Raw genomic sequence first — 168,676 nt, 5'->3', positions numbered from 1 at the left:
ATTGTTTATTAAGCTGTTAATAACATACTTATGCACATTGTTATCCACAGATTGTGGATATGTTAGTTATCCACAATTATACAACCGGATCAATAATAACAAATTTCACAGGGGTTATCAACAACAATGTTAGTATGTGTAGCGCTTGCTTTTTTATTTCTTCTTAAGACATCAATTGACTTGACTGATTGTAATCTTTTACTATATACTTAATTCATATGCTTACAATGATTGATCAAGCTTTTTCATAAATAAACAGGTTCGTAAAAGGAGGTGCTTAAATGAAAAGAACTTATCAGCCTAATAAAAGTAAACGCAGTAAGGTACACGGTTTCCTTAGCCGTATGTCTACTAAATCAGGTAGAAACGTGTTAAAAAATAGACGACTTAAGGGAAGGAAAAGATTGTCTGCTTAAGGCCGCTTTTTAGTGGCCTTTCCTAATTTTATTATTTTGAATATCATAAAATGGTATTGGATATGCTATTTTTTGGGATTGGTGAAGTATAATTATAAATGGCCAATTTTATTACTTTAAGAAAAAATTCTGAATATAAAAAAGTCTATGTGACGGGTAGATCTGTTGCCAATAGATTTTTTGTAATATTCGCAATAACAAATTCATTAAACAACAGCAGGTTTGGTTTCTCAGTTGGAAAAAAGATTGGTAAGGCTGTTCTGAGAAACAGAATTCGCAGATTATTAAAGGAGATTTGTCGATTAAATAATGATATTTTTCCTGTTGGTTATGATTTTGTTATATTAGCCAGGAAAGATGTGGTTACTCTAAATTTTGACCAAATGAAAAACCATCTTGCTAAATTAGTATTAAAATTAAGCAAATAAGGGTCTAGTTCTTAATTGTAGGAGATGAAATAGTTTTGGGAAAGCTATTAGTATCTTTAATAATAATCTACCAGCGCTTCATATCTCCTTTAAAAATGCCTACTTGTAGATTTTATCCGACTTGTTCTCAATATTCTATTGAGGCTATTCAAAAGTTCGGTGTTGTTAAAGGGGTTGGGTTGGCTGTAATACGTATTTTAAAATGCCACCCGTTCCACCCTGGCGGTTATGATCCTGTATAATATGTTTGGTATCAAGGAGGCGGGTGGTTATGGGAATATTTAATTCACTGGTGGCAGGAATGTCAGATTTTATTAATATGTTATATAAACTAACTGATAGTATTGGCATTCCTAATTATGGACTGGCTATCATATTACTCACAGTAATTATAAAGATGCTTTTATACCCCCTGACAAAAAAACAAATGCTATCTATGCGTTCTATGCAGCAACTTCAACCAAAGATTAAAGAATTGCAAAACAAATATAAAGGCAAGGACCAGCAGCAAATTATGCAGCAAAAAACTATGGAATTATATAAGGAACATAATATTAATCCTATGGCGGGTTGTTTGCCACTTTTAATCCAGATGCCAATTCTTATCGCATTATATAGAGCTTTATATAATTTTAAATATCTTAATACCGCACATGCTAATTTTTTATGGGTTCCAAATTTGAGTAATGTTGATCCATGGGTTATTTTACCTATATTGGCTGGTGCTTCAACATATTTACAATCAAAACTAACAACTACAACTTCTGATCCTACACAGCAAATTATGTTATATACTATGCCATTATTTATTGGCTATATTAGTTATAAAATGCCTGCAGGCCTTGCACTATATTGGGTTGTCTTTAATTTAGTTGGGGCTATTCAGCAATACTATATTAATAAGCACGATGTGGGTCTTGAGGGGGGAGTAGTTGGAAAGTGAAGGTTATCGAAAAGACAGGGAAAACTGTTGAAGAGGCTGTAAGCAGTGCGCTGGTTGAACTTGGTGTAAGTAGAGATAAGGTAGAAATAGAAATATTAGAAAATCCTTCTAAGATATTGTTCGGTATATTCGGCTCAAAACCAGCCAGGGTTAAGGTCATTATGCAGCTATCACCCACTGATAGTGCAGTTGAGCTGTTAAATAATATAGTAGCGGCTATGGATTTGACTGTTGATTATACGATTACTGAAAGAGATAATATAAGTATTATTAATTTACAGGGTAAAGATTTGGGTATACTCATCGGGCGACGTGGGGAAACGTTGGATGCGCTGCAATATATAATTAATCTGTCTGTAAATAAAAGTGTTGAGCAAAGAAAAAAAATTGTTTTAGATGTGGAAGGCTACCGGGATCGTAGAGAAGAAACACTTCAACGTCTAGCGTTAAAACTGGCTAATAAAGCTAGACAAAGAGGTAGAAATATTGTTTTGGAACCTATGAATTCTCAGGAAAGGCGAATAATACACACGGCTTTGCAGGGTTATGATGATATTTATACTTTTAGTGAAGGTGAAGAACCTTACCGTAAAATTGTCATATCTATAAAGAAATAAATTTTTTTACCCAGCGGTTAGATTCGCTGGGTTTTTATAAAATACATATAAAAGTTATATGGGGGTTTTAAGACTTGCTGGAAGATACTATTGCTGCCATTGCCACTCCTTTAGGTGAAGGTGGCATAGGTATAGTGCGTATAAGCGGCACTGAATCTATAATAATTGCGGAAAAAATTTTTAGGAGTTTAAAAGAAAAAGATTGGGTTAAAAATTTAAATTATGGTTTAATTTACGGTTACATCGTCGATCCTTTTAATAATAGTATTGTAGATGAAGTATTGCTTAGTGTTATGAGGGCTCCTAACAGCTATACAAGGGAAAATATCGTGGAAATTAATTGCCACGGTGGTTTGGTGCCGCTTAGAAAAACTTTTGAACTTGTATTGAACAGTGGTGCGAGGACGGCTGAGCCTGGTGAATTTACTAAGAGAGCTTTTTTAAATGGGAGATTGGATCTAGCTCAGGCCGAATCTGTAATTGATGTTATTAGAGCCAAGACCAGTGATAGCCTGAGTCTGGCTGTTAAGCAGCTAGAGGGTAAGTTGTCCGAGAAAATTTCTAATATGCAGGACAAGTTATTATATTTATTAGCACATGTTGAGGCAGTGATTGATTTTCCTGAGGAGGATATTGAGGCATCAACAATAGAAAAAATAAAAGCAGAGATTAAAGATATAATTAAGGAAATAAACAAATGGATTGAATTGGCCAGAGCAGGAAAGATTTACCGTGAAGGTTTGGCAGTTGTGATTGCCGGTAAGCCTAATGTCGGTAAATCTTCTTTACTTAATGCATTATTAAAGGAAAAAAGAGCTATTGTAACTGAGATACCCGGAACTACGCGCGATGCCATAGAAGAATACATAAATATTAAAGGTATCCCTGTTAAAATAACTGATACGGCGGGATTAAGGGAGACAGGAGATACAGTTGAGAAGATTGGCGTGCAAATTTCAAAGGAAAAAATTATGGGTGCTGATATAATATTATATATGCTAGACGTTAAAAATGGCTTTACAGATGTTGATTGTTACGTTTTAGATGAAGTTATTAATCGGAACTTAATTGTTATTATTAATAAAATTGATGTAGGATCTGGAATAGAAATAATAAATAATATTTCAAATAAATATGAAAATTTAGAGATTGTCCAGATTTCTGCACTAAAAGATATTGGTTTAGATTTGCTTGAAGATGCTATTGCAAGTTTTGTTTTCTCGGGTAATGCAGCGGCGTCAAATGAAATTATAATATCAAACACAAGACATAAAAGTGTTTTAAAAAGAGTTGTTTATAATTTGCAGGATGTAATTGAAGGAATAGAAAATGCAATGCCTTTAGATATAGTATCAATTGATTTAAGAAATGCCTGGGAAACATTGGGTGAGATTACCGGATCTTCTGTTACTGAAGATATTATTGATAAAATATTTAAGGAATTTTGTATTGGCAAGTAATAAATAATGTATTTGTCAGTGAGAGGTGAAGAAATGGATTATTATGCTGGTGATTATGATGTTGTAGTCGTTGGTGCCGGGCATGCCGGTTGTGAGGCTGCACTGGCTTCAGCAAGAATGGGTTGTAAAACTTTAGTAGTCACTGTAAATTTGGATAATGTTGGTTTAATGCCTTGCAATCCGGCAGTCGGTGGACCGGCTAAGAGTCAGTTAGTTCGGGAAATTGATGCTTTAGGCGGTGAAATAGGCAATAATACTGATCAGGTAGCTATACAAATGAGAATGTTGAATACTGCTAAAGGTCCTGCTGTGCATGCCTTAAGAGCACAAGCTGATAAAAATTTATATCATGTTAATATGAAAAGAGTTTTAGAAAATCAGCCTAATCTTTTTTTAAAGCAGCTTACCATTGAAAAGATTCTGGTAGAAAACGATAAGGTTGTTGGTGTAATAGCTGCTGCCGGTGCCAGGTTTGCTTGTAAAGCTGTTATTTTAACAACAGGTACATATTTAAAGGGAAGGATTATTATAGGGGATCTAGCCTACTCAGGTGGTCCACAGGGTAATTTCCCTTCAATTGGTTTATCTGATAGTTTAAAAGAAATAGGATTAGAATTAGGTAGGTTTAAGACCGGAACACCGCCAAGGATTGATAGAAATTCTGTGGATTTTAGTAAAATGTCAATACAGCCAGGTGATGATCGTCTTTTGAATTTTTCATTTGAGTCAAAAGTAGAAGACCGTAAGCAAGTACCCTGCTGGTTAACTTATACTAATGAAAACACACATAAAATAATAAGAGATAATCTTCATAGATCTCCGCTTTTTGCAGGTGTGATTAAAGGAACCGGTCCGCGATATTGTCCCTCTATTGAAGATAAGGTTGTTCGTTTTTCAGAAAAGCCAAAGCATCAGGTTTTCATTGAACCGGAAGGATTAACTACCACAGAAATGTATGTGCAGGGAATGAATACCAGCTTACCGGAAGATGTGCAGTTGGCAATGCTAAGAACAATACCAGGTCTGGAAAAAGTGGAAATTATGCGGACAGGTTACGCAATTGAATATGATTATCTTCCACCTTCTCAGTTAAAATTGTCTCTAGAATCGAAAAAAATTAGTGGATTATTTAGCGCGGGCCAGATAAATGGCACCTCTGGGTATGAGGAAGCTGCGGCACAGGGTATTATGGCAGGAATTAATTCCGTTTTGTATATAAAGGAGAAAGAACCATTTATATTGTCCAGGGCTGATGCATATATTGGCGTTTTAATTGATGATCTTGTCACAAAAGGTATTACTGAGCCATATAGATTATTAACCTCTCGAGCGGAATACCGCTTACTTTTAAGACAGGATAATGCGGACTTAAGACTATCTGATATGGGTTATAATTTAGGTTTGATTCAACAGGACAGGTATGATAGATTTTGTAATAAGAGAGAAAAGATAAAGTTTGAAATTGAAAGACTAAGTTCATTATCAGTTACAGTTAATGAAAATGTTAAACAAATTTTAAAAAATATCGGGACATCGGAAATACCCCAGCAAGGTATTAAAATGGCTTCTCTTTTAAGAAGACCGGAAGTAAGTTATAAAGATTTAATAAAAATTAATAAAGAAAAAGTAGAATTATCTGATGATATTATAGAGGAAGTGGAAATCCAGATAAAATATGAAGGCTATATAAAGAAACAGACTGCTCAAATAGAGAAGTTTAAGAAAATTGAAGGCAGGTTGCTGCCAGCCGCTTTGGACTATTCTAAAGTAAGGGGTTTAGCTGCTGAAGCTGCTCTTAAGTTAAACCAAATCAAGCCATTATCTATTGGACAGGCATCACGTATTGGCGGTGTTAATCCTGCTGATATATCAGTGTTAATGATATATTTGGAGCAACAAAGAAGAAACAGGAGTATTGAGGATATACAATTGCAATAGAATGTGTTAGGAGTGCTTTTAATGGAACAATATCTTTTTAAAGGTGCTGAGCAATTAGATATATCTTTATCTTTAGATCAGGTTAGACAATTTATAAAATTTTATAATTTGATTGTCTTAGGAAATCAAGCATGTAATTTGACAGCAATTACTGCTCAGCAAGATGTTGTAGTTAGGCATTTTTTAGATTCACTTAGTTGTGTTAAAGCAGTTTCTTTTGATGGAGACTTAAGATTTATTGACGTTGGTACCGGTGCCGGGTTTCCTGGCATACCTTTAAAAATAATGTATCCCAGATTATCGGTAGTTTTAATTGAATCGATAAACAAGAAAGTAAATTTTCTAAAAAATACTGTTAAAGAGTTAGGTCTAAATAATATTGATGTTGCGCAGCTTAGAGCTGAAGAGGCAGGTACACTTATAGATTTTAGAGAAAGGTTTGATAGAGTGACAGCCAGAGCTGTAGCTCAACTGAACATATTAGCTGAGTACTGCCTTCCGCTGGTTAAAATAGGTGGCTATTTTATTGCTTTAAAGGGACCGTCAATGGAAGATGAATTATATAGAGCAATTCCTGCTATAGAAAAACTGGGGGGTCTTATAGAGAATAATGTTAAAATAAGATTGCCCTATACGGAAGAAGGAAGAACTTTAATTGCTATTAGAAAAATAAGAAATACTCCAAAAATGTACCCGAGGCGTATTGGTTTGCCTGCAAAAAAACCTCTGTAATGTAAAAAATAAAACCATCTTAGTAGATGGTTTTATTTTTTTAAAATATATATAGAAGGAACTGCTAGTATATTCGTTGAATAGTAAAATATGAGATATAAATTTAATTATGATAATTATGAGGGGTGCGGATAAATGGGGAGAACCATTGCAATAGCAAATCAAAAAGGTGGCGTTGGTAAAACGACTACAGCTGTAAATCTTAGTTCATGGCTTTCCCTTATAGGAAAAAAAGTTTTATTAATTGATATTGATCCACAGGGAAATGCGTCCAGTGGAGTAGGCATTGTAAAGGATAATTTAGATTATTGCATCTATGATGTTTTAATTAATAATAAAACCGTAGATGATGTAAAACAAAAAACCATTATCGATGGTTTATATATTTTACCTTCAACAGTTGATTTAGCCGGTGCTGAAATAGAGATGGTTAACAAAAACAGTAGAGAGAATATTTTAAAAAAGGCTATCAACCAGATTAAAGAAAAATATGATTATATAATTATTGATTGTCCGCCATCACTGGGATTACTGACTATAAATTCATTGACAGCAGCTGATTCTCTTTTAATAACTATTCAGTGTGAATATTATGCACTAGAAGGATTAGGGCAGTTAATGAATACAGTTAAATTAGTACAGCAGAGTCTTAATCCAAAACTTACTTTAGAAGGGGTACTATTAACGATGTTTGATGGTAGAACAAATTTATCAATACAGGTGGTAGATGAGGTTAAAAAATTTTTTAAAAATAAAGTATATAAAAATATTATTCCAAGAAATGTTAGACTTAGTGAGGCGCCAAGTCACGGAAAACCGGTTATGCTGTATGATCCTAGATCTAGAGGAGCGGAAGTATATCAGGAATTGGCAAAGGAAGTGTTAGGTATTGAGTAAAAAAAGGGGTTTAGGTAAGGGTTTAGGTGCACTGATAGGTATAACTAATGATGATTCAGAGTCTGTTCTAGAGCAAGATGAGAGAATAGAAATAGATGATGAGATTAAGAAAAATAAGCAAGCAGTTTATCAAGACATAGCTATTGAGAAACTAATACCAAATTCGTCTCAGCCAAGAATAGATTTTAATATTGAGCGACTTGAGGAACTTGTGCAATCTATTAAGGAGCATGGTATAGTTCAACCAATCGTTGTGAGATTAACTGATCAGGGTGTTTATGAAATAATTGCCGGAGAGCGCAGGTGGCGAGCATGTAAGATATTGGGTTTAAATAAGATTCCGGCAATAATAAAAAATTATAATGAAATAGACATGACAGTTGTTTCTTTAATAGAGAATATACAGCGTGAGGATTTAAACAGTATAGAGGAAGCAAATGCCTATAAAAAATTAATGGAAACTTTTAGTTTAACTCAAGAAGATATATCATTATTAATTAGCAAGAGCAGATCGCACATAGCAAATATTTTACGTTTATTATCATTACCGGAAGAAATAAAATTGTTGGTGACTAATCGATCTATAACTACCGGCCATGCTAAAGCATTATTAGCATTACCTGATGAAGAAACCCAAAAGCTAGTTGTTGAAAAAATTATTGCTAATAATCTAAGTGTTCGCGAAGTGGAGAAGTTGATTAAAGATATTATATCTGACAATATAAAAAAGCAAAAAGAAAAGCCGGAAAAGGAAAAGGCATATATTTTAATGGAAAATAATTTAAACAGTTATTTAAAAACCATGGTTAATATCAGGGTTAACAATCAAGGAAGTGGGAAAATTGAAATTTTATATAAAAATAAAAATGAACTGGATAGAATAATAAATTTAATAGGCAACATAAAATAAAAATGTTCCACGTGGAACATTTTTATAGATACTTAGTATTAAAAATCCAGGGCTAAGAACCCTGGATTTTAGCTTTTTGATAATTAAGGGCTGCAAACTTTAAACCGTCTACAACCAGATTGGCCATCCTCATAACAATGTTTAATCTGGTATTCTGCAGCACCAGATATTCCATAAAACCTGCAACGTTTACAATACCGGTTATATGTATATGTCCTACCGCAGGCAACTTTTTATTAACGCCGGCACCCGGCTGAAGTGATCCGTCTCCGATATTAACACATCCTACATTCTCCAATCTGCCCAGGCAGGCGTCGACCGCGATAATAAAAGCACCAGGATAATTATCGCAAATGTATTCAATTATCTCATCAAGGTTGCTGGCATGCACAGGGTTTTCCAAAGTACCATAAATATTAAAAAATTTTTGATCAATAGATGATAGTTTTGTGCCAATAAGAGGTCCCAGACAGTCGCCAGTAGATCTATCTGTGCCAATACACAGTAAAATCACATGTGTATTATTTGTAACACCGTAACTGTGAAGCCTCTCAATTAAATTCCAACTGAACTTTTCTATAGCGGCAGGGTCCTCTACATGAAGTTTTATATTCTCAATAGATGATTTATTTGCAGGCTTTTTAACAAGCATAATAATCCTCCCAAAAACCAATAATTAACTTATTTATTCCCCAATTCTAATATAATTATTCTTAATGTATATGTTTATAAAGAATATATTATAAACAAATCTTCATAAATTAAAGATATATAACTTCTTAATAATAAAAATAGTCTCTTTCTCACTAAACAATAAGTTAATTATGTATTTATGTCTGCATATGCTAAAGATAAAATTTAAAAGGAGGGGACTATGCTTAAAAACAACAATATTTTTCTATACATTAAATGCACATTGCTATATGTTGGTTCGGTTATAGGAGCAGGTTTTGCTTCAGGACAAGAAATATTACAGTTCTACATAGTTTATGGTTACCAAAGTATGCTTGGTATTCTTTTAGCCACTATTCTATTTGCTTATTTTGGTGCAATGGTATTATTATTATCAGTAAAATATAAAACATCAGGTTACCATGATTTATTGCCTCATATATTAGGGAATTATGGTTCACATGTCGTGGATATATTAAGCTCACTAATGTTGATAAGCAGTATCGCGGTAATGTTTGCGGGTAGTGGTGCAGTACTGACGGAGTGTTTTGGTTCTTGGTCAAAAATTGGTATAATAATTACAGCTATAATTACGGTTCTAGTTATAATAGGAGGCTTGAACAGGGTTTTGACTGTAAATTTATATTTGGTTCCTCTAAAGATAATCGCCCTCATTTTTATAGTAATATTGGGATTGCTTAACCATGGTATACTGATTAATAATACTTCCATAGCAGTATTAAAAAATGAAAGCCAGATGAACTGGTTCTGGTCAAGCATATTATATGTTTCATATAATATGATAGTAGCTCTGTCAGTATTATCTTCATTGGGTAAAAAAATAAATAAAGAGATAGGTTTGGCAGCCGGAATTACAGGTGGTTTGATATTAGGAATAATGGCCGGTTTGATTACAATAGTTGGTCTTAGTTATTCTCCGGAAATAATAGATCATGAAATACCTCTTCTCTATGTAGCTAATCAATTAGGTACTTATTATCATTTTACATTTGCCCTTTTGATCTGGCTGGCTATTACAACCACTGCCATATCCAGTACTCATGGATTTGCCAGTCGCTTGGCCAAGCAAAACAGTATAAAATACAAAATAGCAGGAGTAAGCATATGCTTGATAGTATTACCATTGGCCCAAATAAAATTTGCCAATTTAGTGCAAGTTATATATCCTATATTTGGTTATGCGGGGTTAAGTATTTTGCTTGGGTTACTGTTTTATCTTCCGGTTCATACAATAAAAAGATATAAAAAATATAAGTGAAAAGGTGATATAGGATGAACTGGTTGGACATTATATTTATTATCATAATTATTTATTCAGCTATGATTGGTTTTTTTACCGGGTTAATTAAAAGCCTGACAAAATTGATAAGCATAATAGGCGGATTATTTGCAGCTTATAAATATTACGGGGAATTAGTGGCTTACATAAATTCTGTTTGGCATTGTGAAAAAATAATAACATCATGGATTACAAATTGGCTTAAATCAAAATATGTTCCTTTTTATAAAGGGGATATTCCGGCAATATCTGAATTAAGCGGTATGCTGGCAGTTCATATATTGGAATTAACATGCTTTTTGTTTGTATTTCTAGCTGCTTATATGATAATAAAAATATTAGGTTCTTTTTTATCCGGTATTACATCCCTGGTTTTTTTAAAGCCAGTGGACCGCCTTATGGGTAGTTTAGTTGGTATTATAAAAGGTACGGCCGTAGTTCTTATATTTATACTGGTAATGACACACTTGCAATTATATGCTGATGTTTTTTTAGGTAATGAAAAACTTAGCTATTATCTAGATCAAAGCATAAATAATTCAATTATGATACCTTATGGAGAAAAATTGTTAGGCATGCTAAAGAACTTTTTTGGTTTCACATTTAACTATTATAAGAATGATCAATACATGGATATGATAAAAATTATCCAACTAATAAAAAATCAATGAGGGAGATATTTTGAAAATGGCAAATATTAATGGACTATTCTATGAACGCAAAAATGTATGGGAAAGAATAGATGATGATGAAAAAGAAGCGGTATTGTCCTTCTGTGAAGACTATAAAATATTTTTAAACAAGGTGAAAACAGAAAGGGAAGCGGTACAATTTTGTTCAGAATTTGTGCAAGCAAAAGGTTTTAAAGATATTTCAACTATAGAGAAATTAAAGCCCGGAGATAGTGTCTTTGTGGAAAAAAATCAGAAAGCCTTAGTAATGGCGGTCATAGGCAGTAGACCAATAGTGGAGGGACTTAATTTGATTGGCGCGCATATTGATAGTCCACGTTTAGATTTGAAACCACAAACTCTCTTTGAAAAGGAGAATCTCGGTTTATTAAAAACCCATTACTACGGAGGCATAAAAAAATACCAGTGGACATCAATTCCGTTATCCTTGCATGGAGTAATTATAAAAAGTGATGGCAGTAAGTTTGATTTTATTATCGGCGAAAAAGAGGATGAATCTGTTTTCACTATTACAGATCTATTGCCCCACTTGGCTAAAGAACAAATGGAAAAGAAAATGTCCGAAGCGATTCCCGGAGAATCATTGAATATTCTTTGCGGCAGCAACCCAGTAACAGACAAAAATATAAAAGAAAAAGTAAAGGCATATATATTGGAATACTTGTATTCTAATTATGGTATAATTGAGGAGGATTTTATAAGCGCTGAAATTGAGGCAGTACCGGCTTGGGGGGCCAGGGATATAGGCTTTGACCGGAGTTTAATAGGTTCTTATGGGCAAGATGACAGGGTTTGTGCTTTTACCTCAATGAAAGCTTTAGTTGATGCAGGAATTCCTGAGACAACTTCTTTGGTAATATTGGCTGATAAAGAGGAGATAGGGAGTAATGGTAATACAGGTATGATGAGCACATTGCTCGAAAATTCTGTAGCTGAAATAGCGGCAAAATTAAACCCGGGTGATTGCAGCGAATTACTATTAAGGCGAGTCCTTGCTAAATCAAAAGCTCTCTCGGCAGACGTGAATGCGGGATTGGATCCTAATTATGAAGATGTCATGGAAAAAATGAATGCCGCTAAACTGGGCTACGGTTTAGTGATAACAAAATACACGGGCTCAAGAGGAAAAAGTTCTTCAAATGATGCAAATGCAGAATTTATAGCCTACATAAGAAATCTCTTAAATAAAGAAAATATTATCTGGCAAACAGGAGAATTGGGCAAGATTGATCAGGGAGGCGGTGGGACTATAGCCTATCTTATGGCTGCATCGGGTATGGACGTGGTTGATTGTGGAGTAGCGCTTCTGGGTATGCACTCCACTTTTGAGGTGGCTGCAAAGACAGATATTTATATGGCTTATAAAGGATATAAGGCATTTTTTAATGCATAAGAGTGGTGGAGTATAATGATTAAATATCAAGTGGGGGATATAGTTAAATTTAAAAAAACACACCCTTGTGGAGGAGAATATTGGGAAGTATTGCGTACGGGTATAGATTTCAGAGTAAAATGCATTCAGTGTGGACGAATCGTAATGCTTCCCAGACCTAAATTTGAAAAAAGTGTAAAAAGTATTATATCTAAAAAGTCGCCTTAAGAGACTTCTTAGGTAGCCATTGGCATTTATTGTACCTGTTGCAAATTATGCAGCATGAACTTACATTGCATAAAGATTTATCTACATAATTTATCATAAGTAAAATTTATTGGAGTAAAAAAACTTTAACTTGCTATTAAATGGTTTTTATGCTATAATTCATTGGTCCAGTATGATATATGTTTTTCCTACCTGCTCTATCTGAGTGATAGGGCCAAAGACCGAGGGGAGGAGGTGAATAGGCATGCGTAATTATGAAACTCTATTTATAATTAAAGCAGATCTTGAAGAAGAACAGACTACTGCCGTAATAGAAAAATTTAAAGGCATTATAGAGGCCAACGGCGGCGAAATAACCAAGCTAGACAAATGGGGTAAGCGCAGATTAGCCTATGAAATCAATCACATGCGTGATGGTTATTATGTTTGTGTAAAATTTAAGGCCGGGTCGGAAACTTCGCAAGAATTAGACCGGGTATTTAAAATTACAGACGAAGTCATCCGCCATGTAATTATTCGCGAGGATGAGTAGATATATAATGGGATAAAACCAAGGCGGTGATTATTATGTTAAATAAAGTTATATTAATTGGTCGTCTTACGAGAGATCCCGAACTCAGATATACACCCAGTGGTGTTGCTGTAACAAAATTTACATTAGCAGTTGATCGCTCTATTCCGGTGAATAAGGGCGAAAAAGAAGCAGATTTTATTGATATTGTAACATTTCAGAAGTTGGCCGAAATTTGTTCCAATCTTCTTGGAAAAGGCAGATTGGTTGCCGTTGACGGGAGATTGCAAATTCGTCCATATGAGGATAACCAGGGTGTTAGAAGAAAATCTATCGAAATAATTGCTAATGAAGTAAAATTTTTAGATAAAGCTAAAGATAACCAAAGAGCGCCGGGTGCACCATCTGCTTCATTTAGTTCAACCGGGACAAGCAGTTCGGAAAAGACCGGATCAAATTTTGGCAGTGAAATAGATTTTTCTGAAGATGATATACCCTTCTAAGCAAAGGAGGCTTAATGTATGAGACGTGACCGTGGACGCAGAGGAAAAAAACGTATCTGCAGTTTCTGTGTTGATAAGGTACAAAGTATTGATTATAAAGAGATTCCGCGTCTTAAAAAATATATTACCGAGCGTGGTAAAATTTTGCCGCGTCGTATTTCAGGTAATTGCGCTAAGCACCAGCGTATGCTGACAGTTTCAATAAAAAGAGCGCGCAATATGGCTTTATTGCCTTTTACAGCAGAATAAAAGGGGAAGGGGAAATGGTCCCCTTCCTTTTTACATATTGGCTAACAACTACATTTTAAATTAAGCAGGAAAAATTGCTACTTATAAAGAATCACTATGATCAAAAGAATGTCTTTGATTCATGTGATCAATGAGGTGATGGCTTTTGTTTCCGCGTGAGCAAACGCAAGCCCTAGTGGAAGGGGCATTATTTGCAAGTCTCACCGCAATACTATCTTTGGTATTCATATATATACCGGTAATTTCAATATTTGCTCTGGTAAGTCCAATGCCAACAGCAGTTCTGGTTAAAAAATACAATGTAAAAATTGCGTTATTCTCGTTGATAACAGCCTTTTTAATCACATTGCTGTTTTTTGGAAACCCGCTTGCGGCTTTAATAATTACATTGGAAGCAGGCATTCTTGGTCTTGTTACCGGACTTTTGTTGAAAAAAAGTATTTCTATGGGATTAAGTATTATTATAGTATCCACCGGATCCTTATTTTTAACAATTATAAGTTTTCTAATTACCTTTTTCATTACAGGAAGTAATCCTTTTAATATAAACAGCGAGATTAATCAGGCAACTGCAGAGTTACTGCAGTTTTATCAAAATAGAGGCTTATTGTCTGGTTTTAGTCAAAATGAAATTGTTGAACTAAGAAAAAGCTTAATTAACACTGTGTATCTATTTTTACCGGGATTTTTTATTATCAGCTCATTTGTATCAGGAAGTATTAATTATTTACTGACCAGAGAATTATTTAAGCGCCTAAAATATGAGGTTGTTAATTTAAAGCCTTTTTCTCACCTACAGTTTCCTTGGTACTCTATTTGGAGTATAATACTGGGTATCGCTTGCCTATTAATAGGGGATAATCTACATATCAGCTTTTTAAGCAAAGTATCTAAAAATATTTTATTTATTGCCATTTTTCCATTTAGTGTGCTGGGGCTGGCAGTGGTTGTATTTTATATTAAAAAATTTAATTTATCGAGAATTGTAAAATTTTTTATAGCTTTTATATTTATAATTAATGGTTATCTAACAATTGTATTTCTATTGATGCTGGGTATTTTGGATCCTTATTTTAACTTTCGCAAGTTAACTGTGAAGAAGTAGAGTATAGGGGGATACAGCATGAAAATTATTTTAAATCAGGATGTGGCTAAGCTTGGTAGAAAAGGTGATGTTTTGGATGTAGCTGAGGGTTATGCCCGAAATTACTTATTGCCCAGAGGATTGGCTGCTGAGGCTTCCAAGAGCAAGATGAATGATCTGGAGAGGCAAAAGAGTATTGAGGAAGACAGGAAGCTTAAGATAAAACAGAAATCTGAGCAACTGGCTGAAAAAATAAATAACTTGACAGTTAAGATTTTTGCCCGCGTAGGTGAGAACGGTAAATTATTCGGTGCCGTTGGTAATAATGATATAGCTAAAGCACTTTCTGATCAATTTAAAGTTGATATTGATAAGAAAAAAATAGTTTTAAAAGATACTATTAAAACTATAGGTGAATATAAGGCGATATTAAAATTACACACGTCAGTGCAGGCAGAGATAAATGTGGAAGTGCTGCCACAGTAAAAATATATTAACTACTTGAATATTCATATGTATGTTGCAAAAATTACGATAAACCCACTTTAAATAGTGGGTTTATCGGGTTATTTTATACTCTAGTAAATTATGCTTATGGCGGATCTCTGGATAACCCATTATTTCATGAAGTACAAATTTATGTTGGATAAGCAATGTTAGTACTGTATAATTTCCATTGACTATAAGTGTTTGTGATTGCTCGAAAGTTTCATAAGACGACTTTCTTGCACTCTAGAAAATTATGCTTTATTGAATTCGTGGATAAGGTCTGCGGCCCAACCCTGATGAAGAAAAATATTTGTTGAATATTTTATGGTTCCGGAACAGGCATAATCAGAAGGGAGAAAATTATTTAATGAAAGCTTTTCTGGAAAAATTTATGGGTGCCGCAAAGGCTGACAAATTTGAAGACAAGCCTGGCATTAATGAACAATTAAAATACAGGGTTAACGCTTTATATGATTTGATAGCTAATATTTACGGTTCTGATAAACTGGTATTGAGAGCCGGAAAACTGGACGCTCTTAAACTGATGCGTTCTGAGATACTTTCAAAAAGAGTTTTAGCTTTGCAAAAAATTATATTTGAGGATGCTGTGACAGATATTGAACCAGATCATGAAGAAATACCAATAATTTTAGATAAAATAGAAGATAAGATATCCGATTATTTAGCCAGAAGATCATTGGAAGATGAACTGGAAAGAAAAATCAAGGAAAAGATGAATGAAAGACAGGAGGATTATTTGCAAGAAATTAAAATGCAGGTAATTAAGGAAAATACGGGTCCGGAAAACGCTCAGACCCTTAAGAAGCTTGCTGTTTTGGAAAAGCTGGAGCATAAAAAATTATCAAGCACGGCCATGGAGTTTTTGCGGCCAACCTGCTTTGGCGAAATTATCGGGCAGGAAAGGGCTGTCAAAGCCCTGCTGTCTAAACTTGCTTCACCCTTTCCCCAGCATATACTATTATACGGGCCTCCCGGTGTAGGTAAAACAACTGCTGCCCGCTTGGCCTTGGAGGCAGCTAAAAATATCAGTGGCACTCCTTTTGTTAAAGATGCTCCTTTTATTGAGGTTAACGGTACAACGCTGCGCTGGGATTCCAGGGAAATTACCAACCCTCTGCTGGGTTCTGTTCATGACCCGATTTATCAGGGAGCACGCCGTGATTTGGCTGATTCAGGAATACCTGAGCCGAAATTGGGTTTGGTCACGGACGCTCACGGGGGCATACTTTTTATTGATGAGATAGGTGAGATGGACCCGATATTGCAGAATAAATTATTAAAAGTGCTTGAGGATAAGAGAGTATTTTTTGAATCCACTTATTATGATCCGGGTGACCAGAGTATACCCCGGTATATTAAAAAATTATTTGATCAAGGAGCACCGGCAGATTTTTTACTGATCGGAGCTACAACAAGAAGTCCGGAGGATATTAACCCGGCTATCAGATCGCGCTGTGCAGAGGTTTATTTTGATCCTTTAACTCCAGGAGCTATTAAACAGATAGTAAATCAGGCGGCAGATAAACTTAATATTGGACTGGAAGATAAGGTTGCGGAAATAATTAGCGAATATACTATTGAAGGGCGTAAAGCAGTTAATATTCTGGCTGATGCCTATGGGATGTCATCTTATAGAAATGAAGAGACTGCTTATGAGCAAAAAAAATTATATATTTGTGAGCTTGATATTTACGATGTTGTGCAGACCAGCCGTCTTACTCCCTATGTGTTGTATAAAGCTTCTTCACGAAAAGAAACAGGTAAAATCTTTGGCCTGGGTGTTACAGGTTTTATTGGGTCCGTGTTGGAAATTGAGGCCATTACGTTTTCTGCCAGACAACCGCAGAGAGGTAATATACGCTTTAATGATACTGCCGGCAGTATGGCCAAAGATTCGGTATTTAATGCTGCTTCAGTAATTCGCAAGTTAACCGGGGAAGATTTGAACAATTACGATGTGCATATTAATATTATTGGCGGAGGGCGTATTGATGGTCCTTCTGCCGGAGTAGCCATGCTGCTGGCAGTCTTAAGCACTATAAAGGATTATCCTATTCCTCAGGATATTGCTGTTACCGGTGAGGTGTCCATTCAAGGAAAGATAAGAGCTGTGGGGGGTATAGCGGAAAAAATATATGGTGCCAGGCAAGCCGGTATAAAAACAGTTTTTATCCCGGCTGAGAATTTTTCTGATATACCGAGAGATATAAAAAATATTAAAATAATTCCTGTAAGCTCTGTAGAAGAAATAATAGATTATATTTTCCCTAATACAAAATTTAATCAATCAGTAAGTTAATATTACTATATTATTCTGTAATTTAATAAGGTGATCATTTTTATGTTAGATAAAATACCGCCTCAGAACATGGAAGCTGAGCAATCCGTAATTGGTTCTGTTTTTTTAGACAAAGAAGCGATATATAAGGTAATGCGCATTATAAGTCCAGATGATTTTTACAGTGAGAGCCATAAGTTAATTTATGAAGTTATTTTAGATTTGAACGATAATTCAGCTGCAATTGACTTATTAACTGTAACAGAAAGCTTGCGCCAGAGAGGCCATTTGGATAAAATTGGCGGAGTGACCTATATTGCCTCTTTGCCCGGTATGGTGCCTACTTCTGCAAATGTAGAGTACTATGCCAAAATTGTAGAAGAGAAATCACTTCTCAGAACTTTAATCAGCCTGGCCTCCAGAATAGCCAATATGAGCTATGAAGGCAGTGAGAATGCACAGCGGTTGATGGATGAAGCCGAGCGAATGATTTTGGAATTGAGCAGCAGGAGATCTGCTTCCGCATTTACACCGATTAAAGAGATTTTATTAAAGATTCTTGAGTATATCGACTATTTAAGTGAAAATAAAGGTGCTGTAACAGGTGTTTCCACAGGTTTTGTCGATCTTGACTCTATTTGCAGCGGTTTTCAAAAAGGCGATTTAATGATTCTGGCGGCTCGCCCAAGTATGGGTAAAACCAGCCTTGGTCTAAATGTAGCTCAACACGCTGCCCTGCACCGCAAAATTCCGGTGGCCTTTTTCAGTCTGGAAATGTCTAAAGAACAGCTGGTTCAGAGAATGCTGTGTGCCGAAGCCATGGTGGATCAACATAAATTGCGCATAGGTAATTTAAAAGAAGAAGATTGGGAAAAAATAAACAATACTGCGGCCAAGCTGTCTGGAATACCCGTTTTTATTGATGACACTCCTGCTATATCCATAAGAGAATTGAGAGCTAAAGCCAGACGTTTACAAGCTGAACACGGCTTAGGGCTGGTGGTAATAGATTATCTGCAGTTGATGCAGGCGGGAAAGAAAACAGATAACCGGCAGCAGGAAATTGCGGAAATTTCCCGTTCACTAAAGAGTTTAGCAAAAGAGATGAAGGTTCCGGTTTTGGCTCTGGCTCAACTTAGCCGTTCTGTGGAGCAGCGGCAGGATAAGAAGCCTTTACTTTCTGATCTCAGAGAAAGCGGCAGTTTAGAACAAGATGCCGATATGGTTATGTTTATCTACCGGGATGAGTACTATAATGCCGAAAGTGAAAAGAAGGGAATTGCTGAGATAATAGTGGCCAAACAGAGAAACGGGCCGACCGGTATTGTTGAACTGGGTTTTTTAAAGGAATATACTAGATTTGTTAATTTGGCCAAGCGAGCTGACTAAGACCGGACTTTAATCTTTAACCGGTCTTTTTCTTATTGTTTTTAACGTTGAAATATTGTAAAATTACATAGTTAAATATCAAGTGTTTGATTGGAGGAAAGAAGTATGACTGAAACAGGCACCTGGACACTTAAAAAGGGTTTAGCAGAAATGCTTAAAGGTGGCGTAATAATGGATGTTACTACGCCAGAACAAGCTAAAATAGCTGAAGAAGCCGGAGCTTGTGCGGTTATGGCGTTGGAAAGAGTACCTGCAGATATAAGAGCGGCAGGTGGAGTGGCCAGAATGGCTGATCCCACTATCGTTATCAGAATTATGGAAGTTGTTAGCATTCCGGTAATGGCTAAAGCCAGAATAGGTCATTTTGTTGAAGCGCAGATCCTTGAGTCTTTGGGCGTTGATTACATAGATGAGAGCGAAGTATTGACTCCGGCTGATGAGCAGTTTCATATTGATAAAAATGCTTTCAAGGTTCCTTTTGTCTGCGGAGCCAGAAATTTAGGCGAGGCTTTGCGAAGAATCGGTGAAGGCGCGGCTATGATTCGGACCAAAGGTGAACCAGGTACCGGTAATGTTGTGGAAGCGGTAAGACACATGCGCAAGGTTATGGGAGAAATTCGTAAACTTCAGAATATGCCTAAAGAAGAATTGATGACAATAGCTAAAGAAATCGGCGCGCCCTATGAGCTGTTGCTGCAGGTAGCTGAACAGGGGAAACTCCCGGTAGTCAATTTTGCTGCGGGTGGTATTGCCACGCCGGCAGACGCTGCTTTGATGATGCAATTAGGGTGTGACGGGATTTTTGTTGGTTCGGGTATTTTTAAATCCGATAACCCGGCTGTCAGGGCCAAAGCCATTGTAGCGGCTACTACACATTACAATGATCCGAAAATACTGGCCGATATATCCAGAGATCTGGGTGAAGCAATGCCTGGTTTGGAGATATCTTCAATTACTCCTGAGCAGAGGATGCAGGATCGGGGCTGGTAAACATGTTAATAGGTGTATTAGCCCTGCAGGGTGCATTTATAGAGCATCAAAAAATGCTTGGCAAATGCGGCATTGAATCGGTTCAAGTGCGCAAACCGGAGCAGCTTACGGATATAGCTGGATTAATTATTCCCGGCGGAGAAAGTACTACTATCGGTAAACTGCTTAACCAGTTCTCTTTGTTTGAACCTTTAATAGACAAGGCCAAAAACGGTATGCCTATTTTCGGTACCTGTGCCGGATTGATTATGTTAGCTAAAGAAATAAAAAACTCTAATCAACCGCGGTTGGGTTTAATGGACATAGTTGCTGAAAGAAATGCCTATGGAAGACAGGTTGACAGTTTTGAAGCTGATTTAGAAATTGAGTGCTTGGGCAGTCAGCCTTTACGTGCTGTTTTTATTCGTGCTCCTTATATAGAGGAAGTGAATAATGGCGCAGAAGTGTTGGCTGTGCACAATAAAAAAATAGTACTGGCGCGCCAGGGAAGATTTCTGGCTGCCGCGTTTCATCCCGAGCTGACTGAGGATACCAGATTGCATGATTATTTTTTAAATATAGTTAAAAGTTGCTGTTAAAGAAAAAGATTATTAACCTCTGAGAAATATCATAATTTCAGAAGCTTAATTTGAAGAGGAATTGTCCCATACCAGGTTAATTCCTCTTTTATTTTTGGTTTAGTTAGATATATAAATTTAATATTACGATGAATAATTAGGAAACTTCTTCTGCAACAATTAATGGAGGCCTTTGTAGCCATGTTGTATCAAATTTTTTTTAAACAAAGCAAAGAAATAATGCTCATTATTCGTTATGATGACTATTATATTGTCGAGGCTAACGATTCTGCAATTGAGGCCTACGGTTACAGCCGGGAAGAGCTGCTTAAAATGCGTATTGATGAGCTATATGATTCAGAGGCATGGCAAGCGAGTATGTTTCAAATTGATAGATCAGCAGGTTGTTTAGTTGCATTTGAAACAGTTCACAGGCGTAAAGATGGCAGCAAATTTTTTGTTGAAGTAAACCTTCATTGTGGTAGTTTTCAAGGGGTAAATTATTTACAAATAATTATTCGTGATATTGGAGAAGGTAGGCAGCACATAGCGCAAGAAGTAAAGCAGCAAGAAGATGTTGTGCATAAACCCGATTTGTCTGATAAAAGGAATGTAACTTTTGAAGCCTTAAATGAATTTAAAAAAACGGATAGGAATCAGCTAATCACGGATAAAGGAAGGAAAGCTGACATTGGTATTCTAATTGTTGATGATGACAGACTGATTACTGATTATATTTCTATGGGACTGATTTATGAGGGGTACCAGGTGTATACTGCTTATTATGGCAAGGATGCTTTAGAACTCGTCAAAAAGGTTAGGATTGATGCTGTTATATTGGATTGGATGCTTCCGGATATTCAAGGTCTGGATTTATGCCGTCGGCTGAGGGAACTGATTAATCCAGTGATTATTATGGTTACAGGCAAAGATGAGTTTATTGACAGAGTAAACGGTTTGCGTGCCGGTGCTGATGATTACATGGTTAAGCCCTTTAATTTTGCCGAGCTGTTAGCTCGCTTAGAAGCTCAATTGAGAAGACAGACAAGCAGTCCTGAAAAGGAAGTATTAACTTATGCAGATATTACAATTTGGCCAACTCGACGCGAAGCAAGACGTGGACAGCTTCTTTTGCTACTGACACCGACAGAGTTTGATTTACTTCTCCTATTTATGCGGCACCCGAGGCAGGTGCTTCCGAAAGAAATTATCCTGCAGCAAATTTGGGGTCATAACTTTACGGGTGACTTAAATATCGTTGAGGTTTACATAGGGTATCTCCGCCGTAAGTTGCAGAAGCCTTCGTTAATTCACACAGTTCGAGGCGTGGGTTACCTTTTTGAGCAACAAAATTAAGATAAATCCGGTTTAACCGCGGTCGCAATTTGGCCACGGTTTATTTTTTTAGAATACCAGATCTAAGACCTTTGCCCTTAGCCGATTATTGTAGTTTCTCACGTAACCTGATAATATAGAAAAGGTGATTTTAATGGGGATAAACCTGGACGGGGCGCGGCTTTGAGAGATTTTGTGTTGTCGCAAATAGCTATAAGAAAAATAGACAATGGTAGGTCAAAATTCTGCTGCTACATTGCCAATGTGGGCGATATGGTAAAGATCAGCTGGTAGTAATAAAATTGATTCAGGGTTGTTTATGGGCTGCTGTTTTTTGTTGATTTTATATCTGGGGATGTTACATAGTCAGGGGGGTTTTGTTACAAGCTAGGCACGGCGCATGTTAGCAGGGTTATAGGTGTTGTTGCTAATTGTTAATGGCTGTTACTAAGTCAATGGGACTAGGCTAAATGAGGAGTAAAAACGGGAGGTGAGGGAGAAATTAATAATTGATTAAGGCAATTATTACGGCAATAGTATTAAAGCCTCTGCCGCCTAAGGATAGATATTTTTAAAGAAATAATTTTAAAGAGTTATTGCGGCAATAGAGATTAATATATATTTATCCATATAATATAAAATTATGCATTAATCATACATAAAGACCGGTCGTATTTTGATGGCTGGCCACAAGTTAAGATTTAATAAAATCTGTTTCATTTTCAACCTTCCTTTATGTTAATGAATAGACAAAATAAAACCCGGTGAGACCGGGCGGATAAGCGAGGTGTATTTTGGTGGAAAAAAAACTGTATGTAGAAGTTGAAAATGTTGCTATTTGCCTTGTGTAAACATATTTTGAATGAACTTAAATCAGGATTCAGTACCGAAACATTAAAGGTCCCTTTCCTGAGCTTATTAAGGCGCTGGCTAACTGGTTAAGTCGATTCGTTGAGCGCTTCTCTGACAAGGTTGCACATAGCATCGAACTGGGAAGAGTATCATTCCTTAAATGAAAAAATCTGGAGTAGTATATTCAGAGTAATCTGGATGTCATTGGCGTTATCAAAGTCTGGGCAATTAGTTAGCAAGTAAATTGACATTGGTAGTAAATGTAAGGTTAGCCGACAGAGGCTTGGCCCTGGTTTTCTGCGTGTTTTTTTTGTGCCTTCTCGACAACATCATTAGGGAAGGCACGGTCGAACTGAATTGATGCCCAGCCTTTGAGCCGGTTGTCGCCGGCTGCCCAGAGGTCGTACAGAATATTAATAAGGCGGTCCAGTTCAGGATCGCCAGTGTCGGCACGGTGGGTTTGGTAGCTGGCAGCCACGGCAAGGCCGTTTATTTTCATGACTTGTTGGAAAGCTTCTATTATGGCAGTTGCGCCGTATTGATTTATGGCAATATTAATAATGTCCCGGGGGTTACCCTGGCAGCTGTGGTTGGCACCGGTGCTCGGATCTGGAGCAACGGCGTCCTCCTCATCTTTCATTATATTAATAATAGCTTGATTGAAGGTCTGCTTATCGAAGTGGACCTTTATTTTTTTTAGTGATTCTTCAGGAGAAATAAACATCTCTCCTCCTCCTGTCTTTAACCATATGTCATTGACATAAAAAGTTAGGCAAATAACCTTTTGTAATGATTTAGAAGGATTTTTTGAGCCTTTTTCAATGCCTGCAATATGCCCTTGATCAATATCTAGAGCATCTGCAAACTGCTGTTGTGTCAGCTTTAGAAATTTTCTTAAAGATTTTATTCTCTCACCAATTGCCATAAATAGACCACCTTAATTATGAAAGTCGCATTAAGTCGTATTGATAATATGTCTTAGCCATGTTATCATTATATCCAAGAACTAATATTTTTTAGACATATCCCAGCCTAAACACGAAAGGAGGACTGACAATGGGTAAAGGCAGAGGCTTAACGCCGCGAGAGATCAGGGCGCTAATGGTTCTAAAAGGAATAAAGATAGTAGATATCGCAAAAGAAGCCGGCGTCACCCCCGCTTATGTCCACCACGCCATAAACAGCACGGGCAGAAATAGGGGATACCGAATTAGACCATATATAGCCGAGGCCATTGGAAAAACAGTTAAAGAGATATGGCCAGACGGCGCAGCTTAATACAATTGGACATGTCTATAATCATTTAGACAAGTATATCAAAGCGGTAAGGGGGTGGCAATGGAAAAGGGATTGAAACTTTTGGATATATGCCGGGATATTTTATGTTGATAAACAGACAAAATAAAGCTCGGCGAGACAGGAGAATTGCTATATTGGCTAAGTTTATTCCGCGAGAAGAGTTTATTGATGTATTGCGGAGTTTAGTGCAAAAGATGGATAAAGAGAAAAAGGCTATACCAGAAAAAGTAGCCGTTGAGAACTTGTATCCAAATATATCTAAAAACTTAACAAAAATATTTGGTGAGATACTGGAGTAATTGGAGCGCATAGGCCAGCCAGACACGGTAAGACTGGGCAGAAAATATAGTTGCGGTACCATGCAAACATAATCTATTAAATAGCCGAAAAATGTGGGGGCATTTAATTATGCCCTCACGTAATTTTATGCAACTACTTGAAGAAACCTGCCAGGAATTTTTCTCACACATTTTGAGAAAAATTCCTGGCAGGTTGTGTGCGAAGCTACAATTATTTTGATAAGCACAAGGATATCATTTGTTTAGACATGAATTATGTTACAAAATATAAAAAAATAGTTAGTCAGTGTATGACATAAAATATCATTTTGTATGGGTTACTAGCTGCATTTAACCGGCTTTAGCCACAACTAATGGCTTTCAGCCATCAATAAACCTATTGGTTTTGGCCGGTAGCCGTTTAGTATTTGACTATTATAACTCTCAGCAGTTTCTCAGACCCTTCTCAGAGTTTTTTCAATCGTAGTTGCTATAATAGACTTAATCGACAAAGTATATTGCTTATTATTTCGTCACCCAGCGAAAATGGGTTTTATAAGTCAATAAAAGTAAATTAGATTGTAATAAATCAATTACAATTTAGTTGCTAAATAATTAACGAGGAGGCAATTTATGAAATTAATTAATTTAAAATTAACTTCCAAAATAATAACTTCCTTTGTCTTAGTTTTATTAATTGCTTCAATTGCATCATTAATTGCAGTTATACAATTTACTGATATTAACAGTGAAATAGTTGAGTTAGACAAAAATATGCTGCCCCAATATTATGATACAGTTGAACTATCCAAGTCTATAGATGAGCAGGTAATGTCGCTGCGTGCCTATATGATTTATGGTGACGATAAATTTGCACAACAATTTGTTGATGTTTCTAAAAAATCGTCAGATTTAGAAGTGCAAATTATTAATGCGACCCAGCAGCAAAAAGATAAAGATATTATGACAAAAATAAAAAATAGCAATGATGAGTATACAAGGATATGTATTGAAAATGTGATACCGTCAGTTAAGGCAGGAGATATTGAAGCGGCAAAAGACGGAGGAATGACCGTATTAAGTAACTACCAGGAAACACAAAAGCTGCTAAATGATTATTATGCTCAGAAAAATGAAGAAATTGCTAATGTAGTTGGCTCAATTAATAATCATGCAAATTCAGCAAAAAATTTAATTATTATATTTGCTATTGCAGCGATTGTACTGGCAATGGTAATTGCAGTTTTGCTAACTAGGATGATTACAAAACCTATTATAGAAACCACAGAAGAGATGTACAAAATGTCCGAGCAGAATGATTTAACTGAGAGACAACTGGTTGTTAATTCAAATGATGAAATAGGTATTTTAAGAACAGCCTTTAATAAAATGCTTATTTCAGTAAGAAAAATGGTTCTGGAAATTAAAGAATCTTCGACTAATCTGGCCGCACACAGCGAAGAGTTGTCTGCCACCTCGGAGCAGGTTACTTCTGCTGTTCAAGAAGTAGTTGCTACCATTAATCAGTTGGCTGTAACTGTAGATGAGCAAAATTCCAGTACAAGTCAGGTTAATCTTACAGCTGTCGAGATGTCTGATAATGCAAGACAGGGCAGTCAGGCTGTAGAAAGCACTATGCAGAAGATGAATTTGATTAACAGTAGTGTAGTTGACAGTACAACGGTGATCACCGATCTGGCCAAAAAATCTCATGAGATAGGTTTGATTTTAGATGTTATCACTAATATTGCCAGTCAGACTAACTTATTGGCCTTAAATGCAGCCATTGAAGCGGCCAGAGCAGGAGATGCCGGCAGAGGATTTGCCGTGGTGGCTGAAGAGGTTCGTAAACTGGCCGAACAATCAGCCAGTGCCACTAAAGATATTGCCGATATAGTGAGGGAGATACGGGATCAAACCGGGTTAGCGGTAAATTCCATGGAGGAGGTTACCACTGTTGTAAAAGATGGGGTTAGCGTATCGGAGCAAACCGGAAATGTATTATCTAAATTAATTGAAGAAATTGAACAAGTGTCATCAATGGTAGATGAAATATCCAAAGGAACGGAAAACACTTCGAATATGGCACAAAGTTTAGCTGCAGCCAGTCAGCAAACAAATGCCAATGTTGAACAGGTCTCAAGCTCGGCTCAGGAGTTAACCAGCATGGCCGAAAGATTGCAGGGAATGACAGAGATGTATAAGCTGTAGGTAATACTCTTGCTGTTAAATACTTGGTTATTGCCCGCTAAATAGCCTGTTAATATATTTCTCTAAAAAAATATGTTTCATGTCTTGCAAAAGCTAATATTATATAGTAAAATCTGATTGTGAAATTAATATCAAAAACTTGATGCAGGGGAAAAGTACTTAAAACGGTTTTGACAGAGAGTCGGTGGTTGGTGTGAACCGGTATAGCCGTTTAATGAATTCCGCCCCTAAGAGGACTGCGAAAGAATACTAAGCAGCTACGGTTGACTGCCGTTATACAGTCATTTAAGCTGGATTAAGGTTTAGCGGTAGAATAAATCTGTTGTTAAACTCTTGATCAATTAGGGTGGCAACGCGGGAAAAACCTCTCGTCCCTGGTATCTGGGATAAGAGGTTTATTTTATTTTTAGCAGTTACCAATATTTGACTTATACATAGGGTAACTGTTTTATTTAGTAAAAACAATGGTAGATTTGGAAGGAGAGGTAACTTTCATGAAAGACAAGCAGTATTTATTGATTCCGGGCCCGACACCTGTACCGCCTACGGTTTTTGCAGCTATGTCCCGGCCTATGTTCGGTCACCGCAGTGATGACTTTGCCAAAATGCACAAAGGCATTGTAGAAAAAATGCAGAAAGTTTTTCAAACTAAAAACGAGGTATTCGTATTAACCAGCTCCGGAACCGGTGCCATGGAAGCAGCTGTTTCCAATGTAATTAAACCTGGGGATAAAGTGTTAACCTTAAACGGCGGTAAGTTTGGTGAGCGTTGGACAAAGATGGCTGCCAAGTACGGTGCTGTAGTTGATGAATATAAATACAGATGGGGCAGCGCTGCTGACTTGAAAGTAATTGAGGAAAAGTTAAACAGCGAGCCTGATTATGTTGCTGTTTTTGCCACTCACAATGAGACCTCCACTGCTGTAACCAACGATATAGCCGGTATGGGCGCTCTGGTGGCCAAACATAAGGCATTGCTGATTGTGGATACAGTCAGCAGTCTCGGTGCCATTGAATTTAAAACTGATGAGTGGAACGTGGATATAGCTGCTACAGGTTCACAAAAAGCTCTCATGCTGCCTCCTGGCTTGGGCGCTATTACTGTCAGTGAAAAAGCCTGGAAAGTAGTTGAAGAGAATAAAACACCGAAATTTTACTTTGATTTGAATGCTTGCAAGAAAAATATTGCCAAGTGGAATACTCCTTATACACCTAACGTAACCCTCTTTGTTGGTTTAGACGCTGCTTTGGATATGATAATGGAAGAGGGACTGGAAAACGTTTATGCCCGTCACACTTTGTTGGCTAACGGTGTTCGCGCTGCTGCCAAGGCTCTGGGCCTGGAGCTTCTGGCTGATGAAGGCTGCAGATCAGATGCTGTAACTGCTGTTTTGAGCCCGGAAGGAATTTCTGCCGAGGATATCAGAAAGGTGCTCAAGAATGATTATCAAATTACCTTTGCCGGCGGGCAGGATGATCTTAAAGGTAAAATTTTCCGCATAGCTCATATGGGTTTCGCGGACAAAATGGATATGATTATTGCTATCGGTGCTTTGGAAATGGCTCTGGCCAAGGTTGGCTATCCAGTTCAGTTAGGCCAAGGTGTTAAGGCACTACAGGAAGTATTCTTGGGGAGGAATTAGTGAAATGAAAGTATTAGTTTTAGATGGAGTGGCAGAGGAGGGCCTGGTGCCCTTTAGAGAAGAACCGGGTTTAGAAATAGATATCAAAAAAAAGCTGACTGAAGATGAATTAGTCGAGATAATTCCCCAGTACCACGCTATGATTGTGCGCAGCGCCACCAAGGTTACACCAAGGGTGCTGGATCATGCCAACAATATGATAGTTGTGGGCCGTGCAGGTGTAGGAGTTGACAATATTGATTTGGCGGCTGCTACCAATAAGGGTGTTTTGGTAGTAAATGCTCCGGACGGTAATACCATTGCCGCAGCTGAGCTGACCATGGCTATGATTCTCGGTTTATCCAGAAGCGTGCCTCAGGCAAATGCTACTTTGAGGAGCGGCAAGTGGGATAAAAAAGCATTTATGGGCGTAGAATTAAGAGGAAGAACACTGGGTGTTTTAGGTATGGGCCGAATTGGTTCTAACGTTGCCAAAAGAGCCCTGGCTATGGAAATGAATATTGTAGCCTATGACCCGTATATTAACGAAGAAGCAGCCGCTAAAATGGGCGTTAAGGTGCTTCCGCTGGAGGATGTTCTCAAGCAGGCTGATTTTCTGACTATTCATATGCCTAAAACTAAGGAATCCTACCACCTGATCAATGAGAAAACAATTGCTGTGATGAAGGATGGTGTGCGCATAATTAACTGCGCGCGCGGTGGAATTATTGACGAGGAAGCATTATATAATGCTATAAAGTCGGGTAAAGTTGCGGGTGCCGCACTGGATGTTTTTGAAAAAGAACCCAATACCGAAAGTCCTTTGTATGAATTTAATAATGTGATTATGACTCCGCACTTGGGCGCCTCTACTGAAGAAGCGCAGCTTAATGTGGCTGTGGATGTGGCTAAAGAAATCGTGGCTGCCCTAAAAGGTGAAGTTGTAAAAAATACCGTAAATATCCCGTCCTTAGATGCTAAGACTATGGCTGCAGTTAAGCCCTACCTTGATTTGGCGGGCCGTCTCGGCAACTTCCATGCCCAGATGATTACTGGACGTGTGAATAAAATTGAGCTTATCTACAGCGGGGAATTGTCCGCTTTGGAGGTTACACCTATTACCACAGCTTTCTTGAAGGGCATGCTGGATCCAATACTTCAGGAAAACGTTAACTTTGTCAATGCCTCGGTAATAGCCAAGAACAGGGGTATTGAAGTTATCCAGACAACTGCTGAAATGGCAAAAGATTATAATAATTTAATGACAGCCAAGGTTTACTGTGAAAGTGGGGAAAGAGTTCTGGCTGCAACATTGCTGCAGGGTAATGTTGCCCATCTCGTAAACATTGACGGTTACCGTGTGGATGTTGTTCCCAGCGGCCATATGCTGGTTGTACCTCACTATGATAGGCCGAAGATTATCGGTAAGGTAGGCACCTTAATAGGCGAACATGATATTAATATTGCCGCAATGCAGGTAGGACGCAAAGAAATTGGTGGCAAGGCCGTTATGGTGCTGACTATTGACGATGTAGTTCCTGATGATACTTTAAGAGCTATTGCTCAAGTTGACGGTATTTTGGATGTTAAATTTGTCAGTTTGTAAAATGTAATTATTGAAGCTTTAGCGGGGGTACTATCCCCCGCTAAAGCTTCAAGTTAAATAAAAGTTAATATAATGATACTTAGAGACACTCCGTTTAAATATACATATAGAACTACTGTAGCCTTTAATTTGGGGGTTAACCGATGTTGGACTTAAAATTTGTGCGCAATAACCCGGAAACAGTTAAAGAGGCCCTGGCCAAGAGGGGAAATAGAGGCAGTCTGGATGAATTTTTAAAGCTGGATGAACAGAGACGAGAAAAACTGGTAGTTGTTGAACAGTTAAAAAATCGCCGCAATACTGTATCCCAGGAAGTCGGCAGGCTAAAAAAAGAAGGCCAACCGGCTGAGCAAATAGTACTGGAAATGAGACAGGTTTCTCAGGAAATTAAAGATTTAGATGATCAGCTAAGAGTAATAGAAGAAGAGTTGCAAGCAATTCTATTAGGTATTCCCAATATCCCGGATGTTTCTGTGCCGGTTGGTAAAAGCGAAACTGACAATATTGAAATAAGGCTCTGGGGTGAGCCTACCAAATTTGATTTTGAACCTAAGGCTCATTGGGATATAGGAGAAGGTCTGGATATTATTGATTTTGAAAGAGGAGCCAAGGTTACCGGAGCCAGATTTTCTTTTTATAAGGGTTTGGGGGCTCGTTTGGAGAGAGCATTAATTAATTTCATGCTGGATTTGCACACCTCCCAGCATAACTATGTCGAAATATTTCCCCCGTTTATTGCCAATCAGGATAGTATGCAGGGTACAGGCCAATTGCCGAAGTTTGCAGAAGATATGTTTAAGTTAGAGAATACAAACTATTATTTAATACCGACAGCGGAAGTGCCGGTAACAAATTTATATAGGGAAGAAATACTGGATGGTGAAAAACTGCCCATTTGCCATGTTGCTTACAGCGCTTGTTTTAGGGCGGAGGCTGGAGCCGCCGGGCGTGATACCAGAGGCTTAATTCGCCAGCATCAATTTAATAAAGTGGAAATGGTAAAGTTTTGCCACCCTGATACTTCCTTTGAGGAGTTAGATAAACTTGTGCTTAATGCGGAAAAGGTACTTCAGTTGTTGGAATTACCTTATCGCCTGATTATCCTGTGTACGGGTGATTTAGGTTTTAGTTCGGCAAAAACCTTTGACTTGGAGGTTTGGCTTCCTGGCTATCAAACTTATCGTGAGATTTCATCTTGTAGTAACTTCACTGATTTTCAGGCCCGAAGAGCCGGAATTAAATTTAAAACAGGCAAAGCAAAACCCCAGTATGTACATACCCTGAACGGTTCAGGTCTGGCTATTGGCAGGACACTGGCTGCGGTGCTGGAAAACTACCAGCAAAGAGACGGTTCGGTAAAGGTACCTAGGGTTTTACAGCCATATATGGGTGGTTTGAAGGAGATAGCCAGGTAATTATAATAAAATGGGATAATGGTAACAGATAATTTAAAATACTCCGGATAGAAATATAATGTTAATGTTTTTACAATTAGTTGTTTTGGCCAGTTGACATTATATTTTGATTATGATATACTTCCTATTGTCGTTATGCGAATGCGATAACCACTGGTTGGAGGGGTGTCCGAGCGGTTGAAGGAGGCGGTCTTGAAAACCGTTGAACCTTTACGGGTTCCGTGGGTTCGAATCCCACCCCCTCCGCCATTAAGATTTTGGAGAGATGGCCGAGTCGGCTGAAGGCGGTCGCCTGCTAAGCGATTATACGGTCTTAAAACCCGTATCCAGGGTTCGAATCCCTGTCTCTCCGCCAGTTTTCAAAGAACTACGGTTAACCGTAGTTCTTTGAATCTCTATAAAATTATGTGCCCGTAGCTCAATTGGATAGAGCGTTAGACTACGGATCTAAAGGTTGGGGGTTCGACTCCCTTCGGGCACGCCATTGTTTATGCGCCCGTAGCTCAGGTGGATAGAGCAACGGTTTCCTAAACCGTGTGCCGGTGGTTCGAGTCCTCCCGGGCGCGCCAAATAAAATCAAGACCTCCAGGTTAAACCCTGGAGGCTTTTTTGTGTTTTTGGTGCCCATTTAGTGCCCAACGTCGCCAAAAAAATTAGTTCCTCTAATTTTTCAACTGCATTTTTCTGCATCCTGGGCATCAGGTGTGTATATGTGTCCGAAGTAATTCCAATTCCACTATGACCTAAGCGATCACAAATCAACTTCAGTGATTCTACACTTTTCAATAAAAGACTGGTATGAGTGTGTCGGAGTCCATGAAAAGTAATTCTCGGCAAACCGTTCCTCTTCATGAATTGGGGAAACCAACTGGAGATTATGTCCGGATGTTGAGGTATGCCATCTTCCTGAGTAAAGACCAAATCGCTATCTTGATACTGTTCACCGTAAGCCAGTCTAGTTTTGTTTTGCTCAATTTTAGCTTTTTTAAACACGTCCACTCCTTATATTTTTAGGTTCTTTGAAATAAAGGCCATTTTCCTTTGAGTATTGAACTGATTGGTTTATTGCTATGTTGCCAGCCTCTAGGTTTACATCTCTCCATCTCAAAACGTATATTTCACAACGCCTCATACCGGTACTAACTGCCAATATTAATGCGGTATAACAAGGTGTTCCTTTAGCGGCTGCTATCATTTCACGAACACTATTCTCATCCAGTACATGTATTTCTGGTTTTATTATCTTCGGCGGGATAACGGCATCGGTTACATTGTGGGGTAGCAATTGCCACTTAACAGCCATCTCCAGGGCCATGTGTATTACTCTGTGATGGTGTAATACTGTTCTTGATAACAACACACCTTCTCTGGTATCTTCTCTTTCTCCGGATAAAAGATCGGTGTAAAATTGCTGCAGGTGTATAGGTTTTAACTTTTCTAGTGGTATAGCACCCATTCTTGGCAATACTCTAGGTTTTACTATTTGCTTATATCTTTCATATGTCTTTACTGTTACCTGAGTTTTGGAATCTGTGATATTATAGAAAATGGGAGTTGGTGTTAGTGATAGGACCAGACCCCTTAAAGATAAGTCCAATTAACCCGCACGATTATAGGTGCGTGAACGGTGTGTGGGTTTATGAGTCCGGTTGGTGGAAGAAGATTATTGCTAAAATAAAGAGCGAGGAGTTAGCTGAACTGCAACAACGGAAACAGCAGCAAAGAAAGAAGAAATGAGGAGCCGCCTGGCGAGGGCGGTTATTATTTGATATACTGGATAAAAGATGTATCAATATCTAGCAGTTGTTCTTTAATAAATCGTTACTTTGTTCAGCTTTAAAACAATTTGTTTAGATTGTATTCCTTTTGGATATTTTAAATATTGGTACGAATTTTGCAATATTTAAAATTTATAAATATACCAAAAGGAGACCAGTACTATGCCTAAGTACGTTATTGAGAGGGAAATTCCTGGTGCAGGAAATTTAACAACGGAAGAATTAAAGGCAATTTCCCAAAAATCATGCGGGGTATTAAACAAATTAGGTCCTGAAATTCAATGGGTTGAAAGTTACGTAACAGATGACAAAATATATTGTGTATATGTTGCGCCTAATAAAGAAATGGTTATGGAGCATGCTAAACAAGGTGGTTTCCCGGCCAATAATATTTCCGAGGTAAAAAGAATCATTGACCCAACAACAGCCGAATAACCATAAGGAACTTCTTGAAATAATAGAGGAGTTGCGCCAAAAGCTACATGAATTAGATATTGCTAAAGGCTTTGCTGACCTGGAAGCTCTTGCTGCAAGCCAGATGCTTGATGCTGTACTAAACGAGTATTATCGAATTATAAAGAAAAATACAAAACCGCCTGAGTAGGGCGGTTTTGTATTTTACCTGGTTTGGCTAATAGTGTATACTAAAAGTAAAAACGGGGTGGATTTTTATGGATAAACTTGTTACGTTGCGTACTTTTTTTGATGCTACGGAGGCACATATTATAAAAAGTTTGTTAGAAAGCGAGGGCATTAAGGCTCATTTATTAGATGAACATTCAGCAACGTACGTCTATTCCCCTATTACAATTGGTGGAATTAGATTAGTTGTACATCAATCTGATATTGAAGCGGCAAAAGAAATATTATCTTCAATGGATTAGAGCCTACCAGGCTCTTTTATTTTGCGATAAAATTATTTTAATGGTAGATATGACTTAATATAAAGTTGTTGTAATTTGTCAAAAATTCAATAAAGGAAACACAAACCTCTTGCCGAAGTATATGGAAAATGGCAAGGAGGGATAACATGGCTACTGCCCCTTTAAAAGTTTTTGTATGGAAACTAATAGTATGGATTCTATTGCCGTAAATCATTGTGGTTTTATAAAAAAAGAGCCCGGAGGTTCTTTTTTTATAAAATTAGTTAATGGCAACATTGCTTAATATATACTTTTTGCAATTTATCGGAAATTTAATGAAGGATATGCGACTCTCTTGCCGAGGATTTTGGTAGGGAGACGCTATAATTTTTCTGACCTACTAAAGGATACCAAGCACGGGGTAAATATTCTACCCTGTTAGAAATGGTAATCCTTGCTTTCATATAAAATATAATGATTCAGATTAATTTTCTTGCCCTGTTAATGGAGACTGGTTTTTGCCATACTTCTGATGAATTTTTTAGTAGAACATATTATATTTTTTTACTAATTAATTATATTAATAATCTGTTCTGCATAGAATAAATTATACTCTCAGTGGGAGTATAATTAAGTGCATTATTCTTATATAAACAATTAAAAACCCGGCAAGCGCCGGGAAAATGTTAATAAAAAGCTAATTTAATGCGTAAATTAATGACAAAATGAAGTGTTCTTAGTCTTAACAATAAAAAGTACAACATAATAATAACCTCCTTATTTTTAAATATATAACCCACATTAATATATTTATGTACAGGAGGTTGTTATTATGTTTAGTATAAAAATGTTAATTGTTACCTAAAAATTAATTATGTATAAGCATTATATTTTAGATCGCTCAGTCTCGGGGGCGGTTTTTTATTTTCCCACTTATTATTTATTACAGGGAATTATATACCATGTCGATTTGTGGTTCAATGATAATTAAGAATTGTTCTACTAGTATAGGGGAGGTGAGTGAGATGATATGTTGCGCTCCGCGAGGAGGAGCAAGGGAGGGAGCCGGTAGAAAGACCGAAATACCAGATGAAAAAAAGAAACAAAATCCATCCGTTTTTGAAATCAGAGTTAGAAATAATCCAAAGAAGAGCAGAAAAAGAGAAAATGACTATTGGCGAGTACATACGCAAAAAAAGCCTTGGAGCCTTGAGACTTCGAGGCTTTTTTGTTTATCCTACCTTATAGGGGGATTTTGTTTCATTGAAACTAATCACAGCCCCCACCTCCGCAATCTCCTCCTCCGCCTCCACAATCTGAACTATCCCCGCCAAAGTAACCATGATCATTATTGCAGCAATCATGATGATGAGTACTGAAGAAAGGTGTCTCTGAAGAGCGTTTGTTGTTTGGTGATTTTCTATTTTTATTCCCAAAAATAGAAAATAATATAACTCCTAATAATCCCAAAAATACAACAGTTATGAATGGTATCAAACTATCTCCTCCTAACATACTCTACTTTGGATAAATAATCTATTTCTATTTAAAACGGGCAATACCTTTATTTTTATGCCTTATTATTTAACTTATTAATCAATTCTTTAGTCAATATTAGCATCTCCTCCCAAACAGTGATTTGACCATATTACCATTATAAAACAGATTGTCAATAAATTGCTTATCTTATTCTGACCAAAAGAAAACCTCCGCAAGCAGAGGCTATTGGGAACTAGTATTTAGGGGTGTATGTTAACTTGCCCTGGCCAGTTTTTAGTGTTTTGTATTTGTTTGTGGTTATGATTATGATTTTATACTATCATTATGAACTCCGTGTGAATGCTTGATTGATGAACTAAGAGTAAAGTTTTATAGGTCAGTTATTTACAAAATAAAAACCCCCGCAAGGCGGAGGTAAGAAGGAGGATTGTGAATTGAGATTATATATTAACGGCTTGGCCGGAGTTTTAAAATTATCGCACTCTAATAATATCTTCCGAAGCTTAAAGGAATATTAAAATTGCTTAACTATTAACCACATTAATAAAAATTAGTGGGTATCCATATGTTTTTTGCTCTAAAAATATTCCACGTAAAATAATTTTAAGGGATAATTTTGCATGCGTCGAAGTAATAACCGGGTGGTATTATGGAAAATAGTCTAAGGGCGAGAACGGTTAAACTTTGATAAAGTTCTTAACTCCATAAAATAAGCATAATTTGCAGTTTGTCCTTGCATCTTTTTTGACCAAACTTTCCGAGTAAAGTTAGGAACTGCAAGCGATTGTAGTTCTTTTTGGGTGGTAGTCGGTAGAGGCTACAAGAACATGATATAGGCTTTTGCAAGGAACATGAGAAACTATGGTTTCTCAAATGTCCTATGAATGCCACCGTAAAATAGGTGGTTTTTTGCTGCCGAATTCAGGTCTTATCGTCAACCTAAAAAAATATTATGGTTGACGACATTGGCTAATTACTACTATAATACAAAATAGGTAGGGAGATAGCATCCCGAATCAATTTCAATAGGGAGATAAAAATGACTATTAAAAACAAACAATGGAATACCAGAAATTTAATATTGTGTGCGGTGTTTGCGGACTTAATAGCCATTGGAGCCTATATCAAAATACCTGTTCCGATAGTGCCGTTTACTTTGCAATTTTTGTTTGCAAACCTGGCCGGATTGCTTCTTGGAAAAAAATTGGGGGCAATTTCGGTTGCGATATACATTGCTATGGGTCTGATTGGAATTCCGGTTTTCACAGGAGGAGGCGGCATCGGGTATATCTTTCGGCCAACTTTTGGATACATCATAGGATTCATGGCAGGAGCCTGGTTGACAGGGTTTATAGCGGAAAAAACTAAAACACCAAGCTCTAAAAGACTTTTGGCAGCAGGGTTTGCAGGTCTTGGAATTGTTTACCTGTTTGGAATGTCCTATTATTACATAATAGCAAATTATTATATGAATTCACCGATAGGGGTTTGGGCGCTGATATTATATGGTTTTATTCTTGCTGTGCCAGGGGATATTGCGATTTGCTTTACAAGCGCTGTCCTGGCAAAAAGATTAATTCCAATTGTGAAAGGAAGTCAGCTATGAGCGCTGCTGTAACACTCAAAAATAAAATTTTTTACGGATACCAAATCACCAGAGAGGATGCACTTTCTTTAATTAATGAAAATTTACAAGAACTGTGCGATTGTGCCAATGAACTTCGGTATCGCTTTTGCGGAAATTCCTTTGATATTTGCAGCATTATTAATGGAAAAGGCGGTAAGTGCTCGGAAGATTGCAAATACTGCGCTCAATCTGTATATTACCATACCGAAGTAGAGGAATATCCTTTGCACGATTCTGATAGGCTTAAAAAAGACGCAAAATATAATCAGCAAATGGGAATTTTGCGTTATTCTGTCGTCACTTCAGGAAAAAGGTTATCTAACAGAGAAATAGAAGAACTCTGCGAAAGCTATAGGAACATCAAAACCACCTGCGGTATTTCCTTGTGTGCATCTCACGGACTGCTTTCTTTTGAGCAGTTCAAAAAATTGAAAAACGCGGGTGTTGCACGGTACCACAATAATCTTGAAACTTCCCGCAGAAACTTTCCTAACATTTGTACGACTCACACCTATGACGACAAAATAAATGCCATAAAAGCTGCTCAGCAAGCTGGGTTAGAAGTGTGCAGCGGTGGTATTATGGGACTTGGCGAAACCATGGAGGACAGGATAGACATGGTGATGGACATTCGCAATCTAGGAATTAGTTCTGTTCCGGTTAATATTCTAAATCCGATCAAAGGCACACCTTTTGAACATTTACCTGTATTGAAAATTAATGAGGTAAGACAGATAGCTGCTCTTTTTCGTTTTATTATTCCCAATGCCGCTATTCGTCTGGCCGGGGGGCGGGGACTTTTGAATGATAAGGGAAGGGCGGTCTTTTTGTCGGGAGCAAATGCTGCAATTTCAGGTGATATGCTGACAACATCGGGAATTACTGTTAATGAAGATATGATAATGTTAAAAGAACTAGGATTTGAGGTAGAGAAGATTTGAGTAAAGGGATTTTTGTTACGGGAACAGGAACAGATGTTGGAAAAACCTTTGTGACCGCGTTGATTACCAGGAAACTATGGAAACATGGACTTAACGCAGGATATTATAAGCCAGTTCTTAGCGGAGCCCAGCGCAAAAACGGAAAACTTATCCCGGGTGATGCCGATTATGTTTGCAAGATTTCAGGGCTTGAAAAAGACCCCAACAGCTTAGTGTCTTATATTTATGAAACTGCTGTTTCCCCTCATTTGGCGTCAAAAATTGAACAGAAACCGATTGAAATGCAAAAAATCATTTCTGACTTTGAAAAAATAAAAGAAGGTTTTGACTATATAACCGTTGAGGGCAGCGGCGGAATAGTATGTCCTTTAAGGATAGATGATCAAACCATTATGCTGTCTGACGTAATAAAAGCCTTGTCACTTGATGTTATTCTTGTGGCGCCGGCTGCTCTTGGAACCATTAACAGTACAGTTTTGACCGTGGAATATGCAAAACAGAATGAAATCAGCATCAAAGGGATTATCTTTAACTGCTATGAAAGAGATAACTTTCTGCATAAAGACAACAAAAGGCAAATTGCATACATTACAGGAATACCGATTATTGCCTGTGTAGACTCAAATGCCAATGATATGGAAATAGATGCAGAAATATTAGAAAAGTTGTACAGGGAGATCTAAGTATGGATTACGTAAAAAAGGATTTGGAATATATCTGGCATCCATGTTCCCAGATGAAAGATTATGAAAAATTGCCGCCTATTATCATTGACCATGCAAAAGGTGTATACCTGTATGATATTATGGGGAATCGTTACATGGATGTGATTAGTTCGTGGTGGTGTAATCTGCTGGGGCATTGTAATGAAAGAATTAATGAAGCAGTCAAAGAACAAGTTGACCGTCTTGAACATGTTATTTTTGCGAATTTTTCTCATGTTCCTGCCATTGAGCTTTGTGACAGGCTCTCCCAAATAGTGCCTAAAGGACTGACAAAATTCTTCTTCACTGATAACGGTTCTTCCGCCATTGAAGCGGCAATGAAAATGAGCTTTCAATATCATTATCAAACCGGAAATCCTCAGAAAAAACGCTTTATGGCTTTAAATGCTGCCTATCACGGTGAAACGCTGGGCGCATTGTCTGTGGGCGGAGTGGATTTGTATACCGAAATTTATAAACCCATGCTGCTGGATATTATCAGAATTGATGGGCCTGACTGCTATAGATGTTGTTACGGCAAAAGCTGTAAGGAATGTAATGCAGAATGCTCTAAGGATGCGGAAAAAGCTTTCGCCGGATATGGCAATGAAAGCTGTGCTCTTTTGGTAGAACCGCTCGTACAGGCTGCCGCTGGGATGAAAATATATCCGCCTGTGTATCTGAAAAAGTTGAGAAAACTATGTGATGAATACAATGTGCATCTTATTGCTGATGAAATTGCAACTGGGTATGGAAGAACAGGAAAAATGTTTGCCTGTGAACATGCGGAGATTTCTCCAGATATAATGTGCCTCTCGAAGGGTCTTACAGGGGGATATATGCCTATGGCGCTTACGGTTGCTACCGATAAAATTTATGATGCTTTTTATGCGGACTACAATGAGGGCAAAGCGTTCATGCACAGTCACACATACTGCGGAAATCCTCTTGCCTGTTCTGCCGCTGTTGAAGTATTAAGAATACTTGAAGATGAAGAAATAATACAGAAAGCCAGCGGTCAGGCCGAATACTTTAATAATCTCGTAAGAGAAAAGATTTGGGGTTGTCCGTATGTAGGGGATATACGTAATATCGGACTTATAAATGCGATTGAATTGGTGAAAAATAAAGAAACCAAAGAACCGTTTGACAGCAAATGCAGATATGGTTATCAGATTTATAAAAGGGCTTTAAAAAATGGTCTTTTGTTACGTCCTTTGGGAGATGTTCTCTACTTTAATCCGCCGTTGATTATTAACAGGGAGGAAATGGATTGCGCTGTGAATGTATGTGCGGAGGCTATAAAGAGTATTTTGAGATAAGCCGTTGGAAAGGGGCATTTTCTTTATGTTATCCGCCTGAATGCGGTATTTAAATATGTCAAAACCTCTTTAAGAGAGGATATTAAGATTTCTACCAGGCAGGTGCAACTGGCCTGTGGGGTAAATTCATCCTGTGTTTCTCAAATAGAAAGGTGTTTAAAAAAGCTTTCGCCTTAAGTTATTAAAAATTGATTAAAAAGTAAGTCATGACCTACCCTCTCAAGAGGGTAGGCAAATGTATCTGTATTAGTTTACTTAAATGCAAAGTATATAAGTTAATTATAAGAATGATAAATTTGTGTTATATTAGACATAAAAAAATGGGAAGGCTTAAAATGTTTTAATTTTAAACTTAACAAAAAAAGTGGTTCCCGTGTCTTTGGACTGAAAGCTTATTGTGGCATTATGGCGGGTGGCAATGCTGTAACAGGTGGCTAACCCCAAACCTGTTCCGTGGTCTTTTGTGGTAAAAAATGGTATACCTACTTTATCCAGTATATTAGAAGGAATGCCGTGACCCTCATCCTGGACAGCTAAAACCACTTCATTTTCCTCTTGGAATAATCTTATAAAGAGATTTTGCCCGGGGGACATTGATTGCAGGCCGTTTAGAACCAGATTAAGCATCATCTGCCGTATTTCTTCCTCATCTATTAATAAATCCGGAACATCCTGCAATTCCATGTGTATATATTTTTCGGTTCTCGCGGCATCTCCCTGAATTAGCGGATATATTCCCTTAATTAAAGTTGAGAGGTTAATCATTTTTAAATTTAATACCTTGTTTTTAGCCAGTGAAAGAAATTCAGTAATAATTGCATTTGCCCGATCCAGTTCTTTAATCATGAGTTTAAAGTGTTCTTTATTATTAGCGTATTCTTCTTTTCCGCTAAATATCTGCAGAAAACCACGAACTGTAGTCATGGGGTTTCTAATTTCATGAGCGATGCCGGCAGCTATTTCACCTACTAAATTTAGTTGGTCAAGCCGGGTGATCTCTCTTTCATACCGCTTTATCTCTGTAATATCATTGAACACCGTCATTATGCATTGTTTGCCGTTTATATTAATTTTCTCGGCTGAGAATAAGCCTTTTCTCAATTCACCTGATTTTAGCTGCCATTCAACTTCCTGGTTATAAATTACACCCTTTTCACTTAATAAATTAGATATTTTAGTAAAATCACAGGGTCTAGCCCACAGATTTAGTTCAACAGAAGTATGATTTATAATCTCTTCATAAGAATAACCGGTTATGTTAGGAAAAGCTTTGTTAACTGTAATGTATCTTCCATCAGACTGTGTAATAATGGCCATTAAGCAGGGACTGTTATTGAATGCTTTGGAAAACAATTCTGCTGATAATCTTAATGCCTCTTCTGCTTCTTTACGTTCTGATATGTCACGAAAAGCTACTACAGCTCCCACCACTTGATCATTTTCTTTGATCGGAGTTGTTACTATATTTGACGGAAAGATTGTTTTATCTTTTCTCATCAAAAGATAATCTTCTGTACTATAAGGTTTTCCTGAAAAAATTGTTTTATAAATGGGACACTCCTTGTGCGACAGAACGGATCCGTTATTCGTAATTAGTTGGATTACCTGATGCACTTCTTTTTCCAACACATCCTCGTGCAACCAGCCTAAAAGATTTTCGGCTTCTGGATTGAAGAAAATGATAAATCCGTTATTATCAACGACGAAAACACCTTCACCCAGTGCAGATGTAATATCTCGCAGTTGTTTTTCTCTGGCTATCAAGTTGTCTTCTATTTGTTTTGTATGCAGCAGGTATTTTACGCGGTTTCGCAGTACAGCGCTATGTATAGGCTTAACAATATACTCGCTGGCACCCGCCAGGAAGGCTTTTTCAATTGAAAAATTATCATTTAAATCTGTAATTATCAGCACCGGCACACGGTTGGCTTCCGGCAGCAGCTTTAATTTAGTACAAGTTTCAAAGCCATCCATCACGGGCATCAGTATATCCAGCAAAATAAGATCCGGTTTAAAATTTATAAAAGCATTAATAGCTTCCAGCCCGTTTTGTGTTTCTATCACAGTATACCCGTCTTGCTCCAAAATTCTACGCAGCAGTATACGAGTGCTTTTATTATCATCTGCAATCAACACTAGCTGGTTTTTTAATAACTTATTTGGATTCATGCTTCTCCTTTCAAGCATATTGCCTTTAGGTGCTAAGATTAGACGGTAAAATCCAATTTTAATTTAGATTAGAACTTCTAATACACCAAGGCATAATTTGATTTTCGTATTTTTGACTATACTCTATAAATACGATGCAGTTGGATAATACTCCGATGAAACAGAAAATTTAAGAGACAATGATTAATAATTCTGAATATGACAAATAAATAAAATTTTAATCTATTTATGCATAATTATTGAAAAAGGTGCTGTTTTTAGTAATATTCAATAATTATTCTAAAAAACCTGCCGGGCAGGGGTGTTTTTTTTAAATTTATACTCTAATAATTATCTAAATATTTTTTCTAAATATTTAGATAATTATCCTTGACTATCTCGCTTAATGTAAGTATAATCAAGATGTAATTAACATATATATGTATTGTACATAATGAGGATGATAAATGATGAAGTCTAAGAGAGTTCAGGTTTACCGGCATGCTCCGGCCTTTATTTTGCTTTTTCTTGCACGGGAGAATCTTTACGGGGCAGCCTTGTATAATAAAATGCAAAAGGAAATACCTTTTTGTTTTGCGGACAGCGCTATTATCTACAGGACTTTGCAGGTGTTAGAGGAGGAGGGGGCGGTGAAATCTTATTGGGATACCGATAGTCCGGGCCCGGCTAAAAAATGGTATCAGATAAGCAGTAAAGGGTTGGAGAAATTGGCCGAATATAAACAGGATATAGAAAGAAGGAAAAATAACCTTGAGTTTTTTCTGTATTCCTACGAACAAATTTGCCAGTTGAAAAATTAATAAACGTATAGGCTGTTCTGACTAATATCCTTTTCATTTGTGGGCTGAGATTTTCAATTCCAGAGGGTTAGTTATGAGGTAGTATGAAATGGGGGAATGCTTATGGACATTCGGGAGGTAAAAAGAGGAAGAGTTTTTTCCTTTTCCCTGGCGCACCTGGTTAATGACTGGTATATGAATTATATACAAACCATACTGCCTTTTATGGTGGCAGCAGGACTGAGTATAAGCAAGGGTGCTTTTCTGGTTTCAGCCTTTACCATAACTTCTTCTTTACTGCAGCCCGTTTTCGGATATTTGGTAGATCAAAAGAATCAACGCTGGATGGTATATGTAGGAACCATGTGGATGGCAGTTTTATTAAGCCTTTTGGGAGTGTTCCAAAATTACCCCTTGCTATTTATTATCGTAACGCTGGCCGGTCTCGGTACTGCTGCTTTTCACCCTCAGGCATCGTCTATGGTTACCTCTGCCAGCGGTCAAAGGAAGGGTTTTTTTCAGGCCGTTTTTACGGCTGCCGGAAACGTTGGCTGGGCGCTGACTCCACTGGTAGTTGTACCCTTTATTCAAGCCTATAGTATGCAATATACCCCAATATTAATGCTGCCCGGAGTTTTTGCAGCTATCCTGCTCTGGTTTACTGCTCCCAGGGACCAGGTAAAGGCAAAGTCGTCTCCGCCGCCTCTGTTGCCTGCACTGCGCTCGGCCCGGGCTGAATTGGCCAAAGTAGTCCTGGTAGTAGCCTGCCGTTCATTGGCCTATTTCGGTTTAATATCTTTCTTGCCCTTGTACCTGCAGCATAAAAATATTTCACTGATAGCCGGTAGTCGTCTGATTTTTTTAATGCTGTTTGCCGGGGCAATGGGCGGACTTGTGGGCGGCTATATTTCTGATTTAATGGGCAGAAAAGTAGTCATCGTAGGTTCGCTGATAGCGGCCACACCGTTGTTTTATCTGTTTTTGGTTACCAGAGGCGCCTTGAGTTACCTGCTTTTGGCTTTAGCCGGGGCCACACTTTTAGCATCTTTTTCAGTGACAATTGTAGTAGCTCAAGAAGCTCTTCCTAAAAATGCTGCTATGGCCTCTGGCTTGATGTTGGGTTTTGGCATCGGAATCGGTGGTTTGGGTGTTGGCCTGGTAGGCCTGCTGGCGCAACACGCGGGTATTGTTTACGCCATTAACCTGTTAATCTGGTTGCCTTTGCTGGCCGGGTTGTTCGGCCTTGCTCTGAAAGGCAAGCAGGTACCTGCGGTGCTTCCAGTGTCCGAAGTCAATAAAAACTAAATTAAAGGAGGTATTTGTTTATGCAGTGTGATGTTTGCCAGGAGAAAATTGAGGATAATGATAAGTTTGATTATCTCGGTAAAACTATGTGCGAGGACTGCTATATAGCTGCCTTGCACCGTCCCAGATCATGCGACCCGGCAGCTGTTTCTTCGGCCGTGCATTCCCGCAAGCAAATGGGTCATACCGGAACACAGGGTATGACTGAGCTGCAAAAGAATATTTATGAATATATAAAAGAAAAAGGCAAAGTAGAAAAAGATAAGTTGGCCGAAATATTTAACCTTTCTCCCTTGGATGCGGAAAAGCAGTTTGCTATTATGAGACATTGTGAACTGCTTAAAGGGATGAAAGAGGGCAACACCATATATATAACAACTTTTTAAGTCTGTATTTGTCCTACTATTAATTTGATAATTCCGGAACCTCTCGAAAATCGAGGGGTTTTATTTATTTTCCGGAGCGGACATATATTTAAATATTGCCGGTAATAATAACTTTCAGTCTATAGTATAACAAACTGGAGGTTGTTATTATGGAGTTTGGTAGTGGGGAAATTTCCATCAAGGCATATTTTTCAACTAATTCACGTGCAGAGGAATGTGCCGATGTACTTAAAGAAGCCGGTATAAAAAATGTATCCCTGGGGTTTATGTCCGGGCAGTCTGCGAAGGAAGATAACCAAACTAATAACCCTATGGCCGCTCTGTTTGCTTCAATGACAGGTTTCAATACCTCACCTCTGGATACAAACTTTTTAACTGATGATGATTCGCGTGAGTTAATGACGGGGGATCCGTTGATTTATAGTTTGGGCGGCCAGGCAGCAGTAAGTCAAGCCTATGGGCTGTCTGCCGTAATTGAGTTTTCTAAGTCCGGTGAAGTTGAAAGGATAATAAGGGAGTATGGCGGCCAAATTGAATAATCTACAAGAAAGTCGCCTTAGGCGACTTTCTTGTTATATAGAACCGAAATAATAAATATCGTTATAAATTAAACGCAAAGTCTCTTTTTCACATCTTCCGAACAGCATTTGATTTCCTCTAAAAACGAGTCAACAGATTTTTGAATTTCTGAAGCATTTTTATGAAAGCGATTATAAATAGCTGTATTTTTTAACCATTTCCATAACTCTTCTATGCAATTCAGATTGGGTGAGTAGGGTGGAAGAAATTTCAAAAACAGATGATCCTTATGCTCGTCTAAAAAGTCTTTAAGTAATTTTGCATGATGAACTCTTGCATTATCAAGAACAATGTAAATTTTAGAAATGTCATCTTTTAAAAAATGTGATACCAATTTTTTAAGAAAATCTTTGAATTTTTCTGCATTGATTTTGTCATAATTTACACAAAAAACTTTACCCGTATAGTAGTTTAAAGCACCGTATAATGTAACTTTTGCATGGTGTCCATAGGTCTTAATCTTTTTTTGCTCACCTTTTGGGAACCATGCTCGTTGTAAACCTTGATAATCCCTAATGTGAGATGCATCCACATATAGGAGTATTTCACATTCAGTGAGATTTTTTTAACTCTTCCAGCTCATCTTGAAAAGCTTTTTGTTTTTCCGGATCAGCTTTGGCTAATACATAAGTGGGACGATTATAACGAAAATCCATCTTAAGAAGCATGCGCCAAACACCATCTGATGTATATTTAACGCCGTATGTATCATAAATGTAAGCAGCGAGGGTTTTACAATTCCAAGTAGTATGGGTACTAAAACCAACCTCTGATGGTGATTGTTTCAGTACCTCTTTGACCTCTTCTTTTTGTTCATTGGTTAGCCTTGGCGGTCTTCCCGGCTTTTTTGATACATGAAGCAGTTTTTTAACTCCACCTTCATTAAAGTAAGCAACGTATTTTCTTATGGTTTGTTCACTTATATCAAGATATTCGGCAATCTGCTTTGCTTGTCTCCCTTTCATGACAAGAATAACAGCTTGAACTCTGCATCTTAGTTTATATGGTGTTTCTCTTTTTATCTTATTCAAATCCTCAATGGTTAAATTTTGTGGATTGTTTAAATGCAATTTCCTCATGGTAATAATACCCCTCCCCACACTTGATTCTATTTTACAGGATAGGAGTAAAAATTACCATTACTTTATTAATCACTTCTATATAGAAACTGTAAAGATTAATCACTGCTTTGTGAAAAATACTGCTTGACCAGCTGTTCTGTTTGATTGACTGCTTCTTTTAAGGTGTTGATTTGCCGGTTCTTTTCTTCACGATCGCTTGACTGCTCAACTTCAGTGATTAAAACATTGTAGGTATTAATTACCTCTTCTTTGATTTTTTGCAGATCAACTGCGGCACGGCTGTTGTTCATCAGATATTTCCTCCTGACTCTAGCTATCTATTTTTATTATTCTTTGTCAGGCATTTATATATACAAAAACTTGACTTTAGTTTTGATTACAATTACCGATACGGAAAGTTGAAAAAGGAACTAAAAAAAGATTTTAATTTCGTATTGATAGATAAAAAAGGAAATCAGTATGCACCAATATTTTTACGTAATGATAAGTTAGTAATGTGTACGTAACTACTACTTGGATTAGTAGTTTACTAACTGGTTATTATTTGCTAAAGTTATGGTAATGATTTTTAGTAGTGCTACATAAATACAAATTTAATTAAGGTCAGGTGGTGTCTTATGCCGGTTAATCCTAAAAATTTAGCCATGATAGCTCATGGAACCGATGGCAGCGACGGCCTGGAAGCCGGTATTCATCTAAGGTGGGCCTTTGACCCGGATATGGGTTTCCCTTTGGACGGTTTTAAGCTGTACAGGAGGCTGGCTGATTGGAGGAATTCCGGGGGAGCTAAATTGGGCTTTGACAGGGTTAGAGATGATTTCATAAATATCCCGTATATTATGCATTTCGCAGCCGGGAAAAAAACTTATTCAGCTCTTATTACAGCCCAGGAGAAACAGTTAAGTGTTGTGGAGATGAGTTTTGGCGGTGCAGTTGTGCGGTGTCTTTATGTGGAAGCCCCGGTTAAAATCGAATTTTCTGATCCAATGCATAAAGTAGAAATTGATGTTTTTTTTAATGACGGCGGTCATATAGAGCTAACAGCTTTCGAAGAGGATAAAGTCATAGAAAGACGTAATTACCAGAACATCAACGGCAGGCAAACCATAACCCTTTCCTCACAGGGTATCAACAGCCTTAAAATGCGGGGAATTCGCCTTTATCTTTGTGAAATACGATTATATGTTGTTGAGGATATTGACAGTGGCTGGCAGGGGCCGGTTAATGCCAGGTGCTCTTTTGGTTTGCCGGTAAATGTTGCTCCTGAGTGCATCCTGGATTTATTAAAAATAAACAGCGGTATTTTGCCCGCCGGCAGATGGACGGTTGATATGATTGCCCGCAACAACCCGGATTGGCTGTTGGCTGCCTGTCGCATGCCAGTCAAGCCGCGGTCTTTCTACAAGCCCTATTTCAGTGAATTCCAAAATTTACTGAAAATTATGGTAAGTGATGCCGGTAGTGTGCCCATGAGAAGCAACAGGCTTAATTGCCGGGATGAGCTGGCATCCGGTGCCTCTGAACAACCTAATGTAGAAATAAATATGCCTGCTCTTGACATGGTTCTTCTTTCGGCTGTAAATCCTTATATTGCCCGCATGCTGGCACTTTATTGGGCAGACACGGATGCTCGCAAAGGTGTTTATTATGATTATAGAATTACAGCCACCTGGCCCAGGGGGACCCTGTGGAATTTAGAAAAGTGCATTGACTTTGAAAGCTGGAATGTCGGTAAGAGATTCTATAATATTTTTCATGTGGAAGGTCTTGTTTTTGACAGTCCCGGCCAGGGCGTAATAATTGAAAGTAAACCTTTAACCCTGACAAATGCCGGCAGAGGCTTGCGTTATTTGCTGACGGATGGGCCGGTAACTATCGATTTTACCTCCACTGTCAGGGAATTTTGCATGTATGCCAGTCATTCCGCCGGTTCCGTTAAGATAGAGGCCTACAGCCAGGATACTCTGGTTGACAGTATGATTCTTTCGCGCCCGGAAGGTATTTTGGCTGTTCACAGCAAGAGCAGTATTACCTCTGTGGTAATAAGACAGGTGGTTAAAATCACCAAACCCCCCTTTATTATTAATGACAGGCTCGGTGATATTAAAAAACCTCCTCTTGGACAGATTGAGAAGCCGGTACTTGTAAGGGCCAATATCATTTTCTATAAGATTTATACGGGGGAAAAATTCTTTGATTATGGCACTTATAACTATGATCTGTATGGAGTCTGTCAGGAGAAGCCCGAACCGCTTACTGTACCCCGGGGGCTTAAAGCAACTCCGCAATCGGGAATGAGCAAAACCTTGCCTGACGGAACTGTATTGGATCAGCGCTACGCAGCCGGTTTAACCTGGGATATACCTTTAAACGAAAACGGCTGTCTCCTGTCAGATATGCCGGTTATGTATCATATACAACGCCAGACAGCCAGATCGGCACCGGTTTTATTAACCTCCGGACAACCACTGGTGGTCCCGTCTCAAAAGAATGCGGGTGCAGACATTATTTTTTATACTGATGCCGTGTCATCTCGTGATACTTATGAGTATAGCGTTGCTGCCGTGGATATCTGGGGGAGAGTGAGCCAGTACTGCAGCTGGATCGGTGTTAATCTGACAGCCAGTGTTCCGCCGCCCCCCTCAGGGGCGGAGGCTAAATACCTGGATCCACAGGACCCTTATCTCTCACAGCTGGAGAAGTCAGAGGCAGCAAAAAACAACAATAAGCCTGTACTTCGAGTGCGTTGGAAATGGAATGAATCCCTGCAGAGACAGGCGCCTGATGTCAGCTCGTTCAATATTTATTTTCAACCGGGATGGTTGAATGTAGTGCAGGGAAGTCTGGTTACACAACCGGCAGAGAACGGCATGCTGCTGGATTTGCAGACGGATTACTTCAATAACAGAATTCCGGCAGGAGCTTTTGGCGGACTTGCCCTGCAGATGAATCAGGCAGCACACGAAATTCTGTACAGCAAACGGGCAGCGGATGGCAGGTTTATTTTCAGTATAAGAAAGACTATACCCCAAAAGGATGATTTTTTAACCTGTGAGTCAGGTACTTATAAAATAAGCAGCGTTGTTGAAACCGGCAGCAGTTTGCAGCTGGAGTTGGTGACTGACCCTGCGAATGTCAATTTTGGGCGGCCAAATACCGTAACTATAAAACAAAAGTCTTACCCGGTGCAGTCTATCGGTTTCGCAACAGGCACTGCTGCTGGCCTTATTTTAACAGTGCCTAAAGTATATCCCCAAAAAGGCGATTTCTTTGCTCTGCCTCTGCTGCCCGGTACACCGGCTTTCGTGGATTACACCCGGGCCGGCAGCTGGCAGACGCTGTTGCGCAGTGAGGCTGCTTTGCCGGGCAAGGAGCAGTATGAAGCATTTATATATAACCCTCCTTTGTACCCGGGGGAAGACAATAAAACAGTATATGCCCAGATAGGCTTCAGTTCGGTCAACCCGGAGGGAGAGGGCAGCGTGTCCGGGCCCGCAGCCATTGTAGCGGTATACCGTGAAAAGCCCCCGGCCCAGGTCTTACCGGACATGCCCGGTGATTATACAACCCCGGCTGACTACTATGGAAAGTCCCGCTATGCATTAAGATGGACTAAAAATCCCGCTGTGAGATATTTTGTCCACAGGGCCCTGGATGAGACTGTCTTTATGGTAGACCGGGAAGAAAGAATGGCTGCCACAGCCGGAGGGGTTCTGCGTATCAGCGATGCCGATGCCTATATTGACAGCCTTGGCCTGGGTCTTTACAGAAACGAAATAAAGCAGCGGGTAATCAACCCGGGCCTGGTAGACTACAAGTCCCTGCTCATGGACCAGCACAGAAACGTCCTGCTAAAAGCACTGGTCAATATGCCGGGAAATGAGAAGGCCTTTGTTAAGTTGAATCTGGAAGCCATTGATCCGGAGGATGCAAATTTTCAGAATAAGCGAAATTATTGGGAACCCGAGAGTCTGCCAATAGACCGGTCCTTACTGTTGTTTGTGGACGATACACTGGACGGCAATTCTGAAAATGTGATCTTTTACCGTCTGCAAACCGTGAATGAACTGGGAACAGCGGGAGATTACGGACCTGCTTCTTACCCGGTTTACCTGTCTAAGACAGCTCTTGTCTCAGTACCCAGAATAACCGGAGTAGAAGGAGGAGAGTGCCGGATCACTATAAAATGGTCACCATGTTTGGAGACGGGAATTGCCGGTTACCTGGTTTACAGGGCTGAAAATGAAAGAGACTCGGAAGATATCAGGCGCATGAAGCTTTTAAAAGCCGATGTTTCGGATGCCTATTCAGCTGTCGCCGGTACTGACCGGTTTACCGATATGGGGGTCGATGGCGGTAAGAAATATTATTACAGAGTAATTGCTGCTGCTGTGATAGAACAAAAGGGCGGCGATATGAAGATTAAGTCGCCGGCCTCGGAAGTTTTTACAGGTCAAGCTTTCGATACGGCACCCCCCGAGCCGCCGATGATTATCTCCCTGGAATGGGTGTACCTTGATGAAAACGGTGTAATATATTCCTTTGCCTCTCCTACTGCTGCCGGGCAGAAGCTTTACACAGCCGTGCGGCTGAAATGGGCGCCGCCCGAACCGGGCTTATCAATATTGGTTCAGTATCGGGCCGGTACCGCGGCTGATTTTTCCAATGCCTCAGGCTGGTTGGCTGAAGGGACCGCTGAGTTTACACATAAAAATGAATTATGGTATAAGTCTTTTGAATACAGGCTAAAGGCAGTCAACCGTTCCGGTAATACCAATAAGGTATATCACACGGCACAGCTGCCGGCAGTCAATCCGTAGGGAGGAGTTGTCCATGCCGACACTGGATGAATTGAAAAATAAATGGTTTCTTGATTTTAATGCTTCGGGAACTTCTTTCCCTCCGGTAAAACGTTTCAGCGGCAGTACCTTAAGCAGCTATACGGACGGTAATAAAGTAACGCCGCTAATTGACGGGGCAAATTATATGAAGACCTGGCATGACCTGGTGAGGGATATCACTTACGCGCAGTCTAACCGGCGGGAGATTTATCACGCGGCTTTTATTATGTCAGCTGTAGCTACCCTGGGGCACACTCATCCTGACACCGACGCCGAAGATCTGCTGCTAAAAGCCCATAATGCCGGGGTGGCTGTTTACCCTTTGATGTGTGCCAATATACAGGGCGGAAACCGTACCAATCTGGTAAAGTTAAGTGCCGGAGGCTTGTCTAATGCCTGTATTGATGAACGCTACCCGCCGGCCGGCAGCAACCACCAGAAATTTACCTGCTTTAAGACTGATACAGTTGCCAAAGCCATGCTGGGATCTATTGATCTGAACTACAGCCGCTGGGATACCGAGCAGCATTTAACGCATAACCCTGACCGGCATCCTATTTATGCTCCTAGTCCCTCCCATGACCTGGGGGTTTTGCTGGAGGGGCCCGCGGTGGCTGATGTGGAAAAGACTTTTATTGAAAGGTGGAATGATTCCTCCCGCAGCATAGGTCTTTATACTGCTTCTATTTTAGGTATCACAGCTTATGTATCGTTACCGTTAATCAATACCCCGGTTTCTTCTCCGGCAGCAGCCGGCACCCATTCGGTACAGGTGCTGAGAACTTACGGGCGGACAGCTTTTCCCGGACATTATTCTTGGGCCGGTGAGGGCGAGTTTACTATCTGGGCCTCATATTTAAATGCCATTAAAAAAGCTCAGAAATATATATACATTGAGGACCAGTATCTTCTGCCCTTTGACTGGCCTCCCTGTTACGAGCGGATTCCCGCTCCGGGACAAACCGGTGCTGCCAGGGAAAGCGATATCATCTATCAACTGGCCAAAGCACTGCAGAGGGGGGTTGATGTCATAGCCGTCATTCCTAATGGGTCTGAGGATTTTGTCAGTGATAATTCTCTGTTCCAGCGCAATACCGGGCTTCATTACCTGGCTACTCAGGCCATAACAGCTCCCGGGAGATTTATAGCGGCTTATCCCAATAACGGCGAAGTAGATATCTATATTCATTCGAAAGTGATGATTTGCGATGACGAATTTGCCCTTATAGGTTCAGCTAATATCAACCAGCGCAGTATGACAAATGACAGTGAACTTCATATCGGGGTGGTTGATTCCAATAATCAATTTGCCAGGGATTTAAGAATGCAGCTCTGGGCCGAGCATATGTGGGTGGAACCGGCCGGTTTGGAAAACTATGATACAGCCTATAATTTATTTGTCCAATACCTGGATTACAAGGACGGAAGATTAAAGTACAGTTCCACAAAATACCCTGGGCCGGATCCTCTAACCCAGCAAAAAATGATGCGCAATATAGTCGATCCCTATTCCGGTCCGGAAAGAGAATAGGAGGTGATTAATGTGGCGGACCCCAATGTATACCTGCCTTTGACAAAGGCATTCAGGCTTGATTTTATTCCGCTCGACAAGCTGAGCCTGGCCGGGGAATTATATGAGGAATTAAAAGACGTTATAGTTACCCGCTACCAGGATGAAGTTTTAAAGCCAGGGCCCGGAAGCAGGTTTGAAATGGATTTAAGCTTCCGGAAAGAAGTTGTTTTCGAATTACCCGGTCTCGGCGGCATATCTCTGGTAATCGGTGGAGCAGCAGGTGCCTTGCTGACCGTCGGCTATGAGACAGATTATGCGTCCTGGAAGATTATTCTCGGCGGTGCCGTCAGGATCAGGTTTTCCCGCGATTGGATTCATCCCGTAGTGCAAAAAGACGGCAAATGGGTGAATAACCCGATCCAGCAGTACACGGAAATATCCATTGGCATAAAAATGATTGTAGATAACAACTGGAATGTAAGTTTTGACGGTAATAACGAGTTTTCCCTAACCCAATCCATGATTGGCGACTCAGGTTTTATTATTGAAGGCACTGTTGCCATAGATTTTTCCGAAAACCAGTCATTGCCTGAAACCATCAGCATGGGTCTGGGCAACGAGTGGAAGGGAGTGGTCTTTAAAACCCTGAAACTGGTCCTGCCGGATAGCCTGGATGTTCCCCTGCTGCCCGGTGAACTGGTGTTAACCAATTTCCATATCGGCAGCGGTGGGATATCAGGAAAGATTAGCGGCAACTGGACGGTTAAGCTCGATCCCGGCGGGAAAAGTTTTACCGGCCAGGGCGCGGGGAGCCTGTTCGACATTCCCTTTGCCTTAAAGCAGATCAGCCTTGAGTTTATGCACAATACTATTACCTCCTCGTCCATCCAGGGTGCCGTGATGTTTCCCTTTTTTGATTCACCTGCTGTAGTGGAACTGGGCATTTCCACTGACGGGGACTTTGCAATTGGGCTTTCTTCGGACCAGAGTGCGTTAAATGCCTTGCTTCCTGCAGGACAAAAACCTGTAAATAGCAACGGTCTTTTCACTTTTAAGAAGGAAGGTTTACTGGATCTTACTATTAAAGGTCTGAAGCTGGGCCTGGAGGACGGGGTTTTCATGGCCGGTATTGACGGCAGCGTGAGGCCTCTGGTCGGCGGTATGGACTGGCCGGAATTTGAAGTAACCGGGCTTTCTATAGATTCAAAGGGCCATGTCAAAATCGGCGGTGGCTGGATTAACATGTCCAAGCAAAAAAGCCTGGATTTCAAGGGTTTCTCTGCCAGCCTGTCCAAAATCGGCTTTGGCAGTGATGCCGACGGAAAACGCTGGGTGGGTATCTCCGGCAGCATAAAAATTATCGACGGAGTGCCTGTTACCGGTAGTGTGGAAGGCCTGAAAATTAAGTGGAATCCGGATCACCTTTCGGATATTAGCTTTGAAATAGCCGGTATCGGCATAGGTTTTGAGATCAAAAACGTCTTGAAATTTGACGGTGCGGTGGCATTTATCAATGAACCCGGCAAGACCGGTTTCCTGGGCGGTATTAAGCTGGTTATTTATCCTATTAACGTATCAATTGACGCCCAGTTTATGGCGGGGAAAAATAATTTAAACCCTCCCTACAAGTTCTTCTATGCGGCTTTGGAGGTTCAACTGCCCGTGGGTATCCCTCTGCTTAACACGGGGCTTGGCATATTTGGCATGGCCGGGCTCTTTGGCTATAATGTAGAGCCAACCAAGGGCTACCCGCCCAATGACAATGAGACCTGGTACGACTGGTATTCCAGCAATCCGGAGGGTGTCAGCAAAATCGGAGGAGTGGGCGGACAAAGAAAGAAGTGGTCGGATCACCTGGATAGCCTGGCTTTCGGTGCGGGACTTATTCTGGGAACCCAGTCGGATAACGGTTATACCTTTGCCGCTAAGACCATGCTGGTGCTGTTGATACCCGGCCCTGTGATTATTATTGAGGGCAAGGCCAACTTCTTAAAGGATCGCAGCCAGCTAAACGATGATGCCATATTCAAAACTCTGGCTATCTTTGATAACCGGGTCGGCACTTTCCTCATGAATATGGAAGCTAATTTTTTATACCCGCAGCCGGACGGCAAAGTCATTAAGGTTCACGGGCTGTCGGAGGCCTTCTTTGATTTCAGCAATCCGCAGAACTGGCATCTATATATTGGCCAAAAGGAAAAGGAGAAGAGGATCAGAGCTACCATTCTCAGCCTGTTTGAGGCCAACGCGTATTTTATGATCGATAACAGGAGCATGCAGATGGGTTCATGGATCGGCTACGATAACAAGTGGAAATTCGGTCCCTTGAGCGTGGTTCTGGAAGCGTGGATGGAACAGTATGCCTCCCTGACGTTTAAGCCTCTTCAGGCTGAAGGCGGTATGAGTATGCATGGAAAGGTCAGCCTGAAGGTATTTACTTTTTCCCTTGGGCTGAGTGTGGATGCCGGTGTCGTGGTGAAAGCACCCCATCCTTTCCTGGTGCATGCCGAATTGGATGTGTCCATAGACCTGCCCTGGCCTTTGCCGGATAAAAAAGCTCATATTGAGCTGGATTGGAAAAAGGAGGAGAAACCGCCTGTTCCCATGCCTCTCGCCGGTTTCGGGGTGGAGCACTTAAAAGCAACTGATAAGTGGGTTCTGGACAAATACCCCGTCTATGACCGCAACAGTGACGGTTTTATGGATGCAGGAGTGGCGGCAGAGCCGGCAGATGCTCTGGATAAGGCCCCGCCGGTGCCATTGGACGCCAAACCTGTGATTATTTTTGCCAAACCGGTGGAGGATGCCTCGGCTGTAGCCGATAACCCCCAGCCCTCACCCGGGCCTCAGGCAGCCGGCAAGTATATGTATAAATACAGGCTTACCGGCATAAGGCTGGAGAAGAGGCCCCGTTCAGGCGGAAACTGGGTGACCTGTGACCCGCAGAAAATCCGTGCCAAGTGGCAGGTCGTCACGGAAGGAGGCAGGCTGGTAAATACAAAGCTGATGTTGTGGTCCCGGACAGCCTTTGATATTTCCAGGGAGATGACTAATAATGAGCTGTGGGAAGGCTCACTGGGACAGGAGGGCATTTGCCTGCACGACTTAGAGCCCAAAGCCGTCAGAATAGATTTCGAGGACATGGACCCGGATATCTATCTCCCACGCATATTTATTGAGGAGGACGGCAGTATCTTCCGGGGAAGGTATCCGGTTAAGGTAGTGGAGTATATCTCCCCCTGGAAGACACAGAGAGCCTTGTATTTAAACAGTTACAGCAGTTACCGTCCGGCACGCTTGATTAATATAGATTTTGCCGGTTATCTGGGCAAAGTATTTGACAATCCGTTTAAGATTGACAGGGTTGAATTCCGGGTGGGAAATAGTCATGCAGCTAAGGTCGAGATAGTACCTGTAAATGGCGGGGGCGGCTTTGCTTTATACAATTTTACCGAGATTATATTGCCGCCCAGTGATAAAATCTACATTAAGCTTTATAATAGCTATCCTGTCACGATAACCGCTTACAGCCGCGATATTGTTGTCGGGGGAAGGATGGCAGACCCTGCGGTATCAGACAGCTGTGTTAACACCGTTAGTTTTCAGGGAAAGGCTATAGACAGGTTATTGTTTATGGTAGCGGAAGCCCATACAGCTTACCTGACCGGTTTTGGCTGTGAGGAGCCGGAGTGGCATGCGGAAACCACACCCAATTTAAATATTGTGTTTCCGGAAAAGCTGCATGATTTAAGTTTGTTTATCGGCAATAGCAGTTCCCTGGTGTTAACTGCCTATGATGAGCAGCATAAGCAGCTAGTGAGGCAAAACATCAACACCACCCAGGATGCTGCCGGTTGTGAACCGGTCAAACTTACCGGTGACATACGCCAAATTAATCTGGAAGGAGACGTCTTAATCTCATCTGTTGCCTATATTACGGCAGTGGAGAATGAGAGATTTGAGGCAGAAGAGAAAGCCAGGCAGCACCTTAAAGAAAAAACCGAGCAGAGCTGGAGTTGCCATGAAGCTGACCTGCTGGAGGCCGGTATGTGTTACAGGATAAGCGTGGATACCGAAGCTTTCAGGGATAATGAATGTTTTAAGTTTACCGAATATGCCTATTTTAAGACGGAGAACCCGCCGGGTGTGTACCCGGCTAACAGCACGGGAGAGAGCTATCCCTATGCGGGCCCCTTAAAGGATCTCAGCTTGTATGTGCATAAGACAATCCCTTCAGACGGGCAAAAGCCGGTATACTGCACTTATGATATCGGTGTGTTGTACAACGAGTCTTACGTGGATCAAATGTACCGGCAGGCCAACCTGCCGCTGCAGGTTAAGTTATACGATAACAACGACAGGCCGGTAACAGACGATGAGGGTAATGAAGTTCAGGTTGACAATCAATGGGGTGACAACCCGCAGACCTACCTGACCAGGGAGGAAGAACAGTGGGTGAAGATGGTCAATGACCATGGCTGTGCCACGATTACCCATACTCAAAAGCCAAAATCGCGAAACCTGTTTATCCAGGGTGTGACTATGAAACCTGAGACACTGTACAGGGCCAGGCTGGTCGCCTGCGGTACTTCCGGTGAAGTTTACACTGTTTACCGGTTCAGCTTTATCACCTCAAAATTCGCCGGCTTTACTCACCAGGTGCAATCCTTCCGGGATGCGGCCTGGAGTTACGGCAGGCTAACAGGTCAAAGCGTGCTGCCGGGCAGCGGTGCTAAAGCAAAATTGGAAGCAATTTTAGCCGGCTTAAATCCATACGATAGTTATAATTCCGGGCTTGAGTCGGAAAGGTTTGAAAGAATAGCACAAGTTTTTGGCCTGGGAGTACGTCAGTTGCCCCAAACGGTTGAGATTCTTGCCCTGGACGATGAATCCGGGTGCTGCGGCTATTTGCTGGAAAGTCCCGAACCCTTTGATTGGGAAAGAACTTCACTGGAAATCAGCTTTGCCGAGCAAAATCTTATAATCAGGGACAGTGTTGCCCTGGAAGAAGCAGTTGGCCAGGTTAAGATTGTCGAGTCGGCTGTTCCTGGAGAGGCCGGTGCGGGTGTTGATAGAAATGCTGAGTGGGTTGAGATAATACTGCTCAAAACCTGTGATTTGAGCGGTTTTTCTATAGAGTATAAGGGGTTTGATTTGCTAATGCCGGGAAGCAGCCAACCAGCCAGTGATTTCGTTAATTATTATACTTTTGGCCCGGAAAAATCTTTGCCTGCGGGCACTGTAATCAGGATACACACAGGTGAGGCAGTTGAGCAGACAAATCTTTCAGAGGAAATAGAACATCGCTTTTTATCCCTGGGGAAATGCCGGTTCCATTCTACCGGCAATATTTTCAGGATTAGGGATGCCAGCGGTGCAGTTATTCACAGGCTGGCACGGGAACCCGGCGCTGCTTATGTCAGGAAAGAATCCATACTCCTTCGGAATAGTGATAGCACGAGAGCATTTGTATTTTTCCCTGCAGGAATTGAAAAAGCGGGACAGGTTTCCCCGGGCAATTACAGGTTATCCTTTAATTTTAGACGCAACATAGGCAACGATAGACCAATAATGAAAAAGATGGGCAGTGATTCTGCCGAATCTACCGGTATAAGATTCACCTTGCCGGCTGTTCTGCCTGCTTTATAAAGCTTTGTATAAAATCAAATTTGTACAAAAATAGTATGCAGATAAAAATATTTTTTAGTTGACAAATTAACCGTCTCTAATTTATACTTCATTAATAAAAGAGTCTTTTGTAGAGGTTAATAAAAGTGCCTTGGTGCACAAACTTTTTTTCTAATAACATATATTCAGCAAAGCGGCTGAAGAGAACTGACAGGCGATGAAGCCTCCTGGTGCAAGCATACAGGGGGCTTTTTTGTGTCTTCTTGAGCCTAAAACCGGAAAAAAAGTAAATTTATCAACCTTGCTTAAATGAAAGGAGAGAAAAATGCAAATGTCTGAAAAAGTTAAACAAGTTCTAAGCATGGCCAAAGATAAAGAAGTTCAGATGGTTGATATCAAATTTATTGATATGCCCGGTACCTGGCAGCATTTCTCGGTACCTATGACCGAGTTTGATGAGGGTACTTTTACCGAGGGGCTTGGTTTTGACGGTTCCAGCATTCGTGGTTTTAAAGCCATTAATGAAAGCGATATGATTTTAATTCCGGATCCGGATACCGCTATAATCGATCCTTTCTGTGAAGTGCCGACTATGAGCATTATCTGCAATATTTATGATCCTTTGACAGGTGAAAAATACAACCGCGATCCCCGTATTATAGCTCAAAAGGCGGAGGAATATCTTAGAGAAACCGGTATAGCTGATACCTCCTATTGGGGGCCTGAGGCAGAATTCTTTATTTTTGACAGCGTAAGTTTTGACCAGAACCAGCATTCCGGTTATTACTTCATTGATTCAGAAGAAGGCGCTTGGAACTCTGGCCGTATGGAAGGCGGCCCTAACCTGGGTTACCGCCCACGCTATAAAGAAGGTTATTTCCCTGTTGCTCCGGTTGACAGCATGCAGAACCTGCGCACCGAGATGGTATTGACCATGCAAAAGTGCGGCATTGTTGTGGAAGCCCAGCATCATGAAGTTGCCACTGCAGGTCAGGCTGAGATTGATATGAAGTTTGCGCCTCTGGTAAAAATGGCCGACCAGCTTATGCTCTTTAAATATATAATTAAAAATACTGCGGTTAAATACGGTAAAACCGCTACATTTATGCCTAAGCCACTCTTTTTGGACAACGGTTCCGGTATGCACGTGCACCAGAGTCTCTGGAAAGACGGGCAGCCTTTATTCTTCGATGCTGACGGTTATGCCGGATTGAGCGAAACCGCCCTGTATTACATCGGTGGCATTTTGAAGCACGCACCGGCTTTGTCCGCTCTTTGCAATACCACCACTAACTCTTTCAAACGGTTGGTGCCGGGCTTTGAAGCACCTGTTAGCCTGGTATATTCCAAGCGCAACCGGAGTGCCTCTATTCGCATACCTATGTATTCCAATAATCCTAAAGCCAAACGCATTGAGCTGCGTTTCCCGGATCCCACCTGCAACCCGTACCTGGCCTTCTCCGCTATGCTTATGGCAGGTATTGACGGGATTCAGAATAAAATACATCCGGGCAATGCGCTGGAAAAAGACATGTATGAACTCACTCCGGAAGAAGCTGCAGAAATTAAATCATTGCCGGTTTCCCTGGAAGGTGCTCTCAAGGCCCTGGAAGCTGATCATGGGTTCTTGCTGAAGGGCGGTGTCTTTGATAAGGATCTGCTGGAGACCTGGATCGAGTATAAGATGACCCGTGAGGTAGATGCCGTAAGGAAGCGCCCGCACCCCTACGAGTTTATGTTGTATTTCGATTGCTAAATAATCTTTCCTAAAGTGAAAAACCCCTGCCGATTTATCTGCGGCAGGGGTTTCTTACACTCCGGCGAGCACGAGTACTTATGGTTGCGCGAAAGTTGCTTAGAGCAACTTTCTTGCACTCTAGGAAATTATGCTTATGGTGAACTTGTGGTTAAGTTAAGGTATACCGCATAATTTCCGACGAGCACGAGTACCTGTGGTTGCGCGAAAGTTGCTTAGAGCAACTTTCTTGCACTCTAGGAAATTATGCTTATGATGAACTTGTGGCTAAGTTAAGGTATACCGCATAATTTCCGACGAGCACGAGTACCTGTGGTTGCGCGAAAGTTGCTTAGAGCAACTTTCTTGATAATCCCGGCAAATTATGATTATATTAAGGCAGAACAAGTATCTATTGCTGCCTGGAAAGTTTCTTGGGGCTAACTTCTTGTACGCAGCGGTCAGTAGTCAATATTCCTATATTTGTGATAAAATAAGCAAGGTAAAGTATTTATTCCGGGGTGTTAAATCCATGTTGAATATAAAAATCGCAGATAACCTATTGGAGAGGTTATCCGGGGAAATAGCAGATAATCTAAATTATGATACTTTGAAACTGGGACTGAAATATTTTCATAAAGGACGTATCAAACAGATAAATCTGAAAAATTCCGCGGTGGAGGCTAAAGTAAAGGGAACTGGTTTGTATAACGGTCTTTATACGGTTAATATTGATTTAGAGAATTTTTCTCAGAGCCGTTGTTCTTGTCCCGAAGGCAGGTACTGCAAACATCTGGCTGCCGCCTTTTTTAACCTGTATGCACAATATAATGATCCAAATGATTTTTGGGAGTATTTTGAGATTAGTAGAAAGGGGCCGGGCGGCAGTATAGAAAAAGCTTTACCGGCTAATAAGAATCCTGTGGATAAGAATACGAGAGATAATCCAAAGAAATCTCCCAAAGAAGTTGACTTATGGTACGATCATTTTAAGATAACGCTGGATTTAATTTATCGGGAAAATGAACAATTTATTAACCCCTGGGGTTATTATTTCAATCATACCTACTTGTTTGATAAGGTGTATATAAAATTTCGTGATACTCCTTATCCCTACAGCCAGAATTGGCCCGGGGAAAAACGAGACATATATCGGCTCAACGCCATTTTGTTTTTTTTAAGCCAACTGGAAAAAATAAATAAAGAGAAGGGTAATATTTACATAACACAGGGTATTTATGAGCTTTATACCAGTGAACTGTTAGAAAGTATTCCTCAAAATCTGACACTGGAGAAAAAAGACGAATATGTACAATTTCTCATCAAACCCATTAATATAATCAACCGGCATTTGTTGCTGAACAATAACCTGATTTTTGATTGGCTGTATTATTTTCGTTTGCTGTGGTCTAATGTTTTTAACCACCCGCTATGGGTTAAAAGGGTATACGGGTTGTTGGAAGATGTGCAAAAAAAAGCTGAAGCTGCAACACCTAAATACTTTTTTGTCACACTGGGTTTGGTTCATTTTAAAATAATGGCCGGTAAGGACAAAGAGGCCAGGCTTCTTTTGCGGGAACAGAAATTTTTCTCTCCGAATGTTTTTTTTGATTATTTAGACTTATTTAGCCGGGCTAAAGACTGGGACAGGCTCCTGCCTTGGCTGCGCTGGTTGTCACCCTTAATGGAGAGTGCGGGCAACCAGGATTTTGATTCGGTTTGCCGGTATTGGTTGACAACCGCCCAATATGACGGTGCTTGCGAAGAAGCGGAACAGCGTCTGAAATCCTGGCTGCCCCGCAGTCGTAATATTTTAGCGGATTTTTTGTTTGCCAATGAACGATACGAGGATTGGGCTGACCTGCATATTTGTCATGCCAGAAAATTTACTTACGATGGCCGCAACAGCCACCTGCCCGGAGTAAATTCCCATGAACTGTCCACGGTGCAGGAAGAACACTTGCAGGCGCTAATCCCCCTCTATCACCACAGAATAGTACAGTTTATTGATGAGAAAAATCGCAAGGCCTATCAGGAGGCGGTGAAATTGCTGAAGAAACTGCGGACTGTCTACAATAAACTTAAACTAAAGGATGAGTGGAGCAATTTTATTCTGAGTTTGGTTGACTTCTACCCGCGCAACAGGGCCTTACATGAAGAATTGCGGAAAGGAAAATTGATTATATGACGCCGCGTAATATCATTCGAGTTTCTTCGCAATGGCTGGGGGAAGGGGTATTTTTTATCCGGGCCGAGCAGCAGGATTTAATTAATCATTATATGTCCAATGTTACAGAATTGAAATTCCGCCTTTTCACTCGCCACCGTCCAACCTTTTACGGCACGTTCGTTGAAACTATGGAGCACAACCGTCAGGTGGGATTGAAGCTCTCACCTCGTCTGGCTCTGGATTTTTTTGCTGAGTCCACTTACAGTAAGTTTCTTGACTGGCAATGGAGTGAGGAAATTCTTAAACTAAGGCAAATTGCCCCCCGGATTAAAGAGGCTCTGAGCCAGGGTCATTGGCGGCCTGATTTTCAGAGATGGCCGGCCGGGAAACCTGCCTGGAAGCTGGATTGGCCTGCCGACCAGGATTTGTCTGCTCTGCCCCACTATACAGCAGAATGGATAGACGGTATAATTAATGATTTGATTGCGCAAAATCAGGAAATAAGTCTGGCCTGGGTTAACCTGCGGCAAATATACCCCTTGCTTGGTAATCATAGCGGCGTAAATATAAGTAACGAAGAAAGCTGGTTAGAGGCCATTGGCTGGAAGCAGGACGATACTCCCTTTAAGACCTGCCTCCAGCTTATTGAGCCGGGAGAGGATTATAGCGAGTGGAATTTAAAGGTCTTGTTGCAGGATAAAGTGGATGCAGCTAAGCTGGTTGAATGGCATCCGGATTTATTTTCAGTCGATGAAGCTTTTCTGCGGGCAAACAGCGCTCCGGAGTCAAGCCAGTCGGAGGATAACATCCTGGTTGCCGAGGCAGAAGTTCCGGCTCAATGGGAGGATCACCGGAGGAAAATTGTCCGGGATATTAACCGCTGGTTGGAATTGGTGCCCTGGCTGGCTGACCGGCAGAATAGCTGCCAGACAGGAGAAGAGCCGTCATTGCTTCGCCGGGAATTGGGCGAGACAGAGGCCTGGCAATTTCTTGCATCCGACAGTCTGCAATTGGCGGATGCCGGTTATACTGTTTTTTTACCTAAATGGTGGGAAGAGGTGCAGCATCTGAAACCGCTTTTGAAGGTAAAAACCCGTTCTTCCGTTGGCAACTGGGGTGAGGGCTGGCTGGGAGCAGACCGGCTGGTACAGTTTGATTGGCGTCTGTCAGTAGGGGATGTGGAGTTATCGGAAGAGGAGTTTCGCCAGTTGGCTGATAAAAAGCGCCGCTTAATGCAGATTCGGGGTAAATGGGTGCAGTTGGATCCAGCGTTTTTGCAAAAGGTGCAAAAAATTATTAAACAGAAAAAGAACATGTCTTTGCCGGAGCTTTTACAAATGCATTTTCTCTCGCCGGACCGGGAAGAGAAAATTACAGATGAGGACGGTGGAGTTGAGGAAGACCTGCAGGTAGAGGTGGAACTGAACCAGCAGTTGAGCAGTATGGTAGAACAGTTAAAACAACAAATAGATGTTTGTCTGGAGGAACCCTCTTCAGCTTTTCGCGGCAAGCTGCGCCAGTACCAAGTGCGGGGAAGTTCCTGGCTGCTCTTTTTGCGCCGCTTCGGACTAGGTGGTTGCCTGGCCGATGATATGGGCCTGGGCAAGACAATTCAATGGATTTCTTATCTTTTGAAAGTCAAGGAAAAGGAGAATCCGTCCACGCCCTCCCTGTTAATCTGCCCTACTTCAGTGATAGGCAACTGGCAGAAGGAACTGGCCAGGTTTGCTCCTGATATAAGGGTGCACCTGCATTACGGTTCCCAACGCGAAAAAGGAGAAGCTTTCCCACGATCTTTGGCAGAAAAAGATTTGGTGCTGACTTCCTATAATTTGGCTCACTTGGACGAGACGGAGCTGGGTTCCGTGGAATGGGATTGTATTTGTCTGGATGAGGCACAGCATATTAAAAATGCTTATACCAAGCAGGCATCGGCAATACGGCGTTTTGCGGGCAGGCACAGGGTAGCCCTTACCGGTACGCCAATGGAAAACCGCTTGACAGAACTCTGGTCGATCATGGACTTTTTAAACCCCAGATATTTGGGCAGCATCAACGAATTCAATAAGCGTTTTGTCAGTGTTATTGAGCGGAAGCGAGAAGAGAAGCATATAAAACAAGTACAGAGACTCATTAGACCCTTTCTCCTGCGGCGGGTTAAAACAGATCCGGCTATTGAACTGGATTTGCCTGAAAAACAGGAACTCAAGGAGTACATCCCGCTAACAGTAGAGCAGGCCTCACTTTATGAAAATACGTTGCAGAATATGTTTGAACGTTTAGAGGAAGCTGCCGGTATGGCCCGCAGGGGTGTGATTCTTTCCACCTTGATGAAACTGAAGCAGTTGTGCGATCACCCGGCTCTTTTTTTAAAAGAGGAGGTTCCGTCCAATATCAGAGAAAGGTCGCTAAAACTGGAGAGGCTTTTGGAAATGGTGGAAAAGCTGCGGCAGGAAGGGGATAGTTGCTTGATTTTTACCCAGTTCGTGGGGATGGGGCAAATGATCCAGCGGCTATTGCAAAAAGAACTGAAAGAAGAGGTTTATTTCTTGTACGGTGGAACACCCAGAGCCAGGAGAGAGGAAATGATCACAGGTTTTCAAAATTTTGATACAACAAAAAATCCCAGCAATATATTTGTTCTGTCACTTAAAGCAGGTGGATTAGGGCTTAATTTAACAGCAGCCAGCCATGTCTTTCATTTTGATCGCTGGTGGAACCCGGCCGTGGAAAACCAGGCAACTGATCGCTCACATAGGATTGGCCAACAGCGGCATGTTCAGGTGCATAAATTTATCTGTCTGGGTACGCTGGAAGAACGTATTGATGAGATGCTTGAGCGTAAACAGGGCTTAAACGAGCAGATTGTCGGCGGCAGTGAAGCCTGGATTACCGAGCTGTCTACCGGTGAACTGAGGGAGGTTTTTGCCCTGCGCAGGGAATGGGTCGCTAATTAGATATCTATGATTCTTGCTGGACAGGAGCTGTCTGTATGAGTAATAAAAAAAAGGGGAACAAAAGAAAAAAACCGGTTAAGGATAAATCAAAAGGAACCGGCAATAAAAAAGTTATAGAGGTACCGGAAACGGAGCTGCCGCACCTGGCTGGATTAGTCCCCTCCTGGCGTGATTTTTACCAAAAGGTAATTGAAGGGTTGGCTCAGCAAAAAAAATAAGAAGACAGCTATCATGAGAAAGCCGTCTTCTATAATACTTATTTTAATTGCTTGAGGGAGTTTGCGCTTGATTGCCGTCAACAGGCTTCTCTCCGCCCATGCCGGGGCCTGCTCCCAGCTTGCTTAGGTCCATACTCTGCATTTTGCTCAGCATGCTTTGGGCCTGTTCGGAGGTAATCTTACCCTCAGACACTTGAGCGTCTAACTCGGCTTTGGTGTTAGTTATTAATTGGGTCTTTAATGCGTCAAGTGTTGTTCCTTTGCTAATAGCTATTTCCTCCAGAGTAGTCCCCGCCTTTAGCTGGGTCTGCAAATCATCAGCCGTAATACCCAATATTTCAGTTATTCCTTCCATAGGATTGGAATGCTGTCCGCCGTCTTGCGGGCGATTTGCCTGTTGTCCCGCAGTGCCGGTGCCTTTTAGGATAACCGTATTGTTTTCAAAGCTAACATTCATATTGAGAGCCTCAGCCAGTGCTCTTACCGGAAGATAAGAGGTTCCATTAATAACTATGGCCTGATTGCTCAGCGCTTTTTCATTTAACATTACCGGATATACACCTTGAACTGCTTGGCCAACCGGGCTGTCCTGCGTGTCGGCTATTGCCATTGTGGCGGCGCTGATTGCCATGGCAAAAGCTACCGCTGCTATTGATAATTTTTTCATTATATCTCCTCAATTCGTATGATTTTATAAGTTATTGTTTTTGACCGGCGTCGGGATGAGTCCCCGGCGGTGGTCCACCGGCCTTGTCAGGACCTGTTCCAAGTTTGCTCAAATCTAAATTCCGCAATCTTGAAAGGATGTTTTGTTCTTGTTCAGCGGTTAACTTTCCCTGAGACACCTGAGAATCTAAGTCCGATTTTTTATTAGCCAGCATTTTTTCTTTTAACTGGGCGAGTGTCATTCCTTTTGTCTGTGCTATTTGCTCCGGGGTTTTGCCGGACTTCAGCTGAGTCTGCAGTTCTGCTTCAGTTAGCCCCAGTGCTTTTGCGATATCGGCTTGTGCTGACATCATTCCAGGTCTGCCGCCTTCCGGCGCCTGCTGTGTTTTTGCGTCAGCGTTTTCTCCGCTTGTTTTATCTTCCGGCTTAATTTTCGCTGTTTGGTTGGCTGCATTAGCAGCCTGATTGTTGTCGCTGTCAGTGTTGCCTGCCTGCTCAGACTTGTTTAGATCAGTATAGTCGGAGATTTGTTGAGGATTATCTTGGATAACCCCATTAGCAGTACTCTTAGTGCTTTGCTTTGACATCATTATTCCTCCGCCTGCGAGGGCAACTGCCAGAACAGCTGCCAGACCAATTAGCAGCTTCTTTTTATTCATCATTATCACCTCCCATCCAAAGTATAGTCAGATTCATTAGCCAACGAGGGTTATGGCTAAAGGCAAATGGAGCAGCCCGGGGTTCGCTAACGGTATTATAAGGTCCAACCTTTTATAACCGGTTGTTAATAGTAAATAAAGTTAATGAACAAATAGATAATGGTTGCCGTACAAAAGCCGAGGCCCACCAGCATTTCTAAATGCGAATCTTCTTTTTCTAACCAGTGAAGTGCCCTTTCGACAATATTAAAATCAGTGCTTAATTTCATACCCGCCTTTTTCAAACAGCTTCCGGAGTTTAGAAAACTACAGATTGATTTATTGTTAACCACGCTTTTTATGGCCGCCGCCTTTTTTAAATATCCGGGTTTGAATGTTTTGAGCCCTGTTTTGTATAAAACCGGCATATCATTTATCTGAGCTGGTTGAGAGTTCATAGAATCAACTCCTTTTTAGTAAATGGCTTGATTAGGCCTATTTCCGCCGCATCTGTTATGATTATAGAAAGCTATTGTGAACATGGTGTGAACTGCCAGTGAAGTATTCATGATTAAATTTGGTAACTGCTTCTTATTAAGTATGGCATAATCTGGTTAAAACTTTATTTATGTTCCAAATTACACCTATCTTTTTAAAATCCCTCTGATTTCATTTGTTTTTCATCGCCTATTATTCCATATTTAGCTTCTCACGCAGGCTTGCTTTTCCGCTTTCTTCGCCATAAACTCATCCCACCGGTAAAATTAAAGGATTTGTGCTGCGGGTTTGCATCCTATGCTTTCGTTAAGATAACACTGTATGTTCACAATATGTTCACAAAGGTTGGCTATAATCATAAACAACAAGCGGGCCATAGGAAGCAGTCCCGCATAATAATTCAGAGATAAAAACAGAGGGAGGAATGAATATGAAAGTGAGAGAAAGTCAACGCTTTGATCTGGTATTGATAAGTACCGCGTTGCTGGCGGCTTTCTTAAATATTTATAAAATCTGGACGGATCAGTACGCAAACTCCTACTATACTGCAGCAGTAACCAGTATGCTGCAAAATTTTCATAATTTTTTCTACGCTTCTTTTGATCCGGGCGGTTATGTAACTGTAGATAAACCACCGGTAGTTTTCTGGATTCAGACATTGTTTGCTTATATCTTCGGAGTTCATGGCTGGAGCGTAATTCTTCCTCAGGCCCTGGCCGGTGTTGGTTCCGTTTTGTTGATCTATTATATAGTCAAGCCAACTTTTGGCAAAGCGGCGGCCCGCCTGGCCAGTTTGGTTATGGCCTGTACACCAATAGCTGTCGCGGTTAGCCGGACCAACAATATTGACAGCATGCTGGTGTTTACGCTTCTCCTGGCTGTCTGGCTGTTGTTCAGGGGGATTCGCTATGATAAGCCGGTTTGTATTCTGGGGGCCTTTGCCATGATTGGCGTTGGTTTTAATATGAAAATGCTTCAGGCTTATATGGTAGTGCCGGCATTTTACCTGTTTTATCTTTTGGCATTTAAAAGTACCTGGAAAAAAAAGCTGGCTGTTCTCTCGGCAGCAACAGTTATCTTGACGGGTGTATCTCTCTCCTGGGCACTGGTTGTTGATAATGTTGCACAGGATAGCAGACCTTATATAGGAAGCAGTAAAACCAACTCGGTATTGGAACTGGCTTTCGGTTATAACGGTATGTCTCGCCTTACGGGAATGAACAGGGGCGGGGGGCCCGGCGGGAATGGCAGCTCAGATCAAAAGCAGCAGAATGGTTTTAACGTACCCAATCAACTGCCAGCGCAAAACGGAGATAACGCCTCTTCACAGCCAATGCGGCAGGGCGCAGGCAGACCGGATGGTTCCCACCCGGACAGTAACAGAGGGCCCGGACCAACACCCGGCGGCGGGGGCGGCCCGCAGGGTCAGAGAGGCGGTATGTTTGGTACCGGTTCAGCCGGGCCGCTTCGTCTCTTTCAGTCGGAACTTTCCGCTCAAATCAGCTGGCTGCTGCCTTTTGTAGCTTTTGCCGCTGTTGGTTTGCTGGCAGGCCTGCGCTTTAGAAAGCAGATGGAAGATAAGCAAAAAGAGACTTTGTTCTGGCTGGCCTGGCTGCTTCCGGCCATGGCGTTTTTCAGTATAGCAGGTTTCTTTCATCAATATTATTTGATTATGTTGGCCCCGCCTATCGCGGCTCTGGCAGGAGCGGGTTGGGCAGAACTCTGGCAGTTGTATCGTGACAGGGCAGGTTGGAAAATGTGGCTGCTGCCTTCCGGCTTGCTGGCTGCCACAGCTTTTCAATTGTATATATTGTATCCCTATCAAAAACAGATTGGCATTTACTGGTCTATCGGCATTGGAGCGGCAGGAGCAGTTCTATCACTGATATTGTTGCTGGCTGCCGGTAAAGAAAAATTATCCGGGATAACAGCCATAGCCGGTTTGCTGGTATTGCTGGCGGCTCCTTTATACTGGGCAACCACTCCTCTTCTCTATGGTGTAAACGATGTCATGCCGCAGGCCGGACCCAGTCGACAAGCGGGTGCCGGTGGGCCAAGACAAATAGGTGGTGCCCCGGGACAAATGGGAGGCGATTTTGGTTCCGGTGTTAATGAGAAATTGCTTGAATACGTGACCAAGCATAATACAGGTGAAACATATCTTTTTGCTGTCACCGATTCTCATTCGGCTGCGCCTTATATAATTGAAACCGGTAAGGCGGTAATGGCCATGGGGGGTTTTTCAGGCGGTGATTCCATTCTCACGGTGGAGAAGTTAAAGAAGATGGTGGCAGACAAAAAAGTTAAATACTTCTTGATTTCTTCCGGTTCGGGAGGCAGAGGGGGAAGCAGTGAAGTGACGGAATGGATACGTGCCAACAGTGTGGAGGTTCCCAAAGATGCATGGCAGATGAACGCAAATTCTTCTCAAGACCAGGGCGGCCCTATGAGAAACGGCAGCGAGACCTTATATCAAATCAGCCTGGAAAGTTAGGAGTTGAGTCCGGATGAACCCAATAGTAACCTATTCAATTGTTGTACCGGTTTTCAACGAAGAAGCGGTTATTGCAGTTACTTATGAAAGACTAAAGAAAGTAATGGATACAACCGGTGAGTCTTATGAGTTATTATTTGTTAACGATGGCAGCTCTGATCAAACAGCTGAAATTATTGACCGAATATGCAGGCAGGATGATCATGTCAAACTAATAAACTTTTCGAGAAACTTTGGACACCAGATTGCTATCAGCGCGGGTATGGACAATGCTCTGGGCCAGGCAGTTGTGGTTATTGACGCTGATTTGCAGGATCCGCCCGAGGTTATCTGGCAGATGATCGAAAGGTGGAAGAAAGGTTATGAAGTAGTTTATGCTACCCGTAAAGAGCGCAAAGGGGAGACTTTATTTAAGAAATGGACGGCAGCCGCATTTTACCGGTTGCTAAAATTCATCACCGATATTGATATTCCGGTTGATACAGGTGATTTCAGACTAATTGACCGCAAGGTTTGCAACGTTATGAAAAATCTCAAAGAGAAGAACAGGTTTGTAAGAGGCTTGGTCAGTTGGGTCGGCTTTCGACAAACAGCTGTTGAATATGTCCGGGAAGAGCGCTTTGCGGGTGAGAGCAAATATCCGCTGCGCAAAATGATTAAGCTGTCCCTGGATGCCATTACCACCTTTTCTTATAAACCGTTAAAACTGGCCGTTTGTCTGGGGTTTGTCTTTTCCTCTTTGAGTCTTGTTTATTTATTCTTTGCGCTTTTGGAAAGATTGATCGGAACCTATACCCTGCCTGCTTGGGCCCTTCTTATAGCTATGGGCATATTTTTAAACGGCATAATCTTATCCGTTTTAGGTATTATTGGTGAATATATAGGAAGGATTTATGATGAAAGCAAAGGCAGGCCACTGTATATTATTGCCAATAAAGCTGGTTTTGGCAGAGAAGAGGAATCCCATGAGTACTAATCAAATTGCGGTAAAACCAAGCTCCAGGTCATTTGTTCTGTTTTCACTGGTTGGCCTAACCAATACCGTTATAGATTATCTGGTGTTCTTTTCTCTCTACCATTTGTTCCCCGAACATTTTCTTGCATCTCAGGTTATTTCCTATTCATGCGGGACGGTAAACAGTTTTTTTCTGAACAAATACTGGACCTTCCGGAATAAAAATATACCTTGCGGAGCTGAAATCTTAAAATTTATTGTGGTCAATGCTCTGGCACTTTCAATATCGTATATCACGCTGGATGTTGTAAGCAATAGCTTTGGTTTAGATATGTTTATTTGTAAAACATTTGCAACCGGAATGTCCTTTGTTGTAAATTATTTCGGCAGCAAGTTCTGGGTATTTTTAAAATAAGGTTATCGGGGCGATAAGAATGAGAATTTGCAAGGCTGTTATTCCGGCAGATGATCCGGGTGCCGGATTTTTGCCCGCAGCCAAGGCGCGGGTAAAGCAAATACTCCCGATTATAGATAAACCGGCCATTCGATATTTAGTTGAGGAACCATTTGCACCGGATATGGAGGTTTTTTGAGAAATTGTGCGTAAAATTCGAAGAAAATCAGAGGGGGGCCAAATGTCGCCGTTAAAAAAGCGTTTAATTATAATAAGTCTGCTTTTGTTATTGATAGTGGTAGTTTCCTGTCTCTATCATTCGGGATATTTAAGCACGGACAGCAAAAGCCTAAGCGCGGGATCGGCCCAGACTCCCCCCGGCGACAGAATTAATCCGCCGGGGGGCATAAGCCAAAACCACGGGAATCATTTTCCGTTGCCTGATTCAAATCACCGCATGGGAGCTCCGGGTGGGGGCATGAGGGGAAACAGTATAAGGGCAGATTTAAAGTATAATACACAATTGATTGGCTATTCGGTATTATTTTTAGGTGTATTGGTGTTGGCTTATGTCATTGCTGAAAAAAATAAATTAAGAATAAAACCGGGTCGTGAAAGAATTATAATGCTCAGCCTGCTCATGACCGCACTGCTTGCACGGCTCTGTTTGGCGGCGGTGCTGGAAGGCCATCCTTTTGACCTTAACACCTTTAAAAGCTGGGCATCTGCTGCGGCTGATAATTTGCCGCAAGTTTATTCGGGCCACAGGTCAAGCGACTACCCGCCGCTTTATATGTATGTGCTTTACTTAATAGGAAAAACAGCAAGCATATCGTCGATGAGTAACTATTACAATTTTCTTTTAAAGCTGCCTTCCATACTGGCGGATATGACTACTGCTTTTCTGATATATAAATTAGCCGGAAAACGTCTTTCTGCAGAGCTCAGTGTCTTGTTAGCGGCATTTTATGCCTTAAATCCTGCTGTTTTAGTCAACTCAACCTTTTGGGGGCAGGTAGATTCATTTTTCACAATGCTTGTTTTTTTTGCAGTACTGCTGCTTTCGGAAAAGAAGCCGGTCCTTGCCGCGGCCTTTTTTACTGCAGCTGTTCTGATGAAGCCGCAAGGAATAATTTTTCTTCCGGTTCTTTTCTTTGAATTTGTCAGGCAAAGAAATGTTAAGAGTTTTGTCCAAGCAATACTTGCTGCTTTTAGCACGGTCTTGATAGTGGTACTTCCGTTTTCCTTGGAAATGGGCTGGCTTTGGATTTTTAAACTCTTTTCGGGCACTCTGGGAGAGTACCCCTATGCATCTGTTAATGCTTTTAACTTTTTTGCTTTGATTGGGAAAAACTTTGCACAGGATGGCTCTGAATTGTTTGTTCTCAGCTATCACAGCTGGGGAATGATTTTTATAGTCTTGATTTCATTGTATGCCTGGTTAGTGTATATTAAAGGAAACAGCATCAGCTTTGCCTCTCCGGCAGCACTTTTGCTGATAGCAGGTGTGTTTACTTTTTCCACCAGAATGCATGAAAGATACCTGTTTCCCGCAGTAGCTTTGTCGGTTCTGGCCTTTATATATCTAAAGGATAAAAGGCTGCTGCTGCTGGCTGCCGGGTTTAGCTCAACTGTTTATATTAATACCCATTATGTTCTTTATGAAACAGTAAAAGGTATAAACTCTGTGGCTTTTAATCCTGTCCTTATTGTCACATCTCTATTAAATGTGGTATTGTTTGTATATCTGGTCAAGGTCGTTTTTGATATTGCTGTCAGAAAAAGAATAGATACCTGCCGGTGTTAATAAGCGGCAATGGGAGGAATAGAAGTGAATATTTTGGTATGCGGCGGTGCCGGTTATATAGGCAGTCATGTGGTGCGGCAGCTTCAGAAAAAGGGTTATGAGGTGCTGGTATTAGATAATTTGATTAATGGGCACTTATCTGCCGTTGACGGGGTACCCTTTGTAAAGGCGGATATTACAGATAAGCAGGCTTTACAGGAGGTCTTTAGCCGGAATTCCATCGATGCGGTCATGCATTTTGCGGCTTTTAGTATTGTTGGTGAATCAATGAGCAAACCTGGGTTGTACTACCGCAATAATGTTTTAGGAACGCTGAATTTGCTGGAAGCCATGCGGGAGAATAAGGTCAGTAAGTTAATCTTTTCATCTACTGCTGCAGTTTATGGTGAGCCGGAAGAAATCCCGATTTGTGAAGAACATCGTACGAAGCCGACCAATCCTTACGGGGCAACTAAACTGGCGGTGGAAGAGATGTTAAATTGGTTTAACCATGCTTATGGACTAAACTATGTCTCACTGCGTTACTTTAATGCGGCCGGGGCGGATGAATCCGGTGATATAGGCGAAGATCACAACCCGGAAACACACCTGATACCATTGGTGTTAAAAACTGCTCTGGGAGTTTTGCCGGAAATAAAGATTTTTGGTACAGACTATCCTACTCCGGACGGGACCTGTCTTCGCGATTATATCCATGTGAATGATTTGGCCGATGCCCATATTATGGGTTTGCAAAGTCTGTCCGGCGGGGGACAATCAACAATATTTAATCTGGGCAATGGCAACGGCTTCTCTGTCAAAGAAATCATTGAAACCGCCCGAAAAGTTACCGGTAAACCTATTCAGGCGGTGGAAACCGATCGCCGCACGGGCGACCCGGCTGTTCTGGTGGCCTCTTCTGAAAAAATAAAACAGGAACTGGGCTGGCAGCCCCGGTATGGGGATATAGAGCAAATTATTTCATCAGCCTGGCGCTGGCATCAAAGAAATTTTAACTGAGAGTATCATTGTTAAATAATAATTTGCCGGTTTTTAAAAATTGCTTTAGCTGCTTTTTGTGGCTCAATTCTCTTAACAGGGTTAAGAGAAAAAAACCACCGATTAGTTCAGGGACGTAGCTATAGGGATCGGTAACCAGCCTGAGTAAAACCTGCCACAGATAATCATCCGATTTCATTTGTGGGAAACTCCAGCCGTAGGCGGGCCAGAAAAGTGTTTTCGGCAGTGCCCACATGCTGTCAAAAACCAGGTGTAAAAATGATCCTATGGCCAATACCAGAATTCCGGGCCTTTTAGCTTTGACCCAGTAAAACAAACCTATAAGAAAAAGCAATAAAGAAAAAAGCAGTGTATGAGCAAATATGCGCCCGTTACCCAGAGTGTCTTTTAAAAAAATATGTCCCAATGGCTTATCAAGTATATCCGGAAGTATGGCTCCGATAAAAACCAGACGGTAGTCTATTAATCCGGATATTTTTCTACCTGAGTGGGAAATTAATTTCTCTGCGGTTCTGACGACGGCATAAGTTATTCCTGTATGACCCAAAAGCAGCATCTTTATATCCTCGTATTGATAGTTTTATATATGATCTTCTACAAAGGTATCCTATATACCTGCAAGTTATACAGGCAGCGGCACACTTTCTTATGAGCTGGGAAATTATGCTTATGGTGGCTCTGTGGATAAGTAATTGTTTAACGAAATACAAATTTGCGTTGCATAAGCAAGGTTAGTACTGCATAATCTGACTGTCACAAGTGCCTATGGCTGTCTCAAAAGTTGCTTGCAGCGACTTTCTTGACATGCTGCAATAATTACATTATACTTATGCTGTTATTGGTTTGTGCAATCATAAGTAAAAAGGGGACTGCCTGGTGATGCATACCGGGTTTATGAGAATAGCCCTGGAGGAAGCCAACAAGGCTTATTTAAAAGGTGAAGTGCCGATTGGCGCTGTAGCTGTTCTTGGCCGGCAGGTTATAGGCAGGGGACATAATTTAAGGGAGAGCCTGAATGATAGTACTGCTCATGCTGAAATGCTTGCTCTGAGAGAGGCTGCCCGTTTTATAGGTGATTGGAGATTAAATGAAGTAATATTATACTCTACTATAGAGCCCTGTGCCATGTGTTCGGGGGCTCTGGTTCAATTCAGGGTAAAGTTGCTGGTTTACGGTGCTCCTGATGTGAAATTCGGAGCTGTTGACTCCGGTTTGGACATTGTAAGGCAGGCCAGATTTAACCACCGGGTAGAGGTCGTGTCCGGCGTGTTGGCTGATGAGTGCCGGGAGATTATGCAGAGGTTTTTTAGGGAATTAAGAGAAAAGAAAAAATATAACGGAGAGATGGCTGAGTTGGTTTAAGGCGCTCGACTCGAAATCGAGTGAACGTTAATAGCGTTCCGTGGGTTCGAATCCCACTCTCTCCGCCACCTGAGGGCCACTTTGCTTAATTAAAGTAAGGTGGCCATTTCACATTATTTCATGGAAATAATTTTGTCATTTCACAAAAATAGAGGCTTAATCACCCCATATTGCTCTATCAATAATTTGCGCTATTTCATCCTGAACAGATCTCTCAGTGTGACCGTAAAGGTCATTTGTAATCTGTATGGTGCTATGACCCAACCGGTCACTGGCTGCCTTCATGGGTGCATTCCGGGAAAGCATTAAAGAGGCGTTCGAATAACGAAGATTATGGAATCTTATGTTTGGCAGATCGTATTTCTTCATCCTCAGACTGAAAGCTCTGGAAACGTGAGAAGGGTTAAATGGTTGTCCATTTGGCCAAGTGCAAACAAAATCAGACTTATAGTATAGGTGGCCGTGCTGCAGCTTCATTTCCTTTTGCCTTAGCTTCTGGCTTTTTAGTGCTCTTATTATCCTGTCAGTAACAACTATTTCACGCCGGGATGAATCTGTTTTTGTTTTCTCTCTTAGTTCAGCTTTCCCGTTATTCATAATAAGATTATGTACCCACAAGGATAACCGTTGTCGACGGCAAATACTATGCGGTCATCAACAATCTGACCAACAGTACCTATTCCGTCGTATGGCACCCGCCACAAGTGGCAGACTATGCAAAAGAAAGCATAGCGGCTTGCATCAAGACCAGTATTGTGTCAGGTAAAAATGGCAAGCTGCTGGCACCCCGAGGTTGCGGTGATTGCCAGAAGGCTGCTGCAGAAGTCAAATTTGATTTAAAGTAAACTAAAACAAGCTTATGGATGTATGCTCACTAATGGTTAAATAACATTTAAATATTAAACAGGAAGAGCAAACCTGGCGAAAGTCGGAGACACAAAGCTACATGGTCTAAAATGCAGACAAGTATTACGACAGCCTGGCCGCCGTAGAATGCTACTAAAGCGCACAGAGAACCTGTCCTTGTATAAGAGGCAAGAGGCAGGCTCATTGTGCGCTTTATGCGGTTTGTTTTTGTAAAATTATACTATATAAAAAATTTATTTTAAGCTGCATGTATCTTTACTGCTTGACAAACATATAATATATAGTACAATAAATTGTACAGAATATTGTCAATAATGTATTGTGCATATCTGAGGGGAGGTATATTATATGTTGGCAGTTAACTATTCGACAATACGTAATAAATTAAAAGAATATTGTGATCGTGTTACCGATGAGCGGGAAACAGTAATTGTTACCCGGAAAGATGAGAAGAATGTCGTAATTATAAGCCTTGAGGAATATAATTCGATGATGAAGGCCGCAAAAAATGCAGAATACCTTGCAATGATTGATAGATCAATAGAACAGCTTGCATCAGGAAAAGGTACTGTGCATGAGCTCATTGAGGTTGACGATGAATAAAATATGGTCAGACAAATCCTGGGATGATTATTTGTCGTGGCAGATTCAAGACAAACAGATACTCAAACGTATCAATGAGCTTATAAAAGATATTGAAAGAAATGGCTTGTCAAAAGGCATCCTTTTTGACCTAACTTTCCAGGTTAATAAAATCAAGGGTTACAGTGAAACTACTGTAACCCTTGATTGATGTTGTAAATATTAAAATCCTCCGTGTAACACGGTGGTAACAACTTAAATAAATTTAAAAAGAGATAACCTTGCCGGCGAGTACTGCCGTTTCAGACTCTTTTTCGGCCAGTACTTGTTGCCTTCATGCGTTATAGACCGTCTCAGCCACCGGATTTCGTGTGATGAGGCTACATCTATATTCACTGTGGTTGCAAACTGGAGTTTCGCTCACACTCCTTGAGTGTGTTGTAAGAGGGCTTTATCGTTTCATTTTCACTCCACGGTGCCTCTTAAGCTACGAGAGTGGAGCCTTTTTTCCCGGTCGGATTTTCACCTATTAGACATTGTGTCCTTAACTGGACACGCCTATTGTCTGTCTACTGTAGTAAATTGCTTTTAACGCTTCATGCTCCTGAATAAAACGGTGTGTTTCGGTAATTAGCAGAAAATTGACCATATCATCATAAATTTTTACTCCGGTGTGAAAATATATTTTACGCCTGCTGATTTTTATTATGCTCATATTTTTCAGGAAGCAGGGTTCATACATATGCCCACGAACAGCAATGCTCCGTTGGCGGCCGTAATACCGTAGATGAAAGGGCGGTTGAGTATCATTTCCGCTTTATCCTTGGGCTGTGCGGCACCCATATAGTCGATCTTGGTAAACGCGGAAGCCTCCACGCCGTTTTCGTCAATAGAAATATGAGTTTCCTGTTTGACCCCGGAGATAAACGCGGGGGCATTGGTCAGAGCGGAGAAGTCTGCGCTGTCCAAAGAAAAAGCTGAGGTGATACCTAATGCTTTCAACGTATCAACCAGGTCGAAGCTGGATCCGTATTTGAATTTAGGGACGCTCCAGACAACCTTTCCGTTTTTGTCTTCGCCCTGCGTAAATATTTTCTCCAGCTTTTGCGGGGAAGACAGCAGGTCTGCGACGGCAACGCCTTCATCAGGCAGGATAAATATCATGCTGCCGCTTGTTTTTAGGCCTAGCGAAGAACGGGTATACCCGTTGCCCTTGCTGAAACCGTGTGACCAATAATTCATATTCATAAAATCACAGACAACTTCCGGACCGCTTTGAAGATAGAAGGTGTCCTCTTTGGTCTTTTCTGCATTGAAGCGGTCAGTCCATTGATCGTAAAAGTAAACCGTGTTGAGAATACTCATGATTTGCTCGGTGTTTGTCTTGAATTCTGGGGCAAGGGTGCCGTTAGTGTTCTCCGAGATCCAGCGGCCCATTGCCTTGCCGGTATTCTCGTCGGCAAAATCGGCGGTAAAGATGGATGTATAAAAATGCTCCGTGGCGTTTTTGATATAGCTGTCCTTAAAGGAGATTTGCTGTCCGTCAGTTTCATCGGCCAGCCACAGGGAATTGGCGATCTTCAGCCTGGAAACCTTATTGTCGGTATAGAGCAGGCGGTAGAGGTTCCCGCATTGTTTCGACAGGCTGTCCGCATCTTCAAAGCCCAAAAGGGTTAGCAGCTCGTCCCTGGTGGAGTCTTCGGCTCCGGCTGCAGCCAGCGCCAGGGCATAATACAGGCTCAATGGCGAATAACAGCCATTTGTATCGCTTCCTTTCAATAGCTGAGCCGCGGTGTCATAAGAGAATTGGTTGACAGCGTTTACAGTATCTTTATTTACCGGGTTGTTTTCCCGGAGCTCTCGCTGCTTGTCCGAGTCCCCAAAGTCAATTCCTTTGGGATAAACAGGGGCTGCAACAAGGTTGGTTCCCGTCACCTTCACTGGTTGGCTGCACGCTGTCAGGCCGAACAGCATTACGGTTGCTAAAAGCATGACTATAAGGCGTTTCATACAGCTTCCCACCTCATTCTCAGTATATTTGTTATCGGAAAAATGCATCAAGAAAAACCCACAGGCCAATTATCTGTTTAGGAGAGTGTTTCAAAAGGCATAATTTTAAAAATTAACTACTATATATGGTTTAAATTAGAGGGCTTGTTGGCAGAATCTTGATTAACAACAACTTTTCACTGTTTAGTAACTAAGATATCTTTTATTTTAATGCATCCATCCAATAATCTTGAATTAAACTTTGTCCATAAGTTGTACCCGGTACCGCCCATCTCGCATTAAGAGCTTCCCATGTAGATGATGCTCCACGATTCACTAAGATAAATCTCGGGTCAAGCAATATTGCCCATGACGGCAGATCTTTACTGGTGGCGTAAGCATATAGATGCTGAATGTGAGCTTCTACTCCGGCATCGGGAGTAGCAAAAATAGCACCATGTACTCCTTTCGCAAAAGATACTTGATTAGTATCAGCCCCATTCAGAGATTCTTCACCCGTATTTGGACTACCTATAGCCCATAGACCACAGTAATTATTTTGATAAGGCTGAACAGATCCTGTAAATTGCCAATATGCTGTTTCTTTTGTTGCTTGAGCAAAAGCTAAATCACCACGAATACCATATTTTTTGCCAATTTCAATATATAAATCTGCTAATTTTTCATCAAATTCATAGAATGCTTTTCCTGTATTGGCTGCTTTGATTTTTATTCGAGGCATTTCTTTGTTGATCCAATTCTTTAATTGTTTTGCTGTCGCAATAGGCTCACCCATAATAGTTAATTCAGAAGCTCCAATAGTTGAGCCATCCGGTAATTTAATTTGGGGATTTATTTTATACTTAATTAGTTCATTTCTATGGGTCTTTAATTTTTCAAATTCATCTAGAGTAAAGTCGGATGGTTTTTTATTTAAAAGCTCTTCGGAGTTAATCACTGATCCATCTGACATTTTTAAATTTGATTTATAAGCTGCCAGGGATTGAATTACTTTGTTAAAAGTTGCTTCATCTATAGGTGATTCAGATATAGGTGGCTCAGAAGGTGCTATTGGATTAGATGTTTCTTCAGTAGGTTTTTCTTCAGCGGGTTTTTCTTTAACAACACCGCTTCCATCAATGTTAGCCGAAGATGTTGTTTCGTTAGATGAAACAATTATGGTTTGTGTATTTTCATCCCACTTAACGTCAGCTCCAAGCGCTTCACTTACAAACCGCAATGGTACCATGGTGCGATCATTGATAATTTTTGCCGGCACATCTAGAGTAACCGGAGTGCCATTTTTGTAAGCAGTTTGTTTTCCTATTTGCAGTATGATCTTGGTATTTTCTTTGTTTGCGGTAACAGTTTTTGTTTCCCCATTCCACTCAATATCAGCTCCGAGTGCTTCAAATATTGCTCTGAGCGGTACCAGGGTTCTCCCATTATCAATAGTAGGGGATACATCAAAGGATAGCTGGCTGCCATCCAGTATAACCTTTGGAGCAGCCATGGCCGGTGCTGTTAGAACTAATAACATTCCCACTATGAGTAAAATAAAGATACTTTTTTTGCGTTTCAATAAATTTACCCCCTGTATTTTTTCAGTAATACAATGCAGCAATTTTTATTGCTTCACACCGGTTGTTTCAAACCATGTTTGATTAGCAAGGACTACGGATGTTTCTATTTGACGTTCGGGTATTGACCAGTATGTCCTTAATAACTTGTTTTTGGTTTCTGGTGATACTAAGCGGAAACCATGTTTTTCATAAAAACTTATTGCCCATTTTGCTTCAGCCCAGGTACCAATTAAAATAGGGCGATTAGTTGTTGTTTGGTCAACCAGAAAAGAGAGTAATTTCTTCCCTATCCCCTTTCTTCGATTGATTGTTTGAACATAGGCGTGCCTAATAAGTGTTACATCCTTAACACGTTGAATTCCCATTACACCAATTAGTTTGCCATTTTCTTCATATCCCCAGAAAATAACTCCATCATCTATTTCATGTTGAAGCTCTTCTTTTGTCATGTATGGTTCTTTAAATCGGTCTTCGGGGATAACTGTTTTGTAAGCTCTTGATGCATCATTTATTATTTCGTGAATCGTATCTAAGTCTTTATTGATACAAGGGCGAATCATAAAAGCATGCTCCTTTTATGCGGTAATAGTTTAATATTGCTTTGCTATAGAAACACTTACCGTCTAAATCTTCTGCATTGCTGTTCATTAATCTTATTTTAGCTTAATTATCTAAATGAACAGTAAAATGCCATGCTGAATACCATTGTGCAAGGTACTGATTAGCGGAACTTTTGATTAAAATTTTTCTATAGTATTTGTCCAACGATTTGCACTGCATCATTTACTAATTTGGGACATATTTTAATAAAGAGATTTTCCTTTGCATATTGATACCCTTCAGGAGTGCTAATGTCACAATTTAGTAATTCATTGCAAGTAATAGAGCCATTAAGAGCTTTAAATTGCTTTACAAACTCCTTTGACAGTCTATAGGTTTTTTCTTTTGCTTGATAATCTTTTGCCTTTGAATTGCCATATTTCAGGCCTATAGCCATCAACGCTCCACTGACCGCTCCACAGTTTTCACCTAAACCGCCCATACCCCCTCCAAAAGCAGCGGATACTTTCAATGCTGTTTCACGATCCAAGCCAAATTCCGTGCTAAAGGCTGAAAGCACTATTTGGGAACAGGCAAAGCCATCTTTAAAGCAGTTACCCACGTCGCAGGCCAGTTTCATATTAGATTTCCTCCTGTAAAATTTATCTTTCTCAATTGGCTTTTAATATATTTTAATATCATGCTAACTGCAATGCCAAAAACCTTTAATAAATAGCTTATTAGAATTTCTATTTATCTACTATTAGCAGCTACGACTATAAGGTGTGAAATATAATTAATTTCAAATCGGTAGACAATTTGCAAATAATTCACCTCTTTTCCCCCTGGGTTTCAATGTACTTATTAATTACTTCGACAGGTTCACCACCTGTGGTTAATAAACAAAAACTTTTCGACCAAAAATATTCTTGCCATAGCTGCTTTTTAACTTCCGGAAACTCTTTTTTAATAAGTCTGGATGATGCACTTTTGAAAGCATTGATATACTTGGAAATTTCCGTATTTGGGTGAGCCCTGAACAATATGTGTACATGGTCTTTGTCATGGTTGTATTCCATGAAGCTAATATTATATTTGGGGGCAATATACTCACCAATTTCCTTGATACGGTTTGCTATTGTATCGTTTATAACCTTTCTGCGGTATTTTACTACCAAAACCAGATGATATGTAAGTAAGAAGACTGAGTGACTATTTGTATCAAGTTTGCTCAATGATAACCACCTTTCCTTATTGCTACTGATTATATTCTGCCATATCATAGAAGCTTTGGCAACCGTTATTTTATTAGCATACAAAACAAGGCCGCATTCATCTCACAACCTTAGAGTTCAAGCTATTATTCTTGTTATTAGTCGATATTTCAAAAATATTCACCTTATCGGCTCTATATAGAATTTATGTATATATCATATAAATTTATCTTAAACTATATCTATATTCAAATAACAACCCCATTAACAGATCTACTGCTAAGTACGTTTCTAATTTTAATACTAATAAATGATTATTAGGAATATAAAGGACATCTTCTGAAATGGTGCCATATTTGGCTGGACAGGTATCTTAGGAGGTGTTACAATAAAATACAAGTACACAAATTTTACTCATTTAACATGGAAGAGATGTAGGTTTATGGATATTTCCATACGAGAGCATATTTATAAGTGAGGTTTGACTGGAGTACATCGTTTTATAAATTTATATCAAAATAAGATACAAGGAGGTTTTTTAAATGCCTGACTTTGGCAATCCATTTGCCGGCCTTACAGCGGGGCGTAAACTGACCGATAATGAATTGGTCCGGGCTATCCGATTTATGGTAGCTGCTGAGTATGAAGCCATCCAGTTATACATGCAGTTGGCGGAATCTACTGATAATAAGCTGGCTCAGGAAGTGTTAAAAGATATAGCTGATGAGGAGCGGGTTCATGCCGGTGAATTTTTAAGGCTTCTTTACGAATTAGCACCTGATGAAGTGAGATTCTATGAGGATGGGGCCGAAGAGGTTGAAGAAATTATTGAGTCTATGAAAAATAGTTGATTGTGAAGCGGATACCTGGCTTATATGTTGGGGTCCGCTTTATTTTTATCCTCCATCTAAGCATCTATTATGTGCAGTAGACGGCTGCATAATCATAATTCTGCAGCCAATCCCACACCTTGAGTGTGCCAAAAGTAGCGGCAGAAGCGCCAGTGGCGCAATTGCCGCTACTTAAGCTTCGCGAGCGGCAAAGGGGAAACTCTACAAAGAAACCGGAGGCCAATGGAAAAACAAATCCGTTGGCCTTTTTGTGCGCACTTTTCGCGTGCCCGGAAAACAGGAACGGACGTGACGGTGGGGCACGTTCAAAAGACTTGGGCAGGGAGGAATTGATAGTGCAAAAATTTCGCACAGAGGTGCATAAAAAAGCATCCGGCAATATCCGGTATGCAGGCGAGGATTTAGTCGAAGGAGCTACCATTTAATTGTCATAATGGATGAAAATAGTTGAAAACACTGAAGTGTATACGGCAGTTATTTTTGATTTAGAACCAATCATATGCAAAATTATATTATTTTTAAATAAATAATTATAATTGGACAAAGGATTATGTATATTGTTGTAGAAAAATATAATAAAGAGTACTAAAGGTAATAGGAGGATTTTATATTGAAAATTAACTTATGGGTTGATATGTATTAAAAGGTTAAGATAATAACAAAAATCATTAAATTTATAAGCAAGATTCGTTTTGTGAAAAATGTTGGGATAATGAAGCGTCACAAAAGCTGCGAGGGAGGTAAAGAATATTAAAATAGATTTATATTTAGAATCGCTGGATGCTGCTCTGAATCTTCCTATTCATTATAATTACATGATTCAGTCTCTCATATATGACACTATAGGAGATGAATTATCATCGTTTTTACATGATTTCGGTTTTATAGAAGAAAAAAGGTCTTTTAAAATGTTTACCTTCTCCAGAGTAATGGGTAAATATCAAATAATGGAGGATGGGCAGAGAATATATTTTAACGGGCCGGTAAAAATAATCATATCATCACCAATGGTTGAATTTTGTAATTCCTTGATTAATCAATTTATAATTCAGGGGAAGGTAAGGATAGGAAAAAATCAATTGCAGGTGATGGAAGTGCGGAGTAAAAAAGTAATTGTTAAAGAAAATGAAGTCAGCTTTAGAACTTTATCGCCGGTTGTAGCATACAGTACCTTGCTGCGGTCGGACGGGCGAAAGTATACTTGTTATTTTCAGCCCGGGGAATCGGATTTTGAGAGATTGCTGGAAAGAAATTTGAGGAAAAAATATAACGCATTTTATAAAAAAGATGCTCCGGAGGGTGAAGTAAAAGTCAGGGTATTAGGACAGTCCAGGTTGGCGGTTATTAATTATAAAGATACTATCATTAAGGGTTACTCGGGAAAACTTCAGGTAACCGGGCCGCGGGAATTGTTGCAAATGGCTGTAGACAGCGGTTTGGGCAGTAAAAACAGCCAGGGGTTTGGTTGTGTGGAAATTGTTTGAGTTAGGTGAGTGAAGGGCAATGCATCACATAAACCACATAGAAGCAGCATCTCCCGGCCATTTCGATAGCGTCTATCATGTTTTTGCCGCATGTAATGCAACAGGGTAAATCCGGAATGCGTATCATATTCATCATCTGGCAACAGAGTAAATACAGCAGGATAAACATATTTCATTTTATTAACCACCTTTATTTTAGGGGCCGGGTTATTTAAGAGCCTCCCATTCTAATATTAAATCTTTCATAATACAACAATGGCAAATTAAACAGAAACGCGAAAGACAATTTTTTTATATACAAAAAATTTAAAAGAGGAGGTATGTCTGGTGAACTTGCCCCAACTTACCGCCTGCATAGGTGACTCTCTTAAAAATGCAAATCATAATTTATTAACTTCATTAATTAAAAGGCTAAAAAAAGTTAAAGAAACGGAAACTGCTTATTCCGTTTTTTTAATTTTTGATTTAGAAGCGAGGGAAATACGCTTTTGTCTGAACAAGGAGCTTTCAGAAAGCTGCGTTGATAAGTACTTCTATTTTGGCAATAACTCGGCGGCCTCATCTCAATACTATCTTGCTCGCGAGACGAAATCCCTTAATTACCTGCTTACATCTGTTCTCAGTGATCTCTACTCAATGCTTGGTAAATACAATATGCCAATCGGTGAATTAGCCTCAATCATAAAGAGAATGGAATCCTCCGGCTTAATACAGTTAGCTCCCAAAAAAGGAGATGGTAGGGTTAATTTGGGTGAGTTTTCAATAGTTAAGGGGAACGACAAATTAAACGTAGCCTTTGATAATAAAGCTTTAACTATCGATGGGCACAATTATGGTTTTGAAGCGGTTATCCGGTTGTTTATTAATGATGATAATAAAAAGAACCGGTATGTTCTGGTAATTCCTGTGGTAAAGCTGGAGAACGGTGAGGAAATAATTCTTTCTACCCACCCGGAGTATTTAGAGCTTGTTCGGCAGGCCAATAATTTAGGGGACGAGCCTCAAACCGGAAAAGACGGCGGGCGCGTTTGCTATGTTTGTGGCAGCAAAAAGTCCGGTGTTTCCAGTGATTACTCTGCAAAATTCAGCCGTTCAGGAATCAATAAAATATTCACTACTACTACCATCAACACATCCCCCTACCTGCAAAACAATAATTATGATCAAATCTATTCGATGTGTACAAGTTGTTACCAAAAAATATTGCATGGTGAAAAAATAATCACGGAACAATTCCGCAGTAGAATAGCCGGTGAAGATGTCTTCATTATCCCCGAGGGTTTGACCGCTTCATTTAATTATAACTTTTTATTCAGGTTGAAAAATGGAGTGGATCTTGCTTTCAATACTAATATTGCAAATAAGTGGTTAGATGATTTGGAAGGTGCGCTTGATTTTGATCAGGTGCAATTATATTCGTTAAATTTTTTGTTTTACCGCACTGACGGAAATTCCGTTTCCATTTTGGAAACCATTGAGGATGTACCGACCTTACGTTTTGTTAAAGTGATGCGAATTTTGGCAGAAAAAACATTCGACATGGAACATCAATTAAGGGAATTTTCCATTGGTCAGATATACCGAATAATACCTGTGCGAACGAATAAAAAAGGTGAACAGTTGGATATCGGCAATGTATTGTCTCTGTATAAAGCCCTTTTGTTAGGCGAGCAGATCAGAAGTGCGGCTTTAATTAACTACGCTGCCGATGCTCTGGATAAGGGAATGCGCCAGTTAAGTAAGGATAAAGCTGACAATTATCAAAATATGGGTTTAAGGTATTATGCCGGGGGACGGGAAGACTTCTTTATTAAAAGAATAATCATGAGTTACCTGGTTTTGATTGAGACCTGTCAACAGCTTAATATTCTGGATAAGCCGGTTTTTGATTTTAATGGGGAGGGGGCAAACCACTTGGATAAAATTAATACTGCATCGGAGAAAGTTAATTCGTCTATCGAAGCAATGGAAAAATTTCTTGATGATAGAAAATTTGATAAAGAAGCAAGAGCATTATTTTACCTGGGGGTATTGATTAACCGTGTAGCAATTGCGCAGTTAGAAAAGGAGCATAAGAAAAAACCGGTATTAAAGAAAATACAGTTTCAAGGAATGAAAAGCAAAGAAGTTTACCGGTTATATCTGGATGTGCTGGAAAAACTGCAGCAGTATGATAGGTTTTCACTTTTTGCTGAAGCTGTGTTAAACCGTTTACATTACTATGGTTCTTTTAATCATACAGAGATGCTTGGCGAGCGGGAAAATGTCTTTTTCATAATGTCAGGGTACGCTTATCTGGTGGGAACAAAGACTCCGGATATTACTAAGGGCGAAGAAGACATAATGGCGGACAGTATTGAAGAATCTGATCATAATGAAACTCCAATCAGTTAAGGAGGGCGATGTATAATGGCAGTTATAAATCAAAACAGCGACTTTTTGTTTGTTTTTCAGGCCAGCATGACTAATTGCAATGGTGATCCCGATCAAGAAAATAAACCCAGGATGGATTATGAGACCTCCACAGTGTTGGTAAGTGACGGTAGAAGAAAAAGAGATGTGCGGGATTTTTTGAAAAATAAAGGATATCCCATTTTTGTCGATACACTGGCTGACCGAAAGGTACCTATGGATAAAATGTTTGAACATGTCAGGGATTCCTGGTTGGCAGACAGTAAGGAAATGGAGTTGCTTTTTTCTGAAAACCAAAACTTGTCTGAAAAATGGCATATGGTCTTCGAGGAGGATGAGGCCGGTTATAAGAATGCTTATCATACTAAATTAAAAGATATTAAGGCCAAGAAAAATAAAGACTCAAAGGATTTTATTGAATTTAACAATATTCTGCTGACAGAGATTATAAAACGTTCTTTGATTGATATACGTCTTTTCGGGAGTGCTATGGCCGTTGAAGGAGTGAGCCGCACATATACCGGTCCGGTGCAAATTGCCTGGGGTTACTCCTTGCATGCCGTGGAGTTGGTTAAATCCAACACTATAACTTCTATCATGAATGATGACAATTCCACCTTTGGTAAAAAACACAAACTGTATTATGCCCTGGTTGCTCATTACGGTACTATAAATAAATATAGCGCTAAATTGACAGGTATGACGGAAGATGACCGGGAATTGCTTCGCAAATCACTGGTGCAGGGTTTAATGAGTAATCAAACGGACAGTAAGCAAGGGCAGGAGCCGATGTTCTATTTGGAGATAGTTTATAAGCCGGAGTTTGATGGTTATCTGGGAGATTTGCGGAGGTTTTTAGATGTGACAGGTAAAGAGCCGATTAGAAAGGTAGAGAATTTAACTGTTGATTTTAACAAATTGACCGATGCCCTGGGGGATATGAAAAAGAAAGGTTATGTGGAAAAAGTTGTGGGTTGGCGCCATCCCTTTGCCCGAAACGAGCAATTTGTTAACATGCCGGAATATGAGGTGGTTGATTTATGGTCTCCCATTCCGGTGAGGGAGTAGCTTATGAAGATTATTTCATTTCACCTTAGGGGGAAAATGGCCCATTTCAGAAGATATTATGCAAATTCCTCCGCCCTTTCCTATTCCATTCCTCCCAGGACTACATTAATTGGCATTGTAGCGGGTCTTTTGGGGTGGGAAAGAGATAAATATTATGAGATTTTTTCTCTTAACTCGTGCAAAGTAGCCGTGGCTTCCTGTGCACCGGTAAAAAAATGTATGCAGAAGCTAAATTTATTAATGATAAAAAAAGCCGGAGATTTAAACGGTTCTGCCGAGCATCACAGTCAGACAGCCACAGAACTTATTATTCCTCAGAATATTCGCACCGGAATAATTGATTATCAGGTTTGGCTGCACCACCGGGATAATAAAATAATGGACATGTTGGGGAAGCTTTTGCAATTAGAGGGCCGGGGTTATAAGAGTCTTGGTATTTCTCTGGCGTTGGGAACGGTATTTAATTTAGGATGGGTGGATGACGGTTGTATTATCGAGGGTGTAGAAAAAGAGAAGAGTAATGATTTATCCATTGCTTCTGTTATACCGGTTAAGAAATTAATTGGCATTCAAACAGAGCGAATGGGTGCCGATGAATACAGGTTGGTTAAAGAGGAAATACCGTTGGAATTTGATTCCCAAAGGCATATTACCGAGAGAGGGCTGGGAAATATGATGATAAATTTAAACAGTAGTCCCATACCCGCCGGGGTTGAGTCTTATGTCCAATTGGAGAACGGAAAGTGTATCATGTGGATGGAGTAAAAACATAAGGGCACCGTGGTATTCTCATTGTTAAGATTCTGCTGCGGTGCTTTTAGGGGGGAATTTGCGTGCCATATTGGGCTCATTATGATCAGGAAAAGGAAATTAAGCAAACATTAAAGGAGCACCTGAGTTCCGTGGCTGCCATGGCGCGGGATCGAGTTTCTCCCGGTGTGCAATTTAAGGACATACCTTCTTCCATAGTTAAAGAACTGGCTTATTGGATGGGTTATTTTCACGATTTGGGGAAATATACAGATTACTTCCAGGACTATTTAACAAAAAATAAAAAATCAAAATTTAAAGAACATGCTCATATATCCGCCTGCTGTGTATATTCTTTCTTGCTGGATCGGGTGATTGATTTTTCTGACGACTGGCAGAAGAAAATAACCGCTTTTCTTATCTATTTATGTTCACGTAAACATCATGGAACCCTGAGTTTGGAAGGTTTATTTTCAATCTCCCGGGAAAAAGAAATATGGAAGCTCCTGCAGGCTGCAGAATATAATTTGCTGGAAAAATTACCGGTGATTTTACAGGATGCCGGTTTATCAGACCGGATTTCCGGGGTGGAACTCAAAAAATATTTATCGGTAGATGTATTGATAAAAAGTAAATCTCTGGCACGAACGGGGCAATATCTTAACAGTGGCAGAGGAGAGGATGAAAGATGGTTTTTTTTAGCCATTTATTTATTTTCACTGCTGATTGATTCGGATAAACTGGATTCCGGTGGATTGAAGCCCGGAGAGGTAAAAAGCTGTCCATCCGATCAGGTGAGTAAATATCTAAACAAAAAGTTGGAGCAGTTAAAGGATAAAAGAAATGTATCTTTATGGGAACGAAGGAACAATGCCCGTAAGACCATGCTGGGAATTATAGAAGGCTTGAGTGATGAAGAGATTAAAGGTACCGGATTTTTCACTATAACTGCCCCCACGGGTATCGGAAAAACCCTTTCATCTCTGCAGTGTGCTCTGTGTTTGCAGGAGCGGATAAAGGTATTGGAAAAATATACGCCCCGCATTATTGCTGCCATTCCTTTCATAAATATCATTGAACAAAATAAAAAAGAGTATGAGCAGGTTTTTGGAAAAGAGTTAAAGCTGATCGTGCATCACAGGCTCGGAGATTTTTCGGTACAAGCTTCTTCCAGGGAAGAGATTTCTGTTGATCAGGCGCTTTTAGAAGTGGAGTCCTGGGAAGGGGATGTTATTTTAACTACCTTTGTTCAATTATTTCAATCTATCATTACAGGAAACAACCGCTTGCTGAAAAAGTTTAACAAGTTGGCCTGCAGTATAGTTATTCTTGATGAAGCCCAGGCCGTTCCGGAATACTACATGCCGCTAATAGGGGCGGTATTGCAAAAAATGACCGAATTTTTAGGCACCAGATTTATCTTAATGACAGCGACACAACCAAAAATTTTAGAATTCGGTAACTTATTGCTGGGGTCTTCAGGCGGTAAGGCTAAGGCAGTGCCGTTACTGCCTGATTTTGAGGGATATTTTGAAAAACTGACAAGAACCAAATTTGTATCTTTATTGAAAAAAAATAGGTTGGATACCGGAGCCTTTCTTGAATTGTTTCAGGAAAAGTGGGACGGAAAAAAATCGGTATTGATTGTTGTTAATACAATAAAGAGAAGCATTGAGGTTTATCGCGAAATAAAAAAGCTGTTAAAAGATCAGGCATGCAATATTCCCGTTTGCTACCTATCAACAAATATAATGCCCCGGCAAAGAAGAGAGGTTATTAAGAATGTAAAGGATAAGCTTGAGAATAAGGAAACTGTAATTCTTGTTTCTACACAAACTATTGAAGCCGGTGTTGATTTGGATTTTGATATGGCTTTTCGTGATTTTGCGCCTATTGACTCATTAATTCAAACGGCCGGGCGGGTCAACCGGGAAGGGCGAAAGGGAGAGTATCTGCCGGTTTATATTGTTCAGTTGGAATCTGACAACCATTATGTTTATGAATTGACGCACCGTCACTCTACAATGAAATTGCTGCAAGCAGCGGATGAAATTAAGGAGCCCCAGTATGGAAGGTTGGCGGATGAATATTATACTTTGGCTTTGGCAAGGGGTATATCAGACAGGTCTAAAGAACTATGGCAAGAAGGTATTATGAAGCTAAACTTTGAAAAGTTGAAAGAGTTTCAATTGATTCAAAATACCGGGGAAGTTGTTGATGTTTTTGTGGAAGATTGTTTGAAAGCTACTCAATTGGCCAATGCTTATGAGGAATTATTGCGATATAAAGAGTATGATTTGAGTTGCGAGTCAGGTGCTTTATCGAAAGTTATTGATAAGGGCGTTATACCAAATTGTAACGGTAAGTTAAGTGTTTTTGAGAGAAAAGCTATTCTACGTTTAATTCTGGCCAAAGTGAGTGATTTTATCATTCAAGTTAGGGTTTCCAGGTTAAAGGAGAACAGACCTGTTGAATTTAGAGTACGGGGAGATGTCGAATCCTCAATGTATTGGATTCCGCCGGGCCAAAAAAAAGAATATTATGATGACGAAACCGGTTTTATCAGTGAAACAGGGGAAGCATTTATTTTATAAAATTTTATAATATTCTGAAATTAAATTATTAATATTATGCGAGGAATAACTAAAATGCAGAATAAAGAAATTCATATTACCGGAACCTTGGTATGGTATTATTATATTTGCCACAGGGAGGTATGGTTCATGGGCCGGCAAATTGTTCCCGATCAGGATAACCCCAATATTGACATAGGCAGGTTTATCGGGGAAAACGCTTATTCTCGGGAGAGTAAAAAGGAAATTGCTGTGGGAAACAGCAGGTTTGATATTATAAGAAATAAAGAAGGCCATCTTGTAATATCGGAAATCAAAAAATCATCTAAGTTTAAAGATAGTGCCCGGATGCAACTGGCATTTTACTTAAGTGAACTGGAAACCCTAGGTATAACCGCTCGCGGTGAATTGCTGTTTCCCGAAGAAAAGCGTAAGGAAACAATTGTATTGGACGATAAACTGCGTGCTCATCTTGAGCAGGCCAGGCGTGATATCCTGCGGATTATGTATCTGCCGGTGCCGCCGCCGGCACAAAAGAAAAGCCTGTGCAAGAATTGTGCTTATGCGGAATTATGTTGGGCTTAGGTGGGGTGAATAGAAATGGAGAAGACAATATATATTTTTTCCAGCGGGGAATTGAAGCGAAAAGGGAACACGTTATATTTTGAAACGGAAGAAAATAGAAAATATATTCCGGTAGAAGATACCGGGGAAATAATGATTTTCGGGGAAGTTGATATTAATAAAAAACTCCTGGAGTTTCTATCTCAAAAAGAAATATTAATGCACTATTTTAATTATAACGGTTATTATATGGGTACCTTCTATCCCCGGGAGCACCTTAATTCGGGGTATATGATTTTGAAACAGTCTGAATATTATATGGATGAGAAGAAAAGGCTCGAACTGGCACGTCAATTCGTGATAGGTGCGGGTAAAAACATCAGACAGGTATTAAAATACTATAACAACCGGGATTGTGATTTGGAGGATGGACTAAAGAGAATTGAAGAAATTTTCACATCTATGCCGGAAATAATTACAATTAACCAGTTAATGGCTCTCGAAGGTAATATGCGGGAGCAGTATTACAAGTGTTTTGATACTATTACCCAAAATCAGGACTTTGTATTTGAGGAGCGCAGTCGCCGACCACCCCGGAATTATATGAATACTCTGGTTAGCTTCGGTAACACTTTGATGTATACTACGGTATTAAGCGAAATTTATAAAACCCATCTGGATCCTAGAATTGGTTTTTTGCATGCAACAAATTTTCGCCGTTTTAGTTTAAATCTTGATGTAGCGGAGATATTTAAGCCCATTATTATAGATAGGCTTATTTTTAGCTTAATCCGTAAGAATATGGTAACTAAAAAGGACTTTGATAAAAATACAGAAGGAATAATGTTAAAGGACAAGGCAAAACAAGTCTTTGTTCAGCAAATGGACGAAAAATTGAAAGTTACAATAAAGCATCGTGAGTTAGGCAGGCATGTTTCTTATCGTAGGCTAATCAGGCTGGAATTGTATAAGTTAGCCAAGCATTTAATCGACGAAAAAAAATACGAACCATTTATTGCTAATTGGTGATATACTGATTAAATAGTTTTGTGAGGGATATTGATGTTTGTAATTTTAGTTTATGATGTGGGTGTTAAGCGGGTAAATAAAGTTTTAAAAAAATGCAGAGCGTATCTGCATTGGGTACAGAATTCTGTGTTGGAAGGAGATATTACCGAGTCTAATTATATAAAATTAAAAGCTGAATTAAGCAAGATTATAAATACTAAAGAAGACTCAGTAGTTATATATACGTTTAGGTTACCCAGATACAACTCGCGTGAGACGTTAGGTATTAAAAAAGGGGGAGAAGAAAATATTTTTTAACTCATTGCTGAGTATTGTCGTCGATCCCCGGTAGTGAGAATTTTCCGGGGGATCGACGATATTAATTTATGCCCTTTAAGTATTAATATATCTGACTTTTGTGGATAATGCTTAGTAAAATACTTGTTTTAAACGCTTATTTAAGGTAGACTAAAAAGCAGGTATTCTAAGGTTTTAGTGGGGTTTTTAGCCTATCTATGAGGAATTGAAATACTCATTGGCCGTTACTCTCACATACACTCCTCCGCCGTTTTTAGCCTATCTATGAGGAATTGAAATTAGGTTTTTCTTCTCCACGTTCACGGGCTTTATCGGTTTTTAGCCTATCTATGAGGAATTGAAATCTGTATTAAATACGGGGGTAAGAATTCCGATAACTTTGTTTTTAGCCTATCTATGAGGAATTGAAATATGGTACAACATAAGTGCCTTCACTATTAGGCCCAAATCCGTTTTTAGCCTATCTATGAGGAATTGAAATAAATCACCCTATAAGCACGCATACTCCCGTCCGGTGCGGTTTTTAGCCTATCTATGAGGAATTGAAATAACTTTATAATTGCTTCACCATCGTGATCAATCTTTAGTTTTTAGCCTATCTATGAGGAATTGAAATTCTGATAACACACCAGAAAAAGTAAGAAGTAGTTTGTTTTTAGCCTATCTATGAGGAATTGAAATGCTAATTTAGTAAAAAGCAAGCTTTGGCCTAAATACGTTTTTAGCCTATCTATGAGGAATTGAAATCCTCAGTACGAGCTATTAAACGAGCTTTAGCTCTTGTAGTTTTTAGCCTATCTATGAGGAATTGAAATGACAGAGGACAGGGTAAGTAAACTACGCAAGCAGCGTTTTTAGCCTATCTATGAGGAATTGAAATTCCTATCCCGTCCCTTCTCAAATTGGTCTAATTGTGGTTTTTAGCCTATCTATGAGGAATTGAAATTTGAACTGCTTGATAATATTAGTAACTGCTTCAACCGTTTTTAGCCTATCTATGAGGAATTGAAATTTGAGTTTTTTGCCCGTAGGTGCTGGGCTAAAAAAGGTTTTTAGCCTATCTATGAGGAATTGAAATTAATGGTAGGTTGTGGAATATATTCAGGAATAGGTGGGTTTTTAGCCTACCTATGAGGAATTGAAATTCGATAACTGATGTAGGTAACAATCCTTTTTCACGAGTTTTTAGCCTACCTATGAGGAATTGAAATTTCCCAAAAACTGCATAAACTGCTTAACCTTTTCATGTTTTTAGCCTACCTATGAGGAATTGAAATATGCAGATCACCCACTAGCCAATACCTTAAAAGGCGAAGTTTTTAGCCTACCTATGAGGAATTGAAATCGTAAACTATGTAAAGAAAAACGAATCCCCCACCGGACGTTTTTAGCCTACCTATGAGGAATTGAAATTTAGTTCATCTATCTCCTCAGCCAATTCTATCTCGGTTTTTAGCCTACCTATGAGGAATTGAAATTAGGTAACCCCGTCCCATTCATCAGTATTGCCATGCCGATTTGTGGTTCAATAATAATTAAAAATTACTCTACTATCGTTCAAACTGCCCCAATAATATTCCGCACCACCCTTCTGAGTCGATTGGTTTCATATTGACAAAATTTGATTTGACGCATATAATGATGACACATCAAATATTTTTGATATGAGGTGGTAATTTGGCAACGGTTTATGAGGAACACGCAAAAGTGTTCAAGGCGTTTTGTGACGACAAACGCCTGCGGATACTTGAACTGCTGCGCGGCGGCGAAAAATGCGCCTGTGTTTTGATAGAACAGATGGACATGGGACAGTCAGCGCTATCTTATCACATGAAAATATTGGTTGAGTCGGGTGTTGTGGAAAGCAGGCAGGAAGGCAAATGGACGCATTACAAAATCAGCGAAAAAGGTGGCGCTTGTGCCGTAAATCTGCTTAAGAAGCTGACAACGCCGAATACGGTTGTTGAAGATGATAATTGTTGTAAAAATTAAAAAGCCATCCGGACGATGGCTTTTTAAAAGCACAATACATCAAAAATATTTGATATGAATATCCGTATACAGAAAGTGGGGTTTCATCTGCTATGCAAATAATAAAAGCAATCTGGGACTTTTTCCAGGGTCAGATTCTCGGTATGAAGTGGTTGAACAGCCTAATCGGCGAAGGGCTGTCAGCCTTGGGGCTTGACAACGCCAATCGCTGGGTCGGAGGCCTTCAGTTTTTTATCTATGATGTTATCAAAATTACGGTTTTGTTGTGCTTCCTGATTTTTTTTATCAGTTATATACAAAGCTACTTTCCTCCGGAACGCAGCAAAAAAATACTCGGACACTTTCATGGCATTGGGGCTAACTGTGTTGCGGCTCTTTTAGGTACGGTGACGCCTTTTTGTTCCTGCTCTTCTATTCCTCTGTTCATAGGTTTCACATCTGCGGGTCTATCGCTGGGCGTTACTTTCTCGTTTCTTATATCTTCCCCGATGGTAGATCTCGGCTCCCTATTCCTGCTGATGAGCATTTTTGGCGCGAAAATAGCGATTATCTATGTTGTCCTTGGTCTTATCATTGCGGTAACCGGTGGCACGCTCATTGAGAAACTGCATATGGAAAAGCATATTGAAAGTTTTATATTGACGGCTGGCGGTGTGGATATAACATTGCCCGACCTGTCCAAAAAAGATCGTTTAATTTATGCCAAGGAACAGGTGCTCTCCACCTTCAAAAAGGTATTCCCTTATATCTTGCTTGGCGTAGGTATTGGCGCAGTCATCCATAACTGGATTCCCGAGGAATGGGTAACAACTGCGCTTGGGAGTAAAAATCCCTTCGGAGTAGTACTGGCAACATTGATTGGTGTCCCGATGTACGCCGACATATTCGGTACCATTCCCGTTGCGGAGGCGCTTTGGTATAAGGGCGCGCAGCTCGGCGTTATTCTGTCATTTATGATGGCTGTCACCACGCTGTCCCTGCCGTCAATAATCATGCTGCGTAAGGCTGTAAAACCTAAACTGCTGGCTTTATTTATTGGTATTTGTATTGTAGGCATTATAATTGTCGGTTATCTATTCAATGTTCTTATAGCATTGATAGTATAGGGAGGAATCTAATTATGTCATTGTTTAACTTTGGTAAGAAAAAGAAAGAAGCCTCAAGCTGTTGCTGTGGCGGCAGTTGTGACGCTGAAAGCATGGCAAAGGCTGAAAACGCAAAGACTCAAGGCGCAATCGTTAAGGTACTGGGAAGCGGCTGTGCGAAATGCAATCAGCTTGAAGCGGCGACAAAAGCTGCGCTGGAGCAATTGGGGATGGATACTGTTATCGACCATGTAACCGATTTTTCACAGATCGCGGCCTATGGGGTACTGACAACACCCGCCCTCGTTGTAGACGGAAAAGTAGTTTCTTGCGGCAAGGTTCTTAAAACCGAGGAAGTTATCAAGATTCTCCAAAAGGTCAAATAATATTTCGGGGGGTATCATATGTACCTCCCGTTATCTTTTTCTTTATAATGATTTTCTGGAATTGTCATTCTTCTTTGGTATTTCACTTCCTGTTCACAGCCGCTTCACAATAAACTGTAATAATTTATATACGGACTTAACTTAATAAAAGAAGGGGGCACCAGAGTTTGTTTTAGCGTTATAGCTGTACTTGGCTGGAAAAATTATTTATTAAAAAAGGGGGCAAACAGCCTATGTGGAAAAAGAAATTATTTATTAGCACTATGACTATAGGTTTATTAGCGGTTGGAATAGGAATGAATATTTCAAACGCAAATGCGGATACCGGTCGGGGAAACTATCTGCAAACCACAGGTCTTCAAGCAAAAGTGCTTAACCAGAACCAGTCGCAGATGACGCAGCCTCAGTTTATGATGCATTTTTTAGATATGCAGCAGAAGAACATGCAGCAAAACAATATGCAGCAAAACAATATGCGGCAAAACAAAATGCGGCAAAACAAAATGCGGCAAAACGATATGCAGCAGAACAATATGCAGCAACAGTCGAGTGGCGAAGCTCTTGGGCGCAAATGTCAAATATTTGATTCTGAAGCAGGAAATATTTTATCGCAAATAGCTGATATTTTGGGTGTTGAGGAAAAGAGTATAATTGAAACTCTTCAGGGAGGAAAAACCTTGGTAGAAATTGCCGAGGACAATGGTGTAGATGAAGATGAACTGCTGGAAGAACTTGTAGAGTCCCAAACAACTGCGATTAATAATGCGGTTAGTGCGGGCACCATTACTGATGAGCAAGCGGATGAGTTAAAGGATAAGTTAACTGAAAGGCTGCAAAATCTAATAGAATACAATACACAGCAGCAGTTTAACGGGAAATTTTCTAATCATCAAAATGAGTTGCCGGGGTTGGCGGGAGATTATAACTGCTCTTCCGGCTATGATGTGGAAAAAGGGACAATTTCCAATATGGACAGTGACAGCATTACAATTAATGATAACACGTATCAGATAAATGATGATACAAAAATTTACCTTGACCAAAAAAGCGCTGACTGGGATGATATTTCAGAAGGCGATAGCGCAGTAATTTTCGTAAATAGCAGCGGCGAAGTTGCTTATCTTTATGTTAATAATCAAAATGAGTTGGAGGTAGAAAGCTTAAGCCCATCTGATGATGCTGATAATGTGAGCCGGTATACTGATGAGTTAGAAGTGAAATTTAACAGAGATATTGAAGCAAAAACCAGTTTGAGCAATGTATATGATGCTATTACTATCAGTAACAATATCGATGTAAATACAGTAGAGATAGATGATGATACGCTGACCATAAAACTGGATGATGAACTGGATTATAATGAGGAATATACTGTAACTATCGATAGCGGTGTAATCCAAGCTGAAGATTCCAGTGACACTAATGATGAGATTGAGTGGTCCTTTACCACAGAGGAAGAATAAGCAATTAATTTTCTTTCGTTCAATCTCATGAAATTCTGTTATTGTGATTATTAAAGATACTGTCCTACAAAATAAAAGATGAAATTAGTTACTAAAAACAACTAATCACATATTTATATTTTTTAGTTGTAATGATTGGCCCGGTTATAATATAATTCAGGTATGGTTTTATGTAGAATGGTAGGACGGTAGGGTCATAGCGATTAAGGTAATATTAATATAAACCGACTTATGGTTGGTTCCTTATTCTGATTAGCTATTTCCAAAACACTCTTACCAGAGTGTTTTTTATTTTGTCCTTCATTCCATACAGAAAATAATGTAAGGGGGTATTTCCATATGAAAAAGAATAATAATGAAGCAGTTAAAAACGTCGATGAAAAAGAGGGCAAACAAGATATTGAGATTATTGAAGAAATACAAATAGAAGAATTATCAATAGACGGGATTTGCGGCGTGTATTAGTTTATGTGTTTAGGAGGAAAGGCTGCGTGACAGTTTGTGCAAAATTATTTTCTCCATTGAAAATAGGCAAGCATATATTAAACAATCGAATTATATTTGGCCCGCACAGAACAAATTTTGCTGTTCAAAACTTACCCTCTAAACAACATGTTAATTATTATGAGCGGAGAGCTAAAGGCGGGGTTGGATTAACAATAATAGAAGGAGGCTGTATTCATCCTTCGGATTACCCTTACGAAAGAGCTATATTTGCTTATCGAAAAGCTGTGACAGATGGCTACGGGCAAATAGCCGAAGCAGTACACAAACACGGTTGTCTTGCAGTGGCACAATTGAATCATTCCGGCGGTCAGGCGGACAGCAGCTTATCCCGCAGAGAAACATGGGCTCCTTCGGCAGTGCCTGAAATAAGTTCCGGAGAAGTGCCTAAGATTATGGAAAGGGAAGATATAAAGGAAGTAATTGAGGGGTTTGTTAATGCGGCTTGGAGACTGAAAAACTCCGGTTTGGACGGCATAGAAATAAATGCCGGGCAATTTTCTTTATTGCGCCAGTTTTTATCCCCGTTAACAAATTATCGTTCCGATGATTACGGCGGATCACTGGAAAACAGAGTGCGTTTTTGCCGGGAAGTACTGCAGGAGGTTCGCCGGGCAACCGGTTCTGATTTTTTAATCGGTCTGCGCTTGTGCGGTGATGAGTATGCACCCTGGGGAGGGTTGAATCCTGAAGATTGCCGGGACATTGCACGGCATTTATGTAAAGGCGGCTTAGTTGATTGGTTTACTGTAGAAACAGGCAGTATTTACAGCCTGCACATGACGTCTGCTTCAATGCGCCATCCTGAAGATTACGCGGCACAACCGGCTTGTCTTATTGCTGAGGCTGTTGATATACCGGTCTGTGCCACAGGCAGTATAGTAAGTGTTAAACTTGCGGAGAAGTTATTAAATGAAGGCGTCCAGTTAGCAGAGATGACCAGGGCGCTCATAGCAGACCCTGACTTGCCGGCTAGAGCCAAAGAAGATGAAACTAATATAAGGCCATGTATTCTATGCAATCAGGATTGTTATGTTAACTCGGTTATGAATCCTGTTTTGTCGTGCGCGGTTAACCCGTTTGCCGGTGAGGAATTAAAAGAAACTTACACTGTAAGTCCGGCCGGATTTAAAAAAGTTTTGGTAGCCGGTGCCGGGCCTGCCGGTCTGGAAGCGGCAATAACTGCTGCAAGACGCGGGCACAGGGTAGTATTGTATGAACGTGATTCTGAACCGGGTGGACGGTTGAAGTTGGCTGCAAGAATTCCGGGCTGCGGAAAGTTTCAAAGTATTATAGATTATTTATACCGGTGTGTGCGGGAGATAGGAATTGAAATCCATCTGGGCAGCAATGCAGATGACAGTGTAATTGCAGCCGAGTCTCCTGACGCTGTGGTTGTAGCCACAGGGAGCAGGCCTTCTCCGGTTCCCTTTGCAGTAGGTGCAGGCATAACGTTTATAAGACCGGAAGAACTGCTGGCAGGCAACCGGAAAGTCGGTTCCAGGGTTATGATTATAGATTTGGAAGGAGCATGGCAGGCTCCGGGAGTGGCTTTGTCTCTGGCGGGAGAAGTCGAGAAGATCAGCATTATAACACCTGAAATGTTTGTTTCTCCTGAATTGGCTAAAAATGGGGAGTTCTTATATTGGTACCAACAGGCATTTCAAAAGAATATTGAATTTATACCGCAAACTGAGGTAATCAGGGTGAGCGGCAGCTGTTTGGAAGCTGTTGACAGGTTTAGCCGGGAAAAACGTATGTTTAATCAAATTGATACGATAGTGCCGGTTATCCCTGCTTATCCCGACCAGAGTCTTTATCTTCGTTTGCTGAAAACGGGGATACAGGTATGGGTCGCTGGAGACTGTGTGGCTCCGCGCAATTTGGGTGCCGCGATAAGAGAAGGCCGAAATATTGGCTTAACGATCTGAGGAGCCGTATATATGTCAAAACAATATCAGCTTTTATTTTCCCCAATAAAAATCGGCAATGTAGTGATGCCCAACAGGGTAGTGTTCACCGCGCATCTGACGAATTTGACAGAGAACAATCTTCCGGGTGAAAAGCAGGCGTATTATTACGCTGAGAGGGCTAAAGGCGGGGCCGGATTAATAATCACGGAGGAACTGTCTGTTCACCCGACGGATCGTGCTTACGAAAAACTGATTGATGCTTTTGAAGAAAAGGCGATTCCGAGATATCGTTTTGTTACCGGCCTGGTTCACCGTTACGGAACAAAAATATTTGCCCAGCTTAACCATAACGGGAACCAGGGCTGCAGTATGCATACTAAGCTGCCGGTTTGGGCACCTTCACCGCTGCCCGATCCTCTTTTCAGAGAAGTGCCGAAGGAAATGGATAAATATGACATTAATAGTTTAGTCGAGGGTTATGCAAAATCAGCCGGGTTTGTTAAAGCCGGTGGGTTTGACGGCTTAGAGTTTCAGGGATCTCACTCGTCAATCTTGCGACAGTTTTTGTCTCCCCTGACCAACCATCGCAGGGACGAATATGGCGGCAGCCTGGAAAACAGAATGCGCTTGCTTTGTGAAACTGCGGAGGCTGTGCGTAAAGTGGTGGGGAAAGATTTTATCATGGGTTTGCGCTTGTCCGGAGACGAATTTGTTGACGGGGGGCTTACGCTGGCGGATACGGTGGAAATCGCCCGCGGGATTGATGAGACAGGATTTTTCGATTATATAAATACCAGTGTGGGCATCGCAACACGTAATCTGTACCTGGTGGAAGGCAATATGTGTATGCCGCCCGGTTACAGCGTATACATGTCTTCCGCCGTCAGACAAGCCGTCAAAATACCGGTTATCGCGGTAGGGCGGATTAAAGACCCGGCACAGGCCGAGCAAATTTTGCGGGACGGTCACGCGGATATGATCGGTATGGTGCGAGCTCAGATAGCCGATCCCGAGTTTGCCAATAAAGCCTTTAACGGAAAAGCTCAAAGCATTCGCATGTGTCTTTCCTGCAATCAGGATTGCATTGGCAGAGTTGGCCTTAACAGGGAAATAGGCTGTTTGCAGAACCCGTCCGTTGGTAAGGAAAAATTCTGGGGCGCAGGTACCCTGAAACCTGCTGTAAAGAGTAAGCGGGTTATAGTTGTCGGTGCCGGTCCGGCAGGTATGGAAGCAGCTAAAACCGCGGCTTTGCTTGGTCATGAGGTAATTCTTTTGGAAAAGGAAGCCGAACCGGGCGGTCAGGTTAGATTTGCCGCCAAACTTCCTTACAGGGCGGAATTTGGAGATGTAATTAGGAATCTGTTAAACGACTTAAAAACAAGCGGGGTGGATTTAAGACTGGGCAGCGAGGCAGATGCGGAGTACATTCTGAATGAGAAGCCTGATTGTGTTATAGTTGCAACAGGTTCTCTGCCGCAGCGTCCTCCCATGCCGGGTTTTAATCAGGAAAATGTATTTACTGTTTGGCAGTTGCTCACAGAAGATTTGGTTTTGGGTGGCAGGATCATTATGGTGGATCAGCTTGGTTTTCACCAGGCTTCAGGGGCGGCGGAGCTTTTGGCCGACAGGGGGAAAAAGGTGGAGATATTAACTCCCTCTCTCTATGCGGGGCAAGGTTTGGGTCGTAGTCTGGACCTTGAATTGTGGTATCGCCGGGCGAGGAAAAAAGGTATTGCCTTGACTCCCAACGTGTCGGTTATTGCTATTGACGGCAACACTGTGCAGGCAATCCACAATTATTCCGGTCAAGTGGCAGTGTGGCAGGAAGTTGATAATATAATATTAGCCGCTGCACACCGGGTCAATGATGATCTGTATTTTTCCCTGAAAGGCAGGGTGGCAAAATTGTACCGCATAGGCGATTGTCTGGCTCCCCGGCGTGTTGATGCCGCAATTTCAGAGGGACACAGAGTGGCCAGGAACTTATATGAGCCGGGTTTAAGAAGGAGGCCGTAATGGGGCAGGAAATTTGGGTTGTTGCTGAACAAAACCATGCTGACATGACTGATTTAACGAAGGAGTTGCTGGGTGTTGCCAAAACAGCGGCACAAAGAGACGGAATTAAGGTGTGTGCTGTTTTAGCTGGCTATAAAACAGAAGGCCTGGAAAAGTCACTGGCTTCTTATGGTGCGGAGCGTGTCTACATAGCCGATCATAAAGAATTAGAACATTATAATGCAAAAGCCTGTGTGGATACAATTTCAGAATTGGCAAAAAAGCACAGACCTTTATTCATTATTTGCGGAATGACTTTTAACGGGAAGGATCTGTCTGCGCGGCTGGCCGCCCGCTTAAAAACTCATTTGTTTTCTGCTTGTGCGGCATTAAAGCCCACGGATAACAATCGCTTTGAAGTGACAGGTCTGGTGTATAACGGGTTAGCTATGTCAAGCAGGATAGTTGGAATAGATGAAACTGCGATACTTGGCTTTCTGCCCAAAATCAGAGGATTGGAAAGCCCGGATGACGCCCGTGATGCAGAATTGATAAAAATTGAAACGATATTGCCGGGAGACCGTTATCCTCGTCATATTGAGACGGTAGCTGCTGATTTTCGTGAAATTGATTTAACTGAGTCAGATTTTGTTATGTCCTGTGGTCATGGTATGTGCAATAAAAACTCATTTCATTTAATTTGGCAGCTGGCAGAGATTTTAGGAGCAACCGTCGGAGGCTCCAGGCCTACCGTGGACAAAGGCTGGCTGCCGGCTGAACGCATGATTGGAATGACCGGAAAAACGGTCAGTCCCGAATTATACCTGGCCTTTGGTATTTCCGGTGCTGTCCAGCACATCATGGGTATTAAGGATTCTAAATATATTGTTGCCATTAACAAGGACGCCCAGGCACCAATCATGCAGATAGCGGATTTGGCTGTTATGGGAGATGTACTTGAAGTTTTGCCAGCTTTGATTGAAAAAATAAAAGCCTTTGCTTTATCAAAAACAAGGCTGATTGAGAGTGAAGCCAGTGAAGCAATTTGATGCAATTGTAGTTGGCGGCGGGCCGGCGGGAACAACAGCCGCCCTGGTATTAGCCAGGGCCGGTATGAGAGTTGTTGTGCTGGAGCGAGGTGAATACCCGGGTGCTAAAAATGTCTCCGGTGCCGCTTTATACGGCACGCGGTTATTGGAACGATTGCATCCCGGTTTTTGGCTTGATGCGCCGATTGAACGTTATATTACACGCAAGGTGCTCGGGTTTATGTCCGAGCATGCCTTAACTTCTATTGATTTCAAAAGCGAAAATATGGGATTGCCTCCCTATAATGCCTTTACCGTTATACGGCCCAAGTTCGATCGCTGGCTGGCTCTAAAAGCTGAAGAAGCGGGAGCTTTAATCATTTCTGGTACCGTTGTAGACGGTCTTATCAAAGAAAACGGTGTAATTAAAGGTGTGCGGACACGTCGGGACAAGGGTGAGCTATATGCCGATATTGTTATTGCAGCTGACGGTGTGAATTCTTTCTTAGCCAGAGAGGCAGGATTGCAACGTGAATTAAAGGCCAATGAATTATCTTTAGGGATTAAAGAAATCATTGCTCTGGACAGGCAGACTATTGAAGAGAGGTTTCAACTGAGCGGCAATGAGGGAGTAACCCACGAATTTGTTGGCAGTGTAACCGGAGAAGCGACCGGAGGCGGTTTTTTATATACCAATGAAGACAGTCTTTCAATTGGCGTAATAATGCAAGTATCCTCTATGCTGGAAAATAGGATCAGGCCTTATGAATTATTGGAGAAGCTTAAAAGTCATCCTTCTGTCAGACCCCTGGTGCGAGGCGGTTTAGCTAAAGAATATTCTGCTCACATGATCCCGGAAGGTGGATGGAAGATGTTTCCCAAGTTATTCGCGCCGGGTTTGCTGGTTGCCGGTGATGCGGCAGGTATGGTTCTGGCAACCGGATACTATCTGCAGGGAATAAATTATGCCATGATTTCGGGTGAGGCTGCTGCTGAGACAGCGATAGAAGCTATTAAAAAGAAGGAGTATTCCGTTTCCACATTAGCGAAATATGAGCTCTTGTTAAAAGAAAAACATGTTTTAACTGATTTTAAGAATTTTCAAAATGCAACTGACATTTTAAACAACCGTCGTTTTCAAAACCTATATCCGGAAATTATCTGCTGCTCTATGGAAAAATTATTTGCACACGGTGAAAGCTCAAAACAAAAGCTGGTGGGGAATCTTTCTTCACAAGTCAAAGATTCTAAAGCAAGCTGGTTGAAGATTGCTTTGGACTTGTTTGAAGGAGGCAGGGCTCTGGGATGGTAAATGTTCAGGAAAAATTAAACCGGCTAAGATTTAAGATAGATAAAAATTCCCATATTAGCATAGACAAAAGCAAGTGCGTCAAATGTCAAAGCAGAGCGTGCCTGTTTTTATGTCCGGCGGGATTATTCTTGCTGTTAGAAGCTGAGCTTTTTCACAATCATGAAGGTTGTTTGGAATGCGGTACCTGCTATATTTCCTGTGAACAAAAAGCAATTAATTGGAATTATCCCAGAGGCGGTTTTGGGGTCTGCTTCCGGCAGTCTTGAATTCCAGGAGGCTATCAAATGAACATAGCGGTCTATGTAAAACGGGTTCCTGATCTTGCGTCAGTAGAGGTCAATGCCTTAACCGGACAAGTGGACAAAAAACGATTGGTTTACATTACTGATCCTGCTGCTTTGCGAGCTGTTGAAGAAGCTTTGCGTATCCGGGAGGCAATGAAAGGGCGGGTAACGGTATTTAGCGTAGGTGACATTTCTGTTGAAGATACACTGCGTGAGTGCCTTGGCATGGGTGTTGACCGGGTATATAGAATCAGGAGCAGTAATCAGGCGGAGGAAGTCCCGCCGTCGATAACCGCCCATGTGTTGGCGCAATATATTAAGGCAAATAAATATGACCTGGTACTTTGCGGTGATACCGGAAGTTCTTTTGAAATAGATCAGGTTCCGGCTTGGATCGCCGAATATCTGGCTTTGCCTCTCATCACAGCTGTAACAAACCTGCGGGTAGATGAAGCGCGAAAGATAACGGCACAGCGCAGGCTGGAAAAAGGCAAAAGGCAGTCTTTGGAATGTAATGCTCCTTCTATAGCAACAGTTGATGTTTCAATTAACGAACCACGGGAATGTTCCCTTGCTTCCTGGATAAGTGCGCATCAAAGCAGTATAAATACCGCGGATATCCCACCGGAAGCTTTTCGTATGCTGCCGGCCTGTAATCAAGAATCCGGCTCCGGTTTCGAGATTAAGCCGCTGCGACCTGATCAACGCGTAATTTTTACCCCGGATAATTCATTGCCTGCTCACGAAAGAGTTTCTCAGATGATTTCCGGAGGAATGGCTGAAAAAAAAGTTTCTGTTGTTAAAAGCAAGAATCCGGCAGAAGCGGCTGAAAGCATATTAGACTTTTTGGTAAAGAAAGATTTATTTATACGAAACATTTAGGAAAATCAGGTGATTATGCATGGATAAAGTTTGTTATTGCTTGGCCCCCGGCTATAACGCAAGAAAAGAATCCTTTGGCCTGCTTTTTTACAATACAAAAACCACCAAGTTGAATTTCGTGAAAGCTAAAGGATTGCTTGAGCAGGAGTTTATTATAAACAAAAACGGTGTGTTTGAGTTCCCCGGTGAGAATTCTGCAAAACAAAATACAGAAACTGTATTGAAAACACTGGTAAAGAGGGGGTTTCTTCTTGAAAGAAGATTACCTGTATAAAAAGAATCTTTCCGCACCTGTTAATGTAACTTGGGAGATAACCCGCCGCTGTAATTTATCCTGCTGCCATTGTTTGTCAGCCAACATACTGACTGACTGTGATAATGATATGAATTTAACTCAGTGTAAGCAATTCATTGATGATTTGGATAATATAAAAGTTTTTCAAGTAAACCTGGGTGGTGGAGAACCCTTTTGGCGGGAAGACATCATGGACATACTTGATTATTGCCACAAGAAGGGTATTGTCACCTGTGTAAGTACAAACGGTACCTTAATTGACGATTATTTGGCCTCCAGATTAGCTCAAATGGATTTGACTTATATTCAAGTTAGCGTTGACGGAGCCTGTCCGGAAACAAATGACAGAATCCGCGGAGAAGGTGTCTTTAAAAAAGCCGTTCACGGGATAGATTTATTGAATAAGTATAATTTTAAAAACTTGAGTATCAATACTGTGGTTACCAGGCTTAATTTTAAAGAGATGCTTGATATCTATAAAATGGGCAAATATTACAAGGCTAAAACCAGACTGTCCAGATTCAGACCTTCCGGCCGGGCGAAAGATGTCTGGGAGGATTATTACTTAACCAGGGAACAGATCATAGAACTGTCAGAATTTTTAGGAAATAATAAAGACGTTTTGACCGGTGATTCATTTTTCTCCATCACAGCCGGGGAAAGAAAAAATTTAGGACTGAATATGTGCGGGGCTGCAAAAATGACCTGCAGTGTCACTCCGGACGGAAATGTTTATCCCTGCGCGTTTCTCCAGGAGGAATATTTTTATGCCGGCAATATTATAAAACAATCTTTAGGGGAAATATGGAAAAATGCCGCTATATTCAAAACTTTAAGAGATTTAAGGATTGAATCCTGTCAAACCTGTCCGAGATTTAATACTTGTCATGGGGGTTGTCCGGCGGTTGCCTTTTTCCTGAGAAACAGTTTAAATTGCAGTGACCCGGAATGTATTCAGCAAATACAATAACCGGAGATATAGGAATGATTTCTTTGTTAAACTCTTTAAACTTTAGCTTAGCTAAAGGAGTGTTATTAAGAACAAATGATAACGCGTTTTCTTTGATATCTGAAACACCGGTACGGGTTCTGCGTATAAGCCCGGCTTTGTATGGGCTTATAAAAAAAATCAGTGAGGGACAAGACCTTTTTGAACTTATTAAGGATAAGCCGGTATCTGAAAGGAAATCTGTAACTAGTATTCTGTTAACTCTTGTTGCTAAGGGCTACCTCTCCATTCAATATAAAAGATGTAATGAATATTTAAGTAATAACCCTGGGCGCTTAGAACATTGCGATGCTCTAAAGCAATGTAACGGCCACTTGCCGCATGGCCAAAACGGTTCTTTCAAGAATTCTATAAGTGCTTCCGGTTATGACGAAATTTTACCCACTGTAACTGTGGTTATCCCGGTTAAAAACAGGCCGGGGGAAATTCGTGATTGCTTGGATTCCTTAAAGGTCCTTAATTACCCAAAAGAAAAAATGGAAATAATTGTTGTTGATGATGGTTCTACGGACAGTACCGGAGATATTATTGCTTCTTATAATGTAAAACTGATTAGCCTGCCTAAATCAAAAGGCGCTTCCGCCTGCAGGAATATTGGGGTTAAAGAAGCTAAAGGAGAAATAATAGCCTTTTTGGACAGTGATTGTACTGTAAGTCCCGGTTGGATTAAAGAATTGCTTCCTTATTTTGCATTTGAGGGTGTCGGAGCTGTAGGCGGTTTTGTAAACAGTTATTATAATAGTTCCTGTCTCGATAAATATGAGGCCGCGTGTTCTTCGCTCAATATGGGGAAACGCGTTTTATTTGAAAGGGATGCAAAAACAAACTTTTATGTTCCTTCCTGCAATTTATTTGTAAAAAAAGACGCTTTTAATCAAACCGGCGGCTTTAAAGAGTCCATGCATGTAGGTGAAGATGTTGATTTTTGCTGGAGAATGAGAAAACTGGGGTACTTTCTATTATATGTTCCGCAGGGTGTTATAGCCCATAAACACAGAAATATATTGGCAAAAATGCTGAAAAGACGCATGGAATACGGTACTTCCGAAGCTGATCTATATAAAAAACACAGTGACAAAGAAAAGGTGTTTCCTGTTCCGGTTTATGAAGGATTGTCTTTTTTGAGTTTCTTACTGGCAATATGTATGACAAAGCCGCTGCTGCTGGCGGTGAATGCTCCACTGCTTCCTTTAGGCGTATTTGCTAAAGCAAAGAAAATATCTGAGTACAGATCCGAATTTGGATATATGTCGTTATTGAAATCGTTCTTGAGAAGTACATTGTCTGTATATTACTTCATCTTGTTTCACTTAATGCGTTATTATTTGCTGTTAATGCTCGCAGCCGGAGTTGTTTATTCACCTGTATGGCATTTGGCTGCCATTAGTTTAGTAATCTCTTCAATAGTTGACTATTCTGTTAAAAAACCTAATATATCATTTGCTGCTTTCTTATATTTTTATGTACTTGAGCATTTGGCTTATCAAACAGGTGTATTGGGCGGGTGTTTAAAACAAAAGAGTTTTAAATGCTATAAGCTGAAAATAAAGATTTTACTCTGAAAATGCTGTTTGTAGTGTAGATTTCGAATGTCCCTGAAGCCCTTATTTTCAGAGCTTTGAAGGTTGTCAAAAAAATGTTGGCTGAAAGTCGGTTTATATGTAACCGGCAAGTTTAAAAAATTTAAAACAGGGGGAATTAAAATGGCTATTAATATCGTAGGTTCTGAATTTCCGTTGAAAACTTTCCATGCGACTCCAAGGGGCATTATTGGCTGGGGTGCTTATCAGATGGCAGGGGTTGAGGCCAAAAAAGTTGGTATTAAGCATGCCTTGTTGGTAACCACAGGCTTAAAGGGTACCGGTATTGTGGATGAGATTAAAGGTGTTTTACAATATGCTGGCGTTGAAGTGACAGTTTTTGATAAAGTCACATCCAATCCGAAGGATTATGAAGTTCATGAGGCCCATAAAGTATATAAAGAAGCCAATTGCGACGGGTTAGTTTCTGTTGGCGGAGGCAGTTCGCACGATTGTGCAAAAGCAGTGAGAATTGTAGAAACACATAACGGGCGCTCAATAAGAGATTTTAACGGTGTATGTGATTTTGACATAGAGGTAAATATACCCCATGTGGCTATTACCACAACTTGTGGAACCGGTTCTGAAGCAACTTACGCAACTGTTATTACGAATACAGAAAAGAAATTTAAAATGCTCATATTTGAATACAGTGCTTATGCGTCAAGATCTATAGTTGATCCTGCTCTAATAAGAACACTGCCGCCGAAATTAACCGCCTTTACAGGTATAGACGCCCTGACTCACGCAGTGGAGGCCTACACCTCAAGATTGAACATTCTTACTTCCTATGGGATCGCCCTGCATTCAATCGAATTAATTGGAAAGCACTTAAGAGAAGCTTTTGGCAACGGCAATAATGCAGAGGCCAGAGAAGCTATGGCCTGGGCTCAATATGGCGGCGGACATGCTATCAACAGCGGCGGGGCCGGGGTCGTGCATTCAATAGCCCATTCCCTGGGTGGGTTGTTGGATTCTCCTCACGGCATGTGCAACTCTATTGCTTTGGTACCCTCACAAAGATATAACCTGGTAGCCTGTCCTGAAAAATTTGCTAACATAGCTAAAGCATTAGGAGTGGATACCGCCGGGATGACTGTTATGCAGGCGGCTGAAGCTGCTGTTGACGAGATGGAAAGTTTAATCAACGACCTGGAAGTTACAGAAACCTTCAGTGACTTGGGCTTAAAAGAAGACAATATAGATCAGGTGACTGAGTTTGCTCTGAAAGATTTCTGCAGTGTAGCTAATCCCAGGAATTTAACCAAAAAGGCTATTGATGATCTTTTGAGGCAATGTATGTAAATTGTTGATAAAAGAGAGGAAGATGATTGCATGTTTACTCAAATTGAAGAATATAAAACCGTTATTGACGGTGAAAAAGTAAACGCTTCTACCGGAGAAACCATGGACATAGTCAATCCGGCTAACGGGTTGGTGATAGCGAAGGTGCCCAAGTGCGGAATCAGTGAGGTAAACAGTGCGGTTGCCGCGGCGGTAAAGGCAGCGCCCGGATGGGCAGCTAAGACCGTAGGCGAACGCTCCAAGATCCTGCTTAAATTATCTCAATTAATTATGGCCAATTTGGAAGAGCTTGCTAAGCTGGAGACTATGGAACATGGTTCTCCGATCAGAAAAACAATGAATTTTGATATCCCGTTGTGTGCCGAGCAGCTTGAGTACTTTGCCGGTGTGGGCAGGGCCATGAAAGGGGAGACTTTACCTGTTGGTCCCTGGTGTGCCTCCATGGCTGTACGGGAGCCGCTGGGTGTTGTCGGTTTGATTACGCCATGGAATTTTCCTGCGCTGATGGTTGTCTGGAAATTGGGTGCGGCATTGATCACTGGCAATACTGTGGTCATTAAACCACCCTCGATCACTCCGTTAACCACCATAAGATTAGCTGAACTGGCTCTGGAGGCGGGCGCTCCTGCCGGAGTCATCAATGTTGTGACAGGCCCCGGGGATATAGTCGGTGAAGCCCTGGTGCAGCACCCGGATGTGGCTAAGATCGGTTTTACCGGCGATACTGCTACGGGTAAACGTATAATGAGCCTGGCCAGCAATTCGGTTAAACAGGTTGGACTGGAGCTGGGCGGCAAGAATGCGTTTATAGTCTTATCGGATGCCGATGTTGATGCCGCCGTTGAGGGTGCGATCTTTGGCGCGTATTTTAACACAGGCCAGGTATGTGCGGCTGCCAGCCGGTTTTTTATCCATGAATCTCTTTACGGGCAGTTTGAAGAGAAGTATGTAAAAGCCTCAATGTCTCTCAAATATGGTGACCCCATGGACATGGCGACCGTACTGGGGCCGGTTGCCTATGCCGCTCATCGAGACAGGATCGAGGAATATGTTGCGAGAGCGAAAGAGGCCGGGGCGGTGCTGCTGCTCGGTGGCGAGCGGCCCAATACACCTGACACGAAGGATGGCTTTTTTGTAGCCCCTACCGTTTTTGGCAACTGCAGCAATGATATGGAGATTATGCGCGATGAGATTTTTGGTCCGGTAACGGCTCTTTGCAAGTTCAAGACAAATGACGAGGCAATTGCTCTGGCAAATGATACAAGATTCGGTCTTTGCGCATCAATTTGGACCAGGGATTTAAGAATGGGTCTTCAACTTGCTTCACAAATTCATGCCGGCACTGTTTGGGTAAATGAACACCTTATTATTTTCTGTGAAACGCCATGGGGTGGATGTAAGGAATCAGGCTGGGGTAAAGACCTCTCCACGATGGTTCTTGATGAATATACAAAAATTAAGCACATATACCTGGACCTCATTGGGCAGCCGGTTAAGCCCTGGTATGCAATTCTTAAATAGTTCATGTCGGGCTGCGGCAATATGGAATTTGGGTCAGACTCCTGTAAATAAGGGTCTGGCCCAAATTATTTCATGCTGACAGCTTCTTTTTCCTCTTAAAAAAAATATTTCAATAATTTGTATGTGGTGAGGATAAATTGAATATTGGCGAAGAACACAAAAAATGCAGGAAAAATTAGTGGTTATATCGAAACCTATAAAGAATAATTCATAAAAAATATATTTCATTTACTGGAATGAATTAAAATATATGAGCCTGGGAGTGAAAAATGTTGAAAAATATGCTGCTTGATCTCCAAAATAATCTCAGAGCCTATAGGGTTCTGATTAGTTTTTCAGGCCGATTTTCCCAGGGCATTATCGAAGAATTAGGTGATGCCATTAGGAAATATATGGAGGTAGAGGACAAGCCGAGGAATAGCATATATAATGTTTTTGCTGTTTTTGTGGAACAAACACATAATATTAAGAACTATGTGGCCGAACAGGAGTGTAGCCCATATTATGAACAAATTGCCAATTCAGGAATTATCACTATTGGTAAGACTGATAACAGATATTATGTATGTTCGGGTAATTTAATTCAGCACAAAGATGCGGGTATCCTTTCTTCCAGAATTGATAAGCTAATTGACTTGGATAAAAATGAATTAAAAAAATTATATAAAGAAGAAATTAAGAAGGATCTCCCTCCCGGCAGTAAAGGAGCGGGGGTAGGCTTAATTGATATTGCCAGAAAAACAAGCCAACGGATTGAATACTCAATATTGAAGCTCGATGATAATCTCTCGTTTTTTTCTATAAAAGTACAAGTTTAGGGGGTTGTTGCTTTGCTGCATAAATTATATATTGAAAAAACCAGAGGAACCCCTGAGGTAGTGTTCGATCCGGAACAAAATACTTTGATTTTGAGAGGACAGTCTTACCCGGAAAACGCTTTTAAATTTTATGAGCCCGTATTGGAATGGATTAACCAATATTTTGTTCAGTGTAATTCGCCGGTTTTTGTGGAGATTAAGCTTTCTTACATAAATACCAGCAGCTCAAAATGTATAATGATGCTGTTGGAAAAGTTTGAAGAGGAATTTCAGAAGGGTTTGGAAGTAAGATTGAATTGGTATTATGATGAAGAAAATGAAAGTGAATTAGAGTGTGCGGAAGAGTTTAAAGAAGATGTGAATTTTACGTTTAATATTATTCCACTGCAAGAAGAAGTATAGATGATGGTGAGATATGTTTGCTAAATTAAATAAATGGCATAAAGCTGCGGCAAGTTATGGCAGTATATATAACTTGGGTACGATGAAAGTGATAGTCATGGCTTGTCTGTGTATCGCCTTAGCAGTATTTATTATGGGAGGGCTAAGTTACTTCATTACTGAGAGAGCCGTACTGAATAAATTAAAATCAAAAGATCTGCTCTTCATTATTAAGTCTATTGACGCGAAAATTGATGCCCGAATCGCCATGGCGGAGGAATTATCGCTCATATTGGCTGAAGACCCGTTACTTATTGAGTGGGTAGAGGGAAAGGAAAAAGATGATAGATTGGGGCAATTAGCCCTGCGGCAAATTGCCAATATAACCAGGAACCATAACTATGACAATTCGTTTATTGTCAGTACGATAACAGGTCATTATTGGACTGAGAAGGGTAAATTAATTGATACTATGTCTAAATATGATGCCGATGATTCCTGGTTTTTTGAGACTATTGCCTCAAAAACACCTGTTTCAATAAGTATTGACTACAATAAAGAACGTGATGACACCTTTGTTTTTGTTAATGCTCTCATGGGTGATTGCAACCGACCCATAGCAGTAACCGGAGTCGGTTTTAACTTAAAAGATATTGCCAGGGAATTTGCGGGCTATAAGTTTGGTGAAAAAAGCAGGCTCTGGCTTATTGATAGAGAGGGACAAATCCACCTGGCGGAGGATTTGGAGGATCGGGGCAAGAATATCAGTGATGTCATTCCTGAAGCTGTCAGTAATAAAGTTCTGCAAACATCTAATCAGTCTATCGCTTTTGGTGTTCTGGAATATAAAGATGCCAGGGGGGAGTTAACAGATCTGGTATACCGGACCATGCAGTCAACCGATTGGCGGTTGATTTTGCAGATTCCGAGAATTGAAAGCACCGGCTTTTTAAAGTCTATTGAAATTAATACGCTGCTTGCCAGTGTATTTTGTCTTATATTGGTTGTCTTTATTTTTTATCTGATAGTTGACAAAATTGCCAATCCCCTGAAAAGAGCCGTAATATTAAGTCATGAACTGGAACGGCAGGTCCAGGAAAGAACCGGAGAATTGCAGGAAAAGAATGCAAAAATTATGGATAGTATTGACTACGCGAAACGAATACAGGAAACGATTATTCCTGATGATCAAGAAATGGCAGAAGCTTTTAGCAGTTATTTTGTATTATGGCAGCCGCGTGATTTGGTAGGGGGAGATTTTTATTGGTTTAAAAAGAAAGGTAATGATTATGTACTGGCGATTGTCGACTGTACGGGCCATGGTGTGCCGGGAGCGTTGATGACCATGGCGGTTTCTTCAATTTTGAATCATATTGTAGATGAAATATGTTTCGATGATCCGGCAGTAATTTTTAAAGAATTAAATGCTCGGGTGAAATCGACCTTACATAAAAAGGCCAATCATGTTACAGATGATGGCGCGGATATCGGGATATGCCACATTAAAGACGGTAAACTTTTGACCTTTGCAGGTGCCAGGATTGCCCTCTATATAATGAGGGCGGGCGGCTTAGAGATTGTGCAGGGTGATAAACAGAGTATCGGTTATCAAAAATCAAAAGACGATTTCAATTTTAAGAAGGTTTGTGTAGCTGTGGAAAAAGGCGATAAATTTTATATGACCACTGACGGTTATATCGATCAAAATGGAGGGCCTAAAGACTATCCCTTTGGGAAAAAACGTTTTGCTGCTCTGATTAATGAATATGCACACCTTTCATTAACCGGGCAGAAACAAATTTTTATACAGGCTTTAGCTGATTATAGGCAAGAAGAACTGCAGCGAGATGATATTACCGTGATTGGCTTTCAGATTTAAGCCAGGTGCTCGATACTATGGAGAGGAATTGTATTGTAATGATAAATCCTGATTTTGATCGCAAGCTATTTGAAAAGGAGTTTGAAATTTTAGAAAAAGCCAGAGCGGATATAGAATCAGACATATTCAATAATATTGATAATAAACTCCTTTTAGATTATAAAACAATGGTATCCCATTATGAAAAATTACTTAACTTAACCAGGAAAATTTTTAAGATCAGCGATATTCAGGGAGAGAATCTAATAAAGCGTGAAAATGAAATAAAAAGCCTGCTGGATAACGCCGGTCAGGGATTTCTAACCTTTGGAAAGGATTTGACAGTTGATAGAGAATATAGCGCTGAGTGTATTCGTATTTTTGGAAAAAAGATAGGCAATTGTAATATTCTAAGTCTCTTAAAGAGTGAGGATTCCAATCAAAATGAAATTTTTGCAAAAAATTTTAGGAATATATGGGAAACCGCTGATCCTGTCCTGCATTCGGAATCCCTTAATCAGTTGCCTGAAATGATTAAAATAAATAGCCTATACCTGACTCTTCAACCTAAACTTATTTATTCAAACGATAATAAAAGAACGAATCAGCCTCTTGTAATGCTTATTCTCACCGATATTACCGAAAAATACAAGGCTCAGGAGCAGGTGGAATATTTAAATTATCATGATAAATTGACAGGCCTTTTTAACCGTGCCTATATTGATGCGTGGCTGGAAAATTCTCAGCCACGCGATAATTTTCCTCTCGGTATTATATTTGCTGATATGAATGGAATGAAATTAACAAACGATGTGTTTGGGCATGCTCAGGGAGATCAGCTGTTGCTGAAAATGGCACAGGTCTTGCTGTATTGTTGCCGGGAAAAGGATATTGTAGCCCGCTGGGGTGGTGACGAGTTTTTAATATTATTGCCCGAAACGGATATGGAAGGGTGCGCTAAAGTTTGCGAGCATATTAAGATGGCTTGTAAACGGGAAGAGGGACTGCCTCTTGAGCTTAGCGTTGCCTTGGGAATAGCCGCACAAGAACAGCCCGGCAGCAGTGTCGTGCATTTGTTTGGTGTGGCGGAAAAAAGAATGTACAGGAACAAGCTTTTAGAGAATAAGGAAACGAGACGCAAAATTATTTTAGCAATGAATGAGATTCTTCGCACCAGGTGTTACGAAGATGATGAACATATAGAAAGACTCAAAGCTTCAGCAGCCGGTTTTGCGCAAATATTAGGATTTAATGCGGAGTCAAGCGAAATGCAAAATTTAATGCTGCTTGCCGATTTACATGATGTAGGTAAGGTTGCTATACCTCAGGAGATATTAGGGAAACCGGGTGCCTTGCTGCCCGGCGAGTACAAAATAGTTCGCGGTCATAGTGAAACTGGCTTTCGTGTTGCTCAATGCATAGGAGAAATAGCAGTGGGAGAAGCTATTTTGGCGCTTCATGAGCGTTGGGACGGGCAGGGTTATCCTTTAGGTATCCAGGGACAACAAATCCCTCTAATATCACGTATAATGGCGATAGTAGTTGCCTTTGACGTAATGACTCATGACCAGCCCTACCGTCAAGCCATGAGTAAAGAGGAGGCGCTCGGAGAACTTAAAAAAGGTACCGGAAGCCAATTTGATCCGATAATTACAAGGATGTTTATTGATAATTTTTAAAGATTTAAATTAAGGCATTATCGTTTCAATCAGCGATAATGCCTTAATTATTCATGTTAAGCAGTAACAAATAAAAAAATGTTGACAGAGGAAAATGTTTTGTTACAATATAATTATTGGTTTTAGCCCTTTTCTAGAGATGGCTGAAGCAACAGAAACAGGGACAAAAAACAAGTCCAGGAACAGGCCATTCTTGGACTTGGCGCTGAAAATCAGCTCATGTTTTTTAGGTAATCACATAATATCGTAAAATACCGGTAAAGGCAATGGTATTTCTGGCTTACTGGTGAAGGCGTTTTGTCTCGGAAAGGAGAAACTATGGGACATCAACCAAATCGGACGTTAGTGAATGAGCCATTTAATCCGCGGACGATCTTAGCCGTGTGGAACAAGGCCGCCGTTGTCCCCGAATGCAACCAGAGCGAGTTCAGGAAAGACAGGTGTGGTGCATTGATGCGGTTTGCCGATTACGACAATGTCAATTCTATTTTCGGCTGGGAAATTGACCACGAGAAGCCGGTAGCCAGGGGCGGAACAGATGACTTAGATAACCTCCAGCCGTTGCACTGGCGCAATAATCGGGGTAAAAGCGATAGCTGGCCGGATTGGAATTGTTCACATCCGGCCAGGTAGTTAGTCTGCCGCGCCGCCCTCGCAGCTGCTGCGGAAAACAACAACAGAACAAAAAGATATTTATTTTAGTAATCTATTTTTTAAAAAGTTAATTTGTCTAAATGCCAAAGCCACTCTTAAAATAGCAGTGGCTTTGGTTTCCGTTTATTTAAACCGGCTTAGTGTGTTCTCCTATATTTCGCTGAAGGGAGTGAAAAAGTGACGACAACAAGAAAGGTAAAACTTAAGGAGATAGCCAATATATTAAATGGTATGCCTGATACCAGGCTGCCGGAAAAAGCAAAAGCCGTGGGTGCGTTAAGATATAACTTTATTCAGCCGAACCATTTAGGAATATTTAATGATATATATAGTGTCTCGGAAATAAGAAGATATGTTTCTGTTGATGAAAACTATTTCGTGAGAAAGAATGATATTTTACTGAAACGCCTGAATCCGGATATTGCAACGCTTATAATGGAGGATATGATAAACACGGTCTTTTCAAGCAATCTCTTTGTTATACGTGTGCGTAATGACTATTGCCCTGCCTATATAGCCTGCCTGCTGGAGAGCCATGGTTTGAATTGGCTGAACAGCAATATTGTCGGCTCTGTTGCAGCCATTAGATCAGTTTCTGCAAAGTCATTGGCGGATTTAGATATTTCCTCCATAGAATACGATAAGCAAAAGGCAATTGGTCGGATGTGGCTGCTGTATAAAAAACGAAGAAAACTGCTTGCAAATATGATTGAAGAAGATCAAAGGCTTATGGTCGCAATAATAAACAGTATTGCGGTCGGTACTAAGGAGGAAGTATAATGGCAACTACGAGGAAAGACATCGAGGCAGCTATTTGGAGAGGTGCTAATACTTTCAGAGGAGCTATAGATGCGGCCAATTATAAAGACTATATTTTGCCTATGCTTTTTGTAAAGTATCTGAGTGATTCTTATCTGGAAAAAGTAGAAAAGCTAGAGCAAAAATATAATGACCCGGTGAGGGCAGAAAGAGCGATAAACAGACTTCCCTTTGCCATTAAGGAAAAACACAGGTTTTCCTGGCTTTATCAAAACAGGTATAACGACAACCTGGGGGAACTCATCAATATTGCTTTACGTGGGATAGAAGACGATAATCCCTCACTGTTTACCGGGGTATTTAGAAATATTGATTTTAACAGCGAAGCCATGCTGGGCAATCATAATCAAAAAAACACCAGGTTAAGGGAATTGCTTGAGGATTTTGAACCTCTTGATTTGCGTCCTTCCGCTATTGAGCCCGAGGAAGGCAAGGTGGCGGCTGATACCATAGGCGATGCATATGAATATATGATCGGAGAGTTTGCCAGACAGGCAGGTAAAAAAGCCGGATCTTTTTTTACCCCGTCTGAGGTATCCGAGCTGATAGCACGCATCGTCAATCCCAAAATAAGCGATACCATGTACGATCCGACGTGCGGTTCCGGATCTCTGCTCATCAGAACCGGAAAAAAAGCCATTGAAAAGGAAAATGGCAATATAAAGACCCTGGCCCTCTATGGGCAGGAAATGAACGGGTCTTCCTGGTCTATGGCCAAAATGAATATGTTTCTTCATGAAATAATGGATGCCAGGATTGCCTGGGGTGACTCACTGGCTAACCCCATGCATTTGGATCCCGATGGAAATCTTATGCAGTTTGATGTTATCGTAGCCAATATGCCTTTTTCTCAGGATAAATGGGCGGCGGGATTTAATACCGGTGGCGAAATGACCGGCAAAGGCAAACAATTTAAAATGGAAGCATCCCTTGATAAATTTCACCGCTTTGACTGGGGAGTTCCCCCTGCCAGCAAAGGTGATTGGGCATTTTTGCTGCATATGATAGCCAGTCTTAAAAGCGGTGGCAGGATTGCCGCCGTTGCTCCCCATGGTGTTTTGTTTAGAGGTGCGTCCGAAGGAAGGATAAGGCAGGCTGTAATTGAGAGAAATCTATTGGACGCAGTTATTGGTCTTCCTGCCAACCTGTTTTACGGTACCGGTATTCCGGCCTGTATCCTGGTTTTTAAGAAAAACCGCAACCGTAATGATGTGCTTTTTATTGACGCGTCCGGCAAAGATGAAAAGGGCCATCTTCGCTACAGGAAGGATAAAAATCAGAACAGGTTGGAAACAAAACACATAGAGGATATTGTAAAAGCTTATGAGACTCGTTCGGATATTATAAAACTAGCTCATGTGGCAACCTTGGATGAGATAAAAGCCAACGAATATAATCTTAATATCCCTCGGTATGTTGATACTTTTGAGGAAGAAGACCTGGTGAATATAGAAGAGGTAAAAAACAATATAGCCAATATCCAAAAGGAGCTTGCCGAAGTGGAAGCACAGATGGCCGAATATCTTAAGGAGTTGGGACTATGAGCAATTTAAAAATTTTCCATGATGATTTGTTGGGTATATGTTTAAAAGAGGAATCACCTATTTATTCTTGCCACCCGGCGATTCATCCAGTAAGCAATAAAAAATAAAAGAAGCAAGCGATAAAGAATGATTTTAGCCGGGGTGCTTGGCTCACCGTTTGGTTTTAAAAAATTTACAATTATTGTCAAAGTTTGGTCTAAGAAGAGGGGCAGGAAACATTGATTGCAGGTGAGAGTTGTGAAAAGGAATAGTAGGTTTTCCATAATAAGAGAAAGATGTGAAAAATACCCGAACGATTGGGTAATTGCAAAATTAGGTAATTTGCTTGAAAGAGTTAGAATGCCTGTTAAGGTTATTGCTAATTGTGAGTATCAAGAAATTGGTATTCGTTCTCATGGCAAAGGACTATTTTATAAAGAACCCATTAAAGGAAGCGATTTGGGGAACAAATCCGTTTTTTGGATTGAGGCGGACTGCTTAATTATTAATATTGTTTTTGCATGGGAGCAAGCCGTTGCCATTACTACCGCCCGAGAAAAAGGAATGATTGCTTCGCACAGATTTCCGATGTGGAAGTCAAAAGGAAATATAGAACTAAATTATTTACTCAAGTTTTTTTTAACTCCGTTTGGTAAAAATCTTCTTGAATTAGCCTCACCTGGTGGAGCAGGGAGAAATAAAACACTTGGACAGGATGAATTTAATAAAATTTTGGTCTGCATACCTTCAAACATTGAAGAACAACAAAAAATAGTTAAAATTTTCACTACTTGGGATAAGGCTATCGAATTAAAAGAAAAGCTTATCTTAGAGAAAAAGAACCAGAAAAAGTGGCTGATGCAGAACCTGCTTACAGGCAAAAAACGCCTTTCCAGCTTCACAGATGAGTGGCAAGAAGTGCGGTTGGGAGATGTATTTAAATTTGAAGGGGGACTTTCAGCGTCAAGAAATGAATTACATATGGACGAAGGTATCTGTTATCTTCATTATGGTGACATTCATAAATCAAATAAGTTATGTATTGACGTTGTGGCGTTGCGGATAGACTGCGAAAAATTTGCGGATAGACTGCGAAAAATTTTTTAAAAAATGGTTTAAAGACCGTTTAAATATGTTTTAAACGGTCTTTCCCGGTGCAGCGTCTCAAATCCATCACTTTACAAATACTAACTCACAGCATCTCGCATCAATTCATTAATCATATTCTCTTGTTCCATAGTATCGTTAATAAGTTTTGCTATAACTTCGTTTTGCTTTATAATTATCCTTTCCTGCTGGTTTATTAACTCCAACAAATCCAATAAGTTTTTTAGTTTATTATTCATAACAAAATCTCTCCTTGTAATTGTGACTGCTGCGTGCTATCACGCGCCCAAGTCAGATCACCAAATAACTTTTCTCGTAAATTATAACTATCACAGTGCTTCAGAATACCCAAATAACTTTGCACAGTGGCGTTAACTTCCTTAAAATCAGCTTCACCTACAGCATAAAGCCCCTGCAGGTACTTTAAACGTGCCTTCATTCTTTGGGCTGTAGATTTTCTTAGCTTAACGTGAGTAGGCCAAACTCGGTACCCAATCCAGTCAATTCCTTGGGTATTGGTTCTGACGCAGGTTTTATTATTTAACTTAAGCCTTAGGTTGCGATCTAGAAACTCCTCAATCTCTTCCTTGATATGCCAAAGATACTTTTTATCATTGTGAAGTATTAAGACGTCGTCCATGTAGCGCATATAGTATTTAATTTGCAGGTTATGCTTGGCATACTGATCCAGCTCATTCAAATATAGATTAGCAATCATCTGACTGGTTAAATTCCCAATCGGTATACCGACCTCACCTGTCAGTTCACATTCAAAGCCCTCCGCATCCAATGGGAGACCAAACCAGGTATGTTCACACCGGACAATTTCTTCTAAAAGCCATATCAAATCATAATCCCCTATAATGCGCTCCAGAATATTCATTATAATGTCATGATCCACTCGGTAAAAATACTTTGTCATGTCTGCTTTGAGGACATAAATTCTCCCATGGCGTCTTTCCAGGTATCTCAGCCAATATTGAAGTTGCTTAACAGCCCTATGAGAACCATAGCCCGTACGACAAGCATAAGAGTGGCTTATATAGCGTTTATTTAGCAGCGGGTTTAGTGTCCTATATACAGACCATTGCACTATCCGATCCCCAAAAGGCAACGCCATAACAAGTCGTTTCTTAGGTTCGTACACAAAGGATTTCCGATACGGACTAACTCTGTAAGATTTAGATATTAACTCTTCTTCGGCTTGAATTAAGTTTTCTCCAAGATTAGCGGTATACTTTAAAACTTCATTTCTATATCTCTTTCTTTTTCTTGCCTTTAAGTAGGATTGGTATAAGCCCTCAAAACTACAAATACTGGAGTATAAATTACTATAATGCTTCACCTTTTCTACCCCCTAAGGAGGGGCCGGGCGTAACACTCTTCGCCCAATGGCTACTAACTGTCTTCCCGGCAATATAGTTTTTTGCCGGTCCAAAATAGATCGCGGCAGGGAGATAGGCCCCTTTGTCCCCCGGTACTGGATACCACCCCTTGAGGCAGTAACTTCTGACTATGGGGGCGAAGCGGAGCGGAAGCCACGATTCGTGTTCGTGTTCGTTCGGGTGTTGTTCAGGTTCAAGTACAGTAGGCCAGCATCGGCCCCATTCGACCGATTGCCACCACGATTCGGCAACCGCGAACGGCCTATCCCCGTAAAAATTATTTCTTTGCTGATTTTATCCAACCGCCTAACATGCGACCAATCTCGTTGAGCATCTTACTCCAGTTTTCATATTTACTTACTGATAGATATTTAAGTTCCTTATCGACTGCGAGCCGGATAAAAGTTCTTAATATATCCAGCTCAACGTCTATATCCTGTAATGTCGTTTTCTTGTAGTATTTTTTATTAGCTTGAATGATTAAGCTTAGCATCCTATACATACTTTCCCTGATATTAGCGGCCATGACATGCTTTTCATATCTGGGGAACTGTTTTAAACAAATATTACCATACAAAATCATATCGTGAGTCTTTTGCAAAATCTTTAAATCTTCCATGGTACCTCCGTTGGGTTTACGTGTGCCCTATCGGGCACACGTCAGATATCCAGAAATCAGAATTCAGATTACAAAACATAAGCGGAGCGGAAGCCACGAAACGTGTACGCGGTCGTACGGGTGCTGTTCAGGTCCAAGCACAGTAGGCCAGCACCGGCCCCAAGCGACCGAGCGCCACCACGAAACGGCAACCGCTCTCCGGTTACATCCACATAAATTCGGTCATCTTTTATTTTAGAAACATCCACAGGGGGATAAATTGCTAGATATCGCAAAAGATCGGGTACGGTTACCCCATTTGCCACAGCCATACTCTTAAATGCATGGTATTTTGTTCCACTAGCTGCGGTTAACTGGTCATTTAATGTTATTGTATTACCAATAATATCCATGTATTTACCTGCGTCTACCCACCCAATTATGTTCCCTTCTGCATTTCCGGTATTAAAATTATTGTTGTTATGAACATAGATGCGGCCATCAATAAGCTTTAGGCCGTCAACCCACTCGATTAAATTTCCCCTCAAATCCGCTATTCCTCCATGCGAAGAGTCGTGGTTCCACGTCACCGGGCCCGTACCTACCAACGTTTTATCATCGCTTTCTTTCACTCCGTGCTCCCATGGGGCTTCATAAGATGCGCCATAATTATCGTTGCCGCGAGGCTGATAATTATTTGCTATGCACCAATGAGCGATGTATGACCATTCCGCATTGGTAAATAGATGCCAACCTGGACCTTTCGCAAAGCAAGCTGCTCTGGCAGAATCAAAACTCATGCTGTGCGCTGCCTTTTGTCCAGGGATGCTGTACGCCCGACCGTCATGGATTATGTTGAGATACTTACTTACCCATATTTCTGACTTCTCTGCGCCATCTACCAGGAATGCTGGGTGCACCACATTCGGGCCACCGCTGATTACGTCACTGATTTTACCTTTTGGAATGCAAACCATAATGCTGGGGTTGCCTTTATCATCATACATTACCGTATTTTTGCCGCCAGTCATTGCCTCTACAGCCTGCCTGTATGTGTCCTTGATCGAAAATACGAATGACATTATATACCACCTTCCTGTTCTAGCCTATCGCTAATGGTGCCGGGTAAGCCCCATAGATGCAGTTCCACTTTTGACATGTTTAATGGTAGAACTACTAATTCCTGGACCTGGTTACCCTCTTCATCGACCTGATCCGTGTCTTGCATTTCTTTTTCTGAAGCTGGCACCATCACAGTGGCCACGTACCAACTGCCGACACCTTCCGCTACTCGCTGATAGTCCTTGTCCAGGCAAAAATCTACTGTGCGCTTTTTTTCTCCCTGACGTTCCTGCAAATCTACCGATACACTACCTACCTCTGGCACACTTAAAGTTAAAACAGTGCCTAACAAAGAATAATCGGCCTTGGGTCCAGAATTAACATTACATACAATCATATTTTTAACCTCCTACATAATTGTTGGATTAATTAACGTCCACATAAAAGTAACGAACCCAGCTGAGCCAGTCATTTTTACCTTAAAGCCATTTTGCGCCTTGTCATAAGCGATTAAATATCCCGCAGCTCCCATGTCACCGTTTAAAATAGTCAGCTGAACATCGTAGTTTGGCGAATTTAGCTGTGCATATGATTTAACTGGCATACTCACTAACACGTATGGGTACTCACTTGTGAAATACTTTTCACCAGTACCGGTTATGGTAGCTTGTCCCTGCAGCAGGCGTTGATTTCTGTACCTATCCAGTTCACCGGCAACAGCATGGACAGCTTGCATACTTTCGGCATTGGCAATACCTAAATCATAGAGAGCACGAAGGATGCCGGCTTCCATGTTATTTAGGTTGACCTCATTCACCGGCGTGCCTTCGACAAGCACCTCACCGGTTTGGGAATCCACTACCCGATCCTCCCATTCCAGGGGCTCATATGATTGATTTCTCAAGTCTGCTATTGACAAAACTTACACCTCCTCTGTAATAGTGAATCGAAACTCCAGTAGCAGTCCTTTCCCGGCCTCGTGCAGCTGGGGATCCGTTCTCTGGGCCACCACCTGGCCATCGCTGCCCAACAACCTTGCCCTTGTCACGGTGCCGGTGGGGTCATTCTGGGTGAGATATATATGCTTTCTCACCGTTGTGCCGGATACAATGGAGCGCCTGATCTTCGCCGGCCTTGTCACTCCGCCGATGGTGTAGTCGGCGCTGACGGCAAGTTTGTCCAAGGTATTAGCCAGCGTTTGCAATGTGTAGTTTGTGAACATTATTTTACCTCCTCTCCCGCATGGACAGTGCCACACGGAACTGTTTGGCAATAACCGGATGAAGCAGAGCCGGAGGAATCCACGTTTTTCCGCGCTAAGCTGCCAGCTATGGAAACAAAAGGAAATGTCCCCGTCATGGGTGGATCAGCTTCTCCGGCCAGCAAGACAGGGGATGCCCTGATGGTCGCCGAAAACAAGCTGCCGGTACTGGTGTTCCAAGGTACTGTACCGGCATAAAGGGCATGTATAAACATTATGCTGCCTCCTCTCCTGCGTGGATAGTGCCGCAGGGATACATGTGGCCATGGCCGGTTGTGATGCTACCGGCCAGTGTTGTCGGCTGCGATGCCACACCGCCCACACTCACCCCAGCCAGCGGGAACAGGCAGGCGCCGGTGTGAGCCGCGCATCCGGCCTTTGCTGCGGCCCGCGCCAGGGCACCAGGGCTGCTGACTGTCGGTATTATACCGGTAGTATTCGGGCCAGACCGAGGGAAGACGCAGACGCCGACACGATGCCCAGCTACGGGGACAACTGCCGCCCTGGCCACACTGCCAACGCTCACTCCGATATGGGGAAAAATGTAAAGGCCAGTAAGGGCAGCTGCCCGGGTGAACACATGGCCCGCTTTCAGTTGACCGGGCGTGTTCCATCGGGGCCAGCGCCCAGTCATAGCCGTACCAACTTTAAGTTCTAAGTCAACCTTGCCTCTAATCTTGTGGTTGGCATAAACGTAATATCCGGATTCTTCAATATCGGGGATGAGGTGAAATAGATAGCCAAGGTGCGCCGGTCTGTGACGTTCCAAAAGAACAATCAAGGGACCAAAATTATAAATATCTTCCTCCGAATAGACTATAAAAGGTAATCTCAGCCCACCCCGAATAAGTGTAATCGTTGGCTCAACCGCCTGTAACATTGTTAATAGACTGGTTCTTCCACTACGCTTTTTAGCTAAAACCAATTGTCTTCTTGTCTGCAAATTAAGGCTTTCATTAACAGGTAAGCCATACTTCTCCTCATAAAAAGTTAATCCCCAGGTAGCAGTTAATGTAAAAAATTGATTTAATGTCTCATTAAGAGCATAGTTAAATTTATCAATTTCTATGCCCTGAGCTTCTATGATGGTGTTCATAATACGGGATTCCCCATAGTAGGGAGGTAGGTAGGTTAACATCCTATCTTTAGCTATCATACATAAATCACACTCCCCAGGGCGGCTAATTGGGTAATTCCAAGAACAATATTATCTCTTTTTCCGTCAAGTAATAGATCGCCCATGTCAAGCACTCCCAGAGCGTTTGTAATTTCCGCCTCGGCCTTCTTCGTTCTGATGATTCCACCTGGATTAATCTTTTTAAAATAGTTACTAAGGGAAATTTCTGCATTGGTTTTTCCTTGATCGAGTGTATACCCGGCTCCAACTGTTAACCCTGGAATTGTGGCGTTTATGGTTATTACTTCAGCTGTCACAACTGTGACGCGTGCACCGATAGGGGCTTTTCCTTCGCCCAGTCCTAGACTGCCGGGATCAAGGTGATTTTGCACTGCGTCAACGGTAGCTTTGGGCGCATCTCTTCCATCAGGGTCCAATATTACAACCCTAACAGTGCCCTCTCCCTGCCAGAGTGGCTCAACTAATACATTGCCAACGCCAGCCACTTCTTTAGCCCATATTTCATAATCAGCTGAGTTGCCGTCTCCTTCGTCTTTTTGGCATTCTTTTAAGATGCGCTCTCTCAGCAACTCTTTATCTTCCTCATCTAAACCACCTGTTGTAGGTTTTTCATTGGTAACACTTTTAATGCCTGATATTGGTTTTGTTAAAATACTAATGGCACCAACCGAAACGTTACCGGATTTACCAGGCACCACTGCTTTAATATCAGCATAACCTATCCCGTTTACATCTAAGGTTACCTCACCAATAGTTGTAAACTCTATTGATACCGTACCGGTAGCAAGATCTGCCGGCGTAGCCACAGCAATGCCTACTGAGAAATTAGCTCCAGGGGTACCTACAATCTTAAGTGGATTTCCTTTTTCTATTGTGCCCGTAGCACTAACGGCAGATCGAGTCTCAATACCATCTTCAGCAGCCTTAAGCTTCAGGTATTCCCCGTATGTTGTTGCAATAAAACCTCTTTTTAGGATTTCTTGCGCCTGGATGTAGGCAAGAGCAAGCTCAATAGCAACGGGACTTAATGAGTCCCAAATATAACTGCCTTCGCTTGTATCCAAATCGGCTGGGACATTGCTTAACATGCGTTGCAAAATAACTTCCTCAGTTTGATCTGTTAAAAAATCGGGTAGGGTAGCCATCAGTTAATCACCACGTTTCCGTTAACAGTACCGGATTCGCCCAGGATATTGGTTACTTCACAGGTGAAATAACACCGATCTTCTACCCAGTTGAACTTAAAATTGCCCACTAATTTTGTCCTGGGATCAACCTTGAGGCACTCGGTGGCAATCCGTGTAATCTCGCTTTCATTAGCAGGTTGCGACAGCTGCCGGGAAATAAGTTCTTCGAACTCCTGGCCATGATTACGACTGTATATCAAGAAACGATATCTTACAGTCATCAGCGCTTTATTACACCACTCCAACCAAGCCTCAATGCCCTGGTTTTCTGTCACTTTACCGGTAGGGGTTAAAACAAATTCACCGGCTTCAAAATCAAAGCGCCAACTTTTACCAAATTTAACCTGGCTGGATTGGGTTTCAGATAATTCTGATGTTGTTGTTTCAACTTGGGTTGTTGGGAATAAATTAGGCATTAGCTATCACCTTCGCAATAACAACTGCGTCCTGGCCACCGTTTACCGGTACTGCCAGTACGCGATCGCCGGGTTTAATATCCGCTTTAAGTTCCAGGTGAACTTCGTCCACCTCACGGGTAAGGAAGTCATAGCGGGTTAAGGATGTAGTTTTAGCACCAGGAAGGTCGATACCCTGGTCATTCACCGGGCTTGTTGCTGTGCCAACAAGAGAAAAAACCGGGAAGTGTATCTTCACCAGCCAGTCGGCTACAAGGTAATCCTGGATTTCGTGTTTAAAGCTATCAAGCTTAAGCCCTGAAGCTGTTATTGTTCCAAGCTCGCACAGCACTCCGGAGACGGACCGTGCAACGTGACCAGCCATGCGCATTTCCAAAATAGATGCCAATTGTTTAAAAGGATCGGGCATAGTACCGCCTCCTGATGTAATCTTCCGATGCCAATACTGCTGTCATATGCCCGGGACTTCCCAGTTCATGCTTAATTGATGCGACCAGCAGTTCCATGGAGTTGAATTGCACCTTATCTCCGGCCCGGATGGCGTTTATATCAATACCTGTAACGGTAAATGTCTCTTGTACTCCCGATAATAAATCTTCACCTGCAGACTTGGCAGCACCGGAATCGGTGAGCTTGCTGTCGGATAGCACTTTTTGCAGGGTGCCATACTTATCCGTCTCACCTTTAACTAAGGCAAGAACCGGGGACCGCTGGTCCTCCGGTGCATTACCTAAAACCTTAACCTGTGTAACCGCTCCTTCCAATGTCCGGAGTTGGCCAATTTCTTCAATATTTTGCTCTTTCTCCAGTACCCAGACCGTTTCATTGCTACCTAATGCGAGCAGTTCAAGGCCTTCAGGTGTCATTCGAGGCCGATACATTTTGCCACCTTTAGTAACTGTCTCTTTTAAATCTGACATAATCATTGACCAAATAGGCTGCGCCCGGTATATTGCTTTTGCTAAGGGTATGCCTGTATCTGTTATCTGGCCCAGTGGGATTCCCCAATCTGAAGCGTATTGCCGCAGCCGTTGGCTAGCCGTTTGACCCGCAGAGAAGAGGTACTCATCTTCGCTTTTTGCAATATAGATCATACGATCATATATTGTGACAGGGAGGTGTTTTTGACCCTTGGTTTGGCTATTACACTCCCATACAACTCCAGGATGCAGTAGATAGATCATGCTACTGCCGCCAAATGGAACCCCGGAAACTCGGGCTTCCTGCCCCGGCGCAATGCCGGGAAAATCTGATGTAATTATCATTTTCACTGTGGCTCGGTAAGCAATCTCATCAAGTGAGTCCTCCATGGTGACATTCTCTAACAATTCCCGAAGGAAATATTTATTGTCCAGGACGAACTCGTATTTATTAAGGCCGGGATTAATCATGCCGGCACCACCAGTTGTATACCAGAAGCTATTAAGGTTGGATCTGGTCCGATGATATCTTTATTTGCCTCATAGATTTCTCGCCAACGCCCACCGTCACCATATTGAAGTTTTGCAATTGCCCATAACGAATCACCTGGCTTGACTTTTATTTTCATTGGTACCGGCTTCAGGTCTGGTCTTGACTCATTTGCGGCCACACCTCCGATATCTGCGGGGGCAGCTGCTTCTGCTGTTGTCCTTACTTTGATTTCCCGCCAGGTACGGCAGGTTAGGTCATAGTACACGTCCCCGGGTTCTCCGCCTTTGAAAGTGCTAATATGAGCAGCCACAAGTATCAGCACGTTAATAATGGTATTGGTAATAATAAGCCTGACAGGACTGCGTCCCATAGCCCAGGAAGTTAACTGGTTCATAGCTTCCTGGGGGTCAGGGATATCCTGGTAGCTGCAATATGAAGAATCATAATAGACAGGAAAAAAAGAAGAGAAGGAAATCTCCTTCACTTTTTCACCCGTGGGAAAATCTACTTCTCCCAGGTTGATTATATTAGTCGTTTCGTATTGCTTTTCCCGCCGAATGGTTACTTCTCCCGGATTAACCGGTAGTTGGAGCTGCGGCCCGCCGGGGTCTATGAGGTAGAAGTCCATGGGCATCACCTCTATGCCTTGTTTTCATATGCTTTTTTAACTTCGTTCAGAACGCGCCAACCTATTTTCAAGGCAACTGCTTCTTCGTCTAAATCATTTGTTGTTAAGTTTACAGTAATGTCGTTAACCGTTATATTAATATCCCCTTTTGCGTTAACAGCAGAAGGGGGGGGAGCAGAATAATCTATAGGGGCGGGTACCGGTGTAATCCCTGCAAATCCGTCGAAGCCATTAGCCCTACCTACAAGTGCAGTGTTCTGTGCATAATTACCGGCACTTTGCACATGGTCATTGCTGATAAATCTCTTTACGGCACCGAAAAATCCGCCATCCGCATGAGCGCTAACCCCTAAATATTCTCCAGCCTGACGCCATAACTGCAGCGCAGGGCCTCTCCTTGCAGGTGACAGCGGAATAATTGCTTCTGGCCCATCCTCTGCTACCAATCCTAAATGAGGTCGCGTGAGAATGCCCCCGGCAGCATGTTTTGTAAAACGACCATACATATTATTTGCAGCTGCCTGACCAGCAAACGCCCCCAATCCCGCACCTACTGCGGCACCAACAAGTGCTGTCACAGGAGTTAAGAGTCCGGCCCCAACAAGTGCTCCACCTGCTGCCCCGGCTAATGCTCCACCTGCTATAGAGCCCAATGTAGAGCCTAGCTCTTTTATTAGTGTTTGCTTTTTATCGCTTGACCCAACTACTTCAGCTGCGGAAGCGAATAAAGCTAAAGGTACGGCTACCCTAGATAAAGTTTTAGTTATTGTGCTAAACCTTATGGATAGGTTTTTTGCCTCATGAGCTATTCTGCGGACCCTTTCCGCATCTTCTATCGTGCTGGTTTTAGCTATTTTTTTCTCATAGTTCTTGTGAATTTTATGAACAGATTTTTCATACCCACTTCTTGTGGACTCAAGACCCACAGCCGCATATTCTGCATTATTACCAACACCTTGTACGCTGTCGTTACTAAAGAAACTTTTTACCTTGCCCCAGGAACCTATTGCAATATTTTTCATACTCCCGAAAAATCCGCCATCCGCATGAGCGCTAACCCCTAAATATTCTCCAGCCTGACGCCATAACTGCAGCGCAGGGCCTCTCCTTGCAGGTGATAGCGGAATAATTGCTTCTGGCCCAGCCTCTGCTACCAATCCTAAGTGAGGTCGCATGAGAATGCCCCCGGCAGCATGTGCGGTTACAGGTGCCGCTGCGATGCTTGGCGTTGGAATAGTTGGCTGGGCAATCTTTACAGACTGCATACCGACAGCGAAGTTATTCATCAGCGTTGCACCCCAGGATGTTGCCCGGTCCACAATACCTGCAAATGGACTGTAAACCTGACTATCTAACCAACCAGACATACTCATCCCGGCACTGTCCCTGCCGTTGGCAAAATTAATCATCAAATTACGGCCCCAAGAGTCTGCCCGGTTAACAATGTCTGCGAACGGCTGATAAACCTGACTTTCCAGATATGCGCCAGTATTCATGCCCTGTCCTGTAGACACTCCGGTACTGGCTGCAGCAGGTGCCGGTCTTGCGGCATCAACTGTCTTACCACCGGCCCATTTTCCTACAGCATAGCCGCCTATGCCGCCAACAATGCCGCCAAGTGCTCCACCTATTGCCGTCCCTATGCCGGGGGCAATGACAGTTCCAATGGCAGCCCCTATCTTTGCCCCAGTAGCGCCACCAGCCCAGGCGCCGGCCATCCCCCCGCCAGCCTGGGCAGTAGCTTTTACCTTGTCATCTGCTTTGGATATACCATATGCTTCTACAGCTAGGGTAAGGGGTAAGGCGGCTTTGCTAGCCATTTTGCCAATCCCGGAAAATACCTTACCAGCCTTCGCCATGGCCGATGCTGTCTCAACTGCAGCAGGGGCAGCCTTCGCAGCAGCATTAGAAGAAATAACAGCCTCCGTCGTACTTATCGCCGCCTTATTATCTCCCAGACGTGGCAGGCCAAAGCGACCTCGAATATCGCCCATCCCTGCCGTCAGCGTTTCCTTGACAGCCCCAACGCCTTGCAGCGCTCTCTGTCCCGATTCCTTAATCTTGCTTAAAATACCAGTCCCAGGCCCGGGTAGTTTGCTAAAAACTTTCTCTAACTCATTGTATTGTCGCAACCTTCCGGTGTTTTGCAGAGATACTACCTTATCCCGGCTCTCAACCCTAGTCAGATCGATATTATCCCAGAATCGCTTGCCTGCAGGCTTATATCCCGCAGGCACATGCGCAGGAACACTTGCATTGAATAAATTTTCGGTTGCTGTAGCCGACTTGCCAGTTATTGTTCCAATTGCAGCAACTCTGCCTTCGGTCGCCGCTACTGACTCCATTGCACCTGTTGCTCTTCTTGCATTAATTTTCCCGACTGCCAATTTAACTCCCTTATAAGCGGCCTTGCCAGTACCCAGGCCGGTGCGTAATACCATGCCCCCGCCAAGTAGACTGGCACCCATAGCAAGACCGGCAGCTCCGGTAACATTACCATGCAAAAGCGCATCCACAGAACCTTTCGCCATTCCGCCCAGGGCAGTTATCCACGCTCTCATTGCAATCTCGGCAAGCTTGGTAAATACCTTTTCAGCCTGCTTACCGCCGTCACCAGAAACCCACTCATCCATACCCGCCATCATCTGGTCAAGCACGTAAACAATCTTGTCGCCCCAATTCATTTTCTGGAATGCCTTATCCTCAGAGAGACGATTAATAAAGCCTTCAACCTTTTTAGCAGCATTATCCGTCGCCTTGGTAATTTTAGGCATCATCTTTTCGGAAAATTCAGCTGCGCCTTCTGCAAGTCTCTTAATTGTAGGCAAAAACGGTAGCATTGCAGATATTTGTAAGGTTTCAATAGCGCCTTGAAACTGTTCGATCGCTCCCGCAGCATTGTTCATCTTCTCTTTAGCTACATCAAGAGCAGTTACTTTACTCATTTCCTCATTGAACTTTTTGACTCCATCAGCACCCTCTTTATAGAGGATATTGGCTGCTCTAATAGCATCTGAGCCAAACATAGTTTCCAAATATGCCATGCGCTGCTGATCCGTCAAATCCTTCATAGAGTTGCGCAAAGTGCCCGCAATACTATCTAAAGATTTTAGCTTTCCTTCGGCGGTAAAAAACTGATTTGCACCATCTGCGGTCAACATGCCAAGCTTTCTAAATAGTTCTATCTGTTCCTTAGTCCTCGGCTGTAGATTCGAGAGCATAGTTTTTAAAGATGTCCCGGCATCCGATCCTTTTAAGCCGTTTAGCGCAAATAGGCCCAGCGCGCTATTCGTGTCCCTAAATATCATACCTATTCCTGCAGCAACAGAAGAAACCGCAGCCAGCGAATAGCGCAGTTCTGCTACTGTTGTGGCAGACCTATTTGCCGTACCTGCCAATATGTTTGCTGCCTCAGCAGGCTTTATTGCATCGTCTTTGAAAGCATTGAGAGCTGTAGACATAATTTCAGCTGCATCCGCCAGCCCCAGTTCTCCGGCAGTGGCGAGATTAAGCGCAGCCTCCAAACCACCGGCCCTTACTGCAGCCGGGGTTAAACCTGATTTTAAAAGCTCCTCAATACCCTGGGCTGCCTCCAGTGCGTTATATTTTGTATCGGCACCCATTTTCATAGCTAGAGTTTGCATTTCCGCCATTTCTTTAGCTGACAATCCAGATAGTGCTTTAATGCTTGACATTTGCGCCTCAAAGCTAATGGCTTTACTGAGTGAATTTGCAGCCAGTATACCCGGACCCAGGGTTGCCGCACCTAAACCAACCATACCAAGAGGGCTACTCAGAGTACCAGTTATACGATTTACAACCTTACTTACCTCATCTTTTGCCTGTATCGTAACCGTCCAGGCTCTGGACGTCATATTCCGGAGGGTACTGCCTACCTGCCTGGCTTTCCAAGTAACCATATCCATCAGCGTAACCTTCGGCTCGGCCGCAAAGTTATCCAGCTTCCTGGCCTCACTCATAGCCCTAGTAAGCTGCCCGAAAAGCTCACCACGAAGTTCTGCAACAGGTCCGGCCCGCACACCGTTCAGGGCGGCTAGGGACGCCTTTGCCTTAACAATCTCGTCAATCAGAGGCCCCTTCATACTGGCCACTGCCTCAAACTTACCCTTATCTAAAGCATTGAGTGCCGTATTCATGCGGCTAACTACGGAAGATACCTTGTCCTGTGCAGAAATAACAGGGGCAGCCGTCTCTAGGCTCAGCCTCTTAATCAGCGAATCAGCTTTAAGGACCTGGCTAGTCAGATTGTCCCTTACCCGCATCATCGGCTCAATTTTTGCCTGATTCAGAGACTGGGCTGATTGGCGGGTGCGCTGCAGGCTCTGCCCAAACTTTTCTACAGTTCCCCTTGTTCTACCCAGAGCTGACCTCATTCGGTCCTGCATTTCCACCACCAGGTTTAATCGGTAATACTCTTGCTCAGCCATCTTGCTGCCCCTCCTTTCTGCGCCGGTTTTCTTCTTCGATAGCCAGTTTCGTGGACTCAATAAGAAAGATTTGCTCCCCGCGGGGCTTTTGCCAGAACTGGCCGGGGGTCAGCCCCTGCCTTTGGAACATAAAATGCAGCAGGTAGGCCAACCCTCCACGCTTTATTAGTTTTTTACTTCTTCCAGTTCAATTCCGAATCCGGAAAGATCCAGAACCGCGTCACCCAAAGCCGCCAGTTCACCTGCCAGCAGCATCTTCTTAAGCACACCTTCCGCACTGCTGGCCCGGTATTTCTCCAGCAGTTTCGGGTGATCCCATTTAGGTGATATAGTAGCCACAGTAATTAATTTACACTGGAACGCCTCATCATCCAGTCTCTCCTGAATCCTGCCACGCTTTTCCGACCGGAAAGTACATTCCTCACGCAGGGCAAATACCTTCTGTCCCTTCAAACCCCGTAGTTTAACCGGAATACCTAGCCTATTCAGCGGGTATACTTTTTCCGGCACATCTTCAGCATCAAGCATTCTCTGGAGAATCTGCTCTTCAGTTAGTTGATCAAAATCCATCAGTTTTTACCCCCTATTCTCAAATACATTAGCAATTGGGTCCAGCGGTTCCCACTCTTCAAAAGTGAAAGCCAGTTCTTCCGGGCAAACATTGCCAGCCTCCCACTCCACAAGCTGCAACAAGTCAAAAATGACATTTTTAAGCCGGACTCGCTCAAATCCGAACGCCTCAGGGTCATCAGTCTTGCTGATTAACTCGGTACGGGTCGTTACCGCCCGGTTGTCCAGAGTAACCGCCTGATTAAGAGTAGTCATCCGGCTGGTTACCTTAAAACCAGAAATAGTCCCTGTACCCTTTAAGCCAGTTACCTTGTGGCGAACCCATCTGTCCCCTGAAAGTTTTAATTCTTGCTTTTGGATTTCCACCTTGGCCGACATTTTATTAAAGTTAGTCAGCCACTCGCCGTTTTCATATACTGCACCATAAGAGCCATTTATGGTGCGAAAACTATCCAAAGCCGCCATTTAAGCTTCACCCCCTTAATTACTCATGATAATGCCGGTGCCAAAGATCTGCTCCATGTTGTCAACAATGTAGCAGTACCACTTGAAGTAAAATTGGTCTGCGCCGGCCAAAGACTGCAGGTCGGGGTCAACGTATACATCAAAGTCATTCTTGATAAGCCGGCCCTTGTTTAGCGTTTCGAAATATTTCTTTATGGCAACTATAACCGCGACCTTACCATCCTCATCATTAATTACCTTGCCAATATAGTCATTACGTCCGGCCTTCTGTAAATCTGTGTCAATGGCATCCATGATCCGGATTGCTTTCACTTTCTTCCACTGGTTGTTTTGACCGGTACGCAGGCTGGTCAAGGTATTGATACCCTTCTCAATTTTCACTTTTTCCCCGTCATGCACCAGCACAATGGTCCCGGACTGTATCGCTGAAATAATCTGGTTGTTCGTCAGCCGGGGAATAACATCATCAAACGGAGAATCGGCGTATGTTAAGCTTTCCATCATTTGCTGGCCGCAAGCCTTACCAGCCACCCAGCAAGCCACCTGCGCGCTGGAAAGATTGGTCCCGTCAAGATTGGCACTGGTGCCCACGTTTAGCACGCCCTCATAATTAAAGCCCGCTGATCTGGTGTTGGCAGTTGCAATATCAGCGTCATCTGCTGCCTTTCCGCCCATACAACATACTGTCTTTTTGCCTTCTCCGCGCAGGCGCTCCACCCATGCTTTTACTGACGTTTGAAGAGAAGCGTCTGTAGTCCCGTCAAGGACAAAGGCATTGAATTGTCTGGCCTCAAAAGCCGTCAGGGCATCAATATAATGAGTATTTGTTATAGTGGCCACTCCGGCACTGCCGCCAGTGAGAGGTTGACTAACTATTGCTGCCAAAGTCCCGTTGCCTGCTGCTTTCTTTACAGCATCAATCCACTTGTTGCCGGAGTCATTGTTTATGGCTGCAATGGCATTATCCACGCCGCTGGCTCCCTTGGTGAAAGTAAAGGTATATAAAATTTGGGTGCTTTTGTATAGGACAATATCCTGCTTGTTAGCATCAACGGGATTGGCCCGCACCGTTACCTTAAATGCCCAGTCTGACTCATACCTAGTAATCAAGTCGATGACATCTACAGGAGTCACAGTTGTATCTTTGAGCGTAATAATACCCTTTGCCTCGCTACCGTCCACCAGGCGGTATCCCAAGACTGTATTGCACCCTCCCAGCAGAGCAAGCCGGACGCAGGTATAGGCCGTAAGATTCACTGCCACAGCAGTACCATAGGTGTCTATAAGCTCTTTTTCACTGGTAATCTCAACAACTTGTTTCTTTGGACCCCAGTTCGCCTTTACCGGCATGGCTAGAATTCCCCGTGCACCCGGAGTGATAGAGGCCAGCGCTGCCGCCTCAAAATTAACGTAAAATCCTGGCCTTACCTTGGCCTCTGTCAAACTCCACGCGCCACCCGCCATATTACCTCACACTCCTTATTAAAAAATTATTAATAGCATCCTGAACCTCAGCAACAGTTAACTCTTCAGCTGCATTTCCGTGCAAAGCACCGGCAACCACTTCCGGCATGACTCCAAAGATGGTCATGGCATTAGCCATCAATTCATCACGCGGGTACTTATCTTCTTGTGGTTGTACTTTTTCCGCTGAAATTATTTCTTCCTTGGATTCGAACATTTTCATACCTCCTATTGAATATTCCCTGTGCCAAGCAATTCCTTGAGAATTGGCGCTTCCCGAATTGGCCTTCTGACTATTCTGGACAGAGTTAGGGTTATTTGCCCTCTAGCCAGGGGATCACTCTGGCAGTCCCCCTTAACATCATCCACAGTCATATACTGCCTGGTGGTGAGATCCAGCGGTATTTTGACAGCCTTGGTCATTTCCTGCACTATAGAAACGACCGCGTTAATTTCTTGGCCGGAATTTGTCCCTAATACATGCCCTGCCAGAGTCTTGCGCACTTTTAGCGCTACAGCACCGAGACTTTCCCCCGGCTCTTGAATACCGGCTATCCTCCATAAAATCGCAGGCCTTTTATATCCCAGCGGCCACCGGCTACGGTAAACAGTCCATGCTTCACCCAGCAAAGCCTCTGTCCAGATCGCCAAGGTCTCCAGCCAGGGATCGTTTTCTGCCTCGGCCACGGACACCGGCTGCAGAGCCATGACAGCAAATCGCAGGCCCCTGGTGATAGCGTCCCATCCATCATCAACAAAATCAGCACCGGCATTACCAAGATATACACAGGAAAAAACCTCACCGTTCTCTGTGGTTAGCAATTGTTTATCTAAAGCAGCCACCACCAGAGACACCATCCCATCAACACCCTGGAATGATGTGCGGGAGAGGTAAGGCCAAACCTCCATAATTCGCCGGAAGTTAGTCCATGGAGTGTCTTCAACTTCCGCCCCCTGGCGTATAACCAGATAAGGTTTTGGCGTTTTAGCATTAGCCGCATGCGGCTCATACACACGCTCCTGGATTTTGGATATTTTATTGATTAGTTGCTGCCTGATTGCTGCCCGCATTGTTTAGTCCTCCCAGTAATCCAGTATATTTTTCCGGATGCGAGGTATATGAACATCTATAGCAGGGGCTATGATCGGATGAGCTTTCATCCCTGGATGAAGGACCTCATTAACTGGGTGAGGAGCACCGGTCCAAAACAAAGCTTTTTTATCTTTGGGAACAATTTTATAAGGTTTCCCTTGCGGACCATGGATTCCGGTACCCGTTTCAAGATATGAGCCATATTCCTTGCCATGGGCAAGATATAAGACAATTTCTTCTCCATGATCTTCAACCCCAGCGTGGATGCCCTGACGTGCATGGCCGGTACGATCAACCCAGGAAGCGTGTTCCTTGGCATAACTTTCAAGTAGCCCCGTGAAACTTTGCAGCAGGGCATAGAGGCCGACTATTTTACGTTCGGTATGTTCGATTGCTTTATCACCAAACCCCATAGGAATCAACTCTCTTTTAATTGACCTTTAAATAACCATCTCCAGTTCTGCCTGGTACCCGACCACCTGCCCCTGGACCCTTTGCGGATATACCGACTTGATAACAAAAAAGCCCATGTCCGGGACTTCAAATTCATCCCGGACATGGGAGCCTGCCCGCAGATCCGCCTGCCAATCTGCCAGCAAAGCCCAATCATGAACAAGCTCCTTAGTGCCTACCAAATGTGATTCAATCCTATTTCCATTTCCATTAACCTGAAAAATCCGGACGACAAGAGAACCTACCTGAGATGGGATATCATTAAAATATCCATTCGCTTCGACCTTTTCCGTCCGGTTGATGATGATGGTTACAGGATTCTGATTGATTGACCAAATAGTATTTTTGCGCCTTACCGTCACCAGGTCCATTAGATGACCTCCGGTTTACTCAGTTTCAGAATAGCGCCGGACAAAACCTTGCCGCCGGCTGTCGCTGTGCCCAGAGAAGCATATTGGCTTGCCATGGTTACAGCATGGGACAGTTGATCTTTCAATGATGTCAAATCATACTTTTCTTGACCCACGCTGTAGCTCTCGATATCACCTTGCAGCAGGCTGGCTTTAATAATCCAACCCTTGCTGGCTGCCTGATAAACATTGTCGGCTTCGGTTAGTAGCTCCTCAAGTTCCGAGTTTAGAAACCTGGTGTCGGTGTCTGTACCTCCGGCAGGAATAGTCTCATTCAAATATTTTCTAAGCCTGGTTAGCAGTTCCGGGGTAGGCGTCATTATCAGCACCGCCTTTCTATAGTCTTAAGCCGGTAAAGTTAGTTCTTCTACGGCATTGGCGGGGGAGGCAATTACACCACGGCGAGCCCTGCCCACCATGGCGTTTTCCACTAACCGCGTTATATCAGCACCGGAAGCATCGACACGCAGGTCATGCTTAACTAATTCCCGGAAATACTTTTGCCCCTCAATAAGGTATGCCTTAGTTGTACTAACCCCGGCATATTCGTGGGTTTTTCCTCCAACCACCGTACTCCAGCCATCATAGAATATGAGTGTATCAATTTGGCTAATGGCTGGATAAATTGTCCCACCAATCTGCATACGCTGCAGGCACTCCTCAATATCCCACCGCCGGCTGGAATGAGCCAGCAGGATATTGGGTCGTCGCGGACTTCCTGTGTCTGTATTCTTGTCCTGGGATGCATGAATCAACCCGGCCTTTATGGTGTTGCGGTAATTCTCCAACAGTGTACTACCCGTAGTATCCGCTGCGGTTTTGTTCTTAGCGGCATAAGCAAATTCAATAACAGGATATAGGTGAATATGGTTCAAGAGTGCATTATATGCCTCACCGAAAGCCCGGTTGGCTTCGGCCATTTCCCAAGTTTTATCGTATAGCACCATATCCTCGGTCCACTGCAGGCCGGTAGCATGCGTAATGATGGGTACCGTATCCTTGGTACCGATTTTGCGGGTACCAAACTTGACTTCTTCAAGTTCCATATGCTCCAAAAAAACCACCCGGACACCTGTGAAAGGTGCCACATCAACAAACTGAGTAAAATTTGCATCCTCAACCTTACGGTAAATAGGGGAGTAGAGCAGGGGAATACTCTCACGGCCCAACTCCAGGTCAATAACAGATTTCTGTATAATGTTTTCCAAACCGGTAGGGGTGGTGAGCATTTCACCCATGGGCCTGGTCAGTCCAAAGACTTCCATCTCACCGTTAACAATCTTCTTTTTGACCGTCCTTATTTCACCGCTGGGGGAAATATACGGTACATCCACCTCAACGGTCTGCTTGCGGCGTTCATTCTTTAGAATATCACTGCTTATAATCCTCAAAGCATTCCACCTCCATTAATGGGCCAGGACCTGCGGCCCAAGCTTAAACCAAATGACATTATTAGCATCCTTTGCCTGGGTCACCCGACCCACGGGCCGGTTTTGCGGGTTTCCGCTGGCGTCGTTATTAGGTGCTGTGGTTAAAAGACCGGTATTTAACCAATAAATCTTGTCACCCATAGCAAAGGCATCTGCCTCAGTAATCTGATTGGTTTCATATTCCGCAGTCTCAATATCCAGAATCACTTCCGCCGGCACCATACCAGCCGGAACAGTGGCACCTTTAAAACTAATTACCTGGCCGTCTGCATCAGTTTCCATAGACTGTACAGCCAAACCAAAGAAACCGTCCAATAAATAGAAATTACCCTGCATAATGACCGTGCTTACCGGCACACTTATCTTCACGGATTTACCCCCACTAACTTTTCTACCCACGATTCTTACCTCCTTAGCTTATAACTTGCACCACCGGCTGTGAAACCGGCTTGCCGGCTGATAGCACCTGCGGCCCCGGCTGCTGCGCCGGCAAGTTTTTGACTATGCCCTGGCGGCTGACGGGGCGGTTTTCAAATTTCCCGACAGTACCATTACTCACAAAGGATTGGGATTGGGGATTAAACCTGACCACAGAACTCATATATTCACCTTCCTGGTTACCAGCATGCCGCCGGAATCTTTTGTACTTTGCACGCTGCCGGTATAAGCAGGACGATCAGTACGCAGCTTGCTAATAGCATCTTTTAACGCCGGATCATTCAATGCTTTGTCAATTTCTCCGGCCACCTGTTCTTTAGTAGCATCTTCCGGCACAGTTAGTATTCTTCTAACCAAAGACTGAGCAATTTCTCCGCTGACTTTTTCCTTTACAACCTGGTCAATCAATTCAGCTTGACTGGCTTTTTTCTTCTCCTCCAGGGATGCATAAGCTTCCTTAGCCCGTGCTAATATATCCATCTCACCGGTGATTCCCAGGGCCTCCCGGACCTTTTCCAGCAATTCCTCGTTATTTTTAATATACTGTAGCCATTTTGCATCCAATTCACCAGCCAGAGAAGAGACTGTCCAGCCCATTTCGCCGGCCAACTGCCCCATGGTAATCTCCCGGCCATGCAGCATTTTTTTCAACATCGCAATCAGTTCCTGAAAATTCAAGGTTTCTCCACCTCCAATAATTTGATCCATTTCTCCAACAGCCACAATGCGGGTGGGCATCCCGGCCCTGTCCAGGGGTGTCCAATCAATGGACATGGGCAAATAATCAACTACTTGCGTTTCCCCGGCGACCTTCACAAGCTTCGGGACCCCGAAAATAGAAACCTGGTTCACACGTTTTGACCTGATCCAACGTTTTAGGTCATTGGCTGCAGCATCTACTACGCCACGAAAATATCCCTTGCCATCCTTCCAAATTGCACCCACCCAGTGGGTTACCGGTGGCTTAAATTCGCTGTCCACGTCTTCAGGTTTCTGGTGCCCCAAGAAACCTGATAATGTTTTTTCCTGAACATGCTTAACAATTGCTTGTATAGCTTCCGGTTTGTAGTTCCAACCACGTTTAGATCTGCCGGTTGGAACCTCAACCACTACTTCCAGCGGATCTTCGTCATCATTTTTAAGGGTTGTCAAATCCACCCCAGATGCCAGCGGTACGTCCTCCGGTTTTATTTCACCGGAAATACCGGCTTGGAGATAAACCACAGCATCATCATTGCCGGCCATTTCTCCCACTGGCCGGGGTAACCAATATGCATGCACAAATTCACCCCCCTGTAAAATTGACAAAAAAATAAAAGCCCTTTAAAAGGCTCTTACTCACTGTTTAAACAGCTTTTAAAACATACGATTGTTATTATTTAAAATTAATAAATAGTTCCTTCCGGCAAATCCTCATCATCGTCCTCAAAAAGTATTTCATCACCAGAAAACTCTAAATCATTAAATAATTCATAGGCCAATAACTTAAGTGCTATTGGATTTTTCAATAAATCCCGGTAATAAGATGGACCGGTGGGAGTTGCATCCACTGGAATGTGGTATTTCTCTCTTATGGATGCTCCTATGCGTAATAGCACAACAGCAAATTCATCACCAGTTATTTCACCATTATTCCATACAATACTCACCCTGCCTGCATCAGGCACATTTTTAGGTATGCCGGTAATAGTAAATATCATATTGCTGCCATCACCCCCAAGATAAAGTTGACATACTCCTTGTCCGACCAAAGATTATTTGCTTCAAAAAAAACACCTTCAAGGCCCATTGATAATATCTCGTAAGCTTTACCCTTATAGTCCTTGCCCATATAGGGGTTAGTAAATTTATCTCTTCTGGCAACCTCGTCAGGCCCATAATTTAAAGCTGTTAGGTCTTTCAATTTTTCCAATAAATATCCGGCTGTGCGCCGCTCATAAAACTGTTGCTCCATAGTAAGAATGCTCTGCACAACAGTCTCCATCCTATGTCCCATCTCATGTAGAGCAACCTGCTCCATTTCAGCTACACTATTACCTCTCAACGCTATCTCAGTCGGCTTATACCAACTGTCACCTGGTTTTCCAATGGCCCTTCTATGATAACCGCGCCTAACCTTTTTAGCCAATAACTCTGTAGCATTGGACATTTTATGCCAATCAGAGGGTAAATGCCTACTTATTTCAGCTATAGCCTCTCTGGCCATCTTATTACTTCCTTTTGCCCACATCTGATTGCCTGTATTGCCAAGTGGCCTAACCTCACCTAATACTTCGGTTACCAGATTTCTTAATTTCATCTTTTCTTTTTGCTTATAATATGCTTCTTCGGCAGCTATTAATTCGTTCTCAATATGTGACCATTTCTCTTTGGCACGCATTGCACGTTTTAGCTTTGCTTCAAGATTAAGCACCTTATCACGTAAATCTTTATCAATCTTTCGATATTCAGCCAATCTTACCTCAATCTCTGAGCTAATCATGCTGCCAACGTCAATAACATCCAGATCGCTTTTTACCCCTTGTACAATTCTATTCTTAACCTTATCATGCCAATTTTCCTGTTGAGAGTTATTCAACTTTAATTCAACTTTATAAGTTTCACTATACCACTTTTCCAATTTTGGATCAATGCTAGGATTATTCCGCCACCGTTTAAGCCTGGCAACAAACTCCTCCGGTTGCTCATGCACAGCCACGATAGTGCAAATACAGTTTGGGTGCGGATAGCTGGGTTCATTTCCTGGGGCGTACACCCCCCGGCCCAGGCCCTCATCATGGTCGGCGTAGGCATTACAGATATCATTCAAAGAATGAGAGCGGCTTAAAATCCATTTCATTCCTTGGTAGCTTGGCGAAGCCCGGGCTGATTCGATAGTGCCATTCCAATATGCTTTGCTGGTTTCTGTCCTGGCCAATCGCAATGCCTCATAGCACATATCATTAGGAATTCTGCCTTCCATCCTGGCCATCATTTGTGGGTAATCAATGGCAAGAGTGCGGGCACCCTTACGCACGTACTTTTTCAGCAGTTTGGCCGTATCAACAGCACTCTGGCCGGTGGCTACAGCCTCCTCAAGTATGGCTTGGATATCCTCTCTGGCTTTTTCACCTTTCTGCCATATGCGGTCAGATAGCTTCAATCCTTTTACATTGTGATGCCACATAGCCTCAACAGCCCGTTTGTTGACATGAAAAAAAGACGCCCTAATATTATCATCAATTTTTATCCCGGCATCTTCCAAAAGCTTAAAAGTAAGTCCGGAGGACATACCGGAGCCAGCTTCAACTGCGTCTTTTATATCCTGCTTTAATATACCACTTAACCCGTCACGGAACTTATCAGCTTCCTCCCGCAGAGCTTGCTCTACTTGCTTTAAGTGTACTTGCTTTAAAGGAGTAAGCCTATCCGAAACACTGGCTGCCACTCTATCTGCCAGCCTTATATATAGGCTGCGTATCTGTGGGTCCTGGCGCTCCCGAATAGCAATAAACTTTTTCCTGGCCTCCAGGGCGAACCTGACATATGCGCCGGCGGCATCCTTAGTTTGGGTTATTTCATCAGCCATTATTGATTACCCCCGGCCAATTCCTTATCAATCTTAGCCTTTTGTTCGTCCAGGAACTGGGAGTCCTCCAACCGCATCTTTTGCAGTTTGGTTCTCATAAGCTTCTCACGTTCTCCAGGTATTTCCGGATCATCGTTAATGTAATTATTCATGGTGTTGATATACTGTTTTAAAAATTCCACAGCGGCTTCTTCGCTGATGATTTCTGCTTCCATAGCGGTCTTCAGGGCTGTGGTCACTTTATCCAGAACTTCGGCCACTTCTTTTTCATCCCTGGGATTAACCTCATCCCACTCCAGCACAGTGGCATAACTGCCGGCTTTTTTATTTCCGGCCATGGCCGTCATGGCCAGCACCATACGGGCCAACCGCTGCCAACTCTCGGTAAACTGCTCACGTTTACGGGCAATCTTCCTGACCAGAATAGGCATTTGTTCCTTAACAGAACTCAGTGAACTGGGAGTATGCACACCAAAAGCAAATTCCGGTGTTTCCGACGCATCAACAATGCAGTAAAACAGGAATTGTAAAAGCTGCGTGGCATCTCCAATGGCACTTTTAACCTCAATAAATTCGGCGTCTTCATCCTCACTGAATAAAAAGAATTCATGACCATCCAAGCTTATGGTGCCTCCCTGGCTGGCAAAAGCATAGGGATCTGTAACACCGAAATTGTTGCGTAAAAAACCGGCAATATCCTTAAGCTTAAATTTTAAGCGCGGCGTACTATGCATTTTGCTGCCCTGCAGCGCGTGCAGCAAAACATCATGGTAAGCTTTAAAAAACGGCTCAATTGGCTCAAGGTCGCTCTGGCCAAATTCTCTGGTATCGTCGCCTTCGTTCTTAAAGTGGACGATAGGTATAAATCCCCATGGATTATCTTCTTCCATATAGGCTGCCTGGTCCTGTGGAATATCACCGGTTATTTGGATTATTCTTTTGGTAGCTGAAATTCTTTGTGACACCAGCGATCTTTTGGCGTTATCCTGATCATCAAGCCAATCATGGGCCGCCTGAATGACGTATTCTCTAACCAGATTATTATTCAGCGGGTCCCTGATGACCTGTACCACCTGTTCCGGTGGTAGCATATTAAAAACCAGCCTGACCTTCTGTTCCGGATAGAGGGTTTGTTCCTGGTTTTCCTCCCTGGTGAGCCAGACAAACCAGTCACCATCCCGCAAAGTGTTACGGTGCACATGCAACATCCGTGAAGTGTTATTGCTAAAAAAGTTGTCCAATACATCCTGGGCCGTGTCGTCCACAGATTGAAACCTGGGCACGCCCATAAAGCCCACCGTGGTATTGATTATATTCCTGGCGAACCCGGCACCCAGCTTATACTTGTCATCCGTATTTTCATACAGCGCCCGGGCCTTGGCATAATCAACCCGGCTGGAATCAAGCTTGTAGGCCGAAAAATATGAACCAACCCGTAATGCCCAATATGAAGTAAACATACTAAAAACGTTCCGAAGCTTTGAAATCTCACCGACAGCTCTTTTAAGCCATGTAGCCTTTTTCATTCAACTCACCCATATATCCGAAGTTTTTTAAATACATTCAGCAAGCCCTGGTCAACCTGTTGTTTAGATCTGGCCAGAGTTCGGCATGCTTCCAGGGCATCCGGCCCATCATCATGGGCCGCCATGGGAAATTGCCTGAGTTGCTCCAAAAGACGCTTATGCCGGATGTTAAATTTAATGTACCTGTTTTTTATATCAGGCTGCAAAGTCTGGATTCGTCCATATTTATCGCTGGTTTGATTTACCTCCTCGATGGGGAGGTAAATACCGGCTTCAGCGCTGCGCCTGGCCAATTCTTCTTTTAAAAACCATTGAAACTGGTTTGTCTCACAGCCGAATTGGAAATATCCCCGGCCAAATGTCAGCTTCAGCCAGCGTTCCTTTTCCATAATGTCTTCGATGATCCTGTCCGGGTGGCGTCTTTCGATATCGGCATCAAGCACATACATATAACCGGTCTGGCCATCCTTGACCAAAGTAATGATTGTGGAAAAGTCGCTTTTCTTCTTCTTGCCCTTGCCCCCCAAAGAGGGGTCAACAAAGCCAAAGAAACGGAAACGTTTTTCCCTGAAATCAATGGCAGCCTCGTTATAATATTCGAACCACTCTTCGTTGAACAGGCAGTCTTCTGGATTAATAGGCTCGTTTTGTTCCTCAGAGTTAAAGCTGGCTTCACCCTCAGAAACCCGCATCACCATAAGAGCATAATAGGAAAGCTTATCTTCCCATAAAACCCGGGTACCTTTTAGCATTTCATCTTTAGTGGCCTCAAAAAATGCCCTGGCATCTTGCTCCCGATTTTCATTGTCCAGATCAATATAAATGTCTTCCCATTTTTCCCACAGGTCTTTGCGTTCGGACCAGGAGATGATCGCCCGGTATTTTACTGACTTATAGGCCGGATTCTTAAGCACCTTGGAAAGAAGGGAGTCGTAATGCAAAATGGTGCCGATGTACACAATATCAGTGTAGTCGTCACCAGCCTTACTCACTGCTTTAAAGAACCAATTTTCCAGCTTCTTTCTTTGTTCCGGCGTCCGGACATTATCATCGTTTTCAATATCATCCAATACAATCAGCCCAGGCCGCCAGTTTTTATGGCGTCGGCCCCGGATTTTCTTACCGCTGCCGATGGCCTCAATCTTCACATCCGTGGAGGTCATCAGTACATCTTCACGCCAGGCTTTCTTCCCTTGAAGGTCTCCGAAATCTTCCCTGATGGCCAGGTTCTCTTCCAATTCCCCCCGGATATCTGACAAGAATCCCTGCGCCTGATCGGATGAATCTGACAGTATCAGTATATAGGGCTTATATTCATAGACTATGGCGTGCAAGGTATCCTTAAAGGTCAGGTTGGTACTCTTGGCGTGGCCCCTGGGTGCGGCCACCGCCCGGCGGCAGCCTGGCAACCGCCGGATCTTGGCCACCGTTTTCTCTGTCAGCTGCAGTATCCCTTTAAGCACGCCTTGTTGCCAAATCCGGTCTAACTCCCGGTGAAATTCAGGAGTTTCCCGAGTGAAATAATGATGAAGATAAGCCCTGCCAAAATACTCTAGATCCATGGCCCCGAGCTTTTTCCTCAGCCCGTCCGAACCAATAAGCGGAGCCTCAGCCTGATAAGATTTCCATAGTTCCAATCTTGCCGGGCTTGAATCTCGTTTTACATACTCTTCAAAAAGCATTCTGGCTTCATCGTTTTGCTGCTTCTCATGGCCGTGCCTACGTTTTTCATTTTCCTCCATGGCCTCATACAGCAGTGAAACGATATCAGCCTTGCGGCCTTTTTTCATCACATATAAATACCACCTATCAATAGATTTTTGAAACGGCAGCTATATTTTTTTTAACCCTAACGCTAAAACGATACCATAGGCAATGGCATTTCCCAGCCCATGCAAAAATTCCGGGTTTTGCAGTGCAGCAGCATTAGCGGCGGAGTCAATAAACAAATTCTCAAGCAGCACTGCCGGCATATTTGTTTCCCTCAAAACATAGAAATTGGAGCGTCTTTTTCCACGGTCACGAAATCCGAACTTTGCCATATACGCAGCTACTTCATTATGGATAGCATCCTGATACTTGAGAGCCAGTTCGCTGGGATGCGTGTACACATGGGATTCAAACCCGGTACCGCCGCCGGCATTTTCGTGTACCGACAAATAGAAGTCTGCCTTAATGTTATTGGCATACTTCACCGGCAGCCGCAGCTCATCGCTTGATGTGCTGTTGGGGTTTGTGCAGCTGGGCTGCATGATGTGAACCACGCAGTCATACCCGGCAAGCTGTTCTTTGACAATATTAGCGACATCCCAGTTAACTTTTTTCTCCTGAAGACCATTTACTCCGATGGCACCTGGGTCCTGGCCGCCATGCCCGGGGTCCAAAACAACATTTTTTCTCAATCCTAACATTCCTCCTAATTAGTTTACTATTCAAAACAAAAAAACACCCTACCGGATGAACATGGGTCCTACTACATAACCAACAACCTTCTTGCTGCATTTTGCGGCCATTTTTACAGTGATCACATAATTATATTACCTCAATTTTTTAAACGCTTTTAAACGGTTTTAAACGGGTTTTAAACGGTATTGAAATAAAAGATTTGTACTCTTTTTAGGGCAGGCTTCGCCACCCGGATTTTTCATCCGGTTTCCCCAATACTATAAAAACCATTTACCTGGCATGCGACGAATCAAACATGTCAGATTATCAGGTTTTTTTAATCACACTAACGGCAAGTTCAACAATTCTTGGTTCACCCATCAAGCTGATATTTACCTTAGCCCGGAATCGTCTTGCATCCAGTTTGACAATATGTCCCTCTAGGCCCATTAATGGTCCGGAAATTACCTTTACACTGCCGCCCTTTACAAACACTTCCGACAAACCAAGCGGGTCCCCGTCACGGCAGAGCTTTAAAAACAAGGTGACTTCATTTCCCATGAGCGGTACCGGACGGCTGGTTCCCAATACTCGGATTACCCCTGGTAGATTTCTCATAGCGTAATATGCTGCCGGTGTCATATGTGCTTGCACAAATACATACCCGGGGAACACCACCCGCTCCACATACTGCCACCCTCCTTGCCGTCGCTCTACCATAAGACGCCTGGGCACCACAGCCCTGGCAATATCCTTTTCTTTTACCCGGCTCCTTACGTCTTCCTCGTGTCCGGTCAAACAGTGGATCACGTACCAATGCATGTCTGCTCCTCCCCGGAATCAACCAGACCCTGGCGCTTCTTTTCATTGATGAACTGGCTAACCTGGTGATATAGCTCCGGACGTTCTTTAGCCATGGCGTCAAATATTAGTGCCTTGAATTCCTGCAAACCGGCTTCCTGCTTATCCCGCATCTGCACATCCATACGCTTTTTGTAAGTAGCCGCTCTGGATAGCGCTACCGCATCCTTAATGGTTTTATCCAGTTCCAGGTCATCCCACTGCTCATCCGGGGCAGAGGAGAGGCGGTCAACTAATTGCCGCGCCAGGATGCGCTGGATGACCTCCACAAAATCAAGCTCGGGGTATTTCTCCATTTCCTCTGTCAACCGCTGAAAATTTTCCTGTGCAGCAACTATCATCTGGATATTGGCATTCATCCGCCTGGCGTACCGGTACACCGCCACATATGATATTTCATGTCCCTTATCTTTCAGAAATTCAGATATATCCTGATAGGTAAACTGAACGGGGTTTAATATCATCTGCTCCACAGCGTCCTTCAATTCAGGCGGCAGGGCGTCAATTTTACTCCTTGTGCGCCTGACCATACCATCATCCCCTTATACGTCTACAGCATCATCCGTTTCAATATACTTAACCAACCGGATACCCTTGGCTGTTAATATAACTTCTGTCTCGTTGAACTCGGAGTACTGAATCTCCATTTTGACTTTACTTTCAATATCCCTGGCTTCCAAATACCCTGCCTTTTCCAGGTAGTTTAATGTCTCTATTGTTTCATCCTGCCGCTCGGGAAAAGCCAGTAACAGGTCCGACAGTTTAAACCAGCGGGATTTAAATACCGTGTTAACAGTTCGCATTACTGACCCATTTAAATCAGCAAAGTCTTTAGCGACAATTGTGCTCATAAGCTTTCTTTTTTCCAATACATCCTTATTCATCAATGCACCTTACCTTTCAAGTCCAGCAAAATATCATAGACTCTATCCAGCTTCTTGCCAATATCGGATGTCACATGAACAAAGTCCGTTTTTTTGACAAACTCATCAGTTGCCTTGTCCTTATAATCATAAAATTCCTTCCACAGATCATTTACCACTTTTTCTAAATGCGCATTCGACTGGTCTAGTTTGACACTTATTTCATCGATCCGTATATTTGCTTTATCAATTTTCTCATCCATTTCCAGGATGGACCGATTCATTAGGTATCCAATGACACCAACCACAACGCCGGCTGCCGTCGGCAGCATTACCCACCAATTCACTTTTACACCTCGCTTCCGGGCAACAGTAGGGTAGGGAGGTATTTTAGCCTGCCAGATTTGCCTTTGCATCTTTCAACTGTTTAACTTGTGTCTCAACAGTACTCAATATATATGCCTGCAGATCACCTAAATTTGCTGAAAGCACCTGGACAATATCGGGCTCCAGCGTCTGAAGAATTTCATTGCAAGCTTTTTGACCCAGGGCTAACAATTTAGATCGATCAGCCTTACCGTCTTTTACAGCCTGCCGCAACTGGCCGGCTGCAGTCTGTTCCGTTTTGGTGACAACCTTTTCCGCAGTATCTTCAAGCCTATCAATAGCCTGCCACATCAACTGGGCCTGTGCCTTGTTTTGTATGTGGCTGGTTTCAGCTTTCAGTTTATCCGCCCCTTTTTTAAGATAATATGTTGTGGCAGCTGCACCAAGGGCCACCAAACCGCTAACCACATCCACCATGACTCCATTAACTTGTGCAATTAGTTGTTTCCACACTTCAAATCACTCCTCGTCTTTATTTTGGCCTAAAAAACAAAAACCGGCTTTTGCCGGAATATATCATTTCATGAATATGCATTTCTATTAAAAAATTTCATAAATTTATTTCGCATCAAAATCGAATAAAGATAACTGAACATGTTTACTATTGTTGGGATTTTCTGTTTTTAGTCTTATGCCTTTAACAATTTGTTGTGCTCGTCTTATGGATATACGGTGTTTTCTCGCCAAAGAACGGAGATTATACCCCGTGAACTCCTCCTGTATACGGCGATTTCTAATCTGGCGGTTAATGGAAGTAAGACCTGGGAGATAGAGCATTGAACCTCCAAACTTACTCGCCAGTATTAAAGTGTTTTCCACTCCAATATGTTTTGCAATTGACAAGTATGGTTCCGGCAATTCCTTATAGCTTTGAATCTCCTTTAGCAACTTATTTTTCACTTTTCTATCCTCCCGCCTTCTAAAATATTACCTCACGCAAACTCGGTAATCATCACCATCAACTAAAACAAGGTGACACATCTCTCTGATCCGGGAAACGATACGCTGCCAGTCCAAAATCAGGTTCCTGTCTTTATCCACACTTAGTAAATCAAGTGGTATATTTGATGTAATGATAGTTGGGACCATATTTGAGTATCTGGCATTTATAATTACCAGCAGTCTTTCCACAACCCACTCACTTTCTTTTTCAGCCCCCAAGTCATCCAGGAGAACCAGTTCAGTATTTTTTATCAGTCTAAACCTTTCCTCAGCCTCATTTCTATTGTTTTGAGGTCTAAGTGTGTCCATGAGTTCCGGCACGATGCAGGACACAACCGAAACCATATGAGTTTGAATTAGTTGACTTATTATGGCATATGCTAAATGAGTTTTGCCGGTGCCCGTGGGACCAACTATATATAAGCCATTTTTACCTTCATTTTTTAGTGTTTCAAATTTATCGACATACCTGCGAGATAGATATAATGCCTTTTCCTGCTCCTCATTTCTTGGTATATAATTTTCAAAGGTTTTACTAGCAAATCGGCGGGGAATTTTTGCTATACTAAAAAGTTCTTCTATCTTGTGCCGTCGCTCGGCTAACTCCCGACACTTACACTTTTGGAAATAGCGGATCCCATCTTCATCATATATTATACGACCGCTTCCGTCACATTCACTAAAAGGGCAGGTTCCCACGATTGGCATAGTTGTCGTTTGCATAGTCTGTTTTTTTGATTGCAGTTCTACGACCTCTGCCACGTTTTGCATGGCTGTCACCACCTTGCTGAAGTTTAAACTTGGGCCACAAAGACATGATTCTGGCCAAATGGTCGATCTTGTCCTTCCAGTAGTCATCGCTAAATGCCCAATCTATGCATACCAGCCAATCGGCAACTGACGGAGAATCAACACCGGATAGCATCCATTTAGCTGTTGAGAGCTGCTTTAAGTGCCAGTCCCTGGGGAACTTCGTTACACCGGCCTCTTTTAGTTTATTTTTTAAACACTCCACCAAGTGCTTTTCTTCATCCGTGTATGACCTGCTCTTGATTCCGGCTTTCACCACTTTAAATTTCACCTCCGTGGTTATAATCAAATTCCTTCCATAAATATTAAGCTCTCTTTTTATTGTTAAATAACCTCTTTTTTAAGTGATGAGAAATGAAATTCTTTTTGATAATTGTAACCACGATATTTCTTGTCGCTACCAAAATACATAAGTCAGATACATAATAGGTTTTACTTCCGTCTTTCCGGGAATAACTCTGCTTGATCATCTCAAATATTTCCCGGTCAATCGCATCTGCCCGACTATTAATATATTCTCGTATATTTTCAGGAAGTATTCCCAAAACCCGCTGACAATACCTTTCTCTGGCATGTTCACTTACCTGCAATTCTATTCAACCTCCATATGCTCAGATTCTCATGTTGGATAGCAATTTATACCAGTGATAACTGCCTGGCTTGCTCACAGCATCTTGTAGTTATACATCCACCCTTGAATCATCCTTTACTAGTTCAATGGTTTTATTATTCTTTGTTAAATGGCTTCGCATTTTTTTGAAGGATTTCCAGAAAGGTAAATAACAAGTATATGTGGCTTCCAGATCTATCCCATATTCTTTTAATTTTTTTTTCGAGAACTTTTTCATTTCCTCCTTTCGTTTCTGAGAATAAAGCGATTTTTTTACCGGTCGCATGAAACGTTTTCTCTCCTCGCAGTCTTCCATTAACCATGTGCCTTTGACGACACCATTTACATACACCGATATCACGTTTTTAAATTGGTTTAATCTCTCTAATCTCAGAGAAATGTTATATTCATCGCATTTCAATTTAACTGTTGTATAAAACGATTGCAATTGCTCCTCGACTTCTTGCCATTCTTGTTTAGTAATAATATCAACCTCCCTCATTAGGATACTGTCTCGCGAGGCAGGCAGCCATTAGCCGTTTGTTGACTTTTCTTCAGCTTTAAGTTTTTCGTGCCGCACCATCTTTTTCAAAACCTCAATCAGGATGCTGCCATTCGCGAATGAAACAAAGCGAAAAGGATCCCCGGTGTATGCGGATACATGCAAGTACTTCTCAATAATGGCACACAATCTTTCCGTCCGTGTTTTTTGAGACGGTGTGCTATCTAACTCCTCCAGGCGGTACATATAGAACCAAACAGCCTTTTCTTGATTTGGGTTAATCATACCGGACCGGTGTTTCTGCTTATATTCATCAGGATTTTTTCGAGCTTTTAACGCCCGGTTCTCTCTCTTAAGTTTCACCAGTTCGCCAACAACCAGATCGGCTTCTTCATCTGTTAGCTGACTAATAGATCCTTTTCTTGTTACCCGGTGCACAATGGCATGCAGATCATCATTCTCATTGCCTTTTTGATATATGCCCAGCTGTGTGGCCATCCCATAGATGGTCTTTCTTTTCCCGTGTGACATTTTATTTTGCATAGCAACACCTCCTTTTCTTTGATTAATAGCCCTTTAAAAGCTATTTAAAAAGTGTTATATTAAAATTGTCATGAGGTTAAATAAGTAACTATATCTGCCACGGTATACTTTACCCCATTGATTTTAATGGGGTATGCTCAGGTAAACAGGTATACTTTTGGTATACCGAAAGACATATTTAAAACCTCATGCAGGAAATCCAATTCCCATATATTTCGCCATGGTTGTCAGGCCGCTAGGCGAAATGTCCCCGTTATTGGAGCTGTTGAGGAATACCTTAACAGCTCCTCTAACACCCCAGCGACTGGTGGCGATGCCGTGCAGGAACCTGATTTCTTTTTCCGTATTTATGCCCTTATCGGCATAAACTGGGAAAAGCTTTTTTATATCCTCCACAAGAACTTGGGTTGTAAACATTAGCCGCTGTATCTGAATACGGTTAAATAACTGTGCCAGGGTTTGCTCGTACCGCCCCATCATTTTTGTGCGTAGCTCATGGTTACCAATCAATACAATACCCACGGACGGAAGGTCTGACTCGTCGCTCTTATCGTTGAAGAAACGAATATCGTCTATGGCTGCAACAGAAAGATGCTGGGCTTCGTCAATGATCAAAATTTTGTTGGACCCGTCCAGCTTGGAGCGGATATCATAATACAAATCAAAAACATTCCGGTTCTCGTTTAGCCTCAATTTCCTGGCAATCATCCGGTATATATTCTTCTGGCTCTTGCATGCCTTGGTGGCTGTTATGTAGATGGCTTCGCTGTAATCGCTGGCGTATTTTTCAGCCCCTTTTGTCTTTCCGATACCGGCGTCTCCAATGATAGTCCCCATGCAACGGCTCACGTGACAATAATCAATGACATTATATACATCTGTTGAGATTGAGGTAGCAACATAATCAGGTGCTGTCGTAAATGCAGCCGCTTTTTCCGTCAGACTGAAAAATTCCTCAATCTTCGGCTCTATATTGCTGTTGCCCTGAGCTTGATATTTACCGGCAAGGTACTGGCTTAACGCTGCAGAACTGATACCGATTTCCTTGGCCAGAGCATTCTGGCTCTTACCGGTGCTCCTCAAATGCTCCTCTAACCGTTCTTTCAATGTTACGTTCATCCTCAATACCTCCTATAAAATTTCTTATTGAAATACCATTTGAACAGTATTAACTGACTTAAGCTGTTTAATTTTTTGCATGGCTTTACGTATATCTTCTTTTGATATTACGTATTCAGGATAGTCAGCCGGGTCAACAATTTGATTGACCGGTAACCGGTTAACATCCATATTTGATTTCACTGGTACACCTCCTCACATAGCCATATTTTTACGCGCATTCTTAGTCATGTTTTGCAGATCAACCACTGAATCAGTCTGATCTGCCGGGGCTTCTTGCACTGTAACAACAGGTTCATTAGCCTTGACAGCTTCCACCACCTTGGCGTTTGGCTTTTGCCCACCGGCTTCCATGTTCTGCTTTGCCTTCCAGAGCATCAGATCTATCGCCTCGATCTTCGGATAAGCTTCCAGGCCGGAATTCTCATCATAGGCTTTGACCGTCTTTTTGAATTGCTTTATTTTAGCCGATGCCTTACGAATGTCTTCTTTGCTGGCACCGTACTTCAGGATGGTTTCGTTATCAACCGGAACGGCACAAAGGAATTCATCCTTTTCATTGTATATCCTTACTTGCCGCAGGTCTTCCGGATCATATCGTAAATACACCCGGTGCCCCTGGTATTTAAGCAGAAAGTCTATATCCCAGTAGAAGAGTTTCTCGCCATATAACTCCAAGTGGACACCCTTTTCCTTGACCGTCTGCATCCTGGTGCTTCTCATCAACATTAGGTTTAAATCCTCGGATGTTGCCTTTCTTACTGTCACCATTTCTTCTGCATATACCTTGTTTGGTGCTCTGCCGTACATCCCAATCCCATTCTGCTCTGTCTCGTTATACATGCCTTCGATGTAGGTATCTAGGTTTTCCCGCAGCTTGCTGTCCAATAGTATGCCCTTGCGGCTCTTTACCTGGTGTTTAAGCCTTTCAGGCTTCTCCAAGGGGTTACCGCCTGTAAAACCAACCATAAGTCGACTAAATTTATCTTTAAACTCTTTAAAAGCTCGCTCAATAATCTTTGCCCTGCCGTTTCGGACCTTAGCATTCCAGAATTCTATACCCAACCTGGCAAAAATGGGAGGGGGGGTATGTTCATCTTTCTTAGATTTAGATGTCTTCCTCCGGCCACGTCCGCCTATATCAAAACAAAGAAATTCACGACCATTATCTGTATAAATGTAACGTGGGATGCCATGCTTTAAAATGGCTTTTCGCAGCGCATACAATACTGCTTCACTGTTCGGTTTATCAGTTAGGTACCAACCAACAATCTTTCTTGAACGCACATCTTGGAATCCCGTTACATACATACGGTGCAGTTTCTCTGTACCGTCTTCAATGACAAGAACATCCAGTGTATGGTTATCCGCCACCCATACATCGTTAATTTCCAGATCATCATACAATCTGGTTATGTACGGCGCTGCATCGTCCTCGAAGGCTTTATCTCCTTCCCTGAAGTATTTCAGCACTGCAAACGGAATGGTCTTGACTGCCCGGACAAAAGAATGGTAGCTTGGAATCTCTGAAAGCAACTCCGGCATTTCTTTTTCGCACCACCAGGTGACATAATCAACGCATTGCTTTATGGCGTACTGACTCTCATCCAAGTAATAGTATTTAAAGAGTTCCCAGGCAAGTTCCGGTATGCTGTTTTGTCCCAACCGGTGCCGGCCCCGCTTGTCAACCAGTGCATCGTAATTCTTTGCCCGGACAGCTTTCCATTTGCGATATAGACTATTCACCGATAAGAATATTCCTGTGTACTGACTCCTGGCAGCCTCCACAAAGGACTCATCCACCGATCGCAAATCACCCCTGCGGCCTGATCGAAAAGCCTGCCAGTCCTTTACTGCCTGTATCCATGATTGGATGATTTGCCGGTCATCCTCGCTGTACTCGTCAAATGTCTTGGACTGGCATACATTTTCCGGTACTGCCGCCGGGTGCTCTTTTTCTTGCTCTTTCTCTAGCTTTTTCCAGTATTTCATCTGTACACGGTCGTCCAGAGATGATAACGGTACTATGTACTTAACACCGCCCCGACCGCCCCGGTTACAACGCTCTTCCTTGCCATGAATTTGACCAGAGGTGATTTTCTTCCTGACTGCCCGCTCCGTTATACTCAATAACAGAGCTACTTCTTCAACTGGCAGGTATATTTCATTATCTATTGTTTTTAGTTCAGCCAATATAACCACCTCTGCCTTAGCCAAAAGAGTTATGTCTTACATGTCCGCCTTCATCCGGCCTATTAAATCCCGTACAGTTTTCTCCCGCCGGGACAGGTCTTTTCTTACCTGGTCGATTTTACCCAGTTCCGCCAGTAACGCTTCCTCTGATTCGAGGAGGTAGCATTGCACAAGTTTTGCCATCATTTTTAGCGGTTGTTTAAATCCGGTTACATGACAGAAGGCCGGCAAATATTCGGCCGGGAAACGGTGGTGCTCTTTTGACTCAGCGGTCCAAGAATCCAACTGGCTTTTTGTTATCTCCACACCAACCAATTCACTCATTCTGCATGCTACTTCAAACCGGCTCAAGGAGGAATACTTTAGTCCTTCAGACAGTGTGTTCCGCAATTGTAACGATATATTAAGACTGCCGGGATTTATTTCCGTGCTTTTTTCCTGTTCTTGCTGGATTTCCTCCACAAAATCGAACAATGACAACTGACCCGGCACTGACCCACCTTTCTTTCTCCTAACCATATCCAGCCTCCGCCTAATAAATTACGGATAAACGCTCTCACTCGCCGCTATAGGCTCACCTGCTAGCCTTTAATACCCGTTTCTTTCCTGTTGTCCTATGTTTAAGATGCAGGCAGTCAAGCAGATTTTTAACAACCAACCAATTATCTGGATTAAGTTTTGCCCTTGACATAAGCTCTTTCTGTCTGCGTGTCGGTCTTTTTCCTTGCTTCACCCTCACACCTCCTTGCGCGTGGTAGGAATTACCTCACTCCCCGTCGAATCTTGACGGTGCCAACCAAACCAAAACCAATAGGGAGGAGGTGAAAAAAAATGGATCAGTTATTTTTTAATAAAATTTACAAAGAAGTAAGTATTGATATTAAGCTAAATGTAGTAGATTTTATGCGTACCCATTTTATGGGCATTACAAAAAAATATCAATCTTATCCTGAATTAGTACCACGCTCTCAAGTTATGGACGATCACGAAGATCTTTTTCTTAATATAATTGATAAAATAATTGGAGAATCCATAAGAGCATCTATTATTATTGTTGAGAAATATCACGAGGAGTTTCATTCTTAAGACGGTTTTCCGATAAAACTTGTGCATAGTACATAATGTTATTGGCTGTAGGAACTACACCATGTAACATACTTATATATTTTGTCCCGCCAGCCTGATCTAAAAGATCTAACAGACTAAGCATTTCATATACTGTGCACAAACCTACTCTTGAATCATTATCATGCAAATTCTTGATGGCTTTGTATATAATCCGATGCTTATCTATTGAGAAATCTTCCACCGAGAGTATAGTACTGACTTTCTCAATAGTTGTAGGTTCAAGAAGTAAACCGCCGAGAACGTTTTGTTCATACTCCATTCTGCTAAATGGCTGGTCTGGATCTCTCTCATCCAGTCTAGCCTTCATTTTTTTAACTAGTGCTACAACATAAACGAGTTTACCGTTACTTTGGTAGGAGTCTAATAAATACCAATCCTCCTTCAATAATTGGTTAACCTCGATTATATCAGTGCTTTCTTTTATCTCACTAACAGGCATCAATTTTACAGACATTTGAGTTTTCACCTCCTTACTCGGTTTTAAACGCCTTTTTAAAAACCGTTTAAAAGTGCTTTCAAGACGCCTATTTCATTGCCTATGCTTAGTCAACCTGATTTTCGGCCCGATGCCGGGCCTTTTAATTGCTCAAAGACTTTGCTACCTTCTTCCAGTTTGCGACCGCCCGGTAAACACTGTCTTTACTACCTACTTTCCAACCCTGCTTTGCAGCTTCTTCACGCAGATGCCTGTCCAGCTCCACCACCTTAGCCCGTGGCTTCTGGATAAAAAGTTCCTGCAGAAAAGCCAGTGCCGCATCGTCAAAGCTGCGCGGTTTGTGCCGGCGGGGAACGTAGACAACCTGCACCGGTTGCACATTCCGATTGCCTCCAGCACCGGCTATCAGCCGTGACAGCCGGTTAATCTCCGATTTTAGTTCCCTGACCACATTCTGCAGGTACCCAGCTGAAACCAACTCACCCCGTTCTACCTGCTCGTATAGGTTGATCAGTGCATCCTGCACCGCTACGGCTTTGGGTTGGTTAGATTTCATGCAGATTTTTAACGCGCCACGTTTAGTGAAGACTCGGATGTGAGGATCACCGCCCTGGGGGTTCACCGTCAAATTGACGTCGAACCTGTTTTCATTGTTAACTTGGTTCATACCCATCTTGGGTACGAACTTCCTCATATCTACAACAAAGGAGTCCCTATTAGTAAAACTATCCCTATTCCGGTCATATATTTTTGCAACGGCATTATCCTTACTATACTCCAACGCCCTAGCTAAATCCCTGGCCGTCACCACCGGCTGCCCGTCCACCTCCACGATACGCATGTTCTCACGATGTGCCAGAACCGGTAATAAATCTTGACTCATACTTTATCTCACCACCTTCTATTGTCAGATCATCTATTCTTGTTGTTGAGAGATATCACAAGGAATTATATTTTTCAACCACCGGCGAAATTCACCGACAGTTCCTTGAAAAACTAACATCTTATATTTCATCAGGCTATTTCTCCCTCTAAATCATTTACTTTACTTTAAATTCCGTTCCATTCCCCTCCAAAAACTATTCAAGTAAACAAGAATTTTCATTATATCCTTTAGGAAGTTCGTTTATCATTTCTTGCAGCAGTTCGCACTCGGCTTGGGCCTCTTTCCATTCTGACTCATACTTTTCTTTAGGTTGGTTCATCGCATAATTTTTAGAGTAGCATAACAAATTATGGCAAGCCATTTCATAATACTTTTGCAGCAGACCTATCTTCTGGACATATTTTTTTGCATTAACTGAATCATCAACAACACGGGTAGATTCATTCTGAACACTATCCTTCTTTTCACCCGGAACCACACCGTCAAAAAAACCGTTGCCTTCGTTAAAAACCCACCCCTGATCGTGAAAATATCGCTGATGTTTATCTTCTTTATGGCCGCATACACTACATACTGTACTCACCAGCCGGTACGGAGCAGCCGCAAAATCTTTAATCATTTCCACAGCCTCAACGGAATCCTTGGCACCACATTTATAACACCCACACTTATTGCCCTTCCGTTCATAAATAGTTATAGCCTCATCATTATCCACCAGCTTAATACGCCCCATATCTATACATACACCACCTTTTAAAATTGCTCTTAAACATTGATTAAACTGGCTTTAAACGGTTTTAAATGCCTAGTTTTAAAACCGTTTAAAGCATTTATTTTATTGCCTATGTTCGGTTAAACTAATTTCCATACCGCCGCCAAAAAGTTTCAGTACCTTTTCCATTGCCACCCCCTTTTATCTTTGATAGAATTGTCTAGATGATTATAGACATACGTTTTAGCATGTCTTTACGTCCATATTACGCTACATTGTCCGGCCAGATATCTTCAACCTTCTTGCCGATTGCCTTAGCTATAAACGGTCTAATCCGGTAACCCCTGTTCCTGCCGGTGTTGTATATCACCTGGTGTATACGGCCCACAGACACGCCGGCCTCACCAGCGATGTCCTTCAGCTTTACACCATTCAGGAGCATTGCCGCCCGGATTTCTTGGGGAGTCATGCCCTTACTGTTGCCCATGGCCAGTCCTCCTTTCACGATTAGACTGGGGTATGTCTATAAAATTAAATTCCTTGGATATAATAATAATACTTCACAGTTCTACAGTCAATAAATTTTACTACTCAGAGGTGGATATTTTGTATGTTGGTGTAAGGGTTCAAAAACTCAGAAAACATCTTGGATTATCTCAAAAAGACTTTGGAGAATGCCTGGGTATATCTCAAAAGCATATTTCTCAAATCGAAAAAGATACCAGAGAGCCGTCTGAGCAATTAATTAAACACCTTTGCCTACGCTATAATACCTCTGAGAGCTGGATAAAAACAGGGGAAGGGGAAATGTTCACTTCCCCGGAAGAATCGCTGAAAAACATAAAGACCCGTTTGGGAGAACGGGTCTTTATGGATGCCATTAATAACATAATGAAAGAAAACGGCCTCGCATTTGCTGCTGGCCGAGCAGCCCACCGTGCCGACACCGGCGACCCAGAATTAGATCGCATGATTAATATACTTCACGACCTTTGGGATGCCGGTGAAGATCTGAAAGGGTGGACCAAAGTTCAGTTTAATCGCTCTTTCCCAGACGAAGTGGTGGAGGACGTCCAAAAAAAACAACAGGAAACCAAAGGACAAGCACAAATCAGCTAGCCTAACAATCATTACCAATATTAATTAGTTAACTATCATACAGTTAACTACGAATTTAATTGAGAAAGAGTGATACTCATGAAAACTCCTATGACTTATATTGAAATAGAAGGCTATTGCCCGCATCTTAAAAGAAAACATTCAATAACCGTCGGGTGTAATGTTTTACATTTGCCAGGCCGCTTAACACCCAAATATAGTTCAGTGACATTTAAATGTGACTATATTGATGAATGTCGTCATAACTGCCCATTAGAAAAGGTAGCTGATAATAAATTTAAATTTTAAACCCTTTAAAAAGACTAATATTTACCCCAGTGATTTGAGATAACTTATTAATAGTATGGTGGAAAGTTCCTAAGCAGCCATACATTTCTATACAATCATCTGCATATTTACACGTTTTACAAGATACATGTCTCATATCTTCTTCTTCATGAAATACTACTTTAACTAGTTCAACAGTATGTTTTGCTATACAGTATAATTCCATCTCAGTTAAAGATTCTTGTCCATTTAATTGTTCCAAAATGTTATCAGACATAATCATTCATCCTTTCTTTTGATATTGTTAAACCAGTAGACTTACCAGTGTCCAGTGTCTATTGGGCAATTTGCATTTTAAAAAGGAAAGCAAAGTTTATACCACAAAAAAATCGATCCGAAAAGGTGTTTTTAACAAAATCGCTGAAAGCCTTGATATTATTGACTTCTTCGATTGGGGAACTAACAGCAGGTTCCGCAATCAAAGTTCCGCAATCATAACCGATTCCCATTGTCATTTGATTACATATAAACACCCCCTTAAACGTTGATTAAACAGGGTTTAAACGTTTTTAAACGCATAATATTTAAACCTTTAAAAACCCCTTTTAATTGCTTTCAAAGCCTTACATTCATTTGCATTTATTCTCTCAAGGATTACACTTAACCCCGCGTATTTACTGGAATTTACGGGTTATTACATTGCGGAACTTTTTTGTTGTTTACGTGAAAGATCACAGACGTTAAAGCGGAGTACCTATGTATTCCTAAATTAACAATGAGTGTAAATGAATTGAATGGCAAATATATGTTATATGATGGTGATGTTGTGTTTGCAGATGCATCCGAAGATTATGACGGAACATGTAAATATGTTGTGGTAAAAAACAAAGATAACATGCCGTTCATAGCCGGTCTTCATACAATAATTGCTCATCCGAAGAACGATTCGATCTCTGATGAGTATAAGCAATATTGTTTTTGTAGTTTAAATGTAAGAAAACAATTTGCACTTTGTGCAAACGGGATTTCTGTGTACGGGATTAGTAAAAGCAGTATTGAGAAGATATCATTCCCGCTCCCGCCCCTCCCGGAACAAACTGCTATAGCCAATATCCTATCTACGGCAGACAAAGAAATTGACCTGCACGAAAAGCATCTGGCGGAACTCAAAAAGCAAAAAAAAGCTTTGATGCAGCAGCTGCTGACCGGTATTGTGAGAGTCAACACGGAGAAGGTGATTTAATGCCCGACCATACCATATTTGACGAACGCCCTGAAAGTCAGGAGAGGGCAATTAAAGTATTGGAAAAGTTAGGCTATCAGTATGTACCCCGGTCACGGGCAGAAATTTTTCGAGGACGGCTTTCTCATGTTTTATTTCCTGATGTTTTGCGAGAGTTTATGCACCGGCAGTCTTTCGTTTATAGAGGAAAGCAAACGCCTTTTTCCGAACGTTCTATCGGCAAGGCCATTAAGGATATCGACGTGCCGCTTATTTCCGGGTTGATGTCGGCCGGCAAAAACATCTATGATATGCTTATTTCCGGCAACAGCTATGAGGAGGAATTATTTGATGGAGGCCGTCAGTCTTTTGATCTAAAGTTTATTGACTGGGAACATCCGGAAAACAATCTATGGCAGGTGACAGATGAATTTTCAGTGGAGCGGGCGGATGGCAAATATGTGTGGCCGGATATAGTGCTGCTTGTCAATGGTCTTCCTCTGGTGGTGATCGAGTGCAAAAAATCCGGTATTGATGTGGAAAAAGGAGTTGCTCAAAATACACGCAACTGGCAACCCGACTATATTCCCCATCTGTTTAAATATGCGCAAATCATTATGGCCATGAATCTAAACACTGTAAAATATGGAACTTGTGGTACGACTGCTGAGCATTTTAGCGTCTGGCGGGAAAAAAATTATCAATGGCAGCAGGAAAAATGCAGCAATGTCAGCCCTGACGGCAAAGTCACTGCACAGGACAGAACTATTGTTTCCATACTCTCCAAAGAGAGATTGCTGGAATTGATGCGTTATTTTATCCTATATGACAATAATGTCAAGAAAATTGCCCGCTATCAACAGTTTTTTGCTGTACAGGCAACCATGAAACGTATAAAGGGGGAAGATAACAAAGGTGCAAGGGGTGGTGTGATCTGGCACAGCCAGGGCAGCGGTAAATCTCTCACCATGGTGATGCTGGTTAAAAAAATAATAGCTGACCCGGATATCGGAAATCCTCGTTTTGTGCTTGTCAATGATCGGGTCAATCTGGATAAGCAGCTGAGGGACAACTTTGCCAGAACTCAGCTCAGACCGGTCCGGGCCAGTACAGGCAAGGGTCTGATTGATTTGTTAAGGGACAAAAGTGAAACTATAATTACTACTCTTGTACATAAATTTTATACAGCAGCAAAAAAGAGAGTCAAGATTGAAGATGACAATATTTTTTTGCTGGTGGACGAAAGCCATCGCTCACACTCAAGTGAACTTCATGACTTTATGATTGATGTTCTGCCTAATGCTATAAAAATAGGTTTTACCGGCACGCCGCTGCTTAAGAAACACAAATTAAATACCTATGCGCAGTTTGGACCGCTTATTGACAGTTACCCTATTACCAGGGCTGTTGAAGACGGTGTTATTGTTCCTCTTGTCTATGAGGGCAGGATTATTCCACAAGATGTGACGAGTGAGAAGATTGATGATTATCTCAAATATATTATTGCGCCGCTGAATCACGAGCGGCAGGAAGATATGAAGCGCAAATGGAGCCGTCTTTTACCTCTGGCTCAAACTCGTCAACGCATAGACATGGTGGCTTTTGACATTCATGAGCACTTTATAAGTTATGCCGGGCCTAAGGGATTCAAGGCTATGATTGCAGCATCATCTCGTCCGGCAGCTATTGACCTGCATAGATCGATAAAGAAACTTGGCGGGATAAAAACAGCGGTGGTGATATCGCCCGAAAATGTTAAAGAAGGTGATGAGCTTACCGGTGAAAATAAAGAAAAAATAAGATCCTTTTTCAAGGAAGAGGTGGAGCCTCTCTTTGGACATAACTATGAGGAATATGGTGAATGGGCTAAAAACAGCTTCATTGGTGGTGAAGATGTGGATATGCTTATTGTCAAGGATATGTTGCTAACCGGCTTTGACGCGCCGGTTGCTGCTGTGCTGTATGTGGATAAACCCATGAGGGAGCATGCTTTGTTGCAGGCCCTTGCCCGCGTTAACCGCGTTTATCCGGGCAAAGACTTCGGGCTCATCGTGGATTATTGGGGTATTTTTAGCAAGCTTAATACTGCCATGGATATGTATGCGGATGAGAAATCCGGTATGGACGGATATGATCAGGCGGATATTGAAAATGCTATTCTTGGTGCCGTTGATCAAAAACGCAAGCTGGAAAGGGCGCACAGTGAATTGCGGCTTGTTTTTGAGGGAAAGGATTTTGATCGAAACAGTTCCGATGGTTGGCAAAGTGCATTGGCAGATAGTGACTTGAGAAAAGTTTTTTATGAAAAGCTTTCAGTATTTTCCCGCCTGCTGGATTTGGCCATGGGAAGCTATGCTTTCTATAGCGCCATTGGTTATGACCGTATTCAGCAATACAAGCGGGATTTGCTTCATTTCCAAAAGCTTCGCGGGGCGGTCTTGCTTCGTTATAATGAAAAAGTAGATTTTAGTAAATATGAAGACGGTATTCGCAGCCTGTTGAATAATTTTGTGCTTTCCGAACCAAGCCGGATTATTGTTGAACCTGTTTCTATTCATGATACCGAAGGGATGAAAGCGCAGCTTGAGAAGCTGGATAGCAAAGCCGCCAAAGGGGATGCCATTCGTACGCGTATGGACAAAGAGCTGGAAACCTGTCGTTATGATGACCCTTTACTATATAAGAGGTTTTTTGCGCAGGTCCAAGAAACCCTGGAAGTATACAAAGCCTCAAGAAATGATGATGTTTATTTCTTTGAAATGGAGAAAATGGCGGATGATTTTAAAAAAGGCTATACCGGCCATCACTACCCTGCGTGTATTGATAATGACAGTGATGCGAAAGCTTTTTATGGCATAATTCAGAGTATCATTGCTGAAGTCATATATGATATAACGCCGGAAATAGATGAGGGCATGGGGCAACTGGCCATTGAGGTCAAAAATGCCATTTGCAGTCGTGCAAAGGTGGATTGGCGTCATAATGTTGCTGTGCACAAAGACATGGAACAAGCTCTTGATGATCTGATTTGGGATTTTGCCGAGCAATATCAAATAAAATTATCCGTTGAAAAAATCGATCTCATGCTGGAAGAACTAAGAAAAACAGCAATTAGCAGGTATTAGGTTATGAAACAGAGAAAATTCTTGACGGGGTTATCGGGTGATATTGAAATAAATATTGAACGAAAAAATGTAAAAAGTATCCGTCTTAAGGTTTTTCCTACCGGATGTATTATGCTGTCCGCACCTGTGGGGGTGTCGGATGAATGGATAAATGACTACCTCGACAGCAAAACCGGATGGATTGAAAAATCTTTGCATTACTTTAAAGATACCGGGGTTAATGGGTTTGAAACTATAATACGCAGTGGAATATCAACACGTATATTGGGAAGGCAAAAAAGGATCATCATCAATGAAGGAAGGAGTTGTAAAATCGAGCAAAAGGAAGACATCATACTTATACAGTCGCCTAACTTGGAGAATAAACAGGTTCTGCAAAAACAATTTGAGCGATGGTGGCATAAACAGAGTAAATTATATTTTTTATTGACTATAGATCGCTTATATCCGGTTATTGCAAAACATGGTATCAATAAGCCTGACCTTCAAGTCAGAAAAATGAAAACTCTGTGGGGCAGCTGCTCCAGAACACGCGGTAGAATCAATCTGAACTACTATTTGTATAAAGCCTCACCGCCTTGCATAGATTATGTGGTTTTACATGAGCTTATACACTTTCTCTATCCTAACCATAATAAGGATTTTTATGAATTTCTGACCGTCCATATGCCGGATTGGAGAGAGCGCAAGAGAATTCTCGATCACGAAATTGTAAAGGAATTGGGCTATTCAGGGTCTTAGCATTGGAGGAATAATGAATTTTAATCATGGGCAAATAAAGAACATTGTCAATTATGATCAGGCGGATAAAATAAGACGGGCCTTGATAATGACAGCGGTACCGGCAGAGAGGGAAGCGGTGCTGCGTGGACTGAAAAACGACAGGAGAGCCGATGTAATGCTGGCCGGTGTTGGCCCGGTATCCGCCGCTGTTAAGACAGTAAAGATTCTGTCAGCTGCAAATGATAAATACGATTTGGTCGTTTGTCTGGGTATCGGTGGAGGTTTTCCCGGCAAGGCTGAGGTAGGTTCACTGGTGGCAGCAAACGAAATCATAGCTGCCGATTTGGGAGTGGAGACTTCTGTGGGTTTCAGCAGCTTGGATGAGTTAGGCTTTGGCTGCACACGTATCCGGGTCGAGGCAAGCCTGCTGAAAGACCTGCAAGAGACACTGCTGGCGGCTAATTTGCCTTTACAGATCGGGCCTGTGCTCACTGTGTCAACAGTTACCGGCACGGTTGAAAGTGCGGCGGCGCTGGTTGGCCGGGTACCCGAGGCTGCTGCTGAGGCTATGGAGGGTTATGGTGTGGCCCTGGCAGCCCGTGAATTAGGTTTGCCTATTCTGGAACTGCGTGCTGTCTCAAACCTGGTCGGACCGCGCGATCGCGCCTCCTGGCGGATCAAAGAGGCTCTCGAAGTATTAGAAGCAGCCAGTTCAGTATTATTGGAGGTTTTAGCGTGAAAATTGTTTTTTCTCCCTGTCCCAATGACACCTTTATCTTTCATGCCTGGGTGCACGGGCTGGTGCCGGGTGCGCCGGAGCTTGACGTTGCTCTTGCGGACATTGATGTGACAAACAAACTGGCAGCCGGTCCGAACGGGCCGGACATTATTAAAATATCCTTTGCCGCATTGCCGTGGGTATTATCAAAATACGCGCTTTTGCCATGCGGGGGTGCGCTGGGCAGAGGTTGCGGGCCGCTGGTATTAGTGGCAAACAAACCCTGCGGCATAATAAACCCGGCAGACCTGGCCGGTCGGCGTGTGGCAGTACCGGCTGAGCGCTCAACAGCATATTTGCTTTTTCGCCTGTGGCTGGATCAACATGTCCCGGGAGGTGTAGGTGAAATTATAATTTTGCCTTTTCATGAAATTATGCCGGCAGTCCGTGACGGTTTGGTTGACGCGGGCTTGGTAATCCATGAGTCACGTTTTACCTATCCTTCGTTTGGGCTGACTCTTTTAGTTGACCTGGGCAGTTGGTGGGAATCCGACACTAACCTGCCTATCCCGCTGGGAGCAATCGTTGCCCGTCGAACCCTGGATTTAAGTGCTATTACAGGCTGGCTTAGGGAATCAGTTAAATATGCCTGGGCACACCCGGAAGCTTCTCAGGAGTATGTGCTGAGACATGCCCAAGAGCTATCACCTGAAGTAGCTAAAGCGCATATCCGGCTTTATGTTAATGAATTCACTCTAAATTTAGGTGAGGGCTATGGGGCTGTAATCAGCTTGCTCAGCCGGGCCGCGCAAGCAGGTTTAATCCCTGATGTGAACTTATCGAAGCTTTCTCTTACCGAACTTTAAACTTATATCCGACACCCCAAACGGTACTGATATATTTCTTGTATTCGCCTAATTTTTCTCTTATTTGTTTGATATGGGTATCTACTGTCCTTAAATCCCCATAGAAGTCGTAGCCCCATACTTCGGTTAATAATTCTTCCCGAGTGAAAACCTGATCCTTGTATTTCACAAAATGATATAAAAGAGTGTATTCCTTTGGTGTTAATTTTAATTCCTTATCATCCAGATATACCTCTCTGGTAGAGGGATTAATCCTTATTTTATCGGTTTTTAAAAAGCTTTCTTCTGAAAGTGGTATTATATTTGCTCTTTTTAGAACAGCTTTTATTCTGGCCACAACTTCTTTGGGGCTGAAGGGTTTTGTAATATAGTCATCTACCCCTAATTCGAAACCTAGGAGCTTGGCATATTCTTCATCCCTGGCAGTCAATATAATAATGGGAATGTTTGAGCGTTCTCTTATTTTTTTACAAACCGTCCAACCGTCTAATCCGGGCAGCATGACATCCAGCGATATTAGTGAATAATTATGAATAGAAAAAATATCCAGTGCCTCATTGCCATCTCCGGACTCATCAACAGTAAACCCTTCGTTTACGAGAAGAAGTTTAATAACATCTCTGACATTCCTGTCATTATCGACTATTAATATTTTTATGTTTTTCATAATGTTCTCCACCCCCCGGCGAATAATGAGAACGGCTAAATTTATCCCGTTTAAAACTTATTATAAAAAACTTATGTGAAGACTATGTGAATAAAAAGTGAAGTGTTTGATTTTAAAAATGCAGGGATGTTTGCGAAAGACTAAATATAATAAGGGCTGGTTCAAGTAAGAACCAACCCTTATTATATATCCCTCCGGTCAACCGCTTCAGCGCATGGTATGTCAAACCAAAAATGACT

The 168,676-nt window shown here is 41.8% G+C and carries 175 protein-coding genes, 5 tRNA genes, 1 CRISPR repeat array, 1 riboswitch and 1 other annotated feature (1 of these 183 running past the window's edge); of the genes, 104 read left to right on the top strand and 76 right to left on the bottom strand.

Annotation, left to right across the window (positions count from 1 at the left end; all coding sequences use genetic code 11):
• Positions 1 to 281 precede the first annotated feature (281 nt).
• The 10 genes from rpmH (at position 282) to DTOX_RS21075 (ending at position 8,341) form a co-directional block, all read left to right on the top strand.
• Entirely contained in the window at positions 282 to 416 is a 135-nt protein-coding gene (gene rpmH, locus DTOX_RS21115; protein ID WP_015759702.1) for a 50S ribosomal protein L34, read from the top strand.
• A gap of 98 nt (positions 417 to 514) precedes the next feature.
• Complete coding sequence (gene rnpA / locus DTOX_RS21110) at positions 515 to 844, top strand: ribonuclease P protein component (RefSeq protein WP_015759701.1); 330 nt, start codon at positions 515 to 517, stop codon at positions 842 to 844.
• Positions 845 to 879: 35 nt separating this feature from the next.
• Positions 880 to 1,086, top strand: a complete 207-nt coding sequence (gene yidD / locus DTOX_RS22630; protein ID WP_015759700.1) for a membrane protein insertion efficiency factor YidD — start codon at positions 880 to 882, stop codon at positions 1,084 to 1,086.
• 29 nt (positions 1,087 to 1,115) lie between these two features.
• A complete protein-coding gene (locus DTOX_RS21105) occupies positions 1,116 to 1,787 on the top strand; it encodes a YidC/Oxa1 family membrane protein insertase (protein ID WP_015759699.1) in 672 nt (223 codons plus the stop codon).
• The gene (gene jag, locus DTOX_RS21100) at positions 1,784 to 2,404 is read left to right on the top strand and encodes an RNA-binding cell elongation regulator Jag/EloR (protein ID WP_015759698.1); all 621 of its coding nucleotides are present in this window, start codon (positions 1,784 to 1,786) and stop codon (positions 2,402 to 2,404) included. The genes DTOX_RS21105 and jag overlap by 4 nt, the downstream gene beginning before the upstream one ends.
• A gap of 74 nt (positions 2,405 to 2,478) precedes the next feature.
• Positions 2,479 to 3,864, top strand: a complete 1,386-nt coding sequence (gene mnmE, locus DTOX_RS21095; protein ID WP_015759697.1) for a tRNA uridine-5-carboxymethylaminomethyl(34) synthesis GTPase MnmE — start codon at positions 2,479 to 2,481, stop codon at positions 3,862 to 3,864.
• A 33-nt stretch (positions 3,865 to 3,897) separates the two neighbouring features.
• On the top strand, positions 3,898 to 5,802 hold the full coding sequence (mnmG, locus tag DTOX_RS21090; RefSeq protein WP_015759696.1) for a tRNA uridine-5-carboxymethylaminomethyl(34) synthesis enzyme MnmG: 1,905 nt from the start codon (positions 3,898 to 3,900) through the stop codon (positions 5,800 to 5,802).
• 21 nt (positions 5,803 to 5,823) lie between these two features.
• Positions 5,824 to 6,534 carry a 16S rRNA (guanine(527)-N(7))-methyltransferase RsmG gene (gene rsmG / locus DTOX_RS21085; RefSeq protein WP_015759695.1) on the top strand — a complete coding sequence of 237 codons (711 nt, stop codon included), beginning with the start codon at positions 5,824 to 5,826 and terminating at the stop codon, positions 6,532 to 6,534.
• 135 nt (positions 6,535 to 6,669) lie between these two features.
• On the top strand, positions 6,670 to 7,431 hold the full coding sequence (locus DTOX_RS21080) for a ParA family protein (RefSeq protein ID WP_015759694.1): 762 nt from the start codon (positions 6,670 to 6,672) through the stop codon (positions 7,429 to 7,431).
• Positions 7,424 to 8,341, top strand: coding sequence for a ParB/RepB/Spo0J family partition protein (locus DTOX_RS21075; protein WP_015759693.1), 918 nt, complete (start codon positions 7,424 to 7,426; stop codon positions 8,339 to 8,341). The genes DTOX_RS21080 and DTOX_RS21075 overlap by 8 nt, the downstream gene beginning before the upstream one ends.
• Before the next feature lie 52 nt (positions 8,342 to 8,393).
• Here the strand turns inward: DTOX_RS21075 and yyaC are convergent, their stop codons facing one another.
• Positions 8,394 to 8,993, bottom strand: coding sequence for a spore protease YyaC (gene yyaC, locus DTOX_RS21070; RefSeq protein ID WP_015759692.1), 600 nt, complete (start codon positions 8,991 to 8,993; stop codon positions 8,394 to 8,396).
• Positions 8,994 to 9,215: 222 nt separating this feature from the next.
• Here yyaC and DTOX_RS21065 point away from each other — a divergent pair, with 222 nt between their 5' ends.
• The 14 genes from DTOX_RS21065 to DTOX_RS22625 all read left to right on the top strand — a co-directional run bounded on the left by DTOX_RS21065 (position 9,216) and on the right by DTOX_RS22625 (position 22,032).
• Positions 9,216 to 10,292, top strand: coding sequence for a YkvI family membrane protein (locus tag DTOX_RS21065; protein WP_015759691.1), 1,077 nt, complete (start codon positions 9,216 to 9,218; stop codon positions 10,290 to 10,292).
• 14 nt (positions 10,293 to 10,306) lie between these two features.
• Positions 10,307 to 10,984 (top strand): CvpA family protein, encoded by a 678-nt coding sequence (locus DTOX_RS21060; RefSeq protein ID WP_015759690.1) that lies wholly within the window; start codon positions 10,307 to 10,309, stop codon positions 10,982 to 10,984.
• A 16-nt stretch (positions 10,985 to 11,000) separates the two neighbouring features.
• Positions 11,001 to 12,398: an aminopeptidase gene (locus DTOX_RS21055; RefSeq protein ID WP_015759689.1), complete on the top strand. Its 1,398-nt coding sequence runs from the start codon at positions 11,001 to 11,003 to the stop codon at positions 12,396 to 12,398.
• 15 nt (positions 12,399 to 12,413) lie between these two features.
• Complete coding sequence (locus DTOX_RS21050) at positions 12,414 to 12,605, top strand: DUF951 domain-containing protein (RefSeq protein WP_015759688.1); 192 nt, start codon at positions 12,414 to 12,416, stop codon at positions 12,603 to 12,605.
• A gap of 244 nt (positions 12,606 to 12,849) precedes the next feature.
• A complete protein-coding gene (rpsF, locus tag DTOX_RS21045) occupies positions 12,850 to 13,137 on the top strand; it encodes a 30S ribosomal protein S6 (protein ID WP_015759687.1) in 288 nt (95 codons plus the stop codon).
• 35 nt (positions 13,138 to 13,172) lie between these two features.
• Positions 13,173 to 13,619, top strand: coding sequence for a single-stranded DNA-binding protein (locus tag DTOX_RS21040; RefSeq protein ID WP_015759686.1), 447 nt, complete (start codon positions 13,173 to 13,175; stop codon positions 13,617 to 13,619).
• Positions 13,620 to 13,637: 18 nt separating this feature from the next.
• Entirely contained in the window at positions 13,638 to 13,868 is a 231-nt protein-coding gene (rpsR, locus tag DTOX_RS21035; RefSeq protein ID WP_015759685.1) for a 30S ribosomal protein S18, read from the top strand.
• A 145-nt stretch (positions 13,869 to 14,013) separates the two neighbouring features.
• Positions 14,014 to 14,973 (top strand): YybS family protein, encoded by a 960-nt coding sequence (locus DTOX_RS21030; RefSeq protein ID WP_015759684.1) that lies wholly within the window; start codon positions 14,014 to 14,016, stop codon positions 14,971 to 14,973.
• An 18-nt stretch (positions 14,974 to 14,991) separates the two neighbouring features.
• A complete protein-coding gene (gene rplI / locus DTOX_RS21025; RefSeq protein ID WP_015759683.1) occupies positions 14,992 to 15,438 on the top strand; it encodes a 50S ribosomal protein L9 in 447 nt (148 codons plus the stop codon).
• A gap of 370 nt (positions 15,439 to 15,808) precedes the next feature.
• On the top strand, positions 15,809 to 17,761 hold the full coding sequence (gene lonC, locus DTOX_RS21020) for a Lon family ATP-dependent protease (protein ID WP_015759682.1): 1,953 nt from the start codon (positions 15,809 to 15,811) through the stop codon (positions 17,759 to 17,761).
• Positions 17,762 to 17,803: 42 nt separating this feature from the next.
• On the top strand, positions 17,804 to 19,129 hold the full coding sequence (gene dnaB / locus DTOX_RS21015; protein ID WP_015759681.1) for a replicative DNA helicase: 1,326 nt from the start codon (positions 17,804 to 17,806) through the stop codon (positions 19,127 to 19,129).
• Between the two features lie 105 nt (positions 19,130 to 19,234).
• Positions 19,235 to 20,119 carry a pyridoxal 5'-phosphate synthase lyase subunit PdxS gene (gene pdxS / locus DTOX_RS21010; protein ID WP_015759680.1) on the top strand — a complete coding sequence of 295 codons (885 nt, stop codon included), beginning with the start codon at positions 19,235 to 19,237 and terminating at the stop codon, positions 20,117 to 20,119.
• A 2-nt stretch (positions 20,120 to 20,121) separates the two neighbouring features.
• Positions 20,122 to 20,697 carry a pyridoxal 5'-phosphate synthase glutaminase subunit PdxT gene (gene pdxT / locus DTOX_RS21005; protein ID WP_015759679.1) on the top strand — a complete coding sequence of 192 codons (576 nt, stop codon included), beginning with the start codon at positions 20,122 to 20,124 and terminating at the stop codon, positions 20,695 to 20,697.
• Between the two features lie 180 nt (positions 20,698 to 20,877).
• Positions 20,878 to 22,032 carry a response regulator gene (locus DTOX_RS22625; protein WP_015759678.1) on the top strand — a complete coding sequence of 385 codons (1,155 nt, stop codon included), beginning with the start codon at positions 20,878 to 20,880 and terminating at the stop codon, positions 22,030 to 22,032.
• Positions 22,033 to 23,131: 1,099 nt separating this feature from the next.
• Here DTOX_RS22625 and DTOX_RS21825 read toward each other — a convergent pair.
• On the bottom strand, positions 23,132 to 23,788 hold the full coding sequence (locus tag DTOX_RS21825; protein ID WP_015759677.1) for a helix-turn-helix domain-containing protein: 657 nt from the start codon (positions 23,786 to 23,788) through the stop codon (positions 23,132 to 23,134).
• Between the two features lie 131 nt (positions 23,789 to 23,919).
• Here DTOX_RS21825 and DTOX_RS20985 point away from each other — a divergent pair, with 131 nt between their 5' ends.
• From DTOX_RS20985 to DTOX_RS20940, 10 genes are all read left to right on the top strand, one after another.
• Complete coding sequence (locus DTOX_RS20985) at positions 23,920 to 24,141, top strand: helix-turn-helix domain-containing protein (RefSeq protein ID WP_015759676.1); 222 nt, start codon at positions 23,920 to 23,922, stop codon at positions 24,139 to 24,141.
• Positions 24,142 to 24,296: 155 nt separating this feature from the next.
• Positions 24,297 to 24,461, top strand: coding sequence for a hypothetical protein (locus DTOX_RS20980; protein WP_015759675.1), 165 nt, complete (start codon positions 24,297 to 24,299; stop codon positions 24,459 to 24,461).
• A 612-nt stretch (positions 24,462 to 25,073) separates the two neighbouring features.
• A complete protein-coding gene (locus tag DTOX_RS20975) occupies positions 25,074 to 26,651 on the top strand; it encodes a methyl-accepting chemotaxis protein (RefSeq protein ID WP_015759674.1) in 1,578 nt (525 codons plus the stop codon).
• 133 nt (positions 26,652 to 26,784) lie between these two features.
• Positions 26,785 to 27,030: a binding site (T-box leader), on the top strand.
• Positions 27,031 to 27,145: 115 nt separating this feature from the next.
• Positions 27,146 to 28,294, top strand: coding sequence for a pyridoxal-phosphate-dependent aminotransferase family protein (locus DTOX_RS20970; protein WP_015759673.1), 1,149 nt, complete (start codon positions 27,146 to 27,148; stop codon positions 28,292 to 28,294).
• Between the two features lie 4 nt (positions 28,295 to 28,298).
• A complete protein-coding gene (gene serA / locus DTOX_RS20965) occupies positions 28,299 to 29,879 on the top strand; it encodes a phosphoglycerate dehydrogenase (RefSeq protein WP_015759672.1) in 1,581 nt (526 codons plus the stop codon).
• Positions 29,880 to 30,022: 143 nt separating this feature from the next.
• The gene (gene serS / locus DTOX_RS20960; protein ID WP_015759671.1) at positions 30,023 to 31,294 is read left to right on the top strand and encodes a serine--tRNA ligase; all 1,272 of its coding nucleotides are present in this window, start codon (positions 30,023 to 30,025) and stop codon (positions 31,292 to 31,294) included.
• A 159-nt stretch (positions 31,295 to 31,453) separates the two neighbouring features.
• Positions 31,454 to 31,543 (top strand) — tRNA-Ser (locus DTOX_RS20955).
• Between the two features lie 10 nt (positions 31,544 to 31,553).
• Positions 31,554 to 31,649, top strand: a tRNA-Ser gene (locus DTOX_RS20950).
• Between the two features lie 52 nt (positions 31,650 to 31,701).
• Positions 31,702 to 31,778 (top strand) — tRNA-Arg (locus DTOX_RS20945).
• 8 nt (positions 31,779 to 31,786) lie between these two features.
• A tRNA-Arg gene (locus DTOX_RS20940) sits at positions 31,787 to 31,863 on the top strand.
• A 7-nt stretch (positions 31,864 to 31,870) separates the two neighbouring features.
• Here DTOX_RS20940 and DTOX_RS25055 read toward each other — a convergent pair.
• A complete protein-coding gene (locus tag DTOX_RS25055) occupies positions 31,871 to 32,287 on the bottom strand; it encodes a tyrosine-type recombinase/integrase (RefSeq protein WP_042316369.1) in 417 nt (138 codons plus the stop codon).
• Complete coding sequence (locus DTOX_RS25050; protein ID WP_083773514.1) at positions 32,280 to 32,891, bottom strand: site-specific integrase; 612 nt, start codon at positions 32,889 to 32,891, stop codon at positions 32,280 to 32,282. Before DTOX_RS25050 ends, DTOX_RS25055 begins: the two co-directional genes overlap by 8 nt.
• Positions 32,892 to 33,234: 343 nt before the next feature.
• Between DTOX_RS25050 and DTOX_RS20925 the strand changes: the two genes are divergently transcribed.
• From DTOX_RS20925 to DTOX_RS20915, 3 genes are all read left to right on the top strand, one after another.
• Positions 33,235 to 33,507 (top strand): DUF4242 domain-containing protein, encoded by a 273-nt coding sequence (locus DTOX_RS20925; protein ID WP_015759669.1) that lies wholly within the window; start codon positions 33,235 to 33,237, stop codon positions 33,505 to 33,507.
• Complete coding sequence (locus tag DTOX_RS20920) at positions 33,485 to 33,676, top strand: aspartyl-phosphate phosphatase Spo0E family protein (RefSeq protein WP_015759668.1); 192 nt, start codon at positions 33,485 to 33,487, stop codon at positions 33,674 to 33,676. Before DTOX_RS20925 ends, DTOX_RS20920 begins: the two co-directional genes overlap by 23 nt.
• A gap of 67 nt (positions 33,677 to 33,743) precedes the next feature.
• The gene (locus DTOX_RS20915; protein ID WP_015759667.1) at positions 33,744 to 33,956 is read left to right on the top strand and encodes a putative signal transducing protein; all 213 of its coding nucleotides are present in this window, start codon (positions 33,744 to 33,746) and stop codon (positions 33,954 to 33,956) included.
• A 1,248-nt stretch (positions 33,957 to 35,204) separates the two neighbouring features.
• Here the strand turns inward: DTOX_RS20915 and DTOX_RS20910 are convergent.
• Complete coding sequence (locus DTOX_RS20910; protein WP_207636003.1) at positions 35,205 to 35,432, bottom strand: hypothetical protein; 228 nt, start codon at positions 35,430 to 35,432, stop codon at positions 35,205 to 35,207.
• A gap of 1,042 nt (positions 35,433 to 36,474) precedes the next feature.
• Between DTOX_RS20910 and DTOX_RS20905 the strand changes: the two genes are divergently transcribed.
• Genes DTOX_RS20905 through bioA form a run of 4 tightly spaced genes read left to right on the top strand, consistent with a single transcriptional unit; the run spans position 36,475 to position 40,029 of the window.
• Positions 36,475 to 37,041: a biotin transporter BioY gene (locus DTOX_RS20905; RefSeq protein ID WP_015759665.1), complete on the top strand. Its 567-nt coding sequence runs from the start codon at positions 36,475 to 36,477 to the stop codon at positions 37,039 to 37,041.
• Complete coding sequence (bioB, locus tag DTOX_RS20900) at positions 37,038 to 38,003, top strand: biotin synthase BioB (RefSeq protein ID WP_015759664.1); 966 nt, start codon at positions 37,038 to 37,040, stop codon at positions 38,001 to 38,003. Before DTOX_RS20905 ends, bioB begins: the two co-directional genes overlap by 4 nt.
• Positions 38,000 to 38,686, top strand: coding sequence for a dethiobiotin synthase (gene bioD / locus DTOX_RS20895; protein WP_015759663.1), 687 nt, complete (start codon positions 38,000 to 38,002; stop codon positions 38,684 to 38,686). Before bioB ends, bioD begins: the two co-directional genes overlap by 4 nt.
• Positions 38,687 to 38,688: 2 nt before the next feature.
• Positions 38,689 to 40,029, top strand: coding sequence for an adenosylmethionine--8-amino-7-oxononanoate transaminase (bioA, locus tag DTOX_RS20890; RefSeq protein ID WP_015759662.1), 1,341 nt, complete (start codon positions 38,689 to 38,691; stop codon positions 40,027 to 40,029).
• Positions 40,030 to 40,359: 330 nt separating this feature from the next.
• On the opposite strand, the gene DTOX_RS22620 is transcribed toward bioA, so the two are convergent.
• Positions 40,360 to 42,198, bottom strand: coding sequence for a PAS domain S-box protein (locus tag DTOX_RS22620; protein ID WP_015759661.1), 1,839 nt, complete (start codon positions 42,196 to 42,198; stop codon positions 40,360 to 40,362).
• 446 nt (positions 42,199 to 42,644) lie between these two features.
• Between DTOX_RS22620 and DTOX_RS20880 the strand changes: the two genes are divergently transcribed.
• The 4 genes from DTOX_RS20880 to DTOX_RS20865 all read left to right on the top strand — a co-directional run bounded on the left by DTOX_RS20880 (position 42,645) and on the right by DTOX_RS20865 (position 45,207).
• Positions 42,645 to 42,998 carry a helix-turn-helix transcriptional regulator gene (locus tag DTOX_RS20880; protein ID WP_015759660.1) on the top strand — a complete coding sequence of 118 codons (354 nt, stop codon included), beginning with the start codon at positions 42,645 to 42,647 and terminating at the stop codon, positions 42,996 to 42,998.
• Between the two features lie 102 nt (positions 42,999 to 43,100).
• The gene (locus tag DTOX_RS20875; RefSeq protein ID WP_015759659.1) at positions 43,101 to 44,282 is read left to right on the top strand and encodes an MFS transporter; all 1,182 of its coding nucleotides are present in this window, start codon (positions 43,101 to 43,103) and stop codon (positions 44,280 to 44,282) included.
• Positions 44,283 to 44,302: 20 nt separating this feature from the next.
• A complete protein-coding gene (locus tag DTOX_RS20870) occupies positions 44,303 to 44,668 on the top strand; it encodes a hypothetical protein (protein ID WP_015759658.1) in 366 nt (121 codons plus the stop codon).
• 149 nt (positions 44,669 to 44,817) lie between these two features.
• Positions 44,818 to 45,207, top strand: a complete 390-nt coding sequence (locus DTOX_RS20865; RefSeq protein WP_015759657.1) for a hypothetical protein — start codon at positions 44,818 to 44,820, stop codon at positions 45,205 to 45,207.
• Between the two features lie 68 nt (positions 45,208 to 45,275).
• On the opposite strand, the gene DTOX_RS25045 is transcribed toward DTOX_RS20865, so the two are convergent.
• From DTOX_RS25045 to DTOX_RS20850, 3 genes are all read right to left on the bottom strand, one after another.
• Entirely contained in the window at positions 45,276 to 45,779 is a 504-nt protein-coding gene (locus DTOX_RS25045) for an IS630 family transposase (protein ID WP_242652418.1), read from the bottom strand.
• Positions 45,780 to 45,798: 19 nt separating this feature from the next.
• Positions 45,799 to 46,326, bottom strand: a complete 528-nt coding sequence (locus DTOX_RS25040; protein ID WP_042315661.1) for an IS630 family transposase — start codon at positions 46,324 to 46,326, stop codon at positions 45,799 to 45,801.
• A gap of 98 nt (positions 46,327 to 46,424) precedes the next feature.
• Positions 46,425 to 46,619 (bottom strand): hypothetical protein, encoded by a 195-nt coding sequence (locus DTOX_RS20850; RefSeq protein ID WP_015759656.1) that lies wholly within the window; start codon positions 46,617 to 46,619, stop codon positions 46,425 to 46,427.
• 327 nt (positions 46,620 to 46,946) lie between these two features.
• Between DTOX_RS20850 and DTOX_RS20845 the strand changes: the two genes are divergently transcribed.
• The 7 genes from DTOX_RS20845 to DTOX_RS20815 all read left to right on the top strand — a co-directional run bounded on the left by DTOX_RS20845 (position 46,947) and on the right by DTOX_RS20815 (position 65,391).
• Entirely contained in the window at positions 46,947 to 51,149 is a 4,203-nt protein-coding gene (locus DTOX_RS20845; protein WP_015759655.1) for a fibronectin type III domain-containing protein, read from the top strand.
• Positions 51,150 to 51,162: 13 nt separating this feature from the next.
• On the top strand, positions 51,163 to 52,701 hold the full coding sequence (locus tag DTOX_RS20840) for a phospholipase D family protein (RefSeq protein WP_015759654.1): 1,539 nt from the start codon (positions 51,163 to 51,165) through the stop codon (positions 52,699 to 52,701).
• A 12-nt stretch (positions 52,702 to 52,713) separates the two neighbouring features.
• Entirely contained in the window at positions 52,714 to 58,332 is a 5,619-nt protein-coding gene (locus DTOX_RS20835) for a hypothetical protein (protein ID WP_015759653.1), read from the top strand.
• A 304-nt stretch (positions 58,333 to 58,636) separates the two neighbouring features.
• Complete coding sequence (glnA, locus tag DTOX_RS20830) at positions 58,637 to 60,067, top strand: type I glutamate--ammonia ligase (RefSeq protein ID WP_015759652.1); 1,431 nt, start codon at positions 58,637 to 58,639, stop codon at positions 60,065 to 60,067.
• Positions 60,068 to 60,578: 511 nt separating this feature from the next.
• On the top strand, positions 60,579 to 62,234 hold the full coding sequence (locus tag DTOX_RS20825; RefSeq protein WP_157863034.1) for an SWIM zinc finger family protein: 1,656 nt from the start codon (positions 60,579 to 60,581) through the stop codon (positions 62,232 to 62,234).
• The gene (locus tag DTOX_RS20820) at positions 62,231 to 65,173 is read left to right on the top strand and encodes a DEAD/DEAH box helicase (RefSeq protein WP_015759650.1); all 2,943 of its coding nucleotides are present in this window, start codon (positions 62,231 to 62,233) and stop codon (positions 65,171 to 65,173) included. The genes DTOX_RS20825 and DTOX_RS20820 overlap by 4 nt, the downstream gene beginning before the upstream one ends.
• Positions 65,174 to 65,208: 35 nt before the next feature.
• Positions 65,209 to 65,391, top strand: coding sequence for a hypothetical protein (locus DTOX_RS20815; protein WP_015759649.1), 183 nt, complete (start codon positions 65,209 to 65,211; stop codon positions 65,389 to 65,391).
• A gap of 43 nt (positions 65,392 to 65,434) precedes the next feature.
• Here the strand turns inward: DTOX_RS20815 and DTOX_RS20810 are convergent, their stop codons facing one another.
• The 3 genes from DTOX_RS20810 to DTOX_RS20800 all read right to left on the bottom strand — a co-directional run bounded on the left by DTOX_RS20810 (position 65,435) and on the right by DTOX_RS20800 (position 67,153).
• Positions 65,435 to 66,058, bottom strand: coding sequence for a hypothetical protein (locus DTOX_RS20810; RefSeq protein WP_015759648.1), 624 nt, complete (start codon positions 66,056 to 66,058; stop codon positions 65,435 to 65,437).
• Between the two features lie 31 nt (positions 66,059 to 66,089).
• Complete coding sequence (locus DTOX_RS20805; protein ID WP_015759647.1) at positions 66,090 to 66,719, bottom strand: hypothetical protein; 630 nt, start codon at positions 66,717 to 66,719, stop codon at positions 66,090 to 66,092.
• A 122-nt stretch (positions 66,720 to 66,841) separates the two neighbouring features.
• Entirely contained in the window at positions 66,842 to 67,153 is a 312-nt protein-coding gene (locus tag DTOX_RS20800; RefSeq protein WP_015759646.1) for a hypothetical protein, read from the bottom strand.
• A gap of 470 nt (positions 67,154 to 67,623) precedes the next feature.
• On the opposite strand from DTOX_RS20800, the gene DTOX_RS20795 reads away from it, so the two are divergent.
• From DTOX_RS20795 to galE, 6 genes are read left to right on the top strand one after another with little or no spacing between them, the layout of a single operon-like run.
• On the top strand, positions 67,624 to 69,687 hold the full coding sequence (locus tag DTOX_RS20795; RefSeq protein WP_015759645.1) for a glycosyltransferase family 39 protein: 2,064 nt from the start codon (positions 67,624 to 67,626) through the stop codon (positions 69,685 to 69,687).
• A 13-nt stretch (positions 69,688 to 69,700) separates the two neighbouring features.
• On the top strand, positions 69,701 to 70,663 hold the full coding sequence (locus tag DTOX_RS20790) for a glycosyltransferase family 2 protein (RefSeq protein WP_015759644.1): 963 nt from the start codon (positions 69,701 to 69,703) through the stop codon (positions 70,661 to 70,663).
• Complete coding sequence (locus tag DTOX_RS20785) at positions 70,653 to 71,057, top strand: GtrA family protein (protein WP_015759643.1); 405 nt, start codon at positions 70,653 to 70,655, stop codon at positions 71,055 to 71,057. The genes DTOX_RS20790 and DTOX_RS20785 overlap by 11 nt, the downstream gene beginning before the upstream one ends.
• 19 nt (positions 71,058 to 71,076) lie before the next feature.
• On the top strand, positions 71,077 to 71,235 hold the full coding sequence (locus DTOX_RS23340) for a hypothetical protein (protein ID WP_157863033.1): 159 nt from the start codon (positions 71,077 to 71,079) through the stop codon (positions 71,233 to 71,235).
• A gap of 42 nt (positions 71,236 to 71,277) precedes the next feature.
• Positions 71,278 to 72,843 (top strand): glycosyltransferase family 39 protein, encoded by a 1,566-nt coding sequence (locus DTOX_RS20775; RefSeq protein WP_015759642.1) that lies wholly within the window; start codon positions 71,278 to 71,280, stop codon positions 72,841 to 72,843.
• Positions 72,844 to 72,867: 24 nt separating this feature from the next.
• Positions 72,868 to 73,842: a UDP-glucose 4-epimerase GalE gene (gene galE / locus DTOX_RS20770; protein WP_015759641.1), complete on the top strand. Its 975-nt coding sequence runs from the start codon at positions 72,868 to 72,870 to the stop codon at positions 73,840 to 73,842.
• Here the strand turns inward: galE and DTOX_RS20765 are convergent.
• Positions 73,835 to 74,398, bottom strand: coding sequence for a metal-dependent hydrolase (locus DTOX_RS20765; RefSeq protein WP_015759640.1), 564 nt, complete (start codon positions 74,396 to 74,398; stop codon positions 73,835 to 73,837). The genes galE and DTOX_RS20765 overlap by 8 nt on opposite strands.
• A 323-nt stretch (positions 74,399 to 74,721) precedes the next feature.
• On the opposite strand from DTOX_RS20765, the gene tadA reads away from it, so the two are divergent.
• Both tadA and DTOX_RS20760 read left to right on the top strand, forming a co-directional pair.
• Positions 74,722 to 75,204 (top strand): tRNA adenosine(34) deaminase TadA, encoded by a 483-nt coding sequence (gene tadA, locus DTOX_RS22610; RefSeq protein WP_015759639.1) that lies wholly within the window; start codon positions 74,722 to 74,724, stop codon positions 75,202 to 75,204.
• Positions 75,181 to 75,272, top strand: a tRNA-Ser gene (locus DTOX_RS20760). Before tadA ends, DTOX_RS20760 begins: the two co-directional genes overlap by 24 nt.
• An 88-nt stretch (positions 75,273 to 75,360) precedes the next feature.
• Here DTOX_RS20760 and DTOX_RS20755 read toward each other — a convergent pair.
• Positions 75,361 to 75,822 carry a tyrosine-type recombinase/integrase gene (locus DTOX_RS20755; protein WP_278184564.1) on the bottom strand — a complete coding sequence of 154 codons (462 nt, stop codon included), beginning with the start codon at positions 75,820 to 75,822 and terminating at the stop codon, positions 75,361 to 75,363.
• A gap of 86 nt (positions 75,823 to 75,908) precedes the next feature.
• Between DTOX_RS20755 and DTOX_RS23335 the strand changes: the two genes are divergently transcribed.
• The 3 genes from DTOX_RS23335 (at position 75,909) to DTOX_RS25530 (ending at position 76,864) form a co-directional block, all read left to right on the top strand.
• A complete protein-coding gene (locus DTOX_RS23335; RefSeq protein ID WP_157863032.1) occupies positions 75,909 to 76,049 on the top strand; it encodes a hypothetical protein in 141 nt (46 codons plus the stop codon).
• Positions 76,050 to 76,105: 56 nt separating this feature from the next.
• Positions 76,106 to 76,195: riboswitch (cyclic di-GMP riboswitch) on the top strand.
• Between the two features lie 224 nt (positions 76,196 to 76,419).
• Positions 76,420 to 76,674 (top strand): type II toxin-antitoxin system Phd/YefM family antitoxin, encoded by a 255-nt coding sequence (locus DTOX_RS20750; protein WP_015759638.1) that lies wholly within the window; start codon positions 76,420 to 76,422, stop codon positions 76,672 to 76,674.
• On the top strand, positions 76,667 to 76,864 hold the full coding sequence (locus tag DTOX_RS25530) for a type II toxin-antitoxin system YoeB family toxin (RefSeq protein WP_015759637.1): 198 nt from the start codon (positions 76,667 to 76,669) through the stop codon (positions 76,862 to 76,864). Before DTOX_RS20750 ends, DTOX_RS25530 begins: the two co-directional genes overlap by 8 nt.
• 509 nt (positions 76,865 to 77,373) lie before the next feature.
• Here DTOX_RS25530 and DTOX_RS20735 read toward each other — a convergent pair.
• The 5 genes from DTOX_RS20735 to tnpA form a co-directional block, all read right to left on the bottom strand.
• Complete coding sequence (locus DTOX_RS20735) at positions 77,374 to 78,663, bottom strand: serpin family protein (RefSeq protein WP_015759636.1); 1,290 nt, start codon at positions 78,661 to 78,663, stop codon at positions 77,374 to 77,376.
• 202 nt (positions 78,664 to 78,865) lie between these two features.
• Positions 78,866 to 80,224: a stalk domain-containing protein gene (locus tag DTOX_RS20730; RefSeq protein ID WP_015759635.1), complete on the bottom strand. Its 1,359-nt coding sequence runs from the start codon at positions 80,222 to 80,224 to the stop codon at positions 78,866 to 78,868.
• A 45-nt stretch (positions 80,225 to 80,269) separates the two neighbouring features.
• Complete coding sequence (locus tag DTOX_RS20725) at positions 80,270 to 80,785, bottom strand: GNAT family N-acetyltransferase (protein ID WP_015759634.1); 516 nt, start codon at positions 80,783 to 80,785, stop codon at positions 80,270 to 80,272.
• Between the two features lie 188 nt (positions 80,786 to 80,973).
• Positions 80,974 to 81,405, bottom strand: a complete 432-nt coding sequence (locus DTOX_RS20720) for a C-GCAxxG-C-C family protein (RefSeq protein ID WP_015759633.1) — start codon at positions 81,403 to 81,405, stop codon at positions 80,974 to 80,976.
• A 190-nt stretch (positions 81,406 to 81,595) separates the two neighbouring features.
• Positions 81,596 to 82,048 carry an IS200/IS605 family transposase gene (gene tnpA, locus DTOX_RS20715; protein WP_157863154.1) on the bottom strand — a complete coding sequence of 151 codons (453 nt, stop codon included), beginning with the start codon at positions 82,046 to 82,048 and terminating at the stop codon, positions 81,596 to 81,598.
• Positions 82,049 to 82,521: 473 nt separating this feature from the next.
• Between tnpA and DTOX_RS20710 the strand changes: the two genes are divergently transcribed.
• From DTOX_RS20710 to DTOX_RS20550, 34 genes are all read left to right on the top strand, one after another.
• On the top strand, positions 82,522 to 82,830 hold the full coding sequence (locus DTOX_RS20710; RefSeq protein ID WP_015759631.1) for a ferritin family protein: 309 nt from the start codon (positions 82,522 to 82,524) through the stop codon (positions 82,828 to 82,830).
• 152 nt (positions 82,831 to 82,982) lie between these two features.
• Entirely contained in the window at positions 82,983 to 83,255 is a 273-nt protein-coding gene (locus tag DTOX_RS20705; RefSeq protein WP_015759630.1) for a hypothetical protein, read from the top strand.
• 324 nt (positions 83,256 to 83,579) lie between these two features.
• Positions 83,580 to 84,314 (top strand): CRISPR-associated endoribonuclease Cas6, encoded by a 735-nt coding sequence (gene cas6 / locus DTOX_RS20700; protein ID WP_015759629.1) that lies wholly within the window; start codon positions 83,580 to 83,582, stop codon positions 84,312 to 84,314.
• Between the two features lie 327 nt (positions 84,315 to 84,641).
• Complete coding sequence (locus tag DTOX_RS20695) at positions 84,642 to 86,708, top strand: TM1802 family CRISPR-associated protein (protein WP_015759628.1); 2,067 nt, start codon at positions 84,642 to 84,644, stop codon at positions 86,706 to 86,708.
• A 15-nt stretch (positions 86,709 to 86,723) separates the two neighbouring features.
• Positions 86,724 to 87,794, top strand: coding sequence for a CRISPR-associated protein (locus tag DTOX_RS20690; protein ID WP_015759627.1), 1,071 nt, complete (start codon positions 86,724 to 86,726; stop codon positions 87,792 to 87,794).
• Positions 87,795 to 87,797: 3 nt separating this feature from the next.
• Complete coding sequence (gene cas5, locus DTOX_RS20685; RefSeq protein WP_015759626.1) at positions 87,798 to 88,559, top strand: CRISPR-associated protein Cas5; 762 nt, start codon at positions 87,798 to 87,800, stop codon at positions 88,557 to 88,559.
• Positions 88,560 to 88,627: 68 nt separating this feature from the next.
• The gene (locus DTOX_RS20680; protein WP_015759625.1) at positions 88,628 to 91,138 is read left to right on the top strand and encodes a CRISPR-associated helicase/endonuclease Cas3; all 2,511 of its coding nucleotides are present in this window, start codon (positions 88,628 to 88,630) and stop codon (positions 91,136 to 91,138) included.
• Positions 91,139 to 91,192: 54 nt separating this feature from the next.
• Positions 91,193 to 91,702, top strand: coding sequence for a CRISPR-associated protein Cas4 (gene cas4 / locus DTOX_RS20675; RefSeq protein WP_015759624.1), 510 nt, complete (start codon positions 91,193 to 91,195; stop codon positions 91,700 to 91,702).
• A gap of 15 nt (positions 91,703 to 91,717) precedes the next feature.
• Positions 91,718 to 92,710 (top strand): type I-B CRISPR-associated endonuclease Cas1b, encoded by a 993-nt coding sequence (cas1b, locus tag DTOX_RS20670; RefSeq protein WP_015759623.1) that lies wholly within the window; start codon positions 91,718 to 91,720, stop codon positions 92,708 to 92,710.
• Between the two features lie 33 nt (positions 92,711 to 92,743).
• On the top strand, positions 92,744 to 93,007 hold the full coding sequence (gene cas2 / locus DTOX_RS20665) for a CRISPR-associated endonuclease Cas2 (RefSeq protein ID WP_015759622.1): 264 nt from the start codon (positions 92,744 to 92,746) through the stop codon (positions 93,005 to 93,007).
• 182 nt (positions 93,008 to 93,189) lie between these two features.
• Positions 93,190 to 94,485: direct repeats of the CRISPR family, unit length 30 nt; unit sequence GTTTTTAGCCTATCTATGAGGAATTGAAAT.
• A gap of 199 nt (positions 94,486 to 94,684) precedes the next feature.
• On the top strand, positions 94,685 to 94,999 hold the full coding sequence (locus DTOX_RS20660; RefSeq protein ID WP_015759621.1) for an ArsR/SmtB family transcription factor: 315 nt from the start codon (positions 94,685 to 94,687) through the stop codon (positions 94,997 to 94,999).
• Positions 95,000 to 95,091: 92 nt separating this feature from the next.
• A complete protein-coding gene (locus tag DTOX_RS20655) occupies positions 95,092 to 96,105 on the top strand; it encodes a permease (protein ID WP_015759620.1) in 1,014 nt (337 codons plus the stop codon).
• A 14-nt stretch (positions 96,106 to 96,119) separates the two neighbouring features.
• Positions 96,120 to 96,470 carry a thioredoxin family protein gene (locus DTOX_RS20650; RefSeq protein ID WP_015759619.1) on the top strand — a complete coding sequence of 117 codons (351 nt, stop codon included), beginning with the start codon at positions 96,120 to 96,122 and terminating at the stop codon, positions 96,468 to 96,470.
• 233 nt (positions 96,471 to 96,703) lie between these two features.
• On the top strand, positions 96,704 to 97,933 hold the full coding sequence (locus DTOX_RS21820) for an Ig-like domain-containing domain (RefSeq protein ID WP_015759618.1): 1,230 nt from the start codon (positions 96,704 to 96,706) through the stop codon (positions 97,931 to 97,933).
• 339 nt (positions 97,934 to 98,272) lie between these two features.
• Positions 98,273 to 98,398 (top strand): variant-type mycofactocin precursor, encoded by a 126-nt coding sequence (mftA, locus tag DTOX_RS22605; RefSeq protein ID WP_015759617.1) that lies wholly within the window; start codon positions 98,273 to 98,275, stop codon positions 98,396 to 98,398.
• Between the two features lie 26 nt (positions 98,399 to 98,424).
• Positions 98,425 to 100,368, top strand: a complete 1,944-nt coding sequence (locus DTOX_RS20640) for a mycofactocin system FadH/OYE family oxidoreductase 2 (RefSeq protein WP_015759616.1) — start codon at positions 98,425 to 98,427, stop codon at positions 100,366 to 100,368.
• Positions 100,369 to 100,380: 12 nt separating this feature from the next.
• A complete protein-coding gene (locus DTOX_RS20635) occupies positions 100,381 to 102,366 on the top strand; it encodes a mycofactocin system FadH/OYE family oxidoreductase 2 (RefSeq protein WP_015759615.1) in 1,986 nt (661 codons plus the stop codon).
• Positions 102,366 to 103,394 (top strand): electron transfer flavoprotein subunit alpha/FixB family protein, encoded by a 1,029-nt coding sequence (locus DTOX_RS20630; protein ID WP_015759614.1) that lies wholly within the window; start codon positions 102,366 to 102,368, stop codon positions 103,392 to 103,394. The genes DTOX_RS20635 and DTOX_RS20630 overlap by 1 nt, the downstream gene beginning before the upstream one ends.
• Complete coding sequence (locus DTOX_RS20625; RefSeq protein ID WP_015759613.1) at positions 103,381 to 104,685, top strand: FAD-dependent oxidoreductase; 1,305 nt, start codon at positions 103,381 to 103,383, stop codon at positions 104,683 to 104,685. Before DTOX_RS20630 ends, DTOX_RS20625 begins: the two co-directional genes overlap by 14 nt.
• Positions 104,679 to 104,951, top strand: coding sequence for a ferredoxin family protein (locus tag DTOX_RS20620; protein WP_015759612.1), 273 nt, complete (start codon positions 104,679 to 104,681; stop codon positions 104,949 to 104,951). The genes DTOX_RS20625 and DTOX_RS20620 overlap by 7 nt, the downstream gene beginning before the upstream one ends.
• Before the next feature lie 18 nt (positions 104,952 to 104,969).
• Complete coding sequence (locus DTOX_RS20615; protein ID WP_015759611.1) at positions 104,970 to 105,851, top strand: adenine nucleotide alpha hydrolase family protein; 882 nt, start codon at positions 104,970 to 104,972, stop codon at positions 105,849 to 105,851.
• 19 nt (positions 105,852 to 105,870) lie between these two features.
• Positions 105,871 to 106,125, top strand: coding sequence for a mycofactocin biosynthesis chaperone MftB (mftB, locus tag DTOX_RS20610; RefSeq protein WP_015759610.1), 255 nt, complete (start codon positions 105,871 to 105,873; stop codon positions 106,123 to 106,125).
• Positions 106,103 to 107,116, top strand: a complete 1,014-nt coding sequence (mftC, locus tag DTOX_RS20605; protein ID WP_015759609.1) for a mycofactocin radical SAM maturase — start codon at positions 106,103 to 106,105, stop codon at positions 107,114 to 107,116. The genes mftB and mftC overlap by 23 nt, the downstream gene beginning before the upstream one ends.
• A gap of 14 nt (positions 107,117 to 107,130) precedes the next feature.
• Positions 107,131 to 108,717, top strand: coding sequence for a mycofactocin biosynthesis glycosyltransferase MftF (gene mftF, locus DTOX_RS20600; RefSeq protein WP_015759608.1), 1,587 nt, complete (start codon positions 107,131 to 107,133; stop codon positions 108,715 to 108,717).
• Between the two features lie 141 nt (positions 108,718 to 108,858).
• Positions 108,859 to 110,040, top strand: coding sequence for an iron-containing alcohol dehydrogenase family protein (locus tag DTOX_RS20595; RefSeq protein WP_015759607.1), 1,182 nt, complete (start codon positions 108,859 to 108,861; stop codon positions 110,038 to 110,040).
• Between the two features lie 30 nt (positions 110,041 to 110,070).
• On the top strand, positions 110,071 to 111,561 hold the full coding sequence (locus DTOX_RS20590) for an aldehyde dehydrogenase family protein (RefSeq protein WP_015759606.1): 1,491 nt from the start codon (positions 110,071 to 110,073) through the stop codon (positions 111,559 to 111,561).
• A gap of 269 nt (positions 111,562 to 111,830) precedes the next feature.
• Positions 111,831 to 112,379 (top strand): SiaB family protein kinase, encoded by a 549-nt coding sequence (locus tag DTOX_RS20585; RefSeq protein WP_015759605.1) that lies wholly within the window; start codon positions 111,831 to 111,833, stop codon positions 112,377 to 112,379.
• Positions 112,380 to 112,391: 12 nt separating this feature from the next.
• Positions 112,392 to 112,781: a DUF1987 domain-containing protein gene (locus DTOX_RS20580; RefSeq protein ID WP_015759604.1), complete on the top strand. Its 390-nt coding sequence runs from the start codon at positions 112,392 to 112,394 to the stop codon at positions 112,779 to 112,781.
• Positions 112,782 to 112,794: 13 nt separating this feature from the next.
• Positions 112,795 to 114,639, top strand: coding sequence for a SpoIIE family protein phosphatase (locus DTOX_RS20575; protein ID WP_015759603.1), 1,845 nt, complete (start codon positions 112,795 to 112,797; stop codon positions 114,637 to 114,639).
• 17 nt (positions 114,640 to 114,656) lie between these two features.
• On the top strand, positions 114,657 to 116,297 hold the full coding sequence (locus DTOX_RS20570) for a bifunctional diguanylate cyclase/phosphohydrolase (protein WP_242652490.1): 1,641 nt from the start codon (positions 114,657 to 114,659) through the stop codon (positions 116,295 to 116,297).
• A 381-nt stretch (positions 116,298 to 116,678) separates the two neighbouring features.
• Positions 116,679 to 116,930 (top strand): HNH endonuclease signature motif containing protein, encoded by a 252-nt coding sequence (locus tag DTOX_RS20565; protein WP_157863031.1) that lies wholly within the window; start codon positions 116,679 to 116,681, stop codon positions 116,928 to 116,930.
• 198 nt (positions 116,931 to 117,128) lie between these two features.
• Positions 117,129 to 117,731 (top strand): restriction endonuclease subunit S domain-containing protein, encoded by a 603-nt coding sequence (locus tag DTOX_RS20560; protein ID WP_015759600.1) that lies wholly within the window; start codon positions 117,129 to 117,131, stop codon positions 117,729 to 117,731.
• Positions 117,731 to 119,314 carry a type I restriction-modification system subunit M gene (locus tag DTOX_RS20555; protein WP_015759599.1) on the top strand — a complete coding sequence of 528 codons (1,584 nt, stop codon included), beginning with the start codon at positions 117,731 to 117,733 and terminating at the stop codon, positions 119,312 to 119,314. Before DTOX_RS20560 ends, DTOX_RS20555 begins: the two co-directional genes overlap by 1 nt.
• Before the next feature lie 237 nt (positions 119,315 to 119,551).
• A complete protein-coding gene (locus DTOX_RS20550; RefSeq protein ID WP_174260369.1) occupies positions 119,552 to 120,400 on the top strand; it encodes a restriction endonuclease subunit S in 849 nt (282 codons plus the stop codon).
• 80 nt (positions 120,401 to 120,480) lie between these two features.
• On the opposite strand, the gene DTOX_RS23330 is transcribed toward DTOX_RS20550, so the two are convergent.
• From DTOX_RS23330 to DTOX_RS23710, 49 genes are all read right to left on the bottom strand, one after another.
• Positions 120,481 to 120,639: a hypothetical protein gene (locus tag DTOX_RS23330; protein ID WP_015759596.1), complete on the bottom strand. Its 159-nt coding sequence runs from the start codon at positions 120,637 to 120,639 to the stop codon at positions 120,481 to 120,483.
• Positions 120,636 to 121,745 carry an RNA-directed DNA polymerase gene (locus DTOX_RS20545; protein WP_015759595.1) on the bottom strand — a complete coding sequence of 370 codons (1,110 nt, stop codon included), beginning with the start codon at positions 121,743 to 121,745 and terminating at the stop codon, positions 120,636 to 120,638. The genes DTOX_RS23330 and DTOX_RS20545 overlap by 4 nt, the downstream gene beginning before the upstream one ends.
• A 317-nt stretch (positions 121,746 to 122,062) precedes the next feature.
• Positions 122,063 to 122,404: a diversity-generating retroelement protein Avd gene (avd, locus tag DTOX_RS20540; protein WP_015759594.1), complete on the bottom strand. Its 342-nt coding sequence runs from the start codon at positions 122,402 to 122,404 to the stop codon at positions 122,063 to 122,065.
• 68 nt (positions 122,405 to 122,472) lie between these two features.
• Positions 122,473 to 123,465, bottom strand: a complete 993-nt coding sequence (locus DTOX_RS20535; RefSeq protein ID WP_015759593.1) for a formylglycine-generating enzyme family protein — start codon at positions 123,463 to 123,465, stop codon at positions 122,473 to 122,475.
• On the bottom strand, positions 123,465 to 123,842 hold the full coding sequence (locus DTOX_RS20530; RefSeq protein ID WP_015759592.1) for a hypothetical protein: 378 nt from the start codon (positions 123,840 to 123,842) through the stop codon (positions 123,465 to 123,467). Before DTOX_RS20530 ends, DTOX_RS20535 begins: the two co-directional genes overlap by 1 nt.
• A 12-nt stretch (positions 123,843 to 123,854) precedes the next feature.
• Positions 123,855 to 124,364, bottom strand: coding sequence for a hypothetical protein (locus DTOX_RS20525; RefSeq protein WP_015759591.1), 510 nt, complete (start codon positions 124,362 to 124,364; stop codon positions 123,855 to 123,857).
• Positions 124,365 to 124,367: 3 nt separating this feature from the next.
• Positions 124,368 to 124,667, bottom strand: coding sequence for a hypothetical protein (locus tag DTOX_RS20520; protein WP_015759590.1), 300 nt, complete (start codon positions 124,665 to 124,667; stop codon positions 124,368 to 124,370).
• Positions 124,667 to 124,921, bottom strand: a complete 255-nt coding sequence (locus tag DTOX_RS20515) for a hypothetical protein (RefSeq protein WP_015759589.1) — start codon at positions 124,919 to 124,921, stop codon at positions 124,667 to 124,669. Before DTOX_RS20515 ends, DTOX_RS20520 begins: the two co-directional genes overlap by 1 nt.
• Positions 124,921 to 125,862 (bottom strand): putative phage tail protein, encoded by a 942-nt coding sequence (locus DTOX_RS20510; protein WP_015759588.1) that lies wholly within the window; start codon positions 125,860 to 125,862, stop codon positions 124,921 to 124,923. Before DTOX_RS20510 ends, DTOX_RS20515 begins: the two co-directional genes overlap by 1 nt.
• Positions 125,859 to 126,989, bottom strand: coding sequence for a baseplate J/gp47 family protein (locus tag DTOX_RS20505; RefSeq protein ID WP_015759587.1), 1,131 nt, complete (start codon positions 126,987 to 126,989; stop codon positions 125,859 to 125,861). Before DTOX_RS20505 ends, DTOX_RS20510 begins: the two co-directional genes overlap by 4 nt.
• Entirely contained in the window at positions 126,989 to 127,447 is a 459-nt protein-coding gene (locus DTOX_RS20500; RefSeq protein WP_015759586.1) for a DUF2634 domain-containing protein, read from the bottom strand. Before DTOX_RS20500 ends, DTOX_RS20505 begins: the two co-directional genes overlap by 1 nt.
• On the bottom strand, positions 127,440 to 127,856 hold the full coding sequence (locus tag DTOX_RS20495; RefSeq protein ID WP_015759585.1) for a hypothetical protein: 417 nt from the start codon (positions 127,854 to 127,856) through the stop codon (positions 127,440 to 127,442). Before DTOX_RS20495 ends, DTOX_RS20500 begins: the two co-directional genes overlap by 8 nt.
• Positions 127,840 to 128,838, bottom strand: coding sequence for an XkdQ/YqbQ family protein (locus tag DTOX_RS20490; protein ID WP_015759584.1), 999 nt, complete (start codon positions 128,836 to 128,838; stop codon positions 127,840 to 127,842). The genes DTOX_RS20495 and DTOX_RS20490 overlap by 17 nt, the downstream gene beginning before the upstream one ends.
• Complete coding sequence (locus DTOX_RS20485; protein WP_015759583.1) at positions 128,835 to 129,488, bottom strand: LysM peptidoglycan-binding domain-containing protein; 654 nt, start codon at positions 129,486 to 129,488, stop codon at positions 128,835 to 128,837. The genes DTOX_RS20490 and DTOX_RS20485 overlap by 4 nt, the downstream gene beginning before the upstream one ends.
• A gap of 11 nt (positions 129,489 to 129,499) precedes the next feature.
• Positions 129,500 to 133,936, bottom strand: a complete 4,437-nt coding sequence (locus DTOX_RS21815) for a phage tail tape measure protein (protein ID WP_015759582.1) — start codon at positions 133,934 to 133,936, stop codon at positions 129,500 to 129,502.
• Positions 133,929 to 134,087, bottom strand: a complete 159-nt coding sequence (locus DTOX_RS23325) for a hypothetical protein (RefSeq protein WP_015759581.1) — start codon at positions 134,085 to 134,087, stop codon at positions 133,929 to 133,931. Before DTOX_RS23325 ends, DTOX_RS21815 begins: the two co-directional genes overlap by 8 nt.
• 14 nt (positions 134,088 to 134,101) lie before the next feature.
• Complete coding sequence (locus tag DTOX_RS20475; protein WP_015759580.1) at positions 134,102 to 134,506, bottom strand: phage tail assembly chaperone; 405 nt, start codon at positions 134,504 to 134,506, stop codon at positions 134,102 to 134,104.
• 6 nt (positions 134,507 to 134,512) lie between these two features.
• On the bottom strand, positions 134,513 to 134,971 hold the full coding sequence (locus DTOX_RS20470; RefSeq protein ID WP_015759579.1) for a phage tail tube protein: 459 nt from the start codon (positions 134,969 to 134,971) through the stop codon (positions 134,513 to 134,515).
• Between the two features lie 15 nt (positions 134,972 to 134,986).
• Positions 134,987 to 136,435 carry a phage tail sheath family protein gene (locus tag DTOX_RS20465; protein WP_015759578.1) on the bottom strand — a complete coding sequence of 483 codons (1,449 nt, stop codon included), beginning with the start codon at positions 136,433 to 136,435 and terminating at the stop codon, positions 134,987 to 134,989.
• A gap of 1 nt (position 136,436) precedes the next feature.
• Entirely contained in the window at positions 136,437 to 136,652 is a 216-nt protein-coding gene (locus DTOX_RS20460) for a YqzN/YkzM domain-containing protein (protein ID WP_015759577.1), read from the bottom strand.
• An 11-nt stretch (positions 136,653 to 136,663) separates the two neighbouring features.
• Complete coding sequence (locus tag DTOX_RS20455) at positions 136,664 to 137,506, bottom strand: hypothetical protein (RefSeq protein WP_015759576.1); 843 nt, start codon at positions 137,504 to 137,506, stop codon at positions 136,664 to 136,666.
• A gap of 3 nt (positions 137,507 to 137,509) precedes the next feature.
• Entirely contained in the window at positions 137,510 to 137,941 is a 432-nt protein-coding gene (locus tag DTOX_RS20450) for a hypothetical protein (protein ID WP_015759575.1), read from the bottom strand.
• A 27-nt stretch (positions 137,942 to 137,968) separates the two neighbouring features.
• Positions 137,969 to 138,352, bottom strand: coding sequence for a hypothetical protein (locus tag DTOX_RS20445; protein ID WP_015759574.1), 384 nt, complete (start codon positions 138,350 to 138,352; stop codon positions 137,969 to 137,971).
• Complete coding sequence (locus DTOX_RS20440; RefSeq protein WP_015759573.1) at positions 138,352 to 138,711, bottom strand: hypothetical protein; 360 nt, start codon at positions 138,709 to 138,711, stop codon at positions 138,352 to 138,354. Before DTOX_RS20440 ends, DTOX_RS20445 begins: the two co-directional genes overlap by 1 nt.
• Before the next feature lie 24 nt (positions 138,712 to 138,735).
• Positions 138,736 to 139,782 (bottom strand): hypothetical protein, encoded by a 1,047-nt coding sequence (locus tag DTOX_RS20435; RefSeq protein ID WP_015759572.1) that lies wholly within the window; start codon positions 139,780 to 139,782, stop codon positions 138,736 to 138,738.
• Positions 139,783 to 139,797: 15 nt separating this feature from the next.
• Positions 139,798 to 140,220, bottom strand: coding sequence for a DUF2190 family protein (locus DTOX_RS20430; protein ID WP_015759571.1), 423 nt, complete (start codon positions 140,218 to 140,220; stop codon positions 139,798 to 139,800).
• A 13-nt stretch (positions 140,221 to 140,233) separates the two neighbouring features.
• Positions 140,234 to 140,422 carry a hypothetical protein gene (locus tag DTOX_RS20425; RefSeq protein WP_015759570.1) on the bottom strand — a complete coding sequence of 63 codons (189 nt, stop codon included), beginning with the start codon at positions 140,420 to 140,422 and terminating at the stop codon, positions 140,234 to 140,236.
• Entirely contained in the window at positions 140,419 to 141,540 is a 1,122-nt protein-coding gene (locus DTOX_RS20420) for a hypothetical protein (RefSeq protein WP_015759569.1), read from the bottom strand. The genes DTOX_RS20425 and DTOX_RS20420 overlap by 4 nt, the downstream gene beginning before the upstream one ends.
• A 104-nt stretch (positions 141,541 to 141,644) precedes the next feature.
• Positions 141,645 to 141,959: a hypothetical protein gene (locus DTOX_RS20415; RefSeq protein ID WP_015759568.1), complete on the bottom strand. Its 315-nt coding sequence runs from the start codon at positions 141,957 to 141,959 to the stop codon at positions 141,645 to 141,647.
• Positions 141,956 to 143,827: a structural protein gene (locus DTOX_RS21810; protein WP_015759567.1), complete on the bottom strand. Its 1,872-nt coding sequence runs from the start codon at positions 143,825 to 143,827 to the stop codon at positions 141,956 to 141,958. Before DTOX_RS21810 ends, DTOX_RS20415 begins: the two co-directional genes overlap by 4 nt.
• On the bottom strand, positions 143,827 to 145,353 hold the full coding sequence (locus DTOX_RS20405; RefSeq protein WP_015759566.1) for a phage portal protein: 1,527 nt from the start codon (positions 145,351 to 145,353) through the stop codon (positions 143,827 to 143,829). Before DTOX_RS20405 ends, DTOX_RS21810 begins: the two co-directional genes overlap by 1 nt.
• A gap of 5 nt (positions 145,354 to 145,358) precedes the next feature.
• Entirely contained in the window at positions 145,359 to 147,143 is a 1,785-nt protein-coding gene (gene terL, locus DTOX_RS20400) for a phage terminase large subunit (RefSeq protein ID WP_015759565.1), read from the bottom strand.
• Between the two features lie 42 nt (positions 147,144 to 147,185).
• On the bottom strand, positions 147,186 to 147,764 hold the full coding sequence (locus tag DTOX_RS20395; RefSeq protein WP_042316336.1) for an N-acetylmuramoyl-L-alanine amidase: 579 nt from the start codon (positions 147,762 to 147,764) through the stop codon (positions 147,186 to 147,188).
• Positions 147,765 to 148,065: 301 nt separating this feature from the next.
• Positions 148,066 to 148,560, bottom strand: a complete 495-nt coding sequence (loaP, locus tag DTOX_RS20390; protein WP_015759563.1) for an antiterminator LoaP — start codon at positions 148,558 to 148,560, stop codon at positions 148,066 to 148,068.
• A complete protein-coding gene (locus DTOX_RS20385; RefSeq protein ID WP_015759562.1) occupies positions 148,545 to 149,129 on the bottom strand; it encodes a phage protein Gp27 family protein in 585 nt (194 codons plus the stop codon). Before DTOX_RS20385 ends, loaP begins: the two co-directional genes overlap by 16 nt.
• 12 nt (positions 149,130 to 149,141) lie before the next feature.
• The gene (locus DTOX_RS20380) at positions 149,142 to 149,483 is read right to left on the bottom strand and encodes a hypothetical protein (protein ID WP_015759561.1); all 342 of its coding nucleotides are present in this window, start codon (positions 149,481 to 149,483) and stop codon (positions 149,142 to 149,144) included.
• Positions 149,483 to 149,809, bottom strand: a complete 327-nt coding sequence (locus DTOX_RS20375; protein ID WP_015759560.1) for a hypothetical protein — start codon at positions 149,807 to 149,809, stop codon at positions 149,483 to 149,485. The genes DTOX_RS20380 and DTOX_RS20375 overlap by 1 nt, the downstream gene beginning before the upstream one ends.
• Before the next feature lie 43 nt (positions 149,810 to 149,852).
• Positions 149,853 to 150,302 carry a hypothetical protein gene (locus tag DTOX_RS20370; RefSeq protein ID WP_015759559.1) on the bottom strand — a complete coding sequence of 150 codons (450 nt, stop codon included), beginning with the start codon at positions 150,300 to 150,302 and terminating at the stop codon, positions 149,853 to 149,855.
• A gap of 105 nt (positions 150,303 to 150,407) precedes the next feature.
• Entirely contained in the window at positions 150,408 to 150,749 is a 342-nt protein-coding gene (locus DTOX_RS20365; protein ID WP_015759558.1) for a Mor transcription activator family protein, read from the bottom strand.
• 27 nt (positions 150,750 to 150,776) lie between these two features.
• On the bottom strand, positions 150,777 to 151,562 hold the full coding sequence (locus DTOX_RS20360) for an ATP-binding protein (RefSeq protein WP_015759557.1): 786 nt from the start codon (positions 151,560 to 151,562) through the stop codon (positions 150,777 to 150,779).
• Positions 151,471 to 151,860, bottom strand: coding sequence for a hypothetical protein (locus tag DTOX_RS23320; RefSeq protein ID WP_157863030.1), 390 nt, complete (start codon positions 151,858 to 151,860; stop codon positions 151,471 to 151,473). Before DTOX_RS23320 ends, DTOX_RS20360 begins: the two co-directional genes overlap by 92 nt.
• A gap of 46 nt (positions 151,861 to 151,906) precedes the next feature.
• Positions 151,907 to 152,191, bottom strand: coding sequence for a hypothetical protein (locus tag DTOX_RS20355; protein ID WP_015759556.1), 285 nt, complete (start codon positions 152,189 to 152,191; stop codon positions 151,907 to 151,909).
• Between the two features lie 90 nt (positions 152,192 to 152,281).
• On the bottom strand, positions 152,282 to 152,713 hold the full coding sequence (locus tag DTOX_RS20350) for a hypothetical protein (RefSeq protein WP_015759555.1): 432 nt from the start codon (positions 152,711 to 152,713) through the stop codon (positions 152,282 to 152,284).
• 30 nt (positions 152,714 to 152,743) lie between these two features.
• The gene (locus DTOX_RS20345; protein WP_015759554.1) at positions 152,744 to 153,256 is read right to left on the bottom strand and encodes a phage protein GemA/Gp16 family protein; all 513 of its coding nucleotides are present in this window, start codon (positions 153,254 to 153,256) and stop codon (positions 152,744 to 152,746) included.
• Between the two features lie 186 nt (positions 153,257 to 153,442).
• Positions 153,443 to 154,375, bottom strand: coding sequence for an AAA family ATPase (locus DTOX_RS20340; RefSeq protein WP_015759553.1), 933 nt, complete (start codon positions 154,373 to 154,375; stop codon positions 153,443 to 153,445).
• A 24-nt stretch (positions 154,376 to 154,399) separates the two neighbouring features.
• On the bottom strand, positions 154,400 to 154,558 hold the full coding sequence (locus DTOX_RS23315) for a hypothetical protein (RefSeq protein WP_015759552.1): 159 nt from the start codon (positions 154,556 to 154,558) through the stop codon (positions 154,400 to 154,402).
• Between the two features lie 12 nt (positions 154,559 to 154,570).
• Positions 154,571 to 156,568 (bottom strand): Mu transposase C-terminal domain-containing protein, encoded by a 1,998-nt coding sequence (locus tag DTOX_RS20335; RefSeq protein WP_015759551.1) that lies wholly within the window; start codon positions 156,566 to 156,568, stop codon positions 154,571 to 154,573.
• Between the two features lie 36 nt (positions 156,569 to 156,604).
• Complete coding sequence (locus DTOX_RS20330; protein ID WP_015759550.1) at positions 156,605 to 157,087, bottom strand: hypothetical protein; 483 nt, start codon at positions 157,085 to 157,087, stop codon at positions 156,605 to 156,607.
• A gap of 55 nt (positions 157,088 to 157,142) precedes the next feature.
• Positions 157,143 to 157,301 (bottom strand): DUF6906 family protein, encoded by a 159-nt coding sequence (locus DTOX_RS23710; RefSeq protein ID WP_015759549.1) that lies wholly within the window; start codon positions 157,299 to 157,301, stop codon positions 157,143 to 157,145.
• A gap of 98 nt (positions 157,302 to 157,399) precedes the next feature.
• On the opposite strand from DTOX_RS23710, the gene DTOX_RS20325 reads away from it, so the two are divergent.
• On the top strand, positions 157,400 to 157,654 hold the full coding sequence (locus DTOX_RS20325; protein ID WP_015759548.1) for a hypothetical protein: 255 nt from the start codon (positions 157,400 to 157,402) through the stop codon (positions 157,652 to 157,654).
• On the opposite strand, the gene DTOX_RS20320 is transcribed toward DTOX_RS20325, so the two are convergent.
• The 4 genes from DTOX_RS20320 to DTOX_RS20305 all read right to left on the bottom strand — a co-directional run bounded on the left by DTOX_RS20320 (position 157,617) and on the right by DTOX_RS20305 (position 160,217).
• Positions 157,617 to 158,150, bottom strand: a complete 534-nt coding sequence (locus tag DTOX_RS20320) for a DnaB-like helicase N-terminal domain-containing protein (protein ID WP_015759547.1) — start codon at positions 158,148 to 158,150, stop codon at positions 157,617 to 157,619. The two genes, DTOX_RS20325 and DTOX_RS20320, sit on opposite strands and share 38 nt — an antisense overlap.
• Positions 158,151 to 158,274: 124 nt before the next feature.
• A complete protein-coding gene (locus tag DTOX_RS21805; protein WP_015759546.1) occupies positions 158,275 to 159,015 on the bottom strand; it encodes a BRO family protein in 741 nt (246 codons plus the stop codon).
• Positions 159,016 to 159,211: 196 nt separating this feature from the next.
• Positions 159,212 to 159,751 (bottom strand): hypothetical protein, encoded by a 540-nt coding sequence (locus tag DTOX_RS20310; protein WP_015759545.1) that lies wholly within the window; start codon positions 159,749 to 159,751, stop codon positions 159,212 to 159,214.
• A gap of 244 nt (positions 159,752 to 159,995) precedes the next feature.
• Positions 159,996 to 160,217 (bottom strand): helix-turn-helix domain-containing protein, encoded by a 222-nt coding sequence (locus DTOX_RS20305; protein ID WP_015759544.1) that lies wholly within the window; start codon positions 160,215 to 160,217, stop codon positions 159,996 to 159,998.
• A 119-nt stretch (positions 160,218 to 160,336) separates the two neighbouring features.
• On the opposite strand from DTOX_RS20305, the gene DTOX_RS20300 reads away from it, so the two are divergent.
• The gene (locus DTOX_RS20300) at positions 160,337 to 160,849 is read left to right on the top strand and encodes a helix-turn-helix domain-containing protein (protein WP_015759543.1); all 513 of its coding nucleotides are present in this window, start codon (positions 160,337 to 160,339) and stop codon (positions 160,847 to 160,849) included.
• A 277-nt stretch (positions 160,850 to 161,126) separates the two neighbouring features.
• Here the strand turns inward: DTOX_RS20300 and DTOX_RS20290 are convergent, their stop codons facing one another.
• Both DTOX_RS20290 and DTOX_RS23310 read right to left on the bottom strand, forming a co-directional pair.
• On the bottom strand, positions 161,127 to 161,393 hold the full coding sequence (locus DTOX_RS20290) for a hypothetical protein (protein ID WP_015759541.1): 267 nt from the start codon (positions 161,391 to 161,393) through the stop codon (positions 161,127 to 161,129).
• A gap of 58 nt (positions 161,394 to 161,451) precedes the next feature.
• Positions 161,452 to 161,631, bottom strand: coding sequence for a hypothetical protein (locus DTOX_RS23310; RefSeq protein WP_157863029.1), 180 nt, complete (start codon positions 161,629 to 161,631; stop codon positions 161,452 to 161,454).
• A 275-nt stretch (positions 161,632 to 161,906) separates the two neighbouring features.
• Between DTOX_RS23310 and DTOX_RS20285 the strand changes: the two genes are divergently transcribed.
• Genes DTOX_RS20285 through DTOX_RS20265 form a run of 5 tightly spaced genes read left to right on the top strand, consistent with a single transcriptional unit; the run spans position 161,907 to position 167,770 of the window.
• On the top strand, positions 161,907 to 162,359 hold the full coding sequence (locus tag DTOX_RS20285) for a restriction endonuclease subunit S (protein ID WP_162013548.1): 453 nt from the start codon (positions 161,907 to 161,909) through the stop codon (positions 162,357 to 162,359).
• Positions 162,359 to 165,463, top strand: coding sequence for a type I restriction endonuclease subunit R (locus DTOX_RS20280; RefSeq protein ID WP_015759540.1), 3,105 nt, complete (start codon positions 162,359 to 162,361; stop codon positions 165,461 to 165,463). The genes DTOX_RS20285 and DTOX_RS20280 overlap by 1 nt, the downstream gene beginning before the upstream one ends.
• 3 nt (positions 165,464 to 165,466) lie before the next feature.
• Positions 165,467 to 166,204, top strand: coding sequence for a M48 family metallopeptidase (locus tag DTOX_RS20275; protein WP_015759539.1), 738 nt, complete (start codon positions 165,467 to 165,469; stop codon positions 166,202 to 166,204).
• A gap of 13 nt (positions 166,205 to 166,217) precedes the next feature.
• The gene (locus DTOX_RS20270; RefSeq protein WP_015759538.1) at positions 166,218 to 166,925 is read left to right on the top strand and encodes a futalosine hydrolase; all 708 of its coding nucleotides are present in this window, start codon (positions 166,218 to 166,220) and stop codon (positions 166,923 to 166,925) included.
• On the top strand, positions 166,922 to 167,770 hold the full coding sequence (locus DTOX_RS20265; protein ID WP_015759537.1) for a 1,4-dihydroxy-6-naphtoate synthase: 849 nt from the start codon (positions 166,922 to 166,924) through the stop codon (positions 167,768 to 167,770). Before DTOX_RS20270 ends, DTOX_RS20265 begins: the two co-directional genes overlap by 4 nt.
• Here the strand turns inward: DTOX_RS20265 and DTOX_RS20260 are convergent.
• Together DTOX_RS20260 and DTOX_RS20255 are read right to left on the bottom strand one after the other, a co-directional pair.
• On the bottom strand, positions 167,757 to 168,437 hold the full coding sequence (locus DTOX_RS20260) for a response regulator transcription factor (protein ID WP_015759536.1): 681 nt from the start codon (positions 168,435 to 168,437) through the stop codon (positions 167,757 to 167,759). The two genes, DTOX_RS20265 and DTOX_RS20260, sit on opposite strands and share 14 nt — an antisense overlap.
• A 182-nt stretch (positions 168,438 to 168,619) precedes the next feature.
• A protein-coding gene (locus DTOX_RS20255; protein WP_015759535.1) for an ATP-binding protein crosses the window boundary here: on the bottom strand, positions 168,620 to 168,676 show its end. The gene runs 1,983 nt beyond the window's last position; the window shows 57 of its 2,040 coding nt (coding positions 1,984-2,040); the start codon falls outside the window, past its right edge — the gene reads right to left on this strand; the stop codon is at positions 168,620 to 168,622.

Origin of the sequence: Desulfofarcimen acetoxidans DSM 771 (assembly GCF_000024205.1) — a bacterium.
In the GTDB taxonomy this organism is placed as follows: Bacteria; Bacillota; Desulfotomaculia; order Desulfotomaculales; family Desulfofarciminaceae; genus Desulfofarcimen; species Desulfofarcimen acetoxidans.
Note: the sequence above shows the minus strand (reverse complement) of the source record. Positions and strands in the feature narration are given on the sequence as shown.

Coding starts and splice junctions, on each gene's coding strand:
- DTOX_RS21820 (WP_015759618.1), top strand. CDS start 96,704: ATGTGGAAAAAGAAATTATTTATTAGCACTATGACTATAGGTTTATTA.
- DTOX_RS21055 (WP_015759689.1), top strand. CDS start 11,001: ATGGCAAATATTAATGGACTATTCTATGAACGCAAAAATGTATGGGAA.
- DTOX_RS20280 (WP_015759540.1), top strand. CDS start 162,359: ATGCCCGACCATACCATATTTGACGAACGCCCTGAAAGTCAGGAGAGG.
- bioA (WP_015759662.1), top strand. CDS start 38,689: ATGGATTACGTAAAAAAGGATTTGGAATATATCTGGCATCCATGTTCC.
- DTOX_RS20790 (WP_015759644.1), top strand. CDS start 69,701: ATGAACCCAATAGTAACCTATTCAATTGTTGTACCGGTTTTCAACGAA.
- DTOX_RS20800 (WP_015759646.1), bottom strand. CDS start 67,153: ATGAACTCTCAACCAGCTCAGATAAATGATATGCCGGTTTTATACAAA.
- DTOX_RS20970 (WP_015759673.1), top strand. CDS start 27,146: ATGAAAGACAAGCAGTATTTATTGATTCCGGGCCCGACACCTGTACCG.
- DTOX_RS20615 (WP_015759611.1), top strand. CDS start 104,970: ATGAACATAGCGGTCTATGTAAAACGGGTTCCTGATCTTGCGTCAGTA.
- DTOX_RS20865 (WP_015759657.1), top strand. CDS start 44,818: ATGGAGTTTGGTAGTGGGGAAATTTCCATCAAGGCATATTTTTCAACT.
- DTOX_RS20360 (WP_015759557.1), bottom strand. CDS start 151,562: ATGCAAAACGTGGCAGAGGTCGTAGAACTGCAATCAAAAAAACAGACT.
- DTOX_RS20475 (WP_015759580.1), bottom strand. CDS start 134,506: ATGGATTTTGATCAACTAACTGAAGAGCAGATTCTCCAGAGAATGCTT.
- DTOX_RS20495 (WP_015759585.1), bottom strand. CDS start 127,856: ATGCCCGATCCTTTTAAACAATTGGCATCTATTTTGGAAATGCGCATG.
- DTOX_RS20735 (WP_015759636.1), bottom strand. CDS start 78,663: ATGAAACGCCTTATAGTCATGCTTTTAGCAACCGTAATGCTGTTCGGC.
- DTOX_RS20975 (WP_015759674.1), top strand. CDS start 25,074: ATGAAATTAATTAATTTAAAATTAACTTCCAAAATAATAACTTCCTTT.
- DTOX_RS20840 (WP_015759654.1), top strand. CDS start 51,163: ATGCCGACACTGGATGAATTGAAAAATAAATGGTTTCTTGATTTTAAT.
- DTOX_RS22620 (WP_015759661.1), bottom strand. CDS start 42,198: ATGAATCCAAATAAGTTATTAAAAAACCAGCTAGTGTTGATTGCAGAT.
- DTOX_RS20275 (WP_015759539.1), top strand. CDS start 165,467: ATGAAACAGAGAAAATTCTTGACGGGGTTATCGGGTGATATTGAAATA.
- DTOX_RS20880 (WP_015759660.1), top strand. CDS start 42,645: ATGATGAAGTCTAAGAGAGTTCAGGTTTACCGGCATGCTCCGGCCTTT.
- loaP (WP_015759563.1), bottom strand. CDS start 148,560: ATGCATTGGTACGTGATCCACTGTTTGACCGGACACGAGGAAGACGTA.
- pdxS (WP_015759680.1), top strand. CDS start 19,235: ATGACTGAAACAGGCACCTGGACACTTAAAAAGGGTTTAGCAGAAATG.
- tnpA (WP_157863154.1), bottom strand. CDS start 82,048: ATGATATGGCAGAATATAATCAGTAGCAATAAGGAAAGGTGGTTATCA.
- DTOX_RS20450 (WP_015759575.1), bottom strand. CDS start 137,941: ATGGGGTTTGGTGATAAAGCAATCGAACATACCGAACGTAAAATAGTC.
- DTOX_RS21810 (WP_015759567.1), bottom strand. CDS start 143,827: ATGGCTGATGAAATAACCCAAACTAAGGATGCCGCCGGCGCATATGTC.
- DTOX_RS20425 (WP_015759570.1), bottom strand. CDS start 140,422: ATGAGTTCTGTGGTCAGGTTTAATCCCCAATCCCAATCCTTTGTGAGT.
- DTOX_RS20380 (WP_015759561.1), bottom strand. CDS start 149,483: ATGAATAAGGATGTATTGGAAAAAAGAAAGCTTATGAGCACAATTGTC.
- DTOX_RS20795 (WP_015759645.1), top strand. CDS start 67,624: ATGAAAGTGAGAGAAAGTCAACGCTTTGATCTGGTATTGATAAGTACC.
- DTOX_RS20500 (WP_015759586.1), bottom strand. CDS start 127,447: ATGCCTAATTTATTCCCAACAACCCAAGTTGAAACAACAACATCAGAA.
- DTOX_RS20465 (WP_015759578.1), bottom strand. CDS start 136,435: ATGGCGGGTGGCGCGTGGAGTTTGACAGAGGCCAAGGTAAGGCCAGGA.
- DTOX_RS20635 (WP_015759615.1), top strand. CDS start 100,381: ATGTCAAAACAATATCAGCTTTTATTTTCCCCAATAAAAATCGGCAAT.
- lonC (WP_015759682.1), top strand. CDS start 15,809: ATGAAAGCTTTTCTGGAAAAATTTATGGGTGCCGCAAAGGCTGACAAA.
- DTOX_RS20595 (WP_015759607.1), top strand. CDS start 108,859: ATGGCTATTAATATCGTAGGTTCTGAATTTCCGTTGAAAACTTTCCAT.
- DTOX_RS21080 (WP_015759694.1), top strand. CDS start 6,670: ATGGGGAGAACCATTGCAATAGCAAATCAAAAAGGTGGCGTTGGTAAA.
- DTOX_RS21805 (WP_015759546.1), bottom strand. CDS start 159,015: ATGAGTCAAGATTTATTACCGGTTCTGGCACATCGTGAGAACATGCGT.
- DTOX_RS20290 (WP_015759541.1), bottom strand. CDS start 161,393: ATGTCTGATAACATTTTGGAACAATTAAATGGACAAGAATCTTTAACT.
- DTOX_RS20710 (WP_015759631.1), top strand. CDS start 82,522: ATGCCTGACTTTGGCAATCCATTTGCCGGCCTTACAGCGGGGCGTAAA.
- DTOX_RS20850 (WP_015759656.1), bottom strand. CDS start 46,619: ATGAACAACAGCCGTGCCGCAGTTGATCTGCAAAAAATCAAAGAAGAG.
- DTOX_RS20325 (WP_015759548.1), top strand. CDS start 157,400: ATGGATCAGTTATTTTTTAATAAAATTTACAAAGAAGTAAGTATTGAT.
- rpmH (WP_015759702.1), top strand. CDS start 282: ATGAAAAGAACTTATCAGCCTAATAAAAGTAAACGCAGTAAGGTACAC.
- rpsR (WP_015759685.1), top strand. CDS start 13,638: ATGAGACGTGACCGTGGACGCAGAGGAAAAAAACGTATCTGCAGTTTC.
- DTOX_RS21040 (WP_015759686.1), top strand. CDS start 13,173: ATGTTAAATAAAGTTATATTAATTGGTCGTCTTACGAGAGATCCCGAA.
- DTOX_RS20385 (WP_015759562.1), bottom strand. CDS start 149,129: ATGGTCAGGCGCACAAGGAGTAAAATTGACGCCCTGCCGCCTGAATTG.
- DTOX_RS23340 (WP_157863033.1), top strand. CDS start 71,077: ATGAGAATTTGCAAGGCTGTTATTCCGGCAGATGATCCGGGTGCCGGA.
- DTOX_RS20340 (WP_015759553.1), bottom strand. CDS start 154,375: ATGAACGTAACATTGAAAGAACGGTTAGAGGAGCATTTGAGGAGCACC.
- cas2 (WP_015759622.1), top strand. CDS start 92,744: ATGTTTGTAATTTTAGTTTATGATGTGGGTGTTAAGCGGGTAAATAAA.
- DTOX_RS20445 (WP_015759574.1), bottom strand. CDS start 138,352: ATGGACCTGGTGACGGTAAGGCGCAAAAATACTATTTGGTCAATCAAT.
- DTOX_RS20320 (WP_015759547.1), bottom strand. CDS start 158,150: ATGTCTGTAAAATTGATGCCTGTTAGTGAGATAAAAGAAAGCACTGAT.
- DTOX_RS20510 (WP_015759588.1), bottom strand. CDS start 125,862: ATGATAGCTAAAGATAGGATGTTAACCTACCTACCTCCCTACTATGGG.
- terL (WP_015759565.1), bottom strand. CDS start 147,143: ATGAAAAAAGGCCGCAAGGCTGATATCGTTTCACTGCTGTATGAGGCC.
- DTOX_RS22625 (WP_015759678.1), top strand. CDS start 20,878: ATGTTGTATCAAATTTTTTTTAAACAAAGCAAAGAAATAATGCTCATT.
- rnpA (WP_015759701.1), top strand. CDS start 515: ATGGCCAATTTTATTACTTTAAGAAAAAATTCTGAATATAAAAAAGTC.
- DTOX_RS20440 (WP_015759573.1), bottom strand. CDS start 138,711: ATGACGCCTACCCCGGAACTGCTAACCAGGCTTAGAAAATATTTGAAT.
- DTOX_RS20575 (WP_015759603.1), top strand. CDS start 112,795: ATGTTTGCTAAATTAAATAAATGGCATAAAGCTGCGGCAAGTTATGGC.
- serS (WP_015759671.1), top strand. CDS start 30,023: ATGTTGGACTTAAAATTTGTGCGCAATAACCCGGAAACAGTTAAAGAG.
- DTOX_RS20655 (WP_015759620.1), top strand. CDS start 95,092: ATGCAAATAATAAAAGCAATCTGGGACTTTTTCCAGGGTCAGATTCTC.
- DTOX_RS21060 (WP_015759690.1), top strand. CDS start 10,307: ATGAACTGGTTGGACATTATATTTATTATCATAATTATTTATTCAGCT.
- DTOX_RS20720 (WP_015759633.1), bottom strand. CDS start 81,405: ATGAAACTGGCCTGCGACGTGGGTAACTGCTTTAAAGATGGCTTTGCC.
- DTOX_RS20455 (WP_015759576.1), bottom strand. CDS start 137,506: ATGCGGGCAGCAATCAGGCAGCAACTAATCAATAAAATATCCAAAATC.
- DTOX_RS20555 (WP_015759599.1), top strand. CDS start 117,731: ATGGCAACTACGAGGAAAGACATCGAGGCAGCTATTTGGAGAGGTGCT.
- mftF (WP_015759608.1), top strand. CDS start 107,131: ATGATTTCTTTGTTAAACTCTTTAAACTTTAGCTTAGCTAAAGGAGTG.
- DTOX_RS20785 (WP_015759643.1), top strand. CDS start 70,653: ATGAGTACTAATCAAATTGCGGTAAAACCAAGCTCCAGGTCATTTGTT.
- DTOX_RS20470 (WP_015759579.1), bottom strand. CDS start 134,971: ATGGCGGCTTTGGATAGTTTTCGCACCATAAATGGCTCTTATGGTGCA.
- DTOX_RS21105 (WP_015759699.1), top strand. CDS start 1,116: ATGGGAATATTTAATTCACTGGTGGCAGGAATGTCAGATTTTATTAAT.
- DTOX_RS25530 (WP_015759637.1), top strand. CDS start 76,667: ATGAATAAAATATGGTCAGACAAATCCTGGGATGATTATTTGTCGTGG.
- yyaC (WP_015759692.1), bottom strand. CDS start 8,993: ATGCTTGTTAAAAAGCCTGCAAATAAATCATCTATTGAGAATATAAAA.
- DTOX_RS21825 (WP_015759677.1), bottom strand. CDS start 23,788: ATGGCAATTGGTGAGAGAATAAAATCTTTAAGAAAATTTCTAAAGCTG.
- rsmG (WP_015759695.1), top strand. CDS start 5,824: ATGGAACAATATCTTTTTAAAGGTGCTGAGCAATTAGATATATCTTTA.
- DTOX_RS25040 (WP_042315661.1), bottom strand. CDS start 46,326: ATGAGGAAATTGCATTTAAACAATCCACAAAATTTAACCATTGAGGAT.
- DTOX_RS20345 (WP_015759554.1), bottom strand. CDS start 153,256: ATGCAAAATAAAATGTCACACGGGAAAAGAAAGACCATCTATGGGATG.
- DTOX_RS20905 (WP_015759665.1), top strand. CDS start 36,475: ATGACTATTAAAAACAAACAATGGAATACCAGAAATTTAATATTGTGT.
- DTOX_RS20690 (WP_015759627.1), top strand. CDS start 86,724: ATGGCAGTTATAAATCAAAACAGCGACTTTTTGTTTGTTTTTCAGGCC.
- DTOX_RS20630 (WP_015759614.1), top strand. CDS start 102,366: ATGGGGCAGGAAATTTGGGTTGTTGCTGAACAAAACCATGCTGACATG.
- glnA (WP_015759652.1), top strand. CDS start 58,637: ATGCAAATGTCTGAAAAAGTTAAACAAGTTCTAAGCATGGCCAAAGAT.
- DTOX_RS20845 (WP_015759655.1), top strand. CDS start 46,947: ATGCCGGTTAATCCTAAAAATTTAGCCATGATAGCTCATGGAACCGAT.
- pdxT (WP_015759679.1), top strand. CDS start 20,122: ATGTTAATAGGTGTATTAGCCCTGCAGGGTGCATTTATAGAGCATCAA.
- DTOX_RS20620 (WP_015759612.1), top strand. CDS start 104,679: ATGGTAAATGTTCAGGAAAAATTAAACCGGCTAAGATTTAAGATAGAT.
- DTOX_RS20915 (WP_015759667.1), top strand. CDS start 33,744: ATGGATAAACTTGTTACGTTGCGTACTTTTTTTGATGCTACGGAGGCA.
- mftA (WP_015759617.1), top strand. CDS start 98,273: ATGAAAAAGAATAATAATGAAGCAGTTAAAAACGTCGATGAAAAAGAG.
- mftB (WP_015759610.1), top strand. CDS start 105,871: ATGGATAAAGTTTGTTATTGCTTGGCCCCCGGCTATAACGCAAGAAAA.
- mnmG (WP_015759696.1), top strand. CDS start 3,898: ATGGATTATTATGCTGGTGATTATGATGTTGTAGTCGTTGGTGCCGGG.
- DTOX_RS20570 (WP_242652490.1), top strand. CDS start 114,657: ATGGAGAGGAATTGTATTGTAATGATAAATCCTGATTTTGATCGCAAG.
- DTOX_RS23330 (WP_015759596.1), bottom strand. CDS start 120,639: ATGAATAATAAACTAAAAAACTTATTGGATTTGTTGGAGTTAATAAAC.
- DTOX_RS20260 (WP_015759536.1), bottom strand. CDS start 168,437: ATGAAAAACATAAAAATATTAATAGTCGATAATGACAGGAATGTCAGA.
- DTOX_RS20925 (WP_015759669.1), top strand. CDS start 33,235: ATGCCTAAGTACGTTATTGAGAGGGAAATTCCTGGTGCAGGAAATTTA.
- DTOX_RS20585 (WP_015759605.1), top strand. CDS start 111,831: ATGTTGAAAAATATGCTGCTTGATCTCCAAAATAATCTCAGAGCCTAT.
- DTOX_RS20810 (WP_015759648.1), bottom strand. CDS start 66,058: ATGAAAAAATTATCAATAGCAGCGGTAGCTTTTGCCATGGCAATCAGC.
- DTOX_RS23310 (WP_157863029.1), bottom strand. CDS start 161,631: ATGACAATGGGAATCGGTTATGATTGCGGAACTTTGATTGCGGAACCT.
- rplI (WP_015759683.1), top strand. CDS start 14,992: ATGAAAATTATTTTAAATCAGGATGTGGCTAAGCTTGGTAGAAAAGGT.
- DTOX_RS20805 (WP_015759647.1), bottom strand. CDS start 66,719: ATGATGAATAAAAAGAAGCTGCTAATTGGTCTGGCAGCTGTTCTGGCA.
- DTOX_RS20330 (WP_015759550.1), bottom strand. CDS start 157,087: ATGGTTAGGAGAAAGAAAGGTGGGTCAGTGCCGGGTCAGTTGTCATTG.
- DTOX_RS20415 (WP_015759568.1), bottom strand. CDS start 141,959: ATGATATTTACTATTACCGGCATACCTAAAAATGTGCCTGATGCAGGC.
- DTOX_RS20535 (WP_015759593.1), bottom strand. CDS start 123,465: ATGTCATTCGTATTTTCGATCAAGGACACATACAGGCAGGCTGTAGAG.
- DTOX_RS20505 (WP_015759587.1), bottom strand. CDS start 126,989: ATGGCTACCCTACCCGATTTTTTAACAGATCAAACTGAGGAAGTTATT.
- DTOX_RS20875 (WP_015759659.1), top strand. CDS start 43,101: ATGGACATTCGGGAGGTAAAAAGAGGAAGAGTTTTTTCCTTTTCCCTG.
- DTOX_RS20305 (WP_015759544.1), bottom strand. CDS start 160,217: ATGGGCAACAGTAAGGGCATGACTCCCCAAGAAATCCGGGCGGCAATG.
- DTOX_RS20485 (WP_015759583.1), bottom strand. CDS start 129,488: ATGGACTTCTACCTCATAGACCCCGGCGGGCCGCAGCTCCAACTACCG.
- DTOX_RS20590 (WP_015759606.1), top strand. CDS start 110,071: ATGTTTACTCAAATTGAAGAATATAAAACCGTTATTGACGGTGAAAAA.
- DTOX_RS20870 (WP_015759658.1), top strand. CDS start 44,303: ATGCAGTGTGATGTTTGCCAGGAGAAAATTGAGGATAATGATAAGTTT.
- DTOX_RS20405 (WP_015759566.1), bottom strand. CDS start 145,353: ATGAAAAAGGCTACATGGCTTAAAAGAGCTGTCGGTGAGATTTCAAAG.
- DTOX_RS20395 (WP_042316336.1), bottom strand. CDS start 147,764: ATGTTAGGATTGAGAAAAAATGTTGTTTTGGACCCCGGGCATGGCGGC.
- DTOX_RS20310 (WP_015759545.1), bottom strand. CDS start 159,751: ATGGGGCGTATTAAGCTGGTGGATAATGATGAGGCTATAACTATTTAT.
- DTOX_RS20270 (WP_015759538.1), top strand. CDS start 166,218: ATGAATTTTAATCATGGGCAAATAAAGAACATTGTCAATTATGATCAG.
- cas1b (WP_015759623.1), top strand. CDS start 91,718: ATGGAGAAGACAATATATATTTTTTCCAGCGGGGAATTGAAGCGAAAA.
- avd (WP_015759594.1), bottom strand. CDS start 122,404: ATGGAAGATTTAAAGATTTTGCAAAAGACTCACGATATGATTTTGTAT.
- DTOX_RS20820 (WP_015759650.1), top strand. CDS start 62,231: ATGACGCCGCGTAATATCATTCGAGTTTCTTCGCAATGGCTGGGGGAA.
- DTOX_RS21050 (WP_015759688.1), top strand. CDS start 12,414: ATGATTAAATATCAAGTGGGGGATATAGTTAAATTTAAAAAAACACAC.
- rpsF (WP_015759687.1), top strand. CDS start 12,850: ATGCGTAATTATGAAACTCTATTTATAATTAAAGCAGATCTTGAAGAA.
- serA (WP_015759672.1), top strand. CDS start 28,299: ATGAAAGTATTAGTTTTAGATGGAGTGGCAGAGGAGGGCCTGGTGCCC.
- DTOX_RS20460 (WP_015759577.1), bottom strand. CDS start 136,652: ATGTTCGAATCCAAGGAAGAAATAATTTCAGCGGAAAAAGTACAACCA.
- cas5 (WP_015759626.1), top strand. CDS start 87,798: ATGAAGATTATTTCATTTCACCTTAGGGGGAAAATGGCCCATTTCAGA.
- DTOX_RS20515 (WP_015759589.1), bottom strand. CDS start 124,921: ATGTTTATACATGCCCTTTATGCCGGTACAGTACCTTGGAACACCAGT.
- bioB (WP_015759664.1), top strand. CDS start 37,038: ATGAGCGCTGCTGTAACACTCAAAAATAAAATTTTTTACGGATACCAA.
- DTOX_RS20725 (WP_015759634.1), bottom strand. CDS start 80,785: ATGATTCGCCCTTGTATCAATAAAGACTTAGATACGATTCACGAAATA.
- DTOX_RS21065 (WP_015759691.1), top strand. CDS start 9,216: ATGCTTAAAAACAACAATATTTTTCTATACATTAAATGCACATTGCTA.
- DTOX_RS20350 (WP_015759555.1), bottom strand. CDS start 152,713: ATGAGGGAGGTTGATATTATTACTAAACAAGAATGGCAAGAAGTCGAG.
- dnaB (WP_015759681.1), top strand. CDS start 17,804: ATGTTAGATAAAATACCGCCTCAGAACATGGAAGCTGAGCAATCCGTA.
- DTOX_RS21815 (WP_015759582.1), bottom strand. CDS start 133,936: ATGGCTGAGCAAGAGTATTACCGATTAAACCTGGTGGTGGAAATGCAG.
- DTOX_RS20825 (WP_157863034.1), top strand. CDS start 60,579: ATGTTGAATATAAAAATCGCAGATAACCTATTGGAGAGGTTATCCGGG.
- DTOX_RS20815 (WP_015759649.1), top strand. CDS start 65,209: ATGAGTAATAAAAAAAAGGGGAACAAAAGAAAAAAACCGGTTAAGGAT.
- DTOX_RS20530 (WP_015759592.1), bottom strand. CDS start 123,842: ATGATTGTATGTAATGTTAATTCTGGACCCAAGGCCGATTATTCTTTG.
- DTOX_RS20650 (WP_015759619.1), top strand. CDS start 96,120: ATGTCATTGTTTAACTTTGGTAAGAAAAAGAAAGAAGCCTCAAGCTGT.
- tadA (WP_015759639.1), top strand. CDS start 74,722: ATGCATACCGGGTTTATGAGAATAGCCCTGGAGGAAGCCAACAAGGCT.
- DTOX_RS20490 (WP_015759584.1), bottom strand. CDS start 128,838: ATGATTAATCCCGGCCTTAATAAATACGAGTTCGTCCTGGACAATAAA.
- DTOX_RS20520 (WP_015759590.1), bottom strand. CDS start 124,667: ATGTTCACAAACTACACATTGCAAACGCTGGCTAATACCTTGGACAAA.
- cas4 (WP_015759624.1), top strand. CDS start 91,193: ATGCAGAATAAAGAAATTCATATTACCGGAACCTTGGTATGGTATTAT.
- DTOX_RS20985 (WP_015759676.1), top strand. CDS start 23,920: ATGGGTAAAGGCAGAGGCTTAACGCCGCGAGAGATCAGGGCGCTAATG.
- DTOX_RS20750 (WP_015759638.1), top strand. CDS start 76,420: ATGTTGGCAGTTAACTATTCGACAATACGTAATAAATTAAAAGAATAT.
- DTOX_RS20765 (WP_015759640.1), bottom strand. CDS start 74,398: ATGCTGCTTTTGGGTCATACAGGAATAACTTATGCCGTCGTCAGAACC.
- DTOX_RS20775 (WP_015759642.1), top strand. CDS start 71,278: ATGTCGCCGTTAAAAAAGCGTTTAATTATAATAAGTCTGCTTTTGTTA.